The organism is Streptomyces sp. NBC_00461 (genome assembly GCF_036013935.1).
Classification (GTDB): Bacteria; Actinomycetota; Actinomycetes; order Streptomycetales; family Streptomycetaceae; genus Streptomyces.
Window position 1 is genome coordinate 7872843 of record NZ_CP107902.1, and the last position, 227501, is coordinate 8100343.

The 227501-nt window shown below is 70.7% G+C and carries 209 protein-coding genes and 11 pseudogenes (2 of these 220 cut by a window edge); 134 read left to right on the forward strand and 86 right to left on the reverse strand.

Features of this window, described 5'->3' with window-relative positions; all coding sequences use genetic code 11:
* From OG870_RS36470 to OG870_RS36480, 3 genes are all read left to right on the forward strand, one after another.
* Window positions 1-761, forward strand: partial view of an NAD(P)/FAD-dependent oxidoreductase gene (locus OG870_RS36470; protein ID WP_266531646.1) — the 3' portion only. It extends 499 nt beyond the left edge of the window; only the last 761 of its 1260 coding nucleotides appear in the window; the start codon falls outside the window, past its left edge; the stop codon is at window positions 759-761.
* A gap of 87 nt (window positions 762-848) precedes the next feature.
* Window positions 849-1391: a hypothetical protein gene (locus tag OG870_RS36475; RefSeq protein WP_266531647.1), complete on the forward strand. Its 543-nt coding sequence runs from the start codon at window positions 849-851 to the stop codon at window positions 1389-1391.
* A 160-nt stretch (window positions 1392-1551) separates the two neighbouring features.
* The gene (locus tag OG870_RS36480; protein ID WP_266531649.1) at window positions 1552-2334 is read left to right on the forward strand and encodes a VOC family protein; all 783 of its coding nucleotides are present in this window, start codon (window positions 1552-1554) and stop codon (window positions 2332-2334) included.
* Window positions 2335-2431: 97 nt separating this feature from the next.
* Here the strand turns inward: OG870_RS36480 and OG870_RS36485 are convergent, their stop codons facing one another.
* From OG870_RS36485 to OG870_RS36495, 3 genes are all read right to left on the reverse strand, one after another.
* A complete protein-coding gene (locus tag OG870_RS36485) occupies window positions 2432-3655 on the reverse strand; it encodes a cytochrome P450 (RefSeq protein WP_266531651.1) in 1224 nt (407 codons plus the stop codon).
* A 177-nt stretch (window positions 3656-3832) separates the two neighbouring features.
* On the reverse strand, window positions 3833-4957 hold the full coding sequence (locus OG870_RS36490; RefSeq protein WP_266531653.1) for a hydrolase: 1125 nt from the start codon (window positions 4955-4957) through the stop codon (window positions 3833-3835).
* Window positions 4958-5023: 66 nt separating this feature from the next.
* Window positions 5024-5509 carry an SRPBCC family protein gene (locus tag OG870_RS36495; protein WP_266591085.1) on the reverse strand — a complete coding sequence of 162 codons (486 nt, stop codon included), beginning with the start codon at window positions 5507-5509 and terminating at the stop codon, window positions 5024-5026.
* A 248-nt stretch (window positions 5510-5757) separates the two neighbouring features.
* Between OG870_RS36495 and OG870_RS36500 the strand changes: the two genes are divergently transcribed.
* From OG870_RS36500 to OG870_RS36510, 3 genes are all read left to right on the forward strand, one after another.
* Window positions 5758-6543, forward strand: a complete 786-nt coding sequence (locus tag OG870_RS36500) for an SDR family NAD(P)-dependent oxidoreductase (protein WP_266531657.1) — start codon at window positions 5758-5760, stop codon at window positions 6541-6543.
* Between the two features lie 123 nt (window positions 6544-6666).
* A complete protein-coding gene (locus OG870_RS36505; RefSeq protein ID WP_266591087.1) occupies window positions 6667-7203 on the forward strand; it encodes a flavin reductase family protein in 537 nt (178 codons plus the stop codon).
* Window positions 7200-8120, forward strand: a complete 921-nt coding sequence (locus tag OG870_RS36510; protein WP_266531661.1) for an MBL fold metallo-hydrolase — start codon at window positions 7200-7202, stop codon at window positions 8118-8120. Before OG870_RS36505 ends, OG870_RS36510 begins: the two co-directional genes overlap by 4 nt.
* A 101-nt stretch (window positions 8121-8221) precedes the next feature.
* Here OG870_RS36510 and OG870_RS36515 read toward each other — a convergent pair whose 3' ends face one another.
* Window positions 8222-8671, reverse strand: a complete 450-nt coding sequence (locus tag OG870_RS36515) for a nuclear transport factor 2 family protein (RefSeq protein WP_266531663.1) — start codon at window positions 8669-8671, stop codon at window positions 8222-8224.
* 108 nt (window positions 8672-8779) lie between these two features.
* Entirely contained in the window at window positions 8780-9988 is a 1209-nt protein-coding gene (locus OG870_RS36520; RefSeq protein WP_266531665.1) for a pyridoxal phosphate-dependent aminotransferase, read from the reverse strand.
* Between the two features lie 87 nt (window positions 9989-10075).
* Between OG870_RS36520 and OG870_RS36525 the strand changes: the two genes are divergently transcribed.
* A complete protein-coding gene (locus OG870_RS36525; RefSeq protein WP_327691907.1) occupies window positions 10076-10714 on the forward strand; it encodes a helix-turn-helix domain-containing protein in 639 nt (212 codons plus the stop codon).
* Window positions 10715-10793: 79 nt separating this feature from the next.
* Here the strand turns inward: OG870_RS36525 and OG870_RS36530 are convergent, their stop codons facing one another.
* The 3 genes from OG870_RS36530 to OG870_RS36540 are packed head-to-tail and all read right to left on the reverse strand — an operon-like array spanning window position 10794 to window position 14424.
* Complete coding sequence (locus OG870_RS36530; RefSeq protein ID WP_327691908.1) at window positions 10794-11603, reverse strand: hypothetical protein; 810 nt, start codon at window positions 11601-11603, stop codon at window positions 10794-10796.
* Entirely contained in the window at window positions 11603-12868 is a 1266-nt protein-coding gene (locus OG870_RS36535; RefSeq protein WP_327691909.1) for a VWA domain-containing protein, read from the reverse strand. The genes OG870_RS36530 and OG870_RS36535 overlap by 1 nt, the downstream gene beginning before the upstream one ends.
* Window positions 12869-12912: 44 nt before the next feature.
* Window positions 12913-14424: an IucA/IucC family protein gene (locus OG870_RS36540; RefSeq protein WP_327691910.1), complete on the reverse strand. Its 1512-nt coding sequence runs from the start codon at window positions 14422-14424 to the stop codon at window positions 12913-12915.
* A 110-nt stretch (window positions 14425-14534) separates the two neighbouring features.
* Between OG870_RS36540 and OG870_RS36545 the strand changes: the two genes are divergently transcribed.
* Both OG870_RS36545 and OG870_RS36550 read left to right on the forward strand, forming a co-directional pair.
* Window positions 14535-16046 carry an IucA/IucC family protein gene (locus tag OG870_RS36545; protein WP_327691911.1) on the forward strand — a complete coding sequence of 504 codons (1512 nt, stop codon included), beginning with the start codon at window positions 14535-14537 and terminating at the stop codon, window positions 16044-16046.
* A 78-nt stretch (window positions 16047-16124) separates the two neighbouring features.
* On the forward strand, window positions 16125-16505 hold the full coding sequence (locus tag OG870_RS36550) for a BlaI/MecI/CopY family transcriptional regulator (RefSeq protein ID WP_327691912.1): 381 nt from the start codon (window positions 16125-16127) through the stop codon (window positions 16503-16505).
* A gap of 159 nt (window positions 16506-16664) precedes the next feature.
* On the opposite strand, the gene rfbD is transcribed toward OG870_RS36550, so the two are convergent.
* Genes rfbD through OG870_RS36565 form a run of 3 tightly spaced genes read right to left on the reverse strand, consistent with a single transcriptional unit; the run spans window position 16665 to window position 19596 of the window.
* On the reverse strand, window positions 16665-17513 hold the full coding sequence (gene rfbD / locus OG870_RS36555; protein WP_405626951.1) for a dTDP-4-dehydrorhamnose reductase: 849 nt from the start codon (window positions 17511-17513) through the stop codon (window positions 16665-16667).
* Window positions 17514-17545: 32 nt separating this feature from the next.
* Window positions 17546-18532: a dTDP-glucose 4,6-dehydratase gene (gene rfbB / locus OG870_RS36560; protein WP_266524925.1), complete on the reverse strand. Its 987-nt coding sequence runs from the start codon at window positions 18530-18532 to the stop codon at window positions 17546-17548.
* Window positions 18529-19596 (reverse strand): glucose-1-phosphate thymidylyltransferase, encoded by a 1068-nt coding sequence (locus OG870_RS36565; RefSeq protein ID WP_266845192.1) that lies wholly within the window; start codon window positions 19594-19596, stop codon window positions 18529-18531. The genes rfbB and OG870_RS36565 overlap by 4 nt, the downstream gene beginning before the upstream one ends.
* Before the next feature lie 390 nt (window positions 19597-19986).
* Between OG870_RS36565 and OG870_RS36570 the strand changes: the two genes are divergently transcribed.
* The 3 genes from OG870_RS36570 to OG870_RS36580 all read left to right on the forward strand — a co-directional run bounded on the left by OG870_RS36570 (window position 19987) and on the right by OG870_RS36580 (window position 24035).
* On the forward strand, window positions 19987-21981 hold the full coding sequence (locus OG870_RS36570) for a glycosyltransferase (protein ID WP_327691914.1): 1995 nt from the start codon (window positions 19987-19989) through the stop codon (window positions 21979-21981).
* A gap of 28 nt (window positions 21982-22009) precedes the next feature.
* On the forward strand, window positions 22010-22606 hold the full coding sequence (rfbC, locus tag OG870_RS36575; RefSeq protein WP_266524931.1) for a dTDP-4-dehydrorhamnose 3,5-epimerase: 597 nt from the start codon (window positions 22010-22012) through the stop codon (window positions 22604-22606).
* 166 nt (window positions 22607-22772) lie between these two features.
* Entirely contained in the window at window positions 22773-24035 is a 1263-nt protein-coding gene (locus OG870_RS36580) for an alpha/beta hydrolase (RefSeq protein ID WP_266524932.1), read from the forward strand.
* A 30-nt stretch (window positions 24036-24065) separates the two neighbouring features.
* Here OG870_RS36580 and OG870_RS36585 read toward each other — a convergent pair.
* Window positions 24066-24541 (reverse strand): annotated as a pseudogene (locus tag OG870_RS36585) (sodium-dependent transporter); the annotation flags it as partial.
* 349 nt (window positions 24542-24890) lie between these two features.
* Here OG870_RS36585 and OG870_RS36590 point away from each other — a divergent pair.
* Window positions 24891-25805: a HipA family kinase gene (locus tag OG870_RS36590; RefSeq protein WP_266524934.1), complete on the forward strand. Its 915-nt coding sequence runs from the start codon at window positions 24891-24893 to the stop codon at window positions 25803-25805.
* The gene (locus tag OG870_RS36595) at window positions 25802-26080 is read left to right on the forward strand and encodes a SelT/SelW/SelH family protein (RefSeq protein ID WP_266524936.1); all 279 of its coding nucleotides are present in this window, start codon (window positions 25802-25804) and stop codon (window positions 26078-26080) included. Before OG870_RS36590 ends, OG870_RS36595 begins: the two co-directional genes overlap by 4 nt.
* A 4-nt stretch (window positions 26081-26084) precedes the next feature.
* Here OG870_RS36595 and aceB read toward each other — a convergent pair whose 3' ends face one another.
* Both aceB and OG870_RS36605 read right to left on the reverse strand, forming a co-directional pair.
* Window positions 26085-27719 (reverse strand): malate synthase A, encoded by a 1635-nt coding sequence (aceB, locus tag OG870_RS36600; RefSeq protein ID WP_327691915.1) that lies wholly within the window; start codon window positions 27717-27719, stop codon window positions 26085-26087.
* A gap of 184 nt (window positions 27720-27903) precedes the next feature.
* The gene (locus tag OG870_RS36605; RefSeq protein ID WP_327691916.1) at window positions 27904-28503 is read right to left on the reverse strand and encodes a nucleotidyltransferase family protein; all 600 of its coding nucleotides are present in this window, start codon (window positions 28501-28503) and stop codon (window positions 27904-27906) included.
* Between the two features lie 215 nt (window positions 28504-28718).
* Here OG870_RS36605 and OG870_RS36610 point away from each other — a divergent pair, with 215 nt between their 5' ends.
* Complete coding sequence (locus OG870_RS36610) at window positions 28719-29006, forward strand: DUF5955 family protein (RefSeq protein WP_266524942.1); 288 nt, start codon at window positions 28719-28721, stop codon at window positions 29004-29006.
* A 152-nt stretch (window positions 29007-29158) separates the two neighbouring features.
* On the opposite strand, the gene OG870_RS36615 is transcribed toward OG870_RS36610, so the two are convergent.
* Window positions 29159-29956 carry an IclR family transcriptional regulator gene (locus OG870_RS36615; protein ID WP_266524944.1) on the reverse strand — a complete coding sequence of 266 codons (798 nt, stop codon included), beginning with the start codon at window positions 29954-29956 and terminating at the stop codon, window positions 29159-29161.
* Between the two features lie 267 nt (window positions 29957-30223).
* Between OG870_RS36615 and allB the strand changes: the two genes are divergently transcribed.
* The gene (allB, locus tag OG870_RS36620) at window positions 30224-31564 is read left to right on the forward strand and encodes an allantoinase AllB (RefSeq protein WP_266524946.1); all 1341 of its coding nucleotides are present in this window, start codon (window positions 30224-30226) and stop codon (window positions 31562-31564) included.
* A 47-nt stretch (window positions 31565-31611) separates the two neighbouring features.
* Complete coding sequence (gene alc / locus OG870_RS36625; protein ID WP_327691917.1) at window positions 31612-32742, forward strand: allantoicase; 1131 nt, start codon at window positions 31612-31614, stop codon at window positions 32740-32742.
* On the opposite strand, the pseudogene OG870_RS48290 reads toward alc, so the two are convergent.
* Together OG870_RS48290 and OG870_RS36630 are read right to left on the reverse strand one after the other, a co-directional pair.
* A pseudogene (locus OG870_RS48290) lies at window positions 32728-32880 on the reverse strand (cobyrinate a,c-diamide synthase); the annotation flags it as partial. The gene alc and the pseudogene OG870_RS48290 sit on opposite strands and share 15 nt — an antisense overlap.
* Entirely contained in the window at window positions 32879-33625 is a 747-nt protein-coding gene (locus tag OG870_RS36630) for a 3-oxoacyl-ACP reductase family protein (protein ID WP_266524950.1), read from the reverse strand. The pseudogene OG870_RS48290 and the gene OG870_RS36630, both read right to left, overlap by 2 nt.
* Before the next feature lie 113 nt (window positions 33626-33738).
* Here OG870_RS36630 and OG870_RS36635 point away from each other — a divergent pair, with 113 nt between their 5' ends.
* The 3 genes from OG870_RS36635 to OG870_RS36645 all read left to right on the forward strand — a co-directional run bounded on the left by OG870_RS36635 (window position 33739) and on the right by OG870_RS36645 (window position 35795).
* The gene (locus OG870_RS36635; protein WP_266524952.1) at window positions 33739-34551 is read left to right on the forward strand and encodes an AIM24 family protein; all 813 of its coding nucleotides are present in this window, start codon (window positions 33739-33741) and stop codon (window positions 34549-34551) included.
* Window positions 34552-34640: 89 nt separating this feature from the next.
* Window positions 34641-35267, forward strand: a complete 627-nt coding sequence (locus tag OG870_RS36640) for a dihydrofolate reductase family protein (RefSeq protein WP_327691918.1) — start codon at window positions 34641-34643, stop codon at window positions 35265-35267.
* Between the two features lie 132 nt (window positions 35268-35399).
* A complete protein-coding gene (locus tag OG870_RS36645) occupies window positions 35400-35795 on the forward strand; it encodes a ribonuclease domain-containing protein (RefSeq protein ID WP_266524956.1) in 396 nt (131 codons plus the stop codon).
* A gap of 92 nt (window positions 35796-35887) precedes the next feature.
* Here OG870_RS36645 and OG870_RS36650 read toward each other — a convergent pair whose 3' ends face one another.
* Window positions 35888-36088, reverse strand: coding sequence for a hypothetical protein (locus OG870_RS36650; RefSeq protein ID WP_266926970.1), 201 nt, complete (start codon window positions 36086-36088; stop codon window positions 35888-35890).
* A 178-nt stretch (window positions 36089-36266) separates the two neighbouring features.
* Between OG870_RS36650 and OG870_RS36655 the strand changes: the two genes are divergently transcribed.
* The 3 genes from OG870_RS36655 (at window position 36267) to OG870_RS48295 (ending at window position 38635) form a co-directional block, all read left to right on the forward strand.
* Window positions 36267-37523, forward strand: a complete 1257-nt coding sequence (locus OG870_RS36655) for a sensor histidine kinase (RefSeq protein WP_405625381.1) — start codon at window positions 36267-36269, stop codon at window positions 37521-37523.
* A gap of 47 nt (window positions 37524-37570) precedes the next feature.
* Window positions 37571-38251 carry a response regulator transcription factor gene (locus OG870_RS36660; protein WP_327691919.1) on the forward strand — a complete coding sequence of 227 codons (681 nt, stop codon included), beginning with the start codon at window positions 37571-37573 and terminating at the stop codon, window positions 38249-38251.
* Between the two features lie 180 nt (window positions 38252-38431).
* Window positions 38432-38635 carry a hypothetical protein gene (locus OG870_RS48295; RefSeq protein ID WP_405625384.1) on the forward strand — a complete coding sequence of 68 codons (204 nt, stop codon included), beginning with the start codon at window positions 38432-38434 and terminating at the stop codon, window positions 38633-38635.
* On the opposite strand, the gene OG870_RS36670 is transcribed toward OG870_RS48295, so the two are convergent.
* Window positions 38628-39650, reverse strand: a complete 1023-nt coding sequence (locus OG870_RS36670) for a Gfo/Idh/MocA family protein (protein WP_266524965.1) — start codon at window positions 39648-39650, stop codon at window positions 38628-38630. The two genes, OG870_RS48295 and OG870_RS36670, sit on opposite strands and share 8 nt — an antisense overlap.
* 129 nt (window positions 39651-39779) lie before the next feature.
* Here OG870_RS36670 and OG870_RS36675 point away from each other — a divergent pair, with 129 nt between their 5' ends.
* The 6 genes from OG870_RS36675 to OG870_RS36700 all read left to right on the forward strand — a co-directional run bounded on the left by OG870_RS36675 (window position 39780) and on the right by OG870_RS36700 (window position 49594).
* Entirely contained in the window at window positions 39780-40517 is a 738-nt protein-coding gene (locus tag OG870_RS36675) for a GntR family transcriptional regulator (protein ID WP_266525817.1), read from the forward strand.
* Between the two features lie 175 nt (window positions 40518-40692).
* Window positions 40693-41841, forward strand: a complete 1149-nt coding sequence (locus tag OG870_RS36680; protein ID WP_266525819.1) for an ROK family glucokinase — start codon at window positions 40693-40695, stop codon at window positions 41839-41841.
* Window positions 41838-42422, forward strand: a complete 585-nt coding sequence (locus OG870_RS36685) for a sugar kinase (RefSeq protein ID WP_266524967.1) — start codon at window positions 41838-41840, stop codon at window positions 42420-42422. Before OG870_RS36680 ends, OG870_RS36685 begins: the two co-directional genes overlap by 4 nt.
* A gap of 100 nt (window positions 42423-42522) precedes the next feature.
* Window positions 42523-45348, forward strand: coding sequence for a DEAD/DEAH box helicase (locus OG870_RS36690; RefSeq protein WP_327691920.1), 2826 nt, complete (start codon window positions 42523-42525; stop codon window positions 45346-45348).
* Window positions 45349-46274: 926 nt separating this feature from the next.
* Entirely contained in the window at window positions 46275-48476 is a 2202-nt protein-coding gene (locus OG870_RS36695; protein WP_405626953.1) for an SWIM zinc finger family protein, read from the forward strand.
* A 125-nt stretch (window positions 48477-48601) separates the two neighbouring features.
* Window positions 48602-49594: a hypothetical protein gene (locus OG870_RS36700; RefSeq protein ID WP_327691922.1), complete on the forward strand. Its 993-nt coding sequence runs from the start codon at window positions 48602-48604 to the stop codon at window positions 49592-49594.
* A gap of 58 nt (window positions 49595-49652) precedes the next feature.
* On the opposite strand, the gene OG870_RS36705 is transcribed toward OG870_RS36700, so the two are convergent.
* The gene (locus OG870_RS36705; RefSeq protein WP_327691923.1) at window positions 49653-50321 is read right to left on the reverse strand and encodes a TetR/AcrR family transcriptional regulator; all 669 of its coding nucleotides are present in this window, start codon (window positions 50319-50321) and stop codon (window positions 49653-49655) included.
* Window positions 50322-50433: 112 nt separating this feature from the next.
* Between OG870_RS36705 and OG870_RS36710 the strand changes: the two genes are divergently transcribed.
* The 4 genes and pseudogenes from OG870_RS36710 (at window position 50434) to OG870_RS36725 (ending at window position 52023) form a co-directional block, all read left to right on the forward strand.
* A complete protein-coding gene (locus tag OG870_RS36710) occupies window positions 50434-51243 on the forward strand; it encodes a hypothetical protein (protein ID WP_327692356.1) in 810 nt (269 codons plus the stop codon).
* 63 nt (window positions 51244-51306) lie between these two features.
* Window positions 51307-51582, forward strand: coding sequence for a hypothetical protein (locus OG870_RS36715; RefSeq protein WP_327691924.1), 276 nt, complete (start codon window positions 51307-51309; stop codon window positions 51580-51582).
* A pseudogene (locus OG870_RS36720) lies at window positions 51513-51704 on the forward strand (serine hydrolase); the annotation flags it as partial. The gene OG870_RS36715 and the pseudogene OG870_RS36720, both read left to right, overlap by 70 nt.
* 70 nt (window positions 51705-51774) lie before the next feature.
* Window positions 51775-52023, forward strand: coding sequence for a hypothetical protein (locus OG870_RS36725; protein WP_327692386.1), 249 nt, complete (start codon window positions 51775-51777; stop codon window positions 52021-52023).
* A 345-nt stretch (window positions 52024-52368) separates the two neighbouring features.
* Here OG870_RS36725 and OG870_RS36730 read toward each other — a convergent pair whose 3' ends face one another.
* From OG870_RS36730 to OG870_RS36745, 4 genes and pseudogenes are all read right to left on the reverse strand, one after another.
* The gene (locus OG870_RS36730; RefSeq protein WP_266524976.1) at window positions 52369-52839 is read right to left on the reverse strand and encodes a DIP1984 family protein; all 471 of its coding nucleotides are present in this window, start codon (window positions 52837-52839) and stop codon (window positions 52369-52371) included.
* A 528-nt stretch (window positions 52840-53367) separates the two neighbouring features.
* Window positions 53368-53796: a cupin domain-containing protein gene (locus OG870_RS36735; protein ID WP_266524977.1), complete on the reverse strand. Its 429-nt coding sequence runs from the start codon at window positions 53794-53796 to the stop codon at window positions 53368-53370.
* A gap of 472 nt (window positions 53797-54268) precedes the next feature.
* A pseudogene (locus OG870_RS36740) lies at window positions 54269-54495 on the reverse strand (hypothetical protein); the annotation flags it as partial.
* Between the two features lie 181 nt (window positions 54496-54676).
* The gene (locus OG870_RS36745; RefSeq protein WP_266524978.1) at window positions 54677-55699 is read right to left on the reverse strand and encodes a DNA-directed RNA polymerase subunit alpha; all 1023 of its coding nucleotides are present in this window, start codon (window positions 55697-55699) and stop codon (window positions 54677-54679) included.
* Window positions 55700-55968: 269 nt separating this feature from the next.
* Between OG870_RS36745 and OG870_RS36750 the strand changes: the two are divergent.
* Window positions 55969-56315, forward strand: a pseudogene (locus OG870_RS36750) (MFS transporter); the annotation flags it as partial.
* Window positions 56316-56510: 195 nt separating this feature from the next.
* Window positions 56511-56999 carry a GNAT family N-acetyltransferase gene (locus tag OG870_RS36755; RefSeq protein WP_266592574.1) on the forward strand — a complete coding sequence of 163 codons (489 nt, stop codon included), beginning with the start codon at window positions 56511-56513 and terminating at the stop codon, window positions 56997-56999.
* A gap of 107 nt (window positions 57000-57106) precedes the next feature.
* Here OG870_RS36755 and OG870_RS36760 read toward each other — a convergent pair whose 3' ends face one another.
* Together OG870_RS36760 and OG870_RS36765 are read right to left on the reverse strand one after the other, a co-directional pair.
* The gene (locus OG870_RS36760; protein WP_327691925.1) at window positions 57107-58327 is read right to left on the reverse strand and encodes a metallophosphoesterase; all 1221 of its coding nucleotides are present in this window, start codon (window positions 58325-58327) and stop codon (window positions 57107-57109) included.
* Window positions 58328-58729: 402 nt separating this feature from the next.
* On the reverse strand, window positions 58730-59602 hold the full coding sequence (locus OG870_RS36765) for an aldo/keto reductase family oxidoreductase (RefSeq protein WP_327691926.1): 873 nt from the start codon (window positions 59600-59602) through the stop codon (window positions 58730-58732).
* Window positions 59603-59734: 132 nt separating this feature from the next.
* Here OG870_RS36765 and OG870_RS36770 point away from each other — a divergent pair, with 132 nt between their 5' ends.
* Window positions 59735-60181 carry a winged helix-turn-helix transcriptional regulator gene (locus OG870_RS36770; protein ID WP_266591131.1) on the forward strand — a complete coding sequence of 149 codons (447 nt, stop codon included), beginning with the start codon at window positions 59735-59737 and terminating at the stop codon, window positions 60179-60181.
* Window positions 60182-60552: 371 nt separating this feature from the next.
* On the opposite strand, the gene OG870_RS36775 is transcribed toward OG870_RS36770, so the two are convergent.
* Window positions 60553-61938 carry an MFS transporter gene (locus tag OG870_RS36775; RefSeq protein WP_327691927.1) on the reverse strand — a complete coding sequence of 462 codons (1386 nt, stop codon included), beginning with the start codon at window positions 61936-61938 and terminating at the stop codon, window positions 60553-60555.
* A gap of 125 nt (window positions 61939-62063) precedes the next feature.
* Between OG870_RS36775 and OG870_RS36780 the strand changes: the two genes are divergently transcribed.
* From OG870_RS36780 to OG870_RS36810, 6 genes and pseudogenes are all read left to right on the forward strand, one after another.
* The gene (locus OG870_RS36780) at window positions 62064-62951 is read left to right on the forward strand and encodes a helix-turn-helix domain-containing protein (protein WP_266524982.1); all 888 of its coding nucleotides are present in this window, start codon (window positions 62064-62066) and stop codon (window positions 62949-62951) included.
* A gap of 429 nt (window positions 62952-63380) precedes the next feature.
* Window positions 63381-63791 (forward strand): annotated as a pseudogene (locus tag OG870_RS36785) (hypothetical protein); the annotation flags it as partial.
* A gap of 223 nt (window positions 63792-64014) precedes the next feature.
* The gene (locus OG870_RS36795; protein WP_266591135.1) at window positions 64015-64713 is read left to right on the forward strand and encodes an SDR family NAD(P)-dependent oxidoreductase; all 699 of its coding nucleotides are present in this window, start codon (window positions 64015-64017) and stop codon (window positions 64711-64713) included.
* Between the two features lie 821 nt (window positions 64714-65534).
* The gene (gene pcaDC / locus OG870_RS36800; protein WP_266524984.1) at window positions 65535-66845 is read left to right on the forward strand and encodes a bifunctional 3-oxoadipate enol-lactonase/4-carboxymuconolactone decarboxylase PcaDC; all 1311 of its coding nucleotides are present in this window, start codon (window positions 65535-65537) and stop codon (window positions 66843-66845) included.
* 70 nt (window positions 66846-66915) lie between these two features.
* Window positions 66916-67551: an MBL fold metallo-hydrolase gene (locus OG870_RS36805; RefSeq protein ID WP_266524985.1), complete on the forward strand. Its 636-nt coding sequence runs from the start codon at window positions 66916-66918 to the stop codon at window positions 67549-67551.
* A 50-nt stretch (window positions 67552-67601) separates the two neighbouring features.
* Window positions 67602-68381 carry an exodeoxyribonuclease III gene (locus OG870_RS36810; RefSeq protein WP_327691928.1) on the forward strand — a complete coding sequence of 260 codons (780 nt, stop codon included), beginning with the start codon at window positions 67602-67604 and terminating at the stop codon, window positions 68379-68381.
* Between the two features lie 74 nt (window positions 68382-68455).
* Here the strand turns inward: OG870_RS36810 and OG870_RS36815 are convergent, their stop codons facing one another.
* Complete coding sequence (locus tag OG870_RS36815) at window positions 68456-70222, reverse strand: SGNH/GDSL hydrolase family protein (protein ID WP_266591137.1); 1767 nt, start codon at window positions 70220-70222, stop codon at window positions 68456-68458.
* 166 nt (window positions 70223-70388) lie between these two features.
* On the opposite strand from OG870_RS36815, the gene OG870_RS36820 reads away from it, so the two are divergent.
* Window positions 70389-70796 (forward strand): DUF6278 family protein, encoded by a 408-nt coding sequence (locus OG870_RS36820; RefSeq protein ID WP_266524988.1) that lies wholly within the window; start codon window positions 70389-70391, stop codon window positions 70794-70796.
* Between the two features lie 124 nt (window positions 70797-70920).
* Complete coding sequence (locus tag OG870_RS36825; RefSeq protein ID WP_266524989.1) at window positions 70921-71664, forward strand: amino acid ABC transporter ATP-binding protein; 744 nt, start codon at window positions 70921-70923, stop codon at window positions 71662-71664.
* 36 nt (window positions 71665-71700) lie between these two features.
* Here the strand turns inward: OG870_RS36825 and OG870_RS36830 are convergent, their stop codons facing one another.
* Complete coding sequence (locus tag OG870_RS36830) at window positions 71701-73266, reverse strand: CocE/NonD family hydrolase (RefSeq protein WP_327691929.1); 1566 nt, start codon at window positions 73264-73266, stop codon at window positions 71701-71703.
* A 116-nt stretch (window positions 73267-73382) separates the two neighbouring features.
* Window positions 73383-74144, reverse strand: coding sequence for a hypothetical protein (locus tag OG870_RS36835; protein ID WP_266524991.1), 762 nt, complete (start codon window positions 74142-74144; stop codon window positions 73383-73385).
* Window positions 74145-74250: 106 nt separating this feature from the next.
* Here OG870_RS36835 and ggt point away from each other — a divergent pair, with 106 nt between their 5' ends.
* A complete protein-coding gene (gene ggt / locus OG870_RS36840) occupies window positions 74251-76062 on the forward strand; it encodes a gamma-glutamyltransferase (RefSeq protein ID WP_266591143.1) in 1812 nt (603 codons plus the stop codon).
* On the opposite strand, the gene OG870_RS36845 is transcribed toward ggt, so the two are convergent.
* Window positions 76063-78597, reverse strand: a complete 2535-nt coding sequence (locus tag OG870_RS36845) for an ATP-dependent Clp protease ATP-binding subunit (RefSeq protein ID WP_266524993.1) — start codon at window positions 78595-78597, stop codon at window positions 76063-76065.
* A gap of 413 nt (window positions 78598-79010) precedes the next feature.
* A complete protein-coding gene (gene map, locus OG870_RS36855; protein ID WP_266524995.1) occupies window positions 79011-79778 on the reverse strand; it encodes a type I methionyl aminopeptidase in 768 nt (255 codons plus the stop codon).
* A gap of 32 nt (window positions 79779-79810) precedes the next feature.
* On the opposite strand from map, the gene OG870_RS36860 reads away from it, so the two are divergent.
* From OG870_RS36860 to OG870_RS36900, 9 genes are all read left to right on the forward strand, one after another.
* Window positions 79811-80062 (forward strand): helix-turn-helix domain-containing protein, encoded by a 252-nt coding sequence (locus OG870_RS36860; RefSeq protein ID WP_266591145.1) that lies wholly within the window; start codon window positions 79811-79813, stop codon window positions 80060-80062.
* Window positions 80063-80188: 126 nt separating this feature from the next.
* On the forward strand, window positions 80189-81829 hold the full coding sequence (locus OG870_RS36865) for a hypothetical protein (RefSeq protein ID WP_266591147.1): 1641 nt from the start codon (window positions 80189-80191) through the stop codon (window positions 81827-81829).
* 192 nt (window positions 81830-82021) lie between these two features.
* Window positions 82022-82864 carry a nitrilase-related carbon-nitrogen hydrolase gene (locus OG870_RS36870; protein ID WP_266591149.1) on the forward strand — a complete coding sequence of 281 codons (843 nt, stop codon included), beginning with the start codon at window positions 82022-82024 and terminating at the stop codon, window positions 82862-82864.
* Window positions 82861-84144 carry an aspartate aminotransferase family protein gene (locus OG870_RS36875; RefSeq protein ID WP_266525002.1) on the forward strand — a complete coding sequence of 428 codons (1284 nt, stop codon included), beginning with the start codon at window positions 82861-82863 and terminating at the stop codon, window positions 84142-84144. Before OG870_RS36870 ends, OG870_RS36875 begins: the two co-directional genes overlap by 4 nt.
* Before the next feature lie 26 nt (window positions 84145-84170).
* Window positions 84171-85736: a PucR family transcriptional regulator gene (locus OG870_RS36880; protein ID WP_266525004.1), complete on the forward strand. Its 1566-nt coding sequence runs from the start codon at window positions 84171-84173 to the stop codon at window positions 85734-85736.
* A gap of 155 nt (window positions 85737-85891) precedes the next feature.
* Window positions 85892-86734, forward strand: coding sequence for a nitrilase-related carbon-nitrogen hydrolase (locus OG870_RS36885; protein WP_266525010.1), 843 nt, complete (start codon window positions 85892-85894; stop codon window positions 86732-86734).
* A gap of 115 nt (window positions 86735-86849) precedes the next feature.
* A complete protein-coding gene (gene hydA / locus OG870_RS36890) occupies window positions 86850-88253 on the forward strand; it encodes a dihydropyrimidinase (protein ID WP_266525012.1) in 1404 nt (467 codons plus the stop codon).
* A gap of 11 nt (window positions 88254-88264) precedes the next feature.
* Window positions 88265-89287 carry a TIGR03842 family LLM class F420-dependent oxidoreductase gene (locus OG870_RS36895; RefSeq protein ID WP_266591151.1) on the forward strand — a complete coding sequence of 341 codons (1023 nt, stop codon included), beginning with the start codon at window positions 88265-88267 and terminating at the stop codon, window positions 89285-89287.
* Between the two features lie 118 nt (window positions 89288-89405).
* Window positions 89406-90932 (forward strand): NCS1 family nucleobase:cation symporter-1, encoded by a 1527-nt coding sequence (locus OG870_RS36900; RefSeq protein ID WP_266591153.1) that lies wholly within the window; start codon window positions 89406-89408, stop codon window positions 90930-90932.
* A 27-nt stretch (window positions 90933-90959) separates the two neighbouring features.
* Here OG870_RS36900 and OG870_RS36905 read toward each other — a convergent pair whose 3' ends face one another.
* The 4 genes from OG870_RS36905 to OG870_RS36920 form a co-directional block, all read right to left on the reverse strand.
* Complete coding sequence (locus OG870_RS36905) at window positions 90960-91625, reverse strand: hypothetical protein (RefSeq protein WP_327691930.1); 666 nt, start codon at window positions 91623-91625, stop codon at window positions 90960-90962.
* An 880-nt stretch (window positions 91626-92505) separates the two neighbouring features.
* A complete protein-coding gene (locus OG870_RS36910) occupies window positions 92506-92712 on the reverse strand; it encodes a hypothetical protein (RefSeq protein WP_266591155.1) in 207 nt (68 codons plus the stop codon).
* A 49-nt stretch (window positions 92713-92761) separates the two neighbouring features.
* Window positions 92762-94732 (reverse strand): glycoside hydrolase family 97 protein, encoded by a 1971-nt coding sequence (locus OG870_RS36915; RefSeq protein ID WP_266591157.1) that lies wholly within the window; start codon window positions 94730-94732, stop codon window positions 92762-92764.
* A gap of 133 nt (window positions 94733-94865) precedes the next feature.
* Entirely contained in the window at window positions 94866-96098 is a 1233-nt protein-coding gene (locus OG870_RS36920) for an ROK family transcriptional regulator (protein ID WP_266591158.1), read from the reverse strand.
* Window positions 96099-96367: 269 nt separating this feature from the next.
* On the opposite strand from OG870_RS36920, the gene OG870_RS36925 reads away from it, so the two are divergent.
* The 10 genes and pseudogenes from OG870_RS36925 to OG870_RS36970 all read left to right on the forward strand — a co-directional run bounded on the left by OG870_RS36925 (window position 96368) and on the right by OG870_RS36970 (window position 107777).
* Window positions 96368-97639 carry an ABC transporter substrate-binding protein gene (locus tag OG870_RS36925; RefSeq protein ID WP_327691931.1) on the forward strand — a complete coding sequence of 424 codons (1272 nt, stop codon included), beginning with the start codon at window positions 96368-96370 and terminating at the stop codon, window positions 97637-97639.
* Window positions 97640-97654: 15 nt separating this feature from the next.
* Window positions 97655-98623 carry a carbohydrate ABC transporter permease gene (locus tag OG870_RS36930; protein WP_327691932.1) on the forward strand — a complete coding sequence of 323 codons (969 nt, stop codon included), beginning with the start codon at window positions 97655-97657 and terminating at the stop codon, window positions 98621-98623.
* Window positions 98623-99495, forward strand: a complete 873-nt coding sequence (locus OG870_RS36935; RefSeq protein ID WP_266525032.1) for a carbohydrate ABC transporter permease — start codon at window positions 98623-98625, stop codon at window positions 99493-99495. The genes OG870_RS36930 and OG870_RS36935 overlap by 1 nt, the downstream gene beginning before the upstream one ends.
* A 65-nt stretch (window positions 99496-99560) precedes the next feature.
* Window positions 99561-101096 (forward strand): arabinosylfuranosidase ArfA, encoded by a 1536-nt coding sequence (gene arfA, locus OG870_RS36940; protein ID WP_327691933.1) that lies wholly within the window; start codon window positions 99561-99563, stop codon window positions 101094-101096.
* Window positions 101097-101167: 71 nt separating this feature from the next.
* Window positions 101168-102673, forward strand: coding sequence for an RICIN domain-containing protein (locus OG870_RS36945; protein WP_327691934.1), 1506 nt, complete (start codon window positions 101168-101170; stop codon window positions 102671-102673).
* 168 nt (window positions 102674-102841) lie between these two features.
* Window positions 102842-103996: an RICIN domain-containing protein gene (locus tag OG870_RS36950; RefSeq protein WP_327691935.1), complete on the forward strand. Its 1155-nt coding sequence runs from the start codon at window positions 102842-102844 to the stop codon at window positions 103994-103996.
* 110 nt (window positions 103997-104106) lie between these two features.
* Window positions 104107-104772: pseudogene (locus OG870_RS36955) on the forward strand (gamma-glutamyltransferase); the annotation flags it as partial.
* A gap of 131 nt (window positions 104773-104903) precedes the next feature.
* Window positions 104904-105737 carry an inositol monophosphatase family protein gene (locus OG870_RS36960; protein WP_327691936.1) on the forward strand — a complete coding sequence of 278 codons (834 nt, stop codon included), beginning with the start codon at window positions 104904-104906 and terminating at the stop codon, window positions 105735-105737.
* A gap of 121 nt (window positions 105738-105858) precedes the next feature.
* Entirely contained in the window at window positions 105859-107268 is a 1410-nt protein-coding gene (locus tag OG870_RS36965; RefSeq protein WP_266591179.1) for a phytoene desaturase family protein, read from the forward strand.
* Window positions 107265-107777: an O-acetyl-ADP-ribose deacetylase gene (locus tag OG870_RS36970; RefSeq protein WP_266591181.1), complete on the forward strand. Its 513-nt coding sequence runs from the start codon at window positions 107265-107267 to the stop codon at window positions 107775-107777. Before OG870_RS36965 ends, OG870_RS36970 begins: the two co-directional genes overlap by 4 nt.
* Window positions 107778-107850: 73 nt before the next feature.
* On the opposite strand, the gene OG870_RS36975 is transcribed toward OG870_RS36970, so the two are convergent.
* From OG870_RS36975 to OG870_RS36990, 4 genes are all read right to left on the reverse strand, one after another.
* Window positions 107851-108882, reverse strand: coding sequence for a LacI family DNA-binding transcriptional regulator (locus tag OG870_RS36975; RefSeq protein WP_266525045.1), 1032 nt, complete (start codon window positions 108880-108882; stop codon window positions 107851-107853).
* A 77-nt stretch (window positions 108883-108959) separates the two neighbouring features.
* Window positions 108960-109796 carry an ATP-binding cassette domain-containing protein gene (locus OG870_RS36980; protein ID WP_266525047.1) on the reverse strand — a complete coding sequence of 279 codons (837 nt, stop codon included), beginning with the start codon at window positions 109794-109796 and terminating at the stop codon, window positions 108960-108962.
* Window positions 109793-110806 (reverse strand): ABC transporter permease, encoded by a 1014-nt coding sequence (locus OG870_RS36985; protein WP_266591183.1) that lies wholly within the window; start codon window positions 110804-110806, stop codon window positions 109793-109795. Before OG870_RS36985 ends, OG870_RS36980 begins: the two co-directional genes overlap by 4 nt.
* 197 nt (window positions 110807-111003) lie before the next feature.
* Window positions 111004-112020 carry a sugar ABC transporter substrate-binding protein gene (locus tag OG870_RS36990; RefSeq protein ID WP_266525051.1) on the reverse strand — a complete coding sequence of 339 codons (1017 nt, stop codon included), beginning with the start codon at window positions 112018-112020 and terminating at the stop codon, window positions 111004-111006.
* A 255-nt stretch (window positions 112021-112275) separates the two neighbouring features.
* Between OG870_RS36990 and OG870_RS36995 the strand changes: the two genes are divergently transcribed.
* The gene (locus OG870_RS36995; RefSeq protein WP_266591184.1) at window positions 112276-113238 is read left to right on the forward strand and encodes a carbohydrate kinase family protein; all 963 of its coding nucleotides are present in this window, start codon (window positions 112276-112278) and stop codon (window positions 113236-113238) included.
* A 230-nt stretch (window positions 113239-113468) separates the two neighbouring features.
* Window positions 113469-113762, forward strand: a complete 294-nt coding sequence (locus tag OG870_RS37000) for a putative quinol monooxygenase (protein ID WP_266525055.1) — start codon at window positions 113469-113471, stop codon at window positions 113760-113762.
* A gap of 82 nt (window positions 113763-113844) precedes the next feature.
* Here the strand turns inward: OG870_RS37000 and OG870_RS37005 are convergent, their stop codons facing one another.
* Window positions 113845-115710, reverse strand: a complete 1866-nt coding sequence (locus OG870_RS37005; RefSeq protein ID WP_266591186.1) for a M1 family metallopeptidase — start codon at window positions 115708-115710, stop codon at window positions 113845-113847.
* A 401-nt stretch (window positions 115711-116111) separates the two neighbouring features.
* Between OG870_RS37005 and OG870_RS37010 the strand changes: the two genes are divergently transcribed.
* Window positions 116112-119996, forward strand: coding sequence for a glycoside hydrolase family 2 TIM barrel-domain containing protein (locus OG870_RS37010; protein WP_266591188.1), 3885 nt, complete (start codon window positions 116112-116114; stop codon window positions 119994-119996).
* A gap of 5 nt (window positions 119997-120001) precedes the next feature.
* Here the strand turns inward: OG870_RS37010 and OG870_RS37015 are convergent, their stop codons facing one another.
* Both OG870_RS37015 and OG870_RS37020 read right to left on the reverse strand, forming a co-directional pair.
* Window positions 120002-120955 (reverse strand): M56 family metallopeptidase, encoded by a 954-nt coding sequence (locus tag OG870_RS37015; protein ID WP_266591190.1) that lies wholly within the window; start codon window positions 120953-120955, stop codon window positions 120002-120004.
* On the reverse strand, window positions 120952-121365 hold the full coding sequence (locus OG870_RS37020; protein WP_266525063.1) for a BlaI/MecI/CopY family transcriptional regulator: 414 nt from the start codon (window positions 121363-121365) through the stop codon (window positions 120952-120954). Before OG870_RS37020 ends, OG870_RS37015 begins: the two co-directional genes overlap by 4 nt.
* A 187-nt stretch (window positions 121366-121552) precedes the next feature.
* On the opposite strand from OG870_RS37020, the gene OG870_RS37025 reads away from it, so the two are divergent.
* The 4 genes from OG870_RS37025 to OG870_RS37040 all read left to right on the forward strand — a co-directional run bounded on the left by OG870_RS37025 (window position 121553) and on the right by OG870_RS37040 (window position 124644).
* Window positions 121553-121936: a BlaI/MecI/CopY family transcriptional regulator gene (locus OG870_RS37025; RefSeq protein WP_266525065.1), complete on the forward strand. Its 384-nt coding sequence runs from the start codon at window positions 121553-121555 to the stop codon at window positions 121934-121936.
* 105 nt (window positions 121937-122041) lie between these two features.
* Window positions 122042-122524 (forward strand): DUF7144 family membrane protein, encoded by a 483-nt coding sequence (locus tag OG870_RS37030; RefSeq protein ID WP_266525067.1) that lies wholly within the window; start codon window positions 122042-122044, stop codon window positions 122522-122524.
* A 118-nt stretch (window positions 122525-122642) separates the two neighbouring features.
* Window positions 122643-124127, forward strand: a complete 1485-nt coding sequence (locus tag OG870_RS37035) for an AlkA N-terminal domain-containing protein (protein WP_323178149.1) — start codon at window positions 122643-122645, stop codon at window positions 124125-124127.
* 19 nt (window positions 124128-124146) lie between these two features.
* The gene (locus OG870_RS37040; protein WP_266591192.1) at window positions 124147-124644 is read left to right on the forward strand and encodes a methylated-DNA--[protein]-cysteine S-methyltransferase; all 498 of its coding nucleotides are present in this window, start codon (window positions 124147-124149) and stop codon (window positions 124642-124644) included.
* On the opposite strand, the pseudogene OG870_RS37045 reads toward OG870_RS37040, so the two are convergent.
* Window positions 124641-124730: pseudogene (locus OG870_RS37045) on the reverse strand (NAD-dependent deacetylase); the annotation flags it as partial. The gene OG870_RS37040 and the pseudogene OG870_RS37045 sit on opposite strands and share 4 nt — an antisense overlap.
* 152 nt (window positions 124731-124882) lie before the next feature.
* Between OG870_RS37045 and OG870_RS37050 the strand changes: the two are divergent.
* From OG870_RS37050 to OG870_RS37065, 4 genes are all read left to right on the forward strand, one after another.
* The gene (locus OG870_RS37050; RefSeq protein WP_266525071.1) at window positions 124883-125515 is read left to right on the forward strand and encodes a hypothetical protein; all 633 of its coding nucleotides are present in this window, start codon (window positions 124883-124885) and stop codon (window positions 125513-125515) included.
* 111 nt (window positions 125516-125626) lie between these two features.
* Window positions 125627-125851, forward strand: a complete 225-nt coding sequence (locus tag OG870_RS37055) for a ferredoxin (RefSeq protein WP_266525833.1) — start codon at window positions 125627-125629, stop codon at window positions 125849-125851.
* On the forward strand, window positions 125808-127232 hold the full coding sequence (locus OG870_RS37060; RefSeq protein WP_405625448.1) for an NAD(P)/FAD-dependent oxidoreductase: 1425 nt from the start codon (window positions 125808-125810) through the stop codon (window positions 127230-127232). The genes OG870_RS37055 and OG870_RS37060 overlap by 44 nt, the downstream gene beginning before the upstream one ends.
* Window positions 127233-127256: 24 nt before the next feature.
* Window positions 127257-128492 (forward strand): cytochrome P450, encoded by a 1236-nt coding sequence (locus OG870_RS37065; RefSeq protein WP_266591194.1) that lies wholly within the window; start codon window positions 127257-127259, stop codon window positions 128490-128492.
* Between the two features lie 211 nt (window positions 128493-128703).
* Here the strand turns inward: OG870_RS37065 and OG870_RS37070 are convergent, their stop codons facing one another.
* The gene (locus OG870_RS37070) at window positions 128704-129438 is read right to left on the reverse strand and encodes an SIR2 family NAD-dependent protein deacylase (protein ID WP_266591196.1); all 735 of its coding nucleotides are present in this window, start codon (window positions 129436-129438) and stop codon (window positions 128704-128706) included.
* Between the two features lie 76 nt (window positions 129439-129514).
* Between OG870_RS37070 and OG870_RS37075 the strand changes: the two genes are divergently transcribed.
* Window positions 129515-129715 (forward strand): DUF2191 domain-containing protein, encoded by a 201-nt coding sequence (locus OG870_RS37075; RefSeq protein ID WP_266591198.1) that lies wholly within the window; start codon window positions 129515-129517, stop codon window positions 129713-129715.
* A 20-nt stretch (window positions 129716-129735) separates the two neighbouring features.
* Here the strand turns inward: OG870_RS37075 and OG870_RS37080 are convergent, their stop codons facing one another.
* Together OG870_RS37080 and OG870_RS37085 are read right to left on the reverse strand one after the other, a co-directional pair.
* Window positions 129736-130230 carry an NUDIX domain-containing protein gene (locus OG870_RS37080; RefSeq protein WP_266525080.1) on the reverse strand — a complete coding sequence of 165 codons (495 nt, stop codon included), beginning with the start codon at window positions 130228-130230 and terminating at the stop codon, window positions 129736-129738.
* A 256-nt stretch (window positions 130231-130486) separates the two neighbouring features.
* Entirely contained in the window at window positions 130487-131560 is a 1074-nt protein-coding gene (locus OG870_RS37085; protein WP_266525082.1) for an ADP-ribosylglycohydrolase family protein, read from the reverse strand.
* Window positions 131561-131751: 191 nt separating this feature from the next.
* Here OG870_RS37085 and OG870_RS37090 point away from each other — a divergent pair, with 191 nt between their 5' ends.
* On the forward strand, window positions 131752-132870 hold the full coding sequence (locus OG870_RS37090; protein ID WP_266525835.1) for a glycerate kinase: 1119 nt from the start codon (window positions 131752-131754) through the stop codon (window positions 132868-132870).
* A 233-nt stretch (window positions 132871-133103) separates the two neighbouring features.
* Here OG870_RS37090 and pssA read toward each other — a convergent pair whose 3' ends face one another.
* From pssA to OG870_RS37135, 9 genes are all read right to left on the reverse strand, one after another.
* Window positions 133104-133919 (reverse strand): CDP-diacylglycerol--serine O-phosphatidyltransferase, encoded by an 816-nt coding sequence (pssA, locus tag OG870_RS37095; RefSeq protein ID WP_266525837.1) that lies wholly within the window; start codon window positions 133917-133919, stop codon window positions 133104-133106.
* A 22-nt stretch (window positions 133920-133941) separates the two neighbouring features.
* A complete protein-coding gene (locus tag OG870_RS37100) occupies window positions 133942-134598 on the reverse strand; it encodes a phosphatidylserine decarboxylase (RefSeq protein WP_266525839.1) in 657 nt (218 codons plus the stop codon).
* A 170-nt stretch (window positions 134599-134768) separates the two neighbouring features.
* On the reverse strand, window positions 134769-135974 hold the full coding sequence (locus tag OG870_RS37105) for an acyl-CoA dehydrogenase family protein (protein ID WP_266525084.1): 1206 nt from the start codon (window positions 135972-135974) through the stop codon (window positions 134769-134771).
* Between the two features lie 2 nt (window positions 135975-135976).
* Window positions 135977-136489 (reverse strand): MaoC family dehydratase, encoded by a 513-nt coding sequence (locus OG870_RS37110; RefSeq protein WP_266591200.1) that lies wholly within the window; start codon window positions 136487-136489, stop codon window positions 135977-135979.
* A 5-nt stretch (window positions 136490-136494) separates the two neighbouring features.
* A complete protein-coding gene (locus OG870_RS37115) occupies window positions 136495-137466 on the reverse strand; it encodes an HpcH/HpaI aldolase/citrate lyase family protein (RefSeq protein ID WP_266525088.1) in 972 nt (323 codons plus the stop codon).
* On the reverse strand, window positions 137463-139511 hold the full coding sequence (locus OG870_RS37120; RefSeq protein ID WP_266591202.1) for a protein meaA: 2049 nt from the start codon (window positions 139509-139511) through the stop codon (window positions 137463-137465). Before OG870_RS37120 ends, OG870_RS37115 begins: the two co-directional genes overlap by 4 nt.
* Before the next feature lie 17 nt (window positions 139512-139528).
* Entirely contained in the window at window positions 139529-140866 is a 1338-nt protein-coding gene (ccrA, locus tag OG870_RS37125) for a crotonyl-CoA carboxylase/reductase (RefSeq protein ID WP_266525841.1), read from the reverse strand.
* 419 nt (window positions 140867-141285) lie between these two features.
* Window positions 141286-142101, reverse strand: a complete 816-nt coding sequence (locus OG870_RS37130) for a TetR family transcriptional regulator (protein ID WP_266525092.1) — start codon at window positions 142099-142101, stop codon at window positions 141286-141288.
* Between the two features lie 160 nt (window positions 142102-142261).
* On the reverse strand, window positions 142262-144067 hold the full coding sequence (locus OG870_RS37135; RefSeq protein WP_266525094.1) for a 3-hydroxyacyl-CoA dehydrogenase family protein: 1806 nt from the start codon (window positions 144065-144067) through the stop codon (window positions 142262-142264).
* 413 nt (window positions 144068-144480) lie between these two features.
* Between OG870_RS37135 and OG870_RS37140 the strand changes: the two genes are divergently transcribed.
* Window positions 144481-145056 carry an adenylosuccinate lyase gene (locus tag OG870_RS37140; protein ID WP_266591204.1) on the forward strand — a complete coding sequence of 192 codons (576 nt, stop codon included), beginning with the start codon at window positions 144481-144483 and terminating at the stop codon, window positions 145054-145056.
* A 55-nt stretch (window positions 145057-145111) separates the two neighbouring features.
* Here the strand turns inward: OG870_RS37140 and OG870_RS37145 are convergent, their stop codons facing one another.
* The 3 genes from OG870_RS37145 to OG870_RS37155 all read right to left on the reverse strand — a co-directional run bounded on the left by OG870_RS37145 (window position 145112) and on the right by OG870_RS37155 (window position 148326).
* Window positions 145112-145510, reverse strand: a complete 399-nt coding sequence (locus OG870_RS37145) for a RidA family protein (protein ID WP_266591206.1) — start codon at window positions 145508-145510, stop codon at window positions 145112-145114.
* A 62-nt stretch (window positions 145511-145572) separates the two neighbouring features.
* Window positions 145573-147147, reverse strand: a complete 1575-nt coding sequence (locus tag OG870_RS37150) for an alpha/beta hydrolase (protein WP_266525100.1) — start codon at window positions 147145-147147, stop codon at window positions 145573-145575.
* 135 nt (window positions 147148-147282) lie between these two features.
* Window positions 147283-148326, reverse strand: coding sequence for an Rv2578c family radical SAM protein (locus OG870_RS37155; RefSeq protein WP_266525102.1), 1044 nt, complete (start codon window positions 148324-148326; stop codon window positions 147283-147285).
* A gap of 169 nt (window positions 148327-148495) precedes the next feature.
* Here OG870_RS37155 and OG870_RS37160 point away from each other — a divergent pair, with 169 nt between their 5' ends.
* From OG870_RS37160 to OG870_RS37205, 10 genes are all read left to right on the forward strand, one after another.
* Complete coding sequence (locus OG870_RS37160) at window positions 148496-148939, forward strand: SRPBCC family protein (RefSeq protein WP_266525104.1); 444 nt, start codon at window positions 148496-148498, stop codon at window positions 148937-148939.
* A 147-nt stretch (window positions 148940-149086) separates the two neighbouring features.
* Window positions 149087-151495, forward strand: coding sequence for an MFS transporter (locus tag OG870_RS37165; RefSeq protein WP_405625456.1), 2409 nt, complete (start codon window positions 149087-149089; stop codon window positions 151493-151495).
* A gap of 151 nt (window positions 151496-151646) precedes the next feature.
* Complete coding sequence (locus OG870_RS37170; protein ID WP_266591208.1) at window positions 151647-154157, forward strand: SpoIIE family protein phosphatase; 2511 nt, start codon at window positions 151647-151649, stop codon at window positions 154155-154157.
* Between the two features lie 140 nt (window positions 154158-154297).
* Window positions 154298-155035 carry a class I SAM-dependent methyltransferase gene (locus OG870_RS37175; protein ID WP_266591210.1) on the forward strand — a complete coding sequence of 246 codons (738 nt, stop codon included), beginning with the start codon at window positions 154298-154300 and terminating at the stop codon, window positions 155033-155035.
* A gap of 55 nt (window positions 155036-155090) precedes the next feature.
* Window positions 155091-155924: a M55 family metallopeptidase gene (locus OG870_RS37180; RefSeq protein ID WP_266591212.1), complete on the forward strand. Its 834-nt coding sequence runs from the start codon at window positions 155091-155093 to the stop codon at window positions 155922-155924.
* Window positions 155917-157221 (forward strand): M20/M25/M40 family metallo-hydrolase, encoded by a 1305-nt coding sequence (locus tag OG870_RS37185; RefSeq protein WP_266591214.1) that lies wholly within the window; start codon window positions 155917-155919, stop codon window positions 157219-157221. Before OG870_RS37180 ends, OG870_RS37185 begins: the two co-directional genes overlap by 8 nt.
* Window positions 157222-157238: 17 nt before the next feature.
* Window positions 157239-159191, forward strand: coding sequence for a S9 family peptidase (locus OG870_RS37190; protein ID WP_266591216.1), 1953 nt, complete (start codon window positions 157239-157241; stop codon window positions 159189-159191).
* An 8-nt stretch (window positions 159192-159199) separates the two neighbouring features.
* A complete protein-coding gene (locus tag OG870_RS37195; RefSeq protein ID WP_266591218.1) occupies window positions 159200-160135 on the forward strand; it encodes a S66 peptidase family protein in 936 nt (311 codons plus the stop codon).
* A 170-nt stretch (window positions 160136-160305) separates the two neighbouring features.
* A complete protein-coding gene (locus tag OG870_RS37200) occupies window positions 160306-162087 on the forward strand; it encodes a CocE/NonD family hydrolase (RefSeq protein WP_406348604.1) in 1782 nt (593 codons plus the stop codon).
* A 68-nt stretch (window positions 162088-162155) separates the two neighbouring features.
* Window positions 162156-162713, forward strand: coding sequence for a GNAT family N-acetyltransferase (locus tag OG870_RS37205; RefSeq protein WP_266591222.1), 558 nt, complete (start codon window positions 162156-162158; stop codon window positions 162711-162713).
* Here OG870_RS37205 and OG870_RS37210 read toward each other — a convergent pair.
* The gene (locus OG870_RS37210) at window positions 162691-163038 is read right to left on the reverse strand and encodes a DUF6204 family protein (RefSeq protein WP_266525126.1); all 348 of its coding nucleotides are present in this window, start codon (window positions 163036-163038) and stop codon (window positions 162691-162693) included. The genes OG870_RS37205 and OG870_RS37210 overlap by 23 nt on opposite strands.
* Window positions 163039-163100: 62 nt before the next feature.
* Here OG870_RS37210 and OG870_RS37215 point away from each other — a divergent pair.
* From OG870_RS37215 to OG870_RS37230, 4 genes and pseudogenes are all read left to right on the forward strand, one after another.
* Window positions 163101-163988 (forward strand): annotated as a pseudogene (locus OG870_RS37215) (arginase family protein).
* 40 nt (window positions 163989-164028) lie between these two features.
* Window positions 164029-165990: a DUF5107 domain-containing protein gene (locus OG870_RS37220; RefSeq protein ID WP_327691937.1), complete on the forward strand. Its 1962-nt coding sequence runs from the start codon at window positions 164029-164031 to the stop codon at window positions 165988-165990.
* A gap of 139 nt (window positions 165991-166129) precedes the next feature.
* Entirely contained in the window at window positions 166130-166717 is a 588-nt protein-coding gene (locus tag OG870_RS37225) for a hypothetical protein (RefSeq protein WP_327691938.1), read from the forward strand.
* Between the two features lie 138 nt (window positions 166718-166855).
* Window positions 166856-167569, forward strand: coding sequence for a M48 family metallopeptidase (locus OG870_RS37230; RefSeq protein ID WP_266844800.1), 714 nt, complete (start codon window positions 166856-166858; stop codon window positions 167567-167569).
* Between the two features lie 8 nt (window positions 167570-167577).
* Here the strand turns inward: OG870_RS37230 and OG870_RS37235 are convergent, their stop codons facing one another.
* A complete protein-coding gene (locus OG870_RS37235; RefSeq protein WP_266525134.1) occupies window positions 167578-167925 on the reverse strand; it encodes a VOC family protein in 348 nt (115 codons plus the stop codon).
* A 126-nt stretch (window positions 167926-168051) separates the two neighbouring features.
* On the opposite strand from OG870_RS37235, the gene OG870_RS37240 reads away from it, so the two are divergent.
* Complete coding sequence (locus OG870_RS37240; RefSeq protein ID WP_266591231.1) at window positions 168052-168561, forward strand: phage holin family protein; 510 nt, start codon at window positions 168052-168054, stop codon at window positions 168559-168561.
* A 12-nt stretch (window positions 168562-168573) separates the two neighbouring features.
* Entirely contained in the window at window positions 168574-169617 is a 1044-nt protein-coding gene (locus OG870_RS37245; protein ID WP_266591232.1) for an SDR family oxidoreductase, read from the forward strand.
* A 62-nt stretch (window positions 169618-169679) separates the two neighbouring features.
* On the opposite strand, the gene OG870_RS37250 is transcribed toward OG870_RS37245, so the two are convergent.
* Together OG870_RS37250 and OG870_RS37255 are read right to left on the reverse strand one after the other, a co-directional pair.
* Window positions 169680-170774 (reverse strand): enolase C-terminal domain-like protein, encoded by a 1095-nt coding sequence (locus OG870_RS37250; RefSeq protein WP_266591234.1) that lies wholly within the window; start codon window positions 170772-170774, stop codon window positions 169680-169682.
* A 9-nt stretch (window positions 170775-170783) separates the two neighbouring features.
* Complete coding sequence (locus tag OG870_RS37255) at window positions 170784-171743, reverse strand: LLM class F420-dependent oxidoreductase (protein ID WP_266591236.1); 960 nt, start codon at window positions 171741-171743, stop codon at window positions 170784-170786.
* A 170-nt stretch (window positions 171744-171913) separates the two neighbouring features.
* Between OG870_RS37255 and OG870_RS37260 the strand changes: the two genes are divergently transcribed.
* Genes OG870_RS37260 through OG870_RS37320 form a run of 13 tightly spaced genes read left to right on the forward strand, consistent with a single transcriptional unit; the run spans window position 171914 to window position 181542 of the window.
* Window positions 171914-173398, forward strand: coding sequence for an NAD(P)/FAD-dependent oxidoreductase (locus OG870_RS37260; RefSeq protein WP_327691939.1), 1485 nt, complete (start codon window positions 171914-171916; stop codon window positions 173396-173398).
* Window positions 173395-175251, forward strand: a complete 1857-nt coding sequence (locus OG870_RS37265) for a transketolase (protein ID WP_327691940.1) — start codon at window positions 173395-173397, stop codon at window positions 175249-175251. Before OG870_RS37260 ends, OG870_RS37265 begins: the two co-directional genes overlap by 4 nt.
* Complete coding sequence (gene ligD, locus OG870_RS37270) at window positions 175248-176177, forward strand: non-homologous end-joining DNA ligase (RefSeq protein ID WP_266591242.1); 930 nt, start codon at window positions 175248-175250, stop codon at window positions 176175-176177. Before OG870_RS37265 ends, ligD begins: the two co-directional genes overlap by 4 nt.
* 45 nt (window positions 176178-176222) lie before the next feature.
* Window positions 176223-176582 (forward strand): gas vesicle protein GvpO, encoded by a 360-nt coding sequence (locus OG870_RS37275; RefSeq protein ID WP_266591244.1) that lies wholly within the window; start codon window positions 176223-176225, stop codon window positions 176580-176582.
* Window positions 176583-176641: 59 nt separating this feature from the next.
* The gene (locus OG870_RS37280) at window positions 176642-177079 is read left to right on the forward strand and encodes a gas vesicle structural protein GvpA (protein WP_266591246.1); all 438 of its coding nucleotides are present in this window, start codon (window positions 176642-176644) and stop codon (window positions 177077-177079) included.
* The gene (locus OG870_RS37285; protein WP_266525150.1) at window positions 177076-177846 is read left to right on the forward strand and encodes a GvpL/GvpF family gas vesicle protein; all 771 of its coding nucleotides are present in this window, start codon (window positions 177076-177078) and stop codon (window positions 177844-177846) included. The genes OG870_RS37280 and OG870_RS37285 overlap by 4 nt, the downstream gene beginning before the upstream one ends.
* A gap of 4 nt (window positions 177847-177850) precedes the next feature.
* Entirely contained in the window at window positions 177851-178114 is a 264-nt protein-coding gene (locus OG870_RS37290) for a gas vesicle protein GvpG (RefSeq protein ID WP_266591248.1), read from the forward strand.
* A complete protein-coding gene (locus OG870_RS37295) occupies window positions 178111-178842 on the forward strand; it encodes a DNA primase (protein WP_266591250.1) in 732 nt (243 codons plus the stop codon). Before OG870_RS37290 ends, OG870_RS37295 begins: the two co-directional genes overlap by 4 nt.
* Complete coding sequence (locus OG870_RS37300; RefSeq protein WP_266591252.1) at window positions 178839-179879, forward strand: SRPBCC family protein; 1041 nt, start codon at window positions 178839-178841, stop codon at window positions 179877-179879. Before OG870_RS37295 ends, OG870_RS37300 begins: the two co-directional genes overlap by 4 nt.
* Window positions 179876-180220, forward strand: coding sequence for a gas vesicle protein (locus OG870_RS37305; protein ID WP_266591254.1), 345 nt, complete (start codon window positions 179876-179878; stop codon window positions 180218-180220). Before OG870_RS37300 ends, OG870_RS37305 begins: the two co-directional genes overlap by 4 nt.
* Window positions 180217-181077, forward strand: a complete 861-nt coding sequence (locus OG870_RS37310; RefSeq protein ID WP_266591256.1) for a GvpL/GvpF family gas vesicle protein — start codon at window positions 180217-180219, stop codon at window positions 181075-181077. Before OG870_RS37305 ends, OG870_RS37310 begins: the two co-directional genes overlap by 4 nt.
* Window positions 181074-181256 carry a gas vesicle protein gene (locus tag OG870_RS37315; protein ID WP_266525162.1) on the forward strand — a complete coding sequence of 61 codons (183 nt, stop codon included), beginning with the start codon at window positions 181074-181076 and terminating at the stop codon, window positions 181254-181256. The genes OG870_RS37310 and OG870_RS37315 overlap by 4 nt, the downstream gene beginning before the upstream one ends.
* 1 nt (window position 181257) lies before the next feature.
* Window positions 181258-181542: a gas vesicle protein K gene (locus OG870_RS37320; RefSeq protein ID WP_266591258.1), complete on the forward strand. Its 285-nt coding sequence runs from the start codon at window positions 181258-181260 to the stop codon at window positions 181540-181542.
* 92 nt (window positions 181543-181634) lie between these two features.
* On the opposite strand, the gene OG870_RS37325 is transcribed toward OG870_RS37320, so the two are convergent.
* The 3 genes and pseudogenes from OG870_RS37325 to OG870_RS37335 form a co-directional block, all read right to left on the reverse strand.
* On the reverse strand, window positions 181635-182456 hold the full coding sequence (locus OG870_RS37325) for a class I SAM-dependent methyltransferase (RefSeq protein ID WP_266591259.1): 822 nt from the start codon (window positions 182454-182456) through the stop codon (window positions 181635-181637).
* 117 nt (window positions 182457-182573) lie between these two features.
* Window positions 182574-182811 (reverse strand): annotated as a pseudogene (locus OG870_RS37330) (phosphoesterase); the annotation flags it as partial.
* A gap of 69 nt (window positions 182812-182880) precedes the next feature.
* Complete coding sequence (locus OG870_RS37335) at window positions 182881-183021, reverse strand: hypothetical protein (RefSeq protein WP_266591261.1); 141 nt, start codon at window positions 183019-183021, stop codon at window positions 182881-182883.
* A 71-nt stretch (window positions 183022-183092) separates the two neighbouring features.
* On the opposite strand from OG870_RS37335, the gene OG870_RS37340 reads away from it, so the two are divergent.
* From OG870_RS37340 to OG870_RS37350, 3 genes are all read left to right on the forward strand, one after another.
* Complete coding sequence (locus OG870_RS37340; RefSeq protein ID WP_266591263.1) at window positions 183093-183749, forward strand: histidine phosphatase family protein; 657 nt, start codon at window positions 183093-183095, stop codon at window positions 183747-183749.
* Between the two features lie 61 nt (window positions 183750-183810).
* Window positions 183811-185430: an ABC-F family ATP-binding cassette domain-containing protein gene (locus tag OG870_RS37345; protein WP_266525172.1), complete on the forward strand. Its 1620-nt coding sequence runs from the start codon at window positions 183811-183813 to the stop codon at window positions 185428-185430.
* A 159-nt stretch (window positions 185431-185589) separates the two neighbouring features.
* Window positions 185590-185838, forward strand: a complete 249-nt coding sequence (locus OG870_RS37350) for a DUF6158 family protein (RefSeq protein WP_266525174.1) — start codon at window positions 185590-185592, stop codon at window positions 185836-185838.
* A gap of 134 nt (window positions 185839-185972) precedes the next feature.
* Here OG870_RS37350 and OG870_RS37355 read toward each other — a convergent pair whose 3' ends face one another.
* The 4 genes and pseudogenes from OG870_RS37355 to OG870_RS37370 form a co-directional block, all read right to left on the reverse strand.
* Entirely contained in the window at window positions 185973-186518 is a 546-nt protein-coding gene (locus OG870_RS37355) for a type 1 glutamine amidotransferase domain-containing protein (protein WP_266591265.1), read from the reverse strand.
* Window positions 186519-186523: 5 nt separating this feature from the next.
* Window positions 186524-187143: pseudogene (locus tag OG870_RS37360) on the reverse strand (diguanylate cyclase).
* On the reverse strand, window positions 187140-187574 hold the full coding sequence (locus OG870_RS37365) for a CBS domain-containing protein (protein ID WP_266525178.1): 435 nt from the start codon (window positions 187572-187574) through the stop codon (window positions 187140-187142). Before OG870_RS37365 ends, OG870_RS37360 begins: the two are co-directional and overlap by 4 nt.
* A 251-nt stretch (window positions 187575-187825) precedes the next feature.
* Window positions 187826-188218 (reverse strand): DUF2795 domain-containing protein, encoded by a 393-nt coding sequence (locus OG870_RS37370; RefSeq protein ID WP_266591267.1) that lies wholly within the window; start codon window positions 188216-188218, stop codon window positions 187826-187828.
* A gap of 128 nt (window positions 188219-188346) precedes the next feature.
* Here OG870_RS37370 and OG870_RS37375 point away from each other — a divergent pair, with 128 nt between their 5' ends.
* Window positions 188347-188484 (forward strand): hypothetical protein, encoded by a 138-nt coding sequence (locus OG870_RS37375; protein WP_266525182.1) that lies wholly within the window; start codon window positions 188347-188349, stop codon window positions 188482-188484.
* A 445-nt stretch (window positions 188485-188929) separates the two neighbouring features.
* On the forward strand, window positions 188930-189724 hold the full coding sequence (locus OG870_RS37380; protein ID WP_266591269.1) for an RNA polymerase sigma factor SigF: 795 nt from the start codon (window positions 188930-188932) through the stop codon (window positions 189722-189724).
* On the opposite strand, the gene OG870_RS37385 is transcribed toward OG870_RS37380, so the two are convergent.
* On the reverse strand, window positions 189705-190820 hold the full coding sequence (locus OG870_RS37385) for a GAF domain-containing protein (protein WP_266591271.1): 1116 nt from the start codon (window positions 190818-190820) through the stop codon (window positions 189705-189707). The genes OG870_RS37380 and OG870_RS37385 overlap by 20 nt on opposite strands.
* 87 nt (window positions 190821-190907) lie before the next feature.
* Here OG870_RS37385 and OG870_RS37390 point away from each other — a divergent pair, with 87 nt between their 5' ends.
* The 4 genes from OG870_RS37390 (at window position 190908) to OG870_RS37405 (ending at window position 195050) form a co-directional block, all read left to right on the forward strand.
* A complete protein-coding gene (locus OG870_RS37390; protein ID WP_266525188.1) occupies window positions 190908-191627 on the forward strand; it encodes an ANTAR domain-containing response regulator in 720 nt (239 codons plus the stop codon).
* Between the two features lie 152 nt (window positions 191628-191779).
* The gene (locus tag OG870_RS37395; protein ID WP_266591273.1) at window positions 191780-192559 is read left to right on the forward strand and encodes a hypothetical protein; all 780 of its coding nucleotides are present in this window, start codon (window positions 191780-191782) and stop codon (window positions 192557-192559) included.
* 95 nt (window positions 192560-192654) lie between these two features.
* Entirely contained in the window at window positions 192655-193902 is a 1248-nt protein-coding gene (locus OG870_RS37400; protein WP_266525192.1) for an aminotransferase class I/II-fold pyridoxal phosphate-dependent enzyme, read from the forward strand.
* Window positions 193899-195050, forward strand: coding sequence for an MBL fold metallo-hydrolase (locus OG870_RS37405; RefSeq protein WP_266591275.1), 1152 nt, complete (start codon window positions 193899-193901; stop codon window positions 195048-195050). The genes OG870_RS37400 and OG870_RS37405 overlap by 4 nt, the downstream gene beginning before the upstream one ends.
* A gap of 106 nt (window positions 195051-195156) precedes the next feature.
* Here the strand turns inward: OG870_RS37405 and OG870_RS37410 are convergent, their stop codons facing one another.
* Together OG870_RS37410 and OG870_RS37415 are read right to left on the reverse strand one after the other, a co-directional pair.
* Complete coding sequence (locus OG870_RS37410; RefSeq protein ID WP_266525196.1) at window positions 195157-195777, reverse strand: DedA family protein; 621 nt, start codon at window positions 195775-195777, stop codon at window positions 195157-195159.
* Window positions 195774-196547 (reverse strand): MBL fold metallo-hydrolase, encoded by a 774-nt coding sequence (locus tag OG870_RS37415; protein ID WP_266525198.1) that lies wholly within the window; start codon window positions 196545-196547, stop codon window positions 195774-195776. Before OG870_RS37415 ends, OG870_RS37410 begins: the two co-directional genes overlap by 4 nt.
* Window positions 196548-196631: 84 nt before the next feature.
* On the opposite strand from OG870_RS37415, the gene OG870_RS37420 reads away from it, so the two are divergent.
* From OG870_RS37420 to dnaK, 6 genes are all read left to right on the forward strand, one after another.
* A complete protein-coding gene (locus OG870_RS37420; protein WP_266525200.1) occupies window positions 196632-197033 on the forward strand; it encodes a hypothetical protein in 402 nt (133 codons plus the stop codon).
* A 100-nt stretch (window positions 197034-197133) separates the two neighbouring features.
* A complete protein-coding gene (locus OG870_RS37425; protein WP_266591277.1) occupies window positions 197134-199191 on the forward strand; it encodes a phage holin family protein in 2058 nt (685 codons plus the stop codon).
* A gap of 80 nt (window positions 199192-199271) precedes the next feature.
* Window positions 199272-200333 carry an ATP-binding protein gene (locus tag OG870_RS37430; RefSeq protein WP_266591279.1) on the forward strand — a complete coding sequence of 354 codons (1062 nt, stop codon included), beginning with the start codon at window positions 199272-199274 and terminating at the stop codon, window positions 200331-200333.
* Entirely contained in the window at window positions 200330-202132 is a 1803-nt protein-coding gene (locus OG870_RS37435; RefSeq protein WP_266591281.1) for a vWA domain-containing protein, read from the forward strand. Before OG870_RS37430 ends, OG870_RS37435 begins: the two co-directional genes overlap by 4 nt.
* Window positions 202133-202189: 57 nt before the next feature.
* Window positions 202190-202618 carry an OsmC family protein gene (locus OG870_RS37440; protein ID WP_266525208.1) on the forward strand — a complete coding sequence of 143 codons (429 nt, stop codon included), beginning with the start codon at window positions 202190-202192 and terminating at the stop codon, window positions 202616-202618.
* Window positions 202619-202782: 164 nt separating this feature from the next.
* Window positions 202783-204675 (forward strand): molecular chaperone DnaK, encoded by a 1893-nt coding sequence (dnaK, locus tag OG870_RS37445; RefSeq protein WP_327691941.1) that lies wholly within the window; start codon window positions 202783-202785, stop codon window positions 204673-204675.
* Here dnaK and narJ read toward each other — a convergent pair.
* The 5 genes from narJ to OG870_RS37470 form a co-directional block, all read right to left on the reverse strand.
* On the reverse strand, window positions 204672-205163 hold the full coding sequence (narJ, locus tag OG870_RS37450) for a nitrate reductase molybdenum cofactor assembly chaperone (protein ID WP_327691942.1): 492 nt from the start codon (window positions 205161-205163) through the stop codon (window positions 204672-204674). The genes dnaK and narJ overlap by 4 nt on opposite strands.
* Window positions 205164-205173: 10 nt before the next feature.
* Window positions 205174-205353, reverse strand: coding sequence for a hypothetical protein (locus OG870_RS37455; protein ID WP_405626959.1), 180 nt, complete (start codon window positions 205351-205353; stop codon window positions 205174-205176).
* Window positions 205354-205460: 107 nt separating this feature from the next.
* Window positions 205461-206273 (reverse strand): SAM-dependent methyltransferase, encoded by an 813-nt coding sequence (locus tag OG870_RS37460; protein WP_266591287.1) that lies wholly within the window; start codon window positions 206271-206273, stop codon window positions 205461-205463.
* A 37-nt stretch (window positions 206274-206310) separates the two neighbouring features.
* The gene (locus tag OG870_RS37465; RefSeq protein ID WP_266591289.1) at window positions 206311-207174 is read right to left on the reverse strand and encodes a helix-turn-helix domain-containing protein; all 864 of its coding nucleotides are present in this window, start codon (window positions 207172-207174) and stop codon (window positions 206311-206313) included.
* Between the two features lie 278 nt (window positions 207175-207452).
* Entirely contained in the window at window positions 207453-208283 is an 831-nt protein-coding gene (locus OG870_RS37470) for a helix-turn-helix domain-containing protein (protein WP_266591291.1), read from the reverse strand.
* Window positions 208284-208475: 192 nt separating this feature from the next.
* On the opposite strand from OG870_RS37470, the gene OG870_RS37475 reads away from it, so the two are divergent.
* Window positions 208476-208781: a 4a-hydroxytetrahydrobiopterin dehydratase gene (locus OG870_RS37475; RefSeq protein WP_266525220.1), complete on the forward strand. Its 306-nt coding sequence runs from the start codon at window positions 208476-208478 to the stop codon at window positions 208779-208781.
* Window positions 208782-208786: 5 nt separating this feature from the next.
* Window positions 208787-209536 carry a class I SAM-dependent methyltransferase gene (locus OG870_RS37480; RefSeq protein WP_266591293.1) on the forward strand — a complete coding sequence of 250 codons (750 nt, stop codon included), beginning with the start codon at window positions 208787-208789 and terminating at the stop codon, window positions 209534-209536.
* Here OG870_RS37480 and OG870_RS37485 read toward each other — a convergent pair.
* Window positions 209514-209981: a hypothetical protein gene (locus tag OG870_RS37485; protein WP_266525222.1), complete on the reverse strand. Its 468-nt coding sequence runs from the start codon at window positions 209979-209981 to the stop codon at window positions 209514-209516. The two genes, OG870_RS37480 and OG870_RS37485, sit on opposite strands and share 23 nt — an antisense overlap.
* Window positions 209978-210457 (reverse strand): hypothetical protein, encoded by a 480-nt coding sequence (locus tag OG870_RS37490; protein ID WP_266591295.1) that lies wholly within the window; start codon window positions 210455-210457, stop codon window positions 209978-209980. Before OG870_RS37490 ends, OG870_RS37485 begins: the two co-directional genes overlap by 4 nt.
* Before the next feature lie 39 nt (window positions 210458-210496).
* Here OG870_RS37490 and OG870_RS37495 point away from each other — a divergent pair, with 39 nt between their 5' ends.
* Window positions 210497-211447 (forward strand): helix-turn-helix transcriptional regulator, encoded by a 951-nt coding sequence (locus OG870_RS37495; RefSeq protein ID WP_266591297.1) that lies wholly within the window; start codon window positions 210497-210499, stop codon window positions 211445-211447.
* An 87-nt stretch (window positions 211448-211534) separates the two neighbouring features.
* Here the strand turns inward: OG870_RS37495 and OG870_RS37500 are convergent, their stop codons facing one another.
* Window positions 211535-212446 carry a LysR family transcriptional regulator gene (locus OG870_RS37500; RefSeq protein ID WP_266591299.1) on the reverse strand — a complete coding sequence of 304 codons (912 nt, stop codon included), beginning with the start codon at window positions 212444-212446 and terminating at the stop codon, window positions 211535-211537.
* Window positions 212447-212516: 70 nt separating this feature from the next.
* Between OG870_RS37500 and OG870_RS37505 the strand changes: the two genes are divergently transcribed.
* On the forward strand, window positions 212517-213455 hold the full coding sequence (locus OG870_RS37505) for an NAD-dependent epimerase/dehydratase family protein (protein ID WP_266591301.1): 939 nt from the start codon (window positions 212517-212519) through the stop codon (window positions 213453-213455).
* Window positions 213456-213471: 16 nt separating this feature from the next.
* Entirely contained in the window at window positions 213472-214356 is an 885-nt protein-coding gene (locus OG870_RS37510) for an aldo/keto reductase (protein WP_266591302.1), read from the forward strand.
* A 134-nt stretch (window positions 214357-214490) separates the two neighbouring features.
* Here the strand turns inward: OG870_RS37510 and OG870_RS37515 are convergent, their stop codons facing one another.
* Both OG870_RS37515 and OG870_RS37520 read right to left on the reverse strand, forming a co-directional pair.
* Window positions 214491-214760: a hypothetical protein gene (locus OG870_RS37515; protein ID WP_266525233.1), complete on the reverse strand. Its 270-nt coding sequence runs from the start codon at window positions 214758-214760 to the stop codon at window positions 214491-214493.
* Window positions 214761-215116: 356 nt separating this feature from the next.
* Window positions 215117-218035 carry a glycoside hydrolase family 48 protein gene (locus OG870_RS37520; RefSeq protein WP_266591304.1) on the reverse strand — a complete coding sequence of 973 codons (2919 nt, stop codon included), beginning with the start codon at window positions 218033-218035 and terminating at the stop codon, window positions 215117-215119.
* Window positions 218036-218327: 292 nt separating this feature from the next.
* Between OG870_RS37520 and OG870_RS37525 the strand changes: the two genes are divergently transcribed.
* Both OG870_RS37525 and OG870_RS37530 read left to right on the forward strand, forming a co-directional pair.
* On the forward strand, window positions 218328-219797 hold the full coding sequence (locus OG870_RS37525; RefSeq protein ID WP_266591306.1) for a cellulase family glycosylhydrolase: 1470 nt from the start codon (window positions 218328-218330) through the stop codon (window positions 219795-219797).
* Between the two features lie 80 nt (window positions 219798-219877).
* Window positions 219878-221596, forward strand: a complete 1719-nt coding sequence (locus tag OG870_RS37530; protein ID WP_266591308.1) for a glycoside hydrolase family 6 protein — start codon at window positions 219878-219880, stop codon at window positions 221594-221596.
* 30 nt (window positions 221597-221626) lie between these two features.
* On the opposite strand, the gene OG870_RS37535 is transcribed toward OG870_RS37530, so the two are convergent.
* Entirely contained in the window at window positions 221627-222397 is a 771-nt protein-coding gene (locus tag OG870_RS37535; RefSeq protein WP_266591310.1) for a phytanoyl-CoA dioxygenase family protein, read from the reverse strand.
* A 163-nt stretch (window positions 222398-222560) separates the two neighbouring features.
* On the opposite strand from OG870_RS37535, the gene OG870_RS37540 reads away from it, so the two are divergent.
* Complete coding sequence (locus OG870_RS37540; protein ID WP_266525246.1) at window positions 222561-223445, forward strand: class I SAM-dependent methyltransferase; 885 nt, start codon at window positions 222561-222563, stop codon at window positions 223443-223445.
* Window positions 223446-223563: 118 nt separating this feature from the next.
* Complete coding sequence (locus OG870_RS37545; RefSeq protein ID WP_266525248.1) at window positions 223564-224274, forward strand: SDR family oxidoreductase; 711 nt, start codon at window positions 223564-223566, stop codon at window positions 224272-224274.
* Between the two features lie 49 nt (window positions 224275-224323).
* On the opposite strand, the gene OG870_RS37550 is transcribed toward OG870_RS37545, so the two are convergent.
* Window positions 224324-225019, reverse strand: coding sequence for a glycoside hydrolase family 75 protein (locus OG870_RS37550; RefSeq protein WP_266591312.1), 696 nt, complete (start codon window positions 225017-225019; stop codon window positions 224324-224326).
* A 192-nt stretch (window positions 225020-225211) separates the two neighbouring features.
* Here OG870_RS37550 and OG870_RS37555 point away from each other — a divergent pair, with 192 nt between their 5' ends.
* Window positions 225212-225823, forward strand: a complete 612-nt coding sequence (locus OG870_RS37555) for a hypothetical protein (RefSeq protein WP_266525252.1) — start codon at window positions 225212-225214, stop codon at window positions 225821-225823.
* 208 nt (window positions 225824-226031) lie between these two features.
* Here the strand turns inward: OG870_RS37555 and OG870_RS37560 are convergent, their stop codons facing one another.
* Entirely contained in the window at window positions 226032-226868 is an 837-nt protein-coding gene (locus tag OG870_RS37560) for an aldo/keto reductase (protein WP_323179463.1), read from the reverse strand.
* 334 nt (window positions 226869-227202) lie between these two features.
* Between OG870_RS37560 and OG870_RS37565 the strand changes: the two genes are divergently transcribed.
* Both OG870_RS37565 and pqqC read left to right on the forward strand, forming a co-directional pair.
* Complete coding sequence (locus OG870_RS37565; RefSeq protein WP_266525254.1) at window positions 227203-227352, forward strand: pyrroloquinoline quinone precursor peptide PqqA; 150 nt, start codon at window positions 227203-227205, stop codon at window positions 227350-227352.
* A gap of 22 nt (window positions 227353-227374) precedes the next feature.
* Window positions 227375-227501, forward strand: partial view of a pyrroloquinoline-quinone synthase PqqC gene (pqqC, locus tag OG870_RS37570; protein ID WP_266591314.1) — the beginning only. The gene runs 608 nt beyond the window's last position; 127 of the gene's 735 nt are visible here — the first part of the coding sequence; the start codon lies at window positions 227375-227377; its stop codon lies beyond the right edge, outside the window.

Sequence of the window (227501 nt, forward strand, 5' to 3'; positions counted from 1 at the left end):
TCCTGGGCCACGACGTCACCGTCGTCGAGGCACAGCGGCGCGTCCTCGCCCGCGCCCTCACCCCGCAGATGTCGCAGTGGCTCGCCGAACGGCATGCGCAGCAGGGCGTCCGGCTGCTGCTCGGGCAGGAGGTCACCGCCCTGCACGGGACGGCCGCGGGCGAGGTCGCCGTGGTGCGGCTGCGCGACGGGCGTCGGCTGCCCGCGGACCTCGTGGTCGTGGGCGTCGGCGCCCTGCCCAACACCCAGCTCGCCGCCGAGGCAGGGCTCCTCGTCGGTGACGGCGTCGTCGTCGACCGGTGGCTGCGGACCGACGACCGGTCCGTGTACGCGATCGGCGACTGCGCCCGTTTCCCCAGCACCCGCCTGGGGCGCCACATCCGCCTGGAGTCGGTGCAGAACGCCTCCGACCAGGCCCGGTGCGTGGCTGCCGCGATCTGCGGCGAGTCCGCCCCGTACACCGCGGTCCCCTGGTTCTGGTCCGAGCAGTGCGCGTTGCGGCTGCAGATGGCCGGACTGATCGCGGGTCACGACGAGACGGTCACCGTCGGCGATCCCGACGGGGCCCGTTTCTCCGTGCTCTGTTTCCGCGAGGGCCGGCTGACCGGCGTCGAGTCGGTGGGCAGGCCCGCCGACCACGGCATCGCTCGACGCCTCCTGTCGTCGGACACCGGCCCCTCTCCGGCCGAGGCACGCACCCCCGGCTTCGACCTCAAGTCCTATGCCACCAAGCCGAGTTCACCCGTACCGGCCCCCGCGTGACCGCAAGCAAGACACCAACGCGGGCACCAGCACCAGAGCCAGCAACAGCCCCACAGCCAGCACCGGCCCCAGAGAGGACCTCCCCGCATGCCCGACACCACCTTGGCCGCACCCACGCGTGACCGCCGTATCCGCCGCTTCCGTCCCCGTACCCTCGCGGTCTCGCTCGTCCTGTCGGCCGCGATCGCCGGGACGCTGACCCTGTCGGCGGCACCCAGCGGGGCGGCCGCCCGCAACGACGCCACGCTGGCGGGCACCTGGGACCTCACGGTCTCCGTCACCACACCCGACGGCGGCGCCGCGGTCACCACCCCGCGCTTCGTCTTCACCCCGGACCACCGGCTGTCGGCCGAGGGTCCGAAGGACAGCGACGGCGTGCCCGCCTATACGGCCCACGGGTTCTGGAACGAGGAGCCCGACGGCGACATCGCGTTCTACATCAACCACGCCGGCCGCGCGGACGGCGCCTACCTTGGCGCGGTACAGGCCGAGCACATGGGGCACCTCACCCGGCACGGCACCCGCTTCAGCTCCCACGCCTACGCCTTCACCACCCAGGAGGACGGCACCACACAGGGCCCGATAGCGGTCAGCAGCACGGCCGTCCGGGTGTCCAGCGCCACAGGGTGACCCCGTGCCGCCGAGGCCGGCCCGCCAGGCCCGCGTCCCACTCCCGCGCGAGTCGGACGCGGGCCTGGCTCGTCCGGCGCTCAAGTCGCCGTCCCTAGCGTTCCGTCACGACCATGCCCTCCCCCCGCTGAATATCCCGGAGCAACGAAGTGAGGCAGAAATGACCGCATTCACCGCAGGATCCCCTTGCTGGGCCGATGTCAGCGTCCCTGACCCCGACGCCGCGAAACGCTTCTACGGTGCGCTCCTGGGCTGGGACTTCGAGACCGGCGAGGAGCGGTTCGGCTTCTACGCGCCGGCGCTCAAGGACGGCAAGAACGTGGCGGCCGTCGCCCCGACGCAGGGCGGCGCGCCCGCCGCCTGGAACCTGTACTTCGCCACGCCCGACGCGCAGGCGCTGGCCCGCCGCATCGGGGAGGCCGGCGGCAAGGTCGTACTGGAGCCGACAGCGATCGGCGACGCCGGCACCATGCTGGTGGCGGCCGACCCGGGCGGGGCCCACTTCGGCGCGTGGCAGCCGGGCACGCGCGCCGGTTTCGAACTGCGGGGGGTGCCCGGCACGTTCTTCTGGCCGGAGATCTACACCCGCGACAAGGCCGACGTCGACCCCTTCTACGAGAGCGTGTTCGGCTTCACCGGCCAGCAGATCTCGGAGGGCCCCTTCGACTTCAAGCTGTGGTTCCAGCCGGACAACCCGCAGCCCGTCGCCGGGCGGCTGCAGATGGGCGAGTTCATGCCCGCCGAGGTCCCGGCGCACGCGCTCGTCTACTTCTCGGTGGCCGACACCGACGAGACGGTGGCGAAGGTGCTCGAACTCGGCGGCAGTGTGGGCCGTGAGCCGGCGGACAGCCCCTTCGGGCGCTCCGCCCTCGTCGCCGACGACCAAGGCGCGCGGTTCGCGGTGATGGGACCGGTCAAGGACCAGGACGCCGCCGCGAGTTGAGCCACGTACCGCGAAGAGCCGGTCCCGGCACCCCCAGGGGGTCCGGGACCGGCTCTCGTGTTCAGGCCCGTGGGCAGGAGGCCGGGCGGGCCGGGGTTCAGTCGCCCCAGACCACCGGAAGGCTGGTCAGCGTGTGGTTGATCTCGCCGACGTGCCACGGCAGTTCGGACTCCGGCACCGCCAGACGCAGGTCGGGGAAGCGGGTCAGCAGGCCCTCGATGGCGATCACCAGCTCCATGCGGCCCAGGTGCTTGCCCAGGCAGTAGTGCAGACCGTGCCCGAAGGAGATGTGCGGGTTGTGCTCGCGGGCGAGGTCGAGCCGGTCCGGATCGGTGAAGACGTTCTCGTCCCGGTTGGCGGAGGCCAGAGCCAGCAGCACCGCGTCGCCCTTGCGGATGGTCACGCCGCCGACCTCGATGTCCTCGGCGGCGATTCGCGGGAAGCCGGAGGTGTCGGTGGCGAACAGGTTGACGTGCCGCAGGAGTTCCTCGACCGCCACAGGGATCCGGGAGTGGTCCTCGCGCAGCCACTGCCACTGGTCGCGGGCGTCCACGAGGAGCGCGAGCACGGAGTTGGCGAGCTGGTTGGCGGTGGTGTCGAAGCCCGCGCCGATGAGGGTGAAGCCGAAGGTGACCAGCTCCTGCTCGCTCAGCCGGTCGTCGTTGTCGCGGGCGGCGATCAGCTCGGAGAGCATGTCGTCGGTGGGGTTGGCCCGCTTCTCGGCGATGAGGCCGACGATGTACTCGCTGAGCTTGGCGAGCCCGTCGAGCGACTCCTTTCCGCCGGCCCGCTCGTCGACGGTGGCGAAGGCGCGCGCCCACTTCTCGAAGGTACGCAGGTCCTCGGACGGTACGCCGAGCAGCTCGCCGATGACGGTCAGCGGCAGCGGCACCGCGAACTCCTGCACCAGATCCGCCGTGCCGCCACGGGACCCGATGCCGTCCAGCAGTTCGTCGCAGACCTTCTGCACGTTGTCCCGCATGCGCTCGATCCGGCGCATCGTGAAGGCCCCGGCCACCAGCTTGCGCAGCCTGGAGTGCTCGGGCGAGTCGAGCGAGATGATCATCTCCGGGGTGGTGTGCATGGTGCCGCCGATCCTGGGCGCACCCTCACCGCAGGCCATGGCCCGGCTCAGCCGGGGATCGGCGGACAGCTCCCGCACGTCCTGGTAGCGGGTCACCAGCCAGGCATCCACCCCGCCCGTGGTGCGCACCTTGACCACCGGCCGGGTCCTGCGCAACTCCGCGTAGCGCGGTGCCGGGGCCCGGTACGACGAACCGGGCAGGGGGTACACATCGGTTTCCTGAAGGGCAGTCACCATGACTCCTCCGCTGTAGCCGCCAAGGTCTCCAACACCGTACGAACCGGTGATGGAGACCAAGTCGGATGCAACTGGAGCCAGTTGGGGAACACGGGAGCCGGGTCGGGGAAGCAGGGGAGCCCGCGCCCGGCGCGCCATGCCGTCAGGCGTCAGGCGTCAGGCGTCAGTTGTCAGGCGTCAGGCGTCGGGTGCGCCGAGCAGCACCGTGGAGTAGTTCTTGCGCGCGGCGGTGTCGTACTGCAGGGCGACATGGCTGGTCGCCGAGGTGACGTCCCGCCAGGTCCGCTGCAGGGCGTGCGTCTCCCCGAGGCCGCCGGTGCCCGTGGCGCGGACGAGCAACTCCAGTGCCTCCTGGAGGAGTTCGGCCGAGAAGGTGGCGTTGCGTTCGCTGCGCGCCATCAGCTCGGGCGTGAAGGACCTCGTGTCCAGGACGGCCGCGTTCTGCTCGACGAAGTGCCGGGCCGCGTCGACCCGCCCGGACGCCCGGACCAGCTTCGTCTCCGACGTGACGGTGCGCTTGCGGCCCGTCAGCAGCCCGGCCGCCGCCTCCAGGGCGCCGGCGGCCGCGCCCACCACCGGCGCGATGAAGGTCAGCCCGCCGACCGCCTGGAACGGCACGTTGTGGGCGGGCAGTTCGGACGTCGCGTTGCGCCCGCTGAGCATGTCGCCGCGGGCGAACGACAGATGCTGCGGTACGAGGACGTCGTCCACGACGACGGTGTGGCTGCCGGTGGCCCGCATGCCGACGCTGTCCCAGGACCGCTCGACGGCGAACGTGTCCCGCGGCAGCGCGAAGAACCGCAGCTCGCCCGGCCCCTCGCCGCCGGGCGCCGGCACCGCGGCGCAGACCAGCGCCCAGCCGGCGAAGTCGATCCCGCTGACGTAACTCCAGCGGCCCGTCACCCGCCAGCCACCGTCGGCGGCCCGCGCCCGTCCGGCCGGCATCAGCCCCGTGGCGATGACCGTGTCCGGACTCTCGCCCCACAGCGCCCGGTGACCCTCCGCGGGCAGATGCGCCGCGAACCGCGCCGAGTACGCGGCCAGCGAGGCGCACCACGCGGTGGCCGCACAGCCCTCGCCGACGGTGAGGACGGCGCGGGTCAGCTCGCCGAACGAGCCCTCGCTGCCGCCCCACCGGGCGGCCACGAAGTGCCGGGCGAAGCCGGCCTCGGTCAGTGCCTCGACCACCGCCGGGGCGAGCGCGCGCTGCCGGTCCGCCTCGGGGGCGTGCTCGGCGGCGAGCAGGCGCAGCTTCTCGGCGGCGGGAAGCAGCCCTGTCGCGTTGTCGGGATCGTTGCCCATGCCTGTGACCTCCTGCGGTGGGTCGGTGGGTGATCGGTCGAGGTGGGTGATCGGCCGAGGCGGGTGTCAGACGCCGCGCGCGACGGCCTGGGCGAACCGCTCCAGGGTCTCCCCGGGGCTCGGGCCGTCCAGGGCGCGGAAGATCCCCTCGGCCCCCTCGCCGTGCCGGTGGAGCTTGACGTGCGCGAGTGACACCCTGGTCGTCGTGGCGTCGACCGGTTCGATGTCGAGCTCGATCTCGCTGGCCCGCTCGTCGTCCGGAATGGACTGCCAGTTGCCGTCGATCCGCCAGGTCATGACGAGCCTGCGGCCCGGCTCCCACTCCAGGACGCGACCCCAGGCGATCTCGGCGCCCTCCACGTCCCACTCGTAGTAGCGGCCGCCCACACCGGGTTCGAAGGCGAGCCCGGCCCGCTCCTTCTTCACCAGCACATGGGACGGCGGCCACCACTGGCCGGGCTGCTCGGTGAACACCCGGAAGCAGTCCTCGGGACTCGCCGCGACGGTCACCGACTTCCGTACGTCGGGGATGCTCTGCGTCTGCTCGGGCACGGGCCCTCCTCGTCAGGCGTCTGCACAGGTCCGCTCACGCTGACGTGCGGGGCTCGATACGCGCCGGACCGCCGGTAGGGCCGCGATAGGGGGTGCCGCGCCGTGTCGTCTCGTGGCTGCGTCCGGGGAGCCGCATACCGGTCCGGCCCCGCGCCCCCTTTGGGCACTCCGGCCGGAGGCGAGCGGCGTCCTAGGCCCCGCGTCCACCGTCGTCCCGACCGGGCCCCACGACCTTATGGGAGAGCACGATGACAGAAGCGGGACGACGGGTTGCCTTCGTCACGGGCGCGACCAGCGGGATCGGCCTCGCCGTGTCCGAACTGCTGGCCCGGCAGGGCGTGGCGGTGTTCGGTGTGGCGCGCGGTGAGGAGAGCGTCCGTACGGTGGTGAAGCGGCTGCGAGAGGAGGGCCTGGAGGTCTCCGGCGCGGTCTGCGACGTCACCTCGCCAGAGCAGGTGAGGACCGCCGTCGAGGCGGCGGTGGCTGTGTACGGGCGGATCGACATCCTCGTCAACAACGCGGGCCGGGGCGGCGGCGGAGTCACCGCCGAACTCTCGGACGACCTGTGGCTCGATGTGATCGACACCAATCTGAACGGCACGTTCCGGGTCACCCGCGAGGTGCTGAGCACCGGGCGGATGCGGGACGGCGACTGGGGCCGCATCATCAACATCGCCTCCACCGGCGGCAAGCAGGGCGTCGAACTGGCCGCTCCCTACTCGGCGTCCAAGCACGGTGTCGTCGGCTTCACCAAGGCCGTCGGCAAGGAACTGGCGAGGACCGGCATCACCGTCAACGCGGTGTGCCCCGGATACGTCGAGACCCCGATGGCCCAGCGGGTCCGCCAGGGCTACGCCGGCCACTACGGCGTCAGCGAGCAGGACATACAGGAGAAGTTCAACGCGAAGATCCCGCTGGGCCGTTACTCCACCCCCGAGGAGGTGGCCGGCCTGGTCGGCTACCTCGCCTCGGACACGGCCGCCTCCATCACCGCCCAGGCCCTCAACGTCTGCGGAGGCCTGGGCAACTACTGACCCTCCCGGCGACCTTCCCGGCTGATTCCCCGACCGAATCCATCGCCGCCACAAGCGTGATCCACGCCTGATCCACGCCTGATCCACGCCGCTGATCCCGTTAACGAGAGACGGAGCCCCACGATGACCGACACCGGTGGCACGCTGCTCGCCGAACCCGCAACCGAACTCGCCGCCTTCCGGGCCGCGATGGGCCGCTTCCCCACCGGGGTCACCTTGCTCACGCAGGGCAGCGGCGACGACACCATCGTCATGACCCTCAACAGCCTGACCTCGGTGTCGCTCGACCCCATGCTGCTGCTCGTCTCGGTCAAGTCGGACGGCCGGATGCGCCCGAGGATCGTGCGCGGCGGGGGCTTCGCGGTGAACGTGCTCAGCGAGCAACAGCGTGACCTGGCCCAGGAGTTCTGCCGCCCCGACCGCCCCGCCGGCCGGGCCGCGATGCTGCGCCTCGGCGCGGACGAGGGAACACTCGGCCATGCCGTGGTCCCCTCGGCCGAGGCGTACTTCGAGTGCGAGCTGCACGACCAGCACGAGGCCGGCGACCACGTCCTGCTCGTGGGCCGGGTCGTGGCCCTGCACGACCGGCCCGGCGAGGCACAGCCCCTCCTCTTCCACCGCGGCGCCTACGCGCAGGTGGGCGCGGGCAGGGCGGCATGAGCGCGCCCGCCCTCACGGCGCCGACGCTCGACCAGGTGGCGGACGGGGTGTACGCCTACGTGCAGCCCGGAGGCGGATGGTGTGTGAACAACGCCGGCCTGATCGTCGGCGGGGAAGCGGCCGTCCTGGTCGACACGGCGGCGACGGAGGCCCGTACGAGGCGCCTGCGCGAGGAGGTCGAACGGGTCGCTCCCGGCGGGGTCGACCTCGTGGTCAACACGCATTTCCACGGTGACCACACCTTCGGCAACGGGCAGTTCACGCCCCGCGCGCAGATCGTCGCCCATGAGGGCACCCGGGCGGACAGCGCGGAGGCGGGCCTGCATCTGCGGGGCCTGTGGCCGCAGGTGGAGTGGGGAGAGACCCCGCTGACCCTGCCGACGGTCACCTTCCAGGACACGCTGACGCTGCACCCGGGCAGCGGCGTACGGGCCGAACTGCACCACATCGGTCCCGCGCACACCGCGAACGACGTGGTCGTCTGGCTCCCGGACCGGTCGGTCCTGTTCGCCGGCGACGTGGTGTGGTCCGGCGTGACACCGTACGTCCTGATGGGCTCGATCACGGGCTCCCTGAAGGCCCTGGAGTGGCTGCGCGCGCTGCGCCCCCGCACGGTGGTCCCCGGTCACGGCCCGGTCGGCGGCCCGGAGCTGCTGGACTTCACGGAGGCGTACCTGCGTCTGGTCCACCGTCTGGCGGTGCACGGCCTCCGCGACGGCCTGACCCCCCTCCAGGCGGCCGAACGCGCCGACCTGGGAGGGTTCGCGACGCTCGTGGACGCGGAACGCCTCGTGGGCAATCTGCACAGGGCCTACGCGGAACAGCGGGGGCTGTCACCGGGGGAGCGGCTCGACGTGGTGGAGTCGTTCAAGGAGATGGTGGCGTACCAGGGCGGCCTGCCGCAGTGCCACGCATGACGATCCACGCCGGCCGCGGGCACAACTGACGCGCCGGACGGAGGCCATCACAGCCCCCGTCCGGCGCGGCTCTTTTGCCGTCCGTCCCCGCGTCTTCCGTCCTACGCCGGTACGGGCTGATCGCGGTGGATCACCCGCCGCCTGGTGAACAGCACGCCCTCACGACGCACCAGCTCGTCCTCCACCGTGAAGGTGGGCTCGAACACGACGTTGCCCTCGCGGTCGGTCTGGGTGACCAGCGAGTAGTACGAGACGTGCAGGGTGTTCTCGTCGACCGGGTCGGCCTCGATCAGCACGTGGTCGAACCAATGGCGTACGGCGATGTCGCGGTAGCGGGGCAGCGCCGCCCGCATCCCGGCGAGCATCTCCGCCCGCCCGCGCTGCACGGCGCCTCCCGCGTGCACGACCTCCCCGTCCTCGGTGAAGGTCGCGGCGAACCCCTCGATGTCCAGCGCGTCGACCCGGCGCATCTGCCATGCGTAGAACGTCCGGACCTCGGCGTAGACCTCCCCGGAGACCTGCGCGTACGTTTTCTGGACCGCCTGGGACACGGCGTCTCCTCTCAGTGACAACGGCCGCCCGACTCCCGGCGGCGCGACTGCCGCCCACGCTGCCCGGCGCCGCTCCAGGCGCACTGGAGGCCCGGTCAGTCGGCCGCGCTACTGCCGGTATCCGCCCAAGAACCGCCCGATCCGACCGATCGCCGCCTCCAGGTCGTCCGCGTGGGGGAGGGTGAGGATGCGGAAGTGGTCGGGAGCGGGCCAGTTGAAGCCCGTGCCCTGGACCACCTGGATCTTCTCCCGCAGCAGCAGGTCCAGGACGAACCTCTCGTCGTCGTGGATCCGGTGCACCTTGGGGTCGATGCGCGGGAACGCGTACAGCGAGCCCTTCGGCTTCACGCACGACACCCCGGGGATCTCGTTGAGCTTCTCCCAGGCCACGTTGCGCTGTTCGTGCAGCCGCCCGCCCGGGGCGGTCAGTTCGTGGATCGACTGGCGGCCGCCGAGCGCGGCCTGGATGGCGTACTGGGCGGGCGCGTTGGCGCACAGCCGCATGGAGGCCAGCATGGTCAGGCCCTCCAGGTAGTTGCGCGCGTGCTGCTTCGGGCCGGTGACGACCAGCCAGCCGGAGCGGAAGCCGGCCACCCGGTACGTCTTCGACAGGCCGCAGAAGGTGAGGACGACCAGGTCGGGGGCGAGGGCGGCGGCCGAGTGGTGCACGGCGTCGTCGTACAGGATCTGGTCGTAGATCTCGTCGGCGAAGACCATCAGGCCGTGCCGGCGGGCGAGGTCGAGGATGCCCTCGATGATCTCCTTCGGGTAGACCGCGCCGGTGGGGTTGTTCGGGTTGATGATGACCACGGCCTTCGTGCGGTCCGTGATCTTCGACGCCATGTCGTCCAGGTCCGGGTACCACTCGGCCTGTTCGTCGCACAGGTAGTGAACCGCCTTGCCCCCGGCGAGCGTTGTCACCGCCGTCCAGAGCGGGAAGTCGGGGGCCGGGATCAGGATCTCGTCGCCGTCCTCCACCAACGCCTGTACGGCCATCGAGATCAGCTCGGAGATGCCGTTGCCGAGGAAGACGTCGTCGACGTCCACCTCCAGGCCGAGGGTCTGGTAGCGCTGGGCGACGGCCCGGCGGGCCGAGAGGATGCCGCGCGAGTCCGTGTAGCCGTGCGCCTGCGGGAGCATCCGGATCATGTCCTGGAGGATCTCCTCCGGCGCCTCGAAGCCGAACAGCGCGGGGTTGCCGGTGTTGAGGCGCAGCACGCTGTGGCCGGCCTCCTCCAGCGCGTTGGCGTGCTCGATCACCGGGCCGCGGATCTCGTAACAGACCTCGCTGAGCTTGTTCGACTGCCGGAACTCCATGCGCGCTCGCCCCTCCGGTTTCGTGTGTTGCTTGGTTTTACCAAGTAGCCGCTTGGAAAGTCCAACAACTTGTCTAGACTGCGTCGCATGTCACGACGCCGAAGCTACGACCAGTACTGCTCCGCCGCCCGCGCCCTCGACCTCGTCGGCGACCGCTGGACCCTGCTGATCGTCCGGGAGCTGCTGGCCGGTCCCCGCCGCTACACGGACCTGCACGCGGACCTGCCCGGCGTGAGCACGGACGTACTCGCCTCGCGGCTGAAGGACATGGAGCGGGACGGCCTCACGAGCAGGCGCCGGCTGCCGCCGCCCGGCGCGGCCTACGTCTACGAACTGACCGCACGAGGACGCGAGTTGCTGCCCGTGCTGCAGGCGCTGAGCCGGTGGGGCGAGGCCGAGCTGGGTGAGCGGCGGGCCACGGACGCCCTGCGGGCCCACTGGTTCGCGCTGCCGCTGCTGCGCTCGCTGGAGGAAGTCCCGGACGGCGAGGGGCTCGTCGAAGTGCGGCTGGAGGAAGGGGACTTCCATCTGCACGCCGGTGCCGCGGACGGCGCCGTGTACGGGGACGGTCCCGCTCCCGGGGAGCCCGACGCGCGACTGGTCCTGGATGCCGGGACGTGCTCGGCCGTCAGCCGCGGGGAGTTGAGCCTGACCGACGCGGTGCGGGGCGGGCGGGGCACGGTGACCGGCGACGGCAGGCTCGCCAAGGCGCTCCGGGAGGCATGACAGGGCAGAGCAAAGGCCCGCCGCACCCAAGAGCGGCGGGCCTTCGACGTACCGGCGCACCGGGCGTGCCGGCGCACCGTCAGGCTCCCGGAGTCACCCGTGAAGGCCGGCCCGAGCTCCGCGTCAGCGCATACCCGCCGACACCGGCGAGCGCGGCCAGCACACCGCCGATCGCCGTCCACACCCACCTGTCGGACCACCAGCCGGACGCCCAGCCGTCCTCGGGCTCGATGCCGGACAGCACGGCGGCCTGCGCCGAACCCCCGTCACCGTTCCCGGAGCCGGACGTCACCGCGATCCCGGGCACCAGCGGCTTCGCCAGTGAGCCGTCCACCGCCGCCGAGCCGCCGATGTCCTTGGAGTCGACCCGGACCGAGGCGCCGATCGGCTGACCGAGGTCGGCCGTCGCCAGGTTCACCGCCGTCAGCCGGAGGTAGTACGTGCCCGGCAGCGGGTCGTTGGCCCACGACTCCGACCAGGCGCGCACCGTGCGCAGGGTGCAGGCCAGCTCGACCGAGGTGGAGCCCTCGGCCACGGTGCGCGTCTGCGCCCCGTACTGACAGGCCTGGCGGCGGCGCAGGCCGTCGTACACATCGATCTGCCAGGTCTGGGGCGCGTGCGAATCCGGCAGCTTCACCGTCGCCTTGACGGTCGGGCGCTGTCCGGCGTCCGCGGGGAACGACCAGTACAGGTAGTCACCCGTGGACGCGCTCGCGGTCGCCTGCTGCCCCTGGTCGATCTCGGCCGCCGTGCGGAACGACGTGCCCGCGGTGGCAGGCGCCGAGCTGTCGCCCGACGCGCTCGGCGACGGGGAGGAGTCGGCGACGGCCGGCGAGACGGCCAGTCCGAACAGCAGCGCCGTAGCGCTCAACACACGTGTGATCCGCATCAGTTGGTCCTCCAGACCGCGACCCGCCAGCGCGACACCCAGCCCCAGACCAGACCCGCGAGGAAACCGACCAGCACCAGCAGGCCGAGCAGCCACCAGCCGCGACCGAGGCCGAAGGAGGCCACGTCGCCCGAGTGCGAGGGACCGTCCACGACGTCGACGGTCAGCTCCAGCGGCAGGCCAGGTGTGCTCTTCACACCGGAGGCCGCCGAGAATGAGTGGGTGACCTGGAGGCAGACCGTCTCGGCCGGCGCCTCGTCGTCGTCGCTGTCCGCCTTCGGATAGCGCAGACCCGTGGAGACCACGTCCGTGCGGCCGTTGCCCGCCGCCTCGCCGCGGACGATCTCACGGCCGTGCACGGTGACCGCTCTGAGCAGCACGCCGTAGTCAGGGTTGACCGCCCGGTCGGCCGCCACGCTCACCGAGGCCCGCAGCTCCTGGCCGGGGTTCACATCCACGCGGTAGAAGCGCCGCTGCCCGAACTCCTCGCGGTCGGTGTACAGACCGGACTTCAGCGTCGGCGCGTCCGCGCACTGCGCGGCACCCTCGGTGGCGACCGGCGTCACCACCGGGTCGGCCGCCCGGTCCACCAACTGGTTGACCTTGTCGGTGAGTTCGTCGGCGTGCTCGACCGAGGTGTACGTGCCGCCGGTCGCCTCCGCGATGCAGCTGAGCTGCTTGCGCATCTTCGTGTTCGGGACGAGGCCGAGCGTGTCGATGGTCATCCCGATGCCCTTGGCGGCGATCTCGCGGGCCACCTCGCACGGGTCGAGCGGGGCGCAGGTGTCCTCGCCGTCGCTGATCAACACGATCCGCTTGGAGCCGGCACCGCCGGCCAGGTCGTCGGCCGCCTTCAGCAGGGCCGGGCCGATCGGGGTCCAGCCGGTGGGCGAGAGGGTCGCCACCGCCGTCTTCGCCTCGGTGCGGTCCAGCGTGCTGACCGGGTAGAGCTGCGCGGTGTCCTTGCAGCCCGTCTTCTGGTCGTTGCCCGCGTAGTCGGCGCCCAGCGTGCGGATGCCGAGCTGGACCTCCTCGGGTGTCGCGTCGAGGACCTCGTTGAAGGCCTGCTTCGCGGCGGCCATCCGGGTGCCGCCGTCGATGTCCCGGGTCCGCATGGAACCACTGACATCGAGGACGAGGTCCACCTTCGACGTGGCCTCACCCGTGGGTTCACCGGCACTCGCCGCGGCCGGGAAGGCGACCCCGGCCGCCAGGGCGGCGAGCAGGGCGCACACTCCCGCCGCCAGCCGTTGTGTTCTGATCATCGGCGGATCCTATTGATCAGATGCGCCACGCTCCAAAACGAGCGTCAGCGGCCCTTCCACCGCAGAGGGTTGGGCAGCTCGGCCCACTGGTCCCCGGGCGTCCCCGGAGACATCCGCATCAGCGTCAGCGCCTTCGCGGGCAGCGGCTCATCGAGCAGCGCGACCAGGTCGGGGGTGCGCGGCAGATCCCGTACGGCACTCTCCAGTGCCCCGCGCAGGGCCCGCGCCGAACCCGCCGTCCCCGCGAGGGCGCCCGCCACCAGCGAACCGAACAGCTTGCGACGCAGCGCCGGCACGTCGTCCGTGACGATCCGTCCGGACAGATCCGGGACCGGGACGCCGTGCCGGGCCAGCCTCGCCGGGCTCACGCGGATGTCGGCGAGGTCGCGGTAGACCAGGCGCAGGGGGGCACCCGTCGCCGAGAGCACGACCAGGAGGTTCTGGCCGTGCGCCTCCAGGGCCACGCCCAGCTCCAGCAGGCGCAGGCCGACGGTGAGGGTGAGGCGGGTGAATTCGGCGAGCCAGGCCGGGGACTCGGGCAGCGCGGTGGTGGCGAGCGCGGCCACCGGCACCACCCGCTCGCCACGCTCCGTCGAGGCGTACGTCTGCGGCGACTCCCGCAACACGGCGGCGAGATCGGGCGAGTCGGCCGTGGCCGCCCCCAACGTCCGTGTGACGTGCAGCAGTCCGTCCGCACGGGCCGCCAGTGAATCCGCGAAGGCCGACAACGTCGCCGACAGCGAGATCGAGTAGACCGAGATGTCCCGCACCGAGGACGTCAGCCGGGCGCTCAGCGCGGTCTTGACGTGCGGCCCGCCGGGCACCGCGAGCGTGCGCAGGGACATCAACGGGTGCGCGGTGAGCACCTCGTCGCAGGTCCGCTTGAGCACATGCGCGGCCTGCCACGGATGCACCGGCAGCAACAGCCGCCCCCCGTCCCGCATGTCGTCCGGCCACACCCCGGTCACCAGGCACTCCTCCGCCCTGACCGGCAGCATCCCCAGCGCGACCAGCGGCCGGTGCTCGGGTCCGTAGGCGAACTGCTCGGCCACCGAGAACCCGGGCCGGGAACGGCAGCCAGGGTGGTACGGATGCCCGTCGACCACCCGCTGCTCCCATTCCCGGTCACACGCGGGCCATTCGTCCGTGTGACCCTCCTGCCCGGCCCGGGACAGCGCCAACGAGGCGACGCTGTGCGCGAGTTCGACCGCGAAGTCCACGCAGTGCGGCACGGCGAGGTCCGTCATCAGCCGCGCCGGATGCTCGTACGCCACACCGTCGAGGCGTACGACGGTCACGTACGCGGCGGTGGCGTACGGATCGGGGGCCGGCCCGTGCAGCCTCCGGCCGTCCCCGAGGCGCAGCGTCAGCCCCTCACGGCCTTGGTCCCGGTCCGTGATCCACGGCAGCGGCTCATGGGCGAGCGCTCGCCACAGCCGGGTCAGCACCGCGGCGCGGGCGCCCGGCAGCTCGGCCGCGTACCGTGTCAGCAGGGCCGGACGCACGGCGGCCAGCTCCTCGGCGACCTCGGCCTCTGCGGGGTGGGGACGGTGCACGGGCGGACTCCTCGGGTACGGGTAGGGCGTCACGAACCGGGGTGACGGCATACATACTGATCGTCTCCGCCCGAACGGACCTCAGGGAACGAGTGGATCGCGTGGACCTCATGCCCCCGCCCGCAGGCGGCGACGCCGACGCGTACGCGGCCGCGCCGCTCCTGAACTGCCTGCTGCGCGAGGTCGCGGAGCCCGTCGCGCTGCCCGGCACCCACCGCATCCACCGCACCTACCGGCTGCCCGGCGTCGACCGCCTGCTGCGGGTGCGCGGCGAACGGCGGCCGGGAGCGCCCGAGGTGTACACGGCGGGCCACTGGCACCCCATAGGCCACACAGAACTCGTCAAGCTCGTCGCCGAGGAGCTGCGCCGCCATACGGGCCTGTCCAACCACGAGCTGCCCGCCGAGATGATCGACAGCCGCGACGCGGTGGCCGCGCTCCTCGCAGCCCGCGCCCGGGCGACGGTCCCCGAGGACCCGTACCGGCGCTCCGAGCAGTCCCTCATCACCGGCCACCCCTACCACCCCGCCCCCAAGGCACGCGGCGGCGGTCCGGTGGCCGGCTGGCTGCCGTACGCCCCCGAGGCACACACCCGCTTCCCGCTGGTGCTGCTCGCGGTGCGCGCGGACACGGTCGTCGAGGAGGGCGACACCTCGGCGCTGGACACCCTGGGCGAGGCCCCGCCCGGCTACCGCGTGCTGCCCGCGCACCCCTGGCAGCTCGACCTCCTCGACCTCACGGAGGCCTTCGCCGACGGCCGCCTCGTCCGGCTCGGCACGACCGCCTTCGACACCTGGCCCACGGCCGCGGTCCGCACCCTGTACGCCCCCGAGCACGACCTGTTCCTGAAGTTCAGCCTCGATGTCCGCATCACCAACGACATCCGCCGACTGTGGCGCCACGACCTGCTGAAACTCGGCAGGACGGATACGGCGGTGACCGCGGCCTTCGCGGCGTCGAGCGGCCGGGCCGCCTGGCTGAGCGATCACGGCTACCGCACGGCGGACTTCGCGTTCGAGGAGCTCGCGGTCCTCGTCCGCGACGGACTGCACGGCCGGCTGCTGCCCGGCACGACCCCGCTGCTCTCCGCCGGTCTGGTGGAGGGGTTCGAGGGCAACCCCCTGGAGAGCGCCGCCGACCCGGCCGCCTGGTGGGAGGCGTACCTGAGGGCGGTCGTACCGCCCGCGCTGAGCGTCTTCGACCGCTACGGCGTCGTACTCGAAGCGCATCTGCAGAACACGCTGGTCGCGGTCGACGCCGGCGGCATGCCCGTGCAGGCGCTGTTCCGGGACGCCGAGGGCGTGAAGCTGGTGCCCGAGGTGTCCCGGGCCGACGGCTGGGAGCGGCTCGTCTACTGCCTGGTCGTCAACCACCTCACCGAGATCGCCGGTGCCCTGGCCGAACGCCACCCAGGCCTGGACCCCTGGCCCGCAGCCCGCCGCGAACTCGCCCGCCACGACCTCCCCGAGATCACCGGCCTGCTGACCTCACCGACTCTCCCCGGCAAGACGAACCTGCTGCTGCGCTGGACCGGCGCGGACGGCGCCGACGCCCGCTACCTGCCCCTGCCCAACCCACTGGCCGGCCCGGTCCCCGGCGACCCCACCTTCTACAGGTCGTAGTAGTCGGCCGGTAGGCCGGGAGATCGAGTGGGAAGGATTCGAAGGGTGCGCGACCGGAAGAGCGAAGAAGGTGGCGGGGTGACCGGCAGGAGGGCCCGCGGGGAGCTGGAGAGCGCCATTCTGGCCACCTTGTGGGCCGCGGACGAGCCGCTGACCGCACGGCAGGTCCAGGAACGGCTGTCCGGAGACCTCGCCTACACGACGGTGCTGACGATCCTGTCCCGCCTGCACGGCAAGGGCATGCTCCTACGCCACTCCGTGGGCCGCGGAAACGCCTTCGCACCCGTCCGGGACGAGGCGACCGAGACCGCAGTACGGATTCACAGCCTGCTGGAGCGCGGCTCGGACCGGGAGGCCGTGCTGTCCCGCTTCGTGTCCGAACTGTCGCAGGAGGACGAACAGTTGCTGCACCGCCTGCTGGGCAGGCACAACGCCGGGCGCGGCGACGACGGACCGTGAGCCGCGAGCCGTGACGATCAGCGTCTGCATCCCCCTCCTGGTCACCGCCGGCAGCCGGTACGACCGTCTCGGCGGCAGCGCCGGCCGGCGCACCCGCCGCTGAGACCAGCGACGGGTGCGGCCGACCCCGCTCGTTTCGCGGGGACTTCGTGCGCCGGGCTACGGCCGCTCGGTGGCCAGCAGTGCCGGGAACGCCTCGTGCAGGGCCTCGCGCCAGTCGCGGATCGGCTCGACCCGGGCGGCTGCCCAGCGGTCGTGGCCGAGGACGCTGTAGGTGGGTCGGGGGGCCGGGCGGACGTAGGTGGCGCTGGTGGTCGGGCGGACCCGCTCGGGGTCCGCGCCGAGCAGCCGGAAGATTTCCCGGGTGAGGCCGAACCAGGTGGTCTCGCCGCCGCTGGTGCCGTGGTAGATCCCGGCCGGGGCGGCACCGGTCAGCGCGGAGTGCCCGAGGCGGATCAGCCGGTCGGCGAGGTCGACGGTCCAGGTGGGCTGGCCGCGCTGGTCGTCGACCACGTCGAGGGTGTCCTTGACGCTCTCCAGCTTGATCATCGTACGGACGAAGTTGCCGCCGCCCGCGCCGTACAGCCATGCCGTGCGTACCACGTAGCCCGACTCGGGGAGTGCGGTGAGCACCGCCTGTTCGCCGGCCAGTTTGGTGCGGCCGTAGGCGCTCCGCGGAGCAGTGGGGGCGTCTTCGGCGTACGGAGAGGTGCCGTCGCCCGCGAACACGTAGTCCGTGGAGACCTGGAGCAGCCTGGTGCCGGTCTTGGCGCAGGCTGCCGCCAGGTTCCGGGTGCCGTCGCCATTGATCCGCAGAGCCTGGGTCTCTTGGCTTTCCGCGTCGTCGACGGCCGTCCAGGCGGCGCAGTTGATCACCACATCGGGCTGGTGCTCCGCGACGGCCGCGTACACCGCCTCCGGGTCCGTGATGTCGAGGTCTGCCCGGGTCAGGCCGACGCCGTGTTCGCCGTCGGCCGCCAGCCGGGCCAGGAGGTCCTTGCCGAGCATTCCGCCCGCACCGGTGATCAGCCAGGTGGTTGTCACAGTGCCGCACGCTCCTTGAGGGGTTCCCACCAGTCGCGGTTGTCGCGGTACCAGGTGACGGTCTCGGCGAGGCCGGTGGTGAAGTCCTTGCGGGGCTGGTAGCCGAGTTCGGTGCGGATCTTGGTGCAGTCCACGGAGTAGCGGCGGTCGTGGCCCTTGCGGTCGGCGACGTGTTCGACGCTGGTGTCCCAGTCGGCGCCGCAGGCCTCCAGGAGCAGCCCGGTGAGTTCCTTGTTGGACAGTTCGGTGCCGCCGCCGATGTTGTAGACCTCGCCGGGGCGGCCCTGGGTGCGGACCAGGTCGATGCCCTGGACGTGGTCGTCGATGTGCAGCCAGTCGCGGATGTTGCCGCCGTCGCCGTAGAGGGGGACCTTCCTGCCGTCCAGCAGGTTGGTGATGAACAGCGGGATGACCTTCTCGGGGAAGTGGTGGTGGCCGTAGTTGTTGGAGCAGCGGGTGACTCGTACGTCGAGGCCGTGGGTGCGGTGGTAGGACAGGGCGATCAGGTCGCTGGAGGCCTTGGCGGAGGAGTAGGGCGAGTTGGGCTGCAGCGGGTGGGTCTCCGGCCAGGAACCGGAGTCGATGGAGCCGTAGACCTCGTCGGTGGAGATGTGGACGAAGGTCTTGATGCCGGTGCGGTGTGCGGCGTCGATGAGGGTGTGGGTGCCGACCACGTTGGTGCGGACGAACTCGGCGCCGCCGTCGATGGAGCGGTCCACGTGCGACTCGGCGGCGAAGTGGACGACCTGGTCGTGTTCGGCCGTCAGTTTTCCGGCCAGTTGGGGGTCGCAGATGTCGCCCTGGACGAACGCGAAGCCGGGGTGGTCGCGTACCTGGTCGAGGTTGGCCGGGTTGCCGGCGTAGGTGAGCTTGTCCAGCACGGTGATCGCCACATCCCCCGGGCCCTGCGGGCCGAGCAGGGTGCGGACGTAGTGGGAGCCGATGAAACCGGCACCGCCGGTCACCAGGATTCTGGTTGTCATGAGGAGATCTGTACCTTGCTGTGGTCGCCGAGGACGAGCCGGTGGGCTGCGGGATTGCGGGGCGAGGGGGTGACCTCGACGTTTCGGCCGATGAGCGAGGTCTCCACACGCCGTACGCCGGTGATGGAGGAGTCGCGCAGCACGATGGAGTACTCGACCTCGCTGTCGTCGATCCGGCAGTTCTCGGAGATGGAGGTGAAGGGGCCGATGTACGAGTCGCTGATCACCGAGCCGGGGCCGATGACGGCGGGGCCGACGATGCGCGATCCGCGGACCTCGGCGCCGACGTCGATCCGCACACGGCCGACGATCTCGCTCGAATCGTCGACGGTGCCCTCGATGCAGGGCACGAGCGTTTCCAGAACGGAGCGGTTGACCTCCAGCATGTCGGCGACGTTCCCGGTGTCCTTCCAGTACCCGGAGATCGTCGTCGAGCGGACGTCCTTGCGCTGGTCGATCAGCCACTGGAGGGCGTGGGTGATCTCCAGCTCGCCGCGCCACGAGGGCTCGATGCTGCGGACGGCCTCGTGGATCGTGGGCGTGAAGAGATACACACCGACCAGCGCGAGATCGCTCTTGGGCTGTTTCGGCTTCTCCTCCAGGCCCTTGACGCGGCCGCTGTCGTCGAGCTCGGCGACACCGAACGACGTCGGGTTGGGGACCCGGGTCAACAGGATCTGAGCGTCGGGGCGTTCCGCACGGAATTCGTCGACGAGGCCGGTGATGCCGCCGACGATGAAGTTGTCGCCGAGGTACATCACGAAGTCGTCCTCGCCCAGGAACTCACGGGCGATGAGGACGGCGTGGGCCAGGCCCAGCGGCTGGTCCTGGGGGATGTAGGTGACGTTGATGCCGAGCTTCGAGCCGTCACCCACGGCTTCCCGGATCTCTTCGGCGGTGTCACCGACGATGATCCCGACCTCCGTGATGCCGGCATCGGCGATGGCCTCCAGTCCGTAGAACAGCACGGGCTTGTTGGCAACGGGCACCAGTTGCTTGGCCGATGTATGGGTTATCGGACGCAGGCGAGTGCCCGAGCCACCGGAGAGAACAAGAGCCTTCATTCGCGGCATGTTAGGTCCCGTCAAGACATCACTCCGTCTGCTCTGTCATAGTTCGCTGAATCATTGCGGATACTTTGTGATCTTTTGTATGTAAGATTCTGATTTGATATGACATGTAATGTGAGGGTTGTTGGCCGCGCATGCGCCCCCTTGGGGGTCGGTGAGAGGCTCACGGAGTCGGTCACCCGCTGTTTGGCCGGCGTACCGCTGACGGCCTCATCGCGGCCAACCGGCTCGCCGGTAAAGAGGGGTTTGCCGCCCGGGGGGTTCCTTCCTCGGCGGGCGGAGTGGGGCGGCTGCGCTCTACGTCATGTAGTAGGTTGAGTCGCTACGAGGCGGCCGCCGCACAGTCGCTCAGTAACGGAAAGTAACGGAGGCGGAAGAAGACTCGTGCCGATCAAGGTGAGCGTGGTGATCCCGGTCTACAACCCGGGTAGGTACATCGAGGACTGCATCGCCTCTCTTCTGCGTCAGAGCATGCCGGACGACGAGTACGAAGCGATCTTCGTGAACGACGGTTCCACCGACGGGACGCCCCAGCGCCTGGACCGGCTCGCTGCCGAGCACCCCCACATGCGCGTCATTCACCAGGAGGGGTCCGGGTGGTCGGGCAAGCCGCGCAACGTCGGTGTTGCCGCCGCCAAGGGTGAGTTCATCCAGTTCGTGGACAACGACGACTGGCTGGGCGACGACGCCCTTGAGCGCATGTACAACTACGGCGTGGAGAACAACGCCGACGTGATCGTGGGCAAGATGGCCGGAAAGGGCCGCCCGGTCCCGCGGGAGCTGTTCCGCGAGAACCGCCCGCACGCGAACGTCGAGAACGCCCCGCTGATCGACAGCCTCACCCCGCACAAGATGTTCCGCAAGGCGTTCCTGGACAAGCACAACCTCCGCTACATGGAGGGGCGCCGCCGCCTGGAGGACCACGTCTTCGTCACCGAGGCGTACCTGCGGGCCGAGAACGTCGCCGTTCTCAGCGACTACCTGTGCTACTACCACGTCAAGCGCGAGGACGCCTCCAACGCCGGCTTCCAACGCTTCGACCCGGTCGGCTACTTCAAGAACCTCCGTGAGGCCCTCGACGTCGTCGAGAAGCTCACCGAGCCCGGCCCGCTGCGCGACCGGCTCTTCCGCCGCTGGCTGCGCGTCGAGATGGTCGAGCGGATGCGCGGGCAGCGGCTGCTGAAGCTGCCCGTCGACTACCGCCGGGAGCTGTTCGACGAGATGCACAAGGTGGTCGTCGAACGCTTCGGCCCCGGTGTCGCCGCGGGCATGCAGCCCACGCAGCAGATCGTCGCCGGCCTGATCGCGGCCGACCGGCTCGCCGACATCGAGGAGTTCGCCAAGTGGGAGTCGGGGATCAAGCCCTCCGGCGTCCTGGAGAACCTCGGCTGGGAGAACGGCAAGCTGACGATCGGTTTCACCGCCGAGTACACGTCGGCCGGTGTGCCCATCACCTTCCGTGCCGACGGTGAGAAGGACCTGCTCGTTCCGTCGTTGCCCGAGACCAGCCTGGACGCCATCGCCCTGCTCGACGTGAACATCTCCGCCGCGCTGGCCGGCTCCAAGGTGGACCTCGTCGTGAGTGAGCGCGCGACGGCCGCGGAGTTCTTCCAGCCCGTCGAGTTCACGCGGGAGAGAGTCGCCGTGGAGGGCCGGGAGGGACACTTCCGGCAGGTGCTGCGCGCCACCGCGCAGGTCGACCCGCTGTCAGCGGCGAACGGCGCCGCATTGGACAGGGGAATCTGGGACGTCCACATCCGCATCACCTCATGCGGTTGGAGCAAGGGGGTCCGTCTCGGTTCCGTGCGCGGCGACGGGGCGGGGCGCGGGCTCGGTGCCGCCGTCGTCGGCTCCGCGGCTCACTCGGTCCTGCCGTACTGGACCGACCCGCACGGCAACCTCTCGCTGGACGTCGACCAGAAGACCAACAAGATCTCGTACGAGTTCGCCGGTCTCACCGCGGCCGACGTCAGTGTGACAACGGGCCGTGATTCCCTGACCGTTGCCCTGCCGTTCCACGTCCAGGGCGAGTGCATGGTAGGCCTGAAGCTCACGAACGTCGCGACCAGCCGTGCGGTCGACCTCCCCGCCACGCTGACCGCCCGCGGGACCGGCCGGGCCGAGCTGAGCGCCGGGCTTCCGCTCGGTGAGCTGGTGGACGGCCAGTGGCGGCTGGGGCTGATCCTGCCCTCGACCGGGGCCGGCAAGCCGGTCGATCTGCCTTGGGCACTGGATGTCTCCGCGAGTGGTGGTGCCGTGGTCAAACGCCTCGCTGCCTCCGCGAAGGTGCCTGGGTCACGCGGCCTCGCCTCTCGTCTTGTGAAGTCGACGTTCTTGCGCCGGGCGGCGGGCAGGCTCCGCCGGGCCCTGAAGAAGTAACCCAACCACGCGAATCAAGGATCAACACGTGCGACCACTTGGCATTGAGGGCGCTTGGGTGCTGGAGCCCAAGGTCTTCCCAGACGACCGCGGCAGCTTCCACGAGTGGTTCCGCGGCCCCGGGTTCCGCGAGGCGACCGGCCAGGACCTCAACCTGGCGCAGGCCAACTGCTCCGTTTCCAAGCGGGGCACCCTGCGCGGCATCCACTTCGCCGACGTTCCGCCGAGCCAGGCCAAGTACGTCAAGTGTGTGCGCGGTGCGGTCCTCGACGTCATTGTCGACATCCGTGTCGGCTCACCGACGTACAAGCAGTGGGAGGCGGTCCGGCTCGACGACCGGACCCACCACGCCGTCTACCTGTCCGAGGGCCTCGGCCACGCCTTCATCGCGCTGACGGACGACGCGACGGTGGTCTACCTCTGCTCCGAGGGTTACGCCCCTGAGCGCGAGCACGGCATCCACCCGCTGGATCCGGACCTCGCCATCGAGTGGCCGGCCGGCATCGAGCCGCTGCTGTCCCCGAAGGACGAGCAGGCGCCGACGCTCGCCGACGCGGCGGCCCAGGGCCTGCTCCCGGCGTATGAGGACTGCGTCGCCTACCGCAGGAACCTCCGCGGCGAATGACAGCGGCACAGGTGTGTGGATCTGTGGCGGGCCCTTTCGTGGAAACACCGAAGGGCCCGCCCGGGTCTTTATCCCTTTAGCGCCCTTTGGGGAACGCGGAAGGGGATATAGCCCTCCTCCTGGGTGACAGAAACACCACGGGCAAGGAAACCGGGGACTGAGTGGCATGGGTTTGACCAGCGAGACGACCGTGTACGTGATGGCGGCCCTGGCCGCCTTCTGTGTGGCGCTGTTGGTCTGGCTGTGGCCGCGACTCGCCAGGCAGGGGCTGTGGCAGGTGCTCGGACGGCTGGTGGCCGTTGGAATGACCCAGGTGACGATCATCGCGGCCTTGGGGTGCTGGATGAACTCGTCGTACCAGTTCTTCGGCTCGTGGAGCGAGCTCTTCGGCAACGTCGACACCGCTCCCGTCGGTGTGACGCAGGCGTCCGCCCACGACGGGGACGGGGCTGTGACCGACGTCTCCGCCAAAGGGCCGTTGGTGCAGCCAGGCGGCAATCAGCAGTTGAGCCGGGTCAGCGGACTGCCCTCCGGTCCCGCAGCGGTGAACGGGCGCGTCGAGTCCGTGAACGTCATCGGCCGCCGCACGGGCGTCGTCGACCCGGCCTTCGTCTACCTGCCGCCGCAGTACTTCCAGAAGGCGTACCAGAGGCAGCGTTTCCCGGTGATCGTCGCGCTCAGCGGCTACCCCGGCAGCATCTTCAACCTTGCGCAGCACCTGCGGGTGTCACAGACCGCCGGTGAGCTGCAGAAGAGCGGCCAGATGCAGCCGACCATCATGGTGATGATCCGGCCGACGATCGCCCCGCCGCGCGACACCGAGTGCGTGGACGTCCCAGGTGGACCGCAGACCGAGACCTTCCTGGCCAAGGACCTCCCGGACGCCCTGAAGTCCACCTACCGGGTGGGTCACGACGCCAGCGCCTGGGGCGTCATGGGCTACTCCTCCGGCGCCACCTGCGCCCTGCAACTGACGATGCGCAACCCGCACGTGTACACAACGGCCGGCGCCCTTTCGCCCGACTACAAGATCAAGGACGACGCCACGACCGGCAACCTCTTCGGCAGCGGGCTGGGGCGGGTCAACAGGGTCAACGGGCACGATCTGATGTGGCGGCTCAAGCACCTTGCCGTTCCCCAGGTCTCCGTCCTGGTCGCCGACAGCAAGCACGGCGAGAAGGGGTACCCGCAGACACTGGCCTTCATCAAGGCCGTCAAGGCACCGATGCGCGTCGTGTCGATCCTGCCGGACCAAGGCAGTCACAACTTCCCGACCTGGGTACGGGAGATGCCGGCCACCCTGAAGTGGATGAACCAGCAGCTGACCTTCCCCCAGGACGTCGTGCCCCGGCACCACCACAAGCCGGGCCACACGTCGGTGCGGGCCTCGGGCGCCGAACCCTCCGAGGCCGCCACCAAGCGCAGGTGACAGGAGGCCGCCACCGCTCGGTGCGACCCGCTAGAACACGGTGGGGGACGCGGGACGAAGTCTGGCGACGACCCGGTTGGCGGCCGTCTTCTGCAACAACCCGTAGGCGAGCACCGGCAGTAGCAGGTGGGGCTTGTCGGGCAGCGAGGTCGTGAGCAGTACCGCGCCGGCGCTGCCGTTGTTCATGTGTTGTTCATGCCGCAGGCCAGGGTCAGCGACGAGGCCACCGCGGCCTCCAGCCGCAGGAGGCGGGCGGCGAGACGGCCCAGTGCGAAGGACAGCAGGCACACCAGGGCGGCCACGGCGAGGGCGGCGGCGAACAGCAGTGGACGCGGCCTGGCGACGAAGGAGCCGAGCGCAGCGCTGGCGTTGACGTAGGTCAGGACCAGGGACCCGGCCAAGGCCGAGGGCACCGCGGCCCGCAGGAGACGGGCGTGCCACGACGGTGGCAGCACGAGCGCGCACACGAGGCCAGCGGCGCAGGGCAGGACGACGGTGGCGATGGACTGGCAGTGGGAGGCTGCGCCGAGGGACGGTTTCCACGTGCTGCGACACACCTATGCCTCGATCATGCTGGAGGCGGGAGAGTCCGTGGTGACGGTGGCGCGGTGGCTCGGGCACTCCTCGCCGGCGATCAACCTCGTTACTATGCTCACTTCATGCCTGAGGCCGGAGACCGGAAGCAAGGGGCGGACGGCCATTGACGGACTGCTGGGGAGGCAGGGAGATCTGCACGCCAGTCGAAACTCCCCGGATTCAGATTCTCCCCAGGGCTGACGACGGGTATTTCCCGCTGTTGGGCGCCTATGGTGGCTCCGTGGATTGCAAGGTTGAAGAGGTAGGTGACCCGAGCAAATGCTGAGGGAGGTCACCGCGGACCGATACATCGAGCCCCTGCGCTCCGGCGGCTCCGTGCCCGGAGTCGTCGAGGCCGACGACCTGGGCACGTACGTCGTGAAGTTCACCGGCTCCGCCCAGGGCCGCAAGGCGCTGGTCGCCGAGGTGGTCGTCGGCGAGCTGGCCCGCGCCCTCGGACTGCGCTTCCCCGAGCTGGTCCTCGTCCACTTCGACCCGGCGATCGCCGACAGCGAGCCCCACCAGGAGGTGCGGGAACTCCACAGCGCCAGCGCCGGAGTCAACCTCGGCATGGACTTCCTGCCGGGCGCCAAGGACTTCACCCCGGAGCTGGCGAAGAGCTTCCCGGTCGACCCGCTGGAGGCGGGCCGGATCGTCTGGCTCGACGCGCTGACGGTGAACGTGGACCGCACCGTCCACAGCTCGAACCTCATGGTCTGGCCCACGCTCGGCACCGTGCCGCCACGCCTGTGGCTGATCGACCACGGGGCCGCGCTCGTCTTCCACCACCGCTGGGACGGCGCGGATCCCGCCAAGCGGTACGACTTCCGGCATCACGCCCTCGGCCACTACGCCCCCGACGTGACAGCGGCCGACGCCGAACTGGCGGCGAAGGTGACGCGCGAGCTGCTGCGGGACATCGCGGCGGAGGTGCCCGACGCCTGGCTGGCCGGCGAGGAGGGCTTCGCGACCCCGGACGACGTCCGCTCCGCGTACGTGGACTACCTCCACGCGCGCGTGGAGGCCTCCGCGGCCTGGCTTCCCACAGACTTCCCCACCCGGGAGGAACTCGCCGCCGAGGAGGCCCTGCGCGCGGCGAGGACGGAGCAGGGCCGCCCGAAGTGGCTGAAGCGGGTCCCCGACCTGCACGGCGAACCGGCGGCGGAACAGGATTGGTCGGTGCACCTCGGATGAGTCCCGTCGTACAGATCGAGTACTGCACCCAGTGCCGCTGGCTGCCCCGCGCGGCCTGGCTGGCGCAGGAGCTGCTCACCACCTTCGAGACGGAGCTGACCGAGCTGTCGCTCAAGCCCGGCACCGGTGGCGTCTTCGTCGTGCGGGTCGACGACGAGGTGGTCTGGGACCGCCGCGAACAGGGCTTTCCCGAGCCGACGGCCGTGAAGCGCGCCGTACGCGACCGAGTGGCCCCGGAGAAATCCCTGGGCCACTCGGACAAGCCTGCGTCCTGACGGGTCAGCCCCTGAGCTGCTCGTACGCGGGCAGCGTCAGGAAGTCCGCGTAGTCGTCGTCGAGGGAGACCGTCAGCAGCAGGTCGTGGGCCTGCTGCCAGTGGCCGGCCGCGAAGGCCTCCTCGCCGATTTCCTTGCGGATGGTGTCGAGTTCCTCGGCGGCGATCTCGCGGGCCAGCTCCGGGGTGGCCTTCACTGTGCTGCCCGCGTGCTCGAACTCGACGCCCGCGTTGATCCACTGCCAGATCTGCGAGCGGGAGATCTCGGCGGTGGCGGCGTCCTCCATGAGGTTGAAGATGGCGACCGCGCCGAGGCCGCGCAACCAGGCCTCGATGTAGCGGATGCCCACCTGGACGGCGTTGACCAGGCCGTCGTACGTCGGCTTGGCGTCCAGGGAGTCGATCGCGATCAGGTCGGCGGCCTCGACGTGGACGTCCTCGCGCAGGCGGTCCTTCTGGTTCGGCCGGTCACCGAGGACCTTGTCGAAGGACTCCATGGCGATCGGGACCAGGTCGGGGTGGGCGACCCAGGAGCCGTCGAAACCGTCGCCGGCCTCGCGGTCCTTGTCGGCGCGGACCTTCTCGAAGGCCACCTTGTTGACCTCGGCGTCCCGGCGCGAGGGGATGAACGCCGCCATGCCGCCGATCGCGTGCGCGCCGCGCTTGTGGCAGGTGCGGACGAGGAGTTCGGTGTACGCCCGCATGAACGGGGCCGTCATCGTGACCAGGTTGCGGTCCGGCAGGACGAACTTGGCGCCGCCGTCACGGAAGTTCTTGACGATGGAGAACAGGTAGTCCCAGCGGCCCGCGTTCAACCCCGAGGCGTGGTCGCGGAGTTCGTAGAGGATCTCCTCCATCTCGTACGCGGCCGTGATCGTCTCGATCAGGACGGTCGCGCGGATGGTGCCCTGCGGGATGCCGACGTACTCCTGGGCGAAGACGAACACGTCGTTCCACAGGCGCGCTTCGAGGTGCGACTCCGTCTTCGGCAGGTAGAAGTACGGGCCCTTGCCCAGGTCGAGCAGGCGCTGGGCGTTGTGGAAGAAGTAGAGGCCGAAGTCGACGAGGGCGCCCGGGACCTGGGTGCCGTTCGCGTCGACCAGATGCCGCTCGCCGAGGTGCCAGCCGCGCGGGCGCATGACGACCGTGGCGAGTTCGCCGTCGGGGCGCAGGGCGTACGACTTGCCGGACCTCTCGTCCGTGAAGTCGATGCTGCGGGTGTACGCGTCGGCCAGGTTGACCTGACCGAGGACGACGTTCTCCCAGGTCGGCGCCGAGGCGTCCTCGAAGTCCGCGAGCCACACCTTGGCGCCCGAGTTGAGGGCGTTGATGGTCATCTTGCGGTCGGTGGGGCCGGTGATCTCGACCCGGCGGTCGTTCAGGGCCGCAGGGGAGGGGGCCACCCTCCAGGAGTCGTCCGCGCGGATCGCGGCCGTCTCGGGGAGGAAGTCGAGCGTGGAGGTGCGGGCGATCTCGGCGCGGCGCTCCGCTCGACGGGCGAGGAGCTCATCACGCCGGGGCGTGAACCGCCGGTGCAGCTCGGCCACGAAGGCGAGGGCCGGCTCGGTGAGGACCTCCTCCTGCCGCGGCAGGGGCTCGGCGTCGACGATGGCCAGCGGGGACGGCGCTGGTGCGGACATGAGCGGTCACTTCCTTCAGCGGTGGCACCGGGTGCCAGTCGAACCGGGTACGGCGAGAAACGCCCGTAGAGCGGTAGGGCGCTTCTGAACAGTGGATACTAGTTTCCTCATCGTGGAACTTCAATGGTTTGTTGATATCGAGATTCTCCGGGTCGAGGGAAGGTGGCGCTCGGTGCCACCCCGTTCACTCAAGGTGGAGGAGATCGGCCGTCGTGTCGATGTCGTACGGCTGCGCCACGTCCCCGCACTCGACGAGCGTGATCGCCGACTCGTGCGACTTGAGGTAGGCGCGGGCCCCGCGGTCCCCGGTCGCGGTCTCGGTGATGCCCGCCCAGTGGGCGCGGCCGAAGAGGACGGGATGGCCGCGTACGCCGTCGTAGGCGGCCGACACCAGTGAGGTCTCGTCCCGGTGTGCGGCCAGTACCCGCCCGACCGCCTCCGGCCCGATCCCCGGCTGGTCGACGAGGCAGACCACGGCGGCCGCGGCCCCCGTCCCGGCGAGCGAGTCCAGCCCGGCCCGCAACGAGGTACCCATGCCCTGCTCCCACTCCGGGTTCTCCACGAGCACGCACCCCTCCAGTTCCGCCCGCTCCCGTACGGCGTCGGCCAGCGCCCCCAGCACCACGTGGACGCGGGTGCAGCCGGCCGCGCGCAGCACGCCGACGGCATGCTCGACGAGCGGCCGTCCGCGGTGCTGAAGCAGTGCCTTGGGCCGCCCGCCGAGCCGCCGTCCGCCTCCCGCGGCGAGGACCAGCCCGGCCACCTGCTGTTCGTCATCCGTCATGCGTCCTGCTTACCTGACGCAGGGGCGAGTGCCCGGTTTCCGGGGGCTGAATTTCGGTCCGCACAGTGGCGCGCCCGGTATCGGGTGGCGTTTACTGACCCGCGTCCCCCGGCGCCCGACCAACGCCACGGGGGCGCATCGCGGGATCGCGAAGTGGCAGCGCACAAGGACGTGCCTGGGGGAGAGCTGTGTTGCGGAGCTTGGGGCAGAGGCCAGTGACCGGCAGCGACGAGGACCCGAGGGTGGCGGAACTGCGGACCGCGGTGTCCCGGTTGCGCCGCGAACTCGCCGCGCACCCGGCCGAGTTCCCCGACCGCGGCATCGCCGAGGACGAACTCGCCGCGCTCGCCGCGATGACGATCGACGGCGCCCCCGAAATCCCGCGTCTGCGCCGGTCGTTGCTACTGGTCGCCGGCGCGATCGGCTCCGTGAGCGCCTTGGCCCGGGGGCTGTCGGACGTACGCGACGCGGTGGACCTGTTCGCGCAGCCGCCGCGCCGCTGAAGGGTGACCGGACCGGTCGTGCTCAGACCTCGACCACCGGTTCGTGGCGGCCGCTGTGCATGTCCTCGCCGAGGGCGTACACGGCGTCGAGGCGCTCCCGCCTCCGTGTGCGCACCGCACCCCGGACGGAGCGGGCGGGCCGCGCGGTCCGGCTAGGTCGCCGATCCCGAGCTCGCCAGTGCCTCCGAAAGTTCCGACGCCACCTGCTGCAGCACCGGCACGATCTTGTCCGTCGCCGCCTCCGTGACCCGGCCCGCGGGTCCCGAGATCGAAATGGCGGCGGCGGTGGGGGAGTTGGGCACCGAGACCGCGAGGCAGCGGACGCCGATCTCCTGCTCGTTGTCGTCGATCGCGTAGCCGGCCCGGCGTACGTCCGCGAGGGCTGCCAGGAAGCCCTCCGGAGTGGTGATCGTCTTCTCCGTCGCGGCGGGCATGCCGGTGCGGGAGAGCAGAGCGCGCACCTCGTCGTCCGGGGTGTTGGCGAGCAGCGCCTTGCCGACGCCCGTGGAGTGCGGCAGGACGCGTCGGCCGACCTCGGTGAACATGCGCATCGAGTGCTTGGACGGCACCTGGGCGACGTACACGATCTCGTCGCCGTCGAGCAGCGCCATGTTCGCCGTCTCCCCGGTCTCCTCGACCAGGCGGGCCAGATAGGGGCGCGCCCAGGTGCCCAACAGGCGGGCGGCGGACTCGCCGAGGCGGATCAGCCGCGGGCCGAGCGCATACCGGCGGTTGGCCTGCTGGCGGACGTATCCGCAGGCCACGAGGGTGCGCATCAGGCGGTGGATGGTGGGCAGTGGCAGGCCGCTGCTCGCGGAGAGTTCGCTCAGCCCGACCTCGCCACCCGCATCGGCCATCCGCTCGAGCAGATCGAAGGCGCGCTCAAGGGACTGGACCCCGCCGCCGTTGGATTTGGCGGAGTCGGTGGTGCTGGCGCTGGACGTCGGCACGGCGCGTTCCTTTCGGGCTGGCGGGAAGGGCTGAAGCCTACCCGGCAGTCGGTTGACTCCCTGCTTGTGCGTAACTACATTCTGCTTGCCGGAATTCTAATTCCGTCTTGTGGAAACGTCCAGAGTGGGCGCAGGGGGTGCACTGTGGAGAAGTGTGCCCTTGACGGCACGGAAGCGGGAGTGAAGACTCCTTCAACAGAAAGTTGAATTCCGTTACGCGGAAGTAAACGCGACGGCGGTACTCCGCGGCGGCTGAGAGGGGTTCGGGTGTCCGACGTAGAACTGGTGCTGCGCTCGACGCGCGTCATCACGCCCGAGGGGACGCGTCCCGCCACGGTCGCGGTCGCGGGCGGCAGGATCACGGCCGTACTCCCGCACGACGCCGAGATACCCGCCGGCGCCCGCCTGGAGGACTTCGGCGACGACGTCCTGCTGCCCGGCCTGGTCGACACGCACGTGCACGTCAACGACCCCGGTCGCACCGAGTGGGAGGGCTTCTGGACCGCCACGCGCGCGGCCGCGGCCGGCGGCATCACCACCCTCGTCGACATGCCCCTCAACTCCCTCCCGCCCACGACGACGGTCGACAACCTCCGCACCAAGCGGGACGTCGCCGCCGAGAAGGCGCACATCGACGTCGGCTTCTGGGGCGGCGCGCTGCCCGACAACGTCAAGGACCTGCGCCCGCTGCACGAGTCCGGTGTCTTCGGCTTCAAGGCGTTCCTGTCGCCGTCGGGCGTGGACGAGTTCCCGCACCTGGACCAGGACCGGCTCGCCCAGTCCCTGGCCGAGATCGCCTCCTTCGGCGGCCTGCTGATCGTGCACGCCGAGGACCCGCACCACCTGGACGCGGCCCCGCAGCACGGCGGCCCGAAGTACGCCGACTTCCTGGCGTCCCGGCCGCGCGACGCCGAGGACACGGCGATCGCCCAGCTGATCGCCCAGGCGAAGCGTCTCGACGCCCGCGTGCACGTCCTGCACCTCTCCTCCTCCGACGCGCTCCCGCTGATCGCCGAGGCCAGGGCGGAGGGTGTCCGCGTCACCGTCGAGACCTGTCCGCACTACCTCACGCTCACCGCCGAGGAAGTCCCGGACGGCGCAAGCGAGTTCAAGTGCTGCCCGCCCATCCGGGAGGCGGCCAACCAGGACCTGCTGTGGCAGGCACTGGCGGACGGCACCATCGACTGCGTGGTCACCGACCACTCGCCGTCCACGGCCGACCTCAAGACGGACGACTTCGCCACCGCGTGGGGCGGTATCTCGGGCCTCCAGCTGAGCCTGGCCGCGGTGTGGACCGAGGCCCGCAGGCGCGGCCACGGCCTGGAGGACGTGGTCCGCTGGATGTCCACGCACACGGCGGAACTCGTCGGCCTGGACACTCGCAAGGGCGCCATCGAGGCGGGTCGGGACGCCGACTTCGCGGTCCTCGCGCCCGACGAGACGTTCACCGTGGACCCGGCGGCCCTCCAGCACAGAAACCGCGTCACGGCCTACGCGGGCAAGACCCTGTACGGCGTGGTGAAGTCGACCTGGCTGCGCGGCGAACGCATCGTGGCGGACGGCGAGTTCACCGAACCCAGGGGCCGGCTCCTCACCCGCACCCCCTGACTCCCTCCCGTACCCGCAGCGGTCAACTCCCGAAAGGCACACACCTCGTGACGGCGCATCAGCAATCAGGACTGACTCGTTTCACCGGAGACGCGAACCCCTTCGGAGGCGGTGACCCGTACGCGGACTACCGCACCGCCGACTTCCCCTTCACCCAGTACGCCAACCTCGCCGACCGGCAGCTGGGCGCCGGTGTCATCGCCGCCAACGACGAGTTCTTCGCCCAGCGCGAGAACCTGCTGGTGCCCGAGCCGGCCCACTTCGACCCCGAGCACTTCGGGCACAAGGGCAAGATCATGGACGGCTGGGAGACGCGGCGCCGCCGTGGCGCCTCGGCCGACCACCCGTGGCCGACGGCCGAGGACCACGACTGGGCGCTGGTCCGCCTCGGTGCCGCCGGCGTGATCCGCGGGATCGTCGTCGACACGGCCCACTTCCGCGGCAACTACCCGCAGGCCGTGTCGGTCGAGGGCACGTCGGTGCCGGGCTCCCCGTCGCCGGAGGAACTCCTCGGGGACGACGTGAAGTGGACGACCCTGGTCCCGCGCACCCCGGTCGGCGGCCATGCGGCCAACGGCTTCGCCGTGTCGGTCGAGCAGCGCTTCACCCACCTGCGCGTCAGCCAGCACCCCGACGGCGGCATCGCGCGACTGCGCGTGCACGGCGAGGTCGTCCCGGACCCGAACTGGCTGGAGACGCTGGGTACTTTCGACGTCGTGGCCCTGGAGAACGGCGGCCAGGTCGAGGACGCCTCCAACCTCTTCTACTCCCCGGCCACGAACACCATCCAGCCGGGCCGCTCCCGCAAGATGGACGACGGCTGGGAGACCCGCCGCCGCCGCGACCAGGGCAACGACTGGATCCGCTACCGCCTCACGGCCCAGTCCCTCATCCGCGCCATCGAGATCGACACGGCGTACCTGAAGGGCAACAGCGCGGGCTGGGCGTCCGTGTCGCTGCAGGACGGCGAGAGCGGCGAGTGGACGGAGATCCTCCCCCGCACCCGCCTCCAGCCCGACACCAACCACCGCTTCGTCCTCCCGGCCCCGGCCGTCGGCACCCACGCGCGCGTGGACATCTACCCCGACGGCGGCATCTCCCGCCTGCGGCTGTTCGGTTCGGTGACGGAGCAGGGCGCGTCAGGCCTGGCGGCCAGGCACCAGGAACTGGGCGGCTGACGCAGCTGCCCCTTCCTCCTTCAGCCCGTCCGGTGTTTGAGGACGAGGCCGTTCAGGCCGAAGCGGGGGTCCGGGGGCGGCAGCCCCCAGGGACGGGACGGGCAGGGGCGGCGGGGGCGAGAAACCCCCGCCGGCGTCACGCCGCGAACCCACCGTCCACGGCGAACTCTGCCCCCGTGACGTACTCGGCCCCCGCCAGATGCACCACCATCGCCGCAACCTCCTCCGCCGTCCCGAACCGCCCCAGCGCGGTCATCGCAGCCTGATCCGCCGCATACGGCCCACCCGCCGGGTTCATGTCCGTGTCGATCGGCCCCGGATGCACGATGTTCGCGGTGATCCCCCGCCCGCCCAACTCCCGCGCGAGCGCCTTCGTCAACCCGATCAGCGCCGCCTTGCTCGTCGCGTACAGCGTCCCGCCCGGCCCCGGCACCCGCTGCGTCATACACGTGCCGATGGTCACGATCCGCCCGCCGGGCGGCATCCGCGTCGCCGCCGCCTGCGAGGTCAGGAACACACCGCGCACGTTCACCGCCAGCACCCGGTCGACGTCGGCGAGCGAGAGGCCCTCCACAGGCCCCAGCACTCCCACCCCCGCGTTGTTCACCAGTACATCGAGCCCGCCCAGCGCCTGCGCCGTACGCTCCACCGCGCCCCCGGCCTCCTCCGCGTCCGCGGAGTCCGCGCGCAGGGCCACCGCCCGCCGTCCCAGCGCCTCGATCCGCCGTACGACCTCCTCGGCCGCCTCCTTGCCGTGCACGTAGGTGACGGCCACGTCCGCGCCCTCCCGGGCGAGCCGCAGCGCGATGGCCGCGCCGATACCGCGGCTGCCGCCGGTGACCAGGGCATTCTTGCCGTGCAGGGTTGTGCGATGCGTTGTCATGGGTCCATCCCAGCGCCGACCGCACCGCGCCGCTGGCGGCGAACGGACACCGAGTTCGAGTGACCGGATCGCGTGGCCGGAACTCTTCTCTCCACCTCCCGCGTTCTCCCCACGTGACACTTCAGCAAGAGATCGTCGGCAACGCCATGCAGATGGCGATCGTCAGCCTGCGCCCCGGGCAGACCGTGTACTGCGAGGCGGGCAAGTTCCTGTTCAAGACGACGAACGTGACCATGGACACCCGCCTGTCCGGCCCGTCGGGCGGCGGTGGCCAGGCCCAGGGCGGAGGCGGCGGCATGGGCGGCATGCTGCGCCAGGCCATGGGCACCGCCATGCAGGCCGGGCAGCGCATGCTCGCCGGCGAGTCAATGGCGTTCCAGTACTTCAGCGCCCAGGGCGGCGAGGGCACCGTCGGTTTCGCGGGCGTTCTCCCCGGCGAGATGCGCGCCCTCGAACTCGACGGCACGCGCGCGTGGTTCGCCGAGAAGGACGCCTTCGTGGCCGCCGAGTCCACCGTCGACTTCGGCATCGCCTTCCAGGGCGGCCGCACCGGCATGAGCGGCGGCGAGGGCTTCGTCCTGGAGAAGTTCACCGGGCACGGCACGGTGATCATCGCGGGCGCGGGCAACTTCATCGATCTCAACCCGGCCGACTTCGGCGGCCGCATCGAGGTCGACACGGGCTGCGTCGTCGCCTTCGAGGAGGGCATCCAGTACGGCGTCCAGCGCGTCGGCGGCCTCAACCGCCAGGGGCTCATGAACGCCGTCTTCGGCGGCGAGGGCCTCTCCCTGGCCACCCTGGAGGGCAACGGCCGGGTGATCCTTCAGTCCCTCACCATCGAGAGCCTCGCGAACGCCCTGAGGAAGGCCCAGGGCGGCGACAAGCAAGGACCGACGGGCGGCCTGTTCTCCACCAACGCCGGGTGAGGTACCGCATGACCGACCGATGAGTTGCGGGTGCCAGTGGGGTCTGAGGTGATGACAACAGACCCCACTCCAGGAAGCAGGCACCCGCCATGGGCAAGCTCGTCTCCACCATCTTCGTCACCCTCGACGGCGTCTACCAGGCACCCGGCGGACCCGAGGAGGACACCCGCGACGGCTTCGAGCACGGCGGCTGGAGTTTCCCGTTCGGCGACGACGACTTCGGCCGGTTCATCACCGAGGTCTTCGACCGTCCCGGCGCGTTCCTCCTCGGCCGTCGTACGTACGACATCTTCGCCTCGTTCTGGCCGAAGATGACCGACTCCGCCGACCGGATCGCCTCCCAGCTGAACGCGCTGCCGAAGTACGTCCCCTCGTCCACCCTCTCCGACCCGCAGTGGGCCGGCACCACCGTGATCAGCGGCGATCTGGGCAAGGAGGTCACCGCCCTCAAGGAGCGCACCGACGGCGAGCTCCAGGTGCACGGCAGCGGCGCCCTCGTCCAGTCCCTGCTGGCGCTCGACCTCGTCGACACCCTCCACCTGCTGACGTTCCCGGTGGTGCTCGGCTCCGGCCTCCGCTTCTTCGCCGAGGGCGCACTGCCGACCAAGTTCCGTCACGCCGGCGGACGCGTCACCGCCGCGGGCGTCTCCATCCAGTCGTACGACCTGGCGGGGCGCCCGGACTACGGCTCGTACGCGGAACCGGGGAACGCCTGACCGCGCCCGTTGTGGGGGCCGTGTGTGGTCACGCGCCCCCACGTTAACTCGCGGAAAACTCATCCGACGTGACGGGAAAATCTCCGTTGTTGTCATTGACATGCCACTGTCTACGCGCGTCATCATGAGGTCATGAACTTCCCCCCACGCACCACTCGCATCAGTGCCGCAGCGGCACTCCTGTCCGCCCTCCTCGTGGGCGGCACCGTCTCCGCCACCACGGCGGACGCCGCGGCCGCGTCCGTCGGCAGCATCTGCTACGGCGCCCTGCCCTCCCAGGCGCACGACACCCTCGACCTGATCGCGCAGGGCGGGCCCTACCCGTACTCGCAGGACGGCGTCGTCTTCACCAACCGTGAAGGCGTCCTGCCCAGCCAGTCCTCCGGGTACTACCACGAGTACACGGTCAAGACGCCCGGTTCGCCCACGCGCGGCGCCCGCCGCATCGTCACCGGCGAGGAGACCCAGGAGGACTACTACACCTCCGACCACTACGCCACGTTCGACCTGGTCGACTTCGGCTGTTGATCGACGTCAACCGTTGATCGACGTCGACTGCTGAGCGACTTCCCCCGCTCGGCACGAGGAACGGTGCGACCAGCCGGAGGTCCGGTCCGACCTCATCCGGACTTCCGGCTCTCCGCGGCGGCGAACAGCGCGAACGCCAGCACGACCAGGGCGACGCTCGCGTAGACCCCGTAGCCGTCGAGGACGCCGAGCCGTTGCACGAGGCCCACATGCCAGTGGGTGAACTCGTGCAGCAGGCCCAGCACGCCCTGCAGCAGGGCGATGAATCCGATGACCTCCAGCAACTGCTTCATGGCACGACCCTCGCCCCGCGGTCCCCCCACGCACATCGGCCGCGGGGCGAGCCCTGCCCGACAGAAGTTCCCCGCCCCGCGGGCCGGGTGCGCCAAAAGTCTCAGGTGGTGCGACTTTGGTCGGGGATCCCCCCGGCGAAGGGGTGCCGGCGGCCCGCACTGCGTAGATTTGTCAACCGTGAGTGACGACAGGCAGGCCTCGGCCGCAGTGGGGATCATCGGGCGCAGATGGCTGTTTCCGTCAGCCGTGCTCCACGAACTCGACCCCGACGCCGGTCGGTCGGGCCGGTCCGGGCGTCCCCGGCGCACCGCGCGTGACTGGGTCGTCGACTTCACCTGCTTCCTGCTCGCCGTCGCCCTCGGTCTGGCGGCCGCGGACACCCTCAGCCACGACGGCAACACCCCGCACGCCCTCGCCGCCATCGACCAGTTGCTCGGTGCGCTGTCCTGCGCGGCGGTGTGGCTGCGCCGTCGCTGGCCGCTCGGGCTGGCCGTCGCGATGCTCCTCGTGGGCCTGGTGTCGAACACGGCGGGCGGCGCCGGCATCATCGCCCTCTTCACCCTCGCCGTGCACCGGCCCTTCCGGTACGTCGCCTGCGTCGGCGGTGCGTCCCTCGCGCTGATCCCGCTGATGTTCTGGTTGCGCCCGGACCCCGATCTGCCGTACGCCGGAGCCGTCGCGTTCACCGAGCTGCTGACCCTCACGGTCATCGGCTGGGGCATGTTCGTACGGTCCAAGCGCCAGCTCATGCTGAGCCTGCGCGACCGCGCCCGCCGTGCCGAGACGGAGGCGCAGCTGCGTGCCGAGCAGGCGCAGCGGCTGGCCCGTGAGGCCATCGCCCGGGAGATGCACGACGTCCTCGCACACCGGCTGACGCTGCTGAGCGTGCACGCGGGCGCCCTGGAGTTCCGGCCCGACGCACCGCAGGAGGAGATCGCGCGGGCGGCCGGAGTCATCCGGGAGAGCGCGCACGAGGCCCTCCAGGACCTGCGGGAGATCATCGGCGTCCTGCGCGCGGGCGAGCCCGACGACGCGGGCCGCCCCCAGCCGACGCTCGCCGCACTGGACGCACTGGTCGCCGAGTGCCGCGAGGCCGGCATGAAGGTCACCCTGGCCAGCCGCGTCACCGACCCCGCCGCCGTCCCCGCCTCCGTCGGCCGCACCGCCTATCGCATCGCCCAGGAAGCCCTGACCAACGCCCGCAAACACGCCCCCGGCACGGAGGTCACGGTCAGTGTCACGGGTGCCCCGGGCGACGGCCTCGTCGTCGAGGTCCGCAATCCCGCCCCGGAGGGCGACGTCCCCTCCGTGCCGGGCTCCGGGCAGGGCCTGATCGGCCTGACGGAGCGGGCCACGCTGGCCGGCGGCCGACTGGTGCACGGGGCGGAGCGCGACGGAGGGTTCCGGGTCCGGGCCTGGCTGCCCTGGGGATGACGGGACCCGGGCGCGGGGGACGCGCCCACCATGATTACGTATGGCCCATGACTGCGATCAGACTGCTCCTCGTCGACGACGACCCCCTGGTACGGGCCGGCCTGTCCCTGATGATGGGCGGCGCCGACGACATCGAGATCGTCGGCGAGGCCGCCGACGGCTCCGAGGTCGAGGCGCTCGTCGATCGCACCCGCCCGGACGTGGTCCTCATGGACATCCGGATGCCGTCGGTGGACGGCCTCACGGCCACCGAACGGCTGCGCGGCCGCAAGGACGCCCCGCAGGTCGTCGTCCTCACCACCTTCCACGCCGACGAACAGGTGCTGCGCGCCCTGCGCGCGGGTGCCGCCGGATTCGTCCTCAAGGACACCCCGCCCGCCGAGATCGTCGACGCGGTGCGTCGGGTCGCGGTCGGTGACCCCGTGCTGTCGCCCACCGTCACACGGCAGTTGATGGAGCACGCCGTCGGCGGCGGCGCCGACACCCGGCGCACGCACGCGCGCGTGCGCATCGCCGCCCTCAACGACCGCGAACGCGAGGCCGCCGTGGCGGTCGGCCGCGGTCTGTCCAACGCCGAGATCGCCGCCGCCCTGTTCATGAGCGTCGCCACCGTCAAGACCCATGTGTCCCGGATCCTGGCCAAGCTCGACCTCAACAACCGTGTGCAGATCGCCTTGTTGGCGTACGACGCGGGACTGCTGGAGGAACCGGACGGCGACGGGCACTAGCGGCGCCCGCCGTGCGTTGCCGGTGCAGGGGAGAAGATCCTGACGGGGGACGGGGCAGCACGGGGCGAGCATGGCGGGAGTGATCGACCTGGGGGAGTTCGGCGACGGGTTCCGCACCGACCCGCATCCCGTGTGCGCGCGACTGCGCGAACGCGGCCCGGTGCACCGGGTGCGGCGCCCGTGCCCGACGGGCACCACGAGACCTGGCCGGTCGTCGGCTACGAGGTGGCGCGCACGGCGCTCGCCGACCCGCGGCCGGCCAACGACGCAGGCAGGCGCGGCCTGGCGCCCACGAGTCGTCACAAGCCGAGATGCGTCCAGTGCCGGTCGTCCAGGACCACGGACACTGCGGCGCCCGCGACACGCCTGCTCACCTTCACCTGAACGCCGACTCCACCCGGCCCGGGATCTCGGCGAGGGCCACCATTCTGCGGTCCCGTCTGGAGAGTTCGCAGGCCTCGGCGATCCGCAGTGCCTGCAAGGCCTCGCGCCCGTCGCACGGGTTGGCCCGCTGCCCGAGCACGACCTCGACGAACGCGGACAGTTCGGCCTCGTAGGCGGGACCGAAGCGCTCCAGGAAACCCGACCACGGCTTGTCGGCGGCCGGCGGTCCGGTCGGCTCCGTCGACGCGATCGGCGTACGGTCGTCCAGGCCGACGACGATCTGGTCGAGTTCCCCGGCCAGCTCCATGCGCACGTCGTAGCCGGCGCCGTTCAACCGCGTCGCCGTGGCCGTGGCGAGGGTGCCGTCGTCGAGCGTGAGCACCGCGGCGCCCGTGTCCACGTCGCCGGCCTCCCGGAACATCGGCGGCCCCGCGTCGGACCCGGCCGCGTACACGTCGACGATCTCGTGCCCCGTCACCCAGCGCAGGACGTCGAAGTCGTGGATCAGCGTGTCCCGGTACAGCCCGCCGGACAGCGGGAGCCACCCGGGCGGGGGAGGGGCCTGGTCGGACGTGAGCGCCCGTACGGTGTGCAGCCGCCCGAGCCGGCCCGAGAGCACCGCGTCGCGCGCGCCGGTGTAGCCCGTGTCGAAGCGGCGCTGGAACCCCATCTGCAGAATCGTCCCTGCCGCCTCGACCTCGCTGATGGCGTGCAGCGTGCCGGGCAGGTCGAGGGCGATGGGCTTCTCGCAGAACACCGGGAGGCCCGAGCGCGCTGCCCGACCGATCAGTTCGGCGTGGGCCGACGTGGCCGTGGTGATCACCACGGCGTCCACGCCCCACTTGAAGATCTCGTCCACCCCCGGGGCCGCCGTCTCCCCGAGACGGTGCGCGAGCCCCTGGGCCCGCGCCGGATCCACGTCGGTGAGGATCAGGGACCCCACCTCGCGATTGCGGCTGAGCGTGTTCGCATGAATGGTGCCGATCCGCCCCGTACCGATGACCCCGATGCGCATGGAATCAAAGTGAGGGTTCAGTGTGCACGCTGTCAATGCATATGTCCGGACAATCGAACTACACGACTTCCCGTCAACAACTCGTGGAGCTACGCTCGGCCCGTGCCGAAACCAGAAGTGGACCCGACCGTGTCGCTCGAACTCAGCGTGGACCGGAGCTCTCCCGTGCCGCTGTACTTCCAGCTGTCCCAGCAGCTGGAAGCGGCGATCGAGCACGGAGCGCTCACACCCGGCAGCCTTCTGGGCAACGAGATCGAGCTGGCCGCGCGGCTCGGCCTGTCCCGCCCCACCGTCCGCCAGGCCATCCAGTCGCTCGTCGACAAGGGCCTCCTGGTACGCCGCCGGGGCGTCGGCACGCAGGTCGTGCACAGCCAGGTCAAGCGTCCGCTGGAACTCAGCAGCCTCTACGACGACCTGGAGGCGGCCGGCCAGCGCCCCGCGACCAAGGTGCTCGTCAACACGGTCGTCCCGGCGACCGCCGAGGTCGCGGCCGCTCTCAACGTGGCCGAGGACAGCGATGTGCACCGGGTGGAGCGGCTGCGGCTCGCCCACGGTGAGCCGATGGCCCACCTGTGCAACTTCATCCCGCCCGGCCTGCTCGACCTGAACACCGCGCAGCTGGAGGCCACCGGCCTGTACCGCATGATGCGCGCCGTCGGGATCACGCTGCACAGCGCCCGCCAGACCATCGGCGCCCGTGCGGCCACCGCCGCCGAGGCCGAGCGGCTCTCCGAGCAGGAGGGCGCCCCGCTGCTCACCATGCAGCGCGTCACCTTCGACGACACGGGCCGAGCGGTCGAATACGGCACCCACACGTACCGCCCGACCCGCTACTCCTTCGAGTTCCAGCTGCTCGTACGGTCATGAAGGTCTACGCGGGCGGAATTCCGGCTCGTCGCAATGTCCGGACATTGCAACGCCCTCAAGAGGCGCGGGGAACTGCGCGACCAGCCGCATCGAACCGTCAGACGGCACGCATCGCGCACCCCCTTTGCTCCCCCGCTCGGCACACAGCGTGAGCGTGCGGCAGAATCGGGCCTTGATGAGCACCTACGGCAACTTCAGCGCCCCCATAGGTTCCAGGCGCGCCCCCGCGCTCCGTACCGTCGGCACCCGGGAGCGGCGCTCGCACCTGACCGCGCCGCGCGTGCCGACGGTCGGCATCGACATCGGCGGCACCAAGGTGATGGCGGGCGTCGTCGACGCCGACGGCAACATCCTGGAGAAGCTGCGCGCGGAAACCCCGGACAAGTCCAAGAGCCCCAAGGTCGTCGAGGACACCATCGTCGAACTGGTCCTGGACCTCTCCGACCGGCACGACGTGCACGCGGTCGGCATCGGCGCGGCCGGCTGGGTCGACGCCGACCGCAACCGCGTCCTGTTCGCGCCCCACCTGTCCTGGCGCAACGAGCCGCTCCGCGACCGCCTCGCCGGCCGGCTCGCCGTGCCCGTCCTGGTCGACAACGACGCCAACTCCGCCGCCTGGGCCGAGTGGCGCTTCGGCGCCGGCCGCGGCGAGGACCACCTGGTCATGATCACGCTGGGCACCGGCATCGGCGGCGCGATCCTGGAGGACGGCCAGGTCAAGCGGGGCAAGTACGGCGTCGCGGGTGAGTTCGGTCATATGCAGGTCGTGCCCGGCGGTCACCGCTGCCCGTGCGGCAACCGCGGCTGCTGGGAGCAGTACAGCTCCGGCAACGCGCTGGTGCGCGAGGCCAAGGAGCTGGCCGCCGCCGACTCCCCGGTGGCGTACGGGATCATCGAGCACGTCAAGGGGAACATCGCCGACATCACCGGCCCGATGATCACCGAGCTGGCCCGCGAGGGCGACGCCATGTGCATCGAGCTGCTGCAGGACATCGGCCAGTGGCTGGGCGTCGGCATCGCCAACCTCGCGGCCGCCCTGGACCCGTCCTGCTTCGTCATCGGAGGCGGTGTCTCGGCCGCCGACGACCTGCTGATCGGCCCCGCACGGGACGCCTTCAAGCGTCAACTCACCGGCCGCGGCTACCGCCCCGAGGCCCGTATCGCCCGCGCCCAGCTCGGCCCCGAGGCCGGTATGGTCGGTGCCGCCGACCTCGCCCGCCTGGTCGCCCGCCGCTTCCGCCGCGCCAAGCGCCGCCGGGTCGAGCGGTACGAGCGCTACGAGCGGTACGTACAAACCCGTCGTTCCACCCAGGACACTGCATGACTCCTCCCTCGCTGCCGCGCCAGGCCCCGTCCCCGGACCAGCCGCCCCGGCCGCCAGAGGACCGCCGACACAAGATCCGCCGCAGGGCCCTCACCCTGATCATCATCGTGCTGCTCATCGGGGTCCCGGCCGGCTACCTGGCGATCTCCGCCAGCCAGAGCCGCGACAGCGGCAAGGACAAGGAGGCCAAGTACGCGGCGACCGGCCTGACCAAGGGCTGGCCGTCGAAGGTGCAGCGCCGCCTCTACCAGGTGCCGATGCCGCACCCGTCGGGCAAGGTCGCGTCCTACGAGACCAACAACTGGAAGACCAGCCGCCTCTACGTCCAGTTCCAGACGCCGAAGGCCAACCTGGACGTCTTCCTGGGCGACATGGGCGTCAAGCGGTCCGACCTGAAGAAGGGCGCCATCACCATCAGCGCCCGCGACCAGAAGATCACCGGCTGGGACTTCACCAGCCCGGGCCCCTGGTACGGCCTGGTCCACAAGCAGAAGGCACCGAAGCCCACTCAGTACGTCATGATGAGCCTGGGGAACAAGAACAACCCGTTCTTCTACGTCGTCTCCCGCACGGTTCCGTGACGCGGCAGGCTTCGGCGCGGTCGCCGGAGCCGATTGTCAGACCCCGCCCGTAGAGTCGAAGACATCTGATCCGACACACGGGCGGGAGGTGACAGGTCGTATGGGCGACACGGCTTCGGTGGCCGAGCGAGAGCAGGGAGCGGAGGCATCCGTCCCCGTCCGGCTCGCGGCCGTCTTCCTGCCCGCACCCCTGCCGAGGGACGGCCGGGTCGCCTTCTGGGATCCTGACGGCGGACCGCTGCCCGCCGAGGACACCGAGCTCACCGTCGTACGACGGCACGGCGCGGGAGTGCGCCGCAGGACCGCCCCCGCCGTGTCCCTCCCGGTCGGCGAGGCCCTGCCCCTCCTCGTCCGCGCCCGGCGCGACCCAGCAGCCCACCCCGCCACCGCCTGCTGGGGCGCTGCCGCCCTGCACGCGCTGCGCCTCACCGCGAGGGGGCGCCTGCTGCCCGGTCTGACGGCCACCGGTCACGACGCCTGGCGGGCCGGCCCCCTGGACCCGGACGACATCGCGCACATCCGGGCCGTCGCCGCGGCCCTGCCGTACGAGGGCCATGCGGTCCCGCTGCCCGGACCGGGCCCGCTGCGGCTGCCCGAGCCGGAAGCACTGATGCGCTCCTTCCTCGACGCGGTCGCGGACACCCTCCCGCGCACCCCTGCCGCACCGCACGCCTCCGGCAGGCCCTTCGCCGACCGCCGCCCGCAGCGCCTGCCCGACGCGCACGACTGGGCCGCCGAGGTCGCCGCCGGCATGGACGCGGGCGTGCGCATCTCGCTCCGCCTCGACCTGTCGGCGTACGAGCTGTTCGACCGGGACGAGGGAGTGCGTACGGCGGGCGCCGCGATCGTCCAGGTGCACAGCCTCGCCGACCCCACCCTCATCGCCGACGCGGCGGCCCTGTGGGCGGGCGAGGCCGACGCCGCGTTCGGTCCACGCGCGCGCGTGGACGCGGCCCTCGCGGTGCGGCGCGCCGCCCGCATCTGGCCGCCCCTGGACCGACTCTCCGAGCAGGACGTACCCGACGTCCTGGCGTTGTACGACGAGGAGTTGGGCGACCTGCTCGGCGTGGCGGCGACACGGCTCGCGGCGGCCGGGGTCGCCGTGCACTGGCCCCGTGACCTGGCCCAGGACCTGAGCGCTGCCGCGGTGGTACGCCCCGCGCCGGGCTCCGCGACCGACGGCACCGGCTTCTTCGAGAGCGAGGAACTCCTCCAGTTCCGCTGGCAGTTGGCGCTCGGCGGCGATCCGCTCAGTGACGCCGAGATGGACGCGCTGGCCGAGGCCCATCGTCCGGTGGTGCGCCTGAGGGACCGCTGGATCCTGGTCGACCCCGCCCTGGTCCGCAAGGCCCGCAAGCGCGAACTGGGCCTGCTCGACCCGGTCGACGCGCTCTCGGTGGCGCTCAGCGGCAGCGCGGAGGTCGACGGCGAAACGGTCGAGGCGGTGCCGGTCGGCGCCCTGGCCGCCCTGCGCGACCGCCTCACCACGGGGGTCCGCCCCGCCGAACCTCCGGCCGGCCTTCGCGCCACCCTCCGCGACTACCAACTCCGGGGCCTCGCCTGGCTGGACCTCATGACCTCCCTCGGCCTGGGCGGTTGCCTCGCGGACGACATGGGTCTCGGCAAGACGATCACGGTCATCGCGCTGCACCTGAAGCGGGCCCGCACGGAGCCGACCCTGGTCGTCTGCCCGGCTTCCCTGCTCGGCAACTGGCAGCGGGAGATCACCCGGTTCGCACCAGGCGTCCCCGTCCGTCGCTTCCACGGCCCGGACCGCACCCTGGAGGACGTGACCGACGGCTTCGTCCTCACCACCTACGGCACGATGCGGACCACGGCACCGCGACTGGCCGAACAGCCGTGGGGCATGGTCGTCGCGGACGAGGCACAGCACGTGAAGAACCCGTACTCGGCGACGGCGAAGGCCCTGCGCACCATCCCGTCACCGGCGCGCGTGGCCCTCACCGGCACCCCGGTGGAGAACAACCTCTCCGAACTCTGGGCCCTGCTCGACTGGACGACACCGGGACTCCTCGGCCCACTGAAGTCCTTCCGCGCCCGCCACGCGCGCGCCGTGGAGAACGGCGAGGACGAGGAGGCGGTCACCCGCCTGGCCCGCCTGGTCCGTCCCTTCCTCCTGCGCCGCAAGAAGTCCGACCCCGGCATCGTCCCCGAGCTGCCGCCCAAGACGGAGACGGACCACCCGGTACCGCTCACCCGCGAACAGGCCGCGCTGTACGAGGCGGTGGTGCGGGAGTCCCTGCTGGCCATCGAGACCTCGGAGGGCATCGCGCGCCGGGGCCTGGTGCTCAAGCTCCTGGGCGCGCTGAAGCAGATCTGCGACCACCCCGCGCTGTACCTCAAGGAAGAGGCGCCCCAGGGTGAACGGCTCCTCACCCGCTCCGGCAAACTCGCCCTTCTCGACGAACTGCTGGACACGCTGCTGGCGGAGGACGGCTCGGCACTCGTGTTCACGCAGTACGTCGGGATGGCCCGCCTGATCACCGCGCACCTGGCCTCCCGCGCGGTTCCGGTGGAGCTACTGCACGGCGGCACGCCGGTCCTGGAGCGCGAACGCATGGTGGACCGCTTCCAGAGCGGCTCGACCCCGGTCCTGGTGCTGTCCCTGAAGGCCGCCGGCACCGGCCTGAACCTCACCCGCGCGGGCCACGTCATCCACTTCGACCGCTGGTGGAACCCGGCCGTCGAGGAACAGGCCACCGACCGCGCCTACCGCATCGGCCAGACCCAGCCCGTCCAGGTCCACCGCCTGATCACCGAGGGGACGGTCGAGGACCGCATCGCCGAAATGCTGGAGGCCAAGCGAGCCCTGGCCGACGCCATCCTCGGCTCCGGCGAGTCGGCCCTCACGGAACTGACCGACCGCGAGCTCTCCGACCTCGTATCCCTCCGGAGGCCGACATGACCCCGGGCCCGGCCGACGAAGCCCGCCGAGCCTTGAGGGAGGCTCGGGAGCGAGGGGAACGGAGCGGGGGCGACAGGCGTGGGGGTCGGGGGGCGGGGCGGGAGTCGGGCCAGCGTCCGGGGCGGGAGTTGGGACGGGACTCGGACGCCGGTCAAGGGTTGGTGGCGGAGAGTGGTGCGGAGGAGGAGCCGGCGGTCGGGAGTGGTGCGGAGGGGCAGTCGACGGCTGCAGGGAGTGCACGGCAGGGATCGGTGGCGGGGAGGAGTCAAGGGCAGGGTTCTGCGGAGGAGCGGAGCGCGGGACGTGAGGCGGTGCCGGTGCGAGATCCGGAGCGCCGGCCGCAGACGCCGGAGCGGTGGCCGCTGACGGAGGGGACTCCCGAGTCGGAGCACGCCTCCGACGCGCCGGATGTGCCCGAGACGCGCGGGGGCGGCGGAGCGCGCCCCGCTGATGCCGCACGGGCGGCGCTGCGCCGAGCGATCGCCGAGAGGCGGGGCGTGGGTGCCGCGGACTCTGATGCGACGGCGGGGAGTTCGGGCGGAGATGGCTCGGGCGGTGCGGCTTCCGGCATGGAAGCGGGTACTGATGTGCCGGCTCGGGTGGCAGGCTCCGGTCGACGTGGCGCGGGTGATGGTGCGGTGGGCCGGACCGGGGGTGCGGTGTCCCCTGGTCCGAGGTCTGGGAGTTCGGCACCGGGTGGCTCGGACGGGGACGCCTCGGGCGCTGGGTCATCCGGCGGGGGAGCGGACGCGGAAGGTCCCGCTCGGGCATCCGTCTCGGCTCGGCGTGAGGGAGGCGCGGATGCTGCGGTTGGGATCGCGGACGCCTTGACCCCGGATCCTGTTCCAAACGGCGCCGCGCACGACACCGCTGATGACGCATCGCCGGCGGACACGTCGGGCGGCGTCGCCGACGTGGCAGCGGACGTGGATCGCCCGGGCGAGCGGCCGACGCCTTCCCCGCTGGACGCGTCCGGTGAGGCAGCGCGTTCCGCCTCGCCGGAATCGCCCGGTGAGGCATCGACACCTACTCGCTCGAACTTGCCTGGCGCTGCACCGAGTTCTGCCGTGCAGCACCGCTCCGGTGAGGCACCGAGGTCTGACCTGCTCGCCGCCTCGGGTAAGACGTCGAGTTCTGTTCCGCCGAACCGTCGTGGCCATGCGGAGCAGCCTGCTCCGTCGGGCATGCGGAACGAGGCGCGGACATCCACTCCCGCGAACCGGACCGCTGAGGCTTCTACGCCCGCTCTGCCGGACCGGCCCGGCGCGGAGTCTCCGGCCATCCTGCCGAACCCGCCCACCCAAGCACCGAGTTCCGCCCCGCCCGCCGAGGCGCCGCAGGGGACGGACGTGGGGTCGGATGCCGGGGTGGGGCCTCGGGGTGGGGAAGTCGATGCTGAGGGTGGGCGGCCCGGTGACGTGGCGCGTGAGGCGTTGCGTGCCGCGCGGGTGCGGTCGCGTCAGGCTCGGGACGCCGAGCGTGCCGCGGCCGAGGCAGGGCGGCGGCAGCGGCGTCCGGCGGGAGACAGGGCTCAGGGCGATGCGTCGCGCCGCGCTGCCGGCGTACAGGCGCGTGAGCTGCGGGAGTTGCTCGCCGACGCCTTCCGTATGCCTGCCTCGGCGACCGAGCCGGGAGCGGCGTACGACGACAACGAGGGTGCGGGTAGGGGGAGTTCGGATTCCGAGATGTCGTCCGCGTCCAGTGACCGTCCAGGGCCGGCCGGGCTCACCGAACCCCGTGCCGAAGCCCATCGGCCCGGCACAGCACGCACACCACAGGCAATGGCACCGGCAGTGGCACAGGCAGTGGCACAGGCACCCGCAGAGCTCGACCCTGCCGCCCGCCGCGCCCCCTCCATGGCCGCCCCTTCCCGTGACGGCGAGTTGCGCCGTACGTTCCCCGCGTTCCCGTCCCGCGCTTCGCTCTCCCCGGCCGACGCCCGCTTCGCGGAGACGTGGTGGGGCAATGCGTGGGTCACGGCGCTGGAGGAAGGCGCGCTGGACGCCAAGAGGCTTGCGCGTGGCCGGAGTTACGCCGAGCAGGGCAATGTGGACGCCATCACGGTGACACCCGGACTCGTGCTCGCGTATGTGCAGGGCAGCCGCCCTCGTCCGTACCGCGTACAGGTGCGGCTGCACACCCTGGACGACGCGGACTGGGCACGGTTCCTGGACGCCGCCGCCGAGCGCCCGGGGCACATCGCCGCGTTGCTCGACAAGGAGCTGCCGCAGTCCCTGGCCGACTGCGGAGTGCCGTTGCTGCCGGGCCCGCGCGACCTCGACCCCCACTGCAGCTGCCCCGACCGCGGCCACCCCTGCAAACACGCCGCCGCCCTCTGCTACCAGACGGCACGCCTGCTCGACGCCGACCCCTTCGTACTGCTCCTGTTGCGCGGCCGCGGCGAACGCGACCTGCTGGACGCCCTCTCCCGGCTGAGCGCCGCCCGCGCGGCCCGTGCAGCCCAGGAGCAGGAACCCGCCCCGCTCCCCGGCGTGCGCGCCACCGAAGCCCTCGTGCCCCGCCAACTCCCGCCGCTCCCACTGCCGTTGCCCGCCCCGGCGCACCCCGAGCAGCCCCCGGTCTACCCGGCGGCCCCGGGCGGCCCCGACCCGTTCGCGCTGGACCAGTTGGCGACCGACGCCGCAGCCCGTGCCCATGCGCTCCTCAGCACGGGCCACGACCCGGTGGCGGAACTGACGCTGTGGCAGGACGCGGTCCGACTGGCCGCCGCCCGCCCCGGCTCGGGACTCACCGCCGGCACCCGCGCCCTCTACGCCTCGCTCGCGTCCGCCGCCGACCGCACTCCCGCGGAGCTGGCCCGCGCGGTCGCCGCCTGGCGGCAGGGCGGCCCGGAAGGACTCGCCGTCCTGGAGGACCCCTGGGACCCGCCGGCTGGACGGTTCGACCGCGCCCGCCCCCTCCTCCTCGCCGCCGACCTCCCGGCCTTCCGCCCCTGGCGCAACCACCTCACCCACCCCCGCGGCCACGTCCAACTCCGCCTCGGCCGCGACGGCTTGTGGTACGCCTACGAGTCGGAGCCGGGCCACGACGACTGGTGGCCCCGCGGCACCCCCGACCTCGACCCGGTCGGCGCCCTCACCGGCCTTGGCGCCTCGCCGGACGGCTGACGGGGGCTCACGTTCCGCGGTACGGCTGATACCCGCTGTGGCGTTGGCCGCCCGATGAGCCACTACAATGCCGCGAGGTCACCGCACGACACAGCAACCGGCCGAAAATGAACGGTGGGAGAGGCATGGCTACGGGGGGATGGGGTCCGGGTTCAGGCCCCGGGCAGCCTGGCGGCAACGGACCGGGAGGTCAGGGCTGGGGCGGCGGACCGTACGGACCACCGCAGGGCGGCCCCTACGGCCCTCCGCCACCGCAGCCGGGACCGTACCCGAACCAGCCGCCGTACCCGTACCCGAACCCGCATCCGTACCCCTACGGCCCGCAGCCCACGCCGCGCGTTGCCGCCCGGCGCGGCGGCGGCTGCCTGCGCTATGTCTCGCCGTTCTGGCTCGTCGCCGCCATCCTGCGCTCCGCGCACCGCGTCGCCACCAAGCTGTTCGTGCAGGAGGGCGACGGCCGGATCGAGGACCGCACCGTGGACCGCGTCCAGCTGGCCCGCACGGTCCTCGGTGCCGCCGCCACGGCGGCCCTGGTCTTCGTCTACAACGTGAACCCGGACCGCTGGTCGGACGCGGCGAAGGGCAGCGCCGCCCAGATGCTCGTCGCCCCGCTCCTGCTGCTGATCGCCGGGCCCTTGGTCATCCTCGGATTCATCTACTACGCGCCCTCGCACCTGCGGCCGCTCATGCGCTCCCGGCTGAGCGCTCCGCTCAAGGCGGTCGGCTGGTACGTGCTTTCGATCGTCGCCATGGGCGTGATCCTGTTCCCGGCGTCTCGGATCGGGACCACCGAGCGACCGACCGTGTTGGAGTACGCGCTCCTCATCGCGGCGACGGCTGTGATCGTGTGGGGCATCCCCTTCTTCGTCCTGGCGTCGCTGTACTCGGCCCGCAGCGCCTTCAACACCGCCCAGGTCCATCCGATGCTGCCGCCCGTGATCACCATGGCGCTGGTGTGGGTGTTCGCGATCTTCAACGTGATCGGCGACGGTCTGCCGGAGGGCCCGCCGTTCGTCCAGTACTGCTCGATGCTCGGCGGACCGCTGTCGGTGACCGCCGTGTCGCTGTGGGAGATGCGGCGGATGCGGACCCGGTTCGGGGTCACCCTCCGCGCCTGACCCGGACCGGACGTCGCCGGATGTCACAGGACCCCGGCAGCGCCCATCCGGACCACGGCTAGCCCCCCTCGTCCGGTTCTTCGGACGGCGCCCCTGCGGACGGCGGCCGGATCAGCGTTCCGATGCCGGCGCAGAGCAGATCCAGGCTGCGGGTGAATTTCTCCTCCGGCCCGTGCGCGGCCGCGGCGGCCACCGTCCGGGGGAAGCTCCGGTGGAGGGCGGCGACGTCCTCGGCGGTGATCGGCACCGCGGGTGGATCGCTCTGTTCCTGGAGCACGTAGCCGGTGACGTGGCTGAGCACGGTGTCGGCGGCGGTGCCGCAGTGTTCCGGGGGCACGCCGGCCTCGGCGAGGGTGGCGAGCAGCCGTTCCATCAGCGAGAGCGCGCCGGGGCTGAGAGTCTTCGGGCTGCCGGCGAGCATGATCGCCCCGCCGGGGTGCTGCAGGATGCTCTGCCGCAGGGCGACGGCCTGCGCCGTCACCCGCGCCGGCCAGCCTGCCTGCGCGGGCAGTCCGGCCAGGGCGGCGGTGCCGGCCTCGTACGCCTGCCGGACCACCCGGTCGGCCATCAGCTGGAGCAGCGCGGCCTTGCTGGGCACGTGGTAGTAGAGGCTGCCGGCGTGCACGTCGAGCCGGTCCGCGACCTGACGCACGGAGAAGCCGTGGTAGCCGGTCTGGGCGAACACCGCCATCCCCGCGTCGATGATCCGGTCTGCCGTCAGCTTCACGGCCGCAGTCTAGCGAGCCGCACCAGCTTTCAAACACTGTTTGAAAATCCCCTGGGTCGCGCTAACGTCATGATCGGCAAAATCGCACACGGCTCGGAGGGGGGTGGTGACGATGGGCATCCTGCTGTTCAACGTGACCACGGCGGCACTGATGGTGCTGATGTTCAAGGGCGGTCTGGCCCTGGTCGGCCAGAGAACGCTGGGCCGGCGGAGGATCCCCTGGGCGGCCGTCGGCCTGACCGGGCTCGCGCTCGCCGGGGTGGCCCTCCAGCTCTGCTGGTCGGGGGCGATGGGCGCGCTCGACGCGGACCCGTCGAAGTCCGGCTGGTGGCGCGTGGTCACCTCGGTCTTCATGCAGAACGGCGGCTTCGGCGGGGCGGCCTGGAACATCGCCACGCTTGCCGCCGTCGCGGCCTTCGCCGACTGGTCCTGGGGTGCCCCGCTGACGCTCGTCCTGTTCGCGGCGGGCATCCTGCTGCCGGAGCAGATCGACAAGCTGTGGGGCCAGACCTCCCACAGCACCGACCCCCGCAACTTCGCCGGCAGTTCCGGCGCCACCTACTTCCTGGGCGCGACGCTGGCCGCGGCCCTGCTGCTGCGCGGCGGCGCCGACGAGAACTCGGGCAGGACCTCCGGCCAGGGTGCCCAGCAGGGCTCCGACGACCCGGGCGTGAGCCGCGGCAAGGCCGTCCGCAAGAACCGGCTGCTCGCGCTCGGCGTACCGGTGCTCGGGCTGGCGATGTGGTTCGCGCAGGAGAACGGGCACGGGCTGGTCTCCTGCTACGGCTTCGCCCTCGGCGCAGTCGCCTGGGCCGCGTTCCGCACCGTCCTGCGCCCGGACCGCGACCTCCGGCGGCCGCCGCGCACGACGGTCGCCTCGCTCACCGGGCTCGTCGGCCGGCGGACCCGCAGCGCCGACTAGCCGCCGGCAGGTCCCCGCTCCACCCCACCCGCGCCATTCGACCGTGACCCCGAGGGAGAGGGCATGTCGGAAGACCTGCGCCAGGACGTGTCGAAGCTCGTCGACCAGGAGGTGGCCAAGATCCTGGAACAGACCGACCGGGACCTGGCCCGTACGGTCAACCGTGCGCTGGGCGTGAGCGACGGCGCCCGGCATTCGACACCGCCCGCTGACAGGCCCGGCTCGCACAGCTCCTCGCCGCCCACCACATCCCCGGCGCAGCCCTGGCCGTGCTCGCCGACGGCGAGATCCACGAACTGGCCGCCGGCGTCCTGCACACCGGCACCGGCGTCACGGTGACCCCGGACTCCGTGTTCCAGATCGGCTCCGTCAGCAAGGGCTACACCGCCGCCATGGTGGTCCTGCTCGCCGACGCCGGGAAACTGGACCTCGATGCGCCGGTCGCCGACGTCCTGCCGGACTTCACGGTCGCCGACGCCGGGGCCAGCCGGACGATCACGCCACGCCAACTGCTCAACCAAGGGCTTCCTCATGACCATCGCCGACGGCGACGGCGGCCCGGGGGCGCTACGGCTGAAATGCGAGGGCGCGGACGGCCTGACGGGCACGTTCGACCCGCTGGTCTGGCACCTGACCCCGGTCTCGCACACGCCGACGAAGACGGTGTTCGCCGGCCGTCGCAACGAGAAGGACGCCTGGATACCCGTCGTGTTCTACGCCCTCACCGACGGCAGCCGGTACATCCACTTCGGCGTCCGGGCGACGGCCAAGTCCGCCTAGGCATCTCGGGGCGTGTGTCCGGGGCAGGCGCGCCTGTTGCTGGAGGCACGCCGCCAAAATCGCCAACAGCATCCACCGGATCGCCGTCTCCATGGTGCTGGTGCTGGTGCTGCGATGTGGAAAGCCCCGAACCCGCCCTCGCCGCCTCGGATCTGCACGTGGTGATGTGCTGTGCGATGTGCACCGTTACCTGTACGCAGTGCTGAGCTGCACGGTCAATTGGGGAGTCGAACCCCCGCGTTGCTCTTCACGCGCCAGGAGTGGGCTGGAAAACCGCCGGCCCTCGGTGTGTGCACGCCTCCGAAGCTGCTACCTGCTCCACATCAACCCAGCCTGCTGGACTACTCAGTCCAGCAGATCGACCTCCCAGTTCGTACGCTGAATCCGCACATCGACCTCGCGGATCTCCCGGGCGAGGGTATCCGCCTGACCGCGCAGCTCAGCGACCGGAAGCGCGGAAAGCATCATCAGCTCGGACCGAAGCTGCCGGCCGTATCCCCGCTCGCCCTTACCCGCCGCAGCGTCCGCCGCCGCGGTGACCACAGAGTGACGCAACCGCAGGACATCCCGACGTGCGAGGGCATCGGTGAGCGTGCCGTCCGGACCCATCTCCACGGTGGCATTGGTCCGGTTGATCCGCCGGATCAACGTTTCCAGGGCGTCCAGCACCTCACCGGCTTCAGCCAACAGCTGAGCCGCATCCTCGGCGGGCGTCTCCCCTTCCTGATACCGCGCACTGCTGACGACACGCGCTCGCAGCTGCTCCACTCGGCGCGTCGCCTCCGCACGTTCTGCCAGTGCCTCAGCAAGCTTCACTGTCCCCACCTCCCTCTCCATGAGCCCGCACGAGTATACGAACGCGAACCGGCTCATACGCACCTGGATTTTGATCCACCGCAGCCCTGACCAGTGACTGGAGTGCGAGCGGAGGAGTGAGGCGTCCTTCGCCGCGCTGTGCGGGGGCAGCCCTGTCGAGCGTTCCTCGGGCGGTCGGCGTCGGAGGTGCGCACTCCATCCTGGCCTCCACAGCCGATGTGCTGCAGCACCGTCGCGCTAAAGGAAACGAGGCGGGCGATGCCCACCCTGTTGCGAAGCATTCGCCGAGCGCGCGGAGATCGAGACTCTGTTCCGCCTCCGAGGTGTCCTGAAAACGGCACCCACCCGTCCTCTTCTGGGGCGTCAAACGTGGCCGTCCCGTGCGGATTCGACAGTCGGAAACGGAGAACGAACACGCCAGCTGATCCGCGCGTCGATGGTCGACCCGAGGGCGAATCTCGGGAGCAGGTTTAGAATTCCGTGGGCAGCTTTCCCGCTCCATGCGCAGTCGCGACCCCGGACCGTCGCCTAAGCGGCCGTTTCCAGTCCAGTTGGCGCCGGGATGCCGGACGGCTGCCAGATGGGCGGGACTTCCGTGGCCACGGCGTGCTCCGCCCCGTGCGGGATGAAGTAGACCATGTACAGCACGACGGGAACGTCGCCCCGGTTGCACCCGGCGTGAACGTGTTCCGGCCCGGCTGGTTCGATGATGCTTTCGCCAGGTCCCGACACTTCGCTCGATCCGTCGCAGAACATCCGGGTCAGGACGCCGGATTTGACCACGACGGCGACGGGGCCGGGATGGTAGTGCCATCCGGTGAAGCCGGATGGCTGGAGCGAGACGCGCCTGTAGGTGATCTCGGTGGGGCCGGTGGCTGTGATCGACAACCCGTTCCGGATTTTCCCCGTTGCCAGCAGTTCGGCCTGTAAACCTGCGGTGGCTTCAGCGGACAGCATGAATGCACGGTAGTCAGGATCCGATGTTCTGAATAGGTGCAGTGGAATCGCTTCCCGGATCGCAGTGGGGTCCCCGACCCTGGTTGCGTGCGCCGGAGCGCGGAATGTGAAGTTCATGAATGAATTGGCTGTATTGATTGTGTGTGGCCCCCAATCGTTCATCCGGCTGTCAATGGCTGAAAGGGCAGTTCCTGTGTGCGTCAACGGTGGACCCGCCCCTTCTTGCGCCGGGGTGAGTGGGTGACCAAGCGAAGGTTATGAGGGTCAGCGAAGACGGAATATCACTGTGTGGCTTTGCCCTGATCCGCTTTCTCCGGCTCCGGCTCCCGCTCCGCCTCGTCCTCCTGGACGCCAACGGGTCCTCGTCCGCACCCCAGCAGTCCACGGATGTACTCACGCATCCTGCGACGCGGCTGGACGAGCCGCGATCGATGGGTGGCCCAGGAAGGGGCCTCCGCCTTGATATGCCGCCGTACCCCGCGGTGCAGATCCGCCCGCCGCGCAGGTCAGCGCCGGCGATACGCAGTTCGTCGGTCTGTGGGAACGAACCGATGGTCGCCGTGGGCAGCAGCGCAGCCCGAGATGGGCGAGCTCGCGCGGAAGGCGAGGGTCGGCGCGGTTGGAGGCCAGCTCGGCAGTGATGGCCTCCGCGCCCTGGGCGAGGGTAACGATCCCGGCGGTCTTCTGTTCAGCGAAGGCCGGCCGGCGCCCCCATCCTCGGAATGACCAAATCAGGGTCGGCGTCTCAGCGGAAAGAGTGACGACCCACCTGGCTGTGCGTGGGCGCCGACCCGGCCGAGGTCGCCCAGGGCTGGGAACCGCGTGGAGGTTCTCGTGTCCCCGCACGCGATGTGTCTCTATGGTCGGCGCAGCACGGCGTTCAGTATTGCTCGGTCTCCACGAAACCCGCGTCCGCGTCGTTGTTCGCGCCGAAGGCGTCGGCGGCGGCGGTCGGGTCGAATCCGGGCGGGCTGTCCTTCAGGCCCAGGCCCATGCCGGCCAGCTTCGCCTTGACCTCGTCGATGGACTTCGCACCGAAGTTGCGGATGTCCATGAGGTCGGCCTCGGAACGAGCCACGAGCTCACCCACGGAGTGGACGCCCTCGCGCTTGAGGCAGTTGTAGGAGCGGACCGTGAGCTCCAGCTCCTCGATCGGCAGTACCAGGTCGGCGGCGAGGGCGGCGTCCGTGGGGGACGGGCCCATGTCGATGCCCTCGGCGTCGATGTTCAGCTCGCGGGCGAGACCGAACAGCTCGACCAGGGTCTTACCGGCCGAAGCCATGGCGTCACGCGGACGCATCGCCTGCTTGGTCTCGACGTCGACGATCAGCTTGTCGAAGTCGGTGCGCTGCTCGACACGGGTCGCCTCGACCTTGTACGTGACCTTCAGCACGGGGCTGTAGATGGAGTCGACCGGGATACGGCCGATCTCCTGGCCCACCTGCTTGTTCTGCACGGCGGAGACATAACCGCGGCCACGCTCGACCGTCAGCTCCATCTCCAGCTTGCCCTTGCCGTTGAGCGTGGCGAGGACCAGGTCGGGGTTGTGCACCTCGACACCGGCCGGCGGCGCGATGTCGGCGGCGGTGACCAGACCCGGGCCCTGCTTGCGCAGGTACATCACGACAGGCTCGTCCTGCTCGCTGCTCACGACGAGCTGCTTGATGTTGAGGATCAGGTCGGTGACGTCCTCCTTGACGCCCGGCACGGTGGTGAACTCGTGCAGGACACCGTCGATGCGGACGGACGTGACCGCCGCACCCGGGATCGAGGAGAGGAGCGTACGGCGCAGGGAGTTGCCGAGGGTGTAGCCGAAGCCCGGCTCCAGCGGCTCGATCACGAACCGGGAGCGGAACTCGTCGACGACTTCTTCGGTCAGGGACGGACGCTGAGCAATGAGCACGAGGTGTTGCCTCCAGAGGTTCGGCGCCCGCTATGTGACGCCGTGGACACCATGAAGGGTACGGGTGATTCGGGCGAGAGGGTCTCCGTAGAGGCCGAACCGCCCGATTGCCCAACCCGGCGAGGACGTGTCGGGCCTCCCTTCGGCCCGCCGTACCACGGCCGTTTCTGCTTTGCCCGCATCCAGCCCCTGGCTCGCATGTCTGCCTTGCCGCGACACGGCACTGCCGGGGCGTTCGATGCATCTCCAGTGCAGCGTGCCCTGCTCGCCCTGCGTTTGCACATGTGCTGCTTCGCCAGCTCGGGTTGCCGCACTGGCAGTACGGCCTCGCCTTCGCCGCCCCCTGCCGCGGCGGACTCATCGGCCCGCGGCTGGCCCGCCGTGTCGTGGCCCGCTTCGGCCGGCACTGGGTCTTCCGGACCGTCGGCACCTTGCGCGCCATCCGGCTGATCGGCCAGCAGGCGTCCATCGCCCTCCCCACCGCGCTCGCCGGGCTGCTCGCCGACGTCACCAGCCAACCAGCCCACGCACCGCTCTGACGGTCGCGGGACCGCTCATCCTGATCACCTCGCTCCTGCTTCCCCGGCCGGACCAGACGTCGTCGCACGAGCCGGAACCGTCCCGTGGCCACTCACGAGGGCACCACGACTCACATCGGGCGTCCAGTCGCTGTCGGCGGGCGGCCCCGTCGGCCGCAGTGCCGTGGTCGATCGGGGCTCGGGCGAGTGGTTCCCGGGAGCGGTGCGGGAACACCAGCCCGATCAGCCGACCCGCCGCGGGAAGGCACTCCCCGATGCGAAATACTCTCCCGATGAGCTCACGCACTTCCCCGATCAGCCAGCCGATCACGATACGGAGGGCAGTCGCGCGGGATGCCAAACGGCTCACGCGGCTCGTGCGTGGCTCAGGCGCCTACGAGGGCAAGTACGCATCCGCAGTGGCGGGCTACCGGGTCGGTCCTGACTACATCGAGGCCCACCGCGCCTTCGTGGCCGTCGGCGCCGACGAGCATGACGGCCGCGTCCTCGGGTTCTACTCGCTCGTCCTCGCTCCACCGGAACTCGACCTGCTGTTCGTCGCCGACGGAGCGCAAGGACGTGGTATTGGACGGCTGCTCGTCGCGCACATGCAGTCCGAGGCCCGTGCCGCCGGGCTCGACCGTGTCAGGGTCGTGTCTCATCTTCCCGCCGAGGACTTCTACCACCGCGTCGGTGCGGTGCGGACCGGGACCGCGCTCGCGAACCCGCCCGCCGTGCCGTGGGACCGTCCCGAATTCGAGTTTCGCATTCCTTCGGAATGACGCGGTGTGCCGGTTGGACGCCGCGCGCTCCGGGTGTGCCGTCGTCTTTGGCCTGGCGTGCCGGCGCACTGCAGCATCTCCAGGCGGGACTGCCGGCCCCTCCGGCGCTACGGCGTGGGGGGCCGCTGTGGGGAGCGGAGCACGAGCAGGGTGATCTCGCTGGGGGCGAAGACGCGGAAGGGCGGGCCCCAGAAGCCGGTGCCGCGGCTGGTGTAGAGGAGGGTGCGGGTGCCGTGGTGGCTGAGGCCGGCGAGGGCGGGCTGGTCGAGGCGGACCAGGTGGTGGAAGGGCCAGATCTGGCCGCCGTGGGTGTGCCCGGAGAGCTGGAGGTCGACGCCGCCGGCTGCCGCCCGGTCGACGAACTTGGGCTGGTGGGCCAGGAGCAGGACGGGGTGGTCGGGGTCGGCGCCGTGCAGGGCTCCGGCGAGGTGGGCGCCGTGGCCGGCGAGGCCGGAGGACTCGGCGGTGACGTCATCCACGCCGGCGACCACGAGGGTGTCGCCACCGCGTTCGAGCAGCAGATGGCGGTTGCGCAGCGGCTCCCAGCCCAGCTCGTCCATCAGGTCGACCCAGCCCTGGGCCTCGCTGTAGTACTCGTGGTTGCCGGTGACGTAGACCCGGGCCCGGGTGGCCTGCACGGTGCCGAGTGGGGCGGCCTGTGCGCGGCGGCGTTCGGCCGTGCCGTCCGCGATGTCCCCGGTGTGGCAGACCAGGTCGGCCTTCAGCGTGTTGACCGTCTCGCAGACCCGCGCCGACCAGCGGGCGCGGTTGAGCGGGCCGTAGTGGGTGTCGGTGATGAGGACGACGCGCGTGCCGTCCAACCCGGCCCCCAGGCGCGGAAGTTGCACGTCCAGGCGGCGTACCCGTGGTACCCGGCGGGCCTCGGCGAACCCCCAGGTGAGCAGCACGGCGGCGGTGCCGAGGACCGCCCAGGTGACGATCCGGGCCCGGTCCTGGCCGTCGCCCCCGCCGGTCACGGTCAGGGCGAGCCGCAGTAGGACGCCGAACACGACGGACCAGGTGAACAGGACCCAGATGCTGCCCAGCAGGGTGTCCCCGATGATCGCCGCCCAGTCCTGCTGGCGTCGGCCGTGGCCGCGCACCATCGCGAGCGGCATACCGACCAGGCCGAGGGCGAACAGGGCGGTGCCGACGAGCGTGACAGGGAGCGGCCAGTGCTGGCCGGTGTGGAGCAGCAGCCAGCAGGGCACCGTCCACAGCAGGACGGGGGCGATCAGGGGGAGGAAGCGCATCAGGCGGAGCAGTCGGCTCTGCTGAGTCGCATGCGCTGCGCTGTCGGCGGATCGGGTTTCGCTGGTGTCGGTCACGCTTCCCCTCCTAGAGCAACCAGGCTGCCGTCGCGCGCACTGTATCCGGCCGTCCCGGGTCGGACGGACGGGGTGCTCATGATGGGCAGCCCCATGTGGAGCCGTGAGGCTGCCCACGAGGCCTTCCACCTGCTCGGACAGCTACAGCCAGGACCCCGCTCATGGGGGCTGTGATCCGCCTGTGATCGCTTGTGATCGTTCGTGACATGTGAGGCCCCCCTTTGGCTTGCTCCGGCAGGGGTCCTGCGCAGACGGGGACCTGATACGACGACGCCCCGTCGGCTTGCTGCGGCGGGGCGACCTGCACCAGACCCTTCGGCCCCGGCCGCGCGAAGGTGACCGGGGCCGGAACTTGAACGGTGGCTTTGGGCGTGGCTTGTGAGGCGGTCAGCTCTGGGGCATTCAGCGGCTGATGTCGTTCAGCTCGGTCAAGTCCTTGTGAGAGAGGGAGAGTCCCGCGCCGGCGATGTTCTGGCGCAGGTGTGCCGTCGATGACGTGCCGGGGATGAGCAGGATGTTCGGTGATCGCTGCAGCAGCCAGGCCAGTGCGACGGACATCTGTGTCGCCTCCAGTCGAGCGGCGACCGCCGAGAGCGCCGAGGACTGAAGCGGGGTAAAGCCCCCGAGGGGGAAGAAGGGCACGTACGCGACGCCGTCGGTGGCGAGCCGGTCGATGAGCTTGTCGTCGTGGCGGTGGGCGAGGTTGTACATGTTCTGCACGCACACGATCGGCGCGATGCTCTGTGCCTCGGTGACCTGCTCCTCGGTGGCGTTGCTGATCCCGAGGTGGCGGATCAGGCCCTGCTGCTGGAGTTCGACGAGTGTCTCGAACGCCTCTGCGAGCGAGCCGGGCTGGGGACCTTCGGCGTTGCCGAGTCGGAGGTTGACCAGGTCGAGTACGTCGAGCCGGAGGGACTCGAGATTGTCGTGGACCTGGCGGCGCAGATCTTCGGGTCGCCGGGCTGTAGGCCAGCCGCCCTGTTCGTCGCGGGTCGCGCCCACCTTGGTCACGATGTGCAGCGACTCGGGATAGGGGTGCAGTGCCTCGTGGATCAACTCGTTGGTGACGCGCGGCCCGTAGGCGTCGCTGGTGTCGATGTGTGTGATACCGAGGGCGACCGCTTCACGCAGCACGGCCAGGGCACCCTTGCGATCGGCGGGCGGCCCCATGACCCACGGGCCGGCCAGTTGCATGGCGCCGTAGCCGAACCGGGTGACGGTCAGGTCACCCAGAGCCCAGGTGCCGCCGGGAAGAGAGAGGGAGGGTGTGCTCATCTTGTTGCCCTTCGTCGCGCAGTTGGGGGGTGGCACCTGCTGCCTCCCTGCATCAGCATTGGAGAGAAACTTCCTGTCGGGAAGTAGGCACTTGGGAGTGCGTAACCCATCCATTGGTGAGAGGTGCGATCAGTGACGACGACGAAGGCGGCCCAGAAGAGGGCTCAGGCCAAGGTGGAGTACAACGCGTTCCTGGCAGGGTGCCCCAGCCGACAACTGCTCGACCGAATCTCGGACAAGTGGGTCGTCCTGATCCTGTGTGCGCTGGGCGGCGACAACAGCCCTGGCCGGCCCGGTGCAGCACACGCAGACGCTCCGAAGGCGATGCGCTACTCCGAGATCTCTCGTCTTCTGGCCGGGGTCAGCCAGAAGATGCTGACCCAGACGCTACGGTCGCTGGAGCACGATGGTCTGCTCACCCGTACCGTGACGCCAACCGTCCCTGTCACCGTCTCCTACGAGCTGACCGACCTCGGCCTCTCGCTCCACCACATGACGCGCGGGCTCAGAAACTGGGCGCAGACACACATGGCCGAGGTCCTCGCAAACCGCGAGAATTACGACGCTCGCACCCCCTGACGACTCACATCCAACCGTCCAACAGCTCTACATTCTCGGCCTACACCCTCAACTGCGAAGAGCCAGATCGGGTCTCCGCGCTGGGGCAGGGAAAGCGCATTTGCGTGGCAGAGCAGCACCGTCACATCTTCAGTTCTCGCCAGGCTGTCCACCTCGGGTGGGATCACCCAGGCCCGTCAGCGGCTGGGCGGGGAGCCGTTGCGGCCCTCCGCCACTGATCATCGACCGGCTCGCCCAGCCGATGTGAAGGCCGGGGTGCCCCTCACCCGGCCGAGGCGAGGTGAGGAGCGCCCTCACGACGTGCGCCGCCCGGCTCCCTCAGGTTGAGTTCATTACCGGGCCCCGCGCCGGACATCCCCGTCAGCGTCCCGTCAGCTACGGCCGCGCGGCAGCATGAGGGCCGCGGCCGTGGTGGCTATCAGCATCACAGCCGCGACGCACAAGGCGACCCGCAGACCCACAATGAACTCACCCCGGTCCGCGACCAAGGCTCCGAAGACGGCCACGGCGAGCGCGCCGCCCGTCTGCCGGAAGGAGTTCAGGATCCCGGCGGCCATTCCGGCCCGATCTGCGGCGATGTCGTTCAGCAGGATGGCGGTCAGGGAAGGTACGCAGAAACCCAGGCCGAGGCCGACCGGGATGAGCATCGCCGCGATCACTGGTCTGCTGGTGCCCTCGTCGATCCAGAGCAGGCCGAACATCGCCAGCGCGAGGATCGCTTGTCCCATGGCGATCGGCATCCGCGGCCCAAAGCGTGCCGCAGCACTGGCCGAGGCCAGGTTGGCTCCGGCGATCACGGCCATCATCGGTAGGAACATCAACCCCGCGGCCATGACGGACAGGTTCAGAACGTCCTGAAAGAACAGGCTCAGCACGAACACCAGCCCGTAGAACGCGGCATTGACGACGAAGCCGATCGCGACCGAAACCGTCACCGTGCGCGAACGGAAGAGGTCGAGCGGGACCAACGGCGCGGCGGTACGTGCCTCGATCATGAGGAACGCGGCCGTCGCCACTGCGGCGAGCCCCAGACAGCCCAGCACCACGGGCTCGCCGAAGCCGTTCTCCCCTCCGTCGATCACCGCGAAGGTGAGCGCCGCGAGCGCGACGATCGCCGTGAGCTGGCCGTACGGATCGAGCGGCGTGGCACGGCGCGGCGAGCGCTCCGCGCGGGTCAACACCGCGAGGGTGGCGATGCCGACGGGCAGGTTGACGACGAAGATCGCCCGCCAGCTCAGAGTGCTGGACAGCACCCCGCCGGCCACCGGGCCGGCGGCAACCGCGACGGCTCCGCCAACGGTCCACAGCGCGATGGCCCGTGCCCGTTCGGCCGCGTCCGGGAAGGCCTGCCGGACGAGCGCCAGCGAGGAGGGCAGCATGATCGCCGCCGCGCTCCCCTGGATCAGGCGGGCGGCGATCAGCTCGCCCAGCCCCGGCGCCAGTCCGCAGGCCGCCGAGGCGACCGTGAAGACCGCGACGCCGGCGCCGAACGCGCGGCTCGCCCCGATGCGGTCGGAGAGCGTGCCCGCGGAAAGCAGGAGTGCGGCGAACATCAGCGTGTAGGCGTCCACGATCCATTGCAGTCCCGCCGTGCTGCCGCCGAAGGTCCGCCCGATCCCGGGCAGCGCCACGTTCATCGCCATGGTGTTGAGGTTGAGCAGAAAGATGCCCATGAACGTGGTCGCCAGGATCAGCTTCGGTGCGGCCGTGCGTTGCCGGGCATCCTGTGACGCGCGGGCTGGTTCAAGAGTGGTCATCCGTCCAGACTGGTGAGGCTCGCGAGGGCGAGGCAGACCGTGATCTTCCGGGGTGCGCCATAGGTGGGTGCAACAGGGCCAGGCTCCGGGCCGGCCCCCTGATCACACGCTGGCAGAATGACGGCATGACCGAGTTCGGGAAGTTTCTGCGGGCCCGCCGTGGCGAAGTACGCCCTGCAGACGTCGGACTGCCCGCCGGAACCGGCACGCGCCGTACACCGGGTCTGCGCCGGGAAGAGCTGGCGGCGCTGGCCGGTGTGAGCATCGACTACTACATACGTCTGGAACGCGGCAAGGAGACCCATCCGAGCCCCTCCGTGGTCGAGGCGCTGGCCGACGCGCTCCGCCTCAACCAGGAGGAGAGCGGCTTCCTGCAGGAGTTGGCGGCGCGGGCGGCGCGGCGTGCGCCCGAGCCCCGTCCCCTGCCGTCACGGCGGGTCCGTCCGACCGTCACGCAGCTTCTGGAGACGCTCCGGCCCAACCCGGCGTACGTCGTGAGCCGCACCAACGACCTGCTGGCGGCCAATCCCGGCGGGCTGCGGCTGCTCCACGGCATCGCCGACTGGCCGGAGCGGCAGCGGAACACCGTCCGGTACACCTTCCTGCACCCAGCTGCCCGCGAGCTGTGGGCGGACTGGGAACAGAAGGCCAAGGGGTGCGTCGCCCAGTTGCGGGCGATCGCCGGCACCGATCCGGATGCCCCGGATCTCGCCGCACTCGTAGGTGAGCTAATCGTCAAGAGCCCCGACTTCAACCGGCTCTGGGAGCGGTACGAGGTGCACACGATCGGCGACGGCGAGAAGACGCTCCGACACCCGGAGGTCGGCACGATGACGCTCTCGCACGAAGGGCTGTCCCTCAACCGCGCACAAGGCCAGCGCCTCGTCATCTACATGGCGCCGCCCGGCAGCCCGGACCACGACAAGATGACGCTCCTCGACCTCGCCGCCTCCGGCCCGTCCGTCGGTTCCGGCGAGACGGCGCCCGTCTCACCCTCCCGGAGACAGGGCTAGGCGCTTACGAAATCCCGATCGACAAAATGTTGTCTATCCGCAGGCGATGCCCAGTTCGGTGAACATGGCCGTCATCCCCGAGCGGAGGGTCTGGCAGTGCTGGCCCGGCCAGGTCCAGCCACACGTCCGCGAAGTCGACCTCGGCTTCCTCACTTGGCCGCTTCTCCTGGGGCACCGTCCCCTCCAGATGCCGGCGCCCTTCCTTGGCCTCCAGCGAGATCTCCGGCCGCCGCTTGCGCACGTAGTCACGGACCGTGGAGTATGACGCGCCTGCTCGAAATCGTGCTCGCCCGCCACACGCTCAAGAATCCGCTCAACGGTGTGCTTCTGCCTATTCCACGTCGAGGTCCTCGCGCAGCATCGCGTCGACGAAGCCCTTCACCGGCTCCAGCAGACTCTTGCGCGGCGACGGCTTCTTCCGCCCAGCGGATGCCGTCGGTTGTCGGACTGCTGGAACAGCACGAGCTCGCAGCTCGCTGTCGGGTCGACGGGCTGCGTGAGGAGGCCGACCGTATCCAGGCCGAGCTGGCAGTGGCCGAGCTGGAATGGCAGGAGTGGGTGATCGCCCGTAGGCGGGTCGATGCGGTGCTGGCTCCGGACTGCGGCTGCACCGCCGACACGGAGGACGTCGCGGATCCGCGGGCTGCGGGCGGGCCGCCGGCGTCCCGGGATGCGGCGAAGCCGAAGTCGCAGGTGCCGGTGTGGCGTGAGGGGCTGGCCTGGGCGGTGCTGTCGGTGGACTACCAGCGCATCCTCACCGCGCTCGCGGATCGGGCCCGACTCCATCAAGGGCCGCTGACCTGCCAGGAGTTGGCCGTGCTGTTCGGTCTGGACGCGGTGCGGTTGCCCGGCGCCCGCGGGCCACCGGCAGCCCGGCGGCCGACGGGGGCAGCCGGTCCCGCCACGTGCGGATCATCGCGCCAAGTCCGGTTCCGGGTGTCGTCGGCATGGTCTCTATGTTCCTGCGTCCCTGGTGGTGCGTGTGGGCGCGAGGGTGGTACTGGTCTTCCTACCGTCGAAGCGTCCCTGGTCCGCCTCCCTCGTCGAGACGAGTATCGAACGCATGACGATCACCTTCATCACCGGAGCCAACAAGGGCCTCGGCCGCGAGACCGCCCGCCGCCTGATCGAGTGTGGCCACACCCTGCTCGTCGGAGCGCGCGACCGCGAGCAGGGCGAGGAGACCGCCGCCGCGCTCGGCGCACGCTACGTCCCCATCGACGTGACCGACGACGCGTCCGTGGCCGCCGCGGCCGCGAATATCGCCGAACACGAGGGCAGGATCGACGTCCTGATCAACAATGCCGGTGTGCACGGCCCCGTCGGTGATCCCAGCGACCTCACCGCCGCCGACGCCCGATCCGTCCTCGACGTCAACGTCATCGGCGTCGTCCGCACCACCACCGCGTTCTTGCCGCTGCTGCGCCGCTCGGACGACCCTGTGATCGTCAACGTCAGCAGCGGCATGGGCTCCCTCGCCCTCACCCACGACCCCGCCCGGCCCGAGTCGCATGTCGTCGCGCCGCTGTACACCTCCTCGAAGGCGGCGCTGACGATGTTGACCACGCAGTACGCCAAGGGGCTCAAGGGCATCCGCGTCAACGCCGCCGACCCTGGCTACACCGCGACCGACCTCAACGGTCACAGTGGCCCCCAAACCGTCACCGAGGGCACGGACGCGATCGTCGCCCTCGCCACCGAGGAGCCCGGCGCCGGCAGCGGACGCTTCATCTCCCGCCATGGCGAGATCGCCTGGTCGTGAATCCAGCCGTGCCGAGGTCTCACCGGTAACGCTGTCGACAGGTGAGCGCGGATGTTCCTGAACCCCCGGCGGACCCGGGCCGGGGTGAGTCGGTTGGAGGTGGTGGGTTTCTCCCAGGGTCGACGGAGGCCCGTGGCGAGGGGACGGGTGAACTTGTCCTTCGACAGGTGTTCGACCTGCGTTGGCCGAGCCGCCGGGCACCGGGTCGATGGACGGGAAGCGCCCGGTGGTCGGGTCGTAGAGGCGCACGCCCATCAGGGTGGCGCCGGTGACCGTAGCCGGATGTAGAAGATCTTCGCGGAGCCGCCACCACTTGGGTTGGCCTGTACGGGGGTGCGGCGGTGGGGTAAGCGTGAGCCACGCGGACTATCAGCCGAGCGACTTGCGAGCCGTATGGCCAGCAGGATTGGGGCGAGGTGGATTCGCAGTCCGCTTGCTGGTTTTGGACCGGTGGCTGCAACGGAGAGCATCCGGCTACGGCCAAGCCTTCCACCAAGCCTTCACCATGTGGTGTTCAAGCTGCTGTTGGGCGGGATTCCGGAAGGTTTCCAGGTGAGTCACGCCGAGCTTCGTCCGTGCCACCACACTCGATGCTGCAACCCGAACCGCCTGGAGGCCGTGATCAAAGAGGAAAGCGTGGCTCGTAGCGGCTGAAGGAGGGCACGCGCCCGGAGGGCCCGCTGCCGACGCAGTCACGAGTACATGCCGGAGAACGCATACCTGGGTTCACGTCGGTAGGTTCGGCAGTGCCGGAGCGTGGCACGCCCGCCAGGTCCACCCCGGCGATGTGACATCTCGTGACAGATGAGAGGGTCAGACGGGTGAGCGAGACACCACCGAACACCCTGCAATACCGCTTTGACGGGCCAGAAGACGCTCCTGTCCTGATCTTGGGTCCCTCACTGGGAACCACATGGCACATGTGGGATCGCCAGGTGCCCGAGCTGGCCAAGCAGTGGCGTGTCTTCCGTTTCGACCTGCCGGGGCACGGCGGTGCGCCGGCATACCCGGTGGGCGCGGTGGACGAGATCGCCACCCGGCTGCTGGCCACGCTGGACGCGCTCGGCGTGCAGCGCTTCGGTTACGCGGGCTGTGCGCTCGGCGGCGCGATCGGCCTCGAACTGGCGCTGCGCCACCCGGAGCGGATCGCCTCGCTCACGCTGATCGCCGCATCGCCCCGCTTCGGGACGGCGGACGAGTTCCGGCAGCGCGGTGTGATAGTGCGGACGAACGGGCTCGACCCCATCGCCCGTACGTCTCCGGACCGCTGGTTCACCGGCGGTTTCGCCGCCGCGCAGCCCGCGATCACCGAGTGGGCGGTGCAGATGGTGCGCACCACGGACCCCGGCTGCTACATCTCCGCCTGTGAGGCGCTGGCCTCGTTCGACGTACGGGCCGAGCTCGCCAGGGTCGGTGTGCCGACCCTGGTCCTGGTCGGCTCCGAGGACCGCGTCACCGGACCTGCCGAGGCCCGCACCCTGGTCGCCGGCATCCCCGACGCCCGTCTCGCCGTCGTGCCCGGCGCCTCCCACCTGGTGCCGGTCGAGCAGCCCGCGGCCGTCACCGATCTGCTCGTCCGGCACTTCTCCACGGCCTGGCAGCCGGCGTTCGACTCGACAACCGGCCAGATCGCCATCCCCGCGGCACCGGTCAAACCGGCCCTGGCCGCGCTGGTGCAGCCTGCCCCCATGGCCGGCCCCATCGCCGAGATCGCGCCCGCCGTTGCCGTACCCGTGCAGATGACGGGACGGCCAGACCCCTACGACGCAGGGCTCAAGGTGCGCCGTGAGGTGCTCGGTGACGCGCATGTCGACCGGGCGCTGGCACAGGCGGACGAGTTCTCCGGGGACTTCCAGGAGTTCGTCACCCGGTATGCCTGGGGCGAGATCTGGGACCGCCCCGGCCTCGACCGGCGCTCACGCAGTTGTGTGACCCTGACCGCCCTGGTCGCGAGCGGGCACCTGGAGGAACTCGCCTCCCACACGCGCGCCGCTCTGCGCAACGGCCTCACCCCCGGCGAGATCAAGGAGGTGCTGCTGCAGGCGGCCGTCTACTGCGGCGTACCGGCGGCGAACAGCGCCTTCAAGGTGGCCCAGCAGGTCATACGAGAGGAGACGACCCCCACGGAGTGATCGTCAGCCGGGCAGTGGAAGCACCCGTCTCAGCCGCCCGGGTTCCCGTGGATCGCGGCAGGATGGAGCCATGAAGCTCACGAAGAAGTCGCACGCCTGCGTCCGCATCGAGAAGGACGGCCGGACCCTCGTCCTCGATCCCGGCGGATTCAGCGAGGAGGACGCCGCCGTCGGCGCGGACGCCATCCTCGTCACGCACGAGCACCCCGACCACTTCGACGAGGGACGACTGCGGGCGGCCATGGAGGCCGACCCGGCCACCGAGATCTGGACCCTCGCATCCGTCGCGGAGCAGCTCTCGGCCGCCTTCCCGGGCCGCGTGCACACCGTCGGCCACGGCGACACGTTCACCGCCGCGGGCTTCGACATCCAGGTCCACGGCGAGCTGCACGCCGTCATCCACCCGGACATTCCCCGCATCACGAACGTCGGCTACCTCGTCGACGGCGGCAAGGTCTTCCACCCCGGCGACGCGCTCACCGTCCCCGACCAGCCGGTCGAGACGCTGATGCTCCCGGTCATGGCCCCCTGGAACAAGATCTCCGAGGTCATCGAGTACGTCCGCGAGGTCAAGCCGCAACGCGCCTACGACATCCACGACGCCCTGTTGACCGACCTCGCCCGCCCGATCTACGACCGCCAGATCGGCTCGCTCGGCGGCTCGCAGCACCTGCGCCTGACCCCGGGGGAGTCGGCGGAGGTCTGAGCGACCCGGGCGGGACCGGGTTGTCAGACCCGCCCGGTAGGTTGTGAGACATGCGCATCGCGACCTGGAACGTGAACTCGATCACCGCCCGCCTGCCCAGGCTCCTGGCCTGGCTGGAGAGCAGCGGCACGGACGTGCTCTGCCTCCAGGAGGCCAAGCTGGCCGAGGAGCAGTTCCCGTTCGACCAACTGCGCGAACTGGGCTACGAGGCGGCGGTGAACGCGACAGGCAGGTGGAACGGCGTGGCGGTGCTCTCCCGCGTCGGCCTGAAGGACGTGGTCAAGGGCCTGCCCGGCGATCCCGGATATGAGGGCAGCGAGGAGCCCCGCGCCATCTCGGCGACCTGCGGCCCGGTCCGCGTCTGGTCGGTGTACGTGCCCAACGGGCGCGAGGTGGGCCACCCCCACTACGGCTACAAGCTCCAGTGGTTCGAGGCTCTCAAGACGGCCGTCGCGGGCGACGCGGCCGGCGGCCGCCCGTTCGCGATCCTGGGCGACTACAACGTGGCGCCGACGGACGACGACGTCTACGACACGGCCGCCTTCGAGGGCCTCACCCACGTGACCCCGGCCGAGCGCGCCGCCCTGGCGTCCCTGCGCGAGGCCGGCCTCTCGGACGTCGTCCCGCGCCCCCTGAAGTACGACCACCCCTTCACGTACTGGGACTACCGCCAGCTCGGCTTCCCCAAGAACCGCGGCATGCGCATCGACCTGGTGTACGGGAACGAACCGTTCGCCAAGGCGGTCACCGACGCATACGTGGACCGCGAGGAGCGCAAGGGCAAGGGCGCCTCGGACCACGCACCCGTAGTGGTGGATCTGGACGTGTAGCGAACTCAGCCCGTCCGGCGTTCGAGGACGAGGCCGAAGGCCGACGGGGGTCTGGGGGCGCAGCCCCCAGGGGCTCACGGCACCAGCATCCGCAGATCCACCGACCCGGCCATCGCGGCAAGCCCCACGTCACCGGGATGCAGATGGTCCCCGCTGTCGTACCTGGGCAGCATCCGCGTCGGGTGAGCGGGGTCGCGCACCACGCTGTCGAAGTCGAGCACCCCGTCGAACACCCCACCGCTCCGGATCCACGCGTTCACCGCGGAGCGCTCCGTGTCGACGGCAGCCGTGCAGCGTGCCTCGCCCTCGCAGGGCAGGATCGTCGCGGCCAGCATCCGAAGGCCCCGCGCGTGCCCGCGGTCCGCGATCTCCCGCAGCCCCGCGATGACCCGCTCCGCCGTGTTCTGCCACCGCACGTCGTTCACGCCTTCGAGGACGATCACCGTATGCGCCGAGGTCTGGGCGAGGACATCGCGGTCGAGCCGGTGCGGGGCGCTCACACCGGCGGTGTTCGTGGACACCCCGTCACCGGGGTAGGCGTCGGTGACCACCTGGTTGCCCGAGATGCCCTGGTTGAGCACGCCGTAGCGCGGGACCGCGTCCTGCCGCAGAAGGCGGGTGGCCAGCGCGTTGGGCCATCGTCGGTTCGCGTCCTGCGTCGACATGGTGCCGTCGGTGATCGAGTCCCCGAGCACCACCACCGACCCCGGCCCGCCTCCCACGTCCACACCGGTCAGCAGCGGCCAGCTCGTCAGGGTCCTGGTGTACGCCGCCGAGGAGCCGTCGGCCGCATGGTCGCCCGGCTCGCTCACGTACGACCGCTGCACCGCGAGCCGGTGCATGGGCGCCGCCGCCACCGTGTCCGGCAGATGGAAACTCACCAGCAGGTTCGTGTCCGCGGGCACCGCGAAGGTGAGCGGATCGCTGAACGCCTCGGCCCCCGCCGGGATCTCCACACCCGCCGCGCCCCCGAACGACAGCGGCACCGGCACGTCCCGCGCCGTCGCCCCCGCTTCCTGCACGGCCACCGTCGCGCTCCCGATCCGCACCGGCGTCGCCGCGAAGGTGTTGCCGAACCGCAGCCGCACCCGTGGCCCGCCCACCGACGTGTGCACCACCAGCCGCAACGTCCGGTCGCTCCAGGGCCCCACGGTCGCATGACCCGCGGTCGACGCGGCCCAACTGCCGCTCCAGCCCCGGGCCGGCCCCCGTACGGCCAGCGCGAACACATGCAGACCGGCGGCTCGTGGCAGCCGCACCGAGGCGACCTGGCGCCCCGGGGTGAGCGGCACCGTCACGACGTACAGCTTGGCCTGCTCGGCGAGGCGGCCGGTGGGGGTGTTGATGTGGGGCAGCGCCACCGCCTTCATGGCGAGCGAGCCGGTGCGCCAGTCGGGGGCGGTCAGCCGGTATGCGGACCGGGTGCCGTTCAGGTACGACACCGAGCCGGTGCCGCTCACATCGGCGCCGCCGGTGCCCGCCACCAGGAAGGCGAGCGCGTCACCGCGCCCGCCGACGCGCACGGTCTGTCCGGCGGCCCGTACGTTGTCCGGCTGGCCCGGCTGCCGGTGCGGCCAGGTCAGCCGGGCCCCCTGCACGGTGACGGCGCGGCCGGAGGTCCAGCCCGCGGCGTTGAGGTCCTGAGCCGAGAGGGAGGCACCGGATCCGTCGAAGTCCGCGGCGCCCGGACGGGCGTCGTCGCTGATGGCCGTGTTGTCGAAGAGCCGCTCCAGCGGCGGTGGTTGCCCTCTGCCGCCGGCGCCGGCCCGTGCCGATGCGGCCGGCGCCAGGAACGCCAACGAGACGACGACAACCGCGAATCCCCGGACCTGTCGACGCACGGCCGACTCCTCCCGCTCACCGGTGGGACGAAAGACGCATCGCGAAGCTAGAGAGACGGCAGGGACTCGTCAACGAGCCATGCGCGGGGTGGGCGCGAAATCGACCCGAAGTGACCGCCCGCGCGCCTGTGGTGCGCACGGTGGTGCGAATGACACGCTGGGAGGTATGAAGATCCCTTTTCTGGGCCACCGGCATGAGAAGCACGGCATCCCCGACCCGGAGGGCATCGCCGAACTTCTTTCCGAGTGTGAACTGCTCCGTTCCCAGGCGTCCCGGGCGGGCGTCCAACTCGACGACTCCGCCGCCTCGTTGGAGGCGCTCGACCAGTTGCTGCCGCGCTGGCGGGACGACCCCGAGGTGCTGCACTGGCTCGGCAACGACGCGGGCCTCTACCTGGGAACCGTCATCGTGCGTACCGTGCCCGGGGCCGCCTGGGAGATCTGGCCGAGCGGTCAGCCCGTCGTACGGCTGGCCTCCGGCCGTGAGTTCGACGTGGTGACCTCCGGACACGAGTGGGCCACCAGCGGGGTGCCGGAACTCTCGCAGCTGTACGGCGAGGTCGCGGAGGTGTGAGGCCCGGGACCTAAGATCGACGTAAATACGGCTTATGCCCGAAAAGTGCGTGTCGTGCCGTAAGTGCACTCTCGCCCGGATAGTTTTCGGCAACCGACACAGCTGAGAGTGAGTAGGGCTGCGTATGGCCGTCGATTCGTTGATCGAACTGCGTGACGTCAACAAGTACTACGGGGAGTTGCATGTCCTGCAGGATGTCGACCTCACCGTCGGCAAGGGGGAGGTGGTCGTGGTCATCGGCCCGTCCGGGTCGGGAAAGTCGACACTGTGCAGGACGATCAACCGGCTGGAGACCATCCGTTCCGGCACGATCCTGCTCGACGGACAGCCGCTGCCCGAGGAGGGCAGGGCCCTCGCACGACTCCGCGCCGACGTCGGCATGGTCTTCCAGTCGTTCAACCTGTTCGCCCACAAGACCGTCCTGCAGAACGTCTCGCTGGGGCAGATCAAGGTCCGAGGACGCAAGAAGGAGGAGGCCGACAGGCGCTCGCTCCGGCTTCTCGACCGCGTCGGACTCGCCGACCAGGCGCCCAAGTTCCCGGCGCAGCTCTCCGGCGGCCAGCAGCAGCGCGTGGCCATCGCCCGCGCCCTCGCCATGGAGCCCAAGGCGCTCCTGTTCGACGAGCCCACCTCCGCCCTCGACCCGGAGATGATCAACGAGGTTCTCGAGGTGATGCGGCAACTGGCCCGCGACGGCATGACGATGGTCGTCGTCACTCACGAGATGGGCTTCGCCCGCTCCGCCGCGAACCGAGTCGTCTTCATGTCCGACGGCCGGATCGTCGAGGACCGCGCCCCCGACGAGTTCTTCACCGACCCGCGCAGCGAGCGCGCCAAGGACTTCCTGTCCAAGATCCTCAAGCACTGAGCCGCAGAGCCAAACCCGCCCGGCGGCAGCCGGAGATCACTGCTTGCGCAGCGGAATCGACACGTACGACGGGTCGTTCGCCGGCGAGGAGAAGGTCAGCTGAGCGCCGGACGGGTTGTGCTCGATGTAGAGCGGGTCGACCGTGTCGACCACCAGGGCGAGCCGATGCCCTGCCGGGACGTCGTAGGCCGTGGAGAACAGGTCCAGGCCGAGGTTGAACGGCTTTCCGGGCGTGAGCCCATGGAAGGTGTACGGCGCGTTGCTGACCAGCTTGCCGAGGCCGAGCGGCCCCACGTCGTAGAGGTAGGCGACGAGGGTGCCGCTCTCCTTGGTCGGCGTGACCGTGGTGTGCAACTCGGCCGTACCGCGGATCTGTTGGGCCGTGGCGTACTTCTCCGACTGCCATACGGCGGCCCAGCGGCGGGGCAGCAGGGGGATCGAGGCGACCGGGGGCAGCTGGGCCACCTGGTCGAGGATGCTGGACAGGAAGACGATGCCGCCGTCCGCCCCCGAGTCGACGTTCGTGTGGATCGTGGTCGTGCCGGCGAGGGCGATCTTCCGCTCGGTCGCGGCGACCGACTTCCAGTCCGGGTAGCCCTCGTAGCCGCCCGTGGAACGGGGCTTGAGCTGGACCGGCTCCTCACGGTCGATGCCGTTGTCCTCGCCCTTGAGGTAGTGGTCGAACCAGCGCTCGGTGTCCGTCCAGACGTCGTTGGGCAGGCCGAACAGCCCGGGCAGCTCGGCGGTCGCGTGATCGCCGGGGCGGAACTCCAGTCGCTTCGGGCCGGTCAGCTTCTCGTAGAAGTCCGCGTACTGGTTGGGCGGGAAGACCGTGTCGCCCCAGGCGTTGGCCATCATGACCGCGGCGCCGTTCTTGTTGAGTTGGTCCACGTATGTAGCGGCCGAACGTTTCTTCCCCCAGTTGATGAGGTCCTGCTCCTTGGTCAGGTTGGAGGCGTAGAAGTCGTTGAAGACCTGGCGGGACTCGGGGCTCTGGCGGCCGGTGACCAGGCTCGCGGCGTCCAGCACTGCCGCCGCCTGGACGTGCTGGGTGCGGCCGGAGTAGATCGAGCCGATCAGGTCGGCCCAGCCGCTGAGGGACGCGACCGCCTTGATGCGCTTGTCGTGCGCGGCGGTGATCAGGCTGATGCCGGCGCCGTACGAGACGCCCGCCATGCCGATGTGCTGCGCGTCCGCCGGGGTGTTGGCCAGCGCCCAGTCGATGACCTTGGAGGCGTCGGCCGTGTCGGGCGGTCCCGCCACTTCTATCTCGCCGCCGGACTGCCAGAATCCGCGCACGTTGTAACTGACCACGATGTAACCGGAGTTGGCGAGTTTCTGGGCCTGGGCCAGATACTCGACCTGGGGCAGGCCCCAGCTCGTGGGGAGGACGAGCAGCGGGTAGCGGTGCGTGCCGTCGGCGCCCGCGGGCGTGATGACGTTCGCCTTGAGGGTGATGCCGCCGTCGCCGGTGATGTCGACGAAGCGGACGGCGCTCGCCGCCTGCGCCGTGGGCGTGAGCCCGAGGATGCCGCCGGCGACCAGGGTCGCGGAGACGGCGCCCACGGCAGTCGTACGCAGGGCCTTGCGATGGTGTCCCACAGGTCACTCCTCACTCGTGTCAGTGCAAAGTGACCGAACGGTAACCTCGGCCGCTTACCGGAAGTAACCCGTCGGTAAGTTACGTGGCAGTAACGATTGTTGTGGTGTGAATGAATTCAGGAGGCGCGGTGGGAGTTGCGCGCGGCTGTGGTGGTCGCAGGCAACTCCGTCTGCGCCGTCCGCGTCACGTCCGCGACCAGCTCGACCACATCCGGGCCGTACGCCTGCGAGTTGACGATTTTCAGCAGCAGGACGAAGGAGTTGTTGCCGTGCTTGCGGGCCAGACGCTCGTGGTTGCGGGCGAGGTAGCGGGTCGCGGCCTGGTTGGTGATCGCGGTCTGGCCGCAGAAGAGGAAGACGGGCCGGGCGTTCGGGCTCTGATCGACCGTCAGCCGGGCGAGGAGCGCGTACTCCTCCCTGCCCTGTTCCACGCGGTGGCGCTCGGTGCCGATCTGGAGGGCGCCGCGGTCGGGGCCGGGCTCCGCGTCCACGTTCACCCGCACCCCCGGCAGCAGCGAGGCCAGATGCGCCGTCATGCGCCGGTTGGACGCCGGGCCACCCACGCAGAACTCGGTGCGCTCGCCGAAGCCCTGACGGGCCGCGTCGTGCGGGAGTATCTGCGCGTGAGCATTGCAGTCCTTGATCAGGGCGGCCAGTTCGAGCAGCGCGAACACGTCGTACCGCATCACCGTGAGCTCGGGTCCGCCGGCGCCCCGGTTCACCACCAACAGTGACTCGGAGTTGTCCGGCAGTCCGAAGAAGGCCTGCTTGCGCCGTAGTTTGCGCCGCCACAGATAGGTGCGGGCCACCCAGCCAAGCCCAGCACTGATCCCGGCCGCGACCAGCCCCAGGACGATGTTGCGCACGTCGTCATTCATGGGCGCGCATGCTAGCGGGCCATGGGAAACCCGTGTTCGAGTCGTTCCTGACGGGAACATGCCGTTGGATTAAGCTGCGCGGACGGTCCCCCCACTGGAGGTGCGCATGCGTCGTCCCGCCGCACGGAAACTGTCGGTTCTGGCCGTCTCGGTCGCCGTCGTGTCAGTGGCCGCTGCGGCGCCGCCCGGTGCCGCGGCCAGACCCGTCGACAAGACCCCCGTCGCCGTCGGCTACGGCGGCGCGGTCGCGAGCGTCGACGCGGACGCCTCCGCCGCCGGAATCGAGGTCCTGAAGAAGGGCGGCAACGCGGTCGACGCTGCCGTCGCCACCGCTGCGGCTCTCGGCGTCACCGAGCCCTACTCGTCCGGTGTCGGCGGAGGCGGCTACTTCGTCTACTACGACGCCAAGTCCCGTACGGTGCACACCATCGACGGCCGGGAGACCGCGCCCCTGAGCGCCGACTCCAACCTCTTCGTCGAGAACGGCAAGCCGCTCGCCTTCGCCGACGCCGTCAGCAGCGGTCTCAGCGTCGGCACGCCGGGCACGCCCGCCACCTGGCAGACCGCGCTCGACACCTGGGGGAGCAGAGGTCTCGGTTCGGTCCTCAAGCCCGCCGAGCGAATCGCCCGCGACGGCTTCACCGTCGACGACACCTTCCGCTCGCAGACGGCCTCGAACGAGACCCGGTTCCGCTACTTCCCCGACACGGCCAAGCTGTTCCTGCCCGGCGGGCAGCTGCCGACGGTCGGCTCCACCTTCAAGAACCCCGATCTCGCCCGCACCTACGAGGAGTTGGCCAAGAAGGGCGTAGGCGCGATCTACCACGGGGATCTGGGCAAGGACATCGTCCACACCGTGAACAAGCCGCCCGTGGACGCGAGTTCGGGCTGGAACGCCCGCCCGGGAAAGCTGTCCGACAAGGATCTCGCGGCCTACCGCGCGCGGCTCCAGGCGCCCACCAGGACCTCGTACCGCGGTCTCGGCGTCTACTCCATCGCGCCCTCCTCCTCCGGTGGCACGACCGTTGGCGAGGCGCTCAACATCCTGGAGAGGACGGACCTCTCGAAGGCGAGCGAGGTCCAGTACCTGCACCACTACCTGGAGGCCAGCCGCATCGCGTTCGCGGACCGCGGGCGCTGGGTCGGCGACCCGGCCTTCGAGGACGTACCGACGAAGGAACTGCTGTCGCAGAAGTACGCCGACTCGCGGGCGTGCCTCATCAAGGACGACGCGGTCCTCACCAGCCCGGTCGCGCCCGGTGACCCCCGGCATCCCGCGGCCTGCAACTCGGGTGGCACGGCGGCCCCGACGACGTACGAGGGTGAGAACACGACGCATCTCACGGTCGCCGACAAATGGGGGAACGTGGTCTCCTACACGCTCACCATCGAGCAGACCGGCGGCAGCGCGATCACCGTGCCCGGCCGCGGGTTCATCCTCAACAACGAGCTGACCGACTTCTCCTTCACCCCGGCGAACCCGGCCGTGCACGACCCGAACCTGCCCGGGCCGGGGAAGCGGCCGCGGTCGTCGATCTCACCGACGATCGTGCTCGACCAGCACAACAAGCCTGTGGTGGCGCTCGGTTCGCCCGGTGGCGCGACCATCATCACCACCGTGCTGCAGACGCTCACCGAGTTCCTCGACCGTCACCTGCCGCTCGTCGACGCGATCGCCGCGCCGCGCGCCAGCCAGCGCAACGCGGCCAAGACGGAACTCGAACCCGCGCTCTACAACGACACCGGCGCGAGCGGCCTGAGGGCCCAGCTGGAGGCCATCGGGCACTCCTTCAGCCTCAACCCCGAGATCGGCGCGGCCACGGGCGTCCAGCGGCTGCCCAACGGGAAGTGGCTGGCCGCCGCGGAGAAGGTACGACGGGGCGGCGGATCGGCGATGGTGGTGCACCCGGCTCCGTGATCAGAGTTCGGGGGCGGTCGGCAGGTCCTCCGTGCGGAAGGCCAGCCGGCCGTCCTCGACGTCCACCGTCACCCGGCCGCCCTCGCCGACCCGGCCGTCGAGCAGCAGCCGCGACAGCCGGTTGTCGACCTCGCGCTGGATGGTGCGGCGCAGCGGGCGGGCACCGTACTCGGGCTGGTAGCCGCGCTCGGCGAGCCAGTCGACAGCCGGGTCCGTGAACTCCACCGTGACGCCCTGTGCCTGCAGCAGACGGCGGGTCCTCTCCAGCAACAGGTTGGTGATCCGGCGCAGTTGGTCGCCGGTGAGCTGGCGGAAGACGACGATCTCGTCGATGCGGTTGAGGAACTCGGGCCGGAAGTGCTCGCGCAGGGGGCGGAGGATCTGCTCGCGCCGCGCCTCCTCGTCGGCGTCGGCGCCGCCCGCTCCGAAGCCGATGCCGGCGCCGCGCCGGGTGATCGCCTCGGAGCCGAGGTTGCTGGTCATCACGATGACCGTGTTGGTGAAGTCGACCGTGCGGCCCTGGGAGTCGGTGAGCCGCCCGTCGTCGAGCACCTGGAGCAGGATGTTGAAGACGTCCGGGTGCGCCTTCTCGACCTCGTCGAGCAGGAGGAGCGAGTACGGGTGGCGTCGTACGACCTCGGTGAGCTGGCCGGCCTCCTCGTGGCCGACGTAGCCGGGCGGGGCGCCGACCAGCCGGCTGACGGTGTGCCGTTCCTGGTACTCGCTCATGTCCAGGCGGACCATGCGCTCCTCGCTGCCGAACAGGGCCTCGGCGAGTGCGCGGGCCAGCTCGGTCTTGCCGACGCCGGTCGGACCGAGGAAGAGGAAGCTGCCGATCGGCCGGTCGGGGCTCGCGAGCCCGGCGCGGGAGCGCATGACCGCCTCGGCGACCACGTCGACGGCCTCCTCCTGTCCGACGACCCGCTCGTGCAGGTGCTCCGCCAGGCGAAGCAGCTTCTCCTTCTCCTCCTGGGTGAGGCTGCTGACCGGGATGCCCGTCTGCCGGGACACCACCTCGGCGATCGCCTCGGCGGTCACCTCCAACTGCCCCTCGTCGGCCTCGTCACCACCCGAGGTGTCCGCGATCCGCACCTTCAACTCGGCGATACGATCGCGCAGTTGAGTCGCCGTCTCGTACTTCTCGTCGGCGACCGCCTGGTCCTTGTCGCAGGTCAGCTGCTCGATCTCGCGCTCCAGGGCCCGTACGTCCGTGCCCTTCGTGCGTGCCCGCAGCCGTACCCGGGCTCCGGCCTGGTCGATCAGGTCGATGGCCTTGTCGGGCAGCCGGCGGTCGGTGAGGTAGCGGTCGGACAGCTCGACCGCGGCCACCAGGGCCTCGTCGGCGTAGCGGACCTGGTGGTGGGCCTCGTAGCGGTCGCGCAGCCCGCGCAGGATCTCGATGGTGTCCGGCACGGACGGTTCGGGCACCAGGATCGGCTGGAAGCGGCGGGCCAGCGCCGCGTCCTTCTCGATCCGGCGGAACTCCTCCAGCGTGGTGGCGCCGACGATGTGCAGCTCGCCGCGGGCGAGGGCCGGCTTCAGGATGTTCCCGGCGTCCATCGCCCCGCCCTCGCCACCGCCTCCGGCGCCGACGACGGTGTGCACCTCGTCGATGAAGACGATCAACTGGTCGGAGTGGGCCCGGATTTCACCGACGATGTTGTTCAGACGTTCCTCGAAGTCACCCCGGTAGCGGGTGCCGGCGACGACCCCCGTCAGGTCGAGGGCGACGACCCGCCGCCCGATCAGCACGTCGGGCACGTCCCCGTCGGCGATGCGCTGCGCGAGCCCCTCCACGATGGCGGTCTTGCCGACGCCCGCGTCGCCGATGAGCACCGGGTTGTTCTTGCCGCGTCGCGACAGCACCTCGATGGTCTGCTCGATCTCCTCGTCCCGCCCGATCACCGGGTCGATACGGCCCTGCCGGGCCAGCTCGGTGAGGTCGCGACCGTACTTGTCCAGGGTGGGCGTGCCCGTGGCGCGGGAGTGCTCGGCCCGGCTCTGGGCGGTGTCCGCCGCCTCGGGCGGCCCGGTGGGCGCGAAACGGGCCGAGTTGAGGATGTGCCCGGCGGCCGAGTCGGGGTTCGCGGCCAGGGCGCTGAGGACGTGCTCGGGGCCGATGTAGCCGGCTCCGCTCGCCCGCGCCAGGTCGTGGGCGTCGAGGAGGGCACGCTTGACCGCGGGGGTTAGGGAGAGCGAGGTGGGCGCAGGCGCCTCCTCCGGCGTGTGCTGGGCAGGGCCGGAGCGCTCGTCGATCTCCGACGCCAGTGAGTCGGGGTCTGCGCCGGCCCGGCTGAGCAGACTCCGGGTCGGCTCGCTGGAGAGCGCGGCACGCAGCAGATGCTGGGTGTCGAGGTCCCGGCTGCCGTGCTCGGCCGCATACTGGGCGGCGCCGCGGACCAGTTCCCGGGCGGGCTGGCTCAGCAGCCTCCCTATGTCGATCTGGCGGGGGCCCTGACGCGGGCCGCCGAAGAAGCGGGCGAGGAATTCTCCGAAGGCGTCATAGCCTTCTGGTCCGCTGAAGCCGCTGGTCATGGCGTTCCCATCCGGCGTCCCTGCGCGGGCCGGGGACGCCCTCGCTGATCGACGTGCCGGGGTCGGGTAACCCGGGCGGGAGCCGGTTACACCCGGAGGCGCGCGTTCGTAGAACACCTTCGCACGGATGGGGGAGGGGAGCACCTTCGGCGACCGTCCGGCAGCGGGGGTTCGTGGAGCGCCCTGCGCGCACGCACGGCCGTCGGCGGTCGCGGGCCCGGTCCCGGATCAGCGGGCCGTCAGGATGCGTGGTCCTGTCTCCGTGATCGCCACCGTGTGTTCCTCGTGGGCGGCGTGTGAGCCGTCGTTCGGTTGGGGGAGGGGAGCATTTTCGGCGACCGTCCGGCAGCGGGGGTTCGTGGAGCGCCCTGCGCGCACGCACGGCCGTCGGCGGTCGCGGGCCCGGTCCCGGATCAGCGGGCCGTCAGGATGCGTGGTCCTGTCTCCGTGATCGCCACCGTGTGTTCCACGTGGGCCGCGCGTGAGCCGTCGTTCGTGCGCAGGGTCCAGCCGTCCGCCGCCGCGTGGTAGTCGTCCCTGCCGCCGGCCAGCAGCATCGGCTCGATGGCCAGCACCATGCCGTGCCGCAGGGCGAGGCCGCGTCCCGGGCGGCCCTCGTTCGGGACCGGCGGGTCCTCGTGCATACGGCGCCCGATGCCGTGGCCCCCGAAATCGTCCATGATGCCGTACCCCGCCGCGCGGCAGACCGAGCCGATCGCATGCGCGATGTCGCCGATGCGGTTGCCGACGACCGCGGCCTCGATGCCGGCCGCCAGCGCATGCTCGGCCGCCTCGATGAGCCGTACGTCGGCCGGGCGCGGCTCGCCCACGATGAAGCTGATCGCCGAGTCGCCGGCCCAGCCGCCCAGTTCGGCGCCGAAGTCGGCGGAGACCAGGTCGCCGTCGCGCAGCCGGTAGCTCGTCGGGATGCCGTGCACGATCGCGTCGTTCACCGAGATGCAGACGACGGCCGGGAAGGGGACCGGGGCGAAGGAGGGACGGTAGCCGAGGAAGGGGGAGGACGCCCCCGCCGCGCGCAGCACCCCGTGTGCCACCTCGTCCAGCTCCAGCAGCGAAACGCCCACGTCGGCCGCCTGCCGTACGGCCGTCAGGGCCTGTCCGACCACCTGTCCGGCCTCGTACATGGCGTCGATCGATGTGTCTGTCTTCAGTTCCACCATGCCAATTATTATACCGGTATTAGAATGACGGCATGGTGCGCACCCCTCTCACCCCGGAAGAACGCGAACGCGGCGAGCGGCTCGGCCGGCTCCTTCGCGAGGCCCGCGGCGTACGGAGCATGGCGGACGTCGCGGCTCAGGCGGGCATCTCCGCGGAGACGCTCCGCAAGATCGAGACGGGGCGTGCCCCGACCCCGGCCTTCTTCACCGTCGCCGCGCTCGCCCGGGCGCTCGGCCTGTCGATGGACGAACTGGTCGAACTCTGCGCCGCGGCGCCCGTGTGACGCCCATCGGTCAAGATCGCGCAATGAGCAGTCCGCATGCCCGTCGAAAACTCTTCGTAGCGCGTCCGTAACACGACTGGTGTTGCCTACGGAACCGGAGTGCTCCGGTCTGGCGGGAGTTGAGCGATGGCTGTGGATCAACTCCCGGGCAGGGTACGGGAGTTCGCGAACTACCTGAACGGACTGCTGGCGCGCCTGGACCAGGGCGGCGGCTGGTGCGCGGTGTTCTGGCAGCGCGACCCCGACGGGATGCGGGCCTGTCTTGAGGGGCGTGAAGTGCCGCCCTGGGACGTGGTGGAGGCGGTCCTTCAGGACCTCGCCGCCGTGGCCGGTCCGGCTGCCGCGCATCAGGAGAAGGAGCGGGTCCGCGGGATGCACGCAGCCGCGCTCGCCGCGTACGACGCCCGGCCGGGCGGCCGGGACGCCCTCGGCGACCGGCTCGACGTCATGCTCCGCGAACAGCGGTACGCCGCCGAACGCCAGGCGGAACTGAGCCGGCTGCTCGCCCTCGCCGCCACCCAGCAGGAGGCCGACGCCTGCCGCCTCGACCTGGCCTGGGCCCGCGACGACCATGACCGCGCGACGGCCCGGTGCGCCGAACTGCGTTCACGCATGGCCGAGTTGGACCGCCGCGAGACAGGCGCCCAGGCGGCGGCGGTCCGCCGGGGCCGCGTCGGGGACGGGTCTGTGTTCCGCACCGACAGGACCGACAGGACCGACAGGACAGACAGGGGAGACGCCGGATTCCTGCAGCGGCAGGGGCAGGGCCAGTACGACCCTGCGGCCATGGGTGCTCAGCAGGGTGCGTACGAGGCACGGGTGCCCGGCGTGCAGCAGCCGGGCGACTCCTACGGCCGCGAAGACGACGGCTTCCCCGCGGCCCCGGGCACCGCGCTGAGCCGTGCCGGGTTCGATGCCGCGGGCCCGAGAGCATCCACGCGGGAACAGGCTGCCCCGGCATGGACCGCCGCCGAGTGGCAGGCCGCTACCCCCGAAACTGCCGAACCTCCCGCCCCCGAACCTTCCGCCCCCAAACAGCGCAAGCGCCGTCGGGGCAGTGCCCGTTTCGCCGGGATGGCCGAGGAGGAGGCCGCGCCCATCGTCGTACCGACGACCGCCGCGCCGCCCCTGCCCGCGCCGACCGCTGCCGGTGGCCGCACCCCGCGCGGCGCCCGGTTCGCCGGAGGGGCCGAGGAGGCTCAGCGGCCGCAGGAACCGAAGGGCGAGCCGCTGGACGCGGCAGGGGTGCGCGAGGTCGCCGGGGCCGTCGAGGGGCTCGTACGGCTGCGTGCCGAGGGCCGCAGCGGCGAGGCGCACGCGCTGCTCGTCGAAGCGGCCCACTGGCCCGCCGACCGTTTCCCGTCGCTCGCCGCGGAGCTGCAGCGCGCCGGGCTCGGCGCCGACTGGGCGAGCCTGCTGTGGGAGGCCGCCTCGCTGCCCGCCCCACGGCTGGTCGCGGCGGCGGACGCACTGGTCGCCGCCGGGCGCGGGTCCGACGGGGAGCAGATCCTGCGCCAGGGGGTCGCCCGGCCCGCCACCGAGATAGGGCAGGCCGTCCTGGCGCTGGCCGCGGAGGGCCGTCGCCGGGAGGTGCGGGCCCTGCTCGACGCGTACGTCCGCGTCCGTACCCCAGAGGAGGCGGCCCGCAGCGCCGAGCCGGACCCGCAGGCGCTCGTACCGCTCCTGCTGGAGGCTGCGCAGGGCGTCTCGGACGAGCGACACTGGGATCTGGTGCACGCCCTCCGGGTAGCCGGTTTCACCGCCTGACGAAACTCCCCCACTCGCCCCTCGCCTCCCTCCCACCGGCCGCTCCGCTCACCCACAGGAGTGCGAAACGTGATCGACTCCGCGGGTTAACGGCGATGGTCTTGGCAAGGCTCTCCCGGAGGCTTACGTTCATCCCTCTACGGCCTCATCTACGGGCGTAGAGGCTCTGACGTCCCGCCGAAGGAGCAGCTCATGGCCAACGTCGTACGCGCCGCTCTGGTCCAGGCCACCTGGACCGGCGACACCGAGTCCATGGTGGTGAAACACGAGGAGCACGCCCGCGAGGCGGCCCGCCAGGGTGCGAAGGTCATCGGATTCCAGGAAGTCTTCAACGCGCCCTACTTCTGTCAGGTCCAGGAACCGGAGCACTACCGCTGGGCCGAGCCGGTGCCCGAGGGCCCGACCGTGAGTCGTATGCAGGAGCTCGCGCGGGAAACCGGCATGGTGATCGTCGTGCCGGTCTTCGAGGTCGAGCAGTCCGGCTTCTACTACAACACGGCGGCCGTGATCGACGCCGACGGTACCTATCTCGGCAAGTACCGCAAACACCACATCCCGCAGGTCAAGGGCTTCTGGGAGAAGTACTACTTCAAGCCCGGCAACGTCGGATGGCCCGTCTTCGACACCGCGGTCGGCAAGGTCGGCGTCTACATCTGCTACGACCGCCACTTCCCGGAGGGCTGGCGTCAACTCGGCCTCAACGGCGCCCAGTTGGTCTACAATCCGTCGGCCACCCACCGCGGACTCTCCTCCTACCTCTGGCGGCTGGAGCAGCCCGCCGCCGCCGTCGCCAACGAGTACTTCATCGCCGCGATCAACCGCGTCGGCCAGGAGGAGTACGGCGACAACGACTTCTACGGGACCTCGTACTTCGTCGACCCGCGCGGCCAGTTCGTCGGCGAGACCGCCAGCGACAGCAAAGAGGAACTCGTGGTCCGCGACCTCGACTTCGACGTGATCGAGGAAGTGCGGCAACAGTGGGCGTTCTACCGGGACCGACGACCCGACGCCTACGAAGGGCTGGTGCAGCCGTGACCGACCTCTACGCCCGCCACAGGTCGGTACTGCCCGACTGGCTCGCCCTCTACTACGAGGACCCGCTGGAGATCACCCACGGCGAGGGCCGGCACGTCTGGGACGCGGACGGCAACAAGTACCTCGACTTCTTCGGCGGCATCCTGACGACGATGACCGCGCACGCGCTGCCCGAGGTCACCAAGGCGGTGAGCGAGCAGGCCGGGCGGATCCTCCACTCGTCCACGCTCTACCTCAACCGGCCGATGGTCGAACTCGCCGAGCGCATCGCCCAGCTGAGCGGCATCCCGGACGCCCGGGTCTTCTTCACCACCTCCGGCACCGAGGCCAACGACACCGCCCTGCTGCTCGCCACCACCTACCGGCAGAGCAACACGGTCCTGGCGATGCGCAACAGCTACCACGGCCGCTCCTTCAGCGCGGTCGGCATCACCGGCAACCGCGGCTGGTCGCCCACCTCCCTGTCGCCGCTGCAGACCCTGTACGTCCACGGGGGCGTCCGCACCCGCGGCCCGTACGCCTCGCTCAGCGACGACGACTTCATCGCGGCCTGCGTCGAGGACCTGAAGGACCTCCTCGGCCACACCCGCCCGCCCGCGGCCCTGATCGCGGAGCCGATCCAGGGCGTCGGCGGCTTCACCTCCGGGCCGGACGGCCTCTACGCCGCCTTCCGCGAGGTACTCGCCGAGCGCGGCATCCTCTGGATCGCCGACGAGGTGCAGACCGGCTGGGGCCGCACCGGGGACAACTTCTGGGGCTGGCAGGCACACGGCGCGGCCGGCCCTCCCGACCTGCTCACCTTCGCCAAGGGCATCGGCAACGGCAGCTCCATCGGCGGTGTCGTCGCCCGTGCCGAGATCATGAACTGCCTCGACTCCAACAGCATCTCGACCTTCGGCGGCACCCAGATCACCATGGCCGCCGGCCTCGCCAACCTCAACTACCTGCTGGAACACGACCTCCAGGGCAACGCCCGACGCGTCGGCGGACTGCTCATCGAGCGGCTGAGGGCGGTCGCCGCGCAGGTGCCGCACGTGCGGGAGGTGCGCGGGCGTGGCCTGATGCTCGGCGTCGAGCTGGTCAAGCCGGGGACCGACGAAGCCGATCCGGAGGCGGCGAGCGCCGTGCTGGAGGCGACCCGCGCGGACGGACTGCTCATCGGCAAGGGCGGCGGCCACAACACCAGCGCGCTGCGCGTCGCCCCACCGCTGTCCCTCACGGTCGCGGAGGCCGAGGAGGGCGCCGCGATCCTCGAACGCGCTCTGAGAAGCCTCACGTAGCAGCCGGCCCAGCAAGGGAAGTCCGCATGACCACCACCTTCGGGACCTTCGAACCCGCCCTGTCGGTGCGCCAGGTTTTGAGCCTGGAACGGGTCCTCGCAGGGGAGCCCGAGGTGGTGGCCGGAGCGAGCCAGCTCGACCGGCCGGTGCGCTGGGTGCATGTGGCCGAGGCACCCGACGTGGGCGTGATGCTCACCGGCGGCGAGATGGTGCTCACCACCGGCGTGCTGCTCGCAGGCGACGAGGAGAAGCAGGCCGAGTACATCCGGTCGCTGCACCGCGCGGAGGCCGCGGCCGTCGTGCTCGGCCTCGGGCGGGCCTTTCCGTCCCCGCCGGACGCGATGCGCCGGGCCGCCGAGCGGTGCGGTCTGCCCATGGTGGTCCTCCACCGGCCCTTCCCCTTCGCGGAGTTGACCGAAGAGGTGCAAGCCCGGCTGGTACGGCGGAAGTTCGCCGCCGTCAGCCTCTCCGAGTCCGTGCGCACGGCCCTGACCGGGCTCATCACCGTGGGCGCCCCGCTGCAGAGCCTCCTCGACGAAATCGCCCAGCACGGTGCCTGTCCGGTCGTCGTCACCAACCTCGCGCACCGCGTCCTCGCCACGGCGGGGGAGCGGCCGGCCGTGGACGACGTGCTGCGCGACTGGGAGCGCATCTCCCGGCAGGCCGGGGGCAACGAGGGCGACGGCTGGATCCGCGCCGAGCTCGGCGGGCGTGGCGAGCGGTGGGGCCAGATCATGCTGTGCGGCTACCGCGGTGACACGGCCACCGGGCGCCTGCTCGCCGACCGGGCCGCCGAGGCCCTCGTCCTGCACCGCATGCTCGGCGGCAACTCGGCCCACACCTGGGAGGAGCAGTCCGCCCAGAGCCTGCTCACCGACCTGGCCAGCGGGGTCGTACCGGCACGGCAGCTGCTGCCCCGCGCGCGGGCCGCCGGACTGCCCGTCAACCGGCGGACGTTCGTGCCCCTGGTCGTGCGGGCCGGCGAGCCGGCCCAACTGGACCGTGTGTTGCGGCTGGTGGGCCTGCCCGGTCTCGTCGCCGAGCTGGCCGACGGCGCCACCGCCGTACTGCTGAGCCTCGCCCGCGACCAGGACGCCGCCTCGCTCACCGCACACTTCGCGGCCAGGCTCCGTACCGAGTCCGGGTCGCCGAAGACCGTCGTGGCCGCCGCCGACCCGCGCATCGCCTGGGACGACGTGCCGGCCGGGCTCCGTGAGGCCCAGCACGTCGCCGACGCGGTCGCGGACTCCTCGGCCGTCCTCGACCTCCCGGCCGTCGTACGCCTCAAGGACGTACATCTGCGCGGTCTGATCCGGCTGTTGCGGGACGATCCGCAGGTGCAGTCCTTCGCCGAGCGGGAGCTGGACGGGCTGCTGTGCGCGGCCGACGAGGACCTGCTGTCCGTGCTGCGCACCTACCTCGCCACCGGCCGCAACAAGTCCCGTACCGCCCAGCTCCACCATGTCTCGCGGCCCGCGCTGTATCGCCGCCTGGAGGCCATACAGGGCCGGCTCGGGGTCGACCTCGACGACTTCGAACAAGCCGCCTCGGTACACATCGCACTCCTCGCGCATGACGCGCAACAGGGCTGAAACATGCCACGACCTGGGAAAACGGTGGTGAAACATGGGTCTGGGACAGGGTGACACCGTGGCACGCCGGATGCCCGTATGCGTGACACCGTGCAACTCAAAGCCGGTTTTCGGACTTCCTAGGCTGCTCGAATACCGAGCGACCGGAGGTCCCGATGAGCCGAGTGATTCGTGCCGCCCTGTTCCAGACCGCGTGGACGGGCGACAAGGAGTCGATGATCCAGGTGCACGAGCAGGCGGCCCGCGACGCGGCCGCGCAGGGTGCTCAGGTCCTGTGCTTCCAGGAGCTGTTCTACGGGCCCTACTTCTGCCAGGTCCAGGACAAGGCGTTCTACGAGTACGCCGAGCAGATCCCGGACGGCCCCATCGTCAAGCGCTTCCAGGCGCTGGCCAAGGAACTGGGCATCGTCCTGATCCTGCCGATGTACGAGGAGGAGCAGCCCGGCGTCCTCTACAACACGGCCGCCGTGATCGACGCGGACGGCTCGTACCTCGGCAAGTACCGCAAGCACCACATCCCCCAAGTACCCGGATTCTGGGAGAAGTTCTACTTCCGCCCGGGCAACGCCGGCTGGCCCGTCTTCAACACGGCCGTCGGCAGGATCGGCGTCTACATCTGCTACGACCGCCACTTCCCGGAGGGCTGGCGGGCGTTGGGGCTGGAGGGCGCCGAGATCGTCTTCAACCCGTCGGCCACCTCCAGGGGTCTGTCCGGCTACCTCTGGCAGCTGGAGCAGCCCGCGGCGGCCGTCGCCAACGAGTACTTCGTCGGCGCGATCAACCGGGTCGGGGTCGAGGAGCTGGGCGACAACGACTTCTACGGGACCTCGTACTTCGTGGACCCGGAGGCCCAGTTCGTGGGCGAGGTGGCCAGCGACAAGGAGACCGAGCTCGTCGTCCGCGACCTGGACCTGGCCAAGCTGCGGGAGGTCCGCGACCGCTGGCAGTTCTTCCGCGACCGCCGTCCGGACGCGTACTCCCCGCTGACCGCTCCGTAGCCGGGGGGTGGTGTACCGCGCCCTCAAGGGGCGCGGGGAACCGCGCGACCAGCCACACACGACCCGCACCTTTGGACCGTTCCCCCCAGCGGAGCGCAAACGTAGGAGAGGGAGTATGAGCAGCCGTACTGTCATCCGTGGTGGCCTCGTCATCACCGCGTCCGACGAGATCCACGCCGACGTCCTGATCGAGGACGGTCGCATCGCCGCCCTCGCTGCCGCAGGCACTTCCGCCGCCGAGGCATGGACTGCCGAGCGGACCATCGACGCCACCGGGAAGTACGTCATCCCCGGTGGCGTCGACGCCCACACCCACATGGAGCTGCCGTTCGGCGGCACCTTCGCCTCCGACACCTTCGAGACCGGCACCCGGGCGGCCGCCTGGGGCGGTACGACGACGATCGTCGACTTCGCGGTGCAGAGCGTCGGCCACTCGCTGCGCGAGGGCCTCGACGCCTGGCACGCCAAGGCGGAGGGCAACTGCGCGATCGACTACGGCTTCCACATGATCGTCTCCGATGTGAACGAGGGGACGCTCAAGGAGATGGACCACCTCGTCGAGGAAGGCGTCACCTCCTTCAAGCAGTTCATGGCCTATCCCGGCGTCTTCTACTCCGACGACGGCCAGATCCTGCGCGCCATGCAGCGCTCCGCCGAGAACGGCGGCCTGATCATGATGCACGCCGAGAACGGCATCGCGATCGACGTACTGGTGGAGCAGGCACTGGCGCGCGGGGAGACCGATCCGCGCTACCACGGCGAGGTCCGCAAGGCCCTGCTGGAGGCCGAGGCCACCCACCGCGCCATCAGGCTCGCCCAGGTCGCGGGAGCGCCGCTCTACGTCGTGCACGTCTCGGCGATGGAGGCGGTCGCCGAGCTGGCGCGGGCGCGCGACGAGGGGCTCCCCGTCTTCGGCGAGACCTGCCCGCAGTACCTGTTCCTGTCCACCGACAACCTCGCCGAGCCGGACTTCGAGGGCTCGAAGTACGTGTGCAGCACGCCGCTTCGCCCCAAGGAGCACCAGGCCAAGCTGTGGCAGGGGCTCAGGACGAACGATCTCCAGGTCGTCTCCACCGACCACTGCCCCTTCTGCTTCGTGGGCCAGAAGGAACTGGGGCGAGGGGACTTCTCGAAGATCCCCAACGGCCTCCCGGGCGTCGAGAACCGTATGGACCTGCTCCACCAGGCCGTCGTCGACGGGCACATCTCGCGCCGCCGCTGGATCGAGATCGCCTGCGCGGCCCCGGCCCGGATGTTCGGCATGTACCCGAAGAAGGGCACCATCGCCCCGGGCGCCGACGCCGACGTCGTCATCTACGACCCGAACGCCGAGCAGGTCATGTCCGTGGAGACGCACCACATGAACGTCGACTACTCGGCCTACGAGGGCAAGCGCACCATCGGCCGCGTCGAGACGGTCCTCTCGCGCGGCGAAGTCGTCATCAACGAGCGGGAGTACACCGGACGCGCCGGCCACGGCGTGTACACCCCGCGCTCCACCTGTCAGTACCTCAACTAGGAGTGGCGCCAATGGACTTCGGACTCGTCCTGCAGACCGACCCGCCGGCCTCGAAGGTCGTCAGCCTGATGAAGCGGGCCGAGCGCAACGGCTTCACGTACGGCTGGACCTTCGACTCCGCCGTGCTCTGGCAGGAGCCGTTCGTGATCTACAGTCAGATCCTGTCGAACACCACGAAGTTGACGGTCGGCCCGATGGTCACCAACCCGGGCACCCGAACCTGGGAGGTCACCGCCTCCACCTTCGCCACCCTGAACGACATGTTCGGCAACCGCACCGTCTGCGGCATCGGCCGCGGCGACTCCGCGATGCGTGTCGCGGGCCGCAAGCCCAACACGCTGGCCCGCATCAGCGACGCGATGAGGGTGATCCGCGCCCTCGGCCGCGGCGACGAGGCCGACCTCGGCGGCGGCACGGTCGTCAGGTTCCCGTGGATCAGGCCGGGCGCCGAACTCCCCGTATGGATGGCGGCGTACGGCCCCAAGGCCCTGAAGATGACCGGCGAGGAGGCCGACGGCTTCATCCTCCAGCTGTCCGACCCCTACCTCACCGAGTACATGGTCAAGGCGGTCAAGGAGGCGGCCGTCGCCGCCGGACGCAACCCCGACGACGTCAAGATCTGCGTCGCCGCCCCCGCCTACGTCACCGAGGACGACTCGCCCGAGGCGCTGGCGCACGCCCGTGACCAGTGCCGCTGGTTCGGCGGCATGGTCGGAAACCACGTCGCCGACCTCGTCTCCAAGTACGGCGAGCACTCCGCCCAGGTCCCCGAGGAACTCACCGACTACATCAAGGCCCGCGAGGGGTACGACTACTCCCACCACGGGCGCGCGGACAACCCCGACACCCAGTTCGTGCCCGACGAGATCGTCGACCGGTTCTGTGTCATCGGGCCGGTCGAGAAGCACGTGGAGAAGCTGAACGCGCTGCGCGAGCTGGGCGTCGACCAGTTCGCCGTGTACGACATGCACGACGCGCAGGAGGCCGTGATCGACGCGTACGGCGCGAAGGTCATCCCTGCGGTCAACTCCTGACCCTCACCGCCCAGTCCCCTCCCCACCCCCCACTCCAGTTCTCCCCTCCCCTCCCCGGGGAGGGGCCGGAGACCCCGCACGGCCTTTCCGGACCCACCCTTCATTGATTGGCCTGCCCATGACCGACACCGCTCCCACGGCCATACCGCCGACAGCCCAAGTCACTCTCACCGACGGGCGCGTGGAGATCGCGCCGGGGTCTCCGCTGCCCAGCGGGCCGTACGCCAACGAGGACCTGCTCCCGGTCCCCGTCGAGAAGCGCACCTGGACCACGTACAACTTCTCCGCCCTGTGGGTCGGCATGGCCCACAACACGGCTTCCTGGACGCTCGCCTCCGGTCTGATCGCCGTCGGCATGGACTGGAAGCAGGCGGTGTTCACCATCGGCCTGGCCAATCTGATCGTGCTGGTCCCGATGCTGCTCACCGGGCACGCGGGGCCGAAGTACGGCATCCCCTTCCCGGTCTTCGCCCGGGCCTCCTTCGGCATCCGGGGCGCCAACCTCCCCGCTGTCGTACGCGCGTTGGTGGCGTGCGGCTGGTTCGGCATCCAGACGTGGATCGGCGGTGAGGCGATCTACTTCCTGGCCGGCAAGCTCATCGGCGACAGCTGGGCCAACGCCTCGCACGTGGGCGGCTACGCCTGGACGATGTGGCTGTCGTTCGCGATCTTCTGGGTGATCCAGGTCGCCATCATCTACCGGGGCATGGAGACGATCCGCCGCTTCGAGAACTGGGCGGCGCCCTTCGTCATCGTCGGCGCGATCGTGATGCTGATCTGGATGAGCAACAAGGCCGGCGGCTTCGGCCCGCTGCTCGACCAGCCCTCCAAGCTCGGCTGGGGCGGCGACTTCTGGAAGCTGTTCTGGCCCTCCCTCATGGGCATGATCGGCTTCTGGTCCACGCTGTCACTGAACATTCCCGACTTCACCCGCTACGGGAAGTCCCAGAAGGCGCAGACGTGGGGGCAGGCCCTGGGCCTTCCCACCACCATGACGTTGTTCGCGCTGCTGTCCGTGCTCGTCACCTCCGGTTCGCAGGCCGTGTACGGCGAGACGGTCTGGGACCCGGTACAGCTCGCCGCCAAGACGGACAACGTCTTCGGGCTGCTGTTCGCGCTGGTGACCGTGCTGGTGGCGACGCTGTCCGTGAACATCGCGGCCAATCTGGTCTCGCCCGCCTTCGACTTCTCCAACATCGCGCCCCGGAAGGTCAGTTTCCGCGCCGGAGCCCTCGTCACCTGCGTCCTCGGCGTGCTGATCTTCCCGTGGAAGCTGTACTCCGACCCGCAGGGCTACATCTTCACCTGGCTCGGACTGGTCGGCGGTCTGCTGGGCACGGTCGCAGGCATCCTCATCGCGGACTACTGGATCCTGCGGCGCGGCAAGCTGGACCTGGTCGACCTGTACCGCCCGGGGGGCCGCTACTGGTACGCGGGCGGCTGGAACTGGCGGGCCGTCGTCGCCTTCGTGGCCGGCGGTGTCCTGGCCGTCGGCGGCGCCACCTTCAAGCCGCTGGTCGACGGGCGGCCGATCCCGGCGCTGAAGCCGCTCGCCGACTACGGCTGGGCGGTCGGCCTCGGCACCTCGATGGTGCTGTACGTGGTGCTGATGCTGCTGCGCGGCAAGGACCGCATCGAGGCCTGAGCGGATCCTGGCAGGGCGGGAGGACGGTCAGCTCTTCTGGCCGTCCTCCAAGGCCGCCACCGCTTCCTTCGCGGCCTTGATGGCACCCTTGTTGATCTCGTCCGTGCCGGGCGCCTTCTTCGACTCGAAGTCGCTGCCGTTGTAGGTGATGACCACCAGCACATTGGACGCCTGGGCGATCACCACCCCCTCGCGCGTCTGCTGCTTGTCCTCGGTGGTGAGATTCACGACGGAGTAGGCCGCGTCACCGAGTCCGGGAACGGCCCCTCCGCCACTCTTATCCGTAATTCGATCCTTGTACGACTTCTGTGCCGCTGTGTCCGAGTTCATCACTTCGAAGGACACGTCGAGCCAGCGGTAGTCGTAGCCCTTGAGCGCGTTCCACGAGCAGGTGCGGCGGAGCTTCGCGTCCGTCGACCTGATCTCCTTGCCCGCCGTCTTGGCGCCCGGAACGAGCGAGTTGAGCGTCTTCACGACGATGCTGCCGCACGGCGCGGGGGCTGCGGCGTACGACTTGGACTCCGCGGTCGTCGAGGGGGCGGTGGCCGACTGGGTGTCGGTCTTCGGCGCCTCCTTGTGCCCGGCATCCGATGTCGCCGCGGGACCGGACGACAGCGCCCAGCCGGCCGCGGCCAGCACGACGACCGGGGACAGACGCGCGGTCAGAGCGAGCGGCAGAGGAAAATCGCGCACGGCACACTTTTCGGTGGGGGACGGTGTGCGGAGGAGGTCCGCACTGCGGACGGGGCGCCAGTCTCACATGAGTCCCTGTGAGACGGAAGTGTCAACTCGCTCCGTGCCCGCGCGGTTACCGGACGCGGGGCCGACGAGCCGTGGGCGCGGCCGGTTCGCGGTGACGACCCAGACGACGCGGAAGCCCCGCACGCGCAGCCGCACACCCTGCTTCGACCCGTACGGGCGAGCGCAGGGAGTCCTGGGAAGCCCGGCGGGGACGGGTGCGCCGGGTCCGCGGCGCCGTCGTCCTCGACTCGTATTGTCCCCCCGGTCCCCCCGGTCCCCCCGGTCCCCCCGGTCCCCCCGGTCCCCCCGGTCCCCCGGCCCCCCGGACAGCCCGGTCCCCCGGGACCCGGGCCCCGCGCGCGGAGGGCGGCTTCGCTCTACGGCCGGACTGCCGCTCGGGGAGGCACGACGGCCGGGGTGGGCCTCGTCGACGGCCCAGACGCTGATGCGCGCCGGCTTGAGTTCGGCGTCCGCGACCGGACCCAACTGGTGCTGTACGCCCACGAGTCGGGGCTGGTGGCCCCGCGCCGGGCATAACCGGTTGCACGCGGCGTGCACGGTTCAGCAGCCTGGGATCATGACGGAGACGACGCGCTCGCAGAGCCCCGCCCTGCATGAGAACAGCCGTCGAAGGCGATGTTCGAGGGTGATGTCGAAGGCGTTCAGCACGGTCTTCCAGCGCGTGGTCCAGCGGGCCTGGCCCTTGCCGGTGGGGTCCGAGCGACATGACCGCCATGTCGGCCCGGGCCCGGCCCGCCAACTCGTCAGATCAACTGGTCGTCCACGGCATTCGTGGACTCGACAGCCTCGGACTCGGACACGTTCTCCCTGGTCATCGATCGAACGTGTTCCACGAGGTCCAGCCCATCGGCGCCGGGGGCACCGCGATCTGGTTGGACGTCACCGCGACCGGTTCCGCCCGGTCCGGTCCGGTGGCCTGTTGGTGCTGTAGGCCGACCAGGGCATTGGCGGCCATCGCGGGCGGGGCCCGTCGTACGTCGACGGCTCCTCCGGCGACTCCGTCAACTCCACGACCCACGGCGCCCGGAAGTACATCACCATCACCGACTGAACCCGCGTCCTTCGCGTCAGCTCGGCTTGAGGATGATCGCCTGGCCGCCCGCGGGAGCCATCGCCACGTTCAGCGTGGTGGCCGAGGTGACCGTCCGGGTGCTGACCACGACCGGCGTCTGGTACGCGCTGGTGCCCGGGGTGCCGTCGGCGTAGACGGTCGCCGTGTATGTTCCGCCGCCCAGGAACGTCAGCGGGAGCGACAGGGTCCGGGACGTCTCGTTGGTCATCGCCCCGAGGAACCAGGTGTCGCCGTGGCGGCGGGCGACGGCGGCGTACTGGCCGATCGACCCGGCGAGGGCGTGGCTCTGGTCCCAGGTGGTGGGGATGGCGTCGAACCATGGCAGCCCCGGCCAGTTGGACGTGTTGGCGAACTTGGACGGCGAGTCGTACCAGTACAGGAAGTTCAGCGGCTGGTAGAAGACCGCCGCCATGGCCATCTGGTGGACGTTGGTGGTCCGGTCCCGCGATTGGCCGTAGCAGATGGTGTAGTCCATCGGGCCGCCGATGTTCCGGGCGAACGGCAGGGTCACGTTGTGGCTCGCGGTCGGGAAGTTCTCGTTGCCGCGCACGCCCTCCATGCTGACCCAGTTCGGGTACGTCCGTTCGTAGCCGAACGGCCGCATGTCGTCGTGCATGTCGATCAGCAGGTGGTACGTGGCTGCCGTCCTGGCCCAGTTCGTGATCTGGTTGGTCATCGCCTGGGTGCCGTCGTCGACGAATCCGAGCTTGACCCCTGCGACGCCCCAGCTCTTGTAGAGGCTGAACAGGCTGTCGGGGTTGCCCGCCGCTCTGCGGTCGACGTAGAGGATGACGCCGATGCCCTTGCTCGTGGCGTAGGAGATGACCGAGGGCAGGTCGATGGCCGCTATCGGCTTCGTCGCGTCGGTGCTGCTGACGTCGCCGTACCAGCCGCCGTCGTACTCAATGAACTGCAGGCCGCGAGCCACGGCGAAGTCGACGCCCGCCATCCCGGCGGCGGTGGTCAGCTGTACACGGAAGGCCTTGCCGGGCTTGATCCACGAGGTGTCGGCCAACGCGTTCGCGGGGGCCAGGTTGAGCACCAGCTCGGCGTTGTCGACCAGTTCGGCGTGGGTGGAGCCGGTCACTACCGCCCGCCAGGGCGTGGCGAACGGCGTGGTGACCGTCGAGGTCGTCTGGACCGTGTCCGAACCGCGGGCGGTGTGCTCCATCAGGTAGGCGGCGAGGGTGCCCGGCTGCCCGGACACGGAGCTGAGCATCAGGCGCGGGAAGTTGAGACGGGAGGATTCGCAGATGCAGGCGATCAGGCTGCCGCCGGCGTAGGTGGCGGTCAGCGGCAGGTCGGTCAGCGGGCCGTTGTCCGTGGTCGAGGTGCCCGTGGAGGGGATCGAGCCGGGCGCGACCGGGTTGTAGAGGTCCTCGTCACGCGCGCTGTAGACCAGGGTGCTGTCGGGGAAGGCGAACGTGGTCAGCTCGTCGGCGACGGTGGCGGTGCCCTTGCCGAGCAGCACGTACCGGAAGGCGACGCCGGTCGGGTAGGCGCGGATCTGGATACTGAAGTTGATCAGCGAGGCGGTGTCCTGGAGGTTCCAGCGCATCTCCTGGTACCGGTCGCGGACGGTCGCGTTGCGGCCGTACACCGGAGTCCAGGTGTTGTCGGTGGTCCAGTGCTGGTAGTTGGTGATCACCGTGCCGGCGGCGCCGAGCACCGTCCCGTCGCTCAGCTTGAGGCCGAGAGTCGAAGTGTCGACCACCGTCGCGCCTTTTCGCTTCGCCGACCAGCTGAGCGCGCCCGAAGTCAGCGACATCGTGATGGTGTTGCTGCCGTCGGGGGCCGTCGCGGTGACCGAGGCGTCGGCCGCCGCGGCCGTCCCGGCGGCGCCGGCACCCAGCGCCGCGGCTCCCATGGTGACGGCGGCGCCCTGGAGGAGTCGACGCCGCGAGAGCCGTCCCGGGGCGCCGGTCGACGGCTGTTCAGGTATGGCGCGGTTCGCTGAATCTGCCATGACTCGTGCACCTCTCCGTTGCATGCATTTCGATTTGAACACGGACAAACAAGGTCAAACGTGCCTGGTCGCAGGCGTAGTTGGGCACGCGCGGGGTTCCGTCCTCAAGCTGGAGCCGCTCACAGCAGGGGTGTCAGGACAGGAATGCTTCCAGGACGAGGGTCGCCGCGCCGAGGCTGACCGGGTTGCGGTCGATGGGGCAGAGACTGATCTCGGTGCCTTCCCAGGGTTCGGCGAGTGCGTAGCGGGCGGCGGTGTCGCGTACGTGCGGGAGCACGGCGCTTCCCAGACTGTCGGCGACCCAGCCGGTGAGCACGATGATCTGCGGGTTGCACAGGTTGATCAGGTTGGCGATGGCGATGCCGAGGTACTGACCGGTCGTGGCGATCACCCGTTGTGCGGCGGGGTCGCCGGCCGCGTGGGCGGTGGCCAGGGCGTGGATGGTCGCCGTCTGGTCGTCCGGGTGCAGGAGCGGGCTGTCCGGGTCGGTCTCCGCGAGATGCTGCATGATGCCGGGTGCGCCGACGTAGGTCTCCACGCATCCGACGCATCCGCGGCGGCACTTGCGGCCGTCGATGACGAGGTTGGTGTGGCCCCATTCGCCGGCCGTGTTCGTGGCTCCGCGGTAGAGCGCCCCCTGGACGGCCAGGCCCGCGCCGACGCCGGTTCCCAGGGTGAGGACGGCGACGTCGTCGTGGCCGCGGGCGGCACCGAACCACAGTTCGGCGACGGTGCTCGCACGCAACGGGTTGTCGAGGATGATCGGCACATCAGGGAGCCGCTCGGTGAGCAGGGCCGGCAGTGGCACGTCGTTCCACCGCCAGTTCGGGGCGAAGACGGAGGCCGTGCCGTCCGGCCGTACTTGGCCGGGAATGCTGACGCCGACCCCGAGAATCCTGCCGCGATCCACCTGCGCCTGCGCGATCGCGTCGTCGATGCCGCGGACGATCCGGTCCACGACGTAGTCCGGCGAGTTGGTGTGCGGGTGCAGTTCGCACTCGGCTCTGGCCAGAACCCGCAGAGCGGGGTCGAAGACCTCGGCATGGACGTAGGTCTCGGCGATGTCGACGCCGATGATCCGGGGGCCCTCGGGGTTGGGGGCGAGAAGGTTCCGCGGGCGTCCGCCGCCCGAGGCCTGCTGTCCGATCTCGGCCAGAAGCCCGAACTCGTGCAACTCGTTGACGATGTCGGAGGCGGTGGCCACCGACAGGCCCGTGGCCGCGGCGATGTCGCGCCTGACGACGGGCGCCGAGGCGATGAGATGCCGCATCACGGCGAAACGGTTGGTCCGGCGAATGTCCTGGTACGTCCGCTTCAACGACGTCGTCCTGTGCTCGATGCGGCTGGGGCGCCTGATCGTATCCACGCGCTGCACGCCGTTGGAACTGCCGTGCACGGACTTTTTCTGGCTTGTTGACGAAGGGGTGTAGCGCGCATAACCTGCGTCTCGCTCCGCTCGCTGCAACCCCGTCAGCGGCAGGAATTCCCCCTCCGATTGTGTGCCCACCACCCCGCGGGCTTCGCGTCGCGCTCATCCCGGCCGCACTCCGCGGCCGTCCACAGCACCATCACCCGCCGTCGCGGCCCCGTCCCCAAGCCCCGGACCCACACCCGTACTTCACAGCAGAGGTGGCCATGTCCCCTGAGCAGAACCCCAGCAGATCGTTCGGCCGCAGGTCCTTCCTGCGCGCCTCCGGCACCGTGGCGGCGGCGGGATTCCTCGCCGCGTGCGGTGGGAACACCGGTCGCGGCGCCGGCTCCGGCGGTAAGGCGGCGATCAGCCAGTGGTACCACCAGTACGGCGAGGCGGGCACCCAGCAGGCGGCGCTGCGTTACGCGAAGGCGTACACCAAGGCCGACGTGTCGGTGCAGTGGATCCCCGGTGACTTCGCCTCCAAGCTCTCCAGCGGCCTGGTCTCCAGCAGCGGCCCCGACGTCTTCGAGTTCCACCCCGACGTCCAGATGGCCAAGTCCGGGCAGATCGTGCCGCTGGACGACATCATCGCGGACGTGAAGTCCGACTTCACGGAGAAGGACCTGGCCGCCAACTCGGTGGACGGCAAGGTCTACGGCATCCGCATGATCGACGACCCGCAGTTCCTGTACTACCGCAAGAGCCTGCTGGAGAAGGCGGGCGTCCAGCCCCCGACCACCTTCGACGAGCTGATAGAGGTCTCCCGCAAGCTCGACAAGGGCGGGGTCAAGGGCCTGTACCTTGGCCTGAAGGGGGGCAGCGACATCCTGGCCAGTCCACTGGTCTGGGCCACCGGCAGTGAACTGCTGACCGCCGACCACAAGGTCGCCTTCGACACCCCGGCGACGGTCGAGGGCCTGAAGAAGATGCGCGAGCTGTACACGAGCAAGTCGCTGCTGCTCGGCGCGCCCACCGACTGGTTCGACCCGTCGGCGTTCATCCAAGGCCTGACGGCGATGCAATGGTGCGGCTTGTGGGCGATGCCCGGCATCAAGAAGGCGTTGGGCGACGACTTCGGCATCGTCCCGCTGCCCGGCATGGGAAGCGCCGGCCGCCCAGTGGTCTACAACGGCGGCTGGTCCACGTACGTCAGCGCCAAGGCCAAGGACGTCGACGCGGCCAAGGCGTTCGTGAAGTGGCTGTGGATCGAGCAGACGAAGCTCCAGGAGGACTGGTGCACCTCCTACGGCTTCCACATCCCCCCGCGCAAGAGCCTGGCGGCGAAGGCCACCAAGCTGCAGAGCGGCACCGCCGCCGAGGCGGTGAAGCTCTTCGGGACCAACGGGCACTACGACGACCCGTACTGGACCCAGGGCATGATGACGATTTCCCAGGACATGGTGAACAACGCCGTGGTCAGCGGAAAGAACCCCGAGTCCGAGGTGGCCAAGGCCCGTACCCGGGTCGAGGCCGAACTCAAGAAGATCGCCTGAGGGGCCCTGACAGGCATGACAACCACCACCACCCGTGGCGCCCGTCCGGGCGCCACCGCGCCACCCGGCGCCGCAGCGAAGGCGAAACGTGACAGGCACGGGACGCGAGGCAGCACCCGCACCTTCTGGCTCTTCGCGGGTCCCTTCCTGGCCGGTCTCCTGCTGTTCGTCTACGTGCCGGTCGGCTGGAGCTTCTACCTGAGCCTCTTCCAGGCCCAGAACACGGTCACCCCGACGAAGTTCGTCGGCCTGGGCAACTACGCGGACATCCTCACCGAAGGGCCGTTCACCGACAGCCTGTGGACCTTCACGCTCTTCGCGTTGATCGTCGTCCCTCTCACCTACGTCCTGGCTCTGGCGCTCGCGCTGCTCGTCCACCGCATCCGCGTCGCCCGTGCCTTCTTCCGGTCGGTGTTCTTCATACCCACCGCGTGCTCCTACGTCGTGGCCTCGATGGTGTGGAAGCTGTCGATCTTCAACGGGGTGCGCTTCGGTCTCGCCAACACCGTCCTGGGCTGGTTCGGGATCGAACCCGTCGCCTGGATCGGCACCGTCTCCCCGCCCTGGTACTGGATGGTGCTGGTCACCCTACGGCTCTGGCTCCAGCTGGGCTTCTACATGATCCTCTTCCTGGCCGCCCTCCAGCAGATCCCCAAGGAACTGTACGAAGCGGCCTGGACGGACGGCGCCCGACCCGGCTGGCAGACCTTCCGGCACATCACCCTGCCGCAGCTGCGCACCACCTCGGTCGCCGTGGTGCTCCTCATGCTGATCGCGGCCTACCAGGCGTTCGACGAGTTCTACAACCTGCTGCCCAACACCCCCTACGCACGGCCGCCGTTGGTCTACCTCTACTACACGGCCCTCGGGCAGGGTCAGGACTTCGGCCACGGCAGCGCCGGGGCGCTGGTGCTGTCGGCACTCATCACGATGGTGACGCTGCTGCAGGGCAGGATCTTCGGCTTCGGAAAGGCGGACAGCTGATGGCCACCTCCTCCACCACCCCGGTCCGCGGCCGTCCACGTGCGGTGCGCGGACGGGCCGGCAGCATCGCCGTCTATGCCGTCGCGGTCGTCGCGGCGCTGCTGTTCCTGGTCCCGTTCTATCTGCTGATCCGCAACAGTCTGGCCACCGACGCCGACCTCACCGGCGTGCACTGGAAGTTCTTCCCGACCGTGCTGCACTGGGAGAACATCTCCGAGCTGTTCAACGACCCCGCGGTTCCCATGGCGCACAGCATGTGGAACTCGCTCGTCGTCGGGGTGCTCGGCACCGCCGGGCAGCTGCTGGTCTGCTCCCTGGCCGGCTACGCGCTGGCCCGCGTCCCGTACCGGCACGCCAACAAGATCTTCTACGCGGTGCTGGCCACCCTCATGATCCCCAGCGCGGTCACCTTCGTGCCCAGCTTCGTCCTCGTGTCGTCACTGGGCTGGGTCTCCAGCCTGCAAGGTCTGATCGTGCCCGGCCTGTTCAGCGGCTTCACCGCCTTCCTCTTCCGGCAGTACTTCCTCGGCTTCCCCAAGGAACTGGAGGAGGCCGCCCGGATCGACGGTCTCGGCAGCTGGGGCACGTACTGGCGGATCGTCGTCCCCAACTCGACTGGTTTCTTCTCGGCGATCGCGGTGATCACCTTCATCACCAACTGGAACGCCTTCCTGTGGCCGCTGGTCATCGGCCAGGACCAGTCCAGCTGGACGGTGCAGGTGGCCCTGTCGACCTTCACCACCGCGCAGACCGTCAACATCCACGAGCTGTTCCTCGCCGCCACCGTGTCCATCCTGCCGCTGGTGCTCGTCTTCCTCTTCCTGCAGCGATACCTGGTCGAAGGCGTCGCGCACACCGGCATCAAGGGCTGACCGCAGAGCACCCCGGCAACCGCACAGAACGCCACTCTTCGCACCGACCCATCCCGGAGTGACCCATGACCAAACCCGCCGGCCACCCGCCGCTCGCAGCGGCCGTACATCTGGACCCCAACTTCACCGTCGGCGAGGTGCATCCGCGGCTGTTCGGATCCTTCGTCGAGCACCTCGGCCGCTGCGTCTACACCGGCGTCTTCGAACCGGACCACCCGAGCGCCGACGAGGACGGACTGCGCACCGACGTCCTGGCCCTGATCCGGGAACTGGGCGTCACCATGGTCCGCTACCCCGGCGGCAACTTCGTCTCCGGCTACCGCTGGGAAGACGGAGTCGGCCCGGTGGAGCAGCGGCCCCGCCGGCTCGACGGCGCCTGGCGGACCGTCGAGACGAACCAGTTCGGGCTGAACGAGTTCATGCGCTTCGCGGCAAGGGCCGACGTCGAGCCGATGCAGGCCGTCAACCTCGGCACCCGCGGCCTCCAGGAGGCACTCGACCTCCTGGAGTACACCAACCACCCCGGCGGCACGGCCTTCTCCGAGCTGCGCCGCTCGCACGGCGTGGACAAGCCGCACGGCATCCGGCTGTGGTGCCTGGGCAACGAGATGGACGGCCCCTGGCAGCTCGGCCACAAGAGCGCCGACGAATACGGCCGCCTCGCCGCCGTCACCGCCAAGGCCATGCGCGATGTCGACCCCGGTCTGGAACTGGTCGCCTGCGGAAGCTCCAACCGCTCCATGCCGACCTTCGGCGCCTGGGAGGCGACGGTCCTGGAGCACACGTACGACCTCGTCGACTTCATCTCCTGCCACGCCTACTACGAGGAAAGTGACGGCGACGTCGACAGCTTCCTCGCCTCGGCCGCCGACATGGAGGCCTTCATCGACGGGGTGGTCGCCACCGCCGACCACATCGGGGCCAAGCGCCACTCGAGCAAGCGGATCAACCTCTCCTTCGACGAGTGGAACGTCTGGTACCAGAGCCGGCCGGTCAACAACACCGACACCCCGGACTGGAGCGTGGCCCCGCGCCAGCTCGAGGACGTCTACAACGTCACCGACGCCGTCGTGGTCGGCAGCCTGCTGATCACCCTGCTGCGCCACTGCGACCGCGTCACCGCGGCCTGCCTCGCCCAGCTGGTGAACGTGATCGCACCCATCATGACCGAGCCCGGCGGCCCGGCCTGGCGACAGACCATCTATTACCCCTTCGCCGACGCGGCCCGCCACGGTGGCGGCCAGGTGCTCCGGCTCGCCCTGGACAGCCCCGTCCACGACACCGCCCGCTACGGCGAGGTGCCCCTGCTGCACGCGACCGCGGTCCAGCAGGAGGACGGGACGCTCACAGTCTTCGCCGTCAACCGGGACACCGCGCGGCCGCTCGAACTCACCGCCGACCTGCGGGCGTTCAACCCGGTGGCCGGGCAGGTGACGCACACCGCCCTGGCCGACCCCGACCGCCACGCGGCCAACACGCTCCGGCATCAGGACCGCGTGACCCCGAAGCCGGTGACCGGCACCGTCACGGACGGCGGACGGCTGAGCGCCCTGCTGCCGCCGATGTCCTGGAACACCATCACCATCCCGCTCGCCCCCTGAGCGGCCCCAGGATCCCACCGCTCGACCCGTACCCCTGCACCCTCCGCGGACCTCAATGGAGAGGCGACCCCATGCCCGACACCACATCGCACCGCACACCGCCACCGCGCGCCCGGTGGCGGACCACCCTCGTCACGCTCCTGACTCTGCTCGGCGGCCTCGCCGCCCTGCTCGTACCCGCCACACCGGCACAAGCGGCCTCGGTGACGTTCACGACGGGTGCCGACCGGACCGACCAGAACGGCAACACCCTGCAGTTGCACGGCCTGGGCATCATCAAGGTGGGCAGCACCTGGTACGGCTTCGGCGAGGACAAGACCGGCAGGACGTCGGGGGACACGTCGTTCCAGGACATCACCTGCTACTCCTCGACCGACCTGGCGAACTGGACCTACCGCGGTCAGGCCCTGAGCCGGCAGGCCAGCGGTGACCTGGGCCCCAGCCGCATCGTGGAGCGGCCGAAGGTCATATACAACGCGTCGACCAGCACGTACGTGATGTACATGCACATCGACAGCACCAACTACTCCGAGGCCAAGGTCGGTGTGGCCACGAGCAGCACGCCGTGCGGCCCGTACACCTACCGGGGAAGCTTCCGCCCGCTGGGCAACCTCAGCCGTGACCTCGGCCTGTTCCAGGACACCGACGGCACCGCCTACCTGCTGAGCGAGGACCGCAACAACGGCCTGCGCATCGACAAGCTGTCCGCCGACTACCTCTCCGTGGACAGCGCGGTGGCGGTGCTGGGCAGCGGCGGCAGCAGTGGCAGCGTCGAGGCACCCGCCATGGTGAAGATCAACGGCATGTACTACGTCTTCGGCTCCCACCTGACCGGCTGGAGCCTGAACGACAACGTCTACGCCACCGCCACCTCGCTGAGCGGCCCGTGGTCGGCGTTCCGCGATTTCGCCGCCCCCGGCACCAAGACCTACGGCAGCCAGACGGCGAACGTCATCACGGTCCAGGGCACCTCCGGCACCACGTACATCTACGCCGGTGACCGCTGGGACACCTCCAACCTGGGCGGGTCGAAGCTGATCTGGCTGCCGCTGACCATCCGGGGTACGACGGTGAACCTCGGTCAGTACCCGACCTGGTCCCTCGACGCGGCCGTGGGCACCTGGACGGCCGGCAGCGGGATCCCGTCGGAGGGCGTCCACACGCTGAAGAACCTCAGCAGCTCGATGCTGATGGACGTCTCCAACGGCTCCACCGCGACCGGCGCCAAGATCATCCAGTGGCCGTCCGCCGGCGGTACCAACCAGCAGTGGACCCTCACCCGGGTGGCGGACAACATCTACACGCTCAAGAGCGTCAAGAGTGGCCTGTGCCTGGACGTCCCGAGCAAGTCGACCACTGCCGGCGTCCAGTTGCACCAGTGGACCTGCAACGGTGGGGCGAACCAGCAGTGGGCCCTCGACCTGACCGGCAGCTACACCGGCAGCAACTACATGCTGGTGGGCGTCGGCAGCGGCCTGCACATCGGCGTCGCGGGCTCCACCACCCAGGGAGCAGCGGTGGACCAGGAGCTCGGCGGCAGCGCGAGCGCCAACAGCGAGACCTGGACTCTCTCCTGACCGCGTGCCCCGGCGACCCCGCCACCGAGCGGGCCGCCGGGGCACGTCCCATACGGGGGATCACCTCACGGGGCCGATGCGGACCGGGACGTTGTCCGCTCGTCCGCCAATGACTCCCCACACATCCCAACTCCCGCATTCCACACAGCCCGCAGCAGACAACGGAGTTTGCGCAATGGACCACTCATTGGATCGCAGACGCTTCCTGACCGCTGCCGCACTGACCGCCGGAGCGGCCGCCCTCCCCGGCGGTTTCCTCTCGGGGAAGGCCGCGGCCGCCGTCCTGCCGCAGATCACCGTCCCCCACCGCGGCATCTACGACACCTCCCCGCCTCCTCCTGGACCGACGGCTTCCTCACCGGCAACGGCGAGTACGGAGCCATCCTCCACGGGGCGGCCACGCTGGAGAAGGTGGTCTTCAACTACCACCGACTGGTGCTGCCGAACGGCACCCGCACCGTGAAGCCACCCGTGATCGCCGGCCGCCTGGAGGGCGTACGCGACAAGGCACTTGCCGGGAACTACTCCGGCGCCAACAGCGACTTCGCCTCCGGCTGGTCACTGCGCTGGACGCAGACCTACCATCCCGCGTACGAACTGCGCATCGCCACCCCGGGCATGACCACGGTCAACGACTACGGCAGGGTCGACGACTTCCGCACCGGCGAGGTCAGCTCCAGCTGGACCGACCAGTACGGCACCTGGACCCGCAGGGCCTTCGTCTCCCGCACCGCCACCCTGTCCATCACCTCCGCCGTCAACCAGGACGTCACCCTCATCAGCCGCCGCGGCATGACATCGGTGACCACGTCGGCGACCGTGGTCTCCTCTCCCCTGGGCACCCACGCGCGCAAGGTCACGCTGGCCGCCGGGCAGCGCACGGACATCACCGTCTCCCTGCTCGGCGGCTGGTTCCGGCTGGTCAACCGGCGCAGCGGCAAGGCCCTGGACGTCTCCGGCGCCAGCACGGCCGACGGCGGGAAGATCATCCAGTACACCTCGTCGGGCGCCATCAACCAGCAGTGGCGGTTCCTGCCCAACGCCGACGGCTCCTTCCGCCTCGCCGCCCGCCACAGCGGCAAGGTCCTCGACAGCCCCGGCGGCTCCGCCCAGGGCACCCAGCTCGTCCAGTGGCAGGACACGGGCGGCGACGACCAGCGGTGGAAGCTCGTCGACGCGGGCGGCGCCTACCACCGGCTCGTCAACGTCGGCAACGGCTGGTGCGTGGACGTCGCAGACGGCTCCACGGCCGACAACGCCCGCGTCGTCCAGTGGCCGGCCGGTACCGGCACCAACCAGCAGTGGCAGCTCGACGCCCTGTGACGGAACGGTGCGGTGCGGAATTCCCCGGCCGCACCGAGGCCCGTCGCACGCCCTCGGTCCGCGCGCGGAGGGCGTCCTCGGCAGCGACCTGGCGCGCAGATCAGGTCGAGGGTGAACCCGGCTTCAACCCGATGGGCACCGGTGAGCCGACCGTCGGCGCGGACGGCACCACCCGCGGCGACACCTGCCACCTGGACGTCGTCGACCGCTGGGGCAACATGGTCGCGGCCACGCCCAGCGGCGGCTGGCTGCAGTCCAACCCGGTCGTGCCCGAACTGGGCTTCCTGCTCGGCACCCGCCTGCAGATGACCTGGCTGGAGGAGGGCCTGCCGAACTCGCTGACGCCCGGCCGCCGGCCCCGCACCACCCTCACGCCCTCCCTCGCCCTGCGCGACGGAGTCCCCGTCATGGCCTTCGGTACACCCGGCGGGGACCAGCAGGACCAGTGGCAGCTGCACTTCTTCCCGGCCGTCGCCCTGCGCGCACGGGTCCGCGGCGGCCTCGACCTCCAGGGCGCGATCGACGCCCCGAACTGGCACAACGACAGCTTCCCGGGCTCGTTCCACCCACGCGGCATGCGGCCGGGGAGCGTGACCGTAGAGGCCCGCATGTGCCCCGATGTCGTCGAAGAGCTGCGGCGCCGAGGCCACGACGTGACCGTGGGCGCCGCCTGGTCGGAAGGCCGGCTGTGCGCGGTCGCCCGGGACCCGGAGACCGGCGTCCTGTCGGCGGCCGCGAACCCGCGGGGCATGCAGGGATACGCGGTCGGACGCTGATGGCGCGCCCCTGGCGGACGCTGATCGCGCGCGCCGAGCCGTGATCGTCGAGTACTCGGAGTTCATCCCGATTCCACCGGCGAGCCACCGGCTCGGCGCGGATTGTCAGTGGCGCATGCTCTCATGGGCGCATGATCGAAGACACGGAAACCATCGACGAGTTTCTCGCCCGCCACTCGGCCGACGTGGGGGAGGCGGTCCGCACGGCCGCCGCGGCCGAGATCATGCCCCGCTTCCGCCGGCTCGCCGCACACGAGGTCGACCAGAAGGCCGGACCGTACGACCTGGTGACCGACGCCGACCGCCTCGCCGAGCGGTACCTCACCAAAACCCTCGGCGCCCTGCTGCCCGGTTCCGTCGTCGTCGGCGAGGAGGCGGTGCACGCCGACCCGACGACGTACGAGGCGATACAGGGCGACGCACCGGTCTGGATCGTCGACCCGGTCGACGGGACCCGTCAGTTCGTGCACGGCGACTCCGGCTTCTGCACGCTGGTCGCGCTCGCCCGGCACGGAGTCCTGCTCGCCTCATGGACGTACGCACCGGCCCGCGCCCAACTCGCCGTCGCCATGAGGGGCCGGGGCGCCTTCCTCAACGACGAGCGGCTGCACGCCGGGTCACCCGCCCCCGGCCGCGATCTCCAAGTGGCCACCTCCCACCCGGACTACACCACCGACGAGCAGAAGAGCGAGCTGCTCGGCCTGTGGACCGACGGCGTCGCGCCCCGGCCCTGCGGCTCGGCGGGCCTGGAGTATCTCGCCATAGCGCGCGGCGAGTTGGACGCCACGGCCTTCACCTGGGAGGCCGCCTGGGATCACGCGGCCGGCATCCTGCTGGTCGAGGAGGCGGGCGGCGCCCACCTGACGCGCACGGGGGAGCCGTTCCGCATCACCGGAGGCAATGCCCTGCCGTTCACCGCGGCCCGCGACGCGGCCACGGCCCGCCGGGTGGCCGGACTGCTGTAGGGCACCGCACGGCCTCGCCGGCCGTCGGCCGGGCTGCACCCGCGGCCGGAGACTGTCGGAGCCCCGTCATATCCTGATCTCAGTGGCCGTCTGGTTGACGAAGGGGTCCGAGGTGCCGTCGATGCTCGATGCTGTCGTGGTGGGTGCGGGGCCGAACGGGCTGACGGCCGCCGTGGAGCTGGCCCGTCGCGGCTTCTCCGTGGCCGTCTTCGAGGCCCGTGACACCGTCGGCGGGGGAGCCCGCACCGAAGAGCTCACCCTGCCCGGCTTCCGGCACGACCCGTGCTCCGCGGCCCACCCGCTCGGCATCAACTCGCCGGCGTTCCGTGCCCTGCCCCTGGAGCGGTACGGCCTTGAGTGGCTGCACGCCGAGCTGCCCATGGCGCACCCCTTCCCCGACGGCAGCGCCGCCGTGCTGTCCCGGTCCGTCGCCGAGACGGCCGCCTCCTTCGGCCCCCGGGACGCGGGCGCGTACCGCAGGCTGGTCGAGCCCTTCCTCCCCAAGTGGGACACCCTGGCCCGCGACTTCATGTCCCTGCCGCTCACCGCGCTCCCGCGCGACCCGGTGACACTCGCCCGCTTCGGCCTGGTCGGCCTGCCGCCGTCGACCTGGCTGACGCGCCGCTTCCGCGACGAGCCGGCCAAGGCCCTGTTCGCCGGTCTCGTCGCGCATGTGATGGCCCCGCTCAGCGGCTTGGCGACGGGCGCGATCGGCCTGGTCTTCGCCCTCGCCGCCCACGCCCGCGGCTGGCCCGTGGCCCGCGGCGGCTCCCAGTCCATCTCCGACGCGCTCACCGCGTATCTCAAGGACCTGGGCGGCCAGGTCCACACGGACTACGAGGTCAAGCGCCTCGACGACCTGCCACCCGCGCGCGCGTACGTCTTCGACACCTCACCCACCGCCCTGGCCCGCATCGCGGGCTTCGGCCGCTACTACGAGGGCTTCAAGTACGGCCCCGGAGTCTTCAAGGTCGACTACGCGCTGGACGGCCCGGTGCCGTGGACAGCCGAGGAGGCCCGCGCCGCCGGCACCGTCCAGATCGGCGCGGACAGCGCGGAGATCGGCGCCGCCCTGCGCGCGGCCTCCCGCCAGGGCCGTGCCCCCGACAAGCCGTTCATGATCACGGTCCAGCCCAGTGTCGTCGACCCCACCCGCGCACCCGAGGGCAAGCACGTCTTCTGGGCCTACGGCCATGTCCCCAGCGGCTGGACCGGAGACCTCACGGATGTCATGGAGCGCCAACTGGAGCGCTTCGCACCGGGGTTCCGCGACCGCGTCCTCGCCCGCGCTACAGCCGGCCCACTGGAACTCGCCGCCCGCAACGCCAACTACGTCGGCGGCGACATCGGCACCGGCGCGGTCTGCGGACTCCAGACCCTGCTGCGCCCCAAACTCTCCCTCTCCCCGTACACCACCCCTCACCCCGCGGTCTTCATCTGCTCGTCGGCCACCCCGCCGGGCCCCGGAGTGCACGGCATGTCGGGGCACAACGCGGCGAAGGCCGTCTGGAAGAGGCTGCGACAGACATGACGACCACCCTCACCCTCACCCAGGGCGACATCACCCGCGAAAGCGCCGACGCGATCGTCAACGCGGCGAACTCCTCCCTGCTCGGCGGCGGAGGCGTCGACGGCGCCATCCACCGCCGCGGCGGCCCCGCGATCCTCGACGAGTGCCGCAGGCTCCGCGCCTCGCACCATGGCAAGGGCCTGCCCGCCGGCCAGGCGGTCGCCACCACGGCGGGCAACCTGGACGCACAGTGGGTGATCCACACGGTCGGCCCGGTCTGGTCATCCACCGAGGACCGCTCCGAACTCCTCGCCTCCTGCTACCGGGAGTCGCTGCGCGTCGCCGACGAGCTGGGTGCCCGGACGGTCGCTTTCCCCGCGATCTCCACCGGCGTGTACCGGTGGCCGATGGAGGACGCGGCGCGTATCGCGGTGGAGTCGGTACGGGGCACATCGACGGACGTCGACGAGGTGCGGTTCGTCCTCTTCGACGACAGGGCGTACGAAGTGTTCGCCCGGCGACTCGGCTGACCCGAGGAACTCACACCCGGCTGGCCCAGCACGAGAACGTGCGCGATGAGGCCCCAGGTCCATCAAGCCCGGGTCACGCCTCCTGCCCGGCGTGGGCGGGGAGTTCGCCCGAGCCTCGGATGATCAGCCGGGTGGGGACGGTGATGGTGCGGGCGCGGGAGCGGTCGCCGTCGAGGCGGGCCAGGGCCACGGTCGCCGCTGTTGTGCCGATCTCCTCCGGATCCTGGGCGACGACGGTGAGGGCCGGTTCCAGGGCCTCGGCGAGCGGCACGTCGTCAAAGCTGACGACGGCGATGTCCTTGCGTCCGCTGCGGGCGAGTTCGGCGACTATGCCCATGGCGACGATGTTGTTGCCGGCGAAGATTGCGGTGGGGGGATCCTTCACGTCGAGGAGTCGGGTGGTGGCGACGGAGGCCCCGTGCGGGTCGTGGGCGCTGGCGAGCAGGGAGCGGTCGTAGGGGATGTCGGCACTCTGCAGGGCCGCGCGGTAGCCGGCGAGGCGCTCACGGCGGGTGTGGAGCGTGGTGGGCAGGTCGCCGAGGAAGCCGATGCGCCGGTGGCCGTGGGCGATGAGGTGGGCGACGCCGTCCTGGGCGCCCGTGCGGTTGGAGCTGACGACGCTGTCCGCGGCCAGTCCCGTTCCCGGGCGGTCGAGGAAGATGACGGGCAGGCCCGCGGTGCGGTGGGTCTTGAGGTGGGAGTGGTCGGCGCCGACGGACGGCACGACCATCAGGATGCTGACGCGGCGGGCCAGGAACTTGTCGGTCAGGGCGCGTTCGCGGTCGGGATCGTCCGTGGAGGAGCCCATCAGCAGGGTCAGTCCGCGGTCGCGGACGGTGTCCTCGATACTGCGGGCCACCGCTCCGAAGAAGGGGTTGCCGAGGTCGGGGATGACCAGTCCGATGGTGGTGTCGGGTCCGCCGACCCGGATGTTGCGGGCCATGAGGTTCGGCTGGAAGCCGAGCTTGGCGACTGCGGCGAGCACCTGTTCTCTGGTCCGGGCCGAGGCCGGCCCGTCCTCGTTGAGGACTCGGGAGACCGTCTTGGCGCTGACACCCACTTCGCGTGCGACGTCTGCCAGGGTGGGGCGGCGGTTCGCTGCCATGGAGGAAGCCGTCTCCTGTGCTCGTCGGTTCCGGCCGCGGCCTCGGCCGGATCCCGTCGAGTGTCGAGTGGTGGTGGTCAGGTGGCCTGGACTCCCGCGGCCTTCGCCGCCGCGGAATCCGCCACGACAGTATCTCCGGCCTCGTCGAGGGTGAGTGCGCCGGTCATGATGGCGACGACCTCCGCCATCGAGTAGTCGGACGGCCTGATCACAGCGGCGCGCCGGCCGAGGCGGTGGACGTGGATCCGGTCGGCGATCTCGAAGACGTGCGGCATGTTGTGGCTGATCAGGACGACCGGCATGCCCTTGTCCCGGACCCGGCGGATGAGATCCAGGACCTGCCCGGACTCCTTGACCCCGAGGGCGGCGGTCGGCTCGTCCATGACGACGACACTGCTGGCCCAGGCGACGGAACGGGCCACCGCGACCGCCTGCCGCTGTCCGCCGGAGAGCGTCTCGACCGACTGCGTCAGCGAGCGCAGACCGATCTTGAGGTCGGCCATGTGCTCGGCGGCCTCCTGGCGCATCCGCTTCTTGTCCAGCATGCGGAAGACACTGCCGAGGACACCGGGACGGCGGAGCTCGCGCCCCAGGAACATGTTCGAGGCGATGTCCATGGAGGCGGCCACGGCGAGATCCTGGTAGACCGTCTCGATGCCGTGGGCGCGTGCGCTCTGCGGGCCGGCGAAGGTGATGGGCTCGCCGTTGAGACGTATCTCGCCCGCGTCGGGGGCCACCGCGCCGGTGAGCGCCTTGATCAGGCTGGTCTTGCCGGCGCCGTTGTCGCCGATGACGGCGAGCACCTCGCCGGGCAGCAGGTCGAAGTCGGCGCCGTCGATCGCGGTGACATGGCCGTAGCGCTTGACCAGACCGCGGGCCTGCAGCACGGGTGTGGGGGCGGATGTGGCGGTCATCGGGCCTTCTTCCGGGAGATCTGGTCGACGGTCACCGCGAGGATCACCAGGACTCCGGTGATCAGCGTCTGGTAGATGGACGCGACGCCCATCAGCTGCAGACCGTTGCGGAAGACGCCGACGATGAGGACGCCGATGAAGGTGCCCAGGACCGATCCGCGTCCGCCGAAGAGGCTGGTGCCGCCGAGGACCACGGCCGTGATGCTGTCGAGGTTGTCCGTCTGGCCGGCCTGCGGGTCGCCGACCCCCGTGCGGGAGATGAGCAGCAGGGCCGCGATGCCGTACAGCAGGCCCGCCACGGTGTAGATGCCGATCGTCAGCCGGGAGGTGCGGATGCCGTTCAGGCGCGCCGCTTCCTGGCTGTTGCCCAGCGCGTAGACGTGCCGGCCCCAGCCGGTGCTGCTCAGCGCGTAGGCGAGGAGGAGGAACAGGGCGATGGTGACGAGGGAGCCGTAGGTGATGTCGGTGTGGCCGAGCGGGAAGGTCTGCCCGAGCGCCGTCAACGGTCCGGGCAGGTTGGTGACCGTCTGCTCCGCGGAGTAGATGTGCGTGAGCGCGAACGCCACGTTCAGCATGCCCAGGGTGACGATGAACGGCGGCAGCGGGATCTTCTGCACCAGCAGCCCGTTGACCAGCCCGAAGCCGCCGCAGACGGCGATGCCCAGCGCGATGGCGAGGAGCGGCGGCAGGGAACCCTCGGCGGCCATCTTGGCGATCACGATGCTGCCGAAGGCCATCACGGCACCGCACGACAGGTCGATGCCCGCCGTGAGGATGATCAGCGTCTGCCCGATGGCGAGCGTGCCGACGACCATGACCTGCTGCACGATCAGCGAGAAGTTGCCGCCGGTGAGGAACTGGTCGGATGAGAAGGAGAAGAAGGCGCAGGCCAGAAGCAGCGCGGCCAGCGGACCGGTGGTCGGTGCCGTGAGCAGTCTGCGGGCCGTGGTCGGCGCTTTGAGCCCGGCGTACGGCGATGACGTACTCGGGGGCGTGGACGTGGCGGTCATGCGAAGTCCTTGTCGGAAGACAGCAGTTCTCGTCGGAAGACAGAAGTCCTTGTCGGTCCCACTCGCTCCCTCTCGGTCCATGCCGGACGCGAGGGGAACGAAGGGCGGCCGTCCCCGGTCGGGGAGGAGTGGCCGGTGCCGGCCGCCCCGTGGGGAGAGCAGGGACGTCGTCGTACGGTCCCGGGGGAGGGGCCGGCTCAGCCCCAGCAGTTCTGCAGGCCGAACCCGGTGTCCTTGGACGTCACTCCGCTCTCGGGCTTGTCCGTGATCAGGTTGACGCCCGTGTCGGTGTAACCGGACGCCTTCTTGCCGTCCTTGGCGTACGTCACGACGGCCTTGACACCCTGGGCGGCCATCTTCAGCGGGTACTGCTGGGACGTGGCGGCGATCTTGCCGTCCTTGACCGCCTGCGTCCCGGTGCAGCCGCCGTCGACGGAGACGATCAGGACGTCCTTCTCCCGGCCCTTGGCCTTGAGTGCGGTGTACGCGCCCAGCGCGGCCGGCTCGTTGATGGTGTAGACGAGGTTGATGCCGGGGTTCTTCTGGAGGCAGTTCTCCATGGCGGTCTGGCCCTTGGCCTGGTCGCCGCCGGTGTCCTGGGCGCACAGGACATCCTTGTCGGTGGCGCCGAAGCCCTTCAGGAAGCCGCTGTGCCGCTGCACGCCCACGGAGACGCCCGGCGCCAGGTCGAGGGTGGCTATCTTCGCGGCCTTGCCCTTCATGGCGGCCTTGGCGTACTCACCGATCAGCTCGCCGGCGTTCACGTTGTTCGTGGCGAAGAGGGCGTCGACCGCGCTCTGCGGCTCCGTCGGCGTGTCCAGGGCGATGACCAGGACGCCCTTGGCGCGCGCCTTCGCGATCGCCGGCACGATCGCCTTGGAGTCGCTCGGGGTGATCAGGATGCCCTTCACGCCGGAGGCGACCATGTTCTCGATGGCGGTGACCTGACCGGCGTTGTCGCCGTCGAACTTGCCCGCGGCGGTGACCAGTTGGGCGCCGTTCTCCTTGGCGGCCTTCTGCGCGCCTTCCTTCATCTTCACGAAGAACGGGTTGGTGTCGGTCTTGGTGATCAGGCCGACCTTGACGCTGCCCGAACTTGACCCGGCGGTGCCCGTTCCGGCGCCGGATCCACAGGCCGTCAGCGTGAGGGCTGCCAGGCCGGTGCACGCGGCGGCTCGGAGGAGGGCCGAGGGCAGACGAGGGGTGCGAGACATGAACGACTCCTGCGGGATAGCGGGCGGTGCGGCGGCATCGGAGCATGCCGTCCCGGGATGTCATCGTTGACTTATGTCATCGTTGACACCGCATGGCGAGGATGATGGACTCCGTCTCCCGGAAACGTCAATGCCCTGCACCCGTCACAAATCGGCAACGTCCGCGGCCGCCGTCCGCCCGTTGCCGTGTGAAAGCGGCCCGTGACGTGCCCGCCTCGTCCGTACATCCGTACGTCCGCCAGAGAAGAGCAGCTCATGAGCCCGCGTCAGATCACCGTCCTGGGAGAGTGCGTCGCGGACGCCTTCGCCACACCCGCGAGTGCCTCGAACGAACTCGCCCTGCGGGTCCTGCCGGGTGGCGGACCTGCGAACACGGCGGTTGCACTGGCCCGCCTCGGCACCCCTGCCCGCTTCCTCGCCCGTCTGTCCGGCGACGTCTTCGGCCGCCTGTTCCGTGCCCACCTGGAGGCATCCGGGGTGGACCTCTCAAGCGCCGTCTCGGCGGCCGAGCCCAGCACCCTGGCCGTGGCGGAGCTGGACGCACAGGGGCAGGCCGGGTTCTCCTTCCATGCGCAGAACACGGCCGACTGGCAGTGGACGGCAGAGGAGCTGGCGCGGGTCGACCTGTCCGACAGCGCCTGCGTGCATACCGGGTCCCTGGCCCTGGTCCGCCAACCCGGCGCGGCGGTGGTGGAGGACTTCCTGGCGGCGGCCGCCCCCCGGGCGACCATCAGCATCGACCCCAACGTCCGGCCGCTGCTCGTGCACCCCGACGTCTACCGCGCCCGGCTGGCGCACTGGTGCGGCCTCGCCGACGTGCTGCGGCTGAGCGAGGACGACCTGGAGCTGCTGCTGCCGGAGACCCCTCCTGAGCAGGCGTGCGACATCTGGCACGCGGCCGGGGCACGGCTCGTCGTCATCACCCGCGGTGCCGACGGCGCCCTCGCCTCGCTCGACGGCGCACGGGTGCGGGTGCCGGCGGTGGCGACACGGGTCGTCGACACGGTCGGGGCCGGGGACTCCTTCACCGCCGGCCTGCTGCACCACCTCGGCGCCCACGGCCTTCTCGGCGGCCGGCTGACGGACCTGCGCCTTGACGAGGTCGCCGAAGCGTGTGTGTTCGGCGCCCAGGTCGCCGCGCTGACCTGCTCGGTCACCGGACCCAACCCGCCGTACGCGGGGCAGCTGGCGCAGCTCGCGGCCGCCGGCGGCGCCTGACGGGCTGCGGGGCCGCACCGGCGCGATCGCATGGCGACCGTTGACGAGGCAGCCGGAAGGCCCTCATCATCGGGCCACCCGCTATGTCATCGATGACATAGGCCGACGGCGCCACGCCTGGCCGGCGCCACACCTGGTCGGCGGCGCGGATAACGAGCCCCGGCTCCCCGGCACGTCGGCCCCTGACGCGACTGATCTCTGACCGACACCGACCACAAGGACACCGCACCATGAACAAGACCCTGCTCGCCGAGTTCACCGCACGTGAGGGAGCGCAGGACGAGGTCGCCCGCCTGCTGGGCGAGTACGCCCTCAAGGTGCGCGAGGAGGAGGGCAACCTCGCCTTTGACGTCTACACGAAGACGTCCCACCCCCGCGCCTACTGGATCTTCGAGGTGTACCGCGACGAGGAGGCCTTCCAGGCGCACCTGAAGGCTCCGTACGGCGGCCCGTTCAACGCCGAGCTCACCCCGCTGATCGAGGAGGACGCCTCCGTTCTGACGTTCCTCGACCCGGTGCGCTGACATACGGCCGGGCTCTTCGACGTGCGGGCCTGCGAGGCGTTCGCCGCGCAGGCCCACTGACGGTGCGTCATATCGGCCTGGTTCAGCCGTCGATGCGGTGTGTGCTCCAGAACGAGGTCAGGTCCGTGGTCGTGGCGGCCTGGGCCGCGGCCTTGAACTCGGAGGTGGTCGAGACGCCGTACCAGTGCGAAGTCGCGTAGTCCTTCAGCAACTTGGTCATGACGGTGTCGCCGAGCACCCGCCGCAGGTCGTGCAGGGCGCACTTGCCGTAGCCGTAGACGACGGTGGAGTAGCGGGACGAGTGGGTGTCCCAGTAGGCCATGGAGTTGGTGATCTTCTCCGTGGAGGAGGCCCACGAGACGCTGTTCCAGCAGTTGCTGCCGGTCTTGCCCAGGGCCAGGTCGGTGGAGTAGTCGGTGAACGCCTCGTCGAGCCAGGGGCTGTTGTACTCGTCGTCGCCGACGATGCCGTACCACCACTGGTGACCGATCTCGTGGGTGAGCGCGGTGGTGCTCACGAGGTCGAGGACGAACCCCGGGTACTCCATGCCGCCGAACCAGTAGTTGTTGTCGATGACGGCGTCCAACTCGCCGTAGGGGTACGCGCCGAAGCGTGCCGCGTGGGCGTCGACGGCGGTCTTGGCGGTGCTGAGCATCGACTGCGCGTCGGAGGAGCTGATGTCCGAGACGGAGTAGACGTTGATCGCGGTTCCGGCGGCAGAGGTGCCCGAGATCTTGCTGAACGGTCCGGCCGCCCAGGCGAAGTCACGGACCTTGGACGCGGTGGCGGTGGTGACCGTGCGGCCGCTGGAGCCGGGGGTGTCGGCCGAGGTGCCGGTGGCCGGTACCAGCAGGGTGCTGGGGTGGTCGAGGGTCACCTTGAAGTCGGCGGCCAGGGAGTAGAACGACTCGCCGTTGTTCGTGTACGGGTCCAGGTGCCAGCCCGAGCCGTCCCTGACCGCGAGGACGGGCAGCGCGTTGCCGACGAAGCTGAACGCTCCGTCGTGGCCGAAGCGGTCGGCCCCGCTGGGCACGGTGATACCGAGGTCGAAGCCGATCGTGGCGGACTGTCCCTGGGCCAGGGGCGCCGGCAGGGTGATCTGCAGGGCCGTGCACGCGACCGACGGCGAACCCGCCGTGCCGCCGCTGACGTTGGTGACCGTGATCGGCATCGACGAGCAGCTGCCGTGGTAGTTGTCCCAGAGCCTCAGGTACACCTCGCTGAGCGCGGTGGCGGAGGCGTTGGTGAAGGTCGCGCTCTCATGGCCGGTCCAGACGGTACCGCTGGTGTTGCTGGTGAGACTGACGGTGTACGAGGGAGCGGCCGGTGTGCGCGTGGAGTCCGCCGGCGGGGTGGTGCCGCCGGAGGTGTCGAGGGCGATGTCGTCGAGGACGAAGCTCGTCCTGAGGCTGGAGTCCTCGGTGCCGGTGAAGGCGAGGCTGACGGTCTGGCCCGCGAACGCCGACACGTCGAGCGACTTGCGCACGTACCCGGTGTTCTTGTCGAGGTTCGAGTACGTCGCCAGGGTCGTACCGCCGACCTTCGCCGTCAGCTTGTCGTAGGCGACGGACGAGGTCGTCTCGGCGGTGTCGGTGTGGAGCCAGAAGGACAGGGTGGCGGTGCCGCACCCGGCCGGGATCGTGACGCTCTGCGAGAGGGTGTCGGTGTGTGTGCTGCCCACCCCGTCCAGCCAGGCGTAGGCGGTGCCGCCGTGGGCGGTCTGGCCGGAGCGGCTGGTGATGACGCTCGTCGACGACTGGGTCCACGGCGAAGTGCCGCTCTCGAAGCCGCCGTTGGTGACCACCTGACTCGGGGTGCAGGCAGCGTCGGCCGACTGGGCGGAGGACGGCGCCGCGGCCGCCGGGGTGACGGGGATGAGGGACAGGGCGGCCAGCGCGGCGACGGCGAGTGCGCGCGTGGCGATGGTTCTGTGGGGGGTCGATCTCACACGAAACTCCTTTGCGGCGGCCGGGATTCCGGCCTGCTCGGCGACTGCCGGGTCGGCTGGGGTGCGCCGGGGGCGGTCGTGGGCTGCGTGTATCGGTTGACCGGAGCATGCCACAAGACCGGATGTGAAGGGGCCGGGTGTGAGGGACTGGGCGTTGAGGCGCGGGCGTAAGGGCGGGGAAATGGCGAGGTGGTGACGAACCCTCAGGACCGAACAGAGTCCGACAGGATCATTGCTTCGTCTTTGCCTTGGACCTAGGGTGCAACTGCTCCGTAGTCACCGCGTCACCGTCAGCTCTCGTCCGCCCCGACAGTAACTCCCTTATCCCAACAGCATCCGACAAGATCTGACGCGCCCTCAGTACGCGTACCCGCACCGTCGTCCCGAGGAAGGCAACGATCATGCCGCACCCGTCCCTCGCCGACCGGCTCGTCAGCCGTCGCCGCCTCCTCGAAGGAGGCGCCGCGGCCCTCGGTGCGCTCGCGCTGTCCACGCCCTCGGCCACCGCACACGCGGCCGGCCCGGGCGCGGCGGCCGGCGGCACGCCCGAGTGGAACGGCGCCATCGACGTCTTCAAGGTGGGCACCGAGCCGCCGCACACCACGCTGATGCCCTACGCGGACCTCAAGCAGGCCCTGGCCGCCGACCGCACGCGCTCGCCGTACCGGCTGAGCCTGGACGGCACCTGGAAGTTCGCGTACGCCGACCGGCCCGACGACCGTGACACCGACTTCCACCGCACCGACCTCGACGACAGCGGCTGGGAGACCATCCCGGTGCCGTCCGCCTGGCAACTGCACGGCCACGACCGCCCGATCTACATCAACATCACCTACCCGTGGTGGGGCCCCAACGGTCTGGGCGAGGACGCGCAACCGCCGGCCGCGCCCACCCGGTACAACCCCGTGGGCCAGTACCGCCGCACGTTCACGGTCCCGCGCGACTGGACCGGACGGCGGACGTTTCTCCACTTCGAGGGAGTCAAGTCCGCCCACTACGTCTGGATCAACGGGGAGTTGGTCGGCTACCACGAGTCCTCCTACGACCCGGCCGAGTACGACATCACCCCGCACCTCAGACCGGGCACCAACCAGATCGCCGTCGAGGTCTACCGCTACTCCGACGGCGACTGGCTGGAGGACCAGGACATGATCCGGCTGAGCGGCATCTTCCGCTCGGTCTACCTGTACTCCACCCCGGTCGTGCACCTGCGCGACTTCCGCCTCGACACCCCGCTGGGCGACGACTACAGGACGGCCGAGCTGTCTGTCACCGCAAGCGTGCGGGACTACGGCGGCAAGGGCGGCGGCCAGTACTCCGTCGAGACCCAGCTGTACGACGCGGGCGGGCACCCGGTGTGGCCCAGACCCCTGCAGCAGACCGTCGCTGTCGACGCCGGCGGCGAGAAGACCGTACGGGCCGCGAAGGCCGTGCCCGCTCCGCGCCTGTGGTCGGCCGAACACCCGTACCTCCACACCGCCGTGCTCCGCCTGCGCGACCCGGGCGGAAAGGTGGTCGAAACCCTCTCCCACCGCGTCGGCCTGCGCGAATTCGCGCTCAAGGACGGGCTGATGCGCATCAACGGACAGCCGATCTCCCTTCGGGGCACCAACCGCCACGAGATGCACCCGGTGCGCGGCTCGGCGCTCACCCGCGCCGACCTGGTCGAGGACATCGGCATCATCAAGCGGCTGAACATCAACACCGTGCGCACCTCCCACTACCCCAACAACCCGCTGTGGCTGGAGCTCGCCGACGAGTACGGCCTCTACCTCGTGGACGAGACCAACCTGGAGACCCACGGCATCCGCGGCCAGTACCCCGGCGACCACCCCGAGTGGACCGCAGCGTGCGTCGCCCGCGCGCAGAACATGGTCCACCGCGACAAGAACCACGCCTCGGCGGTGATCTGGTCGCTCGGCAACGAAGCGGGCGGCGGCAGCACCTTCACCGCCATGCACGACTGGATCCGCTCCTACGACACCACCCGCGTCATCCAGTACGAAGGCGACGACCGCCCCGGGATCAGCGACATCCGCTCCGAGATGTACGACGGCCCCTCCCGCGTCGAGCAGCATGCGCGGGACACAGCCGACACCCGGCCGTACGTCATGATCGAGTACGCCCACTCGATGGGTAACTCCACCGGCAACCTCAAGAAGTACTGGGACGTGGTCCGCGGTCACGACGTGCTGCAGGGCGGTTGGATCTGGGACTTCGTCGACCAGGCCCTCAGCTGGCCCACCCCGACGCGCAAACTGTTCACCGAGACCGGCCCCGCCGCGCTGGCCGGAGAGGTCATCGCCCCGGCCGGCACCTTCAGCCGTGACAAGGGTGTGCACGGCGGAACCGTCTTCGCCCGCGACGCACGCCTCGACCTCACCGGGTCGCTGACGCTGGAAGCCTGGATCACCCCGGGGCCGACCGGCTACGACCAGCCGATCCTCGTCAAGGGCGACACCCAGTACTCACTCAAGCAGTCGGGTCGGAACCTGGAGTTCTTCATCCACGGCGGCGGCCAGTGGATCACCGCGACCTGGGCACTGCCCGCCGACTGGACGGGCCGCGAACACCACGTCGCCGGCGTCCTCGACACGGCCGCGGGCACACTGACGCTCCACGTGGACGGTGAGGTGCGGGCCACCCGGACCACCACCCGGCGCCCCGACAACAACACCGCGTCCCTGTCCCTGGCCACCGACGTCGACAACCCGACCCGGGAGTTCAGCGGCACGATCCGGGCCGCCCGCGTCTACGCCCGCGCGCTGAGCGCCGGCGAACTCGCCTCCGGCGGCCGGGGTCCCGGCGACGACGGCGTGCGGTTCTGGTTCGACGCCGCCACCGTCGGCCTGACCGAGAAGCGGCCCCGAGAGAAGACGTTCTACGCCTACGGGGGCGACTGGGGCGACAGCCCCAACGACGGCGCCTTCTCCGGGGACGGCATCGTCACCGCCGACCGCGGGCACACCGGCAAGGCCGCCGAGGTCAAGCGGATCTACCAGGCCGTCCAGGCCGGTTCGGGCTCCTCGCCGGGCGCGGTCACGCTCACCAACGAGTACCTGTTCACCAACCTCCGCGAGTTCGACGGACGGTGGGAGCTCGTCGGCGACGGAAAGGTGGTGCGGCGGGGCAGGCTCAGCCGAGCCCAGCTGGACGTGGCGCCCCTGTCCAGCAAGGACATCACGGTGCCGTTCACGCTGCCGCGCGATCCGGCGCCGGGAGCCGAGTACTTCCTCCAACTGTCCTTCACCACAAGGGAGAACACGAAGTGGGCGAAGGCCGGCCACGAGGTGGCCCGGCACCAGCTCCCCCTCGACGCCGGCAGCCCCGCGATCACCCCCGTACCACTCGACGGCGTCCCGGCGCTCCGCCACGAGGACGGCGCGCGGTCCGTCACCGTCACGGGCCGGGGCTTCTCGGTCACCGTCGACAAGAAGACCGGCGTCATCACCTCGTACCGGGCCGACGGCGCCGAACTGATCTCCTCCGGGCCGGCGCCGAACTTCTGGCGGGCCCCCACCGACAACGACCGCGGCAACGGCCAGCACACCCGCAACCAGACCTGGCGCGACGCGGGCACCCACCGCAGGGTGACCGACGTCGGCGTGCGTGCCCTGCGCGACAGGGCCGTGGAGATCAAGGTCGCCGGCACGCTGCCGACGACGGTCGAGTCGACGTACACCACCACCTACACGGTCTTCGGCAACGGTGAGATCAAGGTCGACAACACGCTGCACCCGGGTGCGGCCTCCCTGCCCTACATCCCCGAGGTCGGCACCCTGCTCTTCCTGCCCGGCCGACTTGAGCACCTGCACTACTACGGCCGCGGCCCCGAGGAGAACCACTGGGACCGCAACGACGCCACCGACGTCGGCCTGTACTCCGGCATCGTCTCCGGCCAGTGGACCCCCTATCTGCGGCCGCAGGAGAACGGGAACAAGACGGACGTCCGCTGGGTCGCGCTGACGGACGGACGCGGGAGGGGCCTGCTCGTCTCCGGCGAACCGCTCCTGGAGGTCAACGCCTCGCACCTCACCCCCGAGGACCTCTCGGTCGGGGCCCGCCACGACTACCAGCTCACGCCTCGCGAGGCGGTCGTCCTGCGCCTGAACCACCGGCAGATGGGCATCGGCGGCGACAACAGCTGGGGCGCGCACACGCACGACGAGTACAAGCTCTTCGCGAACCGGGACTACGCGTACACCTACCGGCTGCGCCCGCTCACCGACGTGTCCGGCGCGACGGCAGCCGCACGGCGGCCCACGGCGACGGAGTTCTCCGGGTAGCCGGGTCAGTGGCCCCCGCCGGGCACGGGTGCCTGCTCCCCCTGGGCGATCTCGATGCCCGTGTGCAGGTCGGTGGCCGCGTCCAGGGTTGCCGTCGCCGACAGGGCCACGCAGCACAGGAGCAGGCAGGTCAGAGCCCGGGGGAGCAGACGGGAGCGGGGTGCGGGCGCGCTCAGGAGGGCGGTGACGCGGCGGGGGACCGGGCCCGCCGTGGCCGTCAGCGACAGGCGGGGGCGGGGAGCGGAGCCCGCCTCATGGGCCGCGAGGGCGGCGCGGCCGACGGCGCGGGCGGTGAGCGCGCGGTCGCCCGTCGCGCGCGCGGCGGACTCGTCGGCGCAGCGCTCCAGGGCGTACGACACCGGGGCGCGCAGGCCGCGCAGGGCGGGGTGCAGCGCCGCGGCGAGTTCGGCGGCCGCGAGGAAGAGGTGGTGGCGGCCGGTGAGGTGGGCCCGTTCGTGGGCGAACAGCACCTCGCGTTCCTGTGCGCCGAGGGCGCGCAGCATTCCGGTGGTCACCACGACGCGGCCCGGCCGCCCGGGCAGGGCGTACGCGTCGGGCCGGTCGTCCTGCCGCACGCAGAGGTCGCCGGCGCTCGCCTTCCCCCGCAACTGCCGCTGGGCGGCGCGCAGTTCGAGCAGATGACGACGGGTCCGGCCGAGCGCCAGGGCACCGAGGCCCGCCAGTGCGACGGCGGCCAGGACCGCGGCCGGCACGGTGGCGGGCGAGCCGTCGCCCAGCAACCGCGGGGAGAGGTGGCCGATCCGGGCGACGAACGGCAGATGCAGGGCGCCGGCGAGAGCGAGCAGCGCCAGCGAAGCCGTACCGGCCAGGGCGAGGATCAGCGCGAGAGCGGTCAGCGCCCAGGCCGCCGATCGCGGCGACAGCTGCCCGGCACCACGCCGGGCGACGGGCACGGCGAGGAACGGCATCAGCAGCGGGAGCCACACGGCGTAGATCACGGCGCCCCTTCCGCCGTCCCCGGGCCGCCCTCCAGGAGGGACCGCAGGAGCTTTTCGTCCGCTGGGCTCAGGTCGGAGACGAAACGGGCGAGAACGGTGGTGCGGTCCTCGTCCTTGTCGAGTTCGGCATGCATACGGCGGGCGGTCAGGCCGGGGGAGTCCTGGGCCGGGGCGTAGGCGTAGCCACGGCCCGAGCGCGCGCGGGTGACCGCTCCCTTGGCGTGCAGGCGCGTGAGGATCGTGGTGACGGTGGTACGGGCGAGATCGCCGCCGAGTTCCCGCTGGACCGCGCCCGGCGTGAGCGATCCGCCGGCGGCCCACAGCGCGGCCAGCACGCTCGCCTCCAGCTCACCGGCCGGCCGACGGTCCGCCCGCCCTCCGCCCGGCTCGTCATTCTGCACCTCGGGCATGGACCGCTCCTCGGCTCTTCTTCGCCATTCGCCATTCGCCATTCGCCATTCGGCTGTCGTCCGGCAGCGGCGCGGCAGCCTGTCTACGTGACTGTAGTCGCCCGGCGAGGGTCCGTGACGGTCGGCGGCCCCGGGGACGGGTGCCACGTGGTGACCGCCGAACCCCACGCACCGTAAGGTAGTGGCCATGGCAGGCACGACCCCTCACGGCAGGGCGACGCGACGCCTTTCCGGTGAGCTGGAGAGCGAGATCCTCACCACCCTGTGGGCGACGGAGCTGCCCCTCACACCTGCCGAGGTCCAGGCCGGCCTCGGCGGCGGTCTCGCCTACAACACCGTGCACACGATCCTGCGTCGCCTGCACGACAAGGGTCTCGTCCTGCGGGACGCCGACGGCCGGCGCGGCGCCTACCGACCCGCGAAGAACGCGGCCCAGCTGACCGCCGAGGCCATGCACAAGGCGCTGGACCGCGGCCCCGACCCGATCGCCGCGCTCCGGCATTTCGTGACGGGCCTGAGCCCCGCACAGGAGGCCGCGCTGCGGGAGCTCCTCGGCGAGAGCGGTGCGTGAGCCGGCGACCCTCACCCGGTCGACGCACTCGGGATGGCGCCCCACCCACGCTGCTTGAAGGCTCGGACTCAGCCGACAGCGGCGCCGCCGAAGGGACCACCGCCCATGAGCCAGCACGCAGCCCAGCCGTCCGGAGACCCGCACGGCGAGATCGGCCGAGCCTGGACCGCGGCCCCCCAGCGCCCTCCTGGGGACCAGGGCCACAGCTGGATGACCGGCGGTGCCGTGTTCGCCGGTGTGCTGATGCTGTGCGGCGGCGTCCTCGCCGTCCTCCAGGGCATCGCGGCGATCGCCGGCGACGACGTCTACGGCCGCATCGGCGACTACGTGTACGAGCTCGACCTCACCGGCTGGGGCTGGATCCACGTCATCGTGGGCGCCCTGGTGGCGGTCACCGGCTTGGGCGTGCTCAAGGGCATGGCCTGGGCCCGCTTCGCCGGCATCCTCCTCGCCTCGCTCAGCCTGATCTCCCAGTTCCTGTTCCTTCCGTACGCCCCGCTCTGGTCCGTCGTCATGATGGCGATCGACGTGTTCGTGATCTGGTCACTGGCCGCACAGCAGGAGGCGGCGGGGCGGGGGGCGGCATGAGTCCCGGGCGCCGACCCGTGACGAGGTGAGGCCGAGTGATCCGGACCGGTCCAGTACACGCGAGGTTGATGTCGGATTCTCGCCAGCCCCCACTCGCCCCATCGCCGATGCTGGACACATGCAGAACGGGATGCACACCGACCGAGAGCGCTGTGTACGCGCCGTCCAGTCCAAGGACGCCCGCTTCGACGGGTGGTTCTTCACGGCGGTCCTGACGACCCGCATCTACTGCCGGCCCAGTTGCCCTGTCGTACCCCCCAAGCAAGAGAACATGACCTTCTACCCGAGCGCGGCCGCCTGTCAGCAGGCCGGCTTCCGGGCCTGCAAGCGATGCCGCCCCGACACCAGCCCGGGCTCCCCGGAATGGAACCAGCGCGCCGACCTCGTGGCCCGGGCGATGCGCCTGATCGCCGACGGCGTCGTGGACCGCGACGGCGTACCCGGCCTCGCCACCCGCCTCGGCTACAGCACCCGGCAGATCGAACGCCAGCTCCTCGCCGAACTCGGCGCCGGCCCCCTGGCGCTGGCCCGCGCCCAACGCGCCCAGACAGCCCGCCTGTTGATCGAGACGACCACCCTGCCCATGGCGGAGATCGCCTTCGCGGCCGGCTTCTCCTCGATCCGCACCTTCAACGACACCGTGCGCGAGGTCTTCGCCCTGGCCCCGAGCGAACTGCGGGCCCGGCTGCCGAAGAAGAAGACACAGGCCGCCACCCCGGGCGCGCTCACCCTCCGCCTGCCCTTCCGCACCCCGCTCAACCCCGACAACCTCTTCGGCCACCTCGCGGCGACCGCCGTACCCGGCGTGGAGGAGTGGCGGGACGGCGCCTACCGCCGCACCCTCCGCCTGCCCTACGGCCACGGCATCGCGACCCTGGCCCCCAAGCCCGACCACATCGCCTGCCGGCTCGTCCTCAGCGACCTGCGCGACCTGCCCGTCGCCATCAGCCGCTGCCGCCGCATGCTCGACCTGGACGCCGACCCGGTCGCCATCGACGACCAGCTCCGCACGGATCCGCTGCTCGCCCCGCTGGTGGACAAGGCGCCTGGCCGACGCGTACCGCGCACGGTCGACGAGGCGGAGTTCGCCGTACGTGCCGTGCTCGGCCAGCAGGTCTCCACGGCGGCCGCCCGAACGCACGCGTCCCGTCTGGTCACGACGTACGGCGACCCCCTGGACGACCCGGGCGGCGGCCTCACCCACCTCTTCCCCACCCCCGAGGCACTCGCCGCACTCGACCCCGATTCCCTGGCGATGCCCCGCACCCGCCGCACCACGTTCACCACCCTCGTACGCCAACTCGCCGACAGAACACTCCACTTGGGCCCGGAGAGCGACTGGTCCGAAACCCGCACCCGACTCCTCGCCCTGCCCGGCTTCGGCCCCTGGACCGTCGACGTCATCGCCATGCGCGCCCTCGGCGACCCCGACGCCTTCCTGCCGACAGACCTCGGAATCCGCCGCGCGGCACAGGAGTTGGGCCTCCCGTCCACTCCGGCGGCCCTCACCGCCCGCGCGGCGGCCTGGCGCCCCTGGCGGGCGTACGCGGTCCAGTACCTGTGGGCGACCGACAGCCACCCGATCAACTTCCTCCCGGTATAAGGACGTAGGGACCTTCACCATGAGCACCGGCCCCACCAAGCAGCACACCGTGATCGACAGCCCGTACGGCCCCCTCACCCTCGTGGCGGACGACGGTGTCCTGAGCGGCCTCTACATGACCGGACAACGCCACCGCCCACCGCAGGAGACGTTCGGCGCACACGACGACACGCTCTTCGGCGAGATCGAGGAGCAACTGCAGGCCTATTTCGCAGGCGAGTTGAAGACCTTCACGCTGAAGCTCCGCCTGAACGGAACGCCGTTCCAGCGCACGGTCTGGGCCCAGCTCCAGCGCATCCCCTACGGCGAGACCCGCTCCTACGGCGAACTCGCCGAAGCCCTTGGCAATCCGTCCGCCTCCCGTGCCGTCGGCCTCGCCAACGGCAAGAACCCGATCGGCATCATCGTCCCCTGCCACCGCGTCGTCGGCGCCAACGGCAGCCTCACGGGCTACGGCGGCGGCCTGGACCGCAAGCAGCGCCTGCTGGACTTCGAGAGCGGAACGGCCCTGTTCTAGCTGCTGAGCGTGCTCAGCAGTGCGGGCAGCGTGGTGCCGATGGGCTCGCGTATGACTTCGTCGGCCTGTTCGTCGTACGGCGTCGGACTGCCGGCTCATCGGCAGTGGCGGTCCGATCCGACCAGTGGCCATGGCCCGTATGGCGCACCGCGGTCTTCCTCCCGAGTGACCCCGGTGGCGCGAGTCCCCGGATCGCTGGTCTCTGTACCAAGGAGGACCAGGCGGAAAGCGGGAGACCATGGAGCCAAAGCACGAGCACCTCGCGACACCCTGGGCCGCCGGGGTGGCCGGGGTGGTGTTCGCGATCCTGATGGCCGCGGCGATCGTCCTGATGCGCATCGCACTGCCCAGCGGCGGCGGCGACGCAGCCGTCGACGCCGGACAGCGCAGCGCCGTGCGGACGGCGCTGGCGCTGCTCCCGTTCGCCGGGATCGCCTTCCTCTGGTTCATGGGCGCCCTGCGCGAGCAGGCCGGCGAGGGCGAGGACCGGTTCTTCGCCACCGTGTTCCTGGGCAGCGGCCTGGTCTTCGTCGCCACCCTGTTCGGCGCTGCCGCGGCGGCCGGAACCGTGCTCGCCGAGAGTCAGCAGCACCCTCCGTTCGGCCGGCACTTCGCCTACGCCCTGCTGACCACGTACGCGATGCGGATGGCGGCGGTGTTCATCATCACGACTTCGACCATCGGCCGCCGACGCGGTGCCCTCCCGCGCCCGCTCATCGCGCTCGGCTATCTGGCCGGCCTCACGCTGCTCATGGTGGGAGCGAGTGTGCCCTGGTCCGAACTGGTCTTCCCGGCCTGGGCGTTGCTCCTCAGCCTGAACATCCTGTGGGGCCGGCGTCCCGCCCGGCCACGGCCCGCCACATCGACGTGAGCCGACCGCACCGCTCACCCGAACGGTCTGCTTCTCGTCGCCGCATCCCGTCCGGCCACCGAGGGTGATCGCAGGGGGCCGACCGGGCCGTTGGAGAGGACCGATCCCGTGGTGAGGATTGCCGTCGACCTGAACCGCTGTCAGGGGTATGCGCAGTGCGCGTTCCTCGCGCCCGAGATCTTCGCCATGCACGGCGAGGAGGCGCTGCTGTACGACCCGGACGCCGACGAGGCACAGCGCGCGAAGCTGGCCCAGGCCGTCGCGGCCTGCCCGGTCCAGGCCATCCTCGTCGATGCCGTGGACGTACCGGCCGAGGCGGTGTCCGGTGCTCGGTGACGGATCCCTGGAACGGCTCAAACGCGAGGGCCGCATCGTCGTCGTAGGAGCCTCACTGGCCGGGCTGCGCGCTGCCGAAACCCTGCGGGCCGAGGGCTTCGCGGGCTCCCTGACCATGATCGGCGACGAGCCCCACGAACCGTACGACCGGCCCCCGCTCTCCAAGCAGGTGCTGCTGGGCAGGGCCGGCGCCGACCGCACCGCACTGCCCAGGCTCCGATCCGTCGACGCGACCTGGCGGCTCGGCGTTCCGGCCACCGGCCTGGAGATGGCCGCCAGGCTGGTGCGGCTGGCCGACGGCGACGAGGTGCCGTACGACCGGCTGCTGATCGCCACGGGGGTGCGGGCGCGACCGTGGCCGCGCGCGGCCGAGGCGGAACTCGACGGCGTTCTCGTGCTGCGGGGTCGCGACGACGGTGCCGCGCTCGCCCGGCGGCTCGCAGCGGGACCCAAGCGGGTCCTCGTCATCGGGGCCGGGTTCACCGGCTCGGAGATCGCCTCCGCCTGCCGCGAACGCGGCCTTCCCGTCACCGTCGCCGAGCGCGGCGCGGCGCCCCTGGTCGGCGCTCTCGGCGGGGTGGTCGGCGCGGTCGCCGCCCGGATGCAGCGCGAACACGGTGTGGACCTGCGGTGCGGGGTCATGGTGACAGCTCTGGAGGGCGACGCCTCGGGACGAGTGCGCGCCGCGCATCTGTCCGACGGTTCCACCGTGGAGACCGACGTGGTGATCGTCTCGCTCGGCGCCACCCGCAACACCGAATGGCTCGCCGGATCCGGCCTCGGGGCGGGCCCCCGCGGCATCGCCTGCGACGCCGGCTGCCGCGCCTTCGACATCCGCGGAATCGTCACCGACGACATCTACGCGGCGGGCGACGTCGCACGCTGCCCGCACCCCCTGTTCGGCTACCAGTTCCTGTCTTTGGAGCACTGGGGCAACGCCGTCTCCCAGGCACGGATCGCGGCGCACAACATGATCAGCGAGAGCACCGAGCGCATCCCCCACATGGAGGTGCCGGCTTTCTGGTCCTCGCAGTTCGGAGTCAACATCAAGTCGGTCGGGGTGCCGTCGCTGGGGACGGAGATCACCATCTCGCAGGGCGCACTCGACAGTCACCGGTTCATCGGCGTCTACGGGTACCAGGGGCGCGTCATCGGCGCGGTCGCCTTCGACCATGCCCGCTGGCTGCCGTTCTACCAGGAGCTGATCGAGACCACTGCGCCGTTCCCGCCGGCGTTCCCCACGGTCGACCGGCGCTCGGACGGACAGCGGCCGGTCGACGCCGACTTCCCCGACCCTTCGGTCCCCACCCACGGTCCCACCGTGACCGTCGGCGGATACGCGCCGGCCGACCGCCGGATGACGTTCACCCCCGCGCACTGACCCGTTCGGCCACGAGGACTCGCCATGACGCAATCCTTGCTGCACCAGATCCTGGACTACGCCAACCGCGCCAACCCGTACCCGATCTACGAACAGCTGCGGAAGACGCCGGTACACCACGAGGACGGCGGACCGTACGTCATCAGCACCTACTACGAGATCCGCAGCCTCCTGCACGATCCCCGGATCAGCTCCGACGCCCGCAATCTGGGCTCGACCGCCCGCGACCCGCTGGCCGAGCCGGCCGGGGAGGAGAGCGCGCTGCCGCCCGGGTTCCTGCGGCTCGACCCACCGGAACACGACCGGCTGCGACGTATGACGAACCGGCCCTTCGGCCCGCCGCACTCCCCCCACCGGGTCGACGGGATGCGTGGAGAGCTCCACGACATCGTCTCCGGCCTCATCGACGGCATCGGCGACCCGGGCCGGATCGACCTGGTGGAGCAGTTCTCGTACCCCTTCCCGGTAACGGTGATCTGCCGGCTGCTCGGGGTGCCACGCGAGGACGAGGCGCGCTTCCACACCTGGGCGGACACCCTCGCAGCGAGCCTGGACCCCGACCCGGACGCGGATCCCACCGAGCGGGGCAAGGGTTCCCACGACGCCCGGATGCAGTTGGGCATGTACCTGGCCGGCCTGATCGAGGAACGCCGCAAGAATCCCGGCGACGACATGCTCTCCCAACTGGCCACGGCCAAGGGCGAGGACGGCCCGATGACCACGATGGAACTGCTCAGCACCGCCGCGCTTCTGCTGATCGCGGGGCACGAGACCACCGTCAATCTCATCACCAACGGAATGCTGACCCTGCTGCGCCATCCCGACGTCCTGCAGCGGCTGCGCGAGGACTCGCGGCTGGCGGTGCCGCTCGTCGAGGAGCTGCTGCGCTTCGAGCCGCCGGTGCAACTGGTGCCACAGCGCACCACCCTGGCCGACATCGAGCTCCGCGGGGTCACCATCCCCAAGGGCGCCTCCCTCTGGCTGGTTCTGGCGTCCGGCAACCGTGACCCCCAGCGCTTCGAGGACCCGGACCGCTTCGACCCGGACCGCCGGGACATCCAGCACCTCGGCCTGGGCAGCGGCATCCACAGCTGCTTCGGCGCACCACTCGCCCGGCTGGAGACCCAGTTCGCCCTGTCGGAACTGGCCCGGAGGCTGGAAAACCCACGTCTGCTGGAGGACCCGCCCCCGTACCGGCAGAACGCCGTGCTGCGCGGGCCTCGGCATCTGCACATCTCCTGCGACGGGATCCGCTCCTAGAGCCCGTCCCTGCCCGGCGGATCAGCTCGGCGTCGCGGGCCCTGGCACGCACTTCCTCACTGCCCTGACGGCGTGGGGGACCCCCAGCGGCGTTGTCGTCGGTCGCCGACGCTCCGCGTCGCCCGCCGCGGCAGCCCCTGATCGACACGGTTCCTCCGCCTTGCAGCTGCACACCGCCTGCCGCCGCCGACCTGATCCGCCGGACAGGCCCTCAGGGGTGCGCCCCGCCGAGTTGGCGCAGCAGCTTCGGCAGCGCGGTGCCGATGGGCTCGCGGACGACCTCCTCGGCCTGTTCGTCGTACGGCGTCGGCTCGGCGTTGACGATGACGAGCCGGGCGCCGTGGTCGGCGGCGACGCCGGCGAGCCCGGCGGCGGGCTGTACCTGCAGGCTGCTGCCGACGGCGATGAACACCTGGCAGGCCTTGCTGATGGCGAGCGCCTCACCCAGCACCATCGGATCGAGCCGCTCGCCGAACATCACGGTCGCCGGTTTGAGGATCCCCCCGCACTCCCGGCACGGCGGATCCGCCTCCCCGGCCTCTACCCGCGCGAGCGCGTCCTGCATCGCCCCCCGAACGGCACACCCGGTGCACACGAAACTCCGTGCGGAGCCGTGCAGTTCGAGCACCTTGCGGGCGGGCATCCCGGCGAGCTGATGCAGCCCGTCCACGTTCTGCGTGATCACCCGCACGGGCACCCCGGACCTCTCCAGCTCCGCCACGGCCCGGTGCGCGCCGTTCGGCTCGGCCTTGAGCGCGTGAGTCTTCACGCGCATCTGCCACGAGCGGCTCCGGATCTCCCGGTCGCCCATGTAGTACTCGTACGTCACCAGCTTCTCGGCCTCGGGATCCTCGCGCCACAGCCCGTTGGGACCGCGGTAGTCGGGGATGCCGGAGTCGGTCGAGATACCCGCCCCGGTGAGGAGGGCGACAAGGGGCTTGGCCATGGCGCCGAGGGTAGGGCGGCGGTGCGAGCCGGGCGAATGGATATTCGTGCGCGCCTTCGGGTGCTAGCGTCGCGCCATGGCCAAGGTCACCGTCTCGCTCGATGCCGAACTCGTCGTGGAAGTGATGGTTCTCGCGGGTGCCGGCAACTCCCAGGACGCCATCGAGCTAGTCGTCCGTGACTACATCGAGCGCGGCCACCGCACCGAGGCGCGGGTCGCGGCACGGGACGACGCGCTGCGCGACGTGGACGTCAAGCCCCGCGAGCCCGAGGGCTGAGTGGGCCGAGCCCGCGCCGGTCATGCCACCCGACGGCCGTTCTCCAGCTCGGCCGTCCCCGAGCCCTCCGCCAGGACGTCCAACGCGACCAGAACCCGCGGGCCGAGCGTGCCCAGCAGGTGGTCGGCGAGTTCCTCGCGGGGGACGAGGCGCCAGGAGAGCAGTTCCTCCTCCTGGAGGCGGATCGCCTTGAGGTCGTCCTCGCTCAGCACTCCGCCGTCGTACAGATACGCCACGAGCGGCGGCCAGCTCGGCTTGTACACCCAGTCCACCGCGAGCAGTCGGCCCAGTTCGCGGTCGAGCCCGATCTCCTCCAAGGTCTCGCGACGGGCACCCTGGCGCGGGGTCTCGCCGTCGTCGGACTCGATCGTGCCGCCCGGAAGGGCCCAGCCCTCACGGTAGTTGGGCTCGACGAGCAGCACCCGGCCCTCGGCGTCGCGGAAGAGGGCGGCGGCCCCGGCGAGGATGCGGGGGAGTCCGGCGATGTACGTGGCGAAGTCTGGAGTGGTGGTCATCCAGGAAGGGTAACCAGCCTGCACCGATGCCCCGCCGGCTCGGGCCGCTGGGGTCCGTTGTGAAGTGGCGTCTGCCGCGCGACGCCCGGCACGCTCCCCCGCTGCCTCAAGCCACTGCCTCAAGGGCGTGGGCGGTACCCCCGTACGAGGGCTTCCGGACGGCACTCCCCGCAGCCTCCGGCCGGGGGGACCAAGAGCACGCACCGGACGCCGCGCGGCCGCGCTCCGGGCGACGACGCCACTGTCCCGACAGACCCTAGGGCTCGGCCTCCGCGAGCTGTACCGTCCGCTCCGCCAGCTCGCTGATCCGTGCGCCGTCGAAGCCGAACACCGCGCTGCGGACGGTGTCCTCCAGCGGCTGGGTCCACTGCGCCGGGATCGCGTCCGCGCCGGTCAGTACGCCGGCCACCGAGCCCGCGGTCGCGCCGTTGGAGTCGGTGTCCAGGCCGCCTCGGACGGTGAGGGTGATGGTGCGGGTGAAGTCGCCGTCGCCGTACAGCAGCCCGGCGGTGAGGACCGCGGCGTTCGGGATGGTGTGGATCCAGCCGAGCCCCGCGGTCTCCTCGGCGACCGTGGTGAGCGTGTCCTCCCACGTCATCCGGGTGTCATGGAGCGAGACGACCCGGCGAACGGTCCGGGCGAGCCGGCAGCCGGCCGGGATGACGGCCAGCGCCTGGTCCACCGCGTGCCGCACCGTCGGTGCCGTGAAGGCGGCCGCGATCAGCGCCGCCGCCCACATCGCGCCGTACACGCCGTTGCCGGTGTGGGACAGCACGGCGTCCCGGCGGGCCAGGGAGGCGGCGCGGCGCGGGAGCCCCGGGCAGGTCCAGCCGAAGATGTCGGCGCGGATCAGGGCGCCGATCCACTCCTGGTACGGGTTGTCGTACGTGGCCGTCAGCGGCGGCTTGAGCCCGTTGGCGAGGTTGCGGTACGTGGCCCGCTCCGCGGTGAAGGTCTGCCGGTACGGCAGCCTCAGCAGCCACAGGTCGCCGACCTGTTCGGTACTGAAAGTGAAGCCGTGGGTCTCCAGGAGGTCCAGGCCGAGGATCGCGTAGTCGACGTCGTCGTCGCGGCAGCTGCCGTGGATACGGCCGCGCACGCACTGGCGCCACTCGGGGCGCAGCTCGAAGCCGTCGCTCTCGTCGGCGGGCTCGGGGAGGTAGTCGGTCAGGGGCAGGGCGGCGGCCTGCCGCAGGTAGCGGTCGATGCGGTCCCGCGTCCACAGGTCGCCCTGCTCGACCGGCTTGCCGAGCATGTTGCCCGCGATCCGGCCCAGCCAGCCCCCGAGGACGCGGTCGGCGAGCTCTGGCTCTGTGCCCACAGGGGTCATAGCTCCGGTCTACCCAATTCCGGCGTCGCCTGCGCGGGGTTTCACAAGGGTGCACGGCAGGCGCCCTGTGGCGTCCCAGGCTCCGGTCGGTGCATGGCGGCGAGGGCGTCCTACGGTTAAGGTCACAGCGGCGCGACTGGCCTTGACATGCGTGAGGCCCGGAGAGCAAGGGGAAACAGGTGACACAGCGCGTGCTCATCGCCGCGGACAAGTTCAAGGGGTCGCTGACGGCCGTGCAGGTCGCCGAGCGGGTGACCGCCGGGCTGCGCAACGTCGTACCGGACGCGCAGGTGGAGGCCCTGCCCGTGGCCGACGGCGGCGACGGAACGGTGGACGCGGCGGTCGCGGCCGGCTTCGAGCGGCGCGAGGTGCGGGTCGCGGGACCGCTCGGACACGAGGTGACGGCGGCGTTCGCGCTGCGCGGCGGCACGGCGGTCGTGGAGATGGCGGAGGCGAGCGGTCTGCAGCGGCTGCCGGCCGGCGTCTTCGCACCCCTCACGGCGTCCACGTACGGCTCAGGGGAACTGCTGCGCGCCGCGCTGGACGCGGGCGCGCGGACCGTCGTCTTCGGGGTCGGCGGCAGTGCGACCACCGATGGCGGCGCCGGAATGCTGTCCGCGCTCGGCGCGCGGTTCCTGGACGCGGACGGGGAGCCGGTTCCCCCGGGCGGCGGCGGTCTGAGCGAGCTCGCCTCCGCCGACCTGTCGGGCCTGGACCCGCGCCTCGGCTCCGTCGAGCTGGTACTGGCGAGCGACGTCGACAACCCGCTGACCGGTCCGAAGGGCGCGCCGGCCGTCTACGGCCCGCAGAAGGGCGCCTCCCCGGACGACGTGTCGGCCCTGGACGCGGCCCTCGCGCACTACGCGAAGGTCCTGGAGGAAGCGGTCGGCGCGAAGGCGGCGGAGAACGCCGCGTCGCCGGGCGCGGGCGCTGCGGGCGGCATCGGCTACGGCGCCCTCCTCCTCGGGGCCCGATTCCGTCCCGGTATCGAGGTGATGCTCGAAGTGCTCGGCTTCGCGCCGGCACTGGAGTGGGCGGAACTGGTGATCACGGGCGAGGGCTCCCTGGACGAGCAGACCCTGCACGGCAAGGCCCCCGCGGGAGTCGCCGCTGCCGCGCGCGCCGCGGACAAGGAGGTCGTCGCGGTGTGCGGTCGGCTCGCGCTGCTGCCGGAGGCGTTGGGGCGGGCAGGGATCCGTCGGGCGTACCCGTTGACGTCGGTCGAGCCGGATGTGGCGAAGTGCATCTCGGACGCGGGGCCGATCCTGGAGCGGGTGGCGGAACAGATCGCGCGGGACTTCCTGAACTGAGGCCGGGCTTCTCCCGCCCCCGCCGCTCCTACCCAGGGGCTCCGCCCCCGGACCCCCGCTCCTCAAACGCCGGAGGGCTGAAGATTCAGCCCGTCCGGCGTTTGAGGACGAGGCCGAAGGCCGATGGGGGGTCTGGGGGGCACAGCCCCCAGGGACGGTCGGCGAAACGCCGGGCGCTCGAAAAGCGAAGGGCCCCGAACCCAACCGGGTCCGGGGCCCAAGCCAACGCAGTGCTACGGCTGAGCCGCCCGCGCCTCACGACGGTTGTCGCGGAAGTTGTTCACCCGGCGAGCCGTGGCGAACAGGGGGATCACCGCGCCCGTGACCAGCTGCAGCGCGCAACCCGTCTGAAGGAGCAGCTGCCCGCTGGGGGCGTCGAAGGCCCAGGCCGCCAGCAGGCCCATCGACACGACGATCCAGGACAGCATCGCCACCGCGAGGCGACCGCGCGGCTTCGGGTACTCGACCCGGCTCACCATCAGCCAGGCCGTGCCCAGAATCGCCAGCAGCGTCGCCACGAAGGGCAGTTCCAGCAGGACGATCGAGACGACCGTCAGGGCACCGAACGGCGAGGGCATGCCCTGGAACATGCCGTTCGGGACGGTCACGCACGAGAAGCGCGCCAGGCGCAGTACGACGGCCAGGAGCACCACGATTGCCCCGACCGCAGCCACTCTCTGGTGCGCGTCGTCCGCGACCATGCCGTACACGAGGACGAAGTACGCCGGCGCCAGGCCGAAGCTGATCAGGTCCGAGAGGTTGTCCAGTTCCGCGCCCATGGGGGAGGAGCGGAGCTTGCGTGCCACCAGTCCGTCGAACAGGTCGAAGACCGCCGCGCACAGCATCAGGATCACCGCGGTGGCCGCACTGTGGCGGGCCATGCCGGTCTCCTGGTCGCCCGTGAGGTGCGGGATCAGGATCCCGGTGGTGGTGAAGTACACCGCCATGAAGCCGCACGTCGCGTTGCCGAGGGTGAGGGTGTCCGCTATTGAGAGGCGGAGAGAGAGGGGCATCTCCTCCTCTTCGTCCACCTCGTCGGCCTCGGGCACCCAGCCCGCCTGAGTCTCAGGATCAATCACGGTCAATGCGAGTCACCCCAGCCACGGTCTTCTGACCGACCTCGACCGCGACCTCCACGCCCTCGGGCAGGTAGATGTCGACGCGCGAGCCGAAGCGGATCAGCCCGATGCGGTCACCCTGCTCCACCTTCGTGCCCTGCGGGATGTAGGGGACGATGCGGCGGGCCACGGCGCCGGCGATCTGGATCATCTCGATGTCGCCGAGTTCGGTGTCGAAATGCCAGACTACGCGCTCGTTGTTCTCGCTCTCCTTGTTGAAGGCCGGAACGAACCCGCCGGGGATGTGCTCGACGGACGTCACCGTCCCCGAGAGCGGCGCGCGGTTGACGTGGACGTTGAGCGGGCTCATGAAGATCGCGACGCGGGTGCGGCCGTCCTTCCACGGCATGATGCTCTGCACCACACCGTCGGCGGGCGAGATGACCCGGCCCTGGGCGATCTCGCGCTCGGGGTCGCGGAAGAACCACAGCATGCCCGCCGCGAGCGCGGTGGCGGGCACGGCCACGGCCTTGGCGGCGCCGGAGCGGCGCGCACGGGCCAGGCTGAGGGCTGCGGTGGCGACGGTCGGGAGAAGCCACGGCGATGCTCCGCGCGCAAGACGTACGCCTGCCAGGCTGTCGCGTGGTGCAGAGGTTTGGCTGTGGGGCATGGATGACCTTCGTAGCGGATGATGCCGCGCTGTAACGGGGGACGGCGGCTTTCCCGGGATGGTACCGGTCGCGGGCCACAACTGGGCAAGCCAGGAAGCCGAGTCGGAGACCGAGGAATGTTGACGGGGTGTGATCTTCTTCTCCAAGAAAACACCCCGTATCCGGACATCTAGCCCTGGAACCGATACTCTTCGAGCAGCCTGCGACCAATGATCATTTTCTGGATTTCGGCAGTGCCTTCACCGATCAGCAGCATCGGGGCCTCGCGGTAGAGGCGCTCGATCTCGTACTCCTTGGAGAAGCCGTAGCCGCCGTGGATCCGGAAGGCGTCCTCCACGACCTCCTTGCAGTACTCGGAGGCGAGGTACTTCGCCATACCGGCCTCAAGGTCGTTTCGTTCGCCAGAATCCTTTTTGCGCGCCGCGTTCACCATCATCGCATGGGCGGCCTCGACCTTGGTGGCCATCTCGGCCAGCTTGAACTGAATGGCCTGGTGCTGAGCGATCGGCTTGCCGAACGTGTGACGCTGCTGGGCGTACTGCACGCCCAGCTCGAAGGCACGCTGAGCGACTCCGCAGCCACGCGCCGCCACGTTGACGCGGCCGACCTCTACTCCGTCCATCATTTGGTAAAAACCTCGGCCGGTGACGCCGCCGAGCACCCGATCGGCCGGAAGCCGCAGGCCATCCATGATCAGCTCGGTGGTGTCGACACCCTTGTACCCCATCTTGTCGATCTTCCCGGGGATGGTGAGGCCGGGGCGGACCTCTCCGAAGCCGGGCTCCTTCTCGATCAGGAAGGTGGTCATCGACTTGTGGGGCGCGGTGCCCTCAGGGTGTCCTTCGTCACTTCGGACGAGAACGGCGACCAGGCTTGACGTGCCGCCGTTCGTCAGCCACATCTTCTGGCCGTTGAGGACGTACTCTTCGCCGTCCTTCACCGCCTTCGAGGTGATGGCCGACACGTCCGAGCCGAGGCCCGGCTCCGACATCGAGAAGGCGCCGCGGATGTCGCCGGCCGCCATGCGCGGCAGGAAGTGGTCCTTCTGCTCCTGCGTGCCGTGCTGCTTGAGCATGTACGCCACGATGAAGTGGGTGTTGATGATGCCGGAAACCGACATCCAGCCACGGGCGATCTCCTCGACGCACAGGGCGTAGGTGAGGAGCGACTCGCCCAGACCCCCGTACTCCTCGGGGATCATCAGGCCGAACAGACCCAACTCCTTGAGACCGTCGACGATCTGCTGCGGGTACTCGTCGCGGTGCTCCAGCTCGGTGGCGACCGGGATGATCTCCTTGTCCACGAAGTCGCGGACGGTGGAGAGGATCTCCTGCTGGATGTCGGTCAGACCGGCGGTCTGGGCGAGTCGCGCCATGGCTACTTCTCCTGCTGCTTCGGTTCCGGACGGCCGGGCTGCTCGCCGCCGCGCTCCTTGATGTACGTCTCGGTCGGCACCATCACCTTGCGGCGGAACACGCAGACCAGCGTGCCGTCCTGCTTGTAGCCCTTGGTCTCGACGTAGACGATCCCGCGGTCGTTCTTCGACTTGGACGGCCACTTGTCCAGCACGGTCGTCTCGCCGTAGATCGTGTCGCCGTGAAAGGTCGGCGCCACGTGCTTCAGCGACTCGATCTCCAGGTTGGCGATCGCCTTTCCGGAGACGTCCGGCACGGACATGCCGAGCAGGAGGGAGTAGATGTAGTTCCCGACCACGACGTTCTTGCCGAAGTCCGTCGTCTTCTCGGCGTAGTTGACGTCCATGTGGAGCGGGTGGTGGTTCATGGTGAGAAGACAGAAGAGGTGGTCGTCGTACTCCGTGACCGTCTTCCCGGGCCAGTGCTTGTAGACCGCCCCGACCTCGAACTCCTCGTAGGTGCGTCCGAACTGCATCGCGATCAGCCCTCCGGGATCTCGAACTTGGAGGTGCGCTGCATGCCGGCCGCACGTCCCTTGCCGGAGATGACCAGCGCCATCTTGCGGCTGGCCTCGTCGATCATCTCGTCGCCGATCATCGCCGAGCCCTTCTTGCCGCCCGCCTCGGACGTGAAGTACTCGTACGCGTCCAGGATCAGTTCGGCGTGGTCGTAGTCCTCCTGCGAGGGCGAGAAGATCTCGTTGGACGCCTCGACCTGGCCCGGGTGCAGCACCCACTTGCCGTCGAAACCGAGCGCGGCGGCGCGCTGGGCGACCTCGCGGTAGCCGTCGACGTTGCGGATCTGCAGGTAGGGGCCGTCGATCGCCTGGAGGTTGTTGGCGCGGGCGGCCATCAGGATCTTCATCAGGATGTAGTGGTAGGCGTCCGCCGGGTAGCCGGGCGGCTGCTCGCCCACGACCAGCGACTTCATGTTGATCGACGCCATGAAGTCGGCCGGGCCGAAGATGATCGTCTCGACGCGCTGGGAGGCCGTCGCGATCTCGTTGACGTTGTTGAGGCCCTGGGCGTTCTCGATCTGCGCCTCGATGCCGATCCTGCCGACCTCGAAGCCCATGGTCTTCTCGATCTGGGTCAGCAGGAGGTCGAGCGCGACGACCTGCTGGGCGGTCTGCACCTTCGGCAGCATGATGCAGTCGAGGTTCTGGCCGGCCCCCTCGACGACCGTGACGACATCGCGGTACGTCCACTCGGTCGTCCAGTCGTTGACGCGCACGACCCGCGTCTTGCCCGTCCAGTCACCCTCGTTGAGGAACTTGACGATGGTGTGCCGCGCCTCGGGCTTGGCGAGCGGCGCGCACGCGTCCTCGAGGTCGAGGAAGACCTGGTCGGCGGGGAGTCCCTGTGCCTTCTCCAGGAAGCGGGGGTTGCTCCCGGGGACCGCGAGGCAGGAGCGTCGCGGACGAAGCCGGTTCACGGGGGCGGGCGTGGTCATGCGGGGACCTCCAGGGGGTCGAGCTTGTTCGCTTTCCGGATCTCGTCGACGATGCGGCCGATGATTCCGGTGATGTCGAAGTCCTTCGGGGTGAAGACGGCGGCCACTCCGGCGGCCCGAAGCTGTTCGGCGTCACCATTCGGGATGATGCCACCGGCGATCAGCGGTATATCTGTGGCACCGGCCACACGAAGCCGTTCCAGCACGTCAGGGACCAGCTGGGCGTGGGATCCGGAGAGGATCGACAGACCGACCGCGTGCACGTCCTCCGCGAGCGCGGCGTCCACGATCTGCTCGGGCGTCAGGCGGATGCCCTGGTAGACCACCTCGAAGCCGGCGTCACGGGCCCGCACGGCGATCTGCTCGGCGCCGTTGGAGTGCCCGTCCAGGCCCGGCTTGCCCACCAGGAAGCGGAGATTGCCGACACCGAGGTCCTTGGCGGTCAGGTTGACCTTGCGGCGGACCTCGGACATGGCCGAGCCCTCCTCGGCGGGAACCGCCACCGGAGCGGACGAGACACCCGTCGGCGCGCGGAACTCACCGAACACCTCACGCAGGGCCCCGGCCCACTCACCGGTCGTGGCCCCCGCACGGGCGCATTCCAGGGTGGCCTCCATGAGGTTGCCGGTGCCCTTGGCCGCTTCCTTCAGCTTCTCCAGCGCCTTGCACGGGCGCGGGTGGTTGAAGGGCGGCTGGTAGCGGGTGTCCCGCCAGTTCTGCAGCGAGCCGATGACACGGGCCTCGACAGCTGGATCAACTGTCTGGATGGCTGTATCGAGATCGGCGGTCAATGGATTGGGCTCGGTCGTCTCGAAGATGTTGACGCCCACGATCTTCTCTTGACCGGACTCAATACGAGCCCGCCGCTCGGCGTGCGAGGAGACGAGCTGCGACTTGAGGTAGCCGGACTCGACGGCGGCCATCGCGCCGCCCATCCCCTGGATCCGGTCGATCTCGGCGAGGGACTCCTCGACCAGCTTCGCGACCTTCGCCTCGACGACGTGCGAGCCCTCGAAGATGTCCGCGTACTCCAGCAGGTCGCTCTCGTATGCCAGCACCTGCTGCATGCGCAGTGACCACTGCTGGTCCCAGGGGCGGGGCAGACCCAGCGCCTCGTTCCAGGCGGGCAGCTGCACGGCACGCGCGCGTGCGTCCTTCGACAGGGTCACGGCCAGCATCTCCAGCACGATCCGCTGGATGTTGTTCTCCGGTTGGGCCTCGGTCAGTCCGAGGGAGTTGACCTGGACGCCGTACCGGAAACGGCGCTGCTTGGCGTTCTCGATGCCGTAGCGCTCGCGGGTGACCTTGTCCCAGATGCGGCCGAAGGCGCGCATCTTGCACATCTCCTCGACGAACCGGACGCCGGCGTTCACGAAGAAGGAGATGCGCGCGACGACGTCACCGAACTTCTCGGCGGGCACCTGGCCGGAATCCCGGACGGCGTCCAGGACCGCGATCGCCGTCGACATCGCGTACGCGATCTCCTGGACCGGTGTGGCGCCCGCCTCCTGCAGGTGGTAGCTGCAGATGTTGATCGGGTTCCACTTCGGGATGTGGGAGACCGTGTACGCGATCATGTCCGTCGTCAGCCGGAGGGAAGGACCCGGCGGGAAGACATGCGTCCCCCGCGACAGGTACTCCTTGACGATGTCGTTCTGGGTCGTGCCCTGGAGCTTGGTGATGTCCACACCCTGCTCCTCGGCGACGACCTGGTAGAGCGCCAGCAGCCACATGGCGGTGGCGTTGATCGTCATCGAGGTGTTCATCTGGTCCAGGGGGATGTCCTGGAACAGCCTGCGCATGTCACCGAGGTGCGCGATCGGCACGCCGACCCGGCCGACCTCGCCGCGGGCGAGGATGTGGTCGGAGTCGTATCCGGTCTGCGTCGGCAGGTCGAACGCGACCGACAGGCCGGTCTGTCCCTTGGCGAGGTTGCGCCGGTACAGCTCGTTGGACGCCTCGGCCGTGGAGTGACCGGCGTACGTGCGCATGAGCCACGGCCGGTCCTTCTCCCTTGCCCCGTCGGCGTTCTGACGCTCAGTCATCTATGACCCCGGGTGTCTCAGATGTTGCGGAAGCGGTTGATGGCGTCGAGGTGCTTGGCGCGCATCTCCTCGTCGCGCACGCCGAGGCCCTCCTCGGGAGCGAGGCACAGCACGCCGACCTTGCCCTGGTGGAGGTTGCGGTGCACGTCGTACGCGGCCTGCCCGGTCTCCTCCAGGGAGTAGACCTTCGACAGCGTCGGGTGGATCTTGCCCTTCGCGATCAGCCGGTTGGCCTCCCAGGCCTCGCGGTAGTTGGCGAAGTGCGAGCCGATGATCCGCTTCAGGGACATCCACAGGTAGCGGTTGTCGTACTCGTGGTTGAAGCCCGAGGTCGAGGCGCAGGTGACGATCGTGCCGCCCTTGCGGGTGACGTAGACCGAGGCGCCGAACGTCTCGCGGCCGGGGTGCTCGAAGACGATGTCGACGTCCTCGCCGCCGGTCAGCTCGCGGATGCGCTTGCCGAAGCGCTTCCACTCCCGCGGGTCCTGCTCGTGCTCGTTCTTCCAGAACTTGTAGCCCTCGGCGTTGCGGTCGATGACCGCCTCGGCGCCCATCGCCCGGCAGATGTCCGCCTTCTCCGGGCTGGAGACGACACAGATCGGCGTGGCGCCGCCGGCCAGCGCGAACTGGGTCGCGTACGAGCCGAGTCCGCCGCTCGCGCCCCAGATCAGGACGTTGTCGCCCTGCTTCATGCCGGCGCCGTTGCGGGAGACCAGCTGGCGGTAGGCGGTGGAGTTGACGAGCCCGGGGGCCGCCGCCTCCTCCCACGAGAGGTGGTCCGGCTTCGGCATCAGCTGGTTGGACTTGACGAGCGCGACCTCGGCGAGGCCGCCGAAGTTGGTCTCGAAGCCCCAGATGCGCTGCTCGGGGTCGAGCATCGTGTCGTTGTGCCCGTCCGAGCTCTCCAGCTCCACACTCAGGCAGTGCGCGACGACCTCGTCACCGGGGTGCCAGGCGTTCACACCCGGTCCGGTGCGCAGGACGACGCCCGCGAGGTCGGAGCCGATGATGTGGTACGGCAGGTCGTGGCGCTTGGTCAGCTCGGAGAGCTTGCCGTAGCGCTCCAGGAACCCGAAGGTAGACAGCGGCTCGAAGATCGAGGTCCAGACCGAGTTGTAGTTGACCGAGGAGGCCATCACGGCCACCAGGGCCTCGCCCGGGCCGAGCTCGGGCAGCGCCACCTCGTCGAGGTGGATCGACTTGCGCGGGTCCTTGTCGCGGGTCTCCAGACCCGCGAACATCTCCGTCTCGTCCTTGTGCACGGTGATCGCACGGTACGACTCGGGGAGCGGCAGAGCGGCGAAGTCGGCCGGCGTCGAGTCCGGCGACTGGATCGCGTCCAGGATGTCCTTCACGGTCACGGTATTGCCTCCGGCGATACGCACCCTGAGGGAGGGGTGCTGAGGGTTACGTCGGTGTGCTGCTGAGGGTTTTGGGAGGTGCCGTCGGTTCGGCTGTGATGCTGTTCGGCAGCGCTTTGTGGCGCGGAGGTTGCCTGTGACGCAGGCGTCCGGGCGCGCAGGCCGTGAGCTTGCGGGGACAGCCGGCGTACGAAAGGTCGCTGCACGCCGGCCGCCCGGACTCCTTCAACGTATGACACCGCGTGTCACCCTGCAAGGCACTGAGTGCCAGAGATTGCTCTCAGGTGAAATCTTTACGTAACAAATGAGCGATGATCGATCGAACGGGGCGTGAAAGATGCCTGAAAAGGGGCTCCGACATGCCAAAACGGCCACCCCGAAGGGTGGCCGCCATCACAGCTCGACGGAACGCCTCAGCGGACCTTGAGCGCCTCCTCGATGGTCCGCATGACCTCGTCCAGCGGGGCGTCGACGCGGGCGACGGTGACCAGGACCTCGCCGTGGGCGGACACCGTCGCGGGCGCGGCCGCCGGCTTCGGCGCCGTCGAGCGGCCGGCCCCGATGCCCGTCCCGAACGTCTTGCGCACGATGGCGAAGGCGTGGTCCAGCTGCGCCTCCACGTCCCCCTGCCCGCCGGCCCGCAGCCAGCGCCGCAGGACGTGGTTGTGGGCCGTGACGACGGCGGACGCGGCGACCTCCGCCAGCAGCGGGTCGTCGTTGGCGTCGTCGTCGTGCGCGTGCTCGTCGAAGTGGCCGAGCAGGTAGCGGGTGAAGAGCCGCTCGTAGCGGGCCACCGACGCGATCTCCGCCTCGCGCAGGGTGGGCACCTCACGGGTCAGCTTGTAGCGGGCGACCGAGATCTCCGGCCGGGCCGCGTACATCCGCATGACTTCCTTGATGCCGCGGCACACCGTGTCGAGCGGGTGTTCGTGCGGGGGAGCCGCGTTGAGCACGGCCTCCGCACGGATCAAGGTGTCGTCGTGGTCGGGGAAGATCGCCTCTTCCTTGGAGCGGAAGTGGCGGAAGAAGGTGCGGCGCGCGACCCCGGCCGCGGCCGCGATCTCGTCGACGGTGGTCGCCTCGTACCCCTTGGTCGCGAACAGCTCCATCGCCGCCGCCGCCAGCTCGCGGCGCATCTTGAGCCGCTGGGCGGCCGCGCGACTGCCTGCGGCACTTTCCGGCGCGTCGGGCGTAGCTGGTGTACGTGAGGACTTGGCGGGCTGGGACATGACCCGAACGTACTGCATGTGCGCAGCTTGTTGCGCCTGTACGGGGGTTCCCCCGCCCTGTGCGGGCGGGGGAACGCCGAGTCCGTGGGCCGGGGGATGACTGCCCGGGTCGAGCAGCCCGCCCCAGTCCGTCTCGCCTCCGAACCAGTCGCCGTCGCGCTCAGCGCCGGGCATATTCGCGGAAGCCGCGGCCCGTCTTGCGGCCGAGGCAGCCCGCGGCCACCAGGTGCTCCAGAAGCGGCGCGGGCGCCAGGCCCGGGTCGCGGAACTCGCGGTGCAGGACCTTCTCGATCGCAAGGGAGACGTCGAGCCCGACGACGTCCAGGAGCTCGAAGGGGCCCATCGGGTAACCGCCGCCCAGCTTCATCGCCGAGTCAATGTCGTCAAGAGACGCATAGTGCTCCTGCACCATCTTGATCGCGTTGTTGAGGTACGGGAAAAGCAGGGCGTTCACGATGAAGCCTGCACGGTCTCCACAGTCGACCGCGTGCTTCTTGATCCGTCCACACACCTCGCGGACCGTCGAGTGGACGTCGTCGGCGGTCAACACCGTACGGACGACCTCGACCAGCTTCATCGCCGGCGCCGGGTTGAAGAAGTGCATGCCGATCACGTCCTGCGGGCGCGAGGTGGCGCGGGCGCAGGCGACGACGGGCAGCGAGGAGGTCGTGGTGGCCAGGACGGCGCCCGGCTTGCAAACCTTGTCCAGCGTCGCGAACAACTGCTGCTTGATCTCCAGGTCCTCGGCCACCGCCTCGACGGCCAGGTCGACCTCGGCGAAGGAGTCGTAGGAACCCGCCGCGGTGATCCGGTCCAGGGTCTGCGCGGCGGCCTCGGCGGTCATCCGCCCCTTGTCGACGGAGCGCGAGAGCGACTTGCCGATACGGGCCTTGGCGACCTGTGCCTTCTCCTCACTGCGCGCGGCGAGGACGACCTCGTACCCGGCCTTGGCGAAGACCTCGGCGATGCCGGACGCCATGGTGCCGGAGCCGGCGACACCGACCGAGCGGACCTCGCGGCCCGGGGTGAGCGCGTCGCCCTCCGGAGGCGTCAGCGCGTCCCGAACGACGGTGGCGCTGCCCGGAGCCTCGTACGTGTAGAAGCCACGGCCCGACTTACGGCCCGTCAGGCCCGCCTCGCTGAGCTGCTTGAGGATCGGGGCGGGGGCGTGCAGCCGGTCGTGGGACTCGGCGTACATGGCCTCCAGGACAGTACGGGCCGTGTCGACGCCTATCAGGTCGAGCAGGGCGAGGGGGCCCATCGGCAGACCGCAGCCGAGCCGCATCGCCGCGTCGATGTCCTCGCGGGAGGCGTACTTGGCCTCGTACATCGCGGCGGCCTGGTTGAGGTAGCCGAACAGCAGCCCGTCGGCGACGAAACCGGGCCGGTCGCCGACCGCGACGGGCTCCTTGCCGAGGTCCAGGGCGAGATTGGTGACCGCGGTGACGGCCGTCGGCGCGGTCAGCACGGAGGAGACGACCTCGACGAGCTTCATCGCCGGTGCCGGGTTGAAGAAGTGCAGGCCGAGCACGCGCTCCGGGCGGGCCGAGTCGGCGGCCAGGCGGGTCACGGACAGGGCGTTGGTGCCGGTCGCCAGGATCGTCTCCGGGCGCACGATGCCGTCGAGTTCGCGGAAGATCTGGTGCTTGATCTCGTACGACTCCGGGGCCACCTCGATGACGAGGTCGGCGTCGGCCGCGTCCCGCAGGTCGGTGGAGGTGCGGACGCGGGCGAGGGCGTCGGCGCGCTCCTGCTCGGTGAGCCGGCCCCGCTCCACTGCGCGGGCGGTGGCGGCCTCCAGGGTGGCGAGGGCCTTGGCGGTGGCGGCCTCGCTGACGTCGATGCCGACGACCTTGCGGCCGGCCTTGGCGAGGACCTCGGTGATACCGGTGCCCATCGTGCCGAGGCCGACGACGGCAATGGTCGTGAGCGCGGAGGAAGAGGTGTGGGACAGGGGAGTGGCCATCGCGGGACTCCAGGAATGAGGGTGACGACTGGGAGCGCGCCCGGGTGCGCCGAGTCAGGTCCGTCGAAGGCGGACCATGGCGCACCGGGTGCGTGGATGAGTGCGGGTGTTGCCGGGCTGCATGCGCACACGCCCGGTGCCGTCGCCATGGGCGTGCACACGCCTGGAGCGAACGGTGGAGATGTGGAGATCCGACCGGCCCTGTCCCGTGGCCGGGTCGTGCTGCGGTACGTGAGGTACCGAACCGACTGCTCTCACAACGGCTGCGTCACCAGGCCGTCGTAAGCAGGTGTGCGAGTGGGTAACTCGCTCTTCTGAGCTTAACCGGCGGGTAACGAGCGCGCTAGTCCTTGTCCTTGTAAGTGTTTGTGATGTACGTCCCGAGCGATCGACGGCCCTCTAATCTCGGTGGCATGGACGAAGAGTTGCGATCACTCACGGAGCGTTTACGTACGGAGTCGGGATCGGCTCCCGCATGCGACCGTCTCGTGGCGACCGGGGATCCCGACGAGCTGGCAGGTGTGCTCACCGAACCCGGGCAGCCGATGTGGGCCAGGGAGCTGGCCGCGTTCCGGCTGGGGCTCGCGGGCGATCGGCGTGCCTTCGAGTCCCTCGTCCTGTTCCTCAACCACCGTGATCCGCAGCGCTGCGCCTCCGCCGCGTACGCCCTCGCCCGCCTCGACGACCCGCGCACCGCCCGCGCCGCCGCCGCCCTCGCCACCAACGAACTCCGTGTCGCCTACGCCCTCCACCCGGTGCGCCTCCTGGCCGAGCTGCGCGCCCCCGAGTCCGTCCCGGCACTGATCACCACTCTGGAGCGGAGACTGCGCCCGCACGACCCGTACCGCCGCGTGGCCCTCGCCTGCGTGGAGGGGCTCGGCAGCCTGGAGGACTCCCGAGCCCAGCCCGTGCTGAACGAGGCCCTGGCCCACCCCGCACTGGCGGAGGCGGCGGTACGGGCGCTCGCGCGGATCCCGAAGCAGAGGTGACATCGCGTCAGGCCACGATCGGATCCGGGTGTGTTCTCTCGCACCCGGGGCACGCTCATCCGCCCACGACCGCGAACGCCTCGATCTCCATCAGGAACTCGGGTCGGACCAGCGCGGCGACCTGTACGGCCGAGGAAGCGGGGAGGCGGTCGTCGGGCAGGTGGGTGGTGCGGGCCGTGCGGATGGCGGGCAGGTGGGCCATGTCCGTGACGAAGTAGGTGAGTTTGACGACGTCGTCGAAGCTCGCGCCGGCGGCGGCCAGGCAGCGGCGGAGGTTCTCGAAGACCTGGTGGGCCTGGGCCTCGGGGTCGCCCTCGCCGACGATCCTGCCGCCCTCGTCCAGCGCGAGCTGGCCGGCGATCGCGACGAAACGGCCGGTGCCCATGACGACATGGCTGTACTGGGCGGCGGGAAAGACCCCGTCGGGGGCGGGAATCCTGGTCAGCTCACTCATGCGTCCATCGTGGACCATGGGTCTGACAACGCCCCCGACGGGACCCCTGCTCGCCAGGTGCGTCAGCCGCGGAAGCCCAGGATGCCGTGCAGCTCCGAGCCGCCGGCGGACTTCGACGCCGCCTTCGTGCTCAGCGGTGTGGGATCGGGCACCTTGGGGCAGACCGCGTCGACCTTGCCGCCGCGCGGCACCGCGCCGGTGGACAGGTAGTTCGCGAGGTACTTGTCCAGGCAGGCGTTCCCGCTCAGCGTGATGCCGTGGTTCCCGCCGCCCTGCTCGACCACGAGGCTCGACCGGGCCAGCAGTCGGTGGACCGTCACGCCGCCCTGGTACGGGGTGGCCGCGTCGTTGGTCGCCTGGAACAGCAGCGTCGGCGGCAGCTTGTCGTTGGCGATGTGCACCGGCTTCAGCGTGTCCGTCGGCCAGAAGGCACACGGCGCATTGTACCAGGCGTTGTTCCATGCCATGAACGGCGCCTTGTCGTACACCGCCCAGTTGTCCTTGCGCCACTGGTTCCAGTCGCGCGGCCAGGAGGCGTCACGGCACTGCACCGAGGTGTAGACGCTGTAGCCGTTGTCCCCGGACGCGTCGACTGCGGCGAAGTTCTCGTAGGCCTCGACCAGCGGGTCGGGGTTCTTGTCGTTCACGTACGCCGCGAACGCCTCGGCCAGGTAGGGCCAGTAGCCGTTGTAGTAACCGCCGGGGATGAAGGTGTCCTCCAGTTCGGAGGCTCCCACCTTGCCGCCGGCAGGCTTCTTGGCGAGCGCCCCCCGCATCGCGTACCACTTCGCCGCGATCTTGGCCGGGTCGGTGCCGAGCTTGTACGTCGCGTTGTACTTGGCGATCCAGGCCATCAGGGCCTTCTGGCGGGCGTCGAAGGCGTAGTCCTGCCCGATGTTGTCGTCGTACCACACGCCTGTGGGGTCGACGATCGAGTCCAGGACCAGGCGCTTCACGCGCTGCGGGAAGAGCTTGGCGTAGACGGCGCCGAGGTAGGTGCCGTACGAGTAGCCGAAGTAGCTGGTCTTCTCGGCGCCCAGGGCCGCACGGATGGAGTCCATGTCCTGCACGGCCTGGATCGTGTTGATGTACGGCAGCAGGCTCGCGTACTTCTGGCCGCAGGCGGCGGCGAAGGACTTGGCGCGCTGGAGATTGGCCTTCTCGATGGCCGGCGTGCTCGGCACGGAGTCGGGGCGCACCGGGTTGAAGTGGCCCGGCTTGCAGTCGAGGGCGGGTGAGCTCTTGCCCACCCCGCGCGGGTCGAAGCCGATGACGTCGTACTGGGCCGCGACCGCCTTGGGCAGCGAGGACGCGACGAATCCGGCAAGCGTGAGGCCACTGCCACCCGGACCGCCGGGGTTGACCAGCAGGGGTCCCTGGCTCTTCGTCGCGGTGTGCTGCACCCGCGAGAGCGCGAGCGTGATCTGCTTCCCGTGCGGGTTCCGGTGGTCGAGCGGCACCTTGAGCGACGCGCACTGCAGCGTCGGATAGTCGCTGGTGGCGCAGTTCTTCCAGGTGAGTTTCGCGGCGGGGGCTGCTTGCGGGGTCCGTGCGGTGTTCGCGTCGGCGGGGAGGGCCGTGAAGGTCCCGGCCACGACGACTGCGGCGCCGCACAGCACGGCTGCGCGTTTTCTCATGGAGTCCTCCCAGGACGGAGGGTTTCGGGCCGCGAGTCTCACGGTCCTCGCCGCATCGTCCCGGAAAGCAGCCCCGGAAGAACTCGTTCTGGCAAGACTTGACCCAATTGGGCTGCCGGATGCGCTCGTATGCTCTCAAATCAGCGAAAGTTGGGTTGATTTGGGCATCGGCGGCTCGGGCGGCTGCGGCGGCCCGAGCCGGCGTGGCATCCCCGCGCGCGTGGGGCCGATCCCGTACTCCTGGGCCAGGTCGTGGACCTGACGGGTGATCCGGCGCTGGTACCACTTCGGGGCGTAGGCGCCGTCCGCGTACAGGCGCTCGTAGCGGCGCACCAGGTGTGGGTGGTGGTGGGTCAGCCAGGCCATGAACCACTCGCGGGCGCCGGGGCGCAGATGCAGCACCAGGGGGGTGACGGAGGTGGCTCCGGCGGCCGCGATCGCCCGTACGGTGGCGCGCAGTTGGGCGGGCTGGTCGCTGAGGAAGGGGATCACCGGGGCCATCAGGACCCCGCACCCGATGCCGTGCTCGGCGAGCGTGCGGACGACGTCCAGACGGCGCTCGGGGGCGGGGGTGCCCGGCTCCACCGTGCGCCACAGTTCGGGGTCGGTGAAGCCGACCGACACCGAGATGCCGACGTCCGTCACCTGTGCCGACTGCACCAGAAGATCGAGGTCGCGCAGGATCAGCGTGCCCTTCGTCAGGATCGAGAAGGGGTTCGCGTGATCGCGCAGCGCGGCCAGGATGCCCGGCATCAGGCGGTAGCGACCCTCGGCGCGCTGGTAGCAGTCGACGTTCGTGCCCATCGCGATGTGCTCGCCCTGCCAGCGGCGTGAGCCGAGCTGGCGGGCCAGCAGCTCCGGGGCGTTGACCTTGACCACGATCTGCGAGTCGAAGTCGATCCCCGAGTCGAGGTCCAGGTAGGTGTGCGTCTTGCGGGCGAAGCAGTACACGCACGCGTGCGAGCAGCCCCGATAGGGGTTGACCGTCCACTCGAAGGGCATGCGCGAGGCGCCCGGCACCCGGTTGATGATCGAGCGGGCCCGCACCTCGTGGAAGGTGATCCCGCGGAATTCGGGCGTGTCGAAAGTACGGCTGACCACGGCGTCCGCGCCGAACAGTGCGGCGTCGGCCGCCCGGCTGTGGCCGCCGGACTCCAGTGTGAGGTTCTCCCAGCGCATGACGCCTCCTCGGTAGCCCTGCCCCCAGAGTGAAACACTTGTTCGAATACCTGTGCAAGTGCTGTTCCTGATCGCTTCACCGCGTGAGGGGCCACCCCGATTTGGGTGGCCGTGGGCGGGGGTGGTTGGCTTGCCCCAATCCCGAGAACGCAAGTCCTGGAGGAACCCAATGGCGCAGGTCGAGGCCACTACCGAGCGGGTCGTCGCGGCAGACGCGGAGAAGGTGTTCGACGCCCTCGCCGACTACAGCGGCACGCGCGCGAAGCTGCTGCCCGAGCAGTTCAGCGAGTACGAGGTGCGCGAGGGGGGCGACGGCGAGGGCACCCTCGTCCACTGGAAGCTCCAGGCCACCAGCAAGCGGATCCGCGACTGCCTCCTGGAGGTCGGCGAGCCCACCGACGGCGAGCTCGTCGAGAAGGACCGCAACTCCTCGATGGTCACCACCTGGCGGGTCACCCCGGCCGGCGAGGGCAAGTCCCGCGTCGTCGTGACCACCGTCTGGAACGGCGCGGGCGGCATCGGCGGCTTCTTCGAGAAGACGTTCGCACCCAAGGGGCTCGGCCGGATCTACGACGCCGTGCTCGCCAGGCTCGCCACCGAGGTCGAGAAGTAAGTCCCCGGTGAGCGGGGGCTGTTGGCCCCCCTCACCGGTTCGAGTGGATCTCCGAACGCCGCACCGGTCCGCCGTAACTCGTCGCGCTTGCTCGTAGTTGTCGCCTTAAGCGGGAACTGTGTGGCAGCGCGACGAGGGGAGCGATACGTGGGCGGGACCACTCTGACGCAGGGCGAACTGCAGGGCGAACTGCGGGACGAACCGGCCGTGGCGCCCCCGCCGTCCCCCGCCGCCGCTCCGGCCGGGACGGCCGAACTGGGCCCGCGCCGGGTGCGGTTGGTCTTCCTCGGCCTGATGCTGGCGCTGCTGCTCGCCGCCCTGGAGCAGATGATCGTCGCCACCGCGCTCCCGAAGATCGTCGGCGAGCTGCACGGCCTGGACAGGATGTCCTGGGCGATCACCGCCTACCTGCTGACGGCCACCGTCGGACTTCCGGTCTACGGCAAGCTCGGCGACCTGCTCGGCCGCAAGGGCGTCTTCCAGTTCGCCATCGTCGTCTTCGTGATCGGCGCCGCGCTCGCGGGCCGGGCCCAGAGCATGGACCAGCTGATCGCCTTCCGCGCGGTCCAGGGCGTCGGCGCGGGCGGCCTCATGATCGGTGTGCAGGCGATCATCGCCGACATCGTGCCGCCCCGGCAGCGGGGCCGCTTCATGGGGCTGATCGGGGCCGCGTTCGGCCTCGCCTCCGTGGCCGGACCCCTGTTGGGCGGCTACTTCACGGACCACCTCTCCTGGCGCTGGTGCTTCTACTTCAACGTCCCCTTCGGCCTGCTCACCCTGGCCGTCGTCACCGTCGTACTGAAGCTCCCGAAGCCGAAGGGCAAGCCGCGGTTCGACGTCCTGGGCGCCCTGCTGCTGGCCGCCGCCTCAACCTGCCTCGTCCTGCTGACCAGTTGGGGCGGCACCGAGTACCCGTGGGGCTCGCGGACGATCCTCGGCCTCGGCGCGGGCGCCGCGGCCGCCACCGTCCTCTTCGTCGTCGCCGAGCGCTTCGCCGCCGAACCCCTCATCCCGCTCAGGCTGTTCAGGGACTCCGTCTTCACCGTCACCGGCCTGGTGGGGCTTGTGATCGGAGTCGCGCTGTTCGGGGCCGCCAGCTATCTGCCGACCTTCCTGCAGATGGTCGACGGGGCCTCCGCCACCGAGTCGGGGCTGCTGATGCTGCCCATGATGGGCGGGATCGTCGGCGCCTCGATCGTCTCAGGACAACTCATCAGCCACACCGGGCGCTACAAGCTCTACCCGGTCCTCGGCAGCGCCGTCTCCGTCCTCGGCATGTGGCTGCTGTCCCGCCTCCAGGTCGACACGCCCCGGCTGCAGTACAGCATCTGGATGGCCGTCCTCGGTGCCGGCATCGGCATGGTGATGCCGGTCCTGGTCCTCGCCGTGCAGAACTCCGTGCGCCCCGCCGACCTCGGCACGGCGACGAGTGCCAACAACTACTTCCGGCAGATCGGCGGCAGCGTCGGCGCGGCGATCTTCGGGACCCTCTTCGCCGACCGGCTCACCGACGCCCTCGCGAAACGGCTCCCCACGCGCGCGGGTGCACAGCTGCCCGACCCGGAGTCGATCACCCCGCAGCTCGTCCACGCGCTGCCCGCGCCGCTGCGCGACGACTACATCCGGGCCTACGCCGACGCGATGCCCCGGATCTTCCTCTACCTCGTCCCGGTGCTCGCCGTCGGCCTGGTCATCGCCTGCTTCCTCAAGGAGAAACCCCTGGTGTCCCACAGCGCCGCCGAAACGGAGTCCGCTCCCGTGAACACCCCCATCCCACAGGCCCGTTCGTCCTACGCCGCCGGAATCCCCGTCTGCGGCACCGTGCAGCACCCCGACGGGACCGTCGTCCCCCGCGCGGCGCTCACGCTCATCGACGTGGCCGGACAGCAGATCGGGCGGGGCGCGAGCGGCGAGGACGGGCGGTATGCGCTGTCCACGCCCGGCTCGGGCTCGTACGTCCTCATCGCCGCCGCGGCAGGCCACCAGCCGCAGGCCGTCTCCGTCACCGTCGGCGAGCGCCCCGTCGAGCTGGACGTCGTCCTCGGCGGCGCCGGACGCCTCGCCGGCCGCGTGCTCACCGCCGACGCCACGCCCGTACGGGACGCCATCGTCACCCTCACCAACGTGCACGGCGAGGTCGTGGCCACCACCCGCAGCGGGCGCGAGGGCGGCTACGTCATCACCGAGCTGGTGGCCGGCGAGTACACGCTCGCGGCCGGCGCCCCCGCGTTCCGCCCGGCCGCGCTCCCCGTCACCGTCCAGGCCTCCCGGGAGACCCGTCAGGACGTCGAACTCGCGGGCGGCGCCGTGCTGCGCGGCACCGTGCGGGCAGGCGGGGGCCGGCCCGTCGAGGACGCGCGCGTGACGCTGCTCGACGCGGCGGGCAACGTCGTGGACACGCTCACCACCGGACCCGACGGAACGTTCCGGTTCGTCGACCTGTCCTCCGGCGAGTACACCGTCATCGCCGCGGGCTACCCGCCCGTCGCCACCGTGCTGCAGGTGGCCGGAGGCGGACGGACCGAGCGGGACCTGCAACTGGGCCACGAGGACTGACCATTCACCCTCGGCCGGTCATCCTTGTGTACTCGGGAGTCACTTCGGTGGGGCCAATTCCCGTATTGGCGCACATCGCAGCCGGCCGTCGCCGTACCGTGGTGGGGACGACGCAGATCTTGCGGAGCCGTGGGAAGAAAGGGCCTGGGGCATGGACCATGGCACCGAAGTGGGCGTGGACCCCGGCCGCGGAGCCGGAAAGGGCGCGGACTCCGGACGCGAGACCGGGGAGGGCGCCGCGGTACGGCATGCCGCGACCGGGCGCATTCCGCTGGCCGTGGTCGTCGTGGACCGAGAGGGCCTGGTCTCCCACTGGAGCGCGGGCGCGCGGCGGCTGTTCGGCGCCGCCAGGGAGGACGCGCTGGGGCGCCCCGCCGTCGACCTGCTCCCGGTCTCCGGCGCCCTCGGCGAAGGCTTCGACGGCCTCGACGCGGAGCCCGTGCTCGACGCCTACGGCCCCCATGACGTGTACGACGAGCTGGGCCCCGGCCTGGAGGCCTCCCTGGGCGGCGGCGCCGGGTACCCGGCGGCCGGCCGCGCCCGGGTCGACGGCCCGCGGCACGAGCGGCTCGACATCCTGTGGTGGGCCTACCCCCTGGTCGGACCCGGACCCGCGCGGCTGCTGGTCCTCGCCGCCGACGCGGCCCGCCTCCAGGCCGAGCGGGGCTACGACGACGACGTCGTCGAGCGCATCGGCCCCGGCTTCGCCCGCTACACCGAACTCCCGGACCCGGACGAGCTGGCCAAGCGGCTGCCGGAGATCCTGCCGAACATGGGACCGGAGCCGAGCAGCCGCATCGTCTCCCAGATCCTCGAACTGGGCTATCCCGTGCTGGAGTTCAGTCAGTTCGACCGCGTGCCCGTCACCCCCGACTGGGGTGTCCCGCGCCGCGCCGGTCGCCGGCGGGCACCGGCCACGGCGCAGGATGCGGCGCACGCTTTCGTGCCGGTCGGCGCCGAGCACGACCTGGAGTACGCGGCCGTACGCGAGCGGCTGGAGTTCCTCAACGAGGTCAGCACCGGCATCGGCACCTCACTCGACCTCGGCGAGACCATCCGCGAGGTCACCAGCGCCGCCGTACCCCGCTTCGCGGACTTCGCCGGGACCCATCTGCGCGCCGCCGTGCTCGCCGGCGAGGGCTTCCCGGACGGGCCGCCGGACGTCACGACCGTATGGCACCGCGTATGGGTCGAGCACAACGACGAACCGGGACGCTGGGACGACACCGTCCCCGTCGGCGAGGCCATCGCGTTTCCCGAACACACGCCGTTCTTCCAGTGCATGAGCACCGGAGAGCCCGTCCTCATCCCGCGGCTCAGCGAGGAGCTGGGCAACCGCATCGCCGGGGAGTTCGAGAAGCGCGACCTGCGGCCCCTCATCAACGGCCGCTCCCTGCTGATCGTCCCGCTGAAGGCGCGCAACGTGGTGCTCGGCTTCATGGTGCTGATGCGCCGGCCGGACCGCGAGGCCTTCGACGACATGGACCGCACCACCGGCACCGAACTCGCCGCCCGCGCGGGCCTGGTGCTCGACAACGCCCGCATGTACACCTACCAGGAGAACGTCGCCGAGACGCTCCAGGACAGCATGCTGCCCCAGGTCGCCCCGCGCATGGCGGGCTGCGACATCGCGACGCGCTATCTGCCCGGTGCCCGCCTCGGCCGGGTCGGCGGCGACTGGTTCGACACCATCAAACTGCCCGGCTCGCGTACGGCGATGGTGGTCGGCGACGTCATGGGCCACGGACTCAACTCGGCAGCGATGATGGGCCAGTTGCGTACGGCCGTACAGACCATGGCCACCATGGAGACCCCGCCCGCCCAACTGCTGCGCAACCTCGACGACCTGGCCCGGCGGCTCGGCGAGAACTACCTCGCCACCTGTCTGTACGCGGTGTACGACCCGATCCGCGGCGAACTGCAGCTCTCCAACGCAGGACACATCCCGCCGGTACTGGTGCACGCCGCGGACGGCCGCAGCGAACTGCTCCACCTGCCGACCGGTGCGCCCATAGGAGTGGGCGGTGTTCCGTTCGAGACCGCTCTGGTGCGGGTCGCGCCCGGTGACCGGCTCGTACTGTGCACCGACGGCCTCGTCGAGGTGCGCGGAGCCGATATCGGCGACGGTCTGGCCGCCCTGTGCGAATCCGCGGCGCACCCCGCGGCCTCCATGGACGACGCCTGCGACACCATCATCCGGGCCCTGAACACCCACGGCGGACGCAAGGACGACGTCGCCCTGCTCATGGCCCGGCTCAACGGCATCCCCACCGAGGACGTCGCCGAGTGGCAGCTCTCCCGGGAGCCGGCCGAGGTGGCGCGGGCCCGCCGGCTGGTCCGCGCCCGGCTGCTCGACTGGGGGCTGCCCGACGCCGTGGAGACGGCGGAGCTGCTGGTCAGCGAGGTCGTCACCAATGCCGTACGGCATGCCACGGGCGAGAGCCTCGGGCTGCGGCTGGTGCGCACCGACGCGCTGCTGTGCGAGGTCACGGACGACGAGCCGACTCTGCCCGCACTGCTGAGCGCCGGTGTGTACGAAGAGTCGGGCCGCGGGCTGTGCGTGGTCAGCCGCCTCGCACACGAATGGGGTGCGAGCGCCACCGGACACCACAAGACGGTGTGGTTCGAACAGGTTTTGACGCCTCGTCAGCGGACACTGTGACGGGCGCGGAAAGCACCCACAGTCGCTCAGGGGTGCGCGCCGGATCGAACATCCCGTGAAAACCTGCGCCTCCACCTTGCCGTGCACCCGCTGACCGCGATATCCCCGATCATGACGTCGACCACTGCTGGGGAGGACGCATGAACGTGTCGGAGGACTACCGCAATGCTTGGGAAAGCTACTGGCAGGCGACCTCCGACGCGCCGGGCGAGGCGATCTGGGACTCGGACCCGTCGCTGACCGCCGTACCGCACAGCGAACTGCTGCTGCCGCACGCCGATTCCGGCCGCACCATCGTCGATCTGGGCTGCGGCAACGGCACCCAGACGCGCTGTCTCGCCACGCGGTTCGCGCGCGCCGTCGGCGTGGACCTGTCGCACGCCGCCATCGAGCACGCCCGGCGGGCCGGCGACGGTGCGGCGGGGGCCTTCGAGTTCCAGCAGCTCGACCTGACCGACACCGCGGCGGTGGGCGCCCTGCACGCCCGGCTCGGCGACAGCCACGTCTATATGCGGGCCGTCATCCACCAGAGCGAACCGCACGCCCGTGCCGCCGTGGCCGCGGCCGTCGCGGGGATCATCGGCGGTCAGGGGCGGGCCTTCGTCGTGGAACTGACCGCCGAGTCGCGCGAGGTGCTGCGGCGGGCGGCCGGGGGGCCAGAGGGACCGCCGCCCAAGCTGCGCCGGGTCTTCGAGCACGGCCTCAAGCCCGCCGACGCCGAGGACGCGGAGATCCCGCAGCTGCTGCGGGAGGCCGGGCTGACAATCCTCGCCGACGGCGACACGACACTGCCGCAGACCGAGCACACGGCGGACGGCAGCCGCATCGACCTGCCCGCACGCTGGTTCGTCCTGGCGGGGAGTGGCGCGACCGGGTGAGGAGTTGTCCACAGGCCCGCCCGTCGCTCGCCGGATGCGCGTACGGTTTCGTGGCATGAAGATCCTGATCAGCGCCGACATGGAGGGCGCCACGGGGGTGACGTGGCCGGCCGACGTGCTGCCCGGGACACCGCAGTGGGAGCGGTGCCGCTCGATGTTCACCTCGGACGTCAACGCCGCCGTGCTGGGATTCTTCGACGGCGGCGCCGACGAGGTCCTCGTCAACGAAGCCCACTGGACCATGCGCAATCTGCTCCTTGAGCAGCTGGACGAGCGCACCGAGATGCTCACCGGGCGGCACAAGTCCCTCTCCATGGTGGAGGGCGTGCAGCACGGGGACGTGGACGGCATCGCCTTCGTCGGCTATCACGCCGGCGCCGGCATGGAGGGCGTCCTCGCCCACACCTACCTCGCCAACTCCATCACCGGGGTCTGGCTGAACGACGTGCGCGCCAGCGAGGGCCTGCTCAACGCGCGGGTCGTCGCCGAGTACGGGGTCCCCGTCGTCCTGGTCACCGGCGACGACGTGGCCTGCGAGGACGCCCTCGGGTACGCGCCCGAGGCGCTGAAGGTCGCGGTCAAGGACCATGTGTCGCGGTACGCGGCGGTGTGCCGGACGCCGTCCAGGACCGCGTCCGACATCCGCGCCGCGGCGAAGGAGGCCGCCCGGCTGGCGGTCCGTCACCAACCGGTCCGGGAAGGGCCGTTCACCGTCGCCCTCGAGTTCGACGCCGAGCACCTCGCCCTGGCCGCCACCGTCGTGCCCGGCGTCGGCCGGATCGGGGAGCGGAAGGTGGCCTACACCAGCGAGACCATGTACGAGGGGATCCGCGCCTTCAAGGCCGTCACGACGATCGTCTCGGCCGCCGTGGAGGAGCAGTATGGCTGACCAGCAGGCCCTGGACGAGGTCGTCGAGTTCACCTCCGACCTCATCCGCATCGACACCACCAACCGCGGCGGCGGAGACTGCCAGGAGCGGCCCGCCGCCGAGTACGCCGCCGAGCAGCTGACCGGAGCGGGCCTGGAGCCCACCCTTGTGGAGCGCACCAAGGGCCGTACGAACGTCGTCGCCCGCATTCAGGGCACGGACTCGTCCGCCGACGCGCTGCTCGTCCACGGTCATCTGGACGTCGTGCCCGCGCAGGCCGACGACTGGAGCGTGCACCCCTTCTCCGGGGAGGTCCGCGACGGGGTCGTGTGGGGGCGCGGCGCGGTCGACATGAAGAACATGGACGCGATGATCCTCGCCGTCGTGCGCGGTTGGGCGCGCGAGGGCGTCAGGCCGCGGCGTGACATCGTCATCGCCTTCACCGCCGACGAGGAGGACAGCGCCAGGGACGGCTCCGGATTCCTCGCCGACCAGCACCCGGAACTCTTCGAGGGCTGCACCGAGGGCGTCAGCGAGTCGGGGGCGTTCACCTTCCACGACGGCAGCGGACGGCAGCTCTACCCGATCGCGGCCGGTGAGCGCGGCACGGGCTGGCTGAAGCTCACCGCGCGCGGACGGGCCGGGCACGGCTCCAAGGTCAACAAGGAGAACGCGGTCACCCGCCTCGCCGCCGCCGTCACCCGCATCGGCGAGTACGAGTGGCCGCTCAGACTGACCCCGACCGTGCGGGCCGCACTGACCGAACTCGCCGCGCTCTACGGCATCGAGACCGCCCTGGACGACGTGGACGGGCTGCTGGAGAAGCTCGGCCCGGCCGCGAAGCTGGTCGAGGCGACCGTCCGCAACAGCGCCAACCCGACCATGCTGGACGCCGGTTACAAGGTCAATGTGATTCCGGGTGAGGCCGTCGCCTATGTCGACGGGCGGCATCTGCCGGGTGGCGAGGACGAGTTCCGCACGACCCTCGACCGGCTCACCGGCCCCGACGTGGGCTGGGAGTTCCACCACCGCTCGGAGGCCCTCCAGGCGCCGCTCGACTCGCCGACGTACGCGAAGATGCGTGCCGCCGTCGAGGAGTTCGCGCCCGAGGGGCACGTGGTGCCGTACAGCATGACGGGCGGCACGGACGCCAAGCAGTTCTCCCGGCTCGGCATCACCGGGTACGGGTTCACACCGCTGAAGCTCCCGGAGGGGTACGACTACCAGGCCATGTTCCACGGGGTTGACGAGCGCGTCCCGGTCGAGGCACTGCATTTCGGCGTGCGGGTACTCGACCGGTTCCTGCGGACGGCCTAGGCCAGTTGGGGGAGAACGTGCAGACCCTGCCGTACGGTTCCTGGCCCTCGCCCATCGACGCGGCGCTCGCCGCCGCGCACGACGGGCACCCCGAGTACGTCGGCTTCGTCGGCGACGAGGCGTGGTGGACCGAGCCACGGCCCGCCGAGGGCGGCCGCCGTACCCTGGTGCGGCGGCGCGCCGACGGCGAGGAGGAGCCGGTACTGCCCGCCCCGTGGAACGTCCGCAGCCGCGTCATCGAGTACGGCGGACAGCCCTGGGCCGGCACCGCGCGGGACGGCCGGCCGCTCGTGGTGTTCGTGAACTTCGACGACCAGCGGCTCTACCGGTACGAGCCCGGAAGCGACCCGCGTCCCCTCACGCCCGTGTCCCTCGTGGGCGGCGGACTGCGCTGGGCGGATCCGCAGTTGCACCCCGAGCGCGGTGAAGTGTGGTGTGTGCTGGAGGAGTTCACCGGCGACGGCCCCACCGATGTACGCCGGGTCCTGGCCGCGGTGCCGCTGGACGGCTCGGCGGCCCAGGACCGCGACGCCGTGCGCGAACTCACCGACGACCGGCACCGGTTCGTCACCGGACCCCGCCTCTCGCCCGACGGGCGGCGCGCGGCCTGGCTGGCCTGGGACCATCCCCGCATGCCGTGGGACGGCACGGAGCTGATCGTCGCCGACGTCGGTGACGACGGCACCTTCCGGCACGCGCGTGCGGTCGCCGGCGGACCGGACGAATCGATCGCCCAGGCGGACTGGGCACCCGACGGATCCCTCCTGCACACGAGCGACCGCACCGGCTGGTGGAACCTCTACCGCGACGGCGCCCCGCTCTGTCCGCGCGAGGAGGAGTTCGGCGGCCCGTTGTGGAAGCTCGGCCAACGCTGGTTCGCCCCGCTGGACAGCGGACTGATCGCCGTCGTGCACGGCCGCGGCGCCACCGCGCTCGGGATACTGGACCCCGAGACCGGCGAGGTCGTCGACGCGGCCGGCCCCTGGACCGAGTTCGCGTCCACGCTCGCGGTGCACGGCGAGCGGGTCGTCGCCGTCGGAGCCAGCCCGCGCAGCGCCTACGAGATGGTGGAGCTGGACACTCGTACCGGCCGTGCCCGCGTGATCGGCGCCGAGCACGAGGACGCCGTCGACCCCGCCCACTACCCCGAGCCCCAGATCCGCACCTTCACGGGACCGGCCGGGCGCGACATCCACGCCCACATCTACCCGCCGCACGCCCCCGGCTGTGTCGCGCCGGGCGACGAGCTGCCGCCCTACGTCGTGTGGGCGCACGGCGGCCCCACCAGCCGGGCGCCCCTCGTCCTCGACCTGGAGATCGCCTACTTCACCTCGCGGGGCATCGGCGTCGCCGAGGTCAACTACGGCGGCTCGACCGGGCACGGACGTGAGTACCGCAACCGGCTGCGTGAGCAGTGGGGTGTCGTCGACGTCGAGGACTGCGCGGCCGTCGCCCTCGCGCTCGCGGACGAGGGCACCGCCGACCGCGGCCGGCTCGCGATCCGCGGCGGCAGCGCGGGCGGCTGGACCGCGGCCGCTTCCCTCGCCGCCACCGACGTCTACGCCTGCGGAACGATCATCTACCCCATCCTCGACCTCGTCGGCTGGGGCGTGGGGGAGACCCACGACTTCGAGTCGCGGTACCTGGAGACGCTGGTCGGGCCGCTCGCCGAGGTGCCCGGACGGTACGCGGAGCGGTCGCCCACCGAGCACGCCGACCGGATCACCGCGCCCTTCCTGCTGTTGCAGGGCCTGGACGACGTGATCTGTCCGCCCGCGCAGTGCGAACGATTCCTGGCACGCATGGCGGGCAGGCGGGTGCCGCACGCGTACATCGCGTTCGAGGGGGAGGGGCACGGGTTCCGGCGGGCCGACACCATGATCCGGGTCCTGGAGTCCGAACTCTCGCTGTACGCCCAGGTCTTCGGGCTGAACCCGCACGGCGTCCCGACACTGGAACTGTCCAAGTGAGAGAGCGAATGAGCGAGCAGGCGAGAGACCTTCTGCGACCGTCCCGACTTGCCCCCGGCGCCCGCGTGGCCGTCGTGGCACCCAGCGGACCCGTGCCCGAGGAGCGGCTGCAGGCGGGGCTGGACGTGCTGCGCGGCTGGGACCTCGACCCGGTGGTGGCGCCCCATGTGCTGGACCGGCACGGCGAGTTCGGCTACCTGGCCGGCACGGACGCGGACCGGGCCGCCGATCTGCAGGACGCCTGGTGCGACCCGTCGGTGGCCGCGGTGCTGTGCGCGCGGGGCGGGTACGGAGCACAGCGGATGATCGATCTGCTCGACTGGGAGGCGATGCGGGCCGCCGGACCCAAGGTCTTCGTGGGCTTCAGCGACGTCACGGCACTGCACCAGGCCTTCGCCACCCGGCTGGGCCTGGTCACCCTGTACGGACCGGCGGCCGCCGGTGTCGACTTCATCAAGAACACCCGGTCGCAGGAACACCTCAGGGCCACCCTGTTCGCTCCGGAGAGCGTCCGCACCATCGCATCCGGCGGTGCCGCCCTGGTGGCCGGACGGGCCCGGGGCGTCACGCTGGGCGGGTGCCTGAGCCTGCTCGCCTCCGACCTCGGGACCCCGCACGCCCGGGCCGGCGCCCGGGGCGGGCTGCTGATGATCGAGGACGTCGGCGAACGGGCGTACCGCATCGACCGGACGCTGACCCAGCTGCTGCGCAGCGGCTGGCTCGACGGCCTCACCGGGATCGCGCTCGGGTCGTGGGACCAGTGCGGCCCGTACGCCGAACTGCGCCCGGTTCTCGTCGACCGGCTCGCCGGGCTCGGCGTCCCCGTCATCGAGGAGTTCGGATTCGGGCACTGCGCGGGCGCGTCGACCGTCCCCCTTGGTGTGGCGGCCGAACTGGACACGGAGGCAGGTACTCTGACGCTCGATCAGCCAGCCCTTCGCTGAGCGGCTTCGCTGAGCCTCTGCGCTGAGCCCTTGCGTCGATCCGTTTCGCTGATCATCCGTCAACAACACTCGTCTGGGCGATTGACCCCCGTCTGACACGTGTCACACCATGACAACCGGCCGGTAGCTACTGGTCGGTAAGCAGGGCTGCCCTGAGTGTGGAGGTCTCAGTGTCCCGACGCGTGTCCAGATCCCGAGTTCCCCTCGCCCTCGCCCTGGGCGCGGCGCTCACCGTCCCTCTCGCGTTCACCGCCCCCGCCTCCGCCGCCCCTTCCGGCCGATACACCGTCACGGCACTGAAGTTCACGGTCCAGGCGGGCGGCCACCCCTGCACGGTCGATGCCGACCTGTACCGGCCGACGGGCGTCGACAAGGCTCACCCGGCCCCGGCCGTGCTCGCCACGAACGGCTTCGGCGGCAGCAAGTCCGACGGCTCGACCGACGCGATCGGCAAGGCCTTCGCCGAGCGCGGCTATGTCTCCCTGATCTACTCCGGGCTCGGCTTCGGTGCGTCCGGCTGTCTGATCTCGCTGGACGACCCGGGCGTGGACGGCAGGGCCGCCTCGGGGCTGATCGACTTCCTGGGCGGCAAGCGCGCCGCCGACGACGGCACCAAAGCCGACTTCGTCACCCTCGACGCCGTCGGCGACCCGCGGGTCGGCATGGTCGGTGGCTCGTACGGAGGGGCGATCCAGTTGGCGACGGCCGCCGTCGACCACCGCGTCGACGCGCTCGTCCCGCTGATCACATGGAACGACCTCGTCTACGCGCTCGACCCGAACAACGCCTCCGCCACCGTCCCCGGCGCCTACAAATGGCAGTGGGCCAACGGGTTCTACCTCATCGGCGAGAGCCAGCCGCTGACGAAGCCGAACCTCGACCCGTCCCGGATCAACTCCCTCACCTGTCTGCACTTCGTGGCCAAGGCCTGCGACACCATCCACACCCTGAACTCCGGAAGCTATCGCGCCGCACCGACCGCCGCGCTGGTCTCCTACGCCCGCAGCGTCTCCCCGGTGTCCTACCTGAGCCGGGTCAAGGCGCCCACCCTGCTGATCCAGGGGCAGGCCGACAGCCTCTTCAACCTCAACGAGGCGACCGCGACGTACAAGACGCTCAGGGCCCAGGGCACGACCGCCAGGATGATCTGGCAGTCCTGGGGGCACAGCGGGGGCGTCACCGACCCGGCCAGCGGTGAACTCAACCTCAACCAGGGCAACCTGGAGTCCAGCTACGTCGGCAAACGGATCCTCTCCTGGTTCGACCGCTACCTGCGCGGGCAGCGGGAGACCGACACCGGACCGGCCTTCGCCTACTACCGCGACTGGATCGCAGACCCGGGCCGTACCTACGCCACCGCCGCCCGGCTCCCCGCTCTCAGCCGGACGTTCTACCTCTCCGGCGACGGCAAGCTCGTCGACAACCGCAAGAAGGTGGCGCGCGGCAGCCGTACGTACGCCAACGGGCTGACGCCCACCAGCCATTCGGAGAGCTCGCTGTCCGGACTCGCCGGGCTGCCGGACCCGGGGCCGTACGACACCGCGGGCACCTACCTCGGCTGGACCAGCGCACCGCTCACCCGCACCGCGGACGTCGTCGGCGCGCCCAGGGCCACGTTCAGGGTCGTCTCACCTACGGCGGCGAGGGTCCAGAACTCCGGCAACGCCGCCGACCGGCTCGTCCTGTTCGCCAAGCTGTACGACATCGCGCCCGACGGCACCAAGACGCTGGTGCACCGGTTGATCGCGCCGGTCCGGGTGCCGGACGTGACCAAGAACGTCACCGTGACCCTGCCGGGCATCGTGCACCGCTACGAGAAGGGGCACCGGCTGCGGTTCGTGATCGCGGCGAGCGACGACGCGTACTTCGGCAACCGGGGCATCAAGCCGGTGACCGTGGTCAGCGCGCCCCGGGACACGGGCGTGCTGCAGCTGCCCGTGGTCGGCGGATGAGGCCGGCCGAGCCGTCCGGGGGGCGTATTTCACGAGGTGGCGCGGCCGGGCGGTCGTAGGGTGGCGGGATGCCGCACACCGCATCCCGCTACCTCGCCGAAGGCCCCCGCGTGGGCATACGTCACTTCACCTACGAGGACGGTGCCGAGTTCACCGCCCGCGCCCGCGAGAGCAAGGACCTGCATCAGCCCTGGCTGTTCCCGCCGGACGCCACGAACGCGTACACCGCGTACGCGAGCCGGCTGATCGAGGACCCGGCGAAGGCCGGGTTCCTGGTCTGCGAGAAGGACGGCGAGCAGGGCGACGGGGCCATCGCCGGGTTCATCAACATCAACAACATCATCGAGGGCGGCTTCCAGTGCGGTGCGCTCGGCTACGGCGCCTTCGCGCACGCCGCCGGGCGCGGGCTGATGCGAGAGGGCCTTGACCTGGTGGTGGGGTACGCGTTCGGGCCGATGCGGCTGCACCGGCTGGAGATCAACGCGCAGCCCCAGAACACCGCCTCGATCGCACTGGCCCGCTCCTGCGGCTTCCGCCTGGAGGGCTTCTCGCCGAATATGATCTTCATCGACGGGGCCTGGCGGGACCACGAGCGCTGGGCGATCACCGCCGAGATGCGGGCTTGAAGTTGATCTTCATGGTGTCGAGGTCCGTCACGGTGGACTTCAGGTCCCGGAAGCCGTAGCCCAGCACCCGGAGCGTCTCCTGCGCGCGGTCCTCGGCGATCGCACCCGCCATCTCCTCGCCGTCCGCCGCGTCCGACACCACCACGTACCGCATCGAGAAGTGCTTGAGCGGCGCCGGCTCGTACGACAGCGAGCCCTCCTCGGTGAACTTCATGCTGGTCAGGCCGTGGTCGGCCGCCTCGGCGAGCAGCCGCTGCCGGGCCTCGTCGCTCAGCGCGTCCCACGTGCCTCGCACGATCACCCGGTACGTGTGCTGCTCGCTCATCGGTCTGCTCCCGCGTCGAATTCCGTTGAAGGGCCGACTGTATGTCGGCGAGGATGCACCGCATGGGGAATTTCGTCGTGCTCGACGCACCCTCCAACCTGGGTCTGCGCCCGCCCGCCCCCGGCACCGGGCCCGGCTGCCACAAGCTCGCCGGCGCCTTGCGGGAACAGCGGATCGTGCAGCGGTTGGGAGCCCTGGAGGGCGGGGTGGTCGTGCCGCCGCGTTACGACCGAGGTGACTGGCAGGAGGGCGACGGCGTCTTCAACGCGGCCGCCCTCGCCTCGTACACCCGCAGGCTCGCCGACCGCATCGAGCGGCACCTGCGCGCGGGGGACTTCCCCGTCGTCCTCGGTGGCGACTGCTCCATCCAGCTCGGCGCCTCGCTCGCCATGCGCCGGCTCGGCCGGTACGGGCCGGCCGCCGTGGACGCCTCACCGGACTTCCGTCACCCGGGCAACTCCGACGGGATCGGCGAGGAGGTGGCCCTGGCGACGGGGCGCGGCCAGGAGGACCTGACGGATCTGGAGGGGCTGAAGCCCTATCTGCGCGACGAGGACGTGCGGTTCTTCGGCATCCGCGACTGCTTCGAGGACGACCGGACCGAGCTCGCCGCCCTGAAGATCCCGGTGGTGACGGTCGGGGACATCAGGGAGTGGGGTGCCGACGCGCTCGCCCGAGCCACCGCCCAGGCCTTCGAGGTACCCCAACTCGACGGATTCTGAGTGCACTTGGACGCGAACGTGCTCGACCCGTCCGTCATGCCGGCCGTCGACAGCCCCGACCCCGACGGGCTGCTTCCCGACGAACTCGTGGCCCTGCTGCGTCCGTTGCTCGCCTCCCCGCACTGCGTCGGCCTCAACATCACCATCTACGACCCGGACCTGGACCCGGAGGGGACGGCGGGCGCGCTGCTCACGGACACGGTCGTGGCGGCCTTTGCGGAATCCTGACCGGTAGCTCCCCTGGTCAGCTCACCGGCGAGCGGCTTCCATGGTGATCGTGACGACCATCCGACGTGAGGTACTCACCCTGCCCGCCGCCGAGGCGGGTCCGGACAACCCGCTGCCGCCGTTGCGGATGCTCCACGAGGTGCACCGCATCGAGGACCGGGACCGGGACGAGCTGCCGCGGGACATGGCCCGGCAGGTCGGCCTCGCACCACTGCACAGCCTGCTGCCGGTACGCGTGCGGGACGGATACGGGCGGGCGCGCGAACCCCGGGAGATCGACGCCCTGGTGATCGAGAACGACCGGCTGCGCGCCACCGTACTGCCCGGACTCGGGGGCCGCGTCGCCTCTCTCCTGCACAAGCCGACCGGCCGCGAACTCCTTTACCGCAACCCGGTGTTCCAGCCCGCCAACTTCGCCCTCAACGGCGCCTGGTACTCCGGCGGCATCGAATGGAACATCGGCGCCACCGGCCACACCACCCTCTCCTGCTCCCCGCTGCACGCGGCCCGCGTCCCCGCCCCCGACGGCGGCGAGATGCTCCGCCTGTGGGAGTGGGAACGCCTGCGCGACCTGCCCTTCCAGGTCGACCTCTGGCTGCCGGAGCACTCCGACTTCCTGTACGTCGGTGTCCGCATCCGCAATCCGCACGAGCGGGCCGTGCCGACCTACTGGTGGTCCAACATCGCAGTTCCGGAGGAGCGCCGAGTGCTGGCGCCGGCGCGGGAGGCCTGGCACTTCGGATACGAGCGGCGTCTGCGCCGGGTACCCGTGCCGTCGTACGAGGGAGTCGACCGCAGCTACCCGCTCAACAGCCCTTACGCCGCTGACTACTTCTACGAGCTGCCCGACGTCCGGCGCCGCTGGATCGCCGCCCTCGACGCCGACGGGCGCGGGCTGGTGCAGACGTCCACCGACGTGCTGCGCGGCCGGAAGCTGTTCGTGTGGGGAACCGGCAGTGGCGGCCGGCGCTGGCAGGAGTGGCTCACCGAGCCGGACACCGACGGGTACTGCGAGATCCAAGCCGGGCTCGCGCGCACCCAGCTGGAGCACGTGCTGATGGACGCGGAGAGCGAGGTGAGCTGGCTTGAGGCGTATGGCCCGTTGGAGTCACCGGAGGCAGGGGGGTGGGACACCGTGGTGCGCGAGGCGGAGACACGGCTGGAGACCGTGCTTCCGCGCGCCGACGTCGACGCCGCCCACGCCGCCTGGAAACCGTACGCGGACACCGACCCCGGCGAGATCCTCGCCACCGGCTCCGGCTGGGGCGCACTCGAAGTACTGCGCGGCGACTGGAAGTTGCCCGGCACCCCCTTCGACGAGGGCACGCTCGGCGAGGCCCAGAAGCCCTGGCTGCAGCTCCTGCGCGCCGGCACCCTCCCCGAGCCGCGCCGGGTGCGGCCGCCCGGCGAGACGCTGGTCGCCCCGCACTGGCGGGACATGCTGGAGACCGCTCCGGCGACCCCGCTCACCGAGTACCACCTGGGCGTCGCCCAGTGGCACGCCGGCGACCGGGCGCAGGCGGTGCGCAGTTGGGAGCGGGCCCTCGAACTCGCCCCGTCCCTCTGGCCGTTGCTCCGCTGCCTCGCCGTCGCCGACCAGGAGGCCGGCAACCACGAGCGGGCCGCGGACCGGTACGCCGACGCCTTCGACGACCTGTGCCACGAGCGGCGCGACAACGGGGAGTCGTGGACGGCGGCCACGGCCGCGCTGGGCCGCGAGGCCATCGAGGCGCTGCTCGCCGTACGCCGCACGGCTCAGGCGCGCGGCGTACGGGAGCGGCTGCACCCGGCGATCCGGGGGCAGGGCCGGTTCCGGCTGATCGACGCTCAGCTGCTGCTCGCGGAGGGCCGGCCCGACGAGGCGCGGGCCGTCTTCGCCGCGGGCTTCGAGGTCGCCGACCTGCGCGAGGGCGCGGAGGCCGTCGGCCGCCTGTGGGCGAGGCTCAGCGACGAGCCGCTCCCGCCGCACTTCGACTTCCGGATGCGGCCGCCGGAGTCCTGAGTTCCGGAGCCTCACGACTCTGTGGTCTTGAGACTCCGGACTTCTGAGAACACGGGTGCGATTTCCATCGGGTGGAACCGAGTTCGCACACTCCTTCGTCGCCGCACACATGTGCGGCACATGTGAGGGGTGGGGACGTATGCCGGAAGCGACGACCGAGCAGGTCTGTCCACAGTGCGGGACGGGAATGCCCGTCCACGAGGGGTATCGGGTGTGGTGCGCGGGCTGCGACTGGAACGTGGCGCCCGAGCTGTTCGTGTACGGAGTCGGTGGCACCGCCGAACGGCGGCGTGAGTTCGCCGGACGGCACGGTACGGCGACCTTCGAGGAACTGGCCCGCGAGGGCACGCAAGGGCTGCGGGCACGGCTCACGCCCTCGTCCGTGCTGGCGCGTGTGCTGGCGCTGCTGGTGCACGGACTGTCGTTCGTGCTGCTCGGCGTGGGGGCGTGGCTGCTGGTGGCGGGCTGGGGCAACCCCTTCGCTGTGGCGTTCGGGGCGCTGCTGGTGCTGACGTTCCTCGTGCTGCGCCCCCGCTTCCCCAGGCTCGGCGGAACGGCACCACAGCTCGGGCGCGCCGACGCGCCCCGGCTGTTCGCGTTGGTCGACTCCGTGGCCGCCGAGATGGACACGCGCAGCGTCGACGCGATCGTGGTGGAGCCGTACGTCAACGCGGCGGTGACGACGTACGGTCTGCGGCGGCGCGTCCTGCACCTAGGGCGCTTCTGATGGATCTCCGCGGCGTCGCGACGCCCGGCACGCACCCTCGCCGCACGGCGCAAAGGGACAGGTGGCTCCGCCACATGACCCTTCACACCGCACGCCGAGCGCACGCACCGAACGCCGCTCCTTCTCCCACGGAGATCCATCAGAAGCGCCCTAAGCCTCGGTCTGTGGGCCGTCCTCACCCCGCAGCAGAAGGTCGCCCTGCTCGGGCACGAGCTCGGCCACTTCGCGAACGGCGACACACGGCACGGCAGCCTGGTCGGCAGCGCCCTGCACACGCTCCGGCTGTGGGTCGCGGTGCTCACCCCGGACCCCTGGGACGGGCGGCTCACGCATCTGCTGGTGATCGGCATGATGCGGATCCCGTACTACGCGGCCCAGAGCGGGCTGACCCTGCTGGAGAAGGTCTCCCTGCGCGGACTGCCGCGCCGCGAGTACCTCGCCGACGACCTGGCCGCCGAGGTCGCCTCCACCGAGGCTGCCCGGGACCTCATGGAGACGCTGCTGCACGCCGACCGGATCGACTCCGAACTGCGCCGGCTGTCCAACGAGGCGGCGGCCTTCGCGAGCCGCCAGGACGCGCCCCGCATGGACGAGACCCTGTGGCCGCGGCTCGCCGAGCACCTGGCGTCGGTGCCGCCGCGTGAACGCGAACGGCTGCGCAGGGTCAGCGCGTTGGACTGGCACCAGCAGGACTCCACGCACCCGCCGACCCATCTGCGCATCGAACTCCTCGACCGGCGCGGCCCGTCGGTCGCGAAGGTCGTCCTCGACGAGCGGACCGAGAGCGCCGTGGAACGTGAACTGCGGCCCGCCGCGAAGAAGGTGGCACGGACCGTCGCCCGGGACATGTGAGCGGGCGGCTACGAGTTTCGGTCCACGTACTCGTACACCGTCCCGTCCGGATGCATCGCGAGCAGAGTGCGGCCCGCCGGTGACGGTACCGGGCCCGCGAGGATGTGCGCGCCGAGCTCGGTGAGCACCTCGTGGGCCTCCGCGACGTCCTTGACGGCGATCGTCGCCGAGACCTTGCGCAACAGATCCAGCTCCTGCGCGGGCCCGCTCATCAGCAGGAAGCAGCCGACGGCGGCCACCTGCACGCCCCCGCGCTCGAAGCGGAGGGCTCTGCCGCCGGCGAGGCGTTCGTAGAAGGGGACCGCGGTCTCCAGGTCGTCGACGCATACGCGCAGCGTGGCTCCCAGAATATCCATGGGGACGAGCCTAGTTGGGGCACCCGGGTGAGGAGATCCATTCCGGTGATCATCTCGGTTCCGGGTCCACGCACCCGGGCGGCGGCCATGGCGTTACGCGGCGGTGACCGAGGGTACCCGGCGGTCATGGAAGGCTTGGATCATCTGGAGCACCTGGACAAACACCTGGTCGACGAGCTGGCGCAGGTGGCGCGCGAGACCGTGCGCGACGAACTGCGCGAACAGACTCGCAAGCAGCGGCGGACGGCCACGTTGTACGCCGCGTCCGGAGCCGTCGCCCTGTACGCGGGCGCGGCCCTCGCACTCGCGGTGGGACTGGCCCTGGCCCTCGGGCTGCCCGACTGGGCCGCCGCGCTGATCACCGCGGCGATCCTGGGCGCCGTCGCCTACCTCCTGCGTGGCGCGGCCCGGCCCTCGGCATCCCGGCCCACGGCCGCACACGAGGCCGGCCTCGCCGCCGGCCAGGGCGACCCTGTCACCGGCGACCGGGCCCCCGTGACACCGCCCACCGGCCTCGGCATGCCCATTCCGCCGAAGCCGCCGGTCGCACCCGGCGAGACGGGCGCACCGACCGGCGTGCCCGCGGCACCGAGCGCCGACGGAATCGACCCCGAGCCGCCGCACCACAGGGCGTGACGAGGAGTGCGTATGCGTTGGGGCGGATCCGAGCCGCCGCGCCGCAGGACCGTTGTGGTGACCGGGGCCAGTGGCGGCGTGGGACGGGCCACGGCCCTGGCCTTCGCCGCCCGGGGCGACCGGGTCGCCCTGCTGGCCCGGGGACGCGAGGGCCTCGCCGCGGCCGCTGACGACGTGCAGCGCGCCGGGGGCGAGGCCCTCGTCGTCACCGTCGACATGGCCGACGCCAAGGCGGTCGACGACGCGGCCCAGCAGGTCGCCGACATGTTCGGGCACATCGACGTGTGGGTCAACAACGCCTTCGCCGGGGTCTTCGCGCCGTTCACCGAGATCACCGCGGACGAGTTCCGCCGGGTCACCGAAGTGACGTACCTGGGCTGTGTGTTCGGCACCCGGGCCGCGCTGCACCACATGCTGCCGCGCGACCGGGGCACGATCGTGCAGGTCGGCTCCGCGCTCGCCTACCGGGGGATTCCCCTGCAGTCGGCGTACTGCGGGGCCAAACACGCGATCCAGGGGTTCAACGAGTCGCTGCGCTGCGAACTGCTGCACACGGGCAGTGGTGTCCGTACGACGATGGTGCAGCTGCCGGCGGTCAACACCCCGCAGTTCGACTGGGTGTTGAGTCGGATGCCGGGCAAGGCGCGGCCGGTGGCGCCGGTGTTCCAGCCGGAGGTCGCGGCACGGGCGATCGTGCACGCGGCTGCCCACGGGCGGCGGCGCGAGTACTGGGTCGGAGGATCGACGGCGGCCACCCTCATCGCCAACGCGGTGGCTCCCGGAGCACTCGACCGCTATCTCGCCCGCACCGGCTTCGACTCCCAGCAGGACGAGGGCGAGCACGACGAGACCGCCAACCTGTGGAGCCCGGCGGACGGACCGCACGGACGGGACTTCGGGGCACACGGGCGGTTCGACGACGAGGCGGTCGAGGACAGCCCGCAGGACTGGGTCTCCAGGAACCGGGGCCGGTTCGGGAAGGCCCTCACTCTCGGCGCGGGCCTCCTGGTGGCGGGCAAAGCGGTGGGCGAACTGAGCCGCAGGGCCCGCGGTTAGAGAACAGGCCGTCAGAGACTCAGGCCGTGGGAGATCAGGCCGTGGGAGAGCCGGGCTCGCCGTCAGGCGACCCGGTACTCCTCCACCTCCTCCGTCCGCAGCGCCAGCCCGTGTCCGATCCCGCCCAGCGGCCGCACCGTGCCGTCCGTCGGATCCAGCGCCCCGTCGAAGAACATGTCCTCGATGCGCACATGGTCGTGGAACCACTCCATGTGGCGGATGTTGGGCAGCGAGGCGGCCGCCGCGGCGTGGACGTGCGGGGCGCAGTGCGTGGAGATCTCCAGGCCGTGGCAGTGAGCCAGCGCCGCCGCGCGCAGGAACTCCGTGATGCCGCCGCAGCGGGTCGCGTCGATCTGCAGGCAGTCGACCGCGCCCGCCGCGATCATGCGGGCGAAGTACGGCAGGTCGTAGCCGTACTCACCCGCCGTCACATCGCACACCAGGGCGTCGCGGACCAGCCGCAGGCCCGTCAGATCGTCCGAGGACACCGGCTCCTCGAACCAGCCCACGCCGTGCTCGGCGAGGGCCCGGCCGACCCGTACCGCCTGCTTGCGGGTGTAGGCGCCGTTCGCGTCGACGTACAACTCGGCCTCGGCGCCGATCACTTGGCGTGCCGCGTGGACACGGGCCAGATCCCGGGAGACGTCCCGGCCCCAGCCCTCACCGATCTTGATCTTGACGCGCGGGATGTGCTGCCCGTGCACCCAGCCGTTCAGCTGGGCGGCCAGGTGGGTGTCGTGATACGTCGTGAAGCCGCCGCTGCCGTACACCGGGACCCGCTCCCGGCAGACGCCGAGGAGCCGGGCCAGGGGGAGTTCGAGGAGGCGGGCCTTGAGGTCCCACAGGGCGATGTCGAGTGCCGATATCGCACAGGCCGCGATCCCGGGGCGGCCCGCTTTGCGCACGGAGCGGCACATCGCGTCGTGCGTGGCGGGGATGTCGAGGGCGTCGCGGCCCTCCACCAGCGGGGCGAGATGGCCGCTGACGAAGTCGCCGACCGCCGCAGGGCCGTACGTCCAGCCCGTGCCGGTCTCGTCGCCCGCCGCCACCTCGGCGATCACCATGGTCGTGGAGTCCCAGGCCAGCGTGCCGTCGGCCTCGGGGGCGTCGGTCGGCACCGTGTAGACGGAGACGACGGGACGGTGGAGTTTCGTCATCGTCGCCCCTCAGCCCTGCTGGACCTGCGGCAGCACCTTCGTACGGTAGAAGTCGAAGAAGCCGCGCTGGTCGGGGCCGATCTGGTTGACGTACACCCGGTCGAAGCCGGCGTCGGCGAAGGCGGTCAGGGCCGAGACGTGCTCGTCGACGTCGTCCCCGCAGACCGACTTCTCGCGCACCGTCTCCTGAGTGATCAGCGGCTCCAACTGCTCGAAGTGGCTGGGCGAGGGCAGGATCTGGCCCATCTCGCCCGGCAGGAACTGGTTGGACCACCGCTCGCGCACCGTCCGTACGGCCTCGTCGCGGTCGGTGCCGTAGCAGACCTTCGTGCCGCCGCTCACCGGCTTGCCGCCCCCGCCTCCCTTGCGGAACTGCTCCACCATCGGGGCGTCCGGCATCATCGTGATGTAGCCGTCGCCCACACGCGCCGCGAGCTTCGTGGCCGCCGGGCCGAAGCCGGAGATGTCGATCTGGACGGGCTCGTCGGGCACCGTGTAGAGGCGGGCGTTCTCCACCTTGTAGTGGGTGCCGTAGTGGCTGACCTCCTCGCCGGTGAACAGCCGGCGCATGATCTGGATCGCCTCCTCCAGCATCTCCATCCGCACGTGCGCGGGCGGCCAGACATGGCCGAGGATGTGCTCGTTGAGGGCCTCGCCGGTGCCGACCCCCAGCCGGAAGCGGCCGTTCGTCATCACCGCCGAGGTCGCCGCCGCCTGCGCCACCACTGCCGGGTGGATCCGCACGGTCGGGCAGGTCACCGCCGTCTCGACGGGCAGCGACACCGCCTCCGAAAGGGCGCCGATCACCGACCACACGAACGGGCTCTGGCCCTGCGAGCCGTTCCACGGGTGGTAGTGGTCGGAGATCCACAGCGACCGGAATCCCGCCTGCTCGGCCATCCTCGCCTGCTCGACGAGATCCGCGGGACCGAACTCCTCACAGGAGAGGAAGTAGCCGTACTCGGGCATGGGGAGTACCTCCGATGGCTGGTGACGCAAGGGGTGGTTCGCCGTCCGGGTACCCGGCGCCCGGGGCGGAAACCGGTGCACGTTCGGGCGCTCCGACCAGTTTGGGTGCTCTGACCAGGGGGACGCGGAAGGCTCACGTACGAGGTTCGCGACAGCGCCGGAGGCCCACCGTGAGTCGACCCCGCATCGTGATCGTCGGTGCCGGCTTCGCCGGCTACCGGACCGCCCGCACCCTGTCCCGGCTGGTCCGGCACCAGGCCGACATCACCCTGCTGAACCCCACCGACTACTTCCTGTATCTGCCCCTGCTGCCCCAGGTCGCCGCCGGCATCCTGGAACCCCGCCGGGTGGCCGTCTCCCTGTCCGGCACCCTGCCGCACGTACGGCTGGTGCTCGGCGAGGCCGACGGTATCGATCTCGACGGGCGGAGCGTGCACTACATCGACCCCGAGGGCGGGGGCGGCACGCTCGCCTACGACCGGCTGGTGCTCGCCGTCGGCAGTGTCAACAAGCTGCTTCCCATCCCCGGGGTCGCCGAGCACGCGCACGGCTTCCGGGGGCTGCCCGAGGCGCTGTACCTGCGCGACCACGTCACGCGGCAGGTGGAACTCGCCGCCGCCGCCGACGACCCGAAGAGCTGCGCCGCGCGCTGTACGTTCGTGGTGGTCGGCGCCGGATACACGGGGACCGAGGTCGCCGCCCAGGGCCGGCGGTACACGGACGCACAGGTCCGCAGGCGTCCGCTGCCGGGCGGTGTACGGCCGCGCTGGCTGCTGCTCGACATCGCGCCGCGGGTCCTGCCCGAGCTGGACGAACGGCTCTCGCGCACCGCGGACCGGGTGCTGCGGGAGCGGGGCGTCGAGGTGCGCATGGGGACTTCCGTGCAGGAGGCCACGCACGACGGAGTCCTGCTGACCGACGGCGAGTTCGTGGACAGCCGCACGCTCGTGTGGTGCGTCGGCGTACGGCCGGATCCGCTCGTCGAGAGCACCGGGCAGCCGCTGGAACGCGGCCGCCTCCTCGTCGACCCGCACCTTCAGGTACCGGGCCGCCCCGAGGTGTTCGCATGCGGCGACGCGGCCGCGGTGCCGGATCTGAACGACCCCGGGAAGTACACCCCGATGACCGCGCAGCACGCCTGGCGGCACGGCAAGGTCGTGGCCCACAACGTCGCCGCGTCCCTCGGCACCGGTGAGCGGCGCACCTACCGCCACCGCGACCTCGGCTTCGTCGTGGATCTGGGCGGCGCCCAGGCCGCCGCCAACCCGCTCGGGATCCCCCTGGCCGGCCCGCTGGCCGGCGCGGTCGCCCGCGGCTACCACATCGCGGCGATGCCCGGCAACCGCGTCAGGGTCGCCGCCGACTGGCTCCTGGATGCCGTACTGCCGCGCCAGGCCGTCCAGTTGGGCCTCGTCCGCTCCTGGTCGGTACCGCTGGACACCGCGTCCCCGGAACTGGCGCGGGTGGCGGGCAGGCCGTGGGCGGCAGCCGAGACCCGCTCGGGCTCCGGAGCGGCAACGACACGGGACACCGACCTCAACACCGACACCGAGTCGGCCGCTTTCGAGGCGACGAACAACCAACCGGGCGGTGGGGCCGCGGAAGCTGCCGGTCCCGTCAAGCGCCCCGACACCCCCGCGGAGGGAGATTCATGAACACCGCCGAACTCGTCGAGCTCGCCCAGCAGTTGCGTGTGGACAGCGTGCGCGCATCGGACGCTGCGGGGTCCGGGCATCCGACGTCCTCGATGTCCGCCGCCGAGCTGATGGCCGTACTCCTCGCCAACCACTTCCGGTACGACTTCGACCGGCCCGCACACCCCGGCAACGACCGCTTCGTCCTGTCAAAGGGACACGCGTCGCCGCTTCTCTACTCCGCCTACAAGGCGGCCGGGGCCATCGACGACGCCGAACTGCTCACCTTCCGCAAGCTGGGCAGCCGCCTCGAAGGGCATCCGACGCCGCGCCGGCTGCCGTGGGTCGAGACGGCCACCGGCTCGCTCGGCCAGGGGCTGCCCGTCGGCGTCGGCATCGCGCTGTCCGGCAAGCGGCTGGACCGCACCGGCTACCGCGTGTGGGTGCTGTGCGGGGACAGCGAGCTGGCCGAGGGCTCGATCTGGGAGGCCGCCGAGCACGCGTCGTACGAGCATCTGGACAACCTCACCGCGATCGTCGACGTGAACCGGCTGGGGCAGCGCGGGCCGACCCGGCACGGGCACGACCTCGACGCCTACGCCCGTCGCTTCCAGGGATTCGGCTGGCACACCATCGAGGTCGACGGACACGACGTGGACGCCGTCGACCGGGCGTACGGCGAGGCGGTCTCGACGACCGGGCAGCCGACCGTGATCCTCGCCCGCACCCTCAAGGGCAAGGGCGTCGCGTCCGTCCAGGACCGCGAGGGACTGCACGGCAAACCGCTGCCCGACGCCGACGAGGCGATCGCCGAACTCGGCGGCCGCCGCGACCTCCGCGTCCAGGTCCACGAGCCGGCCGCCGCCCGCATCCTGCACGCCGTACGCGCCGGACACCTCGAACTGCCCCGCTGGGACAAGGGGAACGACGGAAAGGGAGTCGCGACACGGAACGCGTACGGGCAGGCGCTCGCCGCACTCGGCACCGGTCGCTCAGACGTCGTCGCCCTCGACGGCGAGGTCGGCGACTCCACCCGGACGGAGTTCTTCGCCAAGGAGCACCCCGACCGCTACTTCGAGTGCTACATCGCCGAGCAGCAGATGGTCGCGACGGCGGTGGGGCTCGCGGCACGCGGCTGGGTGCCGTACGCCGGCACGTTCGCGGCATTCCTGACGCGCGCGTACGATTTCGTGCGCATGGCGTCCGTCAGCGGCGCCGGCATCAACCTCGTCGGCTCGCACGCGGGCGTCGCCATCGGCCAGGACGGGCCCTCCCAGATGGGCCTGGAGGACCTGGCGATGATGCGGGCGGTGCACGGTTCGACCGTGCTGTACCCGTGCGACGCCAACCAGACCGCCCAGCTCGTCGCCGCCATGGCGGGCTGCGACGGGGTTCGGTACCTGCGCACCTCACGCGGCGAGAGCGAGGTCATCTACGGCCCCGACGAGGAGTTCCCCATCGGCGGCAGCAAGGTGCTGCGCTCCTCCGCGCACGACCGGCTGACCCTCGTCGCGGCGGGCGTCACCGTGGCCGAGGCGCTGGCCGCCGCCGACGCACTGGACCGCGACGGCATCCAGGTCCGCGTCATCGACCTGTACTCGGTCAAGCCCGTCGACCGGGAGACCCTGCGGCGGGCCGCCGAGGACACCGGCTGCCTCGTCACCGTGGAGGACCACCACGAGGAGGGCGGAATCGGCGACGCGGTCCTCGACGCGTTCCTCGACGGGCGGGCCGTGCCGCGGCTGGTGCGCCTCGCCGTCCGCGGCATGCCCGGCTCGGCCTCCCCGGACGAGCAGCTGCACGCCGCGGGCATCGACGCCGAGTCGATCGCCGCGGCCGGGAAGCTGCTGGTGGAGGAGGCGGTCGTGCGGTGAGCGACGGCGACGTGCGCACCGTACGGGCCGGGCGCCGCACGGTGGAGGTGCACCGGGCCGGCAAGGTGCTCTTCCCCGGTGAGGGCCGTGCGAAGGAGTACACCAAGGGCGACCTGGTGGACTACTACCGGTCCGCCGCGCCGTTCCTGCTGCCCCATCTGCGTGGCCGTCCGCTGATGCTGGAACGGCATCCGGACGGCATCGACGGGCCCCGTTTCATGCAGAAGAACACCCCGGAGAACTATCCGGAGTGGATCACCCGTGTCGAGGTGCCCAAGGAGGGCGGCACCGTCTGCCACACCGTGTGCGACGACTCCGCCACCCTCCTCTACCTCGCCGACCAGGCCGCCGTCACGCTGCACCGCTGGCTGTCCCGGACCGGCGGCATCGGCTTCCCCGACCGGCTGGTCTTCGACCTGGACCCGGCCGGGGACGACTTCCCGGCGGTGCGCGAGGCGGCCGGGCTGCTCGGGGAACTGCTCGACGAGCTGAAGCTCCCCTCGGCGCTGATGACCACCGGCTCGCGCGGACTGCACGTGGTCGTGCCGCTCAACGGCCACCACGGCTTCGACGAGGTCCGCGCGTTCGCCCACGACGTGGCCGGCACCCTCGCCGAGGCCCACCCCGACCGGCTCACCACCGCCGCACGCAAGAAGGAGCGCGGCGAGAGGCTCTACCTCGACGTGGGCCGCAACGCCTACGCGCAGACCGCCGTCGCACCCCTCACCGTCCGCGCCCGGCCCGGGGCCCCCGTGGCCACCCCGATCACCTGGGCCCAGCTGGACGACCCGGCCCTGCACGCCCGCCGCTGGACCATCGAGGACGCCGTCGACCAGGCCCGCACCGAACCCTGGGCCGGTGTCACGAGCAAGGCACGCGCCCTGGGACCCGCCAGGCGCAGGCTCGACGCGTTGCGCGGCTTGTAAAGGTTTGTTCTGTGGCCATGGGGCCACCCGGAGCCAGAGGTGCCCATGGCGAACACAAGAAGCACGCAAGAGTCACAAAGTTCACGGAACGCGGACTCGCAGAAGAAGACAGACAAGGAAAGCAGCGTGGCGGACAAGAGGCCGAGCCCCATGGAGGTGCTGCGCAATGCGTGTGCCCAGCTCGCGGAGCTCACCGGCATGGCCGTCGAGGGCGCTTCGGCCTTCGAGCAGACGGAGGACGGCTGGTCGCTGGAGGTCGAGGTGCTGGAGCTGGAAAGGGTGCCCGACACGATGAGCCTGCTGGCCAGCTACCAGGTCGAAGTCGACTCCGAGGGGCAGCTCACCGGCTATCGGCGCGTTCGCCGTTACGAACGCGGGCGGTCCGATCCGCACCGCGGCCGGTAGGCCGCCCACGTGAAACACACGTCCGTACACCAGTCCACAGACAAGGAGGCATGGTCGGCATGACGGTTGTCCCGGCACAACAGAGCGGCGGAGGGGGCGGCAGCAGTGGCCTTTACGACGTCCTGGAGCTCGTCCTCGACAGGGGTCTGGTCATAGACGCGTTCGTACGGGTCTCCCTGGTCGGCATCGAGATCCTGAAGATCGACGTACGTGTCGTCGTGGCCAGCGTCGACACCTATCTGCGTTTCGCCGAGGCGTGCAACCGCCTCGACCTGGAGGCAGGGCCGCGCAAGGACCCGGGTCTGCCCGACCTCGTGGGCGAGATGACCGAGTCCGGCGCGCGCGGCAAGTCCAAGGGCGCGCTCTCCGGGGCCGCCGAAACCATCTCCGACGCTTTCAAGCAGGCACGTGACGAGGGTGGCCGCGAGCGGGAGACCGAGTCCCGGCCGCGCGCCCGCAAGGCCACGTCCTCGCGCAGGAAGGAGGAGCAGGAATGAGCACGTACGTGTACGGCATCGCCGCGAGCTCGTATCCCGCGCTCCCCAAGGGCATGAGCGGCGTCGGCGATCCGCCCCTCCCGGTCCGCGTCCTCACGGAGGGCGAGCTCGCGGCCGTCGTGAGCGACGCCCCCGAGGGGCTGCGGCCCAAGCGCAAGGACCTGCTCGCCCACCAGGCCGTGCTCGCCGAAGTGGGCGCGGAGGGCGCCGTGCTGCCCATGAGGTTCGGCAGCGTCGCCCCGGACGACGACACGGTCACCTCCGTGCTCGCCGAACGCGCCGACCACTACAAGGAGCGCCTGCACGCCCTGGACGGCAAGGTCGAGTACAACGTCAAGGCCACGCACCAGGAAGACGCCGTCCTGCACCGCGTGATGTCCGAGAACCCGGAGATCCGCGCCATGAGCGAGGCCAACCGGCAGGCGGGCGGCGGCAGTTACGACCAGCGGCTGCAGCTCGGCGAGATGGTCGTGGCCGCCGTCCAGGCGCGGGAGGCCGAGGACGCGTCCGACGTGCAGCGCGCCCTGGAGCAGGTGGCCGCCGATGTGAACGCGGGCCCGGAGTCCAGCGGCTGGCTGGTCAACCTGTCCTTCCTCGTGGACCGCGACTCCGCCGAGACGTTCCTGGCGGCGGTCGAGCAGGTTCGCAAGGACTATCCGCACATCGAGCTGCGCGTCAACGGCCCGCTGCCGCCGTACAGCTTCGTCGAGCCCGGTCCCGCCGAGCACGCGGGCAGTACCGCCGGCCCGGGAATCGCCCAGGAGTGAGGCCGTGGGACTGATCAGTGAGCTGGTCCTGCTGCCCTTCGCCCCGGTGCGCGGGAGCGGGTGGGTGATCGGGCAGGTGCTGCGCGAGGCGGAACGGATCTACTACGACCCGGCCACCGTCAGGGCCGAACTCGCCAAGCTCGAGGAGCAGTTGGAGGCGGGCGAGATCGACGAGGAGGAGTTCGACCGACAGGAGGACGAGCTTCTGGACCGGCTGGAAATCGGCCTGCGCGGTGGCGCGGCCCCGGGGAACTGGACGACACAATGAACCGAGTGGGACTCGGCCTCGCGATAGGGGCCGGATACGTCCTCGGACGTACCAAGAAGATGAAACTGGCGTTCGCGGTCGGCACCATGGTGGCGGGCAAGCGGATGCATCTGAGCCCGCGGGCGCTTGCGGACATGGCGTCCCAGCAACTGCAGAACAATCCGCAGTTCAAGGAGATCGGGGACCAGCTGCGCGAGGACCTGCGCGGCGTCGGCAAGGCAGCCTCGGGCGCGATGGTCGAGCGGCAGATCGACGCCCTCGCCGACCGCCTCCACGGACGCACCGCCCAGGTCCGCGACGAGCTCACGGGCATGACGGACGGGGCGACGGACCTCCTCGAGGACGACGACGAGGACGAGGAGTCGGAGGAGAACGAGGGCGAGGAGCCCCAGGAGGAATACGAGGACGACGAAGCGGAGAGCGACGAGCCGGAGAACGAGGAGCCCGAGGACTCGGAGCCTGAGGACGAAGAGAGGGACGACGAGTCGGAGGCCGAGGAGGAGCCTCCGGCGAAGAAGACCGCCAAGAAGGCCGCGAAGAAGGCGCCGGCCAGGAAGACGGCCGCGAAGCGGGCTCCTGCCAAGAAGGCTCCTGCCAAGAAGACCGCGACGAAGCAGACACCGGCGAAGAAGACCGCCAAGAAGACGGCCGCCCGCAAGACGGCCGCCGCCAGGGGCGGCGCCCGTTCAGCCCGGGCCCGTCTGCCGAAGGGAGGCGGTGAGCGATGACCGAGACCCGGGAATCCGCGACCTCGGCGGCGCGCGGCGCCAAAGGAGCGACCGCCCCGCTGACAGACATGGCGAAGAGCGAGGCCGCCGAGCGGCTCAAGGCCGAACTGCAGGAGTACCTCGCCGCACAGACCACGCGGCTGCTCGTCGGCGTCGGCCGCAAACTCGGCGAGACCACCGGCAAGCTGAACGACATCGCCGAGGGCAACAGCCCGGGCTTCGCCAAGCTCGCCCTCGACGGCGGCCGCAAGTTCGCCGAGGGCAAGGGCCCCCTGCGCACCGCGCTGGAGGTCGGCGCCACGCGTGCCAAGGACAACGTCGTCGGTGCCTTCAAGAACCTCGGCGGCGGCAAGGGCAAGCGCAAGGGCGGGGCGGGCAAGAAGCCCACCGTCATCCTCGAGTACGTCGACGTCGGCGTGCCGCTGCGCACGGCCTACGACCAGTGGACCCAGTACCAGGACTTCAGCACCTTCGCGAAGGGGGTCAAGAGCGCCAACCGCGCCGACGACACCCAGTCGGACTGGCAGCTGAAGGTCTTCTGGTCCAACCGCAGCTGGAAGGCGAAGACCACCGAGCAGGTGCCGGACGACCGGATCTCCTGGACCTCGGAGGGCGCCAAGGGCACCACGAAGGGTGTCGTCTCCTTCCACACGCTCGACGACAGCCTCACCCGCATCGTGCTGGTCATCGAGTACTACCCCACGGGCCTGTTCGAGAAGACCGGCAACATCTGGCGCGCCCAGGGCCGCCGGGCCCGGCTCGACCTCAAGAACTACGCCCGCTTCGTCACCCTCAAGGGAGAGGCGGCGGACAGCTGGCGCGGCGAGATCCGCGACGGAGAGGTCGTCCAGAGCCACGAGGACGCCATCGCCGAGGAGGAATCCGCCCAGGAGGACGACGAGTCGTACGAGGGCGAGGACGGCGGCGAGGAAGAGAGCGGCGAGTACGACGAGGAGCCCGAGGACGAGTACGAGTACGAGGAGGAGGGCGAGGAAGAGCCCGAGTACGAGTACGCCGACGGTGGGAGCCGTCGATGAGTATGGCCGGCCGGATGCCCGAACCCTACGGACAGGGTTCGGGCGCCAACCTTGCCGACATCCTGGAGCGCGTGCTCGACAAGGGCATCGTGATCGCCGGCGACATACGGATCAACCTCCTCGACATCGAACTCCTCACGATCAAGCTCCGGCTCATCGTCTGCTCGGTGGACAAGGCGAAGGAGATGGGGATCGACTGGTGGGAGACCGACCCCGCCCTGTCCTCCGGTGCCCGCCGCAACGAACTCGCCCAGGAGAACGCCGAGTTGCGTGAGCGGCTGGCTCGGCTGGAGCAGCTTGAGCCCGGCCGTGAAGTCCGCGACGTGAAGGAGGCACCATGACCGGACTGCGGTACGTCTACGCCGTCTGCCGCCCTTTCGGCGCGCCGCTGCAGGCCCAGTTGAAAGGCGTGGCGGGCGATCCGCCCCGGCTGCTGACCCATCACGGCCTGATCGCCGTGGTGAGCCATGTGCCGGAGCGGGACTTCGCCCAGGAGCCGCTTCACCGGCGGCTGGAGGACCTGGACTGGCTGACCGAGACCGCACGCGCCCACCAGAGCGTGATCGACGCGCTCACCGTCGTCACCACGCCGCTGCCCCTCAGGATGGCCACCGTCTTCCGGGACGACAGCGGTGTCCGCGTGATGATGGAGGCGCGTGAGGACGACTTCCGGCGCACCCTCGACCGACTGGAGGGGCGGGTGGAATGGGGCGTGAAGGTCTTCGCCGAGGCCGAGACCGAGGCCGAGACCGGGGCCGAAGCCGGGGCCGGGGGCGGGAAAACCGGAGAAGGTGAAGCGCCGCCCGCGCGGAAGGCGGCGTCGGGCCGGGACTATCTGCGGCAGCGGCGTATGCGGATGCGGGCGACCGAGGACACGTGGAAGCGGACCGAAGAATTCGCGGACGAGCTGCACGCGGCGCTTTCCGGGTACGCGGAGGATTCCCGGCTGCACGCCCCGCAGAATCCCGCCCTGTCCGGAGTGTCCGGCCGGAACGTTCTGAACGCTGCCTATCTCGTACCCCGTAATCATTCCGAGGAATTCGTGGAAATGGTGGACCGCACCAAGGGCGAAACAAAGGCGGACAGCCCGGCAATACGGGTCGAACTCACCGGTCCATGGGCTGCCTACTCCTTTGCGGGAGAAGAGATCGCGGGAGAAGCGGCTGCGGGAGAAGCGGCCGCAGGGGAGGGGGCATGACCGTCGTCGAACGCCGGGAGATCGCCCTCGTGGACCTGCTCGACCGGCTGCTCGCCGGCGGAGTCGTCATCACGGGGGACATCACACTGCGCATCGCGGACGTCGACCTGGTCCGCATCGACCTGAACGCACTGATCAGCTCGGTCAACGAGCAGGTGCCGTCGCCCTGGGGGGACTGACGTGACCGAACGCCGCAACCGGCTCGACCTGGAACCCGACACCGTCGAACGCGACCTGGTCAAACTCGTGCTGACCGTCGTCGAGCTGCTGCGCCAGCTCATGGAACGCCAGGCGCTGCGCCGCTTCGACACGGGAGATCTCAGTGAGGACCAGGAAGAGCGGATCGGGCTCACGCTCATGCTCCTCGACGACCGTATGACCGAACTGCGTGAGCGGTACGGACTGGGGCCCGAGGACCTGAATCTGGACCTCGGGCCGCTCGGACCGCTGCTTCCCAGGGAATGAACCCCGGGAGTCACTGCTACTGACTCAAATGCTACTGACTCAGCCGCGCACCAGGAATTCCAGTAGCCACAGCGCGACAACCGCAAGTGAATTCAGGCGCCCTTGCGGCACAGAATCTCCGCGTGCAGGACGGCGAACCAGGCCTCCTCGTGTGCACCCCATTCCCGCCAGGCGTCCGATACGGCTCGCAGCTGTTCCACGGTGGCGTGGCCGCCTTCGGTGGCCCGCTCCGCGTACGCCGACGCCAGCGTCCGGTCCGCCCACAGCGCGCTCCACCATGCCCGCTCGTCGGGCGTGGCGAAGGTCCAGGTGCTGGAGGTCGCCGTGATGTCGGACAGACCCGCCCGCAGCGCCCAGGACTTCAGCCGCCGCCCGGCGTCCGGCTCGCCGCCGTTGGCGCGGGCCACCCGTCGGTACAGGTCCAGCCAGTCGTCCATCCCCTGGGACGCCGGGTACCAGGTCATGGCCGCGTAGTCCGAGTCGCGCACCGCGATGAACCCGCCCGGCCTGGTCACCCGCCTCATCTCGCGCAGCGCCTGCACCGGATCGCCGACGTGCTGCAGCACCTGGTGGGCGTGGACGACGCAGAACGTGTCGTCCGGGTAGTCCAAAGCGTGCACGTCCGCGACCGCGAACCCGACGTTCGTCAGGCCTCGTTCGGCGGCCGTGGCCCGGGCCTGATCCAGGATCCCCGGCGCGTGGTCGACGCCGGTGACGTGACCATCGGGGACCAGTGCCGCCAGGTCGGCGGTGATGGTGCCCGGGCCGCAGCCGATGTCCAGGATCTTCATGTGCGGCTTCAGGGAGCCGAGCAGATACGCCGCGGAGTTGGCGGCGGTCCGCCAGGTGTGGGAACGCAGCACCGACTCGTGGTGCCCGTGCGTGTAGACGGCGGTCTCCTGCGGCTTCGACATGGCTGAACTCCCCTGTTCGACGTCCTGTCGGTACGCAACACCGTACGCCCGCATGTCGAATGGTGAGACCCTGGTATTGCTATATGGACTGATGGGGCGTCAGTAAAGAGGTTCCGGTCACCCGGTCAGGTCAGAGGTCGATTGCCCGGTCAGGGGCCGGCGCACCGTCAGCGCCTCGGGAAGCTTCTCCGGCGTCACTTCGCCGTCCGCCTCGGTGACTTCGCCGTCATGGGCAAGGAGTGTGCCGGGGGAAGGGGGCGACGCCCGCCAGGCGCAGGCTGCCCACCCGGACCGCCGCGGGGGCGGGGGAGCACGACGGCGGTCCCGCCAGGGTGGCCGCGAGCAGCCGCAGCGCACGTGGTGTGCGGCTCGCCGCCATGGCGGTCGCCGCCGCGAACCACGGCACACCGGTTCGCGCTCCGGATCAGCCGCGCGGCACGGGCTCGGCGGCGGGCTGGTTCCGCTCGGCGGTGAACTCGAAGAGACGGCTGTCCGGCCCGAGCAGTCGCATGCGCAGCGGGTGGAGGCCCGGGTTCGGGAGGGTGAGGGCCACGTCGGGGCTCATGTCGTGCCGGGTACCCTGAAGTGCCCGTTTCCTGTCCCGCGGGCGCTGACCGACACCCGGAGGGCCTCTGCATGCGTCTGCTCCTCGTACGCCACGGCCAGACCCCCTCGAACGTCGACTTCCTGCTTGACACCGCCGTCCCGGGACCGGGCCTGACCGCGCTCGGCGAGCGGCAGGCGGCCGCGCTGCCCGAGGCGCTCGCCGACGAGGACATCGAGGCCCTGTACGCCTCCACCCTCGTACGCACACAGCTCACCGCCGCCCCGCTGGCGACCGCCCGCCGCCTGGACGTCCTGGTCCGGGACGGTATCCGCGAGCTCACGGCGGGTGACCTGGAGATGCTGCCCGGCGACACGGAGCAGGGCGCCCTCTACATGAAGACGGTGTTCGCCTGGGCGGCCGGGGACACCGCGCTCCGGATGCCCGGCGGGGAGAGCGGCGCCGAGGCCCTCGCGCGCTACGACGCCGTGGTCGCCGAGGCCGCGGGCAGCGGCGCCGGTACGGTCGCGATGGTCAGCCACGGCGCGGCGATCCGCATGTGGACGGCGGCCCGCGCCGACAACGTCGACGTCGCCTTCGCCGCGGCCCGCCCCCTCGACAACACCGGCGTGGTGATCCTGGAGGGCTCGCCGGCGGACGGCTGGAAGGCCCTCACCTGGGCGGGCGCGACAGTGGCCGCCAGCGGTGACAGCGGACCCGCGGGGCGCCCTGTGGGCGAGCCGGCTTGACCCCGACCGGACCTGATAAGCGTTTGCCCGACCACGCGGACCGCCCGCAGAATGCGACCTCATGGGACATCTGGAAGCCGCACACCTCGAGTACTACCTCCCCGACGGGAGGGCGCTGCTCGGCGATGTGTCCTTCCGGGTGGGCGAAGGGGCCGCCGTGGCCCTGGTCGGGCCCAACGGCGCGGGCAAGACGACCCTGCTGCGGCTGATCTCCGGTGAGCTGAAACCGCACGGCGGCACCGTCACCGTCAGTGGCGGCCTGGGTGTGATGCGGCAGTTCGTGGGGTCGGTACGGGACGAGACGACCGTGCGGGACCTGCTCGTGTCGGTCGCGCCGCCCCGCATCCGGGAGGCCGCCGAGGCCGTCGACAGGGCCGAGCACCTCATCATGACCGTCGACGACGAGGCGGCCCAGCTGAAGTACGCGCAGGCGCTCTCCGACTGGGCCGAGGCGCGCGGGTACGAGGCGGAGACGCTGTGGGACATGTGCACCACGGCCGCGCTCGGGGTGCCGTACGAGAAGGCGCAGTTCCGGCAGGTGCGCACGCTGTCCGGCGGTGAGCAGAAGCGGCTCGTGCTGGAGGCGCTGCTGCGCGGCACCGACGAGGTGCTGCTCCTCGACGAGCCGGACAACTATCTCGACGTGCCCGGCAAGCGGTGGCTGGAGGAGCGGCTGAAGGAGACCCGCAAGACGGTCCTCTTCGTCTCCCACGACCGCGAACTCCTCGCCCGGGCCGCGGAGAAGATCGTCTCCGTGGAGCCCTCGCCCGCCGGCGCCGACGCCTGGGTGCACGGCGGCGGCTTCGCCACGTACCACGACGCCCGGCGTGAACGCTTCGCCCGTTTCGAGGAGTTGCGCAGGCGCTGGGACGAGAAGCACGCCCAGCTGAAGAAGCTGGTCCTGAATCTCCGTCAGGCGGCCAGCATCAGCCACGAGTTGGCGTCCCGCTACCAGGCCGCGCAGACCCGGCTGCGCAAGTTCGAGGAGGCCGGGCCGCCGCCCGAGCCGCCGCGCGAGCAGGACATCCGGATGCGGCTCAAGGGCGGCCGCACCGGCGTAAGGGCCGTCACCTGCAAGGGACTTGAGCTCACCGGTCTGATGAAGCCCTTCGACCTGGAGGTCTTCTACGGCGAACGCGTCGCCGTCCTCGGTTCGAACGGCTCCGGCAAGTCGCACTTCCTGCGGCTGCTGGCCGGCGGCGAGGTGGCGCACACGGGGGAGTGGAAGCTCGGCGCGCGGGTGGTGCCCGGGCACTTCGCCCAGACGCACGCCCACCCCGAGCTCCAGGGCCGCACGCTGCTCGACATCCTGTGGAAGGAGCACGCCCAGGACCGGGGCGCGGCGATGTCGCGCCTGCGCCGCTACGAGCTCACCGGCCAGGCCGAGCAGACCTTCGACCGGCTCTCCGGCGGTCAGCAGGCCCGCTTCCAGATCCTGCTGCTGGAACTGGAGGGCGTCACCGCCCTGCTCCTCGACGAGCCGACCGACAACCTCGACCTGGAGTCCGCGGAGGCGCTCCAGGAGGGCCTGGAGGCCTTCGACGGCACGGTGCTCGCGGTCACGCACGACCGCTGGTTCGCCCGCTCCTTCGACCGCTACCTGGTCTTCGGCAGCGACGGCCGCGTCCGCGAGAGTGTCGAGCCGGTCTGGGACGAGCGCCGCGTGGAGCGGGCGCGGTAGCCGCCGGACGGGCGTACACGGAGGCCCGGGGGCCGGGATGTTCGTAGAGTGGAGGCAGGAAGGCGAGATCCATGGCCCCCGCCCGGGCGCCGCTTGGGACTGTTGCCACCGGACGGGTACCCGGACCGCAGGGACGAACACGACGAGCGGGGTAACACCATGACCGGAGTCGACCCCAGCCGGCTGGACGACCAGCAGCTCATGAAGGAGCTGGAGACGATCCACCGCACGCGCCACGACACGCTGCTCTACGCCTCCACCGACGCGCTGCGGGCCCACAACGATCGTATGGCCCAGCTGGAGGGCGAGTATCTGCGCCGCAACCCGCGGCGCATGGTGGCGGCGGGCCGTACCCGCGAAGGCGCCCGGGACCGCCAGTGCGGGGAGTCGGCGACTCCCCGCGGCTGACCCGCCGTGTCCGACGGCACCCGTTCAGCGACGAGCCGGCGGCCGGTCCGGGTCGGGCCCGCGTTCGCCGGCGGCCGGCGGGTCGTCGGCGTGGAAGGACTCGCGCTGTTCCTGCGTGCGGTCGGCGGGGGAGGTCATCGGCCGGCCTCCGCGGAGAACACGTGCAGGAACGCGTCGCAGAACGCCTTCAGATCGTCCGGCTTGCGGCTGGTGACCAGCTTGCCGGCGCCGTGGTCGCAGATCTTGACCTGCTCGTCGACCCAGGTGCCGCCCGCGTTGCGGATGTCCGTCCGCAGGCTCGGCCAGGAGGTGAGCACCCGGCCGCGTACGACATCGGCCTCGACCAGCGTCCACGGGGCGTGGCAGATCGCGGCGACCGGCAGGCCCTGCTCGAAGAAGTCCTTCACGAACGCCACGGCCTTCTCGTCCATGCGCAGGGCGTCGGGGTTGGCCACGCCGCCCGGCAGGACCAGCCCGCCGAAGGAACCGGCCGAGGTCTCACCCACGACCTCGTCGACGGGGAAGGTGTCCGCCTTGTCGAGATGGTCGAAGGCCTGGATCTCACCGGCTTCGGTCGACACCAGCACGGGCTCGTGGCCCGCGTCCTTCGCCGCCTGCCACGGATCGGTGAGCTCGATCTGTTCGACGCCTTCGGGTGCGGTCAGGAATGCGATACGCATGTGGTTCAACGTCCTTTCGTAGCACGCCAGTTGACTTCGTCACCAGTGGCGCGTTTCCTCTCGCGCCGCGCCGCGCGTACACAGCGCAACAGTTCCTCGCCGTACGGCAGCGCGACACAGGTGCCGATCGCGACGGCGATGCCCGCGAGACAGCCGCGCGACAGCGGCCGCCGCCGCGGCACCGGACGCCAGGCGTCGGGGTGGCCGCCGCCACCGCACAGCAGGGCCTTGACCTGGTCGGCGTGCAGACACATCAGCGCGGACAGCGCACCGAACGGCAGCGACTCCAGGAAGCTGTGGACGTGCTGCTCCAGTGGTGTGACCTCGCGGTCGCCTCGTGCACCGCGGCGCCGCCCAACTGCACGGAAAGCAGAAGGGGGTTGACCTCGTAGCGCAGGATCAGCGCGATGGGGATGCCGACCTCGGTCATCATCAGAGCGTGGATCAGGGACTCCTTGGTGCCCGCGGTGTCCTCGATGCGGCTGCGCCGGTGCATCGCCCAGTCGGCGAGACCGGGCACGAACCGGCTGGGTAACAGCCCGTACAGGAGATAGCGGGTCGTCGCCTCACCGACGTTGACGGTGCCCCCGCCGGTGCTGATCCCCGCTGGCTGGTCCCGGCTCATACGGGGCCCCGGCCGTCCGGCACGGCCCGGCTGATCTCGGCGAGCGTCGAGTCCGGGTCCTGCACCTCGGCGAGATCGCCGAGGGTCACCATCCCGACCGGCAGCCCGTCCTCCACTACCGGCAGCCGGCGTACGGCGTGTGTGCGCATGAGTGCCACGGCGGCCGCGACCGGGTCGTCCGGGGCGAGCAGCACCGGATCCGGAGTGCACACGGACTGTGCGCTCACCGTCAGCGGATCGAGGCCTTCCGCAACCGCCCGCACCGTGATGTCGCGATCGGTGAGCACGCCGACGACCTCCTGTCCGTCGGCCACCAGGACATCGCCGATGTCCTGCACCCGCATCAGTTGCGCCGCCTCGACGAGTGACGCGTCCGGGCGGACGGCGACCACGCCCGGCGTCATGACCTCCCTGACGAAATCAGCCTTCACTGTGGGTCATTCCTCCGTTCCCCGGCCGATGGGGGCGCCGTGGCCGGCCTCGGCATGACGCAAGCCCGCAGTACGCAGCCCGCAGTACCCCTGAGCCGAAGGCTCATGCGGGCCGGTCCTCTGGGCGGTGGGTACCTCGTCCCGCGCACCTCGTCCCGCCGGAAGGCGCGTCGGGATTCGGCGGTCCGGACCGGCGGGCCGGTGATGCGGTTGCCGCCGATCCTTCGTGGCCCGTGCCGAGCGCACCCGGTCTACGCCGGCCGCTTCTGCCCGGCTTCGACGAGTGCCTCCGCCAGTTGCTGGACGGTGGTGAAGCGCGTCGCGCGCGGCAGGTGCTCCACCGGCTCGATGAGGGCGTCGGGGGCGTAGGCCCGGCGCAGTGTGCGGGCCAGCTCGCGCGGGCCCGCGGGGAACGCGTGACGGCTCAGGTACCGGGTCAGCTCCGTACGGACCGCCGAAAGGGAGGCCCGGGAGCGCCCGGGTGCGATGGGGCCGCCCGCGATTTCGGGGTCGTCGTCGGCGGTGGGTTCCGGGTCGTGCCACTCCTCGGTCCGCGTGGGATGCCCGGACCGGAGCAGACCTTGCAGTTCGTGCTTCATCTCCTCGTCGCGGTGGGCGCTCATCCGGTCACTGCCTCGCTGCATGACTCCCTCCAGATCTTCGGGGGTGGGCCACCGCGTACCCGAAGAACGGAACCCGACACGGGTTTGCACAGGGAAACGGGGGAGACCCGATGAGAGCCCCCCACCCCATTCCCCGGGAGGGAACGGCCATGATGTTCCTCGCTGTGCTCATCCCCCTCCTCATGCTCGGCGTGGTGCTGGCGCTCGGCCGCTATGAGGAACTGCTGCTGCCCAAGGAGAAGACCGCCAAGAGCGAGGACGCCCTGGCCGGTCCGCAAGGAACCTAGTGCCCCGGCAGGCAACGTTCGCCCCGTCACGACGCCCGGCACGCTCCCCACTGCCTCACGGGCGTGGGAGGTGCCCCCTCGCCGCACCGGGCACAGACCCAAGTACGTCCAGCACGAGGGCCCGCACCCGGCACTCGCACCCGGCACTCCCCCAGTCTCCGGCCGGGGGGACGGACCCCCAGGGCACGCACCGGACGCCGCTTCTTTGCGGGCAAACGTTGCCTGCCGAGGCACCAGGGCTGTTCCACTCCGGCTTCGGCTCGGAAACCTTCGCCGGTGTTTGTGCCCGGGGCGCGGGGGCAGGCGCAGTCCGAGTGCTTCGGACAGGAGGCACGTCCGTGGGAGTAGCCCCGAGCCGCCCCGGCCGAGCCTGTCCCGAAAGCACGGCCGCGCTCCCACGGTGACCGTCCAACCCAGAGCACAATCAAGGGAGTTGCGACGCACCATGCCCACCAAAGTGAGCGTGAAGCACCACCCGCACGACGACGCCCCCGACACCGCCGAGTCCTTCCGCAAACTCGCCACGCTGCCCGCCGGCCAGCAGCGCGACACCCTGCGCGAGCAGGTCGTCGAGGCCTGGCTGCCGATGGCCGACCGGATCGCGGGACGGTTCCGCAACCGCGGCGAGAGCATCGACGACCTGCGGCAGGTCGCGGCCCTCGGCCTGGTCAAGGCCGTCGACCGTTACGACCCCGCACTCGGCAACGCCTTCGAGAGTTACGCCGTACCCACCATCACCGGCGAGATCAAGCGGCACTTCCGCGACCACATGTGGACCCTGCACGTACCGCGCCGGGTCCAGGACCTGCGCAACCGCGTCCGGTTCGCCACACAGGACCTCTCCCAGACCATTTCGGGCCGCGGGCCCACCACCGCGGAGATCGCCGAGCACGCGAACCTGACCGAGGAGGACGTCCGGGCCGGCCTGGAGGCGCTGGAGAGCTTCACCGCGCTCTCGCTCGACGCCGAACTGCCCGGCAGCGCGGACGGCTACTCCCTGAGCGACGCCCTCGGCTCCGCGGACCCCGCGCTGGACACTGTCGTGGACCGCGAGTCGGTCAAGCCCCGGCTGGCCGCGCTGCCCGAACGCGAGCGGACCATCCTGTACATGCGGTTCTTCGGCGGCATGACGCAGAGCCGCATCGCCGACGAGCTCGGGATCTCCCAGATGCACGTGTCGCGGCTGATCAGCCGGTGCTGCGCCCGGATGCGGGACCAGATCATGCGCGAGGCCGCATAGCCAGCGCCAGATGGCGGGACACCATGTCCATCGCCTGCGCCTCCGCCATCGAGAACGCCGGGCGGGGCCCGCAACGGAACAGGGTGAGCACCCCGCGCAGGGAGCCTTCGGCCTTCAGCGGCACGCACAGCAGTGACGTGACGTTCGCCTGTACGAGGACGGGGGAGCCCGTGGCGGTCCGGCCGAAGGCGTCCGGGTCCGGCGGACGTATCTGCAGCGCCGGGGACCCGGTCCGGGCCGTCTCGACGACAAGCGGGCAGGTGGCCGGATCCTGCGCTTCCAGCGCCGCCGCGTCCTCGTCCGGCGGGGCCAGCACAGCCGTACGCGACAGGCCGCCCGGGCCGGCGTCGGCGATCACCCAGTCGGCGAACCCCTCGTGCAGCACTCGCGCCGCCGCCTGAAGGGCGGCCTCCCGGTCCGCGGTCAGCAGGGCCGTGGTCACCGCGTCCAGCAGGTCCAGCACGGACGCGTGCCGGGTGGCCTCGGCGAGGTCGGGGATCTGTCCCGTCGGCGGATCCGGCGGTGTGGCGGGCGTGCCGAGCCCGCCGGGCTGGAGCACGACCACAACCGTCGTGCCCGGCTCGCCGCTCGGGTGCACGGCTGCCAGTGTGGCGTGCACCGGGACGGTGGGCTGCTGCTGGAGGCGGACGGTGAGGCTGCGGTCGCCCTCGCCGCGGGCCACCGCCGCGGCCTGGGAGCGGAACGCCGCCCGGTCGGCGTGGGTGAGGAACCCGGTCAGCGGCCGGCCCGTCGCATGGCCGGCGCGCACGCCGGTGAAGGCACTCGCGGCGCCGTTCACCCGCCGCACCACCGTCTCCTTGTCGATCAGCGCCACCGGGAGTGGGAGGCGCTGGAACACGGTGCGCAGCAGGTGCCGCTCCTGCCGGTCCGCAAAGTCACCGCTTCGGGCCGCGCCCGCCGCCGACAGCTGTTCGTACCAGGGCTCCAACTGGCCTACCACATGGTCGAGTTCGAAGATCGCCGCATCCAGCACCGTGGGCAGATCCCGGCCGGACACGGATCTCGCGGCCTTCAACTCCGCTACGCGGCGCACGAAATCTTCAAGTTCTTCACCGAATTCGTCCGTCTGCGTCATGCGTCGAACCTAGCGCGACTCCCGTCCCCTGCCGCTGTTTTCGGTCCCGGCGAGGGGGAAGGCGGGCGGGGAGCGGAGGAGTTCACCATGCCGGAAACCGGGCAGCACGCCCGCCGTTGGGGTACGGAGCCCGCCGAGCCCGCTCTTGTGGGGCGGCGACTGTCGGAACTGGTCGAGGAGGCCGTGCGCTGCACCGTCGACTGCTGCGGAGCGAGCGGCCTGGTGGCCGAGGGCGGCAGCGAACGGCCCGCCGCCGTCAGCCATCCCGACCTCGCCCCGCTCGTCGCCGTACAGCTCCAGTCCGGGGACGGACCCATCCCGGCCGCCCTGGAACACGGGGAGCCCGCCCGGTCCCCGGACCTGCTGCGCGAGGACCGCTGGCCGGACTACCGTGCCCTGGCGCTCGACTCGGGGGTGCGCTCCAGCGTCACGCTGCCCTTCCGGCGGGCCGGCCTCGCGGTGACCCTCAGCCTCTACAGCTTCCGGCCCGGCGCCCTGGAGGACGCCCCGCACGGAGCTGTCCGGGCGCTCGGCGACCTCGCCATGACATGTATCGTCCGCGACCGTTCCTACCGGGCCGCGCTCACCGAACTCGACCAGCTCGGTACGGCCCTGCGCTCCCGTCCCCTCATCGACCAGGCCTGCGGCATCGTCATGCATGTGCTGGGCTGCGACGCGGACGACGCCTTCGGGGTGCTGCGCCGCATCTCGCAGGTCAGCAACCGCAAGCTGTCCGACGTGGCGTCGGCGGTGGTCGAGCGGCGGGGCAGGGGGCTGGAACGAGACCTGGCCGCGCTGATGAACTGACGGCCCGCGTCCCAACCGTGTCACCCACTCGGGTGCGCCTGTCGCGCGAATGGGGCTCGGCCGCGCGCGCCTCGCGACCGCGCGGGCTGTGATGGGCTACGGGGCACGATCACCGTGCTCCCGAGAAGTCGCCCGTCGAAGGAGCCTTCCCCATGCGTTCCACCGCCCGTGTCCTGTCCGTCGCGGCCCTGGCCAGTGCCACGCTCGGCTTCGCCGCCTCGGCCGCCCTTGCGGACCCGGCCGCGGAGGTCAGTCCGAGCACCGTCTCCCCAGGGGGCAGTGTCACCGTCTCGGTCTCCTGCGAAGCGACCGGCGGCCAGGCGCCCGCCACCATCGACGCCACCTCCGAGGCCTTCGACGAGGGCACCGTCCAGCTGCAACGCGTCCCCGGCAACGACGAGGGGACGGCAGGCCCCGCCTACCGCGGCACCGCCCGTATCTCCTCGGCCGAGGACTTCGCGGCCGACGGCCCCGAAGAGGCGGCCCAGGACTCCGCGTGGGCCGTCGACGGCACCTGCCCGGGCGCACCCGGCGGAAAAGGCAAGCCGTGGAGAGCCACGTTCCAGGGGAACCACGGTGATGGAGGCGGCGGCGGTGGCGGTGCTGTCGACGGCAGTGGCGTAGGCGGTGGCAGTGGCGTCGGCGGTGGCGGCGTCGTAGGCGGTGGTGGCGGGTTCGTGGGCGATGGCGGCGTAGGTGGTGGAGGGACCGCCGGCGATGGTGTCGTCGGCGGTGGCGAGAGCCGGCCCTGCCCCGAGCCGAACAGCGACTCCTGCGGCAGCGCACCGGTCCAGCACGGGGTGGAGGCGGGCGAGGGCGGCACCTTCACCGACTCCGTGCCCGCCCTGGTCATGGGCGGCATCCTGATCGCGGGCGCGATGGGCGCGGCCGCGTACCGGCTGTGGCACAGGGGCACCGCCCTGCGCGGCTGACCCGTCGTGTGACGGGCGCAACTCCAGCGAAAGCCCATGGGCCGGCGGCACCCTGGGTACCCAGAGCCCGACGGCACGACTGCGCGGAGGTACGCATGCGGCGGACGGACCCGGAAGGCCACGGCCCCGTCCGGTACGGGCCGCCGTTGCCCGAGGACGGGCTGCCCGTACTGCCCGCACTGGCCGACGTACTCGCCGGGGCCGCCGCCCGCGCCGAGGGGGAGCCGATCGGTGGCGGACCGGAGCTGATCGAGGCCGCGGGCGGCTACTGGCGGCGGCGCGGTCTGGCCACCGAGCCGGGCCTCGTGGCCGCCGGTCCCGGGGCACACTCGCTGCTGCTCGCGCTGACCGCCGCGCTCGGCGGCGACGTCCTGGTGCCGAGACCCTGCGCGGCCTGGTGGGCGCCGTACGCACGCCTGTTGGGAAGACCCGTCTTCCATGTCGCGACGCCGGCCGAGTGCGGTGGCGTCCCGGATCCTTACGCGCTCCTGGAGACCGTGCGCAGAGTGCGCGCCGAGGGCGGGGACCCGCGACTGCTCGTCCTGTCGGTCGCGGACGACCCCACCGCCACCGTCGCCCCGCCCGAGGTGCTGCACGAGTGCGTCGAGGCCGCCGCCGGGGAGGGCCTGCACCTGGTCAGCGACGAGACCTGGCGCGACACCCTGCACCATCCGCACGACACCGTGCTGCTCAGCCCCGCCGAGATGCTGCCCGACCGGGTCACCGTCGTCACCGATCTGGCGGGCGCGCTGCTGCCGACGGCCTGGCCGGCCGCGGTGGCCCGTTTCCCGGCCGGCGAGGCGGGCCGTGACCTCCACGCGCGCGTGCTCGACGTGCTGACCGCGCTCGGCGCCCACGTCGCCGGCCCGGTCGCCGCCCCCGCCGCACACGCGCTGCGAGAGCCCGAGCCGGTCACCGCGCGGGTGACCGCCGCCGTGCGCCTGCACGCACGCGTGGCCGCCGCGGTGCACGCGGCCGTCGTCGCGGCGGGCGCCCTGTCCCTGCCCCCGCAGGCGGGCCGCCACCTGTACGCCGACCTCGGCCCGCTCCGCCCAGCGCTCACCGCACACGGTGTCGGCGACGCGCAGGAACTGGAGGACTTCCTCACCACCCGGCTCGGCATGCCCGCGCCGGGCGGCCACCGCTTCGGCGACGAACTCGGCGCGCTGCGCGTACGGCTGTCCACCGGCCCGCTGCTGGGCCGTACGGACGAGGAACGCGCGGAATGCCTCAGCTCACCCGCGCCGTTGGAACTGCCACACGTGCAACGCGCGTTGAGTCATGTGAAGTCGGTCTTCGACGATCTCCGCGACGACGCTCAGCGATGGGAGCCTCCTCGATGACGCAACAGACCGAGTCGACCACCACCACGAGCAGGACCAGTTCGAGCGGCACCAGCACGAGCAGCATCACTTCGAGCAGCATCAGTACGAGTACGACGACACGTACGAGTACGACGACACGTACGACCGCCGGGGAGGTCGGCGATCCGGCGTGCGCAGCCCCGTTCGCGCCCCCGTTCCCGCCGCTCGCCGAACCCCGCCCGCTGGGCGAGCCCCGGGTGTGGCCGCGAACCTTCCACGACCGCCTGACCGCCCCGCTGCCCAGTCTCAAGTCCATGGCCCGCTTCGCCCGCGAGGGCTCCGTCCGCCCCGGGCGCGAGGGCCTCGCCGACATCCCCAGGCTTCCCTTCGCACCCGCGCCGCTGCCCCGCGTCGACGCCCGTACCGTCGCCGTCTCCTGGGCGGGACACGCCAGTTGGGTGGTCCGGATCGGCGGACTGACCGTCCTCACCGATCCCGTCTGGTCCCGCCGCATCCTCGGCACGCCCGCCCGCATCACCCCGGTCGGCATCCCCTGGAACACCCTGCCGCGCGTCGACGCCGTCGTCATCAGCCACAACCACTACGACCACCTGGACGCCCCCACACTGCGCCGACTCCCGCGCGACACCCCGGTGTTCGTGCCGGCGGGACTGGGCGGCTGGTTCCGCCGCCGCCGCTTCACCACCATCACGGAACTGGACTGGTGGGAGGCGGCCGAACTGAACGGCGTCCGCTTCGACTTCGTCCCCGCCCACCACTGGTCCAAGCGCACCCTCACCGACACCTGCCGCACCCTGTGGGGCGGTTGGGTCCTCACCGACTCCGACGGTCGGCGCGTCCACTTCGCGGGCGACACGGGGTACGGCCACTGGTTCGCCCGCATCGGCGAGCGCTACCCGGGCATCGACCTCGCCCTCCTCCCGATCGGCGCCTACGACCCACGCTGGTGGCTCAGCGACGTCCACTGCGACCCGGAGGAGGCGGTACGGGCGGCCCAGGACCTCGGTGCGAGAAGGGTGGCGCCCATGCACTGGGCGACGTTCGTCCTGTCCGCCGAGCCGGTCCTGGAACCGCTCACACGCGTGCGTGCGGCCTGGGAGAAGGCGGGCCTGGACCGAGAGGACCTGTGGGACCTGCCGGTAGGAGGATCCCGGGTTCTTGACTAGCTGACGATCAGGGGACGCGCCCCAAGGGGCGCGGGGCTGTGTCGATATGCGGCTCCGCCGCGTGAACGCGATCAACCACAACAGACCCGCGCCCCGCAACGCACCGTCACTCGGCAGATCGAACCCGTTTCCACACACTCGGCACCACGCTGATGACCACGGTCAGCGCAACCGCAGCCGCCACGCCCTCCCAAGGCTCCGGGAACAGGGAACCACCCAGAATCCCGATCAGTTGGTACGTCACGGCCCATGCCAGGCACGCCGGCAGGTTGCCCCGAGCGAACCGCCGCAACGGCCAGTCGGCCATAAGGCAAGCCAGCATCACCGGGATACGCCCAGCCGGCACCAGCCGGGACAACACCAGTACCGCAATCCCGTGTTCGGCCAATTTCCCCTGAGCCTGCGACAGCCGCTCCTCCGGCGCCCGCGCCCGGATCGCCTCCAGCCACCGCGACCCGTTCTTCGACCCCATCCCGCGCCGCCCGAGCCAGTACAGCGCCGCATCCCCGAGGAACGCGGCCAACGACGCCGTCACGAACACCAGCGCCAGCGAGAACGGTGCCGTCTGATGAAACGCCACCACTGCCGCCGAACTCACCAGCGCCCCCGTCGGAATCACCGGCACGAGCGCCCCGAACAGCACCAGCAGGAACAGCGACGGATAACCGAGCGCCTGCTGGGTGGACTCCGGCGGCACGACCGTCGCCGTGGCGGCCAGCCACGTCACCTCGCGACCTCCAGCCGCACGCTCTCCCCGTGCCCGAGCCGGTGCACCGCGACCTCGGGCGCGTACTCGGCCGCGAGGCGCACGAACTCGTCGCCGGGCGCGTGGAATTCGTGCGGGCGCACGGCGTCCATCCCGATCGGCCAGTACGTGCCGTAGTGCACCGGCACCGCAATGCGCGGAGCCAGCCGGGCCAGCGCCTGGGCCGCCCGTCCCGCGTCCAGATGCCCCTCGCCGAGATACGGTCCCCAGCCGCCCACCGGCAGCAGCGCCACGTCGACCGGCCCGACCTCGCCTGCCATGTCGTCGAACAACCCGGTGTCCCCGGCGAAGTACGTCCGCGCCTGGCCCTCGATGACGTAGCCGAGGGCGGGGGAGCGATGCGGTCCCAGCGGCAGCCGCCGCCCGTCGTGCCGCGCGGGAACGACCCGTACGACCACCTCGCCGACCGTCACCCGGTCCCCGGGCGCCACTTCGCTCACCCTGAGATGAGTGAGCCGGCGCAGCCCCGGCACCGCCCGGGGTGCGCCCCGGGGCACCAGCAGGCGCGTGCCCTCGGCGAGCCGCTCCAGAGAGGGAACGTGCAGGTGGTCGGCGTGCAGATGGGACACAAGCGCCACGTCCGCGCGCCACGCTCCGGGCGGCGGCAGCGCCCCGCGACGGCGGCGGAGATGGGCGAGGCGCTGGGCGAACAGAGGGTCGGTGAGCAGGCGTATGTCCGAATCCGCGACCGTGCAGGTCGCATGACCCCACCAGGTGATCTCCACCGGCACCTCTTTGCCTCCTTCGCGCGACTCCCCCGAAGCCTACGGGCAGGAGTAGGGTCGGCGCCGAAACCCAGAGGTGAGGGGGACGCCATGGGAGCGGTGCGTGTCACGGCGATCGCGAGTCTGACGCCGCTGGAGGAACTGGAAGCCGATCCCTTCCTGGTGGACTCCCGCAGCCAGCACGCGATGTGCGCGCGCTGGGCCGCCGAGCGGGGCTACATGGTCAGCCGGGAGCTCCTGGTACGTGGGCTGCGGGCCGACCACTGCGTGCTGTGGGACGGCGTCCGGCCGGGGATCGACCTGTTCGTGGCGCCCAGCCGCAGGGTGCTGGAGAGCGCGCTGTCGTCGGTCGAGGAGTTCGCCGAGGAGTGCGCCCGGCGCGGGGTGCGGGTGGAGACGGTGGGCTCCGCCGAGCCCCGCTACGACGCACAGATGAAGGCACGGGTGCACCGGCGCCTGTCGATGCCGACAGCCGGATACGACGGCCGCTGAAACAGCCCCGCCCCGGTCAAGGACCGTGTTGTCCGACCCTTGTGACAGTCTGAGAGGAAGCCCGCACCGACGACGGGCCAGGACGTGAGGTGGGCTGGGCGTGCGTGGCGTGCGTTGGCGGCGGGTCGCCAGTCAGGTGGGGCGGAGCGTCACGGTGTGGGCGGTGTCCACGGTCACCATGCTCGTCCTCGCCGGGATCCTGCCGGACTTCCGTCTCCAGTCCCCCGACGGCGAGAGCGCCACCCACATCGCCGTCACCGCCGCCGTCGGCGCCGGCGCCTTCGGTGTGCTGTCCGCCCTCGCCTGGCCACTGCTCGTACGACTGCTGCTGCTCGTGCCCGCGCTCGTACTGGGACTTCTCGTCTTCGTCCTGAACGGATCGCTGCTGCTGGTCGCCCTGCGGCTCAATCCGTCCGGCAATGCCGAGGCGGCCCCCGAGACGGCCGTCGTCGTGGCCGCCGTGATGTCCGCCGTGGCCTCCGCGACCGGCGCCGCCCTGGCCGTGCGCGACGACGACGCCTACCGGCGCCGCCTCTACCGCCTCGCCGACCGCCGCCGCAGAAGGGGGCCGGCGGGCCCGTCCACCCCGGGCACGGTGTTCCTGCAACTCGACGGCGTCGGCCACGACGTACTCGTGGCAGCCGTCGCAAAGGGCCTGATGCCCACCGTCGCCGGGTGGCTGGAGGGCAGCCACCGGCTCACCGGCTGGCGCACCGACTGGTCCAGCCAGACCGGCGCCAGCCAACTCGGCATCCTGCACGGCAGCAACCACGACGTCCCGGCGTTCCGCTGGTACGAGAAGGACAGCCGCGAGGTGATGGTCTGCAACCGGCCGACCAGCGCCGCCGAACTCCAGCGCCGTGCTGTCGAGCGCACCGGTGACGGCGGCCTCCTCACCGCCGACGGCGCCAGCCGCGGCAACCTCTTCAGCGGCGGCGCCGATGAGCAGGCCCTGGTGCTCTCCATCGCCACCCGCCGACGCGGCCGGGAGAACCGGTCCCGTGCGGGCTACTTCGCGTACTTCGCCGACCCGGCCAACGCGGTGCGCACCGCCATGTCCTTCGTCGCCGAGGTCGGCCGCGAGACAGGCCAGTCCATCCGGGCCCGCGCCAGGAAGCAGCGCCCGCGCGTCGCACGCGGCGGCCTCTATCCCCTGGTCCGCGCCTTCGCCACGGTCGTCGAGCGGGACGTCGTCGTCACCGCTGTCATGGGCGACATGCTCGCCGGGCGCACCGCCGTCTACGCCGACCTGGTGGCGTACGACGAAGTGGCGCACCACTCCGGGCCGACGAGCCGGGACGCCGAGAAGGTCCTGGAGCGCCTCGACCGCTCGCTGGCGCTGATCGCGAACGTCGCCGAGCACGCCCCGCGGCCGTACCGCATCGTCGTCCTGTCCGACCACGGACAGAGCCCCGGCGAGACCTTCCGCGCCCGCTACGGCCTGGGCCTCGGCGACCTGGTGCGGGCCGGCTGCGGGCTGCCCGTACCGCGCAGGGCGCGGCGCACCCACAGCGGCGCCGAGGCCCGCGCGGCCGTGCGTGCGGCGCTGCGCCGGCCCGTGGAGGAGGGCGACGACCAGTACCGCCCTTCCCGCCGCTCGGAGCCGATCGTGCTGGCCTCCGGCAACCTCGGCCTGGTCTCCTTCCCGGACGTGCCGCACCGGATGAGCAAGGAGGAGATCGACGCCCGGCACCCGGCGCTGCTGACGACGCTCGCCAACCATCCCGGCATCGGCTTCCTGCTGGTGCGCAGCGAGGAGCACGGCGGGGTCGTGCTCGGCGCGTACGGCGCCGAGATCCCGCTGGACCGGCTCGACGAGGACCCGGGCCCGCTGGCCGCCTTCGGGCCCGGTGCCGCCGACACCGTCCGCCGCACGCACTCCTTCCCTCACACTGCCGACATCATGGTCAACTCCTTCCATGACCCGGCCGACGGCGAGGTCCTCGCCTTCGAGGAGCAGATCGGCTCGCACGGCGGGCTCGGCGGCCCGCAGGGCAGACCCTTCCTGCTCTCCCCGACCGCCTTCTCCGAGCCGGTCGAGGACGGGCGGGAACTCGTCGGCGCGGAGGCGATCCACCGCGTGCTGCGGCGCTGGCTGCGGGAGACGGACGGCCCCCAGATACCCCTGGACGCGGAGCCGGAGGAACGGGCCGCCTGAAAATCGGCTGCGCCCGACAGGCCGGGGGCACACACTGTTCGAGTCGCAAACCCCTCGAACACCCCCAAGGAGCCCCTGCGTTGCAGGCTGCCGTCAGCGTCACTCCCGCCCGTGTCCCCGAACTGCTGCTGGGCCTGGCCACCGTGCGGCCGGTCTTCCTCTGGGGTGCCCCAGGCATCGGAAAGTCCTCCCTCGTCAGGGACTTCGCCGAGTCTTTGGGGCTTACGTGTGTGAGCCTGCTCGGTACCCAGCTCGCGCCCGAGGACCTCATCGGAGTGCCCCAGATCCGGAACGGGCGCTCGGTGTTCTGCCCGCCGGAGGCCATCGCCCGCGACGAGCCGTACTGCCTGTTCCTGGACGAGCTGAACGCCGCCACACCGGATGTGCAGAAGGCGTTCTACTCCCTGATCCTCGACCGCCGTATCGGCAGCTACGAACTGCCGAAGGGCTCGATCGTCATCGGCGCCGGAAACCGGTCGACGGACAACGCGCTCGCCCGGCCCATCGCCTCCGCTCTCGTCAACCGCCTCACCCACGTCCACCTGGAGGCGTCCGCCAAGGACTGGCTGACCTGGGCCGCGAACAACGCCATCCACCCCTGGATCCTCGACCACCTCACCGACCGGCCCGACCACCTGTGGTCCAAGCCGCCGAAGACCGAGGAACCCTTCTCCACACCCCGCTCCTGGCACATGCTCTCCGACGCGCTGCACTCCTTCGGCCAGGGGCTCGGCGAGGAGACCCTGAAGGTCCTCGCGCACGGCACGCTGACACCCCGGCACGCCACCGCGTTCTGCGGCTACGTCAAGATCGTGCGCAGCCAGTTCGGCATCGAGGCGATCATCAAGGGCGACGCCCGCTGGCCGAACAGCCTCGCGGACCGCGACCTGCTCTACTACCTCGCCGACTCCTTCCGCGGCCGCCTGATCAAGGAGCTGCCGGTCAGCAAGGAGCACATGTCGGCGAACGGCCGGCAGACCGCGTACCGCGCCAAGTCGCTGCTCGTGCAGCTCGCGGAGATCTCCGTCGAGGTCGCCCAGACCGTCATCGCCTCCGACGCCGACGGCAACCCCGTCCTGCCGGCGTGGTTCCTCATCGAGGCCGCCCGGGACATGCCCCGGCTGGTGGAGGCGCGCCGGTGAGCAGGACCCGCGGCAAGGGGCAGAAGAAGCGGGACCTCGCGGCCGAGGCCTTCGCCGAGGGGATGCGCCTGGTGAAGGCCAACCCGGCGCTGGCGGCCGTCGACTTCGCCGTCTGCAGGCAGGAGGAGTGCCGGTGCGCGCCCCGCGACCACCTCGTGGTCGTCGACTCCAACGGCGACCTGCACGTCCACCCGAGACGCCTGGCCGAACCCGCCGCCTGGGCCTGGGCCCTCGCGCACGCCGTGCTGCACCTCGGCTTCGGACACGTCCCGGCGGTGAAGGGCCCGCAGCCGCGCGAACAGCCCGACCGGTACGACCTCGCCGCGCGCTGCGTCGTCGTCAACCGCTTCCTGCTGAACTTCACCATCGGCACCACCCCCGAGGAACTCCCCGCGTCCTATCCTGACGGCGACGAGGAGCAACTCGCCGCGCGCTGGCGGCGGGACGGGATCCCGCCCGCGTACGAGCGCTGCGGAACGGCGGGCGACGAGCCCGACCTGCTGCTCCTGCCGTGGGCGGGCTGGATGCAGCCCCCGGACCACCAACTGGCGTTCGCCACCGCCCTGACCCGGACCGTGTCGGCGGCGATGGACATGGCGGGCGGCCGCCGCGACTCCCTCACCGGCGAAGTGGCCCCACAGCGCCCCTGGCAGCAGGCCCTGAGCTGGTTCATCTCCTCCTACCCGCTGCTCGGCGGCATCGCGGCCGGCATCACCCTCGTCGCCGACGCCGAACTCACCCGCGCCCACGGCATCTCCGTCGCCGCGGTGAACCCGGAGTCCGGCGAGATCTACATCAACCCCCTGCGCCGGTTCGACGGCGAGGAATGGCGGTTCATCCTCGCCCACGAGATGCTGCACGCCGCCCTGCGCCACGGCGACCGCTGCGGCACCCGCGACCCCTACCTGTTCAACATCGCCTGCGACTACGTCATCAACGGCTGGCTGTGCGAGATGCAGGTCGGCACCATGCCGGACGGCCTGCTGTACGACCCCGCCCTCGCCGGTCTCTCCTCCGAGGAGGTCTACGACCGCCTCGCCGGCGACCTGCGCCGGATGCGCCGCCTCGCCACCCTGCGCGGCAAGGGCCTCGGCGACGTCCTGGGCGCCCCGCTGGGCCCGCCCGGCGACTACGTCGACCTCGACGAGTTCTACCGCCGCGGCCTCCACCAGGGCCTGGACCTGCACCAGCAGCAGGAGCGCGGCCTCCTGCCGGGCGGCCTGGTCGAGGAGATCCGCGCGCTCAGCCACCCGCCGCTGCCCTGGGACGCCCAACTGGCCCGCTGGTTCGACGAGTTCGTGCCCAGCCCGCAGCCCGTACGGTCGTACGCGCGCCCCTCCCGGCGCCAGTCCTCCACCCCGGACATCCCGCGCGCGGGCCGCTACTTCCCGCCCGAGGAGATCGCCCGCTGCACCTTCGGCGTGGTCCTCGACACCTCGGGCTCGATGGAGCGCACGCTGCTGGGCAAGGCCCTCGGCGCCATCGCCTCCTACGCAGGCGCCCGCGACGTACCGGCCGCCCGCGTCGTCTTCTGCGACGCGGCCCCGCATGACGCGGGCTATGTGCCGGTCACCGAGATCGCCGGCCGGGTCCGGGTCCACGGCCGCGGGGGCACGGCCCTGCAGCCCGGCATCGACCTGCTGCACCGCGCGGACGACTTCCCGCCGGGCGCCCCCGTCCTCGTCATCACGGACGGCTGGTGCGACGTGCTGCGGATGCGGCGCGAGCACGCGTATCTGATCCCGCAGGGCGCACGCCTGCCGTTCACCGCGCGTGGGCCCGTGTTTCGGGTGCAGTAGGCAGGAATGTGATCGGATGGCGTCGCAAGGAACAATCGGAATTCGGAAGGACTCACCGTGGCAACCACGCGCTCCGCACACACCGTCTGGGAAGGCAGCCTGATCGAGGGCAGCGGTGTCGTCAATTTCGACTCCTCCGGTGCCATCGAGGCACAGCCGGTCACGTGGGCCTCGCGCTCCCAGGACGCCAACGGCAAGACCAGCCCCGAGGAGCTGATCGCCGCCGCGCACTCCAGCTGCTTCTCCATGGCGCTGTCGCACGCCCTGAACGGCGCCGGCACCCCGCCCACCAAGCTCGTCACCTCGGCGGACGTGAACTTCCAGCCGGGTGAGGGCATCACCGGCATCCACCTCACCGTCGAGGGCACGGTCCCCGGCATCGACAACGACGCCTTCGTCGCCGCCGCCGAGGACGCCAAGAAGAACTGCCCGGTCAGCCAGGCCCTGACCGGCACGACGATCACCCTGTCGGCCAAGCTCGCCTGACACCCGTAGGGCCTGTACGGCCTTCGATGCCGCGCCCCGCCGGTCCGGGGGCGCGGCACCGTCGTTTCCGGGGTACCCGGCGTACGTGGGGTACGCGGCATTGACAACAGCCCACTCAAGTTTTGTGCTGGAGTCTGGAAGCGCCCTGGCGGAAGGGGACGGAGATGGCACGTGCGGTCGGGATCGATCTCGGGACCACGAACTCGGTGGTGGCCGTCCTGGAAGGCGGCGAACCCACGGTCGTCGCCAACGCGGAGGGAGCCCGGACCACACCGTCCGTCGTGGCCTTCGCCAAGAACGGGGAGGTGCTGGTCGGCGAGGTCGCCAAGCGGCAGGCCGTGACGAACGTCGAGCGGACCGCGCGCTCGGTGAAGCGGCACATGGGCGACGCGCAGTGGCGCTTCCCCGACGAGGGCTCCGTGGACGGTACGCGCTACCGGGCGCAGGAGCTGTCCGCGCGGGTCCTGCAGAAGCTGAAGCGCGACGCGGAGTCCTACCTCGGCGAGGACGTCACGGACGCGGTGATCACCGTTCCGGCGTACTTCGACGACTCGCAGCGGCAGGCCACCAAGGAGGCCGGGGAGATCGCGGGACTGAAGGTCCTGCGGATCATCAACGAGCCCACGGCCGCCGCCCTCGCCTACGGCCTGGACCGGGGCGAGGAGCAGACCGTGCTGGTCTTCGACCTCGGCGGCGGCACCTTCGACGTGTCACTGCTGGAGATCGGGGACGGCGTCATCGAGGTGAAGGCCACCAACGGCGACACCCACCTCGGCGGCGACGACTGGGACCAGCGGATCGTCGAGCACCTGGTCAAGAAGTTCAGGGGCCAGTACGGCATCGACCTCGGCAAGGACAAGATGGCGCTGCAACGGCTGCGGGAGGGCGCCGAGAAGGCGAAGATCGAACTGTCCAGCTCGTCCGAGACGACGATCAACCTGCCCTACATCACGGCCTCCGCCGAGGGCCCGCTGCACCTCGACGAGAAGATGACCCGCGCCCAGTTCCAGGAGCTCACCGCGGACCTCCTCGACCGCTGCAAGACCCCCTTCCACCAGGCGGTCAAGGACGCCGGCATCAAACTGTCCGCGGTCGACCACGTCATCCTCGTCGGCGGCTCCACCCGGATGCCCGCGGTCACCGACCTGGTCAAGGACCTCACCGGCAAGGACCCGCACAAGGGCGTCAACCCCGACGAGGTCGTGGCCGTCGGCGCGGCCCTGCAGGCCGGTGTCATCCGCGGCGACGTCAAGGACGTCCTGCTGCTCGACGTATCACCGCTGTCCCTGGGCATCGAGACCAAGGGCGGCATCATGACGAAGCTGATCGAGCGCAACACGACGATCCCGACCCGGCGTTCGGAGATCTTCACGACGGCCACCGACAACCAGCCCTCGGTGGGCATCCAGGTCTACCAGGGCGAGCGGGAGATCGCCGCGTACAACAAGAAGCTGGGTGTCTTCGACCTGACCGGGCTGCCGCCCGCCCCGCGCGGGATCCCACAGATCGAGGTCGCCTTCGACATCGACGCCAACGGCATCATGCACGTGTCGGCCAAGGACCTGGCGACGGGCCGGGAACAGAAGATGACGGTGACCGGCGGTTCCGCCCTCCCCAAGGACGACATCGACCGCATGATGCGGGAGGCCGAGCAGTACGCCGAGGAGGACCGCGGCCGCCGCGAGGCCGCCGAGACCCGCAACCAGGCCGAGCAACTCGTCTACCAGACCGAGAAGTTCATACGGGACAACGAGGAGCGCATCCCCGCGGACACCAGGACGGAGGTCCAGGAAGCCGTCACGGAACTGAAGGGCCTGCTGGAACGGAACGCGGAGACGGGCGAGTTGCGCACCGGCGTCGAGAAACTCGCCACCGTCAGCCAGAAGATGGGCCAGGCCATGTACGCCCAGGCCGACCGGCCCCCCACCGACACCGACACCGACACCGACACCGACACCGGCACCGAACAGCACACCGCACCGCCGGAGCAGGACGGCGTGGTCGACGCCGAGATCGTCGACGAGGACGACCGCGACACCAAGGGCGGCGCCGCTTAGGGCGCCTCTGTGCGGCCGAGGGGGAGGACGGCGCACACGGCATCCAGGACAGACGCGTACGGAGTGCCGAAATCGGTGAGCCGGCACCGGAGTTGATCCAGGCCGGCGCGGTGCTCCGTGAGCAGGTCCGTGTCGCCGGTGCGCGCCGCGAACTCCAGCACCGCGGGCAGGAAGTCGGGCCGCTCCTCGCCGCTGAACTCCAGGCCGGCGGCGTGGTAGACCTCCTTGAAGCGGGCCGGCGACATGCCGCGCCGCTGGGTGTCCCCGTCCCGCCACCAGCTCAGACAGAGGCTGTGGCGGTTCTTGAAGCCGAAGACCTGGACGTAGTGCTCGGCCAGTTCCTGGGGCGGTGTGACGGCCGCGTGGTCCACGAACTCCCGCAGCTGCGGGGCCGCTTCGCGCAGCAGCGGCAGCCGGGCCCGGAAGTCCTTGTCGGGATAGGTCAGGCAGAGTGCTGCCGCCTGGTACAGCACGGCGTCCGAGGGCATCAGGTCTCCTTCACGTCGACCGACAGGGCCGTCTCCTCCAGCCGACGGCGGCCGTGACCGCCACGTCGGCTTCCTCGCCGAGGCTGACCGCGCGCATGCGGGCGCGCATCGCGGCGAGCTTCTCCGGGCCGGCCCGCACCGGCGCGATGCCGCCCGCGGTGAACAGCTCGACCAGGTACTCCAGGGGAATGCGGAGGTATCCGCGTGTCGGCCACGTGCGTCGCTCCCTTGCTCGCCCTGGCCTACGACGCTAGGCGCAAGCGGGGGGAACGCACCTGTTCACGGCAGCCGTACGGGTCAGGGCTTGCGGGCGACTCCCGCGTACACCGGCACGACGCCCTCCGCCTGCACCGCCACGTCCTCGGCCTCCGGGCGCCACCCGGTCACCGGGATCACACCCGGGCCGAGCAGCTCCAGGCCCTCGAAGAAGCGCTGGAACTCGGTGATCGACCGGGGGTGGAAGGGCGTGCCACCGGCCCGGAAGGCGCCGGCCGCCTTCGCGACGGCCTCCGGATTCAGATCGGGGGTGACCTGCGACAGGATCAGACAGCTGCCCGGGGCCAGCGCCGCGACGTACTTCCGCACCATCCCGTAGACGTCATCGCCGTCGGCCTCGTCGCCCAGGTAGTGGGTCAGCGCGACCAGCGACAGTGCGACCGGCCGCGTGAAGTCCAGGGACTCCTCAGCCCGCGCCAGCAGCGATCCGACGTCCCGCGCGTCCGCGTGCACGTAGTCCGTGCTGCCCTCGGCGGAGCCGTGCAGCAGCGCCTGGGCGTGCCGCAGCACGATCGGGTCGTTGTCCGCGTACACCACCCTGGCCTGAGGTGCCACGCCCTGCGCCACCTGGTGCAGGTTGGGCTCGGTGGGGATGCCCGTGCCGATGTCCAGGAACTGGCGTATCCCCGCCTCGGCGACCGTGCGGACGGCCCGGTGCATGAACCTCCGGTTGGCCCGCGCCCCGCGTACCGCGGTGTTGTCCAGGGCGAGAATCCTGCGCGCCAGTTCCTCGTCCACCGGGTAGTTGTCCTTGCCGCCCAGCCACCAGTCGTACACGCGGGCGGGATGCGGCCTGCTGGTGTCGATCCGCGGTGCGGCGTCGGAACCGGTCATGCGGTGTCTGCTCCAGGGTTTCGTGGCTGAGACTGACTCAGAAGTCCCTGCGGCACTCCCGCAGGAGCTTCTTCGTGCGCTGGGCCGACGCGGCCCGCGCCGTCATGTGGTCGAGGACCTCCAGGTGTGCGGAGACCTCCGTGCGCGAGTCGAGGTACAGGGCCCCGGTCAGGTACTCGGTGAAGACCATGTCGGGCAGCTCCGGTTCGCCGAAGCGGAACAGCGTGAAGGGCGCGTACGTCCCCGGGTGCGGGCCGTCCTTGAACTCGGCGATCTGCAGCGTGACCCGGTCGCGCTCGGCGAAGTCCAGCAGCTTGTCCAGCTGTTCGCGCATCACTTCGCCGCGGATGCTCACCGGCCGTCGCAAAACCGTTTCGTCCATGATCACCCACAGGTGGGGCGGATCCGGGCGCTCCAGGAGCCGCTGGCGGGCCATCCGCAGGGACACATGCCGCTCGATGGTCTCCGGTCCGGTCTGCCCGACCGTTCCCGCCTCCATCACGGCATGCGCGTACGCCTGGGTCTGCAGCAGTCCGGGTACGAAGTGCGGCTCGTAGGAGCGGACGATGGTCGCGGCGCCCTCAAGGCTCACGTAGAGGCTGAACCAGTCCGGCAGCACGTCGTGGAACCGCTGCCACCAGCCAGGCCGGTTCGCTTCTTCGGCGAGGGCTACGAACGCGGCCGCCTCGTCGTCCGGGACGCCGTACGTCTCCAGCAGCACCTGGACGTACGGGATCTTCAGGGCGACCTCGGCCATCTCCATCCGCCGTACGGTCGCGGGGGCCACCCGCAGGACGCGAGCGGCCTCCTCACGTTTGAGCCGGGCCGTCTCCCGCAGCTCCTGCAGTCGCTTGCCGAGGACCACCTGACCGACGGTGGGCGCGGGACGCCGCTCGCTCACGCCACGCCTCCCCTACGCGCCGAAGTATGCGCGAGCAGTGTGCCATGTTCCGGTGCCGGTCTCACGGGATAGATGGTGAGGCGCTCGCCACGTGGGCGTCGGCGGGGGCCGGCCGGTGCCCAATTGCCCTCGGGATTACCCCTCGGGTAATCGACCGTCGCGGCGAGGGGCGGGATGGTGGTGGCACCGGGTTCCGGGGCGGCGCACTCCGGTCCGGAACCCGGGTCCCGGCTGCCACGACCCGTCTCGACTGCTCGGTGTCGGCTCGCGAGGGCACGTCAGGGCAGCAGTGACTGGAGGTACTTGACCGTCGCGGGGTCGGCCGGGAGGAACGTCTCGATGGCCAGCTCGGCGACCGTCACGTCCATGGGGGTGTTGAAGGTGGAGATGGAGGAGATGAAGGACAGCGTCCGGCCCTCGTGCTCGACCTGCATCGGCAGGGCGAAGTGGGGGACAGGATCCGCCGGTTCGTGCTCGTGCTCCGCCTCTCGCACCGGGTAGGCCGCCACCTCCTCGTACAGCGCACGCAACGGCTCCGAGCGGTGCAGCGCGATCTGACGCTCCATCTGCGCGAGCAGATGGCCGCGCCACTCACGGAGGTTGCGGATACGGGGTGCCAGGCCCTCGGGGTGCAGCGTCAGCCGCATGGCGTTCAACGGCGGTTCGAGCAGGGACTCCGGGACGCCCTCCAGCAGCATCATGATGCCCCGGTTGGCCGCGACGACGTTGTACACCGCGTCGACCACCAGCGCGGGGTAGGGCTCGTAGCCCTGGATGAGGCGTTCCATGCCCTGGCGGAGGGCGTCCAACGCGGGCGAGTCCAGCGGGGTCTCCGGATAGTGCGGGGCGTAACCGGCCGCCAGCAGCAGGGAGTTGCGCTCGCGCACTGGGACATCCAGGTGTTCGGCCAGCCTGAGCACCATCTCCTCGCTCGGCCGGGAACGCCCCGTCTCGATGAAGCTGATGTGCCGCGCCGAGGAGTCGGCACGCAGTGCCAGCTCCAGCTGGCTGACCCGCCGCCGCTCCCGCCAGGCCCGCAGCAGGGGACCGACCCTTTTGCCGTCGGAGGTGGCTGCGGATGCCGGGTGTCCGGTCGCGACAGTGGTCATACGTACGACCGTAGCCGAGGAGCGGGTGCGGATCTCCCGGCTCGCCTGTGCCCGCTCGCCTCTCCCCGCCCGCCGACGATCTCGGTGCCGTGCGTGTCCGCAGCCCCGTCATCGGGCACCCCCTTACTGACCAGGGCCGTCGTGGGACGGCTGTGGCAGGCTGAGGACATACCCCCAGGAAGGAGCGATGTCATGGCCGTCGAACCGCTGTCGCAGAAGGAGATCGAGGACCGGCTCGCCGAGCTGCCGGGCTGGTCCCTCGACGGGGACCGCATCACCCGCTCCTACCGGCTCGGCACGCACTTCGCCGCGACGGCGATGGTCGTGCACATCGCCCGGATCCAGGAGGAGCTCGGCCATCACAGCGACCTCACCCTCGGCTACAACACCGTGTCCCTTTCCGTGAACACGCACAGTGCGGGCGGCAAGGTCACCGAGCTCGACTTCGGGCTGGCCCGCAAGGTCGAGGATCTGGCTCAGGGCCACGGCGCACACTGACCCGCGTGCTCGACTACGACAAGGAAGCCGACGCGTACGACGTCACGCGAGGCGGCGAGCCCAGGGCCGCGGCCGCCGCAGACGCTGTGCTGCGCCTGGTCCCCGCCGACGCGGGCCGGCTCCTCGACCTCGCCTGCGGCACCGGGATCGTCACCAGGCGGCTCGCGGCCGCGCGGCCCGCCACCCGGGTGACGGGCGCCGACCTGACGTACGGCATGGCACGGATGGCGGCCGCCCGCCTGCCGGGCGCGGTCCTGCTGGCCGACGGCCGCCGGCTGCCGTTCCCGGATTCGACGTTCGACGCGGTCACCACCGTGTGGCTGCTGCATCTGCTCGACGAACCCGAGGACGTGCGGGCCGCGGTCGCCGAGTGCGCCCGCGTACTGCGGCCCGGCGGTGTGTACGTCACCACCGTCGACAAGGCCGCCGCACACGACGTCGGCAGCGACATCGACGCCGTCCTCGCACCGCGCCCGCGCCGCCCGGCCCGGGACGCCGGACCGCTCGTGGAGACGTACGCCGCCGCACACCGCCTGTGCCCGGCCGGGCAGGCCCGCTTCCCGGGCCACGGCCAGGGCCGCAGCCCCCGGCGCACCACCGCGGACCTGCGGCGCGGCTGGTTCACGGTGTTGCCGCCCGGCGACCCGGTCACCGAGCGCTTCGTGGCGCGGATCCAGGCGCTGCCCGACCAGGACCGGCCGCGCGCCGACCCGGAGTTCACCCTGCGTGCCTTCAGGAAGCCGACGGCCGGCTGAAGTCCATCGTCCAGTTGGTCAGCCAGGTCTGCCCGTCGTCGACGGAGAAGGCCTGCTCCCATCGTGCGGAGACCGGCGATACGCCCGCCCACACGTACCTCACCCGTACGTCCTTGCCGTCGTGGGTGTCGTCGCCGTGGAACAGGCCATGATCGCCGTCGAAGCGCCCGAGGACCGGCGGGAACAGCCGGCCGCTGCGGCTCGACGACCAGCTCAGCGACCACTCCTTCGTCTCCACGTCGAAGAGCCGGAGCGTGAGCCCCTTCGCGCCCAGGTGCGGCATGTCGATCTCGTCCACGTTCGCGGCCCCGTCGAACAACGGCCGGCACCAGTGCGTCGCCGGGAACTCCTCCCAGCCGCTGTCCGAGTCGAGGAAGTCGGTGCGGCGGCGGTTCACGACCTGCCACTCGCCGTGCAGGAAGTCGAAGTCGTGCGGGCTGCTCATGAGCGGTCTCCAGTGGTTCCTTCGGGCAGGGAATCGGCCAAGTAGGCGTCGAGGTCCGGGACTTCGGGGGTGAGCAGGTGCCGTACCCAGGCGTCCCGTTCGTGCAGGACCGGCGGCAGTTCGAAGACGCAGCCGATCCAGGGCAGTTCGGGCCTGACGAAGTGCGTCGGGTCGTGGTCGGGGCAGCCGATCACCGGCTGACCCGCCGCCGCGTTCGCGTAGTGCAGGACGTTGTCCCACACCCAGCTGTACGCGTTGATGTAGGCGCCGTCGTCGTTTCCCCTGTGCACGACGACGAAGGTCGCGGGCGGAGTGCCGTCCGGCTCCGGCAGCAGCTCCGGAAGGAACGCGTACGCCGCCTTCTCGACGTCCGGTGCGAGGCCGGCCGGGTCGGCGGTGACGTGATAGCGCTTGACGCGCCGCCCCGCCACCTCGATCGGCGGCGGCACGGTCAGGAGTTTTTCCTTGAAGGCCATGAAGGGAAGCTAGGCCGACTTCACTGACATCCTGTGTCAGTGAAGTCCAGCCGACTCGTCTCGATCCTGCTGCTGCTCCAGACCCGGGGCCGGATGACCGCCGCCCAGCTCGCCGAGGAGCTGGAGGTCTCCGTCCGCACGGTCTACCGGGACGTGGACGCGCTGAGCGCGGCCGGCGTCCCGCTGTACGGGGACGCGGGCCACGCCGGCGGCTACCGCCTGCTCGACGGTTACCGCACCCGGCTCACGGGCCTCACCACGGAGGAGGCGGAGGCCCTCTTTCTCGCCGGTGCCCCCGGTCCGGCCGCCGAGCTGGGTCTCGGCTCGGTCCTGGCCGCGGCCCAGCTCAAGGTCCGCGCAGCGCTGCCGCCGGAGCTGCGCGCGCACGCCGACCGGATCAGCGGCCGCTTCCACCTGGACACGCCCGGCTGGTACGCGGACGCCGAACCGACGCCGTTTCTGCCCGCGGTCGCCGACGCGGTGTGGAACAGCCGCGCGCTCGACGTCCTGTACCGGCGCTGGGCCGAACCCACCGATGTGGAGCGCCGCCTGGAGCCGTACGGACTGGTGCTGAAGGCCGGCCGCTGGTACGTCGTCGCGGGCCCGGGGCCGCGCACGTTCCGCGTCGACCAGATCCTCCGACTCGCCCCGGCCGGAGAGGAGTTCACCCGCCCGGACGACTTCGACCTGGCCGCGTACTGGACGGCGTACCAGCGAGACTTCCACGACCGGCTGTACCGCGGCGAGGCGCTGGTGCGGGTGGCACCGGGCGTGAAGCCGGTGAGGGCGGTGGACAGCCGTACGGACGACGACGGCTGGACCCTCGCCCGGGTCCCCATCGAGTCCGTCGAGCACGCGCATGGCGAGTTCCTGCGTCTGGGCGCGGACATCGAGGTGCTTCAGCCGCCCGAGCTGCGCGCGCGCATCGCCCGTACGGTGGCCGAACTGGCCGGAAGATACGGCAGCTTGCCGGAAACCGGCGGCGACTGAGCGTACTGAGAGTGCGGAATCCGTCCGTCCTCGACCTGTGAAACACCGGTACGGCCGGCGCTCGGCCGGGGGCTGCCCGAGGCGGGATCAACGCCCCTGATGCTGCTGCTCCGCCTGCTCACGAAGGGCTTGGATGAGCGTGGTGACGTGGGGCCGGTCGCTGCGGCTGATTGCGGCGACGCCGATGTGCCGGATCGGCCCCGGCTGCTTGATCGGGACGGTGCGCAGGCCAGGGATCTCCGGGGCGAGCGCGACTGAGGGGATCAGGGAGACTCCCATGCCTGCCGCGACGAGCGAACGGGCGAAGAAGTAGTCCGTGGTGGTGCCCCGCACTTCCGGATCGAAGCCGGCCCGCTCGGCGTAGCGGCGCAGGTAGGCCTCGGTTTTCAGGCAGCCGAGCACCCAGGGCTCGGCCGCCAGCTCGGCGAGGTCGAGCTCGCTGCGGTTGGCGAGCCGGTGACCTTGCGGCAGGACGACATACAGGGGGTCTTCCAGAAGCGGGGTCCACTCCAGGCCGGAGCTGCGGCCCGGACCGACGGGCAGCGGGCCGTCGAAGTGGTAGGCGAGTGCGAGGTCCACGGCGCCCTGGCGGACGAGCGGCAGGGTGTCCTCGGGCTCGCCCTCCCTGACGTGGAGCACGGTGTGGGGATGGGCTGCCATGAGCCGGGGCAGGGCGCCGGGCAGCAGAAGCCTGCCGCCGCTGGTGAAGGTGGCGACGGTGAGCTGTATGCGGCCGGTGCTGAGACGCTCGACCTGCTGTTTTGCGTGTTCGAGTTCGGCGGTGACGGATTCGGCGGCGCCCACCATGATCCGGCCGGCCGGGGTGAGGGTGACGCCGCGGGTGCTGCGGGCGACGACCCGGGCGCCGAGGCTGCGCTCCAGGACGGCCACGTGCTGGGAGACGGCCGAGGGGGTGAGGCGGAGGGCCGCGGCCGCCTGGTTGAAGCTGCCGTGCTCCGCCACCGCACGCAGGACGCGGAGCCGCTGCACATCGATCAACAGTTTTCCTTAATACGTTTCCAGTAAGTCAGCACTTCTGCTGATGACAGTAGGCGTCCACGATGGGGGCATGCAAAGCATCTGCGTCATCGGCGGAAGCCGGTACTTCGGAAAGCTCCTGGTCAAGCGCCTGCGGGCCGCGGGGCATCAGGTCACCGTAATCAACCGCGGTTCCACCCGGCCGCCCGCCGGTGTCGAGCACCTCGTGGTCGACCGCAACGACGAGGCAGCTCTGACGGCCGCGCTCGGTTCCCGCACCTTCGACGTGGTTGTCGACCAGGTCTGCTACACCCCCGTGCAGGCCGCCATCGCCGCCCGCGCCTTCGCCGGTCGCGCCCGGCGCTACGTCATGACCTCCACGATCGAGGTCTACGACCCGGCGACCGCCGCGCTGCCCGCTGTGCCGGCAGGCACGCCGGTACCGGAGGAGACCGTGGACCCGGCCACCTGGCGGGTGGCCACGGATCTGCCCTGGCACGACGACGCGTACCTGGAGGCGCACTACGCCGAGGGCAAGCGCCAGGCGGAGGCCGTCTTCACCGGCGCCGGCGGCTTCGAGTTCGCCTCGGTGCGCAGCGCCCACGTGCTCGGCGGCGGCGCGCAGGAATTCACCGGCCGGCTCGCGCACTACGCCGAGCGCATCGCCCAGGGCGAAGAGATCACCGTGCACGCGAAGGCACTGCCCACCGTCTTCATCCACTACGAGGAGCTGGCGGACCTGCTGCTGTGGGCGACCACGGCGACCTTCACCGGCCCGGTCAACGCCTGCTCCGATGGCGCGCTCGACGTGCACGACCTCGCCGAGATCGTCGCCGCGCAGGCCCGCCGGGAGCCCGTCCACCGGACGGTGGAGGCGGGGGAGGCGGCTTCGCCGTTCTCGTTCGACCGCCACTACGCCATGAGCAACGCCCGCGCGAAGGCGCTGGGCTTCTCCTTCTCCCGCACCACCGAGTGGCTGCCCGGTGCCGTCGCCGAAGCCCTCACCACCGAGCCGTCCCCCACCTCCTGAGGAACGGAGACCCACCATGCGGTACCGCACTGTCGCAGACACCACGGTCAGCGCCATCGGCCTGGGGGCCATGCCACTGTCCATCGAGCACCGCCCGGACGAGGCGCGGGCCATCGCCACCATCCACGCCGCCCTCGACGCCGGTGTCACGCTCATCGACACCGCCGACAGTTACCACTGGCACGCCGGCGAGGCCGGCCACAACGAGCTGCTGATCGCCCGCGCGCTGGCCCGCTACGGCGGCGACACCTCCGGCGTCCTGGTGGCCACCAAGGGTGGCCGCGGCCGCCCCGGCGACGGCAGTTGGACCGTCACCGCCACCCCCGCCCACCTCAAGCGCGCCGCCGAGGCATCCGCCAAGCGCCTGGGCGTCGACGCGATCGGCCTGTATCAACTGCACAAGCCGGACCCGGCCGTGCCCTGGGCGGAGTCCGTCGGCGCACTGCGCGAACTGCTCGACGCCGGCACGATCCGCGCCGCCGGGATCTCCAACGTCACCACGGTCCAGATCCGCGAGGCGCACGCCATCCTCGGCGACAGACTCGTCTCCGTGCAGAACCGGTACTCGCCGGCCGTGCGCAACAGCGAGCCCGAGCTGCGGCTGAGCACGCAGCTGGGTCTGGCCTTTCTGCCCTGGAGCCCCTTGGGCGGCATCTCGCGCAGCTCACTCGACGGCCCCACCGCCCCGACCTCGACGGTCACCGCCTTCCACCGCATCGCGCAGGACCGCGGTGTCAGCCCGCAACAGATCGCCCTGGCCTGGCTGCTCGCCCACTCCCCGGCAGTGATCCCGGTACCGGGAGCCAGCCGCCGGACCTCCATCACCGACTCGGCCCAAGCCGCCGACCTCACACTGACCACGGAGGAACTGACCCGGCTTGAGGACGCCCTGCCGGGCTGAGGCGGGTCACGGGTCGCCGCTTGCCGAAGTTGACCGAGGACGGCTGGGACCTGGTGCCTCGATCCGCCGACGGTCTGCATGCCGTGACGGAAGGTGGTCGCCCGCAGGCTGCGGGCGACCAGCTCGCCGGTCGGTCAGAGGCCGCCCAGCAGGCCGCCCAGGAGACCGGTCACGATGCCCAGGAGGCCGCCCAGTAGGTCGCCCGAGGAGCTGTCGTCGTCCGACGGAGTGAGACAGGCCTCGTGACCGAGGAGGGACACGTGGGTCGTTCCGGCGCACGTGCTCGGGGTGTCGGTCGTCGGAGCCGCAGAGGCGCTCGGCGCCATCAGGGTCAGAGCGAGTACGGGAGCGGCGAGGACGGCCGCGACGCGGGCGCGGGTCGACTTGCGGGTGCGCTGCGACATAAGTGACCTTTCGCAGGTATGGGAAATCTTCCTCGATCAGGCTCACGCGGTTGGCTGCACTCCGCAACTCGGACGTCGCTCACAGTGACCGCGGCCTGGTCAGGCACAGTTTCCCGGGAAGCCGTAGGCACTCGCCGCCGCCCTTCCGAAGCCAATCCTCCTTCCGAAGCCGATCCTCCTTCCATGGAGGAGCGTGCGAGTGCCGGGCGACCCCCAGAGCTGGTAGGGGTCGCCCGGCCGGTGGGTCCCGCCGTCAGGTGGCGGGACCACGGACGCGGAGCCTTCAAGCGCTTCCGCGGAGCCGCGACGGACCTGCGGTCACGTAACGGCCCAAGCCGCGGAGCGCTCGGCGGGGGCTATTCGAGAAGCTCCGCGTACGAGCCCATGGCCATGGCGATGTCCGCCTGGGCCCAGAACCGGTGATACGTGAACGACGGTGCGGCCCCGCCCGCCAGGTACGCCTCGATCTTCGACCAGGCAGGGTCGTTCTTGTAGAAGGACCGCAGTGAGGCGAACGTCGACGACGAGTTGATCGCGTCCCCGTTCGGCATCTTGCCGCTCCAGCCGTTCGGCACGTACACCGTGTCGTTGAAGCGGTTGTAGTCGGCGCGGGTCTCCGGCACGGCGATGCCGAGTCCGTCCTGGTAGTTGTTCCACATGCCGTCCAAAAGCGCCTTCGCTGTCGTCTTCGCCTCCGTGTCACCGGACTTGGCGCCGTAGTACGTCAGGGTCTTGGCGAACGCGGCCGCCACACCGACGTCATTGGTGTAGTCGGCGACGGTGACGTGAAGTCCACTGTTGGCACCGGGACTTGACGCGTTCCAGGTGTCGGGCCGGCCCGACCACTGAAGCGTCGACGGGATCTGGTAAGTGCCGTCCGGGTGGATCGTGGTCTTGGACAGCGCCCAGTCGACCCACTTGTCGAGGACCGCCTTGGCCTGCGCGTTGCCCGTCTGCTGGTAGTACTCGGCGACCCGCTCCATGGACCACGCCTGGAAGCCGAACCACTGGTTGGACGGCGGGTCGTGGTAGACGGGCTGCTGGTCGTAGTACATGCCGTAGAAGGTCGGCGTACCGGCCGGCGGGCTCGCGTAGCGCCCGGCCCAGCTGTTGGTCGCGCCGCCCGCGATGGCGCCCTCGTCCGACTGCAGCCAGCGGTAGAACTCCAGCTGCCGGGTGAGCGAGGTGCCCCAATCGGCGGCCCCTGTCGAGGACTTGGGCTTCAGGTCGGCGTACGAGCTGAGCGCGTACGCCGCCAGGGGGTTCTGGTAGCCGCCGTGGACGTGGCTGGAGCCGATACGCCAGGACCAGCCCCCGTTGGTGTCGGTCGCGCCGCCCCAGGCGTAGTACCAGGACAGCAGATAGGCCGAGGCGTCCTTGCCGGTGCCCGCCGCACACGTCGACGGCCCCACGCAGTTGCCGATTTTCTTGAAGTACTTGTCGTACATGGCGTAGCGCAGATAGTCGCCCATCTTCGCGGCCTTGCCGACGGTGGCGGAGACGTCGCTGCCCTTGCCCTGCCCCTTCGCCCACACGTCGGCCCAGTACGCGGCCTGCACCGCACGCGCGTCGGCGTCCGGGGCGTCCGTGTACTTCCACTGCTTGGCGTAGGAGGAGTCGCCGGTGAACAGGTCCAGGTACCCGTTCGTCCCGCCGTACTTGAAGGCGTCGCAGGTCGGCTGCGGCACCGTCTCCCACACCGACTCGTGCGGACCGCGCTGGAAGGTGTTGATGTACGACGGCCCGGTCTTCGTCGGCCCGCCCTCGCAGGTTCCGCCGGGGGTGTTGCCGTAGCCGTAGACGTTGTCGACGTCCTGCAGCCAGTGCATGCCGTAGACGTCGTCGGTGCCGTAGGCGGACTTCAGCTCACCCGCGATGGGATCCGAACCGACCGGGACCGACTGGTCCAGCTTCGCCGGATACTCGTTCGGGGTGTCCAGCTCGGGCGCGTACGTCGCCGGCTTCGAGGCGTTGTAGAAGGAGGTGGTGGGCTGGTCGGCGTGGGTCGGGATCATGTATTTCTCCATGAGGGCCCAGGCGCCGTTGAACTTGGACCAGTCACCGGTGACCTTGCCGTACATCGCCTGCAGCCAGAGAAGGTAGCTGTAGGCCTCCGACGTGGTCTCGTGGCCCTGGTCAGGGGCCTCGACGATCAGCGTCTCGACCGAGTGGTAGGGGATGCCCTCGGGCGAGAAGTAGCCGTTCGCCGGGTTGGTGATCTTGCCGTACATGTCCAGGAAGCGGGCGTCGTACGCCTTGGCGGCCGCCAGCTCCGTCACCGTGACCGAGGCCTTGGCGTGGCCCGTCGCCGTCGACTCGAAGGTCGCCGAACCGGTGCCGGAGGCGTCGGCGGTGACGGTCACCTTCTGCGCGGTGCTCCAGTTGGAGGGCGTGAAGGTGAGCGAGGCACCGGCGGTGACCGACAGGCCCGAGGCGCCGCTCGCGCGGGCTGTCGTGACGGTCACGTTCGACGCGGGCTTCGTCGACAGTTTGATGTCATACGTGCCCGACTTGCCCTGCTGGACGCCCAGTTGGGTCGGCGAGGCGACCACGGCGGGACCCGAGGCGACCGTGATGCCGACGGGAGTCGACTCCGCGGACGCACCCAGGCTGTCGTACGCCTTCGCCACCAGCGAATGACTGCCCACGGTCAAACCGGAGGCCGAGAGTGTGAAGGGCGAGCTGGTGTCCGTGCCCAGCAGGGTCGTGTCGTCGTAGAACTCGACCTTGCTGATCGTCGCGTTGTCGGCCGCGGCGGCGGTGGCCGCGAGCGGGACCGCGTCGCCCTGTGTGTAGACCGCGCCCGCGGCGGGGCTGGTCAGCACGGCCATCGGCGGCTGGTGTGCGCCGGCGCAGGCGGTGCCGTTGACCGCGAAGGCCGTGGGGGAGGCGTTGGTGCCGCTGTAGGTGAACTGCGCACCGGTCGAGACGGCGGCGCCCGCGGCGATCTTCGCGTTGTACCCGGCGTCCTTCACGCTGATCGACTGGCCGGACTGGGACCAGGTGCCGCTCCAGCCGTTGGTGAGCTTCTGGTTGCCTCCGTACGCGTAGGTGAGGGTCCAGCCGTCGATGGCGTCGGTGCCGCGGTTGGTGATGGTCAGATCCGCGGTGAAGCCGGATCCCCAGTCGTTCGTCTTGTAGTCGACGCTGCACTGAACTGCCGCCGCCTGGGCGGGAGTTGTGCCGGTGCCGAGCATCGTGAGCGGAAGAGCGAGAGCAGCCACGGCAGCGGTCCACAACCGCCGCGTGGCGCGGCGTCTCCGTCTGGAGTGCATGTGCTGGTTCCTCCTTGCGGCTCGGAAAACAGTGGGGGAAGGGAGGAGCGACAAGCCTTGAACCAGTGGGAGCGCTCCCATAGTGAGGAAGGGGGTGGGGGCGGTCAAGGTGGTTGAAGAGTCGAAAAGATTCGACGTGCTTTGGCGCAAGTGAGTTGAGGGAAAGTCAGCGAATGTCTGCAACTCCCCTGTCCTTTGCTGTCACTTGGCGCTAGCTTCGTTGACACCAGTGGGAGCGATTCCATCAGTCGACGCGTCCGTCACGGCGCGCCCGAACTGCAAGGAGTCGCTCATGCGACACCCCCCGCGTTCATGTCTTTTAGCCGTTGCCGCTGCCGTGGCCCTGGTGGGCACGGCGGTCGCACCGGTCGTCTCGGCACAGGGAGCCACGCCTTCCTGCTCGGTGGAGTACTCCGTCACCGGCCAGTGGGACTCCGGCTTCCAGGGTGCCGTGAAAATCACCAACAACACGGCGGCCGTGAGCAGTTGGAGCCTCGGCTTCGACTTCGCGGACGGCCAGAAGGTCAGTCAGGGCTGGAACGCCAAGTGGTCCCAGTCCGACAGGACGGTCACCGCGACCAACGAGAGCTACAACGGCACGCTGGCCACCGGCGCGAGCGTCAGCGCCGGGTTCCTCGCCTCCCGGTCGGGGAGTAATACCGTACCGACGTCGTTCACGCTCAACGGGACCGCGTGCAACGTCGATTCGGAGCCGACGCCGACCGAGCCGCCGGGCTCGGGCGACGCGGCGGCACCCGCCCTGCACGTCTCGGGGAACAAGCTCGTGGACGCCGCGGGCGCGCCCCGACGGCTGCTCGGCGTCAACCGCTCCGGCGGCGAGTTCATGTGCGTGCAGGGCCGCGGCATCTTCGACGGGCCGGTCGACGACGCCGCGATCCGGGCGATCGCCGACTGGAAGGCGAACACCGTCCGCATCCCGCTCAACGAGGAGTGCTGGCTGGGACTCTCCAACATCCAGTCGCAGTACGGCGGCGCCCACTACATCGACGCGGTCAAGGACCTGGTGGCTCGCGTCGAGGCGCACGGCATGACACCGATCGTCGAACTGCACTGGACCTACGGCCAGTACACCGGCAACTCGGCGGGCTGCTCCGACGTGCACGCCACCTGCCAGAAGCCGATGCCCGACATGCAGTACACCCCGTCCTTCTGGTCCTCGGTGGCCGGTACCTTCAAGAACGACCCCGCGGTCGCCTTCGACCTGTTCAACGAGCCCTACCCGGACCGTGCCACCTCCACGACCACCCAGGCGTGGCAGTGCTGGCGCGACGGCGGCACCTGCCCCGGCATCGGGTACGAGGTCGCCGGAATGCAGGATCTCGTCGACGCCGTGCGAGGCACGGGCGCCCGGAACGTCATCCTGGCCGGCGGCCTGGCGTACTCGAACGACCTGACTCAATGGCTCACGTACAAGCCCGCCGACCCGACGGGCAATCTCGTCGCCGCCTTCCACGTCTACAACTTCAACACCTGCGCGAGTGAGAGCTGCTGGAACTCCACCCTGGCTCCGGTGGCGGCCCAAGTGCCGCTGGTGGCAGGGGAGATCGGCGAGAACACCTGCTCGCACCCCTTCGTCGACCGGGTCATGAAGTGGTTCGACGACCGGAGCCTGTCCTACCTCGGCTGGACCTGGAACACCTGGGACTGCTCCTCCGGCCCCTCGCTCATCTCCGACTACGACGGCACTCCCACGTCGTACGGCATCGGGCTGCGCGACCACCTGCGCGCCCTGAACGGATAGTCCTCGACAAGCCTCATCGAGCCCCATCAATCCCCATCAATCCCCTTCAAGCCCCGACAAGAAGGCAGGAACCCGCACTCATGAGTCGTACCAGAACAGCATTACTCGCTTCCCTGGCGCTGGTCGCCTCGGCCGCCGGAACCGCGACGGCCGTCGTCCCCGGAGACGCCGGCGTGGCCGCCGTCCCCTGCACCGTCGACTACAAGGTGCAGAACCAGTGGGACACCGGCTTCACCGCCGCCGTGACGGTCACCAACAACGGTGCCGCCAAGAGCAGTTGGTCGGTGAAGTGGTCGTACGCCGGAAACCAGAAGGTCACCAGCGGCTGGAACGCGAAGGTCAGCCAGAGCGGTGCCGACGTCACCGCGGCCAACGAGACCTACAACGCGGCCCTGACGACCGGAGGTTCGGTCAGCTTCGGGTTCCAGGGCACCTACAGCGGCTCCAACGCGATCCCGGCCACCTTCAAGCTCGACGGTGTGACCTGCAACGTCGACTCCACCGGCCCTACGGACCCGACTGATCCGACCGACCCGCCGGGACCGGGCACCAAGGTCGACAACCCGTACTCCGGCGCCAAGGTGTACGTGAACCCCGAGTGGTCCGCGAACGCCGCCGCCGAACCGGGCGGCTCCCGTGTCTCCAACCAGCCCACCGGCGTATGGCTCGACCGCATCGCCGCCATCGGCGGCGCGAACGGCCGCATGGGGCTGCGCGCCCACCTCGACGCGGCCCTCGCCCAGAAGGGCAGCGGCGAGGAGGTCGTCCAGCTGGTCGTCTACGACCTGCCCGGACGTGACTGCTCGGCCCTCGCCTCCAACGGTGAGCTCGGCCCGACGGAGATCGACAAGTACAAGACGCAGTTCATCGACCCGATCGCGGCGATCCTGTCCGACAGCAAGTACAGCTCGCTGCGGATCGTCACCACCATCGAGATCGACTCGGTGCCCAACCTGGTCACCAACACCGGCAGCCGCGCCACCGCCACCCCGCAGTGCGACACGATGCTCGCCAACGGCAACTACCAGAAGGGCGTCGGTTACGCGCTCGCCAAGCTCGGCGCGATCCCCAACGTCTACAACTACATCGACGCCGGCCACCACGGCTGGCTCGGCTGGGACGACAACTTCGGCCCCTCCGCCGCGCTGCTCCACCAGGCGGCCACCAGCGAGGGCGCGACCGTCGACGACGTGCAGGGCTTCATCACCAACACGGCGAACTTCAGCGCCCTGAAGGAGAACAACTTCGCCATCGGCGACTCGGTCAACGGCACGTCCGTGCGCCAGTCCAAGTGGGTCGACTGGAACCGGTACGTCGACGAGCTGTCGTACGCCCAGGCCTTCCGCAACCAGGCGGTCTCCGCCGGTTTCAACCCCGGCATCGGCATGCTGATCGACACCTCCCGCAACGGCTGGGGCGGTACCGCCCGGCCCGCCGGACCGGGTGCCAAGACCAGCGTGGACACCTACGTCGAGGGCGGCCGCTACGACCGCCGCATCCATGTCGGCAACTGGTGCAACCAGTCCGGCGCCGGCCTCGGCGAGCGTCCGCAGGCGAACCCGGCCGCCGGGATCGACGCGTATGTGTGGATGAAGCCGCCGGGTGAGTCCGACGGCGCCAGCTCGGCGATCCCGAACGACGAGGGCAAGGGCTTCGACCGCATGTGCGACCCGACGTACACGGGTAACGCCCGCAACGGGAACAACATGTCGGGTGCGCTGCCGAACGCTCCGCTCGCCGGGCACTGGTTCTCGGCGCAGTTCCAGCAGCTGATGACGAACGCGTATCCGCCGCTCTAGGCTCCGGCGGTTGCGCTGCGTCCGCCGGGGTCAGGCCTCGTGGGTCAGGCCCCGGCGGATGGCGAACTCCACCGGTGAGTAGTCGCCGTCCGGGCGCTGTAGGTCATAGGGAACCGCGGGGTGCAGCGGCGGCTGTGCCATGAAGCGGGGACGTGTGCCGTGATGCGGCTGGGCGGCGTGCACCAGGAACGGGTGGCAGAGGTACACGTCGCCCGGGCGACCGGTGGCGTAGGCGAGAGGGCGGTCGGCCGAGGCCGCGTCGACCTTCGGGCCGAGCTCCAGGAACGACGCGCCCTCGTCGCCGTACGGCTCAAGGACCGAGGGCACGTCGAGGTGCGAGCCCACCCGGACGCGGGTCGGGGCGTCGGCCTCGGTGACCTCGCTGAAGAGGAACAGCATGAGCAGGGCCCGCTCCCTGGACCGCAGGTTGGTGTGCCACAGGGTGGCGCCTTCGGGGAGGTAGCTCCCTTCGATGTGCCAGCCCGTGTCCTCGGGTTCCTCCTCGTGCGGGAACCGGAGCGGGAAGGTGCCGAGCGAGTAGCGCGGCGCCCAGCGGCGCTCGCCCACCAGCAGGTCGAACGCCTCATGCAGAACAGGGGAGTTGACCGCGGCCGCGAACGGTCCCTGTGCCATCCCGGCCACCCGCACCACCGGGTCCTTCCAGGTGCCGGGGTCCTCGGGGTCGTATCCCGTCTCCCGCCACAGCAGCCGCGCACAGTCCTCGGCGACCCTCGGCGGAAACGCTCCCTCGATCTTCACGAACCCGTCCTCGAGGAAGTTCTCCACCAGCCTGTCATCCATCGGGCCATCGTCGGCGACCGGCCTCCGACCACGCACCTCATTTTCCGGCGTGCTCCATCCCCGCGTTTCTTGCCGTGGTTTTTTGCTGCCTCGGCAATGGCACTGGCCGCGCCCCGGTGCGTCGGCGCACGCTGGGCCGGACGCGGACGAGAGGCTGACCACCATGGCGCACGGACACCACCACGGACACGGCGAGCACGACCACACCGACATCGACTGGGTCGAGATGGCCCCGTTGCTGGAGTCGCAGGCCGAGCTCATGACGTCCCTGTACGAACGGGCCATGGCCTGGCTGACCGACAAGCAGACCGAACCGGGGCTGATCGTCGACGCCGGCAGCGGGCCCGGCGTCGTCGCCTGTCTGCTCGCCGAGGCGTTCCCGGGTGCGCGGGTCGTCGCGGTCGACAGCTCCGAGCCGCTCCTGGAGCGGGCCCGCACGCGAGCCGACCGGCTCGGCGTCGGGGACCGCTTCGGCACGCTCGCCGGTGAACTGCCGGGCGCGCTGGACGAGTTGGCATACCCGGCGGATCTGCTGTGGGCCAGCCGCAGCCTGCACCACCTCGGCGACCAGCGGGCCGCCCTCGCCGCCTTCGCCGCACGGCTGGCACCCGGCGGCACGCTGGCGATCATGGAGGGCGGTCTGCCCGCGCGCTTCCTGCCCCGTGACATCGGGATCGGCCGCCCGGGCCTGCAGGCCCGCCTCGACGTGCTGGAGGAGGAGTGGTTCGCGCAGATGCGGGAGAGCCTGCCCGGCGCGGTCGCCGAGACCGAGGACTGGCCGGCCCTGATGACGGCCGCGGGCCTCAGGTCCACCGGCACCCGCACCTTCCTGCTCGACCTGCCCGCACCGGCCAAGGACCGTGCGCGTGCCCATGTCGCCGCGACCCTCTCCCGTATCCGCGAGGGCTTCGGCGACCAGCTCGACCCCGAGGACCGCACCACCCTCGATCGCCTCCTCGATCCCGACGACAAGGCGAGCGTCCACCACCGGCCGGACGTGTTCGTGCTCGCGGCACACACCGTGCATACGGCGGCGCACGCGATGTGAGCCGTGCCGTACCGCGGCACCCGCGGCTCTTGACTTCGAGAAGGCTCCAACTGATCTACTCCCACCGTCGGTCCGGGACACCGGGTCGAGACACGAGGACGAGACACCGGGGGTAGTCATGTCCAACAGCACCGAATCTCCCGTCGCCCTGATCACCGGCGGGGCCACCGGCATCGGCGCCGCCGCCGCGCGGCAGCTGCTCGGCGCCGGGCACCGGGTGGCCGTCACCGGGCGCCGAAAGGAGCGGCTGGACGCGCTCGCCGAGGAACTCGGCGGTCCCGAAGGGCTGTTGACGATCGTCGGCAACGCGTCCGAGTACGCGGATGTGCAGGCGGCGGTCGACAGTACGCTCAAGGCATTCGGCCGACTGGACACGGTCGTGGCCAACGCCGGCGTCGCGACTCACGACACCGTCGCCGACGGTGACCCGGCCGGCTGGACCGAGATGGTGCTGACCAACGTCCTCGGCCCGGCCCTCCTCGTCCGCGCCTCCGTCGACGCGCTGAAGGAGACGCGGGGCCGGATCGTCCTGGTCGGCAGTGTCGCCGGTTTCGTGAACGGGCCGGGCAACATCTACGGGGCGACCAAGTGGGCGGTGACCGGCCTCGCCGAGAACACCCGCCGTCAGGTGACGGAGTTCGGCATCGGCGTCACGCTGATCGCGCCGGGCCGGGTCGAGACCCCGTTCTGGGACGGCATGGGCAGCCTGCCGCCCGGCCATCTGCTGACGGCCGACCAGCTTGCCGAGTCGATCGTCTGGGCCATCCGGCAGCCGGAGGGCGTCGACGTCAACACCGTCGTCGTACGGCCGATCGGGCAGCCCAACTGACCCCGCCGCAAAGGCCGGTCGGGCCGCCCGAAGCCCTCCCCGGGCGGTTCTAGTTGTTCTGCAGGAACTGTTTGGCCAGCTTGTCGCCCAGCGTGACTGCCGCGCTGTGGCTCTCGATGGGGGAGACCTGCGAGTTCTTGAACACGATGTAGGTCACGCCGGAGTCGGTGCCACCGGTCTCGGGGTTGGAGTCGATACCGAGGGCCTGGGCGGTGGCGTAGGACGCCTCGCCGATGATCTTCGTCGGTCCGGTGTCGCCGACCACGGCGTACTCGACCTTGTTGTTGTAGATGACCGCGACCACGCCGCCGCCCTTGATGCCGGCTCCGGAGTAGTTCCAGATGCTGCTGGAGCTCGGCACGACCACGTACGGCAGTGAATCGGCCTTGAGCGGCTTGCCGTTGGACTGGTGGAACGCCGTGTCGTCCTGATACCAGGGGTCGGTGTCCTCGTTGCACTTCGAGGTGCGCTGACCGTCGCAGTCGATGTCCATGTCGGCCTTCCAGAACACCGCGCCGTTCTTCCCGCACACGGGGATGCCGGCCGACGTCTCGTCGTCCGTCTTGTACTTGCCGTTCGAGATCTGCTGACACGACGTCACCTTGGCGAGCAGGTCGGCCGCGCTGACCGAGCCCTCCTGGGTGGACGCGGGTCCTGCCGTTCCGGAGGCGCTGGCGGGGAGCACTCCGGCGGCGAGCAGGGCGGCCCCGGAGGCCGCGGCGAGGGTCAGTGTTCGTATGCGCACTGTGGGGGACCCTTCTGTTAGGAAAGTTTCCTTACTCGGGTGCCGTACAAGGTGGCCCCCTTTGCATGCGCTCGTCAACCCCCCTGGTCCAGACTTCTGTAACCCACCCTGATTGCAGTGATTTGCCCGGAGGGGAAGACTGGCCATATCGAACATTCCAGATATGTGGCCACTTCTGGGAGGCGAGGCGTCATGTTCGTTCGCACCGTGTACGCGACCGGAGATCCCTCGAAGGTCGAAACGGCCCTCAGGGCGTTGAACTCGCAGGGGCGGGACCTCCTGGAGGAGCGCCCGGGATACCGCGGGTCGGGCATCTTCGTGGACCGTGAGCTCGGCAAACTGCTGGCGGTGAGCTGGTGGGAGTCCGAGGACACCCGGCGCAACAGCGACGAGGTCATGCGTGAGCGGCGGGCGTCGCTCCTGGAGCCGTTCGCGGCCACGACCGCCGTCGACAACTACGAGGCGGTGGTCTTCCATCAGGTCCGGCAGCCCGCGGCCGGCGGCGGACTGCGGCTCACCAGGCTGGAGTTCGACCCCATGGACGCGGACCTGCTCGCAGAGACCTTCCGCGCGTCGGTGGTCCCCAGGCTGGAGACCCTGGCCGGCCTGGCCAGGGCGTCCCTGCTGGTCGACCGGGAGCGTGGGCGCGGCCTGGTGGGCGCGCTGTTCACGGACCGCCACTCCCTCACCGCGTCCCGCGGGGCCCAGGCGGCGGCCCGGCACGAGGGCGCGGCCAAGGCGCATGTGACCGTGACCTCGCTGGAGGAGTTCGAGGTCGTCTTCACGGACGTGCGAGGCGGCTGACGCATGTCGGGCGTGACTGCGACCCACCGTCCGGCGTGACGGCGACCCACGTCCGGTCTGACGGCGAACTACGTCCGGTCTGACGGCGGAACGCGTCCGGCCCAGCGACTGACGCACATCCGGCCTGACGGTGAGACACGTCCGCCCCGCCGCGCGGGAGTCGCGTGGCGGGGCGGACGCCTGTGCGGGCCGGGCGTAGGTGTCGGTGTCAGCCCATGTTGAAGGTGGTCGGGTCGGGGCCCAGGCGCCGGTCCTCGTTCAGTGCGCTGATCGCCGCCAGGTCCTCGGTGTCCAGGCTGAAGTCGAAGACCTCGATGTTCTCCTTGATCCGGGACGGCGTCACGGACTTGGGGATCACGACGTTGCCGAGCTGGAGGTGCCAGCGCAGCACGACCTGGGCCGGGGTGCGGCCGTGCTTCTGGGCGATGGCGACCACGGCCGGGACCTCCAGGAGGCCCTTGCCCTGGCCCAGCGGCGACCAGGCCTCGGTGGCGATGCCCTGCTCCGCGTGGTACTCGCGGGCCGCGTGCTGCTGCAGGTGCGGGTGCAGCTCGATCTGGTCGACGGCCGGGATGACCGACGTCTCGTCGATGAGCCGCCGCAGGTGGTCCGGCTCGAAGTTGGAGACACCGATCGCGCGGATACGGCCGTCGGCGTGCAGCTTCTCGAACGCCTTGTACGTGTCGACGTACTTGTCCCGCTGCGGGGTCGGCCAGTGGATCAGGTACAGGTCGACGTACTCGAGGCCGAGCTTCTCCAGCGACGTGTCGAACGCGCGCAGCGTGGAGTCGTACCCCTGGTCGGAGTTCCAGAGCTTGGTGGTGACGAAGATGTCCTCGCGGGGGACACCGGAGGTGGCGATCGCCTTGCCGGTGCCCTCTTCATTGCCGTAGATCGCCGCTGTGTCGATGCTGCGGTACCCGGACTCCAGCGCGGTGGCGACCGCCCGCTCCGCCTCGTTGTCCGGCACCTGCCAGACGCCGAAGCCCAGCTGGGGCATCTCGACGCCGTTGTTGAGGATGATCGGGGGGACCTTGCTGCTCACGAGCTTTTGATCCTTACGGTTGTCGTCAGGTGGCACTCCCATCGTCAACGATCACGGGCCGTGATGCATTCCTGACGGGAGAATCCACAGAGGATCCACTGAGATTCCACCGGAACTGACCCGTGAGTCAGTGCCCCGCGGTCGAGGTTGGCCGGAAATGCATCCGACGTCTTCGGTCCGGACCATTGACCGCCACCCCTTTCTCCAGCAACTCTGGATCGCGCCACCGAACGAGTTCATGAACTTGGTGCATGCATGTGAACGCCTCGCGCCTGTCTGGGCATCTGAGACGCATTTGAGACCCCCCACCCCTCAGGGAAGCAGGTACAGCCACATGAACGAGACGCTTCTTCACGCCCTCCGGACGGACCAGCCCGCCCTGGAATCGCCGGAGACATCGGATGAAAAGGTCTGGCGAAGCCCCGGTTACATGGTCGTGGAGACCGCACTTGAGGTGACCGCCTACGCCCTCGGCGACCGCTGACCGGCCGTACGGCGACCGCGCCATGACCGCCACACCCGTGCTTGCCGACGGCGCCACCGCCCGGGGGACCGCCGAGTTCCCCGAGCGGCTGCGCGCCGTCGCCGCGGAGCGCTACCACCACCGTCACCCCTTCAACCTGCGGATGCATC

Bases quoted from the DNA above. Each gene is read 5' to 3' on its own strand.
- OG870_RS36475 (WP_266531647.1), top strand. From the start codon at position 849: ATGCCCGACACCACCTTGGCCGCACCCACGCGTGACCGCCGTATCCGC.
- OG870_RS36480 (WP_266531649.1), top strand. From the start codon at position 1,552: ATGACCGCATTCACCGCAGGATCCCCTTGCTGGGCCGATGTCAGCGTC.
- OG870_RS36485 (WP_266531651.1), bottom strand. From the start codon at position 3,655: ATGGTGACTGCCCTTCAGGAAACCGATGTGTACCCCCTGCCCGGTTCG.
- OG870_RS36490 (WP_266531653.1), bottom strand. From the start codon at position 4,957: ATGGGCAACGATCCCGACAACGCGACAGGGCTGCTTCCCGCCGCCGAG.
- OG870_RS36500 (WP_266531657.1), top strand. From the start codon at position 5,758: ATGACAGAAGCGGGACGACGGGTTGCCTTCGTCACGGGCGCGACCAGC.
- OG870_RS36505 (WP_266591087.1), top strand. From the start codon at position 6,667: ATGACCGACACCGGTGGCACGCTGCTCGCCGAACCCGCAACCGAACTC.
- OG870_RS36510 (WP_266531661.1), top strand. From the start codon at position 7,200: ATGAGCGCGCCCGCCCTCACGGCGCCGACGCTCGACCAGGTGGCGGAC.
- OG870_RS36520 (WP_266531665.1), bottom strand. From the start codon at position 9,988: ATGGAGTTCCGGCAGTCGAACAAGCTCAGCGAGGTCTGTTACGAGATC.
- OG870_RS36525 (WP_327691907.1), top strand. From the start codon at position 10,076: ATGTCACGACGCCGAAGCTACGACCAGTACTGCTCCGCCGCCCGCGCC.
- OG870_RS36530 (WP_327691908.1), bottom strand. From the start codon at position 11,603: ATGCGGATCACACGTGTGTTGAGCGCTACGGCGCTGCTGTTCGGACTG.
- OG870_RS36535 (WP_327691909.1), bottom strand. From the start codon at position 12,868: ATGATCAGAACACAACGGCTGGCGGCGGGAGTGTGCGCCCTGCTCGCC.
- OG870_RS36545 (WP_327691911.1), top strand. From the start codon at position 14,535: ATGCCCCCGCCCGCAGGCGGCGACGCCGACGCGTACGCGGCCGCGCCG.
- rfbD (WP_405626951.1), bottom strand. From the start codon at position 17,513: ATGCTCGGCAAGGACCTCCTGGCCCGGCTGGCGGCCGACGGCGAACAC.
- rfbB (WP_266524925.1), bottom strand. From the start codon at position 18,532: ATGACAACCAGAATCCTGGTGACCGGCGGTGCCGGTTTCATCGGCTCC.
- OG870_RS36565 (WP_266845192.1), bottom strand. From the start codon at position 19,596: ATGAAGGCTCTTGTTCTCTCCGGTGGCTCGGGCACTCGCCTGCGTCCG.
- OG870_RS36580 (WP_266524932.1), top strand. From the start codon at position 22,773: ATGGGTTTGACCAGCGAGACGACCGTGTACGTGATGGCGGCCCTGGCC.
- OG870_RS36590 (WP_266524934.1), top strand. From the start codon at position 24,891: ATGCTGAGGGAGGTCACCGCGGACCGATACATCGAGCCCCTGCGCTCC.
- OG870_RS36595 (WP_266524936.1), top strand. From the start codon at position 25,802: ATGAGTCCCGTCGTACAGATCGAGTACTGCACCCAGTGCCGCTGGCTG.
- aceB (WP_327691915.1), bottom strand. From the start codon at position 27,719: ATGTCCGCACCAGCGCCGTCCCCGCTGGCCATCGTCGACGCCGAGCCC.
- OG870_RS36605 (WP_327691916.1), bottom strand. From the start codon at position 28,503: ATGACGGATGACGAACAGCAGGTGGCCGGGCTGGTCCTCGCCGCGGGA.
- OG870_RS36630 (WP_266524950.1), bottom strand. From the start codon at position 33,625: ATGACAACGCATCGCACAACCCTGCACGGCAAGAATGCCCTGGTCACC.
- OG870_RS36640 (WP_327691918.1), top strand. From the start codon at position 34,641: ATGGGCAAGCTCGTCTCCACCATCTTCGTCACCCTCGACGGCGTCTAC.
- OG870_RS36645 (WP_266524956.1), top strand. From the start codon at position 35,400: ATGAACTTCCCCCCACGCACCACTCGCATCAGTGCCGCAGCGGCACTC.
- OG870_RS36650 (WP_266926970.1), bottom strand. From the start codon at position 36,088: ATGAAGCAGTTGCTGGAGGTCATCGGATTCATCGCCCTGCTGCAGGGC.
- OG870_RS36660 (WP_327691919.1), top strand. From the start codon at position 37,571: ATGACTGCGATCAGACTGCTCCTCGTCGACGACGACCCCCTGGTACGG.
- OG870_RS36670 (WP_266524965.1), bottom strand. From the start codon at position 39,650: ATGCGCATCGGGGTCATCGGTACGGGGCGGATCGGCACCATTCATGCG.
- OG870_RS36680 (WP_266525819.1), top strand. From the start codon at position 40,693: ATGAGCACCTACGGCAACTTCAGCGCCCCCATAGGTTCCAGGCGCGCC.
- OG870_RS36685 (WP_266524967.1), top strand. From the start codon at position 41,838: ATGACTCCTCCCTCGCTGCCGCGCCAGGCCCCGTCCCCGGACCAGCCG.
- OG870_RS36690 (WP_327691920.1), top strand. From the start codon at position 42,523: ATGGGCGACACGGCTTCGGTGGCCGAGCGAGAGCAGGGAGCGGAGGCA.
- OG870_RS36700 (WP_327691922.1), top strand. From the start codon at position 48,602: ATGGCTACGGGGGGATGGGGTCCGGGTTCAGGCCCCGGGCAGCCTGGC.
- OG870_RS36710 (WP_327692356.1), top strand. From the start codon at position 50,434: ATGGGCATCCTGCTGTTCAACGTGACCACGGCGGCACTGATGGTGCTG.
- OG870_RS36715 (WP_327691924.1), top strand. From the start codon at position 51,307: ATGTCGGAAGACCTGCGCCAGGACGTGTCGAAGCTCGTCGACCAGGAG.
- OG870_RS36725 (WP_327692386.1), top strand. From the start codon at position 51,775: ATGACCATCGCCGACGGCGACGGCGGCCCGGGGGCGCTACGGCTGAAA.
- OG870_RS36735 (WP_266524977.1), bottom strand. From the start codon at position 53,796: ATGCTGTCCGCTGAAGCCACCGCAGGTTTACAGGCCGAACTGCTGGCA.
- OG870_RS36755 (WP_266592574.1), top strand. From the start codon at position 56,511: ATGAGCTCACGCACTTCCCCGATCAGCCAGCCGATCACGATACGGAGG.
- OG870_RS36765 (WP_327691926.1), bottom strand. From the start codon at position 59,602: ATGAGCACACCCTCCCTCTCTCTTCCCGGCGGCACCTGGGCTCTGGGT.
- OG870_RS36775 (WP_327691927.1), bottom strand. From the start codon at position 61,938: ATGACCACTCTTGAACCAGCCCGCGCGTCACAGGATGCCCGGCAACGC.
- OG870_RS36780 (WP_266524982.1), top strand. From the start codon at position 62,064: ATGACCGAGTTCGGGAAGTTTCTGCGGGCCCGCCGTGGCGAAGTACGC.
- OG870_RS36795 (WP_266591135.1), top strand. From the start codon at position 64,015: ATGACGATCACCTTCATCACCGGAGCCAACAAGGGCCTCGGCCGCGAG.
- OG870_RS36805 (WP_266524985.1), top strand. From the start codon at position 66,916: ATGAAGCTCACGAAGAAGTCGCACGCCTGCGTCCGCATCGAGAAGGAC.
- OG870_RS36810 (WP_327691928.1), top strand. From the start codon at position 67,602: ATGCGCATCGCGACCTGGAACGTGAACTCGATCACCGCCCGCCTGCCC.
- OG870_RS36820 (WP_266524988.1), top strand. From the start codon at position 70,389: ATGAAGATCCCTTTTCTGGGCCACCGGCATGAGAAGCACGGCATCCCC.
- OG870_RS36825 (WP_266524989.1), top strand. From the start codon at position 70,921: ATGGCCGTCGATTCGTTGATCGAACTGCGTGACGTCAACAAGTACTAC.
- OG870_RS36835 (WP_266524991.1), bottom strand. From the start codon at position 74,144: ATGAATGACGACGTGCGCAACATCGTCCTGGGGCTGGTCGCGGCCGGG.
- ggt (WP_266591143.1), top strand. From the start codon at position 74,251: ATGCGTCGTCCCGCCGCACGGAAACTGTCGGTTCTGGCCGTCTCGGTC.
- OG870_RS36845 (WP_266524993.1), bottom strand. From the start codon at position 78,597: ATGACCAGCGGCTTCAGCGGACCAGAAGGCTATGACGCCTTCGGAGAA.
- map (WP_266524995.1), bottom strand. From the start codon at position 79,778: ATGGTGGAACTGAAGACAGACACATCGATCGACGCCATGTACGAGGCC.
- OG870_RS36860 (WP_266591145.1), top strand. From the start codon at position 79,811: ATGGTGCGCACCCCTCTCACCCCGGAAGAACGCGAACGCGGCGAGCGG.
- OG870_RS36865 (WP_266591147.1), top strand. From the start codon at position 80,189: ATGGCTGTGGATCAACTCCCGGGCAGGGTACGGGAGTTCGCGAACTAC.
- OG870_RS36870 (WP_266591149.1), top strand. From the start codon at position 82,022: ATGGCCAACGTCGTACGCGCCGCTCTGGTCCAGGCCACCTGGACCGGC.
- OG870_RS36880 (WP_266525004.1), top strand. From the start codon at position 84,171: ATGACCACCACCTTCGGGACCTTCGAACCCGCCCTGTCGGTGCGCCAG.
- OG870_RS36885 (WP_266525010.1), top strand. From the start codon at position 85,892: ATGAGCCGAGTGATTCGTGCCGCCCTGTTCCAGACCGCGTGGACGGGC.
- hydA (WP_266525012.1), top strand. From the start codon at position 86,850: ATGAGCAGCCGTACTGTCATCCGTGGTGGCCTCGTCATCACCGCGTCC.
- OG870_RS36895 (WP_266591151.1), top strand. From the start codon at position 88,265: ATGGACTTCGGACTCGTCCTGCAGACCGACCCGCCGGCCTCGAAGGTC.
- OG870_RS36900 (WP_266591153.1), top strand. From the start codon at position 89,406: ATGACCGACACCGCTCCCACGGCCATACCGCCGACAGCCCAAGTCACT.
- OG870_RS36915 (WP_266591157.1), bottom strand. From the start codon at position 94,732: ATGGCAGATTCAGCGAACCGCGCCATACCTGAACAGCCGTCGACCGGC.
- OG870_RS36925 (WP_327691931.1), top strand. From the start codon at position 96,368: ATGTCCCCTGAGCAGAACCCCAGCAGATCGTTCGGCCGCAGGTCCTTC.
- OG870_RS36930 (WP_327691932.1), top strand. From the start codon at position 97,655: ATGACAACCACCACCACCCGTGGCGCCCGTCCGGGCGCCACCGCGCCA.
- OG870_RS36935 (WP_266525032.1), top strand. From the start codon at position 98,623: ATGGCCACCTCCTCCACCACCCCGGTCCGCGGCCGTCCACGTGCGGTG.
- arfA (WP_327691933.1), top strand. From the start codon at position 99,561: ATGACCAAACCCGCCGGCCACCCGCCGCTCGCAGCGGCCGTACATCTG.
- OG870_RS36945 (WP_327691934.1), top strand. From the start codon at position 101,168: ATGCCCGACACCACATCGCACCGCACACCGCCACCGCGCGCCCGGTGG.
- OG870_RS36960 (WP_327691936.1), top strand. From the start codon at position 104,904: ATGATCGAAGACACGGAAACCATCGACGAGTTTCTCGCCCGCCACTCG.
- OG870_RS36965 (WP_266591179.1), top strand. From the start codon at position 105,859: ATGCTCGATGCTGTCGTGGTGGGTGCGGGGCCGAACGGGCTGACGGCC.
- OG870_RS36970 (WP_266591181.1), top strand. From the start codon at position 107,265: ATGACGACCACCCTCACCCTCACCCAGGGCGACATCACCCGCGAAAGC.
- OG870_RS36975 (WP_266525045.1), bottom strand. From the start codon at position 108,882: ATGGCAGCGAACCGCCGCCCCACCCTGGCAGACGTCGCACGCGAAGTG.
- OG870_RS36980 (WP_266525047.1), bottom strand. From the start codon at position 109,796: ATGACCGCCACATCCGCCCCCACACCCGTGCTGCAGGCCCGCGGTCTG.
- OG870_RS36985 (WP_266591183.1), bottom strand. From the start codon at position 110,806: ATGACCGCCACGTCCACGCCCCCGAGTACGTCATCGCCGTACGCCGGG.
- OG870_RS36990 (WP_266525051.1), bottom strand. From the start codon at position 112,020: ATGTCTCGCACCCCTCGTCTGCCCTCGGCCCTCCTCCGAGCCGCCGCG.
- OG870_RS36995 (WP_266591184.1), top strand. From the start codon at position 112,276: ATGAGCCCGCGTCAGATCACCGTCCTGGGAGAGTGCGTCGCGGACGCC.
- OG870_RS37000 (WP_266525055.1), top strand. From the start codon at position 113,469: ATGAACAAGACCCTGCTCGCCGAGTTCACCGCACGTGAGGGAGCGCAG.
- OG870_RS37010 (WP_266591188.1), top strand. From the start codon at position 116,112: ATGCCGCACCCGTCCCTCGCCGACCGGCTCGTCAGCCGTCGCCGCCTC.
- OG870_RS37020 (WP_266525063.1), bottom strand. From the start codon at position 121,365: ATGCCCGAGGTGCAGAATGACGAGCCGGGCGGAGGGCGGGCGGACCGT.
- OG870_RS37025 (WP_266525065.1), top strand. From the start codon at position 121,553: ATGGCAGGCACGACCCCTCACGGCAGGGCGACGCGACGCCTTTCCGGT.
- OG870_RS37030 (WP_266525067.1), top strand. From the start codon at position 122,042: ATGAGCCAGCACGCAGCCCAGCCGTCCGGAGACCCGCACGGCGAGATC.
- OG870_RS37035 (WP_323178149.1), top strand. From the start codon at position 122,643: ATGCAGAACGGGATGCACACCGACCGAGAGCGCTGTGTACGCGCCGTC.
- OG870_RS37040 (WP_266591192.1), top strand. From the start codon at position 124,147: ATGAGCACCGGCCCCACCAAGCAGCACACCGTGATCGACAGCCCGTAC.
- OG870_RS37050 (WP_266525071.1), top strand. From the start codon at position 124,883: ATGGAGCCAAAGCACGAGCACCTCGCGACACCCTGGGCCGCCGGGGTG.
- OG870_RS37060 (WP_405625448.1), top strand. From the start codon at position 125,808: ATGCCGTGGACGTACCGGCCGAGGCGGTGTCCGGTGCTCGGTGACGGA.
- OG870_RS37065 (WP_266591194.1), top strand. From the start codon at position 127,257: ATGACGCAATCCTTGCTGCACCAGATCCTGGACTACGCCAACCGCGCC.
- OG870_RS37070 (WP_266591196.1), bottom strand. From the start codon at position 129,438: ATGGCCAAGCCCCTTGTCGCCCTCCTCACCGGGGCGGGTATCTCGACC.
- OG870_RS37075 (WP_266591198.1), top strand. From the start codon at position 129,515: ATGGCCAAGGTCACCGTCTCGCTCGATGCCGAACTCGTCGTGGAAGTG.
- OG870_RS37080 (WP_266525080.1), bottom strand. From the start codon at position 130,230: ATGACCACCACTCCAGACTTCGCCACGTACATCGCCGGACTCCCCCGC.
- OG870_RS37085 (WP_266525082.1), bottom strand. From the start codon at position 131,560: ATGACCCCTGTGGGCACAGAGCCAGAGCTCGCCGACCGCGTCCTCGGG.
- OG870_RS37100 (WP_266525839.1), bottom strand. From the start codon at position 134,598: ATGCCCCACAGCCAAACCTCTGCACCACGCGACAGCCTGGCAGGCGTA.
- OG870_RS37105 (WP_266525084.1), bottom strand. From the start codon at position 135,974: ATGGCGCGACTCGCCCAGACCGCCGGTCTGACCGACATCCAGCAGGAG.
- OG870_RS37110 (WP_266591200.1), bottom strand. From the start codon at position 136,489: ATGCAGTTCGGACGCACCTACGAGGAGTTCGAGGTCGGGGCGGTCTAC.
- OG870_RS37115 (WP_266525088.1), bottom strand. From the start codon at position 137,466: ATGACCACGCCCGCCCCCGTGAACCGGCTTCGTCCGCGACGCTCCTGC.
- OG870_RS37120 (WP_266591202.1), bottom strand. From the start codon at position 139,511: ATGACTGAGCGTCAGAACGCCGACGGGGCAAGGGAGAAGGACCGGCCG.
- OG870_RS37130 (WP_266525092.1), bottom strand. From the start codon at position 142,101: ATGTCCCAGCCCGCCAAGTCCTCACGTACACCAGCTACGCCCGACGCG.
- OG870_RS37135 (WP_266525094.1), bottom strand. From the start codon at position 144,067: ATGGCCACTCCCCTGTCCCACACCTCTTCCTCCGCGCTCACGACCATT.
- OG870_RS37140 (WP_266591204.1), top strand. From the start codon at position 144,481: ATGGACGAAGAGTTGCGATCACTCACGGAGCGTTTACGTACGGAGTCG.
- OG870_RS37145 (WP_266591206.1), bottom strand. From the start codon at position 145,510: ATGAGTGAGCTGACCAGGATTCCCGCCCCCGACGGGGTCTTTCCCGCC.
- OG870_RS37150 (WP_266525100.1), bottom strand. From the start codon at position 147,147: ATGAGAAAACGCGCAGCCGTGCTGTGCGGCGCCGCAGTCGTCGTGGCC.
- OG870_RS37155 (WP_266525102.1), bottom strand. From the start codon at position 148,326: ATGCGCTGGGAGAACCTCACACTGGAGTCCGGCGGCCACAGCCGGGCG.
- OG870_RS37160 (WP_266525104.1), top strand. From the start codon at position 148,496: ATGGCGCAGGTCGAGGCCACTACCGAGCGGGTCGTCGCGGCAGACGCG.
- OG870_RS37170 (WP_266591208.1), top strand. From the start codon at position 151,647: ATGGACCATGGCACCGAAGTGGGCGTGGACCCCGGCCGCGGAGCCGGA.
- OG870_RS37175 (WP_266591210.1), top strand. From the start codon at position 154,298: ATGAACGTGTCGGAGGACTACCGCAATGCTTGGGAAAGCTACTGGCAG.
- OG870_RS37180 (WP_266591212.1), top strand. From the start codon at position 155,091: ATGAAGATCCTGATCAGCGCCGACATGGAGGGCGCCACGGGGGTGACG.
- OG870_RS37185 (WP_266591214.1), top strand. From the start codon at position 155,917: ATGGCTGACCAGCAGGCCCTGGACGAGGTCGTCGAGTTCACCTCCGAC.
- OG870_RS37195 (WP_266591218.1), top strand. From the start codon at position 159,200: ATGAGCGAGCAGGCGAGAGACCTTCTGCGACCGTCCCGACTTGCCCCC.
- OG870_RS37205 (WP_266591222.1), top strand. From the start codon at position 162,156: ATGCCGCACACCGCATCCCGCTACCTCGCCGAAGGCCCCCGCGTGGGC.
- OG870_RS37210 (WP_266525126.1), bottom strand. From the start codon at position 163,038: ATGAGCGAGCAGCACACGTACCGGGTGATCGTGCGAGGCACGTGGGAC.
- OG870_RS37220 (WP_327691937.1), top strand. From the start codon at position 164,029: ATGGTGATCGTGACGACCATCCGACGTGAGGTACTCACCCTGCCCGCC.
- OG870_RS37225 (WP_327691938.1), top strand. From the start codon at position 166,130: ATGCCGGAAGCGACGACCGAGCAGGTCTGTCCACAGTGCGGGACGGGA.
- OG870_RS37235 (WP_266525134.1), bottom strand. From the start codon at position 167,925: ATGGATATTCTGGGAGCCACGCTGCGCGTATGCGTCGACGACCTGGAG.
- OG870_RS37240 (WP_266591231.1), top strand. From the start codon at position 168,052: ATGGAAGGCTTGGATCATCTGGAGCACCTGGACAAACACCTGGTCGAC.
- OG870_RS37245 (WP_266591232.1), top strand. From the start codon at position 168,574: ATGCGTTGGGGCGGATCCGAGCCGCCGCGCCGCAGGACCGTTGTGGTG.
- OG870_RS37250 (WP_266591234.1), bottom strand. From the start codon at position 170,774: ATGACGAAACTCCACCGTCCCGTCGTCTCCGTCTACACGGTGCCGACC.
- OG870_RS37255 (WP_266591236.1), bottom strand. From the start codon at position 171,743: ATGCCCGAGTACGGCTACTTCCTCTCCTGTGAGGAGTTCGGTCCCGCG.
- OG870_RS37265 (WP_327691940.1), top strand. From the start codon at position 173,395: ATGAACACCGCCGAACTCGTCGAGCTCGCCCAGCAGTTGCGTGTGGAC.
- OG870_RS37275 (WP_266591244.1), top strand. From the start codon at position 176,223: ATGGCGAACACAAGAAGCACGCAAGAGTCACAAAGTTCACGGAACGCG.
- OG870_RS37280 (WP_266591246.1), top strand. From the start codon at position 176,642: ATGACGGTTGTCCCGGCACAACAGAGCGGCGGAGGGGGCGGCAGCAGT.
- OG870_RS37285 (WP_266525150.1), top strand. From the start codon at position 177,076: ATGAGCACGTACGTGTACGGCATCGCCGCGAGCTCGTATCCCGCGCTC.
- OG870_RS37295 (WP_266591250.1), top strand. From the start codon at position 178,111: ATGAACCGAGTGGGACTCGGCCTCGCGATAGGGGCCGGATACGTCCTC.
- OG870_RS37300 (WP_266591252.1), top strand. From the start codon at position 178,839: ATGACCGAGACCCGGGAATCCGCGACCTCGGCGGCGCGCGGCGCCAAA.
- OG870_RS37305 (WP_266591254.1), top strand. From the start codon at position 179,876: ATGAGTATGGCCGGCCGGATGCCCGAACCCTACGGACAGGGTTCGGGC.
- OG870_RS37310 (WP_266591256.1), top strand. From the start codon at position 180,217: ATGACCGGACTGCGGTACGTCTACGCCGTCTGCCGCCCTTTCGGCGCG.
- OG870_RS37315 (WP_266525162.1), top strand. From the start codon at position 181,074: ATGACCGTCGTCGAACGCCGGGAGATCGCCCTCGTGGACCTGCTCGAC.
- OG870_RS37325 (WP_266591259.1), bottom strand. From the start codon at position 182,456: ATGTCGAAGCCGCAGGAGACCGCCGTCTACACGCACGGGCACCACGAG.
- OG870_RS37335 (WP_266591261.1), bottom strand. From the start codon at position 183,021: ATGAGCCCCGACGTGGCCCTCACCCTCCCGAACCCGGGCCTCCACCCG.
- OG870_RS37340 (WP_266591263.1), top strand. From the start codon at position 183,093: ATGCGTCTGCTCCTCGTACGCCACGGCCAGACCCCCTCGAACGTCGAC.
- OG870_RS37345 (WP_266525172.1), top strand. From the start codon at position 183,811: ATGGGACATCTGGAAGCCGCACACCTCGAGTACTACCTCCCCGACGGG.
- OG870_RS37350 (WP_266525174.1), top strand. From the start codon at position 185,590: ATGACCGGAGTCGACCCCAGCCGGCTGGACGACCAGCAGCTCATGAAG.
- OG870_RS37355 (WP_266591265.1), bottom strand. From the start codon at position 186,518: ATGCGTATCGCATTCCTGACCGCACCCGAAGGCGTCGAACAGATCGAG.
- OG870_RS37370 (WP_266591267.1), bottom strand. From the start codon at position 188,218: ATGCAGCGAGGCAGTGACCGGATGAGCGCCCACCGCGACGAGGAGATG.
- OG870_RS37375 (WP_266525182.1), top strand. From the start codon at position 188,347: ATGATGTTCCTCGCTGTGCTCATCCCCCTCCTCATGCTCGGCGTGGTG.
- OG870_RS37380 (WP_266591269.1), top strand. From the start codon at position 188,930: ATGCCCACCAAAGTGAGCGTGAAGCACCACCCGCACGACGACGCCCCC.
- OG870_RS37385 (WP_266591271.1), bottom strand. From the start codon at position 190,820: ATGACGCAGACGGACGAATTCGGTGAAGAACTTGAAGATTTCGTGCGC.
- OG870_RS37390 (WP_266525188.1), top strand. From the start codon at position 190,908: ATGCCGGAAACCGGGCAGCACGCCCGCCGTTGGGGTACGGAGCCCGCC.
- OG870_RS37395 (WP_266591273.1), top strand. From the start codon at position 191,780: ATGCGTTCCACCGCCCGTGTCCTGTCCGTCGCGGCCCTGGCCAGTGCC.
- OG870_RS37400 (WP_266525192.1), top strand. From the start codon at position 192,655: ATGCGGCGGACGGACCCGGAAGGCCACGGCCCCGTCCGGTACGGGCCG.
- OG870_RS37405 (WP_266591275.1), top strand. From the start codon at position 193,899: ATGACGCAACAGACCGAGTCGACCACCACCACGAGCAGGACCAGTTCG.
- OG870_RS37420 (WP_266525200.1), top strand. From the start codon at position 196,632: ATGGGAGCGGTGCGTGTCACGGCGATCGCGAGTCTGACGCCGCTGGAG.
- dnaK (WP_327691941.1), top strand. From the start codon at position 202,783: ATGGCACGTGCGGTCGGGATCGATCTCGGGACCACGAACTCGGTGGTG.
- narJ (WP_327691942.1), bottom strand. From the start codon at position 205,163: ATGCCCTCGGACGCCGTGCTGTACCAGGCGGCAGCACTCTGCCTGACC.
- OG870_RS37460 (WP_266591287.1), bottom strand. From the start codon at position 206,273: ATGACCGGTTCCGACGCCGCACCGCGGATCGACACCAGCAGGCCGCAT.
- OG870_RS37470 (WP_266591291.1), bottom strand. From the start codon at position 208,283: ATGACCACTGTCGCGACCGGACACCCGGCATCCGCAGCCACCTCCGAC.
- OG870_RS37475 (WP_266525220.1), top strand. From the start codon at position 208,476: ATGGCCGTCGAACCGCTGTCGCAGAAGGAGATCGAGGACCGGCTCGCC.
- OG870_RS37485 (WP_266525222.1), bottom strand. From the start codon at position 209,981: ATGAGCAGCCCGCACGACTTCGACTTCCTGCACGGCGAGTGGCAGGTC.
- OG870_RS37490 (WP_266591295.1), bottom strand. From the start codon at position 210,457: ATGGCCTTCAAGGAAAAACTCCTGACCGTGCCGCCGCCGATCGAGGTG.
- OG870_RS37505 (WP_266591301.1), top strand. From the start codon at position 212,517: ATGCAAAGCATCTGCGTCATCGGCGGAAGCCGGTACTTCGGAAAGCTC.
- OG870_RS37510 (WP_266591302.1), top strand. From the start codon at position 213,472: ATGCGGTACCGCACTGTCGCAGACACCACGGTCAGCGCCATCGGCCTG.
- OG870_RS37515 (WP_266525233.1), bottom strand. From the start codon at position 214,760: ATGTCGCAGCGCACCCGCAAGTCGACCCGCGCCCGCGTCGCGGCCGTC.
- OG870_RS37520 (WP_266591304.1), bottom strand. From the start codon at position 218,035: ATGCACTCCAGACGGAGACGCCGCGCCACGCGGCGGTTGTGGACCGCT.
- OG870_RS37525 (WP_266591306.1), top strand. From the start codon at position 218,328: ATGCGACACCCCCCGCGTTCATGTCTTTTAGCCGTTGCCGCTGCCGTG.
- OG870_RS37530 (WP_266591308.1), top strand. From the start codon at position 219,878: ATGAGTCGTACCAGAACAGCATTACTCGCTTCCCTGGCGCTGGTCGCC.
- OG870_RS37535 (WP_266591310.1), bottom strand. From the start codon at position 222,397: ATGGATGACAGGCTGGTGGAGAACTTCCTCGAGGACGGGTTCGTGAAG.
- OG870_RS37540 (WP_266525246.1), top strand. From the start codon at position 222,561: ATGGCGCACGGACACCACCACGGACACGGCGAGCACGACCACACCGAC.
- OG870_RS37545 (WP_266525248.1), top strand. From the start codon at position 223,564: ATGTCCAACAGCACCGAATCTCCCGTCGCCCTGATCACCGGCGGGGCC.
- OG870_RS37555 (WP_266525252.1), top strand. From the start codon at position 225,212: ATGTTCGTTCGCACCGTGTACGCGACCGGAGATCCCTCGAAGGTCGAA.
- OG870_RS37565 (WP_266525254.1), top strand. From the start codon at position 227,203: ATGAACGAGACGCTTCTTCACGCCCTCCGGACGGACCAGCCCGCCCTG.